The following is a 229,243-nucleotide window of genomic DNA, read 5'->3' as shown; positions in this document are numbered from 1 at the left end:
TACCTGGACGGTGCCTGTGTCGGCAGCGTGCTTGGGCGGCTGGATGCGCAGCTGAGCATTGTCGAGCTGAGTCGCCTGACGCCTGTGGTCAAGATCGAGGGGCTGGCCTTTCAGGCTGATGGTCGGCCATTGTTGGTCGCCGATGCAGATGATCCGACGATTGCCTCGCCGCTGTTTACCCTTGATGAACTCAGCGAGCTCGCACGCAGCAGCTGAGCGGCGGTGCCGGTATCAACATTCCAGAGCAACCTCCCCCAGATAGCGGCCATGAGGGCCGAAACTGCGTTCGGCTAGCAGGCGACTGCCGTCGGCATTGACGATCAGGGCGCTGCTGGCACGGGTGCCGTAAGTCGCGCTGGCGATAAACACGCTGGACAACAGACGTTCGCCGGTCAGGCCGATACCGGTTTGCGGCAGGTGTTCGTCGGCCGCCTGGGTCGGGTCACTCAGCAGGGTAAGCAAGGTCTGCGGCTGCGCCGTGTCGAGGCACTGGTGCAGTGCGGTTTTCGCCCGTTGCAGCTTGGGCCAGGGCGTATCCAGATCGGCATTCGACAGGCCATGCACGCCTTCCGCCAGCGCCGTGGCGCGCCCCGTCCGGGAGTTGAAGTGCCAGAGCTGGTGGTGATCGCCCAACAACAAATTGAAGCCGCTGTAGTGGCGGCGCTGCTCGCTCAGCTGCTGAAGAAAAGCTTCGGCGTTCAGGTTGCCGCCGAGAAAGGCCGTCGGTAGTTCGCCGCGCGAATGCAGGCCCTGGGCCTGGTTGGGGTCGCGGATATTGGTCAGGGCGGCAAAACGTCCGCCCGGGCCTATGCCCAGCCAGGTGCCGCCGGCCTGCAGGTCGCGTCCGGCAAACACACCCGGCATATCGGGCCATTCGGCCAGTGGCTGGCTCGGCCGTTCATAGAACTCATCACGGTTGGCTGCCAGCAGCAGCGGCTGGGCATGGCCCGGTCGCCAGGCCAGGACGATCAGGCACATGGATTAGCTCCTTAACTTGGCCAGCACGCCGGCATTGTCCAGTTCCGCGCCCAGATGCAGGCGCACCTTGCGCGCGCCGCCGCCCAGGCCGAGTTCAAGCAGGATGCGTTCCTCGACCTGCGACAGGCCGCCTTCCAGGTATTCCAGCGGTTGAATCAGCAGCTGCGGCGGTAGGCTCAGGCGCAGAAAGCGCTTGGGCAGCAGCTCCGTGAGTCCGCGCTGGAGCAACTGCTGCGCCGCGCTAAAGTCCGCCACCAACAGGCGCTGGTTGCTGAACGGCGGGTCGGCCTGCAGACGTAGCTCGCGGCCACTTGGCAGAAGGCTCAGGTGCATCTGGTTACAACTCAGCTTCAGGTACAGAATCGGGCTCACGGCGGTCTGTTCCGAGGTGGATTCTGGCACTTTACGCAAAGGCCGGGCGTACATCCATCGTCCGAAGTAGAGTCCGGGCCTGTGCATCCGTTACCATGCCGCATCGTTTGCGGGGGTGTTGATGGAACTGCTGCTGTATTTACTGCTGGGTGCGGCTGCCGGAGTGCTGGCCGGGCTGTTCGGGGTGGGTGGCGGCATTATTATCGTGCCGGTGCTGGTGTTCAGCTTCGCCGCTCAGGGCTTCGAGCCGGCGGTGTTGACCCATCTGGCCGTGGGCACATCCCTGGCGACCATTATCTTTACTTCGATCAATTCGGTACTGGAGCATCAGCGTAAAGGCGCGGTGCGCTGGCCGATCTTCGTCTGGATGACCCTGGGTATCCTGCTCGGCGCGGCCCTTGGGGCGGTCACGGCCTCGGCGATCCAGGGCGAGATGCTGCAGAAGATCATCGGCGTATTCGCCATCGTTATCGCCCTGCAAATGGCCCTGGAGCTGAAACCCAAGGCAAACCGCGTGGTCCCAGGCAATCCGGGGCTGACCCTGGCCGGTGCAGTGATTGGCTGGGCTTCGGCGATTTTCGGTATCGGTGGCGGTTCGCTGACCGTGCCCTTCCTGACCTGGCGCAGCGTGCCGATGCAGCAGGCGGTGGCTACGTCCTCGGCCTGCGGCCTGCCGATTGCCCTGGCCGGTGCCCTGGCCTTTATCTGGCTGGGCTGGGACTCGCCCGAGCTGCCGGAGTGGAGCCTGGGTTTTGTCTACCTGCCGGCCATGGTCGGCGTTGCCATTACCAGCATGTTTTTTGCCCGCTTTGGCGCGCGCCTGGCACACAAGCTGTCGCCGCGCCTGCTCAAGCGTCTGTTTGCCCTGCTGCTATTTAGCGTGGGCCTGAGTTTTCTGATCTAGAAACCTGTCACGATCTGCTGCGCGTCGGCCCTGCTGCGTTAAAAACAGGCTCGGAATGCTCATGTACAGCTCGTACACTGCGCTTCCTCGCCGTTTTGAACAGCCGTAGGCTGTTACTAACGTAGCGCCTTGCATGGCTCTAGCTCGCGAGATCGTGAACAGGTTCTAAGGAGTTTGTGATGTTGCCTTACCCGCAGATAGACCCGGTGGCGCTGGCCCTAGGCCCGCTGAAAATCCATTGGTATGGCCTGATGTACCTGGTCGGCATCGGCGGTGCCTGGTGGCTGGCTTCGCGCCGGGTCAACGCCTTCGAACCGAGCTGGAACAAGGAGAAGCTCTCCGATCTGGTGTTCTGGGTGGCCATGGGGGTGATCCTCGGTGGTCGCCTGGGTTATGTACTGTTCTACGACCTGGCTGCCTATATCGCCGAGCCGGTAAAGATGCTGCGTATCTGGGAAGGCGGCATGTCCTTCCACGGAGGTCTGATCGGCGTAATGCTGGCGACCTGGTGGTTTGGCCTGCGTAACAACAAGAGCTTCTTCCAGCTGATGGACTTTATCGCCCCGCTGGTGCCGATCGGCCTGGGTGCCGGGCGCATCGGCAACTTTATCAATGCCGAACTGTGGGGCAAGGCGACCGACGTGCCCTGGGCAATGATCTTCCCCACCGACCCCGAGCAGCTGGCGCGGCACCCTTCGCAGCTGTATCAGTTCGCCCTGGAAGGCGTGGCGCTGTTCACCATCCTCTGGTTCTACTCGCGGGGGCCCAGGCCGACCATGGCGGTGTCCGGCATGTTTGCCCTGTGCTACGGCATCTTCCGCTTTATCGTCGAATTCGTCCGCGTGCCGGACGCCCAGCTCGGTTACCTGGCCGGCGGCTGGTTGACCATGGGCCAGGTGCTCTGTGTGCCGATGGTGCTCGGCGGCTTGGGTCTGATCGCCTATGCCTATAAGCGCCAGGCTGCCCAGGAGGTTGCCCGATGAAACAGTACCTCGACCTAATGCGCCTGGTGCGCGACACCGGCACCTTCAAACAGGACCGCACCGGCACAGGCACCTACAGCATCTTCGCCCATCAGATGCGCTTCAACCTGGCCGACGGCTTCCCGCTGGTGACCACCAAGAAGTGCCACCTGAAATCGATCATTCACGAGCTGTTGTGGTTCCTCCAGGGCGACACCAATATCAAGTACCTGAAGGAAAATGGCGTACGCATCTGGGACGAATGGGCCGACGAAAACGGCGACCTCGGCCCGGTGTACGGCTATCAATGGCGCAGCTGGCCCGCACCCAATGGCGAGTCGATCGACCAGATCAGCAAGCTGATCGAGATGATCAAAAAGAACCCGGACTCGCGCCGCCTGATCGTCTCCGCCTGGAACCCGGCGCTGGTCGAGCAAATGGCCCTGCCGCCGTGTCACGCGCTGTTTCAGTTCTATGTGGCCGACGGCAAGCTGAGCTGCCAGTTGTATCAGCGCTCGGCCGACATTTTTTTGGGCGTGCCTTTCAATATCGCCAGCTACGCGCTGCTGACCCTGATGGTCGCCCAGGTCTGCGGCCTGCAACCGGGTGACTTTATCTGGACCGGCGGCGACTGCCACCTGTACGCCAACCATATCGAACAGACCGATCTGCAGCTCTCCCGCGAGCCGCTGCCGTTGCCGGTGATGAAACTCAACCCCGAGGTGAAGGACCTGCTGGCGTTCAAGTTCGAGGACTTCGAGCTGGTTGGTTACCAGGCGCATCCGCATATCCCTGCGCCTGTCGCGGTCTGAGGTTCTGGGCAGACTACAGACTATAGATGGGAAGATCTTGAGGAGGTATGAGGAAAGCTCTCGCTCGCTGCGACCGTCTCCGGCCAGGTGATCGAGTTGTTTTAAGAACGCATGAGGGATGGTGCGCTGTTTTTAAAAGGGAGCTCAAGATGCGGTCAGCAAAGAAGTCGCCAGCCCAGCCAGCAAGGTCTTTCTCCTGGATGCTGGAGCTGCTGAAGGAACACTACGGTTGGATTTCAGCGATCATCGCCGCCCTGGCCACGCTCGCAGGCATCGTCAATCTCGTGACCTACTCTCATTACATCGGTCGCTCAGATGTGTTCATGCCCTCTCTGGAGCTCGGGCCTGGGCTGATTTTGCTTTGGCTGGCCTACATCCTGTTTTTTGTTCTGCTAATCGGCAGCATGTTGGTCTCTTCACTCTTTCTCTCTTTCGGACTGGGTGAGCTTCGCCCGAAGCCTCAGTATGCGGCATCGATTGTCCGCATCATTACGGTCGTGACAGCTGTAACGATGTTGATCGTTGTGATTCCGGTCGGCATTCAGGCCTTTCGGGGTGAGACGGCGAGTGTCTTGTGGGCGCTACTCGTCTTTGCCACCCCAGCACTGTGTTCTTGGTTTTTCATCGCCGGGAACATTGATAAGGCTGAATCGCTAGGCCGCGTGGTTAAGCCCTGGCAATGGCTTTGGGCTTGCGTCGCGTTTACCTTGGTAGTGGGCTTTGCTGCACTCTCCGGTATCTATCCTGCCTGGTTCGTGACTGTGTTCTATCAAGAGCGTGGAATAGCTGGGGGAGCAGCAGAAGCCGGGGCTTTCTGTATCATCGCTATGCTCTTTTCGCTTGCCCCTTGCATTGGTTACTACCAACTGGAATCCAAGGGCAGAGCGGCCCAGATTAGAGGGGCTCTTGGGGGGCTCGTTGTGTTCCTGGCCGTACTGATGCTCATGATTCCGGCGTTGCTGACTTTCCCGTCGGTGTTTGCGGTCAAGTTTCTCGGTATCAGTGACCGGCAGGTCAATCGATACCTGATTACCAACGCTGAGTACCCAGCCGACAGCCTGGACGTTGAGCGTTGGTCGATATCACGTAGCATGGAGCGCAAGTACCTTATTGAAGGGTTCGCGCTATATCGCTATGGCGCTATTGTTCTCTTATGCCCCTCTCGCCTGGCAGATACCAAGGAGAAGGAGCTGGATCAGCACACAGGTCAGTGCATCCCGTTTGCGAAAAGTGATGTGAAGCAACTAGATCAGGTAGCGAAAACGCCTTGATCTACGGGTACTCCCGCAGTGGATAGGGCCCATGGCTCACTCCGGAAAATTACACCTTACTTGAGCGGACGTTTGCATTGGACGTGGCCACCGCGTGTGGTGGTATCGGTCGGCAGTTCTCGATTTGGTGCACAGCGGCGACCGGCAGAAACGGCCAGGATCAGACGCTCAAAGCATCTAAGAAAACCGGGGCGATTCACCCTGTATTTACCGCTACTACTCTCAGCTGATTGGGGCTAGCAGCCAGTATGGGTATCCAGATCGACCGGATCTCCATCTCTCCAATCCAGTTTTATGCACCGATTAGCCAAACGAAGACACTGTTAAGTACGTCTCGCAGGTGGCGGATGTTTATGTGCGTAATGTCCCGCAGGTTTTCTTGCGTTGCACCTACGGGTCGTTGGCGGCGCATTTCTTACATAGCACTTTTTATGTGTAAGGTTGTACGGGGATACCTTACATACATAAGTACATATGTAAGGTATACGGGGCGATTCTTACATATGGCTTTCTGTGTGTAAGCCATCCAGGGTGTTTAGTTCCATAGCAGCGATGCGTTTCGCGGGCATGGCCCGCTCCTACAGGTCTTTATTCAGGGTTTATTTCTATATAAAACAATGAGTTATTTTATATTTGATAAGGAGGCTTTAGCCGCGATGTTTTCACGCTAGAGCAACTCCGCCGCCAACTGCTGCACCTGTTCCTGGCGCTCGCCATCTTCCAGCAGTGCGCCGGGGTTGAGTGATGACCATTCGGGGTGGGCGCGGGCTTTGTGCAGGGCGTCCGGCAGTTTGCCCTCGCGCCAGCTGGCGTCCTGCGGGGCTGTCAGCTTGATGGTTTCGACCGCGGCATGGCCGCGGGCTTCCAGTGCTTGTAATAGCAGCTGCTGGCGCAGGGCGAGCAGGCGCAGCACGGCGTCGTCCACGGTCAGTTCGCGCTGGCCTTTGAGTTTGCCTTTCAGCCGTGCGCCGTAGCTGCGCAGGGTCTGTGCGCTGCCGCCGAGCACGGCTCCGATAAGCGCCGCCGCGCCGAGGGTGATGCCGCCGACCAGCAGATCGACGCCGACGCCGGTAGCCGCGCCAGCGGCCATACCGCCGCCGACTTTGACGCCAAGCTGCTTGAGGGTTTCCGGGTTGAACAGGTCATCGCCCCAGCGCCCGTCGAGCAAGGGTAGGTCGCCGGCCATGGCGTCGTCTTGGCGGAAGGCATACAGGCGCAGCAGGGCTTCCACGCAGCGTTGTTCGCGTTGGCGGATGACCTGGTGCAGCTCGCGGATCGCGCCCTGTTCCAGGGTGGCCTGGGCGGCGACGCTACGGCGGCAGGCGGCGCAGTCCAGCAGCAATTCGGCGATCAGCCGCGCGCCGCTGCTCTTGCGCAGCAGGCGCTGGGCCTGGTGGTCGTCGATCAGCCGTTGCAGCTGCGGGCGGGCCTTTTCCTGCAGCAGGGCCAGGCTCTCGTACAGGCGGCGCTCGCCATCCAGCGGCGGCGCGACGCTGTCGAAACACACCAGGGCATGCAGGCCCTGGCGGGCCAGGGCTTCGCGCCAGTCGTGCTCGCGGTGGTTGCTGCCGGCGACGAAGTTGAGCACCGGCAGCAGCGGTTTGCCGCACATGGCCAGCACGGCCAGTTCGTCGCGGTATTTGGCCAGCACCGGCTCGCGGGCGTCGATCACATAAAGGCCTGCGTCCGAGACCAGCAATTGGCGCAACACCTTGGCTTCCTGTTCGAAACGCTGGCGCGCCTCGCTGCCGTCGAGAAAGCGCGCCAGCCGCTGTGGACCGTCCAGACGTTCGCCGGGTCGGTCGAGGCGCTCCAGGTAGTCGAGCAGGGCGATGGCATCTTCCAGGCCGGGGGTGTCGTACAGCTCCAGCAGTGCAGTGCCGTCCACCGACAGCCGCGCGCCCTCGACATGGCGGGTGGTGCTGGGACGATGGGACACCTCGCCGAAGCCGACGTCGCGGGTCAGGGTGCGCAGCAGCGAGGTCTTGCCGGCATTGGTATGGCCGACCATAGCGAGTTTTAGCGGATTACTCATAAGGGGCGGTGCCTGCCTGAATAACCGGAGTGCGGCTGCGCGCGGCTGACCGGGGAGCGTGGATTCGTAGGTTGGTGCTGAGCTTGCGAAGCCCAACAAGGCGCGCAAAGCGCGCCCCCGGGCCGAAGGGTGAATATCCTGGTCCGATCAGCGCACGGGGCGTTGGGCTTCGCTTCGCTCAGCGCCAACCTACGGGAAATTGCGCCATGGCGACTAATCATGCCCGGTCTCCAGCCAGCTAAGTGGCGCGCTGTCGCTGTAGTTGAGCTGCAGTTGCTCCAGCGCGCGGTGCCAGTCGCCCAGGCGGGCGCTGTCCAGTGCTTCGCCCGGCGGCGGTGGCAGCAGCCAGATTCGGGTGGCGCTGGCCGTGCGTGCCAGTTCGCCGAGTAATCCCAGGCTACCGCGGTCCGGCGAGCGGCGTGGGTCGCAGGCAATCAGCAGGCGTGCCGGGGGAAAACGGCTGAGCTGATCGAGCAGTTGCTTGCGCTGTTCGCGGCTGTCGATCACCCCGGCATCGCCAATACCTTTGGGCAAGGCGGGCGGCCAGCTGCGCTGCGGGTCCAGTTCGATGGCCACCAGCAGCGCGCCCTGGCTGCCGTGCGCGTTGCTGCCGGCCTGGGGATGATGCAGCTGCGCGGGCGCGGCATCGCACACGCCCAGGCGTTCGCTGCTTGGTTGCAGACGCTCGCGCAGCAGGCTGTAGCCGGGCAGGTGGATATCCAGCGTGAGGGCGGCGCAGCCCCGTCGCCAGCGCCACAGGCAGAGCAGTAACAGCAGCAGACGCGGCAGTACGCCGTAGATCAGCACTGCGCCGACCAGCCACACGGCCCAGCGCTGGCGCACCAGCTCGCTGTTGTACAGGTCGCTGGTGCTGGCGTGGATCATCTCTACCGTTGGCGCGCTGAAGCCCAGGGCCCGGGGCAGCACGCTAAGGGCGTTGGTGATGGCGACAAAGGTATCGGCACCGAGCAGGGTGCTTTCCCAGACAAAGCCATAGCGGCGGGTCATCAGCAGGCCGAGCAGGGTCAGTAGCGCGGTGAGCAGGGTCAGCAGCCAGAAGCCATGCACCAGCACGCCCAGGCCCCAGCGGCCGAGACGTTGGCGTTGCAGCACCAGCAGCAGGGCGGGGGGCAGCTGTGCGGCCTGGGCGTCGCGGGCGAGTTTTTCGCTCAGCCACAACCACAGATGCCCGAGGGCACCCGCGCCGTTGCGGCTCAGCAGCAGGCCCAGGCCCCAGCCGAGCAACAACAGCAGGTGCAGGCCGAGCAGGCTGCCCAGGGCCCAGAACACGTTGACCGGTCGCTGGCCATCGCCCAGTGCCGCCACGGCCAGGGCGCTGCCGCCAATAATGGCCAGCAGCACTAGCAGCAGCCCGGCCAGGCGTGCGCCCTGCAGCCAGTGTTGCAGCGCCTTTACCTGGCCGTCGCGTTCGGCGAGCAGCCAGGCGCGGGTCTGGATGCGTTCGCCGAGCGTGCCGCCCTGGGCCTGGGCGCGGCGGTTGGCCTCGCTGTCTTCCAGCGGGCCGGCATGCTCCTCGCGCAGGCGAATGGTCTCGCTTAGCCAGAGGCGGTGCAGACGGTTGGGTGGGGATTTATCGAGTGGGCTCACACGGCGACTCATTGATCAGGACAGGGCCTGAGCATAACCGCTGCCGCCGTGTAGGGCTAAATCCGCTCTGCTTCAGGGTTTTGCGCGTAGACGCACGGCGATGTCCGGCTGGTCGATAAACAGGCCGTCGATCCCCGTGTCGAGAAAGCGCTGCAGTTCCGCTTCAAGGTTGCCGCGGGCCTGCGGGTCGTCGCCGTTGCGCAACTCGGTTGGCAGAAAGTTGTTTTCCGCACGGAAGGTATAAGGATGCACCTTGAGCCCGGCGGCGTGGGCGTCGCGCACCAGGTTTGTGGCGCTGGTCAGATTGCCGTTGGCGTCGCGGGGGATGACCTGGCCCTTTTCCGGGCCGATGCCGGCGGCATAGCGGGCAATGGCGGTAAGGCCGGCGGGCGTGGCCATCTGCGCGTAACTCAGGTCGCTGCCCAGCACTTGCTGGTCATAGGGCTGGCCGTCGATCCACAGCAGCTGCACCAGGCGCAGCGGCGTCATGCGGCGGAGGGTCTTGAGGTTCTCGACCTCGAATGACTGGATATACACCGGTGCCTTGGCGCTGTTGTAGCCGTTCTTCTTCAGCAGCCTGACCAGTGGTTGTTCCAGGCCCAGACCGAGTTGCTGGAAGTGGCTCGGGTGCTTGGTTTCCGGGTACAGGCCAACTACGCGTTGCTGGCTCAGTTGCAGGGTTTTCACCAGGTCGATGATTTCCTGCAGAGTCGGGATGGTGAAGCTGCCGTCCAGACGAGCGTTGCCTGGGCGAATCTGCGGGATGCGCTCGATGGCGCGCAAGGTCTTCAGTTCGGCGAGGGTAAAGTCTTCGCTGAACCAGCCGTTGAGGCTGACCCCGTCGACGCTCTGGGTGCGCTGGCGGTCGGCGAATTCGGGGCGCTGGGCGACGTCGGTGGTCAGGCCCAGTTCGTTGTCGTGGCGGGCGACCAGTTGACCGTCCTTGCTGATCACCAGGTCCGGCTCGATGTAATCGGCACCTTGCAGGATCGCCAGGGCATAGGCGGCCAGGGTGTGTTCGGGGACATAACCGCTGGCACCGCGGTGGGCGATGATCAGCGGTTTGGCATCGCCCCTGGGCTTGCCGTTGTGGGTTTGCGGCTGCTGCCTGGCCCAGTCGATAGCGGCCTGTACGCCGTCGGCCTGGGCCGGGGCGGCAATGGCCAGCAGTGGGGCCAGCAAGCTGGCGCAGAACAGAGTGCGGAGGTTGAGGAACATGGCGGCGTCTCCTTGCGCGGGGGGGAAGTGCAAGCCTGCCTGGGCAACGGTGACGGTTCGACTACGGCCTGGCAACAAGCGGATGAACGCGCGGCAGTTTGTGCGTGGGTTGGCAGTGCCAAAGGTGGGCTGCGACTGGCCGCGGCCCTCTGCTATGCTCGCCTTTATGAAAAATACTCTTCCTCTCTGCCTGATCGCTGCCCTCGCGGAAAACCGCGTGATCGGCCGCGATAATCAACTGCCCTGGCATCTGCCGGCGGACCTCAAGCACTTCAAGGCGCTGACCCTGGGCAAGCCAATCATCATGGGTCGCAAGACCTGGGATTCCCTCGGCCGTCCCCTGCCGGGCCGGCTCAACCTGGTGGTCAGCCGTCAGCCGGATCTGCAGTTGGAGGGCGCGGAAGTCTTTACCAGCCTCGACGCAGCGCTTGAACGTGCCGAGGCCTGGGCCCGCGAGGAAGACGCCGACGAGCTGATGCTGATCGGCGGTGCCCAGCTCTACGAACTGGGCCTGGCCCGGGCCGAGCGGCTGTACCTGACCCGCGTCGCTATCACCCCCCAGGGCGATGCCTGGTTCCCCGAGGTAAACGAGGCCGAGTGGCACCCGTCTTCCGCTATCGAACATGCGCCAGGGCTGGAAACCCCGGGCTATGTGTTTGAGGTGTGGGATCGCAAGTAGTCCGTTCGGACTGATCTTTTCAGCGCGGTATTGACGTACGCCAAGGCGGGCGTTTGTATGGCCTGCCATCCTGGCGGCCACCCAGCGGACCGCCGCTGCACGACGTTAAAAATCACTCCAGGTGATTTTTTGTTGGCCGCTACGCTGTTTACTTTCGTTCCTCGCTTACAGGTTGTCCCCCATGCATGACGCTGATGCCGATCACGCCGAGCCGGATCGTATTGCCGCGATCTTTATTCGCCATCCACTCTGGGAAGACGGCCTGGCGCTGCTGCTGGGTACGGCCATGGTGGCCCTGGGCATTACCCTCTACAGCCAGGCGGGTCTGTTGACCGGCGGTACCGTTGGTTTGGCCTTTCTGATGAAGTACTTGCTCGGCTGGCCGTTCGGCCTGATGTTCTTTCTGATCAACCTGCCGTTCTATGCCCTGGCCATCTGGCGCATGGGCTGGCCGTTCACCCTGCGCACCTTCTGCGCGGTGGGGATGGTTTCGCTGCTGGCGGAGCTGACCCCGCACTGGATTGGCTTCACCCACCTGAACGTGATCTATGCCGCGCTGTTCGGTGGTTTCGCCATGGGCCTGGGGCTGCTGATGCTGTTCCGTCACCGCGCCAGCCTGGGCGGGGTGAACATTCTCGCGCTGTATCTGCAGGAGCGCTTCGGCCTGCGCGCCGGCAAGGTGCAGATGGGCATCGATGTGCTGATCGTGCTGGGTGCGGTGATGGTGGTTCCGCTGGACAAGGTGGCGCTGTCGATCCTCGGCGCACTGGCGCTGAATATGGTGCTGGCGATCAACCACCGCGCCGGGCGTTATATGGGCGTGAGCTAAAGGTGCCGTGTTAGAGCGTGTAGGCGTTGCCCGGTGCGCGCGGCGCACCCTACGGAAAACGCAAAAGCCCGGCACTAGGCCGGGCTTCTGAGTGCGCCTATTGGCTTATGGCACCAGTTTTTCCAGCAGCGCCTTGTCACGTACCGCGCCCTTGTCGGCGCTGGTGGCGAGCAGGGCGTAAGCCTTGAGCGCGGTGGTGACCTTGCGTGGGCGGTTTTCTACCGGCTTCCAGCCCTTCTTGTCCTGCTCGTGGCGGCGATGGGAGATTTCCTCATCGCTTACCAGCAGGTTGATGGTGCGCTCGTGGATATTGATCAGGATCTTGTCGCCTTCGCGCACCAGGCCGATAGCGCCGCCTGCTGCGGCTTCCGGCGAGGCGTGGCCGATGGACAGGCCCGAGGTGCCGCCGGAGAAGCGGCCGTCGGTGAGCAGGGCGCAGGCTTTGCCCAGGCCCTTGGACTTCAGATAAGAAGTCGGATAGAGCATTTCCTGCATGCCCGGGCCGCCTTTCGGGCCTTCGTAGCGGATGATGACGATATCGCCGGCCTGCACTTCGTCATTGAGGATGCCGCGCACGGCGCTGTCCTGGCTTTCGAAGATTTTCGCGTTGCCTTCGAAGATATGGATCGACTCATCCACGCCCGCAGTTTTCACCACGCAGCCGTCGAGGGCGATATTGCCGTAGAGCACGGCCAGGCCGCCTTCTTGCGAGTAGGCATGCTCGACGCTGCGGATGCAGCCGTTTTCGCGGTCGTCATCCACTGTGTCCCAGCGGGTGCTCTGGCTGAACGCGGTCTGGGTCGGGATACCGGCCGGGCCGGCGCGGAAGAAGGTGTGTACGGCTTCATCGTCGGTCTGGGTGATGTCCCATTTGGCGATGGCCTCGGCCATGGACTTGCTGTGTACGGTCGGCAGGTCGGTGTGCAGCAGGCCGCCACGGGCCAGGGAGCCGAGGATGCTGAAGATGCCGCCGGCGCGGTGCACGTCTTCCATATGGTACTTCTGGATGTTCGGCGCGACTTTGCACAGCTGCGGCACTTTGCGCGACAGACGGTCGATATCGCGCAGGTCGAAATCGACTTCGCCTTCCTGCGCGGCGGCCAGCAGGTGCAGGATGGTGTTGGTTGAACCGCCCATGGCGATGTCCAGGGTCATGGCGTTCTCGAACGCCTTAAAGTTGGCGATGTTGCGCGGCAGCACCGACTCGTCGCCTTCACCGTAGTAGCGTTTGCACAGCTCGACGGCAGTGCGGCCGGCTTGCAGGAACAGCTGTTCGCGGTCGCTGTGGGTGGCCAGGGTCGAACCGTTACCCGGTAGGGCGAGCCCTAAGGCTTCCATCAGGCAGTTCATCGAGTTGGCGGTGAACATGCCGGAGCAGCTGCCGCAGGTCGGGCAGGCGCTGCGCTCATATTCGGCGACTTTTTCGTCACTGGCCGAATCGTCGGCGGCGATCACCATGGCGTCGACCAGGTCCAGGCCGTGGCTGGCCAGCTTGGTTTTGCCAGCTTCCATCGGCCCGCCGGAAACGAAGATCACCGGGATGTTCAGGCGTAGCGAAGCCAGCAGCATGCCGGGGGTGATCTTGTCGCAGTTACTGATGCAGACGATGGCGTCGGCGCAGTGGGCGTTGACCATATATTCGACGGAGTCGGCGATGATCTCGCGGCTCGGTAGCGAATAGAGCATGCCGTCGTGACCCATGGCGATGCCATCGTCGACTGCGATGGTGTTGAACTCCTTGGCCACGCCGCCGGCCTTTTCGATCTCGCGGGCGACCAGCTGGCCCATGTCCTTCAGGTGCACGTGGCCGGGCACGAACTGGGTGAAGGAGTTGGCGATGGCGATGATTGGCTTCTTGAAGTCCTCGTCTTTCATCCCGGTGGCACGCCACAGGGCGCGGGCACCGGCCATATTGCGGCCGTGGGTGGAGGTTTTCGAGCGGTAATCGGGCATGGCGCAGTTCCTGCGGTTAATCAGGTGATGTTCGTATGGTGAGCGTCGATTGGACCGGATGCAAACGGAGGTGGCCGTGCGTTCGGTAGAGACCACGGGACGTTGCGGGGTGGCCGCTCGTCTGGCTCTTGCTCAGTGACTCGCTGGGGGGTGGGTGGCGAGGAATGTGCCGATTCTACGCCCGCCGCGTCCATGGAGCCAAGGAGGGACGCTTGTCGGTGTGCGCCATTGGTTTAGCGGGTGTGTCGGGTTGTCGTCTTTGCGCGCGCCCAGGGCACTCTGTGGCAGGGCCGTGGTTCTGGCGGCGTGTCGCCCGTTGGAGTGATGCCATTCATCCGGTAGAGCCGTTCGACTGACTGCTGCATGACCGCTCGGTCACATAGGCTTCGTTGCGGTGCACAGTGTCCATTGGGCGCGCGCCCGCACTCGTCAGCGCATACCTATATGTAGTGCCGCCCCGCCCGATGGGGGGGGGCGGTAGGGCGAGGGCGACGCGTATAAAACAATATTAGAAGAGAAAGAGGAATCTCCAATGCTCGACTTGAAACTCGGCGGCCTGGTGGCTGCTTGCCTGCTTATGTCCGCTGCGGCCTTCGGTGCCGCTCTGCCGGATACACCGGGGGCACCCTTTCCGACCGTTACCAACTTTGAACGCAATGGTCCCTATGCCACCTCTAACCAGAGCGAGGGCCCGAGCTGTCGCATTTACCGGCCCAGCACGCTGGGGCAGAACGGTGTGCGTCACCCCGTAATCATCTGGGGCAATGGCACCGGTACCGGGCCGAGCACCTATGCTGCGCTGTTGTCGCATTGGGCCAGCCACGGTTTTGTGGTGGCGGCGGCGGAAACGTCTAACGCCGGCACGGGTAAGGACATGCTGGCCTGCCTGGATTACCTGGTGCAGGAAAACAGCAACGCTTATGGCACTTATGCTGGCAAGCTCAATACCGGGCGCGTGGCTACTTCAGGGCATTCCCAGGGCGGCGGCGGGTCGATCATGGCCGGGCAGGACGAGCGGGTGCGAACCACTGCGCCGATTCAGCCTTACACCATCGGTCTGGGTCACAATACCGCTTCGCAGAGTCGCCAGCAGGGGCCAATGTTCCTGATGTCCGGCGGCGGTGACACCATCGTATTTCCTTACCTGAACGCTCAGCCGGTCTATCTGCGCACCAATGTGCCGGTGTTTTGGGGCGAGCGGCGCTTTGTCAGCCACTTTGAACCCGTGGGTGATGGCGGTGCCTACCGCGGGCCAACCACGGCCTGGTTCCGCTTCCAGCTGATGGACGATCAGAGCGCGCGCGGCACCTTCTTCGGTACGCGCTGCAGCCTTTGCAGCAGCTTTCAGTGGTCGGTCAAGCGTCGCGGTATCGAGTAGGGCGCAGTGCCCCGCCCTTCGGGGCGGGGTTTTAGTTGGGCAGCTCGGCCCCGCGCAGGCGCTCGGAGCGGCGGCGTAGCAGTTCGAGGGTCACCAGCAGGGCGATGGACACCAGGATCAGTAGGGTGGCGATGGCCAGGATGCTCGGGTTGATCTGCTCGCGCAGGCCCGAGAACATCTGCCGGGGGATAGTGCGCTGCTGCGGGCCGGCCATAAACAGGATCACCACCACCTCGTCGAACGAGGTGATAAAGGCGAACAGCGCGCCGGAAATCACCCCAGGGCGGATCAGCGGCATGATGATGTCGAAGAACACCCGCAGCGGCGTGGCACCCAGATTCAGCGCGGCGCGCGCCAGGCTGTAGTCGAAACCGGTCAGGGTGGCGGTCACGGTGATGATCACAAACGGCGTACCCAACGCGGCGTGGGCAATGATCACCCCGAGGTAGTTGCCGGCCAGGCCCAGATCCGAATAGAAGAAGAACATCCCGGCGGCGGTGATGATCAGCGGCACGATCATCGGCGACAGCAGCAGCGCGGTGATCAGCCGGCGGTAGGGCATGTCGTCGCGAGCCAGGCCGACGGCGGCGCAGGTGCCCAGCACGGTGGCGATCAGGGTGGCGAAAATGCCGATCAGAAAGCTGTTCTTGATTGCCAGCAGCCATTTGTCGTCGCTGAAGATGGCGCTGTACCAGCGCAGCGAGTAGGCCTCGGGCTGGAAGGTGAGCATGCCCTCGGTAAAGCTGAAAAACGGCTCGACGTTGAACGACAGCGGGATGATCACCAGGATCGGCAGGATCAGAAACAGCAGCACCAGCCAGGAGCTGGTCTTCAGTAGCCAGGCTCCCAGATGGTGCCAGAAGCCGTAGTAGGCGGGAATCTTCATGGTCGGATCTGTTCCTTAGCCCAGTTTGATATTGCTGGCACCGACAAAGCGGTCGTATACCCAGTACAGCACGAGGATCAGGCCCAGCAGCAGGGAGCCCAGGGCGGCGGCCAGTTCCCAGTTGTTCGAGCGCTGCATATGGAAGGCGATGATATTGCTGATCATCTGCCCATCGGTGCCGCCAACCAGGGCCGGGGTGATGTAGTAGCCGACCGAGATGATAAACACCAAGAGCGCACCGGCACTCAGGCCCGGCAGGGTCATGGGGAAGTAGATCCGGGCAAATGCCGGAATCGGCCGCGCGCCCAATGACAGCGCCGCGCGCAGGTAACTGGGGTCGATGCCGCGCATCACGCTGTACAGCGGCAGGATCATAAAGGGCAGCAGGATATGGGTCATGGCCACCACGGTGGCGAACGAGGTGTAGAGCATCTCGATGGGTTGACCGATGACGCCAATGCCGAGCAGGAAGGAGTTGATCACCCCGTTGGTCTGCAGCAGGGCGATCCAGGCGGTGGTGCGCACCAGCAGCGAGGTCCAGAACGGCAGCAGCACCAGCACCAGCAGCAGGTTGGCGCGGTTTTCCGGCAGGCCGGCCAGGTAGTAGGCCAGTGGGTACCCGAGCAGGGCGCAGAAAATGGTGATGACCAGCGCCATGCTCAGGGTCTTGCTGTACAGCTGCAGGTAGATCTGTGTGTCTTCGCGCACCTGGATGCCGTTCTCGGGGTCCAGCTCCAGATCCAGGGCGGTCAGGTAATAGTCATAGGTGTAGACCTTGCCTGCGCGTTGAAGGGCATTCCAGACCTCGGGTTTGCTCCAGTTGCCATGAGCCTCGAGCAGGGTCTGCGCACCTTGCGCTTGCAGTTCTTCGGGTTTCAGTCGGCCCACTTTGCGAGCGGTGGATTTGACCACGCTGGACATGCCGGCAAGGGCGCGGTTGAACTCTTCGGCCAGCTTGCCCGACAGGCGGACTTTATCCAGCCCGTGCAATTCCTGGACGAAGGTGTCCAGTGTAGGGGTATCCGGGATGCTCTTGCCGTCCCAACGTTGCAGCTCGGTCAGGGTCAGCGGAATCAGTTCGGCTACTACAGGGTGGTGCACGCTGCGCCAGAGCATGCTGGCGATGGGCGCGACGAAGGTCAGCAGGATAAACACCAGCAACGGCACGACAAACAGAAACGCCGTGAGGCGTTTCTTACTGCGGGCGCTGGCGGCTTGGCCGGCTTCGGTGGTGGTCAGAGAGGACAAGGTGTTACTCCGCTAATCCTGGTGAGGTCGATACCCTCACCCCAACCCCTCTCCCGGAGGGAGAGGGGCTATTACGGGTTACTTCAACAGTGCGTAGTCAGAGCCTGGACTCGGTCAGGCGACGCGTTATCTGTGCGCTGCGTAACCCGCCGAGCGGAACCAGGGTCGCCTCAATGGTGGGTTACGGCGCAACAAGCTTTGCCTGTGTCGACAGTTTTGCGCCAAGCGCCTAACCCACCCTACGGACTGCCTTTACTTCAACAGCCACTCGTTGAATTTCTCGCCGAGGGACTCGCCATAGTCAGCCCAGAACTCGGAGCCGGCCTGGATGCCCTTGTCCAGATGGGCGGTAGGCAGGTGCGGCGCGGCGCTCTGGTCGGCCAGCGGCATGGACGACTTGCGGGTCGGACCATAGGCCACATCCGGCATGCCGGCCAGCGGCGTGGAACCGGTGGCGTAGTTGATGAACTTCATGGCCAGGTCTTTCTTCGGTGAGCCCTTGACGATGGCCCAGGCGTCGAGGTCGTAGACGTGGCCGTCCCAGACGATCACGAAGGGTTTATTTTCCTGGCGGATGGCGTCGTAGAAGCGGCCGTTAGCCGATTGCACCAGCACCGCGCCACCGTCGTTGAGCAGCTGCGGGGCCTGGGACCAGGAGTCGAACCAGACGATGTCCTTCTTCAGGCTGTCCAGCTTGGTGAAAGCGCGAGCCTGGCCTTCCGGCGTGGCCAGCACTTCGTAAACGTCCTTGGGCTCTACACCGTCAGCCAGCAGGGCCCACTCCATGTTCACTTGCGGGCGTTTGCGCAGGGCGCGCTTGCCGGGGATTTTCGCGGTGTCGAAGAAGTCCTCAATGCTCGCCGCCTTGGTGCCGCCGATGGTCTGCTCGTTATAGGCAAACACCACGGACCAGACGATATTGCCGACCGCGCATTCGCTGGACAGGGCTTCGGGGATAAAGTCCTGGGCGGCCGGGGAACCGTCGATACCCGCTGGCAGGACGCTGTGGTCGAGGGGTTCGAGCAGGCCTTCGGAGCAGGCGCGCTCAAGGTCGATTACTTCGAAGTCGACCACGTCCCACTGGATATTGCCGGACTCGACCTGGGCCTTGATCTCGGCCACGCCACCGGTGTAATCCTCGAACAGCACTTTTACGCCGCTCTCCTTCATATAGGGATCGATCACGTGCTTCTGTTGCGCCGCACCATAGGCACCGCCCCAGGATACGACGGTCAGGCTGTCCTCGGCGCTGGCGGCGAAACTCGCTGTGCCCAGGGCTGCTGCGAGGGCGAAGGTGGAAAAGCGGGTGGTCAGTGTTCTAGCCATTGCTGTGCTCCATTGCTTCTTATAGGTCAGGGGGTTGTGACGGGGCGATCCAGGGCCTGGCTGTCTTGTGGCAGCCAGGCCAGGGCGACTTCTTCCTTGGCACTGAGTTGCGGGGCGCTGCTGTCATTCATGTTTTTCACTACCAGCTCGGTGCCGTCGCGGGTTTCGAAGTGGTAGCGGATGTATTCGCCTACGTAATGCCGGGTGACGAAGCGCGCCATTACCTGATTGCCGGTGCTGCCGAGTCGCTCGGTAAAGCTGAGTTTTTCCGGGCGGATCGAAACGGTGGTGGGTTGGCCGATTTCGGTGCAGTTGGCTTTTAGCGAACTGACCACGGCCCCGTCGTCCAGGCGCACTTGCACGGTCTCGCCATCAACCGATTCGATCACGCCCTTGAGCTTGTTGCTCTCACCGATAAAGTCGGCGACGAACAGGTTGGCCGGGCGCTCATAGAGCACGTGGGGCGGCGCGCATTGCTGGACGATACCGTTGTTGAATACGGCGATGCGGTCGCTCATGGTCAGCGCTTCGGTCTGGTCGTGGGTCACGTAGATCACGGTGAAACCGAGCTGTTCGTGCAGGCGCTTGATCTCGAACTGCATCTGCTCGCGCAGCTTCTTGTCCAGGGCACCCAGGGGTTCGTCCATCAGGATGATGTCCGGGGCGAAGATCAGGGCACGGGCCAGGGCCACGCGCTGGCGCTGGCCACCGGAGAGTTGCCCGGGAAAGCGGTTGCCGAACTCCAGCAACTCGACCAGGGACAGGTATTCGTCGACCTTGGCCTTGATCTCGTCCTTGGGTCTTTTGCGGATTTTCAGCGGGTAGGCGAGGTTTTCGCGCAGGGTCATATGCGGAAACAGGGCGTACTGCTGGAACACCATGCCGATGTTGCGGGCGTAGGGGGCGATGCTGGTGACCGAGCGGCCGTTGATCAGGATTTCGCCGCTGGTCACGTCCTCGAAGCCGGCGAGCATCATCAGGCAGGTGGTCTTGCCGGAGCCGGAGGGACCGAGCAGGGTGATAAATTCGCCCTTGGCCACATCCAGGTTGAAGTCCTTGACCACCAGATTCTTGTGGTCGTAGGTCTTTTTTACATTGGTGAATTGCAGGAACGGTTTGTCCCCAGCTTGCTCAGCCATATTCCTCCCCAGCGTTCCATCAAAATAGGCGTCCCGCGCGTGGCGTTTACCTGACTGCTTCAGTCAACCGTCTCGTTCACTTGTAGTGACGAGCAGTTGTTATGGAAATAACCAGAAGCAATAACCACGCCAGCCAGCCATAACCGCCTGCAGCTGCGCAACGCGTGCCTCTAAGCCTAGTTCAGCCTGGGGTTTGCGCTAGCGGGGTGGGAGAAGTGGTAACAACACAAGGGCAAGGGGATACCCACCGAAACGCACTCGGTGGGTGCACGGGACCCCATCCTTACGGGGTGCGCGCCAAGTTGTGCCAGGCGCTGTTACAGGATTTGGCCAGGGAGCGACCATTAGCGACGTAATTTGTCACGGCAATGCGGGGGCGATGGAAGCCTCTAGCTATTGGGCAGCAGGCGTACGGTCAGACTCTTGATATAGCGGGTCTCATTGATGGCCGGGTGTACCGGGTGATCCGGGCCCTGGGCACCGCGTTCGAGCAGCTGGATATTGCGGTCCAGATGGCGGGCGCTGGTCAGCAGGATGTTCTGCAGGTCGTCTTCCGGCAGGTGCATGGAGCAGCTGGCGCTGATCAGGATGCCGTCCTTGTTGAGCAGGCGCATGGCTTGCTCGTTGAGGCGGCGGTAGGCACCTTCGCCGTTCTTCAGATCTTTTTTGCGTTTGATAAAGGCGGGTGGGTCGGCAACGATCACGTCGAAGCGCTCTTCCGAGGCTTTCAGCTGCTTGAGCGCTTCGAACACGTCGCCTTCAACGCAGGCGACCTGGTCGGTCAAGCCGTTCAGTGCGGCGTTGCGCTCCACGCCATCGAGGGCGAAGCTGGAGGCGTCGACACACATCACGTCGCTGGCACCAAAGGCCGCCGCCTGTACACCCCAGCCGCCGATATAGCTGAACAGGTCGAGCACGCGCTTGCCTTTGACGTAGGGAGCCAGGCGCGCGCGGTTCATGCGGTGGTCATAGAACCAGCCGGTCTTTTGCCCTTCGATTACCGGCGCCTCGAACTTCACGCCGTTCTCTTCCAGGGCGACCCACTCCGGTACCACGCCAAACGGGGTTTCCACATAACGCGCCAGGCCTTCGGCATCGCGGGCGGCGGAGTCGTTCTTGAGCAGGATGCCGCTGGGCTTGCACACCTGGATCAGGGCCGCGAGCACCTCGTCCTTGTGCCGCTCCATGGCCGCGGACGCCAGCTGCACCACCAGGATGTCGAAGAAACGATCCACCACCAGGCCCGGCAGCAGGTCGGAGTCGCCGTACACCAGGCGGTAGCAGGGCTTGTCGAACAGGCGATCGCGCAGGCTCATGGCCACATTGATACGGTGCACCAGCAGGGACTTGTCCAGCACATGCTTGACGTCACGCGACAGCAGGCGGGCGCAGATCAGATTGTTCGGGCTCAGCGCGACAACCCCCAGGGGTTTGCCGCCGGCGGCCTCGAGAATGGCCTGATCGCCCGCAGCAAAACCGCTGAGGGGCGTGGCGGCTACGTCAATCTCATTGCTGTAGACCCACAGATGGCCGGCGCGCAGGCGTCGGTCGGCGTTGGCTTTCAGGCGCAGGCTGGGCAGGGACATAAGGAGGGCTCCGAAAAAAGAGCGGAATTATAGCGGGTTCGTAGAGACTGTTGCCGTTTCATCGCGCGAATGAAACGGCAACAGACCCCATCCTGCGCGGCTTTTTCCGCCCGTAGGCAAAAGTGGGCTGTAGAACTCCGCTGGCTTCGCTAGACTGCGATGCACCTCTTATTCTGGTTGTCGCCCGCATGGCTCACGAGCTCTCCTCCGAACAGCTTAAGAAATTTCTCCAGGGCATCAGCGTGCCGCCGCAGCCGCAGATCATGGTCGACCTGCAGATGGAGCAATTTATGCCATCGCCGGACCTGCGCAGCATCGCCCGGCTGATCAGCCAGGACCCGGGATTGTCCGGTGCGCTGCTGAAAATCGTCAATTCGCCGCATTTCGGCCTGACTAATCGCATTGCCTCGATCCAGCAGGCGGTCAACCTGCTCGGTTGCGACACGGTGATCAATCTGATCAACGCCCAGTCGATCAAGGGCGAACTGACCGATGAAGCCATCCTCACCCTCAACCGCTTCTGGGACACCGCCCAAGATGTGGCCATGACCTGCCTGACCCTGGCCAAGCGCATCGGCTACCACTCGCCGGACGAGGCCTACACCCTGGGGCTGTTCCATAACTGCGGCATCCCGCTGATGATCAAGCGCTTTCCCAGCTATATGACGGTGCTGGAGGAGGCCTATGCCAGCGCCACCGGCGAGCGCCGGGTAGTGGACACCGAGAACCGTCTGCTCAACACCAACCATGCGGTGGTCGGCTACTTCACCGCCAAGTCATGGAACTTGCCGCTGCACCTGTGCGAGGCGATTGCCAGCCATCACAACGCCCTGGTGATATTTACCGAGGACGCTGCCCGCGATGCTCCGTTGAAGACCCTGCTGGCGATCCTCAAGATGGCCGAGCACATCTGCGAAAGCCACCGGGTGCTGGGCAACCAGACCGAAGACCATGAATGGGCCAGCATCGAGCAGCTGGTGCTGGAGTATGTTGGCCTGTCCGAGTACGACTTCGAGAACCTGCGTGAAAGCATTCGCGAGCTGGGGGCGGCCTAAGGGTGGTGTAGGTCCTGTCCGGCTCGTCGCTCCAGGGCATTCCTGCTAAGGTAAGACGGCCTCCCGTACCACTCAATTGAACCCCCTATGCCCGAACTCCCCGAAGTCGAAACCACCCGCCGCGGTATCGCCCCCTATCTTGAGGGCCAGCGCGTCAGCCGGGTGATTGTGCGCGAGAGGCGCTTGCGCTGGCCAATCCCGGAAGACCTGGATATCCAGTTGTCCGGGCAGCGTATCGAGTGCGTCGAGCGGCGCGCCAAGTACCTGCTGATCAAGGCCGAGACCGGCAGCCTGATCAGTCATCTGGGCATGTCCGGCAGCCTACGTCTGGTCGAGTGCGGGTTGCCGGCGGCCAAGCACGAGCATGTGGATATCGAGCTGGAGTCCGGGCTGGCGCTGCGCTACACCGACCCGCGGCGTTTCGGGGCCCTGCTCTGGAGCGCCGATCCCCTGGGGCACGTGCTGCTCAGCAAGCTCGGCCCGGAGCCCCTGACCGAGCTGTTCGACGGCGAGCGCCTGTTTCAGCACTCGCGTGGCCGCAGCATGGCGGTCAAGCCCTTTATCATGGACAACGCGGTGGTGGTCGGGGTCGGCAATATCTATGCGACCGAAGCCCTGTTCGCCGCTGGTATTGATCCGCGACGCGAAGCCGGCTCGATCTCGCGGGCGCGTTATTTAAAGCTGGCGGATGAGATCAAACGCATCCTCGCCCACGCCATCGAACGCGGCGGCACCACCCTGCGCGATTTCGTCGGCGGCGACGGTCAGCCCGGCTACTTTCAACAGGAGCTGTTCGTCTACGGCCGTGGCGGCGAGTTCTGCAAGCTCTGCGGCAGCACTCTGCGCGAGATCAAGCTGGGCCAGCGGGCAAGTGTCTATTGCCCGCGCTGTCAGCGCTAAGAACCGTTACGATCTGCTGCGCGTCGGCCCTGCTGCGTTAAAAACAGGCCGGGACGCGGCGTCTCGGCAAGCCGCGTGCGGCTAACGCGCGTCAGCGCGGCCCGTAGGGCGAGTGAAACGAGTAATGCTCATGTACAAAAGTACACTCGCATGCGAGCCCAGTCCGCTTGATTCGCTACGCTCACCCTGCGGGCCAGCCGTTGGCTGTTACTTCGCTGCGCTATGTTTCTCGCCGCTTTGACCAGCCGGAGGCTGTTACTACGTAGCGCCTTGCATGACTCTAGCTCGCGAGATCGTAAATACGATCTGAGGCGACAAATTCGGGTTTTACCGACCCTTTATCCCGAAAAACCTGAGTACGGCTTTTATGGCGATTGATGTCGGTCACGCTGACAATTGGCGGAGCGCTGTTATAGTTAATCGCACCGCCTCCTAATAGCTGAAGGATCGCTCCATGAAACTGTTTCGTTCAACCGCTGCTGCTCTGGCGCTGACCACTGGCTTGCTGGCTCTGCCGGTGCATGCTCAGCAGAATTCCAGTGGCGACCCTCTGTATACCGCTGACTCCCCGGCTGCCTTCTCGATGGTGGCCGATCTGCTGATTGCCCGGCCCCTGCTGATCGCGGCGACAGTAATCGGTGCCGGGGTGTTCGTGGTGGCGCTGCCGTTCGCTGCTACCGGTGGTGGTATTGGCGAGGCCGGCAGGGCACTGGTGGTCGAGCCCGGCAAGGCTGCCTTTGTACGCTGCCTGGGTTGCACGGGCGACGGTTACAACAAGCGTCAGTGATCGTGTCTGATGGGGCTTTAGATGCCCAGTAGTAGTCGCGAATTTCTGCAGCGCTGGCGGCCTCTGGCCTGGATCCTGGTGTTTGCTCTGCTGGCCCTGAGCTTCTGGTTCAGCGATGGCTGGTTGACGCTGTGTGCCGGTCTGGCGTTCTTTCTGTTTGGCATGCAGTGCCTGGAAGAAGGCCTGCGCCAACTGGCTGGCAGCCAGCTTGAGCGCCTGCTGGCGCTGAGCACCGCTACCCCCTTCAAAAGCCTGATGTTCGGTGTGACGGCGACCATGCTGGTGCAGTCCAGCTCGCTGGTGTCGCTGTTGACCATCGCCTTTCTCAGTACCGGGCTGATTCAGCTGGCCGCCGGCATCTCCATCCTCTTTGGTGCCAACCTCGGCACCACCAGCGGGATCTGGCTGTTGGCCCTGGCTGGGCAGAATATCAGTCTCGGCCCCCTGGCCTTGCCCTTGCTGGTGTTCGGGGTGCTGGGCAGTTTTACCGGGCCCCGCGGTCAGGCCATCGGTCGTGTGGTGATGGGGGTTGCCTTTCTGTTCCTCGGTATCGATCAGATGAAGACCGGCTTTTCCGAGGTAGCCGGCGATTTCGATCCCCTTCAATACCAGTTGCCGGGTATCGCTGGCGCCCTGCTGTTCGCTGGGGTCGGCTTGCTGGTGACCGTGGTGCTGCAGTCCAGCCATGCCACTTTGATGCTGACCCTGGCCGCCCTCTCGGGTGGTCAGCTGGCTCTGGAACAGGGCCTGGCGATTGCCATAGGTTCCAACCTGGGCAGCACGGTCACGGCGGTGATCGGCGCGCTGGGCGGTGCGCGTGCAGGGCAGCGCCTGGCCCTGGCTCATGTGCTGTTCAACCTGACCACCGGAGCCCTGGCGCTGGTGCTGCTGGTTCCGTTGGCGGTGCTGGTGCAGGCCCTGACCGCGCCCCTGGGCCTGGGCAACAATGCGCTGATCCAGCTGGCGCTGTTTCACAGCCTGTTCAATGCCATGGGGGTTGCGCTGTTCTGGCCCTGGCAGGGCTGGTTGGCCGGCCGGCTAATGCGTTGGCTGCCCGAGCCAGTCGAGCCCCATGTGCTGATCACCGAGATCGTCCAGCCCGAGGAGCAGATCAGCCACGCCCGCTATCTGGATGAAAATGCCCTGGCCAGTGCCGATAGCGCTGCCAGCGCGGTGGTGCAGGAGCTCCAGCATCTGGGGCGCCTGAGCCTGGAGGTGATCTGCCATGCACTCTATCTGCCGGTGGATCAGCTCGCTCGCGAGCGTCCGGACGACGACCTGCTAAATGCCCGGCCGGAACCCCATGCCCTGGATGCCGAGCAGCTGTACCAGCGGCATATCAAAGGGGTGTACGGCGACCTGCTGGGTTTTATGGGGCGTCTGGAGGTTTCGCTGGATGAGGCCCACCAGCACTTCTGGGTCAGCTGCCAGTTGGCCGCTCTGCAACTGGTAGATGCGGTCAAGGATGCCAAGCACCTGCAGAAGAACCTGGGGCGCTATCTGCGCGAGGACGAAGGCGCGGCGCGTCAGGCCTATGTCGACTTGCGCCGGCATCTACTCGGCGTGCTGCATGAGGTGCGCGAGCTGGGGTATATGGATTTGCCCGAGCAGGCCTGGAGCGAGCGTCTCGACCTGCTCGATCAGCAGTCTGCGGCGTTCGACAGCCGCTTTCGCCAGCGCCTGTTCGCCGAGGTGCGCGAGCGTCAGCTGAATGGTCAGCAGGCCAGTTCGCTGATGAATGACCTGGGCTATGCCAGCCGCATCACCCAGAGCCTGCGCAATGTGCTGATGCTCGGCCAGGGCGATGGCAACGAACTGTTCCGCCCGCTGCGGCAGATGCTGGCCGAGGATGGGCCGCTGATCCAGTTAAGCTGATCGAGCCGAAGGTTAACAGGCTGTTGAAAAACTACCTGCGTTGGCGATCCGGCGTTAAAAATTGCCTAAAAATGCTCATTTACAACAGTAAACTCCGCTTTTTCGGCTATTTTTGCCTTGTCTCGCCTGCCTCGTCGACGTTTTTCAACGGCCTGTTACGGCTGTACCGGAGCCATCACGGCGCTGCTGCCAATACCCCGCGGGTCACTGGCGGCCTGTACCTGCCCTGTGGCCTTCTCCCAGAACAGCACCTGCTGATTGCCGTATGTCCTCTCGGTCGACTTCAGCCGATGGCCGAGCGCCTGCAGGGCGGCGATTTCGGCCGTGCTAAAGGTGTCCGGCTCATGCTCGATCAGGTCGGGGCGGAACTGGTGGTGGTAGCGGCCGACGCTGGGCCAGCGTTCGATGGGTTGGTTATCCAGGTACTGCAGAACCGCCAGCAGCACCATGCTGGGAATCCGGCTGCCACCGGGGGTGCCGAAGCTGGCGAACTCAGCGGGGCTTTCGATAAAGGACGGGCTCATGCTCGACAGGGGCCGCTTGCCGGCTGCGATGGCGTTGGCATGGCTGCCGGCCAGGCCGTAGGCGTTGGCTCCCTGCACGTCGGCGGCGAAGTCGTCCATTTCGTCGTTGAGCAATATCCCGGTGCCGGGCACGGTAAAGGCGGCCCCGAACGGCAGGTTGATCGACAGGGTGGCGGCCACCGCGTTGCCCTCGGCGTCCAGTACCGAGAAGTGGGTGGTGTGGTCGCCTTCCTGAAAGCCCCCTGCCGCCGGCAGGCTGTCGCTGGCGGTGGCCTGATCGCTGCGGATACTCGCTCCCAGCTGCTTCAGGTAGGCCGGTGCCAGCAGGCGCTCCAGTGGGTTGGCGACAAAATCCGGGTCGCCCAGCAGGCCGCGGTCGCGGTAGGCGCGACGCAGGGTTTCAACCACCAGGTGGGTGCGTTGTACCGAGTCGCCCTGTTGCCAGGGCAGCTGCTGCAACATCAGCAGACTCTGCCCCAAGGCCAGGCCGCCGGCCGATGGCGGTGGCGCGCTGATCAGCTCACGGCCATCCTGCAGGCTGACGCGTAGCGGCGTGCGTTCGACGGTACGGTATTGCGCCAGATCCTCCAGCGTCCAGATGCCGCCGGCTGCCTGTACGCCCTTGACCAGGCGCGCGGCCAGCTCGCCCTGATAGAACCCGGCATGCCCTTCGCTGCCCAGGCGCTCCAGGGTGCGAGCCAGATCGGGCTGGCGCAGCAGGGCCAGCTCTGCGGGGATCTCGCCTTGGTCGAGAAAGATGCGTGCACTTTCCGCATCGTCGCGCAGGGCCGCCAGTCGCCAGCCGGCTCGTTCGCGGTAGACCCGGTCGACACTGACGCCGCTGCGGGCCAGGCGAATGGCCGGGGCCAGGGAGTCGCGCAGCGGCAGGCGGCCAAAGCGTTCGGCCAGCTCGACCAGTGCGGCGGGCAGGCCGGGAATCGCGGCCGCCAGCGGACCATTGAGCGACAGCTGTTTCTGCACTTCGCCGTCGACCTTGTAGAGATCGGCATGGGCCGCCAGCGGCGCGCGTTCACGGGCATCGAGAAATCGATAGGTGGGTGTTGCGGCTGCTTCGCGCAGCAGGAAGAAACCACCGCCACCCAGCCCCGAACCGTAGGGTTCGACCACCGCAAGGGCGGCGCTGATGGCCACCGCAGCATCGAAGGCATTGCCGCCCAGGGCCAGGGTTTCCTGGCCGGCTACGGTCGCGGCGGGGTGGGCTGTGGCAATGGCGGCACGGCCGGGTTGTTCGGCCGCGTGCAGCTCAAGCGCGCAGAGTAGAGCAAGCGCACCGGACAGGGTGCGCCAGGGGAGGAGGCCGCGGTTTAGGCGGCCGCTCTTCATGCTTTACCTGTGATGATCAAGTACTTCTGCATCAACTCATCCTTGCTCTCGACATTGTTCTCATCGAGGGGGATGCAGTCGACCGGGCAAACCTGCTGGCACTGGGGTTCGTCGTAGTGGCCGACGCATTCGGTGCACAGGTTGGGGTCGATCTCGTAGATTTCCTCGCCCTGGGAAATCGCCGCGTTAGGGCACTCGGGTTCGCAGACGTCGCAGTTGATGCAGTCGTCGGTGATGATCAGGGACATCAAACACTCCTGCTGCGCCTATCAGGCGCAGCCTTAACACTCGGGGACATGCTGCAAATTGTGCCCCATCGAGGCCGCGCATGCACGCGGCTTGCCCAGTGCGATCAGCGCTTAAAGCGTTCGGTCAGCGCTGCAGCTACGGCCGGGTGCACGAAGTTGGAGATATCGCCGCCCAGGGCTGCGATCTCGCGCACCAGGGTTGAGGAGATAAAGGAGTACTTTTCCGACGGCGTCAGAAACAGGCTTTCCACGTCGGGGGCCAGTTGGCGGTTCATATTGGCCAGCTGGAATTCGTATTCGAAGTCGGACACCGCCCGCAGGCCGCGCAGGAACACATTCGCCCCCTGTTCCTTGGCGAAGTGCGCGAGCAGGGTGGAGAAGCCCACCACTTCGACGTTGGGCAGATGCTGGGTGACTTCCCGGGCCAGCTCGACGCGCTGCTCCAGGCTGAACAGCGGGTTCTTCTTCGGGCTGGCCGCTACCGCAATGATCACGCTGTCGAACAGCCGTGCGGCGCGCTCGACCAGGTCGCCGTGCCCCTTGGTGATGGGGTCGAAGGTGCCTGGGTATAACACTCGATTCATCGTGACGTCCTGGCGGATCCGTTGGGGAGTCGGATGGTAGCGCAGCGCTTCCCCGCGGCCAAGTCGGCCGCGGCTTATCCGGCCGATTCACGGGCGTAGAGCGGCCCGTGAATACCCTGGTATCAGGCGTGCTTGAGGCGTTCGGCGAGTTTTGTCGCCAGTTTGGCGGTCAGGCCGTAGATCGACAGCTGCGGGTTGGCCCCGATGCTGGTGGGGAACAGCGAGCCGTCGTGGATCGACAGGTTGCTCAGCTGGTGATGGCGACCGAGGCTGTCGGTCACTGCCTGCTGCGGGTCTTCGCCCATGGCGCAACCGCCCATCACATGAGCGCAGCCCAGGCGGGTGCGATAGAGCTCCAGGGGCAATGAGTCGATCAGTTGCTTGGCCTCGCCCAGGGTCTTCACATAGCCGGCGTCGGCGTGCAGCGGTAGCACCGCCTTGGCCCCGGCGGCGAACTGGATTTCCGCCATGCTGTGGAAGGCGCGGCGTACGCCGTCCCAGGTGTAGTCGGTCATCTGGTAGTCGAGTACCGGGCTGCCATCGCCGCGCAGTTCCACCCGACCTTCGGCGCTGTCCGGGTGAAAACCGTCGCGCAGCAGGGCCAGCATTACGTTGGTATTGGGCAGTTGCTCCATGCGCATGGCGTTGTCGATACCGAAGCGGCCGAGCAGGGTGGAGGTCAGGGCCGGTTGCAGCGGCGGTACTTCCAGCTTGTAGGAGAGCCTGCCGGTGGTGCCGTCATCCCACTGGAAGTGGTCGGAATAGATGGATTGCGGCGCGCCGTAGAAGGGGTTGATCACCTGCTCGAACAGCGCGGCGGAGAAATTCACCAAATGCAGATAGGTGCGCTTGCCGGTGCGCCGATGCGGGTCAGGTGCGTCCGAGCGCAAGAGAATCCCCGGGGTATTGATGCCGCCGCCGGCCAGTACATAGTGCTTGGCCTTGACCCGGATCTTGCGGCCTGTGGGCGCGACGCAGCGCTCATCCATGCCCAGGCACTCGATCCCCGTGACCCGGTCGCCCTCGATCAGCAGCTTGTCGGCGCGGGCCAGATAGAGCAGTTCGCCGCCTTTATCCAGGGTTGCCGGAATGGTGGTGACCAGCATCGACTGCTTGGCGTTGGTCGGGCAGCCCATGCCGCAATAGCCAAGGTTCCAGCAGCCGCGCACATTGCGCGGAATGACTTTCCACTCATAGCCGAGCTTGTCGCAGCCGCTGCTGATCACCGCGTTGTTGGCATTTGGCGGCACGGCCCAGGGAGCGACGCCCAGGCGCTGTTCCATCTGTTCGAACCAGGGGGCCATCTCTTCCGGGCTATGGCCCTGTACGCCGTGTTCCTTGGCCCAGTGCTCCAGCGTTGGCGCGGGGGTGCGAAAGCTCGAAGTCCAGTTGATCAGGGTGGTGCCGCCCACGGCGCGGCCCTGCATGATGGTGATCGCGCCGTCCTTGCTCATGCGACCGATGCCTTCCTGGTAGAGGCTGGCGTAGGCCTTGTCCTCAAGCATCTTGAAGTCGTCGCTGGTCTTCAGTGGACCTTCCTCGATCAGCAACACCTTGAAGCCGGCGGCGCTAAGGATCTCCGCGGTGGTGCCGCCCCCCGCGCCGCTGCCGACGATGGCCACGTCGGCTTCCAGGGTCAGGTCGCTGTCCAGGCGCGAACCGTTGTAGGTTTTCCAGCCGTTGGCCAGGCCTTGCTTGAACATGTCGGGTACGGGCATCTCAGGCGCTTCTCTTGTGGTTCTTGTATTGGAGGCTTTCTGTAGGCGCGGGCGGGTCCGCTAAAGCCGGCAGTGCAGGAGCATCGCGGGCAAGCCCGCTCCTACAGGTTCCGTGCATGTGTCTTATACCGTTGGCGGCCCGGGGTAGCCGCAATGAGCCCAGGATTCGGTTCGGCTATACCAGCTCATCATCACCAGTTGCAGCAACGAGGCATGGCCCATCTTCAGCAGGCCGATGGGGCTGTTCTGCCAGCGTTCGAGGAAGTTGCGTACGTCGGCGGCCGATGCGTTCTGCCAGCTGCCCCAGACTCCGGTCAGCGGGCCGCGGGTGATGGGCAGGGCCAGCACGTCGAACAGCTGCACCGTGAGCTTGAGCATTTCCGGCGACAGATGGCTAAGGCTGTAGTCCAGGTTTTCGATAGTGGCGCTCACGGCCGCAGGCATCTGCGCAGGCTTTACCGCGCCTGCGAGCATCACTGGTACCAGGGCCTGGAGGAAGGGCAGGTCGGACTCGCGCAGCACGGCAAAGCCGGCTTTGGGTGTGCTGGCCGAGCAACCACTAAGGGTGGCGGTGAGCCCTGCGGTGGCGAGAAAGGCTGAGCCCATCAAGCCGACCTTGAGCAGGCTGCGCCGGCTCAGGTTGGGCGCTTCAAACGTGGTGTTGTGCATTTATTGTTATCACCGAATCAGGCCATTTGGGGTTAGCGAACGAATAGCTTGTAGACCAGCTTATGTAGGGCTTTGCCGTAGGGCGGGTAGATCAGTTTGGCGGCGTTGAAACGTTGCTTGATAAACACGCCTTTGGCTTTGCTGAAGGTCAGAAAGCCTTCATGGCCGTGGTAGTGGCCCATGCCGGACGGACCGATGCCGCCGAAGGGCATATCGTCCTGGGCCACGTGCAGCAGGGTGTCGTTGAGGCACACGCCGCCAGAGTGGGTCTCGTGCAGCACGCGCTGTTGCTCGCCCTTGTCATAGCCGAAGTAGTACAGCGCCAGTGGCCGGTCGCGCTCGTTGATAAAGGCGAAGGCGTCTTCCAGTTTGTTGTAGGGGATGATCGGCAGCAGCGGGCCGAAGATCTCGTCCTGCATCACCTTCATCTCATCCGTCACGTTCAGCAGCACGGCCTGCGGCATGCGCCGGCCCTGGGCTTCGGGGTACAGCGAGATGATGGTCGCGCCTTTGCTCTCGGCGTCCTGCAGGTAACCGTTGAGGCGCTGCTGCTGGCGCTCGTTGATGATCGCGGTGTAATCCGGGTTGTTCGCCAGCGTTGGGTAGAAGCTCTGCACCGCTTTGCGGTAAGCCTCGACAAAACCCTCGACGCGGTCTTTTGGCACCAGCACGTAATCCGGGGCGACGCAGGTCTGACCGGCGTTCATGGTCTTGCCGAAGGCGATACGTTCGGCGGCGTCACTCAGGGGTACGGAAGCCGAAACGATGGCCGGCGACTTGCCGCCCAGCTCCAGGGTGACCGGGGTGAGGTTCTCGGCCGCGGCGCGCATCACGTGCTTGCCGATGCTGGTGGCACCGGTAAACAGCAGGTGGTCGAAGGGCAGTTTGGAGAAGGCCATGCCCACTTCCGCCTCGCCCAGCACCACTGTTACCAGGTCCTCGGGGAAGACCTTGGCCAGCAGATCCTTGATCAACTGCGAGGTGGCCGGGGTCGACTCGCTCATCTTGATCATCACCCGGTTGCCGGCGGCCAGCGCACCGGCCAGTGGGCCGATGGCGAGAAACAGCGGGTAGTTCCACGGCACTATCACCCCGACCACGCCCAGTGGTTGGTAGATGACCTTGGCCGAGGCCGGCATAAATTGCATGCCGACGCTGCGCCGCGAAGGTTTCATCCACTTCTTGATGCGTTTGCTGGCGTAGTGGATGCCATGCAGGCTGGGCATCAGCTCGGCGAGCAGGGTTTCGTCGGCGCTGCGGTTGCTGAAATCCTGGGAAATGGCGCTGATCAGGGCGTCACGCTCGTTGCTGAGCAACTCGCTGAGAACTTTCAGCCACTGGATGCGCTGCTCGGCCGAGGGCATGGGGTTGACCTTGAACGCCTGGCGCTGACGGGCAAAGCTGCTCTCCAGCTGGCTGAGTTGCTGTTGGCTGTGTTGCAGGCTTTGTTCTAGATAGGCGACGTCGGCGACCATGGTGTTGCTCCTCGGTATTCCAGCAATGCAGTGCGTCAGGTGAGCTGAGGCCGCTGCAGAAAAGGTGTGCTGGATTTTTAGAGCAATTGCTCTAATCTGTCAAATAGCATGGCGCGGTAAGCCACTCGACGCAGCCCAACGAAAAGTTAGCGCATGTTGCCAAGGTTTTTTCCGGTAACACTTCTGCTGTTTCTGCCTGTACCTTTGCCGGGCTTTTGAGTCGAGAACGAGCCGTTATGTCAGCCCCACTGAAAACCCGCGAGCGCATCATTCAGGCCAGCCTGGAGCTGTTCAACGCCCAGGGCGAGCGCAATGTCACCACCAACCATATCGCCGCGCACCTGGGTATTTCGCCGGGTAACCTGTACTACCACTTCCGTAACAAGCAGGTGATCATCGCCGAGCTGTTTGCCCTCTACGAAGGCCAGGTGGATACCTTTCTACGTCGCCCCGATACGCGGGCGCTGACCGTGGCGGACAAGACCTTCTATCTGGAGGCGCTGCTGGCGGCGATGTGGCACTACCGGTTTCTGCACCGCGATCTGGAACACCTGCTCGACAGCGACGCTGAACTGGCTGAGCGCTACCGACTGTTCGCCCAGCGCTGCCTGGCCCAGGCCCAGGAGGTTTATCGAGGCTTTGTCGAGGCCGGCATCCTGCTGATGAGTACAGCGCAGATCGAGGCGCTGGCCCTCAACAGCTGGATCATCATGACGTCCTGGGTGCGTTTTCTCTGCACCACCCGCAGCAAGCCCGGCGACCTCAGTCAGGAAATGCTGCGCCGTGGCATCTATCAGGTGCTGGCTCTCGAAGGCGGCTATATCGCCCCGCAGGCGCGGGAGGCGGTGGAGGCGTTGTACGCCAAACTGCATGTGCCGCTTGAGCAGGTGATCTGAGTTGTTTGTGGGTTGGTTGGGGTGACGCGATGCGCTTTTGTAGGGTGGGTTAGCCGCGCATTGCCACGATCTATTCCGATAGAACGACCTTTGCGCGCGGCGTAACCCACCATCGCGGCGGCTGGGATTGCGCCTGGTGGGTTACGCCGCGCGCAAACCCCGCTTCGCTTGCCAGGGCTGGCTTCCTGCGCGGCTAACCCACCCTACAGGGGCTTCGCTGCCTGTTCGGCCAGCCACTGCGGAATACGCCGCTCCAGGTAATAACCCGGTTTACCCAGGCTACCTTCGACAAAACCGACATGACCGCCGTGGGCGTGCAATTCGAATTCGATACTGGGCGACAGTTCGCTGGCTTCGGGCAGACTGTGGGCGAAGACGAAGGGGTCGTCGGCGGCCTGGATAATCAGCGTCGGCGTCTCGATCTGGCCAAGGAAGTAGCGGCTGGAGGCGCGGCGGTAATAGTCCTGGGCATCGGCATAGCCGTGCAGCGGCGCGGTGATGCGGCCGTCGAAATCCCAGAAAGTACGCATATTGTCCAGCGGGCCGAGTTTCTCCAGGGTGGACAGGCGATCGCTCAGGCCTTGGCGGGCGAACAGGCGCCGCTTGTCCTTCACGTAGGCCACCATTTCGCGCATAAAGTGGCTCTGGTAGACCCTGGAAAAGCCCATGCCGATGCGGTCGGCGCACTGATCCAGGCGAAACGGCACCGACACCGCCGCAGCGCCCTGCAGCTGGCTATCGGCCCCGGTTTCGCCGAGGTACTTGAGCAGCACATTGCCGCCCAGGGAGTAACCCACGGCATAGATAGGTGCCATCGGCCGCTGGGCGCGCAGGTGGCGCACGGTTTCCGCCAGGTCCTCGCTGGCCCCGGAGTGGTAACCACGGGCCAGCAGGTTGGGCTCGCCGGAGCAGCCGCGCCAGTTCAGCGCCACGCTGGCCCAGCCCTGGGCCGCCAGTTGCTGCTGCAGACCCAGCACATAGAGCGAGCTGGATGAGCCGGTCAAACCATGCAGCACCAGCACCAGCGGCGCGTCGGCCTGGTGCGGGCCGTGCCAGTCGAGGTCGAGAAAATCGCCATCTTCCAGCCACAGCCGTTCGCGCGTGCGTTCCAGTTTCGCCGGCTGGCGGCACATGGGGTTCCACAGGGTTTGCAGATGCGGGCCGGGCAGCCACCAGGCGGGTTTGAAGGCGGTGCTCATCACTTAACTGTCCCGCTGATTCAGATGCGCCTGCCCGGTGGGGGTCAGGCGATATTTTTGCAGCCGACTATTGGGTTTGTTCGGCAGGGTGTAGCTAATCAATTGCGCATCAAGCAGGCGACGCACGCTACGGTTGAGTGCCCCGGTTACGGCTGGCAGACCGAGACGGCTGGCCAGTTCGGCCTTGCTCAGTGGCTCGCCGGTCAGAGCGGCCAGCACGCGTCGCTCCTGCGACTCTGCCCCTGACTCTGCCCCTGACTCTGCCCTCGACTCTGCCCTCGACTCTGGCTGTGAGCCAATCGCAGTCACCGTGAGCGCCGGCAGCGTTCCGTTGACCAAGGCTAATTGCGGCAGCATCACAGTCACCCGGAAGATCGACTCCTCGCTGAGAGTTGGGTCCTGGCCGCCGAAGGCGCGGGCATACTTGAACAGGTTGCGCACCCCGGAGCCCAGCTCTTCGGCCCACTGCATTTCACGGAATACCCGGGCGATGGCCGGGTTTTTTGGCGAGGGGGCGAAGTCGTCTGGGCGCAGCAAACCGATGCCGTGGGGGTTATTACTGTTCTCGGTGATCACCCGGTCGCGTTGAATAACCAGTTTTGCTGGGAACGGATTGAGGTATTCACGGTGGATCAGCAGATTGGCCACCACCTCGCGGAAGATCCGCTCGCGCAGGCTGACGCGCTGATCACCTTCCAGATAGAAGGGATCGGCAATGTGCTTGCCGACAAAGGCCATCAGCCGGTCGTAGCTCTCCAGTAGGTTGGTGCGAATATCGTCGCGGTCGTCATAACGATCCAGGTCATGCACCCGCAGAATGGCGTCGGTGCGGTGGTGCGGCACCACGCCCAGCACCACCTCGTCGCGGCCGAACAGCAGGGCCCCGGCCATGGAGATGCCTTCTTCACCGGTCTGATAGTCGCGCTGATACAGCCGCGCACTTTTCAGCAGCTCGAGATCATCCAGCTCGGCCCACGGATGCCCGCTGCGTTGCAGGCGCACGTTATGCCGCACGCGCTCGATCAGATCGCTGCGCAAGTCATCCAATCGAATAAAGGGGAAGATGCGGTTCTCGCTGTAGCTCACCTGCTTGCGCAGGTAGAGCTCGCCCAGTAGCTGGCTATGGCCGGTGATATCGAAGTCGCCATCCTCGTTGCGGCTGAATATCCGGTTAGTGCAGCTGTGCACCTGGGAGCTTTCCGGCACGCTGAGTACCAGCAAAGTCTGCCCCTCCAGCTCAACCTGCTCGGGGGCCAGCTGCATCGGCGGGTTGATCTTCTGCGTGTTGTGCAGGGTGTTGACCAGATCCTTGCGCAGCTGCGCCACGGCCTCGGGCGCAACGCCGGTAACGCTGCCATCGTCCGCTGCACCCAGTACCAAGGTGCCACCGCGCTGGTTGAGAAAGGCGCAGATGGTTTCGTAGACATCACGATTGAGCGCCTCGCGGGCGCGTTTGAACTCGACCGTCAGGCCTTCACCATCACGTAGCAGGCGGGCCAAATGCTCCGGAGTCATGGCCGAACTCTCCGGGTAGCCCGCGTGCAGCAAGCATCCAGGCTCATAACGATACCCAGGTCTTGCGTCCAGGAGCATCGACCTGGGCCGCGAGCGGTTCGGGATTCTGATTGGGCTGTGACGTCATGGGCGGCCTTGCCTTCCGTGCCAAGAGAGCAGGTAGGGATAGTAACCGGCAGGCGGGGTAAAGCGTAGGTGTGGCTGGGGCTGGGGCTGGGGCAGTCGGGTAAAACCAGTTAGCCCCGAAAGCTCGCCGCTGAAGCGCCTCCCACAATATTGATCCGCAGTCTGATCGGGCCTGCCCACGCTATCGTGATGCCAAACCGTGGGAGGGGCTTTAGCCGCGACAAGCAAGCCGCCTTTATGCGATTGCCCTTGGGGCGGAACCCCAAGGGCTGTGGAACTGGAGCCATTGTGGGTGGGTTATGCCGCTGCGCGACTAACCCACAAAAGCACTACGCCACCGCCGTGCACTGCCACAGCGCGTAATACACCTGGCCGGCTTTCTGTTCGCGGTGCAAGCGCCAGTTGCCGGGCATGCCGAGGCTGGAAGGTGGGTTTTCGCTTTCGGTGTAGACCCAGGCGTCGGCGGCCAGCCAGCCGTTCTGCTCCAGCAGGGTGCAGGCCGGCAGCAGTAGGTTCTGGCTAAACGGTGGGTCGAGAAACACCAGGTCGAAGGCGGTGGCCGGCTGGTTTTGCAGGTAGATCAGGGCGTCGACCTGCTGCAGCTGGCCGTTGTCGCAGTTCAGCGTTTGCAGGTGGCCGCGCAGGCTGGTGATGGCTGCCGGGTTGAGGTCCAGGGCCAGGGCGCTGCCGGCCCCGCGGGACAGCGCTTCAAGAAACAGCGCGCCGCTGCCGGCGAACAGGTCGAGCACCTTGGCCCCTTCGACATAGGGCGCGAGCCAGTTGAACAGGGTTTCGCGCACCCGGTTAGGCGTCGGTCGCAGGCCCGCGGCCATGGGGAAGTTGAACTGACGCGAGCGCCATTGCCCGCCGATGATGCGCAGCTGGCCATCGCCGGCATGGGCGGGCGCGCCGTTGTGCGGCTTGGGTCGCTTGCTCATCAGTGCTCCGGTACGGCAGACGGTTGTTCGAGGGGTTTGTCGCTGGGGGGCGGCAGTTCCTTCTGCTCGACCGTTGGCCCGGCAGTAACGATTACCAGGGCTTCGGGGTCGAGGTGTCTGGCCATGGCGGCCTTGACCTGTTCGACGCTCAGGGCCTGCACGTCGCGCATAAAGTCTTCCAGGTAGCTCAGCGGCAGGTCGTAGAAGCCGATGGAGCCGAGCTGGCCGACGATGTCTGCGTTGCTGGCGGTGGACAGCGGGAAGCTGCCAGCCAGTTCGCGCTTGGCGTTGTGCAGTTCGTCCTCGGTCGGGCCGCTGCTTATAAACTCGCCGAGCATGCCCTTGACCAGCTCCAAGGTGCCGTCGCTGAGTTCGGCGCGGGTCTGCAGGTTGATCATAAAGGGGCCGCGCGCTTGCATGGCGCTAAAGCCGGAATACACGCCATAGGTCAGGCCGCGCTTCTCGCGCACTTCGGTCATCAGGCGGGTGCCGAAGCCACCGCCGCCGAACACCTGGTTGCCCAGGTACAGTGCGGCGTAATCCGGGTCGCGGCGGTCGATGCCCAGCTGGGCAATCATCAGGTGGGTCTGGTTCGACGGGAACTCGATATGTTGCAGGCCTGCCTTGGGCGTTTCCGGCTGGACGATACGCGGCAGCGCCGGGCCTTTCGGCAGGGCGGCGGAGACCTCGTTGGCGATGGCTTCGGCTTCTGCTCGGGACAGGTCGCCGACCAGGGCCAGTACCGCGTTGCCCGCGCCATAGGCCTTGGCGTGGAAGGCCTGCAGTTGCTCACGGGTGATCGCCGAGATCGACTCGGCGTTGCCGTCGCTGGGGTGGGCGTAGGGGTGGCTGCCGTACAGGCGCTCGAACAGCGCCAGGCTGGCCAGTTTGCCGGGGTTCTGCTTCTGGTATTCGAAGCCGGCCAGCAGCTGGTTCTTGATTCGCGCCAGGGCGTCCTCCGGGAAGGTCGGCTGGCCGATCACCTGGTTGAACAGCTGCAGGGCCGGTTCGCGCTGTTCAGTCGCGCTGAGGCTGCGCAGGCTGGCGATGGCCATGTCGCGAAACGCGCCGTTGCCGAAGTTGGCCCCCAGGTTTTCGAAGCCGGCGGCGATGGCACCGACGTCCTTACCCGGTACGCCTTCGTTGAGCATGGCGTTGGTCAGCATGGCCAGGCCGGCGATGCCCTCGTCATGGCTGCTGCCGGCGGCAAAGGTCAGTTGCAGGTCGAACATCGGCAGCTCGCGGGCTTCGACAAACAGCACCTTGGTGCCTTCGGCGGTCTGCCAGGTCTGGATGTTCAGGTCACGGCGGCTCGGGGCCTTATCGCCCAGCGCCGCCAGGGATTCGATAACGGGCGGCTCCGCAGGCGGAGTCGGGCTGTCTGTCAGGGGTTCGGGGCGGTTGATTACCAAGGCCAGCAGGCCCAGCAGAATCAGTAGCGCCAGGCCGAGCAGGCCGTAGCGCAGGCCATTGCGCTCACTCATCGTCCTTCTCCTCGGGTAGCACATGGGCGACGCTCAAGCGGTCGCGGGTAAAGAAGGTTTGCGCCGCACTCTGGATATCGGCCGGGGTTACGGCCTCCAGCTCGGCCAGTTCCTGGTCGATCAGCTTCCACGACAGGCCGACGGTTTCCAGCTGGCCGATGGCGGTGGCCTGGCTGGTGATGGAGTCGCGCTCGTAGACCAAGCCGGCGATCACCTGGGCACGCACGCGGGCCAGCTCCTCGGCGCTCGGCGGGTTTTGCTGCAGGTCCTGCAGTTCGCCCCACAGGCCGGCTTCGGCCTGTTCCAGGGTCTTGCCGGTTTGCACGTTGGGGGTGGCCGAGAGCACGAACAGGCTGTCGCCGCGGGGGTAGCCGTTGTACCAGGCGGATGCACCGGAAACCAGCTCCTCGCCACGTTCCAGGCGGGTCGCCAGGCGCGCGCTGTAACCACCATCGAGCAGGGCGGCGATCAGGCGCAGGGCATGCACCTGGCGCGGCTGTTCGGCGGTGGCCAGGCCGGGCACGTTAAAGCCCATCATCAGGCTCGGCAGCTGGGTTTTCAGGTACAGGGTGATGCGTCGCTCGCCGGGGGCGGCCAGCTCGCGCGGGGCTTTCGCCGGGGGCACGGCGCGCTGGGGAATGTCACCGAAATAGCGCTCGGCGAGGGTCTTTACCTCGGCGGCGCTGACATCGCCGACCACCACCAGGGTGGCGTTGTTGGGCGCATACCAGGCTTCGTACCAGGCGCGCAGTTCCTCAACCGTCATGCGCTCCAGGTCGGCCATCCAGCCGATGGTCGGGGTGTGGTAGCCGCTGGCCGGGTAGGCCATGGCCTTGAAGCGTTCGTAGGCCAGGGAGCCGGGCTTGTCGTCGGTGCGCAGGCGGCGCTCCTCCTTGATCACCTCGATTTCCCGAGCGAACTCCTCGGCCGGCAGCTTGAGGCTGGCCAGGCGGTCGGCCTCCAATTCCAGGGCCACGGCCAGACGATCGCGGGCCAGCACCTGGTAGTAGGCGGTGTAATCGTCGCTGGTAAAGGCGTTTTCCTCGGCACCCAGCTCACGCAGGATGCGCGAGGCTTCGCCGGGGCCGAGCTTGCGGCTGCCCTTGAACATCATATGTTCGAGGGCATGGGACAGGCCGGTCTGGCCGGGCGTCTCGTAGCTGGAGCCGACCTTGTACCAGAGCTGGGAAACCACCACCGGGGCGCGATGGTCTTCACGGACGATGACCTTGAGGCCGTTGTCCAGGCTGAATTCGTGGGTGGGTTGCGGCTCTGCGGCCAGGGCCAGCAGCGGTGTACAGAGTGCGCCGAGAAGCAAGGCGGTGGCGCGTTGGGCAATCATATGCATTATTTATCGACCTGTCGGACGGGCCCGCTTGGTCTTAGCGTCGGCGGGCGCGGAGGTGCTAGGATACGCATCCGTTTTACTGGCGGCCACGCCTACTCAGGTATCCAGCTATTACCGTGCCCCTTTTCAGCTTTATTCTGCGGCGCGGTGAGTGTTTTGGACCCGGATGGCTGGCGTGTCGCACCTTTGAGATAGCCGTCCTCCATGCTTGGTTCCAACGACGACAAGAAGACCGCTGCGCCTGCCGCAGCCGATAAGCCCGCCGAGAAAAAAGACCTGTTCGGCTGGCTGCGTAAAAAGCCGCAGCCCGGCCCTGAAACCGCTGCGCCTGCTGCGGCAGACCCGTCGCCAGCACCCGCCGAGCCAATGGCTGCGCCGGTCGAGGCAGTCGTGCCGCCGCTGGCCGAGCCTGCGCCTGCCGAGGCCCCGAAGCCGGTCGAAGCCGTCGAGGTCGCGCCATCAAGCCCTGTAGCGGTCGCCGAGGCCGTGCCCGCTGCACCCGTGGTAGAGACCCCGCCTGTCGCTGTTGCCCCGCGGCCTTCGCGTTTTCGCATCAATGCCGGCAGCGAAGTGCTGCATGCCCACATCGATCTGCCGCCCCAGCCGGAGCCTCAGCCTGAACCCGTGCCCCCGGTTGTCGCCCCCGTGCTGCCGGTGGTCGAGAGCAAGAGCGCCGAGGAAACCCGCGCCGGCTTTCTCGAGCGCCTCAAGCAGGGCCTGGCGAAAACCAGCGCCAGCCTGGGCGAGGGCATGGCCAGCCTGTTTCTCGGCAAGAAGGCCATCGACGATGAGTTGCTGGAAGATATCGAAACCCGCCTGCTGACCGCCGACGTTGGCGTCGAGGCCACCACCGCCATCGTGCAGAACCTCACCAAGCGTGTGGCGCGCAAGGAGCTGGCCGACAGCGGTGCGCTGTACAAGGCCCTGCAGGAAGAACTGACCGCGCTGCTCAAACCGGTCGAGCAGCCGCTGAAAATTGATAGCAGCAAGCAGCCCTATGTAATCCTGGTGGTCGGCGTCAACGGCGCGGGCAAGACCACCACCATCGGCAAACTGGCGAAAAAACTCCAGCAGGACGGCAAGAAAGTCATGCTGGCGGCCGGCGATACCTTCCGCGCCGCGGCGGTGGAGCAGTTGCAGGTGTGGGGCGAGCGCAACCAGGTTTCGGTGATCGCCCAGCACACCGGTGCCGACTCCGCCTCGGTGATCTTCGATGCGGTGCAGGCGGCCAAGTCCCGCGGCATGGACGTGCTGATCGCCGATACCGCCGGGCGTCTGCACACCAAAGACAACCTGATGGAAGAGCTGAAAAAGGTCCGCCGGGTGATCGGCAAGCTGGATGAAACTGCGCCCCACGAGGTGCTGCTGGTGCTGGATGCCGGCACCGGGCAGAACGCGATCAACCAGGCCAAGCAGTTCAACCAGACCGTCAACCTGACTGGCCTGGCCCTGACCAAGCTCGACGGCACCGCCAAGGGTGGGGTGATCTTCGCCCTGGCCAAGCAGTTCGCCCTGCCGATTCGCTATATAGGGGTGGGCGAAGGGATTGATGATCTGCGCACCTTCGAGGCCGAGGCCTTTGTCCAGGCGCTGTTTGCGGAGAAATAGGGATGATTCGTTTCGAACAGGTCGGTAAACGCTACCCCAACGGGCATATCGGTCTGCACGAGCTGAGTTTCCGTGTGCGCCGGGGTGAATTTCTCTTTGTCACCGGTCACTCCGGGGCCGGCAAGAGCACCCTGCTGCGCCTGCTCCTGGCCATGGAGCGCCCGACCAGCGGCAAGCTGCTGCTGGCCGGCCAGGACCTGGGGCAGATCACCAATGCCCAGATCCCCTACCTGCGCCGACAGATCGGCGTGGTGTTCCAGAATCACCAGCTGCTGTTCGATCGCAGCGTGTTCGACAACGTGGCCCTGCCGCTGCAGATTCTCGGCCTGTCCAAGGGCGAGATCGGCAAGCGCGTCGGCAGTGCCCTGGAGCGGGTGTCGCTGTCAGACAAGGCCGAGCAGTTTCCCGGCGACCTCTCCACCGGTCAGCAGCAGCGCGTCGGCATTGCTCGCGCGGTGGTGCATCAGCCGGCCCTGCTGCTGGCGGACGAACCGACGGGTAACCTCGATCCGCGCCTGGCCGCGGAAATCATGGGGGTGTTCGAAGACATCAACCGTCTGGGTACCAGCGTGCTGATCGCCAGCCACGACCTGGCCCTGATCGCGCGCATGCGCCACCGCATGCTGACCCTGCAACGTGGTCGCCTGATCGGCGACGGGGAGGCCGTATGAGCGCAACCCGCATGCCGCCGCCGCAACCGGCGCAACGCGTCGGTGCAGCGCCGAAGAAGGCCGGCGCACCGACTCCGGATGACGGGCCGGATCTGCGCAGCCAGCTTAATGCCTGGCTGGAAAGCCATCGTGCCAGCCTGGTCGACAGCCTGCGCCGTCTGGGCAAGCAGCCCATCGGCAGCTTCTTCACCTGTCTGGTAATGGCCGTGGCCCTGAGCCTGCCCATGGGTCTGGCCCTGCTGCTGGACAATGTCGAGCGCCTCGGCGGCTCCTGGCAGCGCGCCGCGCAGATTTCCCTGTTTCTCCAGCTCGATGCCAGTGACGCCGAAGGCCAGGCGCTGCGCGAGCAGATCGCCGCCATGGCGGATGTCAGCGAAGCCGAGTGGATCAGTCGCGAGCAGGCTCTGAACGAATTCCAGCAGCAGTCGGGCCTGGGCGAGGCGCTCAAGGAGCTGCCGGACAATCCGCTGCCCGGCGTGGTGGTGGTGACCCCGCAGGAAGTCGACAAGGTCGCCCTCGAAGCCCTGCGCCTGCGCCTGGCCGAACTGCCCAAGGTGCAGCAGGCCCAGCTCGACCTGCTCTGGGTTGAACGCCTGAGTGCCATGCTCAAGCTTGGCGAGCGTTTCGTCTTCGGCCTGACGTTGTTGTTGGTGATGGCGCTGCTGTTGGTGATCGGCAATACCATTCGTCTGCATATCGAGAATCGTCGCACCGAGATCGAGGTGATCAAGCTGGTGGGCGGTACCGACAGCTATGTGCGCCGGCCTTTCCTCTATATGGGCACCCTCTACGGGTTTGGTGCCGGCTTGCTGGCCTGGCTGCTGCTGGCCTATGGCCTGGGCTGGCTGGACGATGCCGTGGTGCGCCTGGCCGGGCTCTATGGCAGCGATTTCGCCCTGGACGGGGTGCCGTTAGCCGATGGTCTATCCCTGCTGCTCGGGGCGGTACTCTTGGGCTATATTGGCGCCTGGCTGGCGGTTGCTCGTCACCTGAATGAATTAGCGCCAAGATAAGTTATTGTTTTTATTGATATTGACTATCTGTAACGGAACTTGTACCCCAGTACAAAGTCCCAAGGAGCAGTGCTAGACTGCTCCACGATTCGTAAGTCGGAGGATTCAAATGTCCACTTCTTTGCAACCTGTTCATGCTCTGGTTCCGGGTGCCAACCTGGAGGCATACGTGCATGCGGTCAACGGCATCCCGCTGCTGACCCCTGAGCAGGAGCGTGAACTGGCTGAAAGTCTCTACTACAAGCAGGACCTCGAAGCCGCCCGGCAAATGGTCTTGGCTCACCTGCGTTTTGTTGTGCATATCGCCCGCAGCTACTCCGGTTATGGCCTGGCCCAGGCCGACCTGATTCAGGAAGGCAACGTCGGCCTGATGAAGGCGGTCAAGCGTTTCAACCCGGAAATGGGTGTGCGCCTGGTGTCCTTCGCCGTGCACTGGATCCGCGCCGAGATCCACGAGTTCATCCTTAAGAACTGGCGCATCGTCAAAGTCGCCACCACCAAGGCGCAGCGCAAGCTGTTCTTCAACCTGCGCAGCCAGAAGAAGCGTCTGGCCTGGCTGAACAACGACGAAGTGCATGCTGTAGCCGAAACCCTGGGGGTTGAGCCGCGTGAAGTGCGCGAGATGGAAAGCCGTCTGACCGGCCACGACATGGCCTTCGACCCGGCCGCCGAGGCCGATGACGACAGTGCCTTCCAGTCGCCCGCGCATTACCTGGAAGACCATCGCTACGACCCGGCCCGTCAGCTGGAAGACTCGGACTGGAGCGACAGCTCCAATGCCAATCTGCACGAAGCCCTGGAAGGTCTGGACGAGCGTAGCCGCGACATTCTCTATCAGCGCTGGCTGGCTGAGGAAAAGGCCACCCTGCATGACCTGGCGGCCAAGTACAACGTATCGGCCGAGCGCATCCGTCAGCTGGAAAAGAACGCGATGAACAAGCTCAAGGGCTCGATCGCCGCGTAAATCGCGCTACTGTCAGAAGCCGCACCCAGGTGCGGCTTTTTTCTGCCTAAGGAAAAGCCAATGAAATTACCGCCTATACGTCCGCAGCACTGGCTGATCTTTGTCGTGGTTGCTGCCCTGTTCTTTGCCTGGGGGGCATGGCTGATGCGTCCGCAACCACCTGCGCAACCTCTGCCCTGGCTGGCCGAGTGGCAGGAACAGGTGCTCACGCCCCTGGCCGATGATCGCCTGAGCCTGGTGCACCTGGGTGATGCTCTGGATGGCGAGCTGTGGCTGCAGCCCAATCTGGACGGGGCGCGCCTGCTGTATCGCGGTGAATTGCAGGATGCTGATGGCAATTGGTCGCTGGAGGCGGAGGTCGGTCTGGACAAGGCTGAACGCGAGAGCCTGCTGGCGGCCGCCGGGTTAAAACCGACGGACAAGGAGCAGCCCCTGGGCAGCCAGCTGCTGGTGTCGTTGGCCAATCGCCCTATTACCGCCTTGACCCTGCTGCCGCCGGCCCCTCTGGATAGCGCGCGTCTGGCGGCCAGTCTCGGTCAGCCGCGCCGGACCTTGGTGCTGGCCGAGGGCCAGGCCTGGGTCTACCCCGAACTGGGCATGACCGCGCACCTGCAGGATGAGCAGCTGTACTTTCTCTATGCAGTGCCGCGGCGTTTGCTCAAGCAGCCTTAAGCGATCGGGGCCTGGTGCGGCGGGGCGGCTTTAGTCGTTCCCCAGCCACTGCGGGAGTTCCTTGGGCCACCAGCCCGGGCGTTGCGGTTGCATGCGGTTGAGGTAATGGCTGCCGCCCAGCTGCAACATCTGTTGGCGAATCCAGGCGGCGCGGCGGCTAACCTGGGCGCTGGGGCGGCTGGCGCTCCAGGCTCGCGGGTTGGGCAGCACGGCGGCCAGCAGGCTGGCCTGCTGGCGTGACAGGTAGGGCGCGCCGACCTTGAAGTGGTGTTGCGCCGCCGCTTCGGCCCCGAAGATGCCATCGCCCCATTCGACACTGTTGAGGTAGACCTCAAGAATCCGCTGCTTGGGCCAGAGCAGCTCGATCAGCCCGGTAAACCAGACCTCCAGGCCCTTGCGCAGCCAGCTGCGGCCCGACCAGAGAAACAGATTCTTCGCCACTTGCTGGCTGAGGGTGCTGGCCCCGCGTAGCGAGCCGCCCTGCTGGTTATGCTCCAGGGCCGCCTGGATCGCCGCGACATCAAAGCCCCAGTGTTCGGCGAACTTCTGATCTTCGGCGGCGATCACCGCCATCTTCAGGTGGTCCGGCAGTTTCCCCCAGGGTCGCCAGCTGCGTTGCAGGTCGATGGGTTTGCTGTCGACCCAGGACTCGATCTTGCGCTCGACCATCAGCGCGGTGCCTGGTGGCGGCACCCAGCGCAGCAGCAGCACCAGCAATGCCGAGCCGATAATCAGCCAGAGCAGGAGTTTGAGCAGGCGACGGACGATGGATCGAAACATGCGGGCTTGGCCGGAACGAATGAGCGGGCCATTATAGCCAGCTCATCCGCTGTTCCTGGAGTGATACATGGCGCGTCTTTGCCTGTTGCTGGCCGCATTTGCCGGATTTACCGGCGTGGCCCTGGGTGCTTTTGCCGCTCACGGACTTAAAGGCCAACTTACGGCAGACTACCTGGCGGTGTTCCAGACCGGCACCCACTACCAGCTGATCCACGCCCTGGCCCTGTTTGGCGTGGGCCTGCTGGCGCTGCAGCGGCCGGGTCGGCTGGTCAACTGCGCCGGTGCGCTGTTTGCCCTGGGCATTGTCCTGTTCTCCGGCAGCCTGTACCTGCTGACCCTTAGCGGTGTGAGCGCGCTGGGCATCGTGACCCCCTTCGGCGGTGTAGCGTTCCTCGCCGGCTGGCTGTGCCTGGGCCTGGCGGCCTGGAATATGGGGGCGGGCAAAAGCGCCTGACTCGTGAGTCAGAAAGCAGGACGAACGGCAGCCTTTAGCCTTGGTCCACGCCCTGCGATCAGGCTAGAATGCCGGCCCTTTCCCCAGTTGTGACCCTGCCGTCATGCATATTCAGTTAAACGGTGAAACATTCGAATTGCCCGACGGTGCCACTGTCGCTGGGCTGATCGACCGTCTGGATCTGGCCGGACGCCGCGTGGCGGTTGAGCTCAATTTGGACATCGTGCCGCGCAGCCAGCACGCCACCACCGCTTTGCGCGAAGGTGACCAAATTGAAGTGGTCCACGCCATTGGCGGTGGTTGATCCCCGCTCATCGGTTTATCGCGTTCTGACTGCTCGCCCACTTTACGAGGATTACCCATGAGCCACGTTCCCAGCGACAAGCCCTTTACCCTGGCCGGCCGTACCTACCAGTCGCGTCTGCTGGTCGGTACCGGCAAGTACAAGGACCTTGAGGAAACCCGTCTGGCCATCGAGGCTTCGGGTGCCGAGATCGTTACCGTGGCGGTGCGCCGTACCAATATCGGGCAAAATCCGGGCGAGCCGAACCTGCTGGATGTGATCTCGCCGGACAAGTACACCATCCTGCCGAACACCGCTGGTTGCTACGACGCCGTTGAAGCGGTGCGTACCTGCCGCCTGGCCCGCGAGCTGCTCGACGGCCACAAGCTGGTCAAGCTGGAAGTGCTGGCCGACCAGAAGACCCTGTTCCCCAATGTGATCGAAACCCTCAAGGCCGCCGAAGTGCTGGTCAAGGACGGCTTCGACGTGATGGTCTACACCAGCGATGATCCGATCATCGCCCGCGAGCTGGCGGCCATGGGCTGCATCGCGGTGATGCCGCTGGCGGGTTTGATCGGCACCGGCCTGGGTATTTGCAACCCGTACAACCTGCGCATCATCCTCGAAGAAGCTACCGTTCCCGTATTGGTCGATGCCGGTGTCGGCACCGCGTCCGATGCCACCATCGCCATGGAACTGGGCTGCGAGGCGGTGCTGATGAACAGCGCGATTGCCCATGCGCAGAATCCGATTCTGATGGGCGAGGCGATGAAACACGCAATCATCGCTGGGCGCATGGCCTACCTGGCCGGGCGCATGCCGAAAAAACTCTATGCCAGCGCTTCGTCGCCGCTGGATGGCCTGATCAAGTAAGAGCACGTTTACGATTTGCTGCGCTTCGGCCCTGCTGCGTTAAAAACAGGCTGGAGCGCCAGCCCGGTCGTAATGCTCATTTACAACTCGTAAACTCCGCTTCCTCGCCTGTTTTTGCCTTGCATGGCTCTAGCTCGCGAAATCGTAAAAGCACTCTAAAAGCACTTTAAGAGCACAGCATGACCGAATTGCAGCAACAGCCTGAGCCGGCTGAAGACACCTCCAAGCACCGCGCGATCAAGAGTTTCGTGATGCGTGCCGGGCGCATGACCGAAGGCCAGCAGCGCGGCCTCGATCAGGGCTGGCCGAAGTTCGGCTTGCAGCTGGACGACGGCTTGCGTGATTTCGACCAGGTGTTCGGTCGCAGCGCGCCGCGTACCTTCGAAATCGGTTTCGGCATGGGCCATTCCACTCTGGAAATGGCCGCCGCATCGCCCGAGCAGGACTTTATCGGGGTGGAAGTGCACCGCCCGGGTGTCGGCGCGTTGCTCAACGGCCTGATGACCCAGAACCTCAGCAATATGCGCGTCTACAGCTGCGATGCGCTGGAAGTGCTGCGCAACTGTGTGGCCGACGCCAGCCTCGACCGGGTGCTGCTATTCTTTCCGGACCCGTGGCACAAATCCCGTCATCACAAACGCCGCATCGTTCAGGCGTCCTTCGCCGAACTGGTCCGCCAGAAGCTCAAGGTCGGCGGTGTGCTGCACATGGCCACCGATTGGCAGCCTTACGCGGAGTACATGCTGGAAGTGATGAATGTGGCACCCGGTTACCAGAATCTGGCTGAAGAGGGACAGTATGTGCCGCGCCCGACGGAGCGTCCGACCACCAAGTTCGAGCGCCGCGGCGAGCGTCTCGGCCATGGCGTCTGGGACCTGAAATTCCAGCGTAACGACTGATCCCGGCAACGCCAGCGCATGGCTGGCGCACCCAACAAACACAGGGATGACTGCACAAGAGCGGCTCAGTCGCCTCCTGCCAGGATGGCTCCTCACCAAGACGGCCTATCAACCCGCCCGCTAACGGACGGGTCATAAGAACAGCAGCCCTGCTTCGGCCAGGTTGCGAGGAGATCGCTGTGTTGAAAGTATTTTCATGTCTATTGCTGACTGCCTTTGCCCTGCAGGTGCAGGCCCAGCCTGCCCGTCTCGGACAGGATCTGACTCCGCTGGGAGGTGAGCGCGCGGGCAATGCCGCCGGCACCATCCCCAGCTGGGAAGGTGGCCTGGCGCAACCGCCGGCCAACTACCGCGCGGGTATGCACCACCCCGACCCCTATGCCCAGGACGCTCCGCTGTACCAGGTCAACAGCCAGAACCTGGCGCAGTATCAGGCCCAGTTGCCGGCGGGGTTGAAAGTGTTGCTGGAGAAGAACCCGGATTACTTCCTGCGGGTTTTCCCGACTCGCCGTAGCGCGGCTGCGCCGCAACGCATCTATGACGCCTCCCGCTTCAATGCGCAGAGCGCCGAGCTGATTTCCGGCGGCAATGGCGTCGATGGTGTGGCGGCCGGTATCCCGTTCCCGCTGCCGAAAACCGGCCAGGAAGCCATCTGGAACCACATCATGCGTTACCGTGGCGAGCAGATCCGCTTCGTCACCAACCAGGCGGCAGTACTGGCCAACGGCTCGTATAACCTGCTCAAGCTGGAGCGCGACATCTACTTCCTCTACGGCCGCGAGGGCGTCACCCCGCAGGACCTGGACAACACCCTGTTCTATTACAAGTACAAGGTGGTCGCTCCCTCCAAGCTCTCGGGCTCGGCGCTGGTGGTGCAGGAAACCCTCGACCAGGTGCTGGCGATCCGCAAGGCCTGGCGCTTTAGCCGCGGCGAGCGGCGCGTGCGGCGTCTGCCGATGCTGGCCTACGATACCCTGCAGCCGGATACCAACGGCCTGGCCACCGCCGATCAGGTGGATGTCTATAACGGCGCGCCGGACCGCTACGACTGGCAGTTGATGGGCAAGCAGGAAATGCTGGTGCCCTACAACAGCTATGCGGTGCATCAGCAGGGCATCCCCTACGACAACATCCTGCAGCGCGATACCGTCAACCCGCAGTTGCTGCGTTACGAGCTGCACCGCGTGTGGGTGGTGGAGGCCGATTTGCGCAAGGGCTTCAGCCACCCCTACGCCAAGCGTCGTTTCTATATCGACGAAGACAGCTGGCAGGTGTTGGCGGTCGATCTGTACGACAAGGCTGGCGAGTTGATCGGGGTGCAGGAAAGCCATCCGATCAGCTATTACGACGTGCCTATGTTCGGCAGCACCCTGGAGACCATCTACGACTTCAAGGGCAAGCGCTACTTCGTCGACGGCCTGGATAACAACGAACCCATGTACAACTTCAAGGCCCAGCTCAGCCCCCGCGACTTCACCCCGCAGGCCCTGCGCCGCGAAGGTAACTGAGTTCGCCTTTTGGGCCTGCAGTTGACGCTGGTGCGCACGGCGCACCCTACCTATTAGCGAGTCTGTAACCCAGAAAAGGCCCGACCTTGAGTGATCAAGGTCGGGCCTTTTGCTGTGGCAATCAGGCTGTGAAGATCCAGCGCTGTAAGCGCAGCGGGGTACCCCGCTTCTACGGTGTCTGCATGACCCCGTAGGGTGCGTTGTGCGCACCAAGAATCAGCCGCTGACCCGGGTGCGCAAGGTGTACAAAGTCAGCTCCCTACGCACTCAAGGCCGCAACCTTAAGGCAGCGTGGTACTGGAACATAGCCTTTTATGGTCGTCACATTGATGCAGCGCAGAGGTCCCATGCTGAGCCTGGTCTAGGATCATAGGCCTTCGGATCCACTCAGGGAGCAAGGTGATGAGCATGATGAAGGCAGCGGTATTTATCGAGCCTGGGCGTATCGAACTGGTGGATAAGCCCATTCCAGAGGTGGGACCCAATGACGCGCTGGTGCGGCTCACCACCACCACGATCTGCGGCACCGATGTGCATATCCTCAAGGGTGAATACCCGGTGGCCAGGGGTCTGACCGTCGGCCATGAGCCGGTGGGCATTATCGAAAAGCTCGGCAGCAATGTGCAGGGCTATCAGGAAGGCCAGCGGGTCATCGCCGGAGCCATCTGCCCCAGTTTCAGCTCCTATGCCAGCCAGGACGGTTATCCGGCTCAGGATGGCGGCTGCAGGTGCCACGGCTACAAACCCATGGGCGGCTGGCGCTTTGGCAACAGCATCGACGGCACCCAGGCCGAGTATGTGCTGGTGCCCGACGCCCAGGGCAATCTGGCCCCGGTGCCGGATGGCCTGAGTGACGAACAGGTGCTGATGTGTCCGGACATCATGTCCACCGGCTTTGCCGGGGCCGAGGCTGCCAATATCAAGATCGGCGATGTGGTGGCGATCTTCGCCCAGGGCCCGATCGGCCTGTGCGCCACGGCGGGAGCCAAGCTGCGCGGGGCCAGCTGCATCATCGTGGTGGACGGGGTCGAGCAGCGCCTGCAGATCGCCCGGCAGATGGGCGCCGATATCACCCTCAACTTCAATCAGGTGGACGTGGTCGAGGAGATCCTGCGCCTGACCGGCGGCCGTGGCGTGGATGCCTCGATCGAAGCCCTGGGCCTACAGTCCACCTTCGAGAGTGCCCTGCGCGTGCTCAAGCCTGGCGGCACTCTGTCGAGCCTGGGCGTCTATTCCAGCGACCTGACCATCCCCTTGGGGGCCTTCCATGCCGGTCTGGGTGACAACAAGATCGTCACCTCGCTCTGCCCAGGTGGCAAGGAGCGCATGCGCCGGTTGATCAATGTGGTGGCCAGCGGGCGTATCGATCTCAGCCCCCTGGTCACTCACCACTATGCCCTGGACGACATAGTCGCGGCCTACGACCTGTTCGCTAACCAGCGTGACGGGGTGCTCAAGGTGGCGATCAAGCCGTTTGGCTGAGGCTAATTGCGATCGGCCAGGATGCCGATCACGAAGAACACCAGAATCAGCACCGGGGCCAGGGTGAAGTTGTTGAAGAAGCCCAGGCCCTTGGCCAGGTACGGCGTGGCGAAGACGATCAGCAGGCCGTAGCCCACGGCGCAGAGCAACACGAAGATCAGGGTGCGGAAAATGAAGTTCATGCTGCTGGTGTTGCGCTGCACCCAGGCGTTGATGCCGGGGCCGAACAACACCAGCAGGGTGGCCATGATCGCCAGGGAGATGTCGTAGAGGTGGCTGCGGCTCCAGCGCGACAGAGTGACGATCAGGTCGAGTAGCAGGTCCATCAGGTTTCCTTAGCCGTGTGGGCGCATGCGTCAGGGTAGAAAGTGTTGCAGCAGGTCGTTGAGAAACAGCTGGCCTTCGCGGGTGGCGCTCAGGCGTGCCGGGTCGCTGTGCAGCAGGCCACGTTGCTCGGCCTCGGCGCGCGCTGCAGTGAGTTGGCTGAGCGGTAAACCGGTGCGCTGAGTGAACAGTTCGCTGGCGACGCCGTCCGTGAGGCGCAGCACATTCATCAGAAATTCGAAGGGCAACTCATCTGCGCTCAACGGGCGCTCGCCGGCGCTAAAGCGCTTGCTGCGGTCCAGATAGTCCTTGGGCAGGCGGGTTTTCCAGCTGCGGCTGATGCTGCCGTCCGGGCGGCTCAGCTTGGCGTGAGCGCCGGCACCGATGCCGAGGAAATCGCCAAAGGTCCAGTAGTTGAGGTTATGCCGCGCCGCCTTGCCGGCCTGGGCGTAGGCCGAGACTTCGTACTGCGCGTAGCCTTCGGCGGCCAGCAGGGCCTGTCCGGCTTCCTGAATGTCCCAGAGAATATCGTCCTCGGGCATCACCGGTGGTTGGTTCCAGAACACCGTGTTCGGCTCCACGGTCAGCTGATACCAGGACAGATGCGTCGGCCCCTGGGCGATAGCGATACGCAAGTCGCTCAGGGCATCCTCGATGGACTGGTCCGGCAGGCCGTGCATCAGGTCGAGGTTGAAATTGTCGAAGCCGGCGGCGCGGGCCATATCGGCTGCGTGCACCGCTTCATCGCCGTCGTGGATCCGTCCCAGAGCGATCAGCTTTGGCCCCTGGAAGCTCTGCACGCCGATCGACAGACGATTGATACCGAGGCTGCGGTAGTCGCGGAACTTGGCTTGTTCGAAGGTGCCAGGGTTGGCTTCCAGGGTGATTTCGATATCTGAGGCAAACGGCACGCGCCGCTCCACACCTTCAAGCAGGCGGCCGAGGGCTTTGGCCGAAAACAGGCTGGGGGTGCCGCCGCCAAAGAAGATCGAACTCAGCGGACGGTTGTAGACCTGCGCCAGATCGGCATCCAGATCCGCCAGCAGGGCGTCGACGTATTCTTCTTCCGGCAGGTTCGGCCCGGCGGCGTGGGAGTTGAAGTCGCAGTAGGGGCACTTCTTCACGCACCAGGGGATGTGGATATACAGCGCCAGAGGCGGCAGCTGAAAGCCCCTCACCCCCGGCCCCTCTCCCGGGGGGAGAGGGGAGGATAAGCCCATCTCTTCTTGAGAGAGGGGGTTGGGCGAGGGCTGCGGTTTCATGCCAGGCCTAACCGCTGTTTCAGCAGCGCCATGGCGCGGGCGCGGTGGCTGATCTGGTTTTTCTCGGCAGACGGCAGTTCGGCGCTCGAGCATTCGCGCTCGGGCACCCAGAACAGCGGGTCGTAACCAAAGCCTTCCACGCCTTGCGCCGCGTGCAGGATGCGCCCATGCCAGAGGCCTTCGCAGATGATCGGCAGCGGGTCGTCGGCATGCCGCACCAGCGCCAGGCAGCAGACGAACTGTGCGCCGCGCTCGGCATCTGGCACATCCTTTAGCACGTCGAGCAGCTTGGCATTGTTTGCCGCATCACCCTGGCCATCGGCGTAGCGCGCCGAGTAGATACCCGGTGCGCCCCCGAGAAAGTCCACCGCCAGGCCGGAGTCGTCGGCCAGCGCTGGCAGGCCGGACAGCCGGGCGGCATTGCGCGCCTTGAGGATGGCGTTCTCGACAAAGGACAGACCGGTCTCTTCCGGCTCCACCTTGGAGAATTCGCCCACCGAGCGCACGCGTACGCTGCTGCCGAGCATGGCCTGCAGCTCTTTGAGTTTGCCGGCGTTATGGCTGGCGAGTACAAGCTCGTTGAAGTGGCTCATTCGTCTGGGAAGAATTCCTGGTTGAAGTCGAAGCTGCGCGCCACGCCATCGGCGGCGGTGACATTGATGGTAAAACGCAGCACTTCGCGCTGGGTGAAGGGGAACTGGGCCAGGTAATAGATGGCGGTGCCCTCGGTGACCTGCTTGAAGGCCAGCGGGTGGCTGCGCCCGACCAGGTCCTTGACCTCGCCACTGACGGTAGCGTTGCTGGGGATACCGGCCTTGAGCACGGAGATATTCACCACGCCCTGGGTCTTGCTGCGCACCAGGCCCACGGCTGCGGCGATATCCGGCTGCAGAAAGCCCGAATTGAAAGCGATGTAGTGCACGTCCAGGTCGCCGTAGCTCTGCTTGCGTTCGGCCAGGGCCGGCAGGCTCAGACACAGGGCGATAAGGAGGAGGGCAAGGCGGTTCATAGGGGGACTCCTGAAATAAGTGGTGCGGTGGCGACGGCCTGGCAGGCCGATGAAAAACTACCTACGTTGGCAATCCTGCGTTAAAAACGGCCTAAAAATGCTCATTTACAGCTCGTAAACTCCGCTTTTTCGGCCGTTTTTGCCTTGTCTTGCCTGCCTCGCCTACGTTTTTCAACGGCCTGCTAGGGGGCGAGCGGCGCATCCTGGGCGGTCGGTCCGCTGATCCGGTAAATGCCGATTTCACCTAACAGATTAGGCCAGATCCGGCTGGCCCAGCCGTGCCGGTGGTCGCGGTCGACCGCCAGGCGATCCATCACGCGGGCACCCTGGTCATGGCACAGGTTTTCGAAGTCTTCGAAGGTGCAGAAGTGGATATTCGGCGTGTTGTACCAGGTGTAGGGCAGGAAATCCGACACCGGCATACGGCCCTTGCTCGCCAGATACCAGCGGCAGCGCCAGTGGGCGAAGTTGGGGAAGGTGATGATGCAGGTCTTGCCGATGCGCAGCATCTCCGCCAGCACCTTGTCGGGGTAGTGCAGGGCCTGCAGCGACTGGGTCATGACCACCACGTCGAAGCTGTTGCTGGCGAAGTTGCCCAGGCCCTTGTCGAGGTTCTGCTCGATCACGTTGACGCCCTTGCTGACGCACTGGGCGATATTTTCCGCATCGATTTCCAGGCCGTAACCGCTGACCTGCTTGTGCTCAGTCAGCCAGGCCAGCAGCTCGCCATTGCCGCAACCCAGGTCGAGGACCCGGCTGCCGGCGGGAATCCATTCCTGAATGATGTCTAGGTCCGCTCGCATGGCTACACCTTGATCCGTTTCATATAGCTGTCGAAAGCCTGCAGATAGCGCGGGATGGGGATCAGGAAGGCGTCGTGGCCCTGGGGTGCGTCGATTTCCAGGTAGCAGACGTTCTTCCGTGCGGCGGTCAGGGCATCGACGATTTCCCGCGAGCGCGCCGGCGAGAAGCGCCAGTCGGTGGTAAAGGACATTACGCAGAAATCCGCGCTGACATGGGCCAGGGTCTTGGCCAGGTCGCCGTCATGGCTGGCCGCCGGGTCGAAATAATCCAGCGCCTTGGTCATCAGCAGGTAGGTGTTGGCGTCGAAACGCCCGGAGAACTCTTCACCCTGGTAGCGCAGGTAGCTTTCCACCTGGAACTCGACGCTGTGGAAGTCGTAGTTGAGCTTCTCGCTTTTCAGTCCGCGGCCGAATTTCTCGCCCATGGCGTCGTCGGACAGGTAGGTGATATGGCCGACCATGCGCGCCAGCATCAGGCCGCGTTTGGGGATCACGCCCTGTTCCTGAAAGTGCCCGCCATGGAAGTCCGGGTCGGTGAGGATGGCCTGGCGCGCCACTTCGTTGAAGGCGATATTTTGCGCCGACAGCTTGGGTGCCGAGGCGATGGCCAGGCAGTGGCGGATGCGCTCGGGGTAGCTGATCGCCCACTGCATGGCCTGCATGCCGCCCAGGCTACCGCCGATTACCGCGGCCCACTGGCTGATGCCGAGGCGGTCGGCCAGGCGCGCCTGGCTGTGCACCCAGTCTTCCACGGTCATCACCGGGAAGTCCGCGCCAAAGGGCTTGCCGGTGGCGGGGTTGAGGCTGCTGGGGCCGGTGGAACCGTTGCAGCCGCCGAGGTTGTTCAGGCTGACGACAAAGAACTTGTTGGTGTCGATCGGCTTGCCGGGGCCGATGCAGCTGTCCCACCAACCTGGTTTACGGTCTTCAGCGCTGTGATAACCGGCAGCGTGATGATGGCCGGACAGGGCGTGGCAGATCAGTACGGCGTTGCTCGCCGTGGCATTTAGCTGGCCATAGGTTTCATAGACCAGTTGGTAGTCGGCCAGGCTGCGCCCGCAGGCCAGCGCCAGGGGTTCGGCGAAATGCGCCAACTGGGGCGTCACCAGGCCAACAGAGTCTTGGGGGAAGGCAGTTGACATCGACCCTGCTCGTAATCAAAGAAGAGCCGCAGTCTAAAGAGCGCCGCCGCGGGCGGCAAGCGCACGGGCGGCGTTGGCGGGACCGGACTATTCGCCGACGCTGTGTGGGCGCGCTGCTCCTGGCAGGGTGACCACTTTGCCCTGGCGTTGTATCGGTGCCGGATGGCGCAAGATGCGCAGCATGTCGTTGGCCTGGGCCAACTGCTGCTCAAGCTCGGTAGCGTAGCGCCCCAGTTGCTGGCCGCGCTGGCGCGCCTGCTGGGTTTGTTGGGCCAGGGCCTTGAGCCGCAGCATATGGGTTTCCAGCTGTTGCTTGTGTTCCAGGCTGTGCTGCAGCAGCGGCATCAGGGCATCGTTGGCCCATTGCTCGGCTTCCCGGCGCACGCGCTGGTGCAAACCGATGACTTCCTGCACCAGGGTGGCGAAGAAGCGTTTGCTCAGGCTGCGTTGCTCGGTAAACAGGGTTTTCAGCTGCAGGCGGAACTGATCGGCCTTGGCCTTTTGCTGCGCGAGCTCGCGCTGGTAGCGGCCGATATTGAACTGCGGGGCGTCGACCCCGTGCAGTGGGTTCTCTTCGTTGTGCCGGCGGTAGATGGCCGCAACCATCTTGTTGGCCATCTCGGCTTCCTGGGCCAGGTTGTGCAGATCCTGCTTCACGCTGCGGAAGAAGTGCAGGATGGCTCGGTTGATGCCCAGGGTGGTCCAGCTGCCGGTAAGGTTGCGCCGCACCTTGTTCAGGTGTTCGTCCAGGCGCTCGCTGCGGGCGGCGCTGCGCAGCAGGTCGCCCTGGCGCTTGAGCAGGCGCTGGTTGGTTTTCAGGCCAAGCAGGCGGCGGTGATGCAGGCTGTGTTCCTGCTTGGTCTTGGCGGTCAGCTCGAACAACAGCTGGCCGTTGTCCTGCTGGTGATTGTCGAGCAGGGCCTGTTGCTCGTTGACTTTTTCCAGGCGCAGCTTGAGCACATGCTCGCTGTTCTGCAGCATGGCCAGCACCTGGTTGACCACGCGGCCCTCCAGCAGGCGCTCCTTTTGCGCGATGATGCGCTCGCAGAGCAGCTTCTCCAGGTTGGCCATCTGGCTGCGGGCCAGCAGCTCGGGGTCCTTGCGCACCTTGGCGAGCATTGCCTGTTTGGCCGACAGCGGCAGCACCTCGGAGGCATCGATGCCCAGCTGCCGGGCCGTGCTGGCCTGGATCTGGCGGATTGCGCTTTGCACGAAAGCTTCGCCGGCCAGGTCGTCCCAGAGTACGTCGATCTTGTTCAGCACAGCGAACAGGCAGGTCTGGGTATCGTCATCGAGTTGGCGGATATGTTGCTGCCACACCTCCATGTCACTGGCGGTGACGCCGGTGTCGGCGGACAGCAAAAAGATGATCGCCTGGGCGCTGGGCAGCATCGACAGGGTCAGCTCCGGCTCGCTGCCCAGGGCATTCAGCCCAGGGGTGTCGAGGATGCGCAGACCCTGGCGCAGCAGCGGGTGGTCGAGGTTGACCAGGGCATGGCGCCAGGCCGGTACCAGCACCTCGCCCGGTTTGTTGGTGCTTTCCAGCATGTCCGGGTGGAAGCCCAGGGCGATGGCCTGCTCGACTGGCATGGGTTTGGTCTTGGCCACCTGGGTAAAGGCCTGGACCATATTGTTCGGATCGCTAAGGTCCAGGGGGATATTCACCCAGTGCCGCGGGATGCGCTTGAACTGGGCGATGCTGGCCTCAGCGAGGCGGGTCTCGATCGGCAGCAGGCGGATATAGGAACGTTCCGAGCGCGGGTCGAAGAACAGCTCGGTGGGGCACATGGTGGTGCGCCCGGCCTGGGACGGCAGCATGCGCTGGCCGTAGGAGGAGAAGAACAGGCTGTTGATCAGCTCGGTCTTGCCGCGGGAAAACTCGCCGACAAAGGCCAGGGTGATGTGATCAGTACGCAGCAGCTTCAGCGCGCGTTCGAGCTGAGCTTCCACGGTTTCGGAGTTGAGCCGATTGGTTACCAGCCAGCTGCGATAGCGGGTGATCTCGCGCATCAGCTCGCGCTTCCAGGCGACGTAGGCATCGACCTGTTGAGTGAGACGTTCCATGCTCATCCGGGTTTCCTCCGCTTGATCCGTCCACAAGGGCTGACCCGGCGGGAAGTCCGCGGGGGCTGAAGCGTCTGCTGCAACCATGCCGCTGCCACTTGGCGAAGGGGCGATTTTTGCGGGCTGGGTTGCCTGGCATTATGCGGTTCATATGAATGACGTCAATCACCCGTCATGCAGCTCCAGACTTAGGGTTGGTCAGGGGCCTCGATGGTGACTCCGAGGGTGGCCGGAAAGTGGCGCGGCTGTTTGATCCGCACGCGCTTCTGCCGGCTCTGCTGGCCACTTTCCAGGCTGACCTGGCTCTTGCCGACGGCAAAGGCGGCCGCCAGAAACGCCAGTAGTTGGGCATTGGCCTTGCCGTCCACTGGCGGTGCCGTGAGGCGGATCTTGATCCGCTCGCCGTGCAGCCCGGCGAATTCGTCCTTGCTCGCTTTGGGCTGGAGGTGGCAGTCGAGGATCAGGTCCTCGCCATCCCAGTGGTAATAACTCATCAGATCGCCAGGCTGAGACCCTTGTACATGCCGGTCATGATCGCCAGGTTGCGGATCACCAGCATGTCGATCAGGTTGAGCAGCAGAAAGGCCACGATCGGCGACAGGTCCATACCGCCCATGCTCGGCAGGATGCGGCGGATCGGCGCGAGCAGCGGTTCGCAGATCTGATTGATCAGCTCGGCCGCCGGGTTGTGGGTGCCGGGGGCCACCCAGGAGAGGATCACGCTGATGATCAGGGCGAAGAAGAACACCTTGAGGAACAGCGCGGTCACGCCAATGATCGACCACACCAGCAGCTGCAGCGGGTTATTCAGCTCATAGCCGAGTAGCAGCAGGGTCAGCGCCATCAGCACCAGCTGCACCAGGATCGCCAGCACCAGGGAGGCCAGGTCGAGACCCGCGAGGCTGGGAATTACCCGGCGCAGGGGGCGCAGCAGGGGTTGGGTGGCGCGCACGATAAACTGGCACACGGGGTTGTAGAAGTTGGCCCGCACCAGTTGCAGGATAAAGCGCAGCAGCACGATCAGCAGGTAGAGGCTGCCGATGGTTTGCAGGATATAAACCGCGGCGGTGTTGAGTCCGATCATGTTGGTTCCTTATTGACCCAGTTGTTCGGCCAGTTCCGCCGAACGGTTGGCGGCGGCGTTGAGGGCTTTCTCGACCAGGGCTTCGAAGCCGCCGGCCTGGAAGGTGTTGATTGCCGCTTCGGTGGTGCCGGCGGGAGAGGTTACGCGGCGACGCAGCTCGGCGGCATCGACGTCACTGGCCACCGCCATGCGCGCAGCCCCAAGGGCGGTGTGCAGGGTCAGTTGGGCGGCGGTGTCGCGGGGCAGGCCGAGTTTCTCCCCGGCGGCGGTCATGGCTTCCATCAGCAGGAAGAAATACGCCGGGCCGCTGCCGGACACCGCGGTGACGGCGTCGATCAGGTCTTCCTTATCCAGCCACAGGGCCAGGCCGACGGCGCTGAGCAGTTGCTCGGCCTGCTGGCGCTGGGTGGCGGAAACATGGCTGTTGGCATACAGGCCGCTAACGCCCTGGCGCAGCAGGGCCGGGGTGTTGGGCATGCAGCGCACGATGGCGCGAGGGCCCAGCCAGTTTTCCAGGCTGGCGCAGCTGATGCCCGCGGCAATCGACACCAGCAGCTGGCCCTCACTCAGGTGGGGGGCCAGATCCTGGCACACCGCCTTCATCACCTGAGGTTTGACCGCCAGCACGATGATATCGGCCCCGGCCGCAGCCTGGGCGTTGTCGGCGAACAGTTCGATGCCGTGCTCCGCGGCGATCTTCGCGCGCTGCTCGGCTCCGCGGTCGCTGGCCTTGATGGCGCTGGCGTCGATGCCCTGGGCGCGCAGGCCGCCGATCAGGCTGGCGGCCATATTGCCGGCACCGATAAAGGCAATGCGGGGAGTGGTCATAGGGGCTTCCTTAATAAGTCTGCTGGCAAATTCGATCAGTTGTGGCCGTAGTCGCGAGCTCCGAACAGGGCGGTGCCAATGCGCACCCAGGTCGCGCCTTCGCCGATGGCCGCTTCCAGGTCATGGCTCATGCCCATGGACAGGGTGTCGAGGCCCAACCCCAGGCCGTCCTGCAACTCGCGCAGGCGGGCGAAAGCAGCATGCTGACAAGCCACATCGTCGGTCGGCTCGGGGATTGTCATCAATCCACGCAGGCGGATGTTGGGCAGTTGTGTAACCGCCTGTGCCAGGGCCGGCAGTTCATCCGGGTTGCAACCGGACTTGCTGGCCTCGCCACTGACATTCACCTGCAGGCAGATATTCAGCGCCGGCAGATGCGCCGGGCGCTGATCGGACAGGCGCTGGGCGATCTTCAGGCGATCCACCGAATGAACCCAGGCGAAATGCTCGGCAATGGCCTTGGTCTTGTTCGATTGAATGGGGCCGATAAAGTGCCAGATCAAGGTCAGGTCGCCGAGTTCGAGCTGTTTTTCCAGAGCCTCCTGCAGGTAGTTCTCGCCAAAATCCCGTACGCCGGCGGCAAAAGCCTGGCGAATCGCCGCAGCCGGTTTGGTTTTGCTTACCGCAAGCAGGCCGACAGTCGCACAATCTCGCTGCGAGGCTTGCGCCGCCTCACGGATACGCACTCCGACCTTTGCAATATTCTCTGCTATCGTGGACATTACTTGCGCCCGCCGCCTGGGTTTCGCGGCATTCTACCGCCATTAGGGAGTCCCATGGATATCACTGAGTTGCTTGCCTTCAGCGCCAAGCAAGGTGCATCGGACCTGCATCTCTCCGCTGGTCTGCCGCCGATGATTCGGGTTGACGGCGATGTGCGCCGGATCAATTTGCCTGCCCTGGACCATAAACAGGTGCATGCGCTGATCTACGACATCATGAACGACAAGCAGCGCAAGGATTTCGAGGAATTCCTCGAGACCGACTTCTCCTTCGAGGTGCCTGGCGTGGCGCGCTTCCGGGTCAACGCCTTCAATCAGAATCGCGGTTCGGGTGCGGTGTTCCGGACTATTCCGTCGAAAGTGCTGAGCATGGAAGACCTCGGTATGGGCGAGATCTTCCGCAAGATTTCCGATGTGCCGCGCGGCCTGGTGCTGGTCACCGGGCCAACTGGCTCGGGCAAGTCGACCACCCTGGCGGCGATGCTCGACTACATCAACAGCAACAAGTACCACCACATCCTTACCGTGGAAGACCCGATTGAATTCGTTCACGAGTCGAAGAAGTGCCTGATCAACCAGCGTGAAGTGCACCGCGATACCCTCGGTTTCTCCGAAGCCTTGCGCTCGGCCCTGCGGGAAGACCCGGACATCATCCTGGTCGGCGAGATGCGTGACCTGGAAACCATCCGCCTGGCCCTGACCGCCGCGGAAACCGGTCACCTGGTGTTCGGCACCCTGCACACCACCTCGGCGGCCAAGACCATCGACCGGGTGGTCGACGTGTTCCCCGCCGAAGAAAAATCCATGGTTCGCTCCATGCTCTCCGAGTCCCTGCAATCGGTTATCTCCCAGACCCTGCTGAAGAAGATCGGCGGCGGTCGGGTGGCGGCCCACGAGATCATGATCGGCACCCCGGCGATCCGTAACCTGATCCGCGAGGACAAGGTGGCGCAGATGTATTCGGCGATCCAGACCGGCGGCACGCTGGGCATGCAGACCCTCGACTCCTGCCTCAAGGGGCTGGTGGCCAAAGGCATCGTCAGCCGCGAAGCGGCTCGTGAGAAAGCCAAGACGCCGGAAAACTTCTAACCAGACGATACCCGCGCGGCCTTGGGCCGCACGGGTTCAGGCCAGCGGCGAGTCACACGCGCCACCTGCTGGCCTTGGCCAAAACGCGTGATGCAGATGGGCGAGACAACGCATGGAATTCGAAAAACTGCTGCGCCTGATGGTGGAAAAGGGCGGCTCCGACCTGTTTATCACCGCCGGCGTGCCGCCCTCGATGAAGGTCAACGGCAAGATCATGCCGATTACCAAAACGCCCATGTCGCCGGAGCAGACCCGCGAGACCGTGCACTCGGTGATGAACGAGCAGCAACGCCGCGATTTTGCCGAAAATCATGAATGCAACTTCGCCATCAGTGCCCGCGGCATCGGCCGTTTCCGCGTCAGCGCTTTCTACCAGCGCAACCTGGCCGGCATGGTGCTGCGCCGCATCGAAACCAATATCCCGACTCTGGATGAGCTGAAACTGCCGGAAGTGCTGAAGAAGCTGGCCCTGACCAAGCGCGGCCTGGTGCTATTTGTCGGTGCCACCGGTACCGGTAAATCGACCTCCCTGGCGGCGATGATCGGCTACCGCAACAAGAACAGCAGCGGCCACATCATCTCGATCGAAGACCCGATCGAATATATCCACCAGCACCAGAGCTGCATCGTTACCCAGCGCGAGGTGGGCATCGACACCGAGTCCTTCGAGGTGGCGCTGAAAAACACTCTGCGCCAGGCCCCGGACGTGATCCTGATCGGTGAGGTGCGCACCCGCGAAACCATGGACCATGCCGTGGCCTTCGCCGAAACCGGCCACCTGTGCCTGGCCACCCTGCACGCCAACAACGCCAACCAGGCGCTGGACCGGATCATCAACTTCTTCCCGGCTGACCGGCAGAACCAGGTGTGGATGGATCTGTCGCTTAACCTCAAGGCTATCGTCGCTCAGCAGCTGATCCCGACCCCGGATGGCAAGGGCCGCCGCGCGGTGATCGAGGTGCTGATCAACACCCCGCTAGCCGCCGACCTGATCCGCAAGGGTGAAGTGCACGAGCTCAAGGCGCTGATGAAGCGCTCCACCGAGCTGGGCATGCAGACCTTCGATCAGGCCCTGTACAACCTCTATAGCCAGGGCGAAATCACCTACGAAGACGCGCTGCTCTATGCGGACTCGGCCAACGACCTGCGTCTGATGATCAAACTCGGTTCGGAAGCCGACGGCGATCACCTGAGCAGCATGTCCCAGGGCCTGTCGCTGGAAGTCAGCGAAGAGGATCCGGGCAAGCGCTTTCGCTGACAGGCAGCGCCTTCGCGCTGCTGGATCGAATGCTTTTGCCGCCTTGGCGCGCCACGGCTTCGGCCTGGCCGTTGCGCTGTGCGCCGGCGCGGGCCTGGCTCATCAGCTGTGGAATCAATGGCCCTTCCGGCAGGTTTTTCCAGAAGCGCACGGGCATGCTGGTCTCCAATACGCTGCGATTCAGTCGCGCCGGATTGAAGGTGCTGCCGTAATAGGCCAGCCACAACGCTTCACCATCATCTTCGGGCGTTTGCGCCAGGCGTTGCCACTCAGGCGGGCAGGGCCGCTGGTAGTGCAGGCGCTGGCCATCCCAGTACACACCATCATCCGCTGTGGCAATCAACCAGGTACTGCGCCCCAGGCGTTCGGCAAAGTGCCCGCTGGCACTGGCCAGAATGTCATGGGCGGGCTCATGCCAGGCCACCAGTTGTGGCCCTTCGGCGTTTTCCGGGCGCGGATGAAAGCGTAGAAAGGCATGCAGATGATGAGCCTCGCGACGCACCGCCTTGAGCCGTTTATGCAGCTGGCTGCCATCGATATCTCCCGGCAGCATGGCGGCGCGATCACCCAGGGCAACCCGCCAGAGAATCCGATAGAGCAGGCTCCAGCGATCTTCGACGCGAAAACGTGCAGCGCTCTGCAGCAGTTCAAGCAGCTGTTTGGGGATGCGCGGTGCGGGTGCCAGGGGCTGGATGCTGATGGCGTCAGGCGCGCGGTCGAACAGGCCGCCTTGATCGCCGTCACCCAGCCAGTTGACCTGGTGCGGCGGCACGCCTTGCTGCAATAACGCCCTGGCGACCTCGCGCCAGCCGGCGAAGCTGCCATCGAAGTGCGCGTTATGCATCACCACAGCGCCATCTGTGCGGGCGTTTCACTGAGCTGCTGGCGCAGCAGCAGGGATTCGCGGGAGGCCTGCAGAGGCCGATAATCCTGGGTGACGATAAAGGGCTTGGCTTTTTCCAGGGCGCAGCGCAGGCGCGTCAGGTCGTCGAAGCGGATGCGTTTCTGTCGGCGCAGGGCCACCAGGCGCTTGGCGCTGAGCATGCCGATGCCGGGCACGCGAGCGATCACCGCCGGTTCGGCGCGGTTAAGGTCGACCGGGAAATGCTCGCGGTTGTTTAGCGCCCAGGCCAGTTTCGGGTCGATATCCAGGGCCAGGTTGCCGGGGCCGCTAAGCAGTTCGGAGGCTGAGAAACCGTAGCCGCGCATCAGGAAGTCGGCCTGATACAGGCGGTGTTCGCGCAGCAAGGGCGGCGCTTCGAAGGGCACGGTATTCGGGCTTTGCGGGATCGGACTAAAGGCTGAGTAATACACCCGGCGCAGGCGGTAGTCGCCATAGAGCGAGGCGGCGGTGTGCAGGATGGTGCTGTCATCGGTGGCGTCGGCACCGATGATCATCTGCGTGCTCTGGCCCGCCGGGGCGAAACGCGGTGCACGTATTTCTGCGCGCGCCTCGCTCTCGCCCTGATGGATCGAGTGCATGGCCTGCTTGATGGTGAGCACCTTTTTCTCCGGGGCCAGGCGGATCAGGCTGCTCTCGGTGGGCAGTTCGATATTCACGCTCAGACGGTCGGCGTAGCGCCCGGCTTCGGCAATCAGTAGCGGGTCGGCGTCGGGGATGGTCTTGAGGTGGATATAGCCGCGGAACTCGTGCTCCTCGCGCAGCAGTTTGGCCACGCGGATCAGCTGCTCCATGGTGTAGTCGGCCGAGCGGATGATCCCGGAGCTGAGAAACAGCCCGCTGATGCAGTTGCGCTTGTAGAAGTCGATGGTCAGGGCCACCACTTCTTCCGGGGTAAAACGCGCGCGCGGCACGTCGCTGGAGCGGCGGTTGACGCAGTACTGGCAGTCATACAGGCAGAAGTTGGTCAGCAGGATCTTCAGCAGGGCCACGCAGCGCCCGTCCGGAGTAAAGCTGTGGCAGATGCCCATGCCGTTGGTCGAACCTATTCCGCTCTTACCCTTGGAGCTGCGGTTTGGCGCACCGCTGCTGGCGCAGGAGGCGTCGTACTTGGCGGCGTCGGCGAGTACGGTGAGTTTTTCGATCAGTTGCATGGTGCTGCCTGCTTAACTGGTTATGCATACAGTATTTAGCAATCTCCTGCAGGCATCAAGCGCTGATCTGGCGATGTGTGTGGCGGATTTCCCCGGGCGGCGAACCTTGCGTAGAGTGTGGCGTCAGATGCAGCTCAGGCCATCAGGAGGCACGCACATGCAGCGACAGGACACGCACAGCAAACTTATCGGCTATCTGCTGTGGATTTTCGGCTTTCTCGGCGCGCACCGTTTCTATTACGGCAAACCGGTGACCGGGACTATCTGGTTCTTCACCTTCGGTCTGCTGTTTATCGGCTGGATCGTCGACCTGTTCCTGATCCCTGCCATGGACCGTGAGGCCGACCTGCGTTTTAGCGCCGGCGACACCGACTACAACGTGGCCTGGATTCTGCTGACCTTCCTCGGCTTCTTCGGCGTGCACCGCATGTACCAGGGCAAATGGATCAGCGGCATTCTCTACCTGCTGACCTTCGGCTTTCTCGGCCTGGGCGTGCTCTATGACTTCTGGACGATGAACACGCAGATCTCCATCCAGAATGCCCGCAGCGCTTGAGCAAGGACTATCCTGCTACTGGAATACGCATGTAAGCGGGATTGGCAGGGTATGGGTGGATAGGCTGCAGCCATCTCTTTGATCTAGATGCGCCTGGTTGTTTGAGGGCCCTATGCACCGAATCGGGATTGTTTGTCTAGCACTGTGCTGCGTGTTGCTTGGCCTCGGGCCTGCCAATGTCCAGGCCCGAGAGCTGGTCATCGGCGGCATCCCCGAGGTGCCGGTGCGCTATGTGGATCCCCAGGATGGCCTTATCAAGGGCCTGGATATCGATGTGCTGGAGCATATTCTGGGGCGTCTCGAGGTGCCTTATCGGGTGCGTCTGGAATCCTCCTCGGCGCGCCTGGAAAGCAACTGGCGGCGGGGCAAGCTGTACGACATGGTGTTCACCTACTCCTTCAAGGAGGAGCGTACGCCCTACCTGCTGTACGCCGCTGAAGCGCATATCTACAACAACTGGCATTTCTTTGTGCTCAAGGAGAACCAGCAGCGTTTTCGCTATGAGCAGCTGGAGGACCTGAAAGGTCTGCGGGTCGGCGCGACCGAGGGCTTTTCCTATACCCAGGAGTTCTGGGCGGCGGTCGCTGCGGGTATCTGGCACACCGATCTGGTGACCCAGAACGCTCTGCAGATGCAGAAGCTGCTGCACGGGCGTATCGATACCGTGCCCCTGCCGGCCATGGTGACGCTGTATGGCGCGCACCAGGAGGGCTATGCGCAGCGCATCGCCTACTTGCCCAAGCCGATGAAGAGCGAGGCCTACTACAACACCTTCGTCAAGGCATCGGATTACCCGGATTTGCCGCTATTGGCCCAGCGTTATGACGAAGAGTTACGGCGCATGAAGGCCGACGGCAGCCTGCGTGCCATCTACCGCAAGCATGGCCTGGAAGAACATTACCCTTTCTGAAATGGATACCCAGGGTCGCCAGGGATTAATACAACAAACCCGCCAGCGGCGGGTTTGTTGTTTGCTGCAGTGGCTTAGGCCTGATAGCTGATATGCCCGTCTACCAGGGTGTAACGCACCGCGCCCGGCAGGCAGTGGCCGAGGAAGGGGCAGTTGCTGCCCTTGGAGTACCAGCGCTCCCCCGCCAGGGTCGAAGCCTGTGGATCAAACAGCAGCAGGTCGGCGGGGGTGCCTACGCTCAGGTTGCCAGCGGGCAGGCATAGTGCTTGCGCTGGGCCGCTGCTTAGGCGGGCGAGCAGGGTGGGCAGGTCGAGCAGGCCGTCCTGTACCAGGCTCATGGCCAGCGGCAGCAGCAGTTGCACGCTGCTGATGCCCGGCTCGGTGGCACCGAAGGGTGCGAGCTTGGCGTCGCGCTCATGGGGCTGGTGGTGGCTGGAGATGGCCGTGATCACCCCGTTCTTTACCGCGGCGCGCAGGCCGTCGCGGTCGGCCGCGGTGCGCAGCGGCGGCTGCACATGATAAAGGCTGGAGAAGTCGATCAGCGCCTCGTCGGTGAGGATCAGCTGATACAGCGCCACGTCGGCGGTTACCGGCAGGCCGCGGGCCTGGGCGTCGGCGATCAGTTGGGCACCGCGGGCGCTGGTCAGTTGGCTGAAGTGGGCGCGCACGCCGGTCTGCTCGACCAGCAGCAGGTCGCGGGCCAGGGCCACGGTTTCCGCGCTTTCCGGAATGCCCGGCAGGCCGAGGAAGCTGGCGGTGGCACCTTCATGGGCCAGGCCGCCTTCGGCCAGATCATGGTCCTGGGAGTGGAAGATCACCGTCAGATCGAAGGTCGCTGCATATTCCAGGGCGCGGCGCAGGGTGCGGTTATTGCGGAAGCTGTCCAGGCCGTTGCCGAAGGCCACGCAGCCGGCATCGCGCAGGGCCACCAGTTCGGCCAGCTGCTCGCCTTCCAGGCCTTTGCTCAGTGCGCCGATCGGGAACACCTTGGTGTGTCCGGCTTCGCGGGCGCGGTCGAGAATCAGCTCGGCCACCGCTGGGGTGTCCAGTATTGGCTTGGTAAAGGGGGGGCAGCACAGGCTGGTGACGCCGCCGGCCGCAGCCGCCAGGGTTTCCGTGGCGATGCTGCCCTTGCGGCTGTAGCCCGGCTCGCGCAGGGCGACGTTGAGGTCGACCAGGCCGGGTGCGGCCACCAGGCCCTGGGCGTTGATGCTCTGTTCGGCGACGAAGCCGGCCGGAACCTGGCCGATGGCGACAATCTTGCCGCCTTCGATATAGATATCGGCAAGCCGATCGAAACCGCTGCTGGGGTCGATAACACGGGCACCGAGGATCGCGATACGCATCAGTTCTGCTCCTCGGCGTCGAGTTGGCGTTGGGCGTTCTGCCCGCTCATGGCCATGGACAGCACCGCCATGCGCACGGCGATGCCGTAGGTGACCTGGTTGAGAATCACCGACTGTGGGCCGTCGGCCACCGCCGATTCGATCTCCACGCCGCGGTTGATTGGCCCCGGGTGCATCACCAGGGCGTCCGGCTTGGCCAGCTTGAGGCGCTGCTCGGTGAGACCGAACAGGCGGTAGAACTCGCCTTCGCTAGGCAGCAGGCCGCCGCTCATGCGTTCACGTTGCAGGCGCAGCATGATCACCACGTCGACGTCCTTGAGGCCGGCGTTCATGTCGCTGTAGACCGTCACGCCGTACTGCTCGATACCCACCGGCAGCAGGGTCTTCGGCGCGATCACGCGGATATCCGGGCAGCCCAGGGTTTTCAGGGCGAGCATATTCGAGCGCGCCACCCGCGAATGCAGAATATCGCCGACGATCGCCACCGAGAGGTTCTCGAAGCTGCCTTTATGCCGACGAATCGTCAGCATATCGAGCATGCCCTGGGTCGGGTGGGCGTGGCGGCCGTCGCCGCCGTTGATGATCGCCAGGTTTGGGCACACATGTTCGGCGATAAAGTGCGCGGCACCGGAGTCGGCATGGCGGACCACGAAGATATCGGCGGCCATGGCTTCCAGGTTGCGCAGGGTGTCGAACAGGGTCTCGCCCTTGCTGGTGGAGCTGGTCGACACGTTAAGGGTGATCACGTCGGCCGACAGGCGCTGGGCCGCCAGCTCGAAGGTGGTGCGGGTGCGTGTGGAGTTCTCGAAGAACACGTTGCACACGGTCTTGCCGCGCAGCAGCGGCACCTTCTTCACCGCCCGCGCGCCGACTTCGAGGAAGGAGTCGGCGGTGTCGAGGATCTCGGTCAGCAACTCGCGGGGCAGGCCGTCGAGGGAGAGGAAGTGGCGCAACTGGCCTTGGTCGTTGAGTTGCAGTGGGCGCTTGGCATCCATCGGTGTCATCGCGATCATTCTCAGTTGGCCAGCGTCTGGAGTTCGAGGGTCAGGGGCGTGGGGCCGGACAATTTTACCCGCTGCTCGCCTACCAGCGACAGGGTTGCGCCGACTACGTCCGGGCGGATCGGCAGCTCGCGGGCGTTGAGGTCGAGCAGGCTGACCAGGGTCACGCTGGCTGGGCGGCCGTAATCGAACAGTTCATTGAGGGCGGCGCGGATGGTGCGCCCGCTCATCAGCACGTCGTCGATCAGCACCAGGTGCTGGCCTTCGATCTCGAATGGCAGCTCGGACGGTTGCACCTGCGGGTGCAGGCCGTTCTGGGTGAAGTCGTCGCGGTAGAAGGACACATCGAGAATGCCCAATGCGTCGTCACGGCCCAGGGCTTCGAGCAGGGCCTGGGCAACCCAGACGCCGCCGGTGCGGATGCCGATAAAGCGTGGTTCGCTGATCTGCCGCTGATTCAGGTGGTTGGTCAGGGCGGCGGCCATTTGCGGTAGCAGTTCGGCCGGGTTGGGTAAGCTCATGGCAACACTCCAGGTACAAACTAAGTGGGCGTTAGCCCAGGCAATTTTCTTCGAGCCAGCCTTGTAGGAGTAAGGCTGCGGCCAGGGCGTCGACCGGGCGCTCGCGGTAGCCGCTGTTCTGCCCCTGCTGCAGGCGCTGGCCCTTGGCTTCGTAGGTGGTCAGGCGTTCGTCATGGGTGTGTACGGGCAGGTTGAAGCGGCCGTTAAGGCGGCGGGCGAATTTCTCGGCGCGCTCGCTCATCTCGCTTTTTGTGCCGTCCATATTCAGCGGCAGGCCAACGACGATGGCGTCCGGTTGCCATTCCTTGATCAGCGCTTCGACCTTCTGCCAGTCCGGCACGCCGTTCTGCGCCTTGAGGATGCACAGCTCGCGAGCCTGACCGGTGATCACCTGGCCGACCGCAACGCCGATCTGTTTGCTGCCGTAGTCGAAGCCCAGCAGCAGGCGCGGCGGTTTTGCTTCGCCCATCAGGCGTGCCCGGCTTGTGAGGTGAGCAGGCTGAGGTTGATGCCCAGGCGTGCGGCGGCGGCATTCCGGCGCTGGTCGAAGGGCAGGTCGAAGAGGATGGCGTTGTCCGCCGGGCAGGTCAGCCAGGCATTGTCGGCCAGCTCGGCCTCCAGCTGTCCGGCTTCCCAGCCGGCATAGCCGAGGGTGATCAGGTATTTCGCAGGTCCCGTGCCGTCGGCGATGGCGAACAGCACATCCTGAGAGGTCGACAGACCCAGTTCGCCCAGCTCCAGGGTGGCCTGGAACTGCGGGCCGCTGGGGTGCAGAACGAAGCCTCGGTCGCTCTGTACCGGGCCGCCGGAAAAGATCGGCAGGTTCTGGCACAGGGCCGGCGGCTCTTCGTCCGGGCGCAGCTGCTCAAGCACGTCGGCCAGGTTGAGGCCGTTGGGCTTGTTGATGACCAGGCCCATGGCACCGTGTTCGTTGTGGTCGATCAGGTAGGTCACGGTCTGGGCGAAATGTGGATCGGCCATGTGCGGCATGGCGATCAGGAAGTGATGCTTGAGGTAACTCGGGCTGGCGTCTTTCATGGCGTTAGTTTCAGGCTTCGCGGCAGTCGCTTCAAGCGCCACGCGCACGGCGCTAGAAAAAACGCGAGTGCCTCAGTTGCTGGAAAGGCGGTCGCCACGCTCGAAGCGCCAAGTGCGAATGATTTCCAGGCGATCGACATCGGCCAGGTCGCCGGTAAATGGGGCGAAGGGCGCGGCCAGGCGCACGATGCGCTGGGCGGCCTGGTCGAGCAGGCGCTGGCCCGAGGACTCCAGTACCAGCACCTCGTACAGGGTGCCGTCGCGGTTGATCGACACCAGCAGGCGCAGGTTGCCGTAGATGCCCTGGCGGCGTGCTTCGTCCGGGTAGTTGAGATTACCGATGCGCTCGACCTTCTTGCGCCACTCATCCTTGTACCAGGCTCCCTTGTCGCGCATGGTCGAGGCGGCGTTGAGGCGGTGGATCTTCGGGCGTTTGGCGTATTGCTGGACTTCCATGGCCAGCTCGGCTTCCAGGCTGGCGATTTCCGAGGACAGCTGCGCACTGTCGAATACCGGAGCCGGGCGGGTCTGCGGCGTCGGTTTGACTTCCTCGCGCTTGACCGGGGTCTTCTGTTGTTGTGGGGCGCGGGTGGCGACCGCGGCTTTCGGCGCTTGCTGACGTACGGCCGGCTGCTGGGGGGCGGCGGGCGGGGTGACGCGCTTGACCTCGGTATCCTGGAACAGCGCCTGTTCGGTGGTCTTGGGCGCGGCCTTGTGCTCCAGGGTACCGCTGCCCTGTTGATTGTCCTGGGCGAGGAAGTCGGCCTCCTTGGGCTTTTCTTCGCTCTTGAAGGTCGACAGGGTGATTTCCAGAGTTTTGCTGATCTGGTTGGGTTCACTGAGGGTGAAGCCCAGACCGAGGATCAGCGCGGCATGCAGGGCCGCGGCGAGAAACAGGGTAAAGCCCAGCCGGTCCGCCGGACGTACGCCGGCGCTGGAGAGTTCAGGTGGGTGGGCTGCTGCGTTCATCGCGTTTCGGGTCTGCTGAGGTTGCGCGCAGTCTGACGGTTTGGGGCCGCCAGCTGCAAGCTTCGCGCTTCAAGCTGCCACCTGCGTCAAGCTTTCACTGCGCGACCGGCGGCCTGCAACTTGTCTTCGATGACATCCATCAGGCGCTCACCAATGCGGGTGTCGTAGGCCGCGTCGATCTCGCGGATGCAGGTCGGGCTGGTGACGTTGATCTCGGTCAGGTGCTCGCCGATTACGTCCAGGCCGACGAACAGCAGGCCTTTCTCGCGCAGGGTCGGGCCCACCGCCGCGGCGATTTCGCGGTCGCGCTCGCTTAGCGGGCGAGCTTCGCCGCGACCGCCGGCGGCCAGGTTGCCACGGGTTTCGCCGGCGGCCGGGATGCGTGCCAGGCAATAAGGCACCGGTTCGCCGTCGATCATCAGGATGCGCTTGTCGCCATCCTTGATGCCCGGCAGATAACCCTGGGCCATGATCTGCTGCTGGCCATGGTTGGTCAGGGCCTCGAGGATCACAGAAAGGTTGGGATCGCCTTCGCGGTGGCGAAAAATCATCGATCCGCCCATGCCATCGAGGGGTTTGAGAATGATGTCACGGTGCTCCTGGGCAAACTCGCGCAGAATGTCGGCACGGCGACTGACCAGGGTTGGCGGTGTGTACTGGGAAAACTGGGTAGCAAAGTACTTTTCATTGCAGTCGCGCAGGCTCTGTGGGCGGTTGACCACCAATACGCCAGCCTGTTCGGCTTGTTCGAGCAAGTAGGTCGAGTAGATAAACTCGTTATCGAAGGGCGGATCCTTGCGCATCAGGATCACATCGAGCTCGGCGAGGGGCAGATCCTGTTCCGTACCCAGTTCGAACCAGCGCTGCGGGTCGTTGAATACACTAAGCTGTGAGAGACGGGCGCGCGCTTCACCTTTTTTCTGGTAAAGGTCCTTCTGCTCCATATAGAAGAGCGACCAGCCGCGCGCTTGGGCAGCCAGCAGCATGGCCAGCGAACTGTCCTTCTTGAAGGCGATCTGGCTGATGGGGTCCATGACTATGCCGAGGCGGACGCTCATGGCAGTGTTCTCCGTAAAATGGCAGCGAATAACGTAATGTGGCGTCAGGGTGGCGCTGACAAGTCGGGTGGTCAAGGAAAAACCTTGGCCCCGAGCGGCTTATAGATTGCATCTGGAGAGTGTGCTAAAAAGACTCGACGATTGGGTTGTAGCCCGTCGGTGACAGGGCCTCAGGCGCACTGATATAACGCAAAATAACGACTCACCGAGGCGATGGTAGGGCAATCATGGAACAGCATTCCGAGGGTTTGAGGGTGATGGTGATCGACGATTCGAAAACGATTCGTCGTACCGCGGAAACCCTGCTGAAAAAGGTGGGCTGCGAGGTAATTACCGCAGTTGACGGCTTCGATGCTTTGGCAAAGATCGCCGATACCCATCCGAATATCATTTTTGTCGACATTATGATGCCGCGGCTCGATGGCTATCAGACCTGTGCCTTGATCAAGAACAACAGCGCTTTCAAATCCACCCCGGTGATCATGCTGTCCTCCAAGGACGGCCTGTTCGATAAGGCCAAAGGCCGCATCGTCGGCTCTGATCAGTACCTGACCAAACCCTTCAGCAAAGAAGAGTTGCTGGGTGCGATCAAGGCCCACGTGCCGGACTTTATCCCGGTGGAGCAAGCCTCCTGACGTCTGGCGGCATCGCCCCAGGCGCCTATTAAAGTATTGGGAAACACCATGGCACGAATTCTGATTGTTGATGACTCGCCGACTGAGATGTACAAACTGACCGCCATGCTGGAAAAGCACGGGCATCAGGTACTCAAGGCGGAAAACGGTGCGGACGGCGTGGCGCTTGCTCGCCAGGAAAAGCCGGACGCGGTGCTGATGGATATCGTCATGCCGGGCCTCAATGGCTTCCAGGCGACCCGCCAGCTGACCAAGGATGCCGAGACCAGCCATATTCCGGTGATTATCGTCACCACCAAGGATCAGGAAACCGACAAGGTCTGGGGCAAACGCCAGGGCGCGAAGGATTACCTGACCAAGCCGGTTGACGAAGACACCCTGGTGAAAACCCTGAATGCGGTATTGGCCGGCTAAACACCGTGTCAGTCCGCAATTAAAAAAGAATAAGGCCGCAACAGGCATGTCGGACGCGCAAACACCTTTCCAAACTCTTCTCGATATCGACCAGCTCTGTCGTGCGCTGGCGGCCGGGCTGCCTTCGCAGCAGGCGCTGGTGCAGACCTGGAGCGGTATCGGCTTTCGCATGGGCGAGCGGTTCTTCGTCGCACCCATGGGCGAAGTTGGTGAAGTGCTGCACGAGCCGCGTCATACCCTGTTGCCTGGCGTGAAGAGCTGGGTCAAGGGTGTGGCCAACGTGCGCGGCCGCCTGTTGCCGGTGATGGACCTCTGCGGCTTCTTCGGCCATGAGCTGTCACCGCTGCGCAAGAAGCGGCGGGTACTGGTGGTCGACCATCAGGATGTCTTCGCCGGCCTTACGGTCGACGAAGTGTTCGGCATGCAGCATTTTCCAGTGGATACCTTCTCCGAGCGGCTGCCACCGCTGGAGGCATCCATCTCTCCTTTTATTCATGGAGTCTTCCAACGTGAACAGCCCTGGTTGGTGTTCAGCCCACACGCGCTGGCCCAGAACCCGGGTTTTCTCGACGTGGCGTATTAACAGTTTATCGGTGGGGTCGGCATTGCCGGCCTTTTGGCGTTACATGGGAACCGTAGTGCGGTCGGTCCAGGCGGGGGCCAGTAAATGAAAAAACTAAACACAGGTAATTTGTTAGCGGGTGCGCGTAGCAGCACGTTGATTGCAGGGCTGTTTATTGTCCTGATTGTCTCGATCGTGTTGTTGTTTGCCAACTTCGCCTATATCAACACCCAGTCCAACTACGACACGGAATACATCGGTCACGCCGGTGAGCTGCGTGTTCTGTCCCAGCGTATTGCGAAAAACTCCACGGAAGCAGCGGCCGGTACGGCCGAGGCGTTCGCCTTGTTGCGCGATGCCCGTAACGACTTCCAGACCCGTTGGGGCTATCTGACCGACGGCAGTGAGGAGAGTGGCCTGCCACCGGCACCCGAATCCCTGCAGCCGCAGATGGCTACGGTGCAGAAGGATTGGGACACGCTGCGGCAGAACACCGACGCCATCCTCGCCAACGAACAGACCGTACTGTCGCTGCATCAGGTAGCCGCCACCCTGGCGGAAACCATTCCGCAGCTGCAGGTCGAGTACGAGGAAGTGGTCGACATTCTGCTGGAAAGCGGTGCACCGGCGGCCCAGGTATCGGTAGCCCAGCGCCAGTCGCTGTTGGCTGAACGTATCCTCGGTTCGGTCAACAAGGTACTGGCCGGTGACCAGGACTCGGTGCAAGCCGCCGACATGTTCGGTCGTGACGCCAGCCTGTTCGGCCGGGTACTCAACGCCATGCTCGAAGGCAACGCCGCCATGGAAATCAGCCAGGTGAGCGATGCCGAAGCCCTCGAGCGTCTGGCGGAGATTTCCGAGCTGTTCGAGTTCGTTTCCGGTTCGGTGGACGAGATTCTCGAAACCTCGCCTGAACTGTTCCAGGTGCGCGAGTCGGCCAACGTGATCTTTAGCGTCTCGCAGACGCTGCTGGACCAGGCCTCCGAACTGGCCGCAGGTTTCGATGATCTGGCCGCTGGTCGGGCGCTGAATACCTTGGTCGGTTATGTGCTGGGTGCGCTGGCCCTGGGTTCGATCATTCTGATTGGTCTGGTGATGGTGCGTGAAACCAACCGCCGCCTGGGTGAGACCGCGGAGAAGAACGAACGTAACCAGACTGCGATTCTGCGTCTGCTCGACGAAATCGCCGACCTCGCCGACGGTGACTTGACCGTGGCCGCGACGGTAACCGAAGACTTTACCGGTGCCATCGCCGACTCCATCAACTACTCCATCGACCAACTGCGCGATCTGGTAGCCACGATTAACCTGACCGCCGTTCAGGTAGCCGGTGCGGCCCAGGAAACCCAGGCCACGGCGATGCACCTGGCTGAAGCCTCCGAGCACCAGGCCCAGGAAATTGCCGGTGCTTCTGCGGCGATCAACGAAATGGCCGTGTCGATTGACCAGGTATCGGCGAACGCCTCGGAGTCCTCCGCGGTAGCGGAACGTTCCGTAGCCATCGCCAACAAAGGCAACGAAGTGGTGCACAACACCATCACCGGTATGGATAACATCCGTGAACAGATCCAGGACACCTCGAAGCGGATCAAACGCCTCGGTGAATCGTCCCAGGAGATCGGTGACATCGTTAGCCTGATTAACGACATTGCTGACCAGACCAACATCCTCGCACTGAACGCCGCGATCCAGGCCTCCATGGCCGGTGATGCGGGTCGAGGCTTCGCCGTGGTAGCGGACGAAGTACAACGCCTCGCAGAACGTTCTTCTGCTGCAACCAAGCAGATCGAAGCGCTGGTTAAGACGATTCAGACCGACACCAACGAAGCCGTTATCTCGATGGAGCAGACGACTTCCGAAGTGGTGCGCGGTGCGCGTCTGGCGCAGGACGCCGGGGTAGCACTGGAAGAGATCGAGAAGGTATCGAAAACCCTCGCGGCCCTGATCCAGAACATCTCCAACGCCGCCCGTCAGCAGGCTTCGTCGGCCGGTCATATTTCCAACACCATGAACGTGATCCAGGAGATCACCTCGCAGACCTCGTCCGGTACCACGGCTACCGCCAAGAGCATTGGTAACCTGGCCAAGATGGCCAGCGAGATGCGCAAGTCGGTGTCCGGCTTTACCCTGCCGGGCGGAGAACAGGCCTAAGCCGGCGCTGTGCCGCGGCCTGAAAGGGTCACGGCATCTCGTCCATGGCCGTCAGCGAGGGGCACGACATGCAGTCAGGCGTCTGGGCCTTGCAGCAGCTGGTAGACATGTCCGCCACGGAGTTTCGTGACTGGCAGCAGTTGCTCGAGGAGCGTACCGGAGTCGTGCTCAACGAGCGGCGGCGGGCGTTTCTGCAGACCAATCTGACCGCGCGGATGCGAGAGCTGGGTGTAAGCGATTACGCCAGCTACTACCGCCAGGTGACCGATGGTCCCCGGGGCGCGGTTGAATGGTCGACCCTGCTGGATCGCCTGACCGTGCAGGAAACCCGCTTCTTTCGTCACCGACCCTCGTTCGAGGTGCTTGAGCGCTATCTGGCCGAGCGTCTGCAGCAAGGTTTAGGCAAACCCTGGGACATGTGGAGCGTGGGGTGCTCCAGCGGCGAAGAGCCCTATTCGATGGCGATCAGTGCCGCCGAGGTGCTGCGCGACACCGATAAGCCCGAACACTATGCGGTAACCGGTACCGATATCAGTCTTAACGCTCTGAGCAAGGCGCGCGATGGCCAATATGGCGCGCGGCGTTTGGAACAAATGGATGCAGACCTGTGTCAGCGTTATTTCCTGGCCCAGGCGGATGGTCGTTTCAAAGTGGTGCCGAGTCTGGCAGCACGGGTATGTTGCGCCAGGCTCAATGTGCTGGAGTTGGCGAAAGCGCCGATGTCCGGCATGGACGTTATTTTTTGTCAGAACTTGTTGATCTATTTTCGTCGCTGGCGTCGCCGCGAGATCCTCAACCGCCTGGCCGAGCGCCTGGCACTGGGTGGTCTGCTGGTGGTGGGAGTGGGCGAAATAGCGGGTTGGCAGCATCCGGAGTTGATCCCGGTGGCCGACGAGCGAGTGCTGGCGTTTACCCGCAAGGGATAAGGCAGAGCCAAGTTTATGAGTGGAGTGGCTATGGGTGATCGGCACGATTATGTCGCCCTGGAATGGGTCAAGGGCGAGATCGCGGAAACCCTGAAACAGGCGCGACAGGCCCTGGAGGCGTTCGTCGAGAACCCCCAGGACGCCACGCGCATGCGTTTCTGCCAGACCTATGTGCATCAGGTGCTGGGCACCCTGCAGATGGTCGAGTTTTTCGGCGCGGCCCTGCTCGCCGAGGAAATGGAGCAGCTGACCCAGGCGCTGATTGACGGCCGGGTGACCAACCAGGGCGAAGCCCTGGAAGTGCTGATGCAGGCGATCCTGCAGCTGCCGGTCTACCTCGACCGCATCCAGACCGCACGCCGCGACCTGCCGATGGTGGTGTTGCCGCTGCTCAACGACCTGCGCGCCGCCCGTGGCGAGAAACTGCTCTCGGAAACCAGCCTGTTCGCCCCGGATATGTCCGGGCGCACTCCGGCGTTGTCCAATGAATCGATCGACCAGCTGCGTACCGCCGAGTTGCCGGTACTGCTGCGCAAACTGCGGCAGATGCTGCAGATGGCCCTGGTTGGGGTGATCCGCAACCAGGATCTGCCGACCAATCTGGGCTATATGGCGCGGGTTTTCGCCCGCCTGGAAAACCTCTGCAAGGACTCCCCGCTTGGCCCGCTGTGGCAGATCGCCTCCGGCTTGGTCGAAGGGCTGGCCAATGGCAGCGTGGCCAACGGCACCTCGGTGCGTACCCTGCTGCGCCAGGTCGATAAAGAACTCAAACGCTTGCTCGAGCAGGGGGCCGATGGCCTCAACCAGCCCGCCCCCGATGAGCTGAACAAGAACCTGTTGTTCTATGTGGCCAAGTCGTCGGCCCTGTCGCCGCGTGTGCGTGGCCTGAAGGATCAGTACCGTCTCGACGATGCCCTGCCCGACAGCGACGTGGTTGACGAAGAACGCGCCCGCCTGGCCGGCCCCGATCGCGATGCCATGCGTTCAGTGGTTGCCGCTCTGTGCGAGGAGCTGGTGCGGGTCAAAGACAGCCTCGATCTGTTTGTGCGCAGCGATCGTTCCAACGTCGCCGACCTCGACAGCCTGGCCGCGCCGCTCAAGCAGATCGCCGATACCCTGGCGGTGCTGGGTTTCGCTCAGCCGCGCAAGGTAATCGTCGACCAGCTGGACGTGGTCAACGGCCTGGCCAAGGGCCAGGGCGAGCCGAGCGATGCGGTATTGATGGATGTCGCCGGTGCCCTGCTATACGTCGAGGCCACCCTGGCCGGTATGGTCGGCCCCGCCCAGGACGGCGGCCGCGAAGAAAGCCATCTGCCGACCACCGACGTGGCGCAGATTCACCAACTGGTTATTAAAGAAGCGCGCAACGGCCTGGAACAGGCCAAAGACGCGATCATCGAATTTATCGCCTCGCAGTGGAACCACGAACACCTGGCCCGCGTGCCCGAGCTGCTGACCCAGGTTCGCGGCGGTCTGGCGATGATCCCGCTGCAGCGCGCAGCCGATCTGCTCAATGCCTGTAACCGCTATATCCAGGAGCAGTTGCTGGTGCGCAAGGCCGTGCCCAACTGGCAGAACCTGGATACCCTGGCCGATGCCATCACCAGCGTCGAGTACTACCTCGAGCGCCTGGCTGAAGACCATGCCACCCAGGGCGACCTGATTCTCGACGTGGCCGAAGAAAGCCTGGAAAGCCTTGGCTATCCGCTGAAGGAAAAGCCGTCGATTCTCGATCGGGTCGAACCGCCAGTGGAGGGTTTTGCCCCCTTGGCCGATCCACTGGACGAGATGGACGTATTGGTGGATGAGCCGGAGCCGGAGTCCGAGTCCGAGTCCGAGTCCGAGTTGATCTCGTTCGAGGAGCTGTCGCTCGAATCGCCGCAGGAACCGGAGCAAGGCTTTAGCCTGGAGCTTGAAGACGACTTCAACCCAGCCTTTGCCGAACTGGAGTCGAGCACCACTGCAGACGAGCCGGCGGCCTTAGAAGGTGAGCCGGAGCTGCTCGACTTCAGCGTCACCGCAGAACCCGAGGTGTTGCCACTGCTGGAGTTGCAAGATGAGCCCGGCCAGCCGGTCAGTGCCGACGAGCTGCAGCTGGAAGCCCTGGACTTCGACCTTGCGGACAACCCGGCCGAGTGGGATGAAGCCGAGCTGGCCAGCCTGGAACTGCCCGAAGTGGACCTGCCGAGTGCGCCACTCGAGGTCGAGGCACTGCCGGCCGAGCCGGCCCTGTCGATGGCCGATGTAATGGCCGCGCCGGTGCAGGCGATCAATCCGCCCGCCCACGATGTGCCGCCGAGTCTGCTGCCGCCACCGGCCGATGAAGAACCTGTCGACGACGAGTTGATGGAGGTCTTTATCGAGGAGGTCGGTGAGGTGCTGGAAACCATCGCCGAGTACTTCCCGCAGTGGTGCGCCGATAGCGAGAACAAGGAAGCCCTGGCGGAAATCCGTCGTGCGTTCCACACCCTCAAGGGCAGCGGCCGCATGGTTCGAGCGCTGGTGATCGGCGAGCTGGGCTGGTCGATCGAGAACCTGCTTAACCGCGTGCTCGATCGCAGCATCAAGCCCGGTGCCGAAGTGCAGCAGGTGATCGCCGACGTGGTGGCCCTGATGCCGGCCCTGGTCGATGAGTTCGCCAACAAGGCCCAGCGTCAACGCGACGATGTCGACCTGTTGGCCGCCACCGCTCATGCCCTGGCCAAGGGGCAAAGCCTCCCAAAAACTGACGCCCCGGTTGCGCAGGTAGCCGAGCCCGAGGGCGACGTCGTAGCTACCGAAATCGTAGATGCCGAGGTGCAAGGGCACGATAGTGAGCCCCTCGACGGCGAGCCCCTTGATGCGCAATTGCTGGAGATCTTCCGCAATGAAGCGGAGATGCACCTCGATACTCTGGTGAGCTTCCTCGCCGATTGCGCCCAGGAACTGCCGCAGCCGGTGACCGATGACCTGCAGCGCGCTCTGCATACCCTCAAGGGCAGCGCGTCCATGGCCGGAATCGTGCCGGTGGCGGAAATCGCCTCGCCGCTGGAAAAATTGGTCAAGGAATTCAAAAGCAACCTGCTGCCCATGGACCTGGCCGAAGCCGAGCTGCTCAGCAGCGCGGAAAAACTCTTCCGCCAGGGCCTGGAACAGCTGGAAAGCCGGCCCCTGGCGGTATTGCCGGGAGCGGCAGCGTTTCTCGAACGAGTGCAGAAGCTGCACGACGAACGTCTGGAGAACGCGGCTGCCAACCGGCAGGGCGAGCAGGGTGAAAAGCGCGACCCGCAGATGATCAGCATCTTCCTCGCCGAAGGCATGGATATCCTGCTGGATGCCGAGGATCTGCTGCGCAAATGGCGCGAGCACCCGTCCGAGCGCCAGGAACTCAGCGCTTTGCTGGATGAGCTGACGACCCTGGGTCGCGGCGCGGAAATGGCCGAGTTGCCGCAGATCGATGAACTCTGCGAAGCCCTGCTCGACCTCTATAGTGCGGTGGAAGAGGGCCGCCTGGCGGTCAGCGAACGCTTCTTCAATGTGGCCGAACAGGCCCATGAAGTACTGATCGGCATGATGGACCAGGTTGCCGCCGGCCTGCAGGTCAGTGCCCAGCCCGAAGCCGTGGCAGCCGTGCGCGGTCTGATCGACGAGGCGCTGGACCCACGCACCCTGGCGTTGCTGTCCAACGATGGCGCGGGTATCGAGATCGTCGAACTGGATGCGGCCACTGCCGCTCTGGAGCTGGCTCAGCCTGCTGATAGCGAGTTCGACGCCGAGCTTGAGTTTGAGCCGTTGGAGAACGAGCCGGCCTTGCCAGAGGCGGACGCTGCCGAGTCGGCGCTACCGTTGGCGAGCGAAAGCAATGCCTATGCAGACCTGGACGAGGAAATGGTGTCGATCTTCCTCGAAGAGGCGGTCGATATCCTCGAAAGTGCCGGCCAGGCCCTGGAGCGCTGGCTGGTCGAGCCGGACAACAAGGCCGCACTGTCCTCCCTGCAACGGGATCTGCATACCCTCAAGGGTGGCGCGCGGATGGCCGAGATCAGCCCGATTGGCGACCTCGCCCACGAACTTGAATCCCTTTACGAAGGCCTGATGGACCGCCGCTACAGCTTTTCCACTGAGCTGGGCAGCTTGTTGCAACAGAGCCACGATTGCCTGGCGCGCCTGCTCGAGCAGTTGCAGAGCCGGGCCCCGATGCAGCAACCACTTGAGCTGATCGAGAGCATTCGTGCCTTCCGCCAGAGCGGCGGGCAAAGCTTGCCGGTTATCCCTGCGGCAGCTGAAACTGATTTCGAAGCCGAAGCCGAAGCCGAAGCCGAAGCCGAAGCCGAGCCGGACGATACGCTGGCAGACACGAACGACGAGCTACCCCTGGTGGATTTTGACGCGCCGCTCGATGAGCCGGCGCTGCTGGACGATCTGCAGCCGGAACCCGAAGCGGAGTTGGCTGACACTCCTGCCGAAGCCGAAGCCGAAGCCGAAGCCGAAGCCGAAGCCGAAGCCGAAGCCGAAGCCGAACCTGAGTTGATCGATGCGCCTGCGCCTCTGGCCGTCGAGCCGGTGGCAATGGTCGATGAGCGCGACCCCGAACTGGTGGAAATCTTCCTCGAGGAAGGTTTCGACATTATCGACAGTGCCGGCGCGGCCTTGCTGCGCTGGATGGACGACACCGATAACAGCCTGGAGCTGGAGTCTCTGCAGCGCGACCTGCACACCCTCAAGGGTGGTGCGCGGATGGCCGAAATCCGCGAGATCGGCGACCTGGCCCATGAGCTTGAATTCCTCTATGAAGGCCTTGGCGATGGCCGGCTGCGCGCCAGCGCGGGGTTATTCAGCCTGCTGCAGAGCTGCCATGACTGCCTGGCGGAAATGCTCGAAGCGGTGCGCGACCAGCGTCCAGTGGCCGATGGCCAGGAGCTGATCGCGACGATCAAGCGCTTTCGGGCCAACCCCGACGAGCAGCTGAGCATACCCTCAGCGGTGCAGCTCAAGGCGGCCGAGGCCGCCCAGGATGACGACACCGAGTCGGAGATTCTCGATATTTTCCTGGAGGAAGGTGATGAGCTGCTGGAGGCCATGGAGGTCTCCATTGGTCGCTGGGAGGCCGACCGTGACAACGGAGCCGCCATCGACGACCTGCTGCGCATCCTGCACACCCTCAAGGGCGGTGCTCGGCTGGCTGGGCAGAAACGCCTGGGCGACCTGACCCACAACCTCGAACAGCATTTGACCGAAGCGCAGCAGCACGGCGCGCCCTGGCCGCAGAGCCTGTTCGTCGACCTGCAGTCCGGCTTCGAAGGCCTGCAGCTGGAACTCGATGGCCTGCGCCAGCGCCTGAGTGACAGTCTCTCCGGCGATACAACAAATCCCGAACCTGCAGCCAGCAGTGCCCCCGCGGCAGCGCAGCGGGCTCCGGCGCTGAGTTCGCCGATTGTCGCGGCCAGCAGCATGCCGGCTAAGGAACTGGTGGCCAAGGTGCTGCCGTTCGTCCGCCGCGCCGAAGAAGCTGCCCAGGAAGCTGCCTCGCGGCGCGCGCCGCAGGAGCTGGTCAAGGTGCCGGCTGAACTGCTTGAAGGCCTGGTCAACCTGGCCGGTGAGACGTCGATCTTCCGCGGCCGGGTCGAACAGCAGGTCAGTGACTTTGGTTTCACCCTGAGCGAGATGGAAGCCACCATCGACCGCGTGCGCGATCAGTTGCGCCGCCTCGACACGGAAACCCAGGCGCAGATCCTCAGCCGTATCGAGGCCGAGGCCGAGCGTGTCGGCTATGAAGATTTCGACCCGCTGGAAATGGACCGTCACTCGCAGTTGCAGCAGCTGTCGCGCGCACTGTTCGAGTCCGCGTCCGACTTGCTCGACCTGAAGGAAACCCTGGCCGCGCGTAACCGCGATGCGGAAACCCTGTTGCTGCAACAGGCGCGGGTCAACTCCGAACTGCAGGAAGGCCTGATGCGTACGCGCATGGTGCCTTTCGATCGTCTGGTGCCGCGTCTGCGTCGTATCGTCCGGCAGATTTCCGGCGAGCTGGGCAAGCAGGTGGAATTCGTCCTCGGCAACGCAGAAGGCGAGATGGACCGTACCGTACTGGAACGCATCGTCGCGCCGCTGGAGCATATGCTGCGCAACGCCGTCGACCACGGCATCGAAGCCGCCGATGTGCGCCGCGCTGCCGGCAAGCCGGAGCAGGGCACCATTCGCCTGAACCTCGGCCGTGAGGGCGGCGATATCGTCCTCACCCTGTCCGACGATGGCGGCGGTATCCGTTTCGAAGCGGTCAAGCGCAAGGCCATCGAGCGCGGCCTGATGGACGCCGACTCCGACCTCAGCGACTACGAGATCCTGCAGTTCATCCTTGAGGCCGGTTTCTCCACCGCCGAGAAGGTTACGCAGATCTCCGGCCGCGGCGTCGGCATGGACGTGGTCCACTCCGAGGTCAAGCAGCTCGGTGGTTCGATGAGCATCGAGTCGCTGCCTGGTAGCGGCACCACCTTCACCATTCGCCTGCCGTTTACCGTATCGGTCAACCGCGCACTGATGGTGCTGTCCGGCGAAGACCTCTACGCCATTCCGCTGAACACCATCGAAGGTATCGTGCGGGTCTCCCCGTACGAACTGGAAGCCTACTACGCCCCCGACGCGCCGCGTTTCGAGTACGCCGGTCAGGCCTACGAGCTACGTTACCTGGGTGACCTGCTGAACAACGGCCAGCAACCCAAGCTGGTCGGTCAAAGCCTGCCGCTGCCGGTGATCCTGGTGCGTTCCAAGGAACACGCCGTAGCCGTGCAGGTCGACTCCCTGGCCGGTTCGCGGGAAATCGTGGTGAAGAGCCTCGGCCCGCAGTTCGCCGGGGTGCCCGGAATTTCCGGTGCGACCATCCTCGGTGACGGTCGCGTGGTGGTGATTCTCGACCTGCTGGCGACCATCCGCGTGCTGCACGCGCATCTGCTCAACCAGCTGCAACCGCGCCTGCTCAAGCAGTCGGCCACCGCCGCCGAGATCGAGGCGGATCGTCCGACCTTGGTGATGGTGGTCGACGACTCGGTCACCGTGCGCAAGGTCACCAGCCGTCTGCTCGAACGCAACGGGATGAACGTGATGACCGCCAAGGATGGGGTGGATGCCATTTCCCAGCTGCAGGAGCGGCGTCCCGACATCATGCTGCTGGACATCGAAATGCCGCGTATGGACGGCTTCGAGGTGGCGACCCTGGTGCGTCACGACGAGGGCCTGAAGGATCTGCCGATCATCATGATCACCTCGCGTACCGGTGAAAAACACCGTGAGCGGGCCATGGGCATCGGCGTCAACGAGTACCTCGGCAAGCCTTATCAAGAGTCCTTGCTGCTTGAAACCATTCAGCAACTGGTGGGCCGCCACCCGGTAAACCGTACATGACTGAGAAAACTGCAGCACGTATTGCGGTCATCGCCGACACCTCCCTGCAGCGCCATGTGCTGCAGCAGGCATTGACCGGCAGCGGCTATCAGGTGGTGATGAACAGTGACCCGGCACGCCTGGATGAAGGCATGCTGGGGGCTTGTGAGACCGACCTGTGGCTGGTGGACCTGGCCCAGTCGGACGACTTGCCGCTGGTCGACAGCCTGATGGAGAACGCTTCGGCCCCGGTGTTGTTTGGCGAAGGCCATGCCCCCGAGCGCCACTCGGAGAATTACCCGCGCTGGGAGCGGCGTCTGTTCGGCAAGCTGAAAAAGCTGGTCGGCGACCCCTCCGCAGCGGTCGGCCCCAGCCTCGAAGCCCTGTTGGCCGAAGCCCAGCGGCCGTCGCGGTTGGATCTGCCGGCGGCCCTGGCCGATACCCCACTGGTGGCTGGCGAGCCGGCCCGTCAGGTGTGGTTGCTGGCGGCCTCCATGGGCGGACCAGCAGCGGTAAAGGCTTTTCTCGATGCCCTGCCGGGGGGGTTGCCGGTGGGCTTCGTCTATGCCCAGCATATCGACGCCAGCTTCGAAACGACCCTGCCGCAGGCGGTTGGTCGGCACAGCCAGTGGCACGTCAATCCAGCCCGGCACGGCGACGCAGTGCGTTGCGGCGAAGTGGTGGTGGTACCGATCAGCCATGAACTTGGTTTTAGCGATGATGGCCAGATGCAGATATCCGCGCGCGGTTGGCCGGAACCCTACAGTCCGTCCATCGACCAGATGATGCTCAACCTGGCCCAGCACTTTGGCGCGCTTAGCGGCGTGATTGCCTTTAGCGGGATGGGCAGCGATGGGAGTGCCGCTGCTGCTTATGTGCGCCGTCAGGGTGGCCTGATCTGGACTCAACGTGCGGACAGCTGCGCCTGCCCGAGCATGCCGGACAGCCTGCGTGAAGGTGGTTACAGCAGCCTCAGCGGTGATCCGCGCGAGCTGGCCGAAGCCCTGGTCAATCACCTGGCCGAGCAGTGCCGTTAACGGCCAGGCCCGCGAGCAGTCATGTGCGCAATCGCGGCCTGTCCGTTCCCTCATCCGGCGCTGCGCGCCACCTTAAATCCACAGGGATGTGGTGCATGCGGTACTCCCGCCGGGAGCGGGAGCCGCCTCCCGGAGGGAGAAGGCTATGAGGAAGGCGTCGCTACGCGACTTTGATAATTCGGGCGTTGCCCTGTACAGGATATTTTTATGAGCCAAGCCGTAGTCAGCGAAAATAGCGTCAGCAGCCTGACCGGGTTGCTGATGCCGTTGGCCGATCGAGTTCTGCTGCTGCCCAACGTGGCGGTGGCCGAGCTGATTCCCTACCGTGCGCCGCAGGTCAGCGAAGGCATGCCGGATTGGTTTCTCGGCCAGATCGCCTGGCGCGACCTGCGCTTGCCCCTGTTGTCCTTCGAGGCCGCCTCCGGCGGCGAGGCGCAGGTCGGCGCGGGAGCGCGGGTCGCGGTGATCAACGCCCTGGGCGGCCGCCCGGCGGTGAAGTTTATTGCCCTGCTGGTGCAGGGTATTCCACGCTCGATCAAATTCGGCCCTGAGCTGGCCCGAGCCAATGTGCCGCTGGCACCGCTGGAGCTGGATGCGGTCAGCCTGGGCGACGCGGTGCTGAAAGTGCCCGACCTGATTGGTCTCGAGCAGAAGCTGGCGGATGCCGGCCTGATCTAAGCGGCCATAGCCAACAAAGCCCGCATCGCTGCCAATTCGCCTCACTTAAGAAAAATGCCGCTTCCCCTTACCAGGCAAGCGGTATTTTTCTGGGTTCAGAGCCGTAGGATGGGTGATAACCCATCGGCCAATTGATGGGTTATCACCCATCCTACGTCCTGTGCAGTGCGTAATGATGCTGCCGATGCAGGCCTACAAATCCCCCCACAGCTGCTGCGCCACGCTGAGTGCCACCACTGGCGCGGTTTCGGTGCGTAGCACCCGTGGGCCCAGGCGGGCGGCGTGGAAGCCGCGGGCCATGGCCTGTTGCACTTCGTCCTCGCTCAGGCCGCCCTCGGGGCCGATCAGCATGGCCAGGGAGGCGGGCTGCGGGTGGCTGGCCCAGGGTTCGGCCACCGGGTGTAGCACCAGCTTGAGATCGGCCTCGACCTGTTCGAGCCATTGCTCCAGGGTGATCGGCGGGTTGATCCGCGGCAGCGACGAGCGGCCGCACTGCTCGCAGGCGCTGATCGCGATCTGCCGCCAGTGGGCCATGCGCTTGTCGGCGCGCTCGTCCTTGAGGCGCACCTCGCAACGTGCGCTGACAATCGGGCTGATCTGGCTGGCCCCCAGTTCCGTGGCTTTCTGGATCGCCCAGTCCATGCGCTCGCCGCGGGACAGGCCCTGGCCCAGGTGAATGCTCAGGGGCGACTCGGCCATGCCGAGCAGAGACTCGCGCAGTTCGACCCGTACGCTTTTCTTGCCCACTTCGATCAGTTCGCCCAGGTATTCCTGACCGCTGCCGTCGAACAGCTGCACCGCATCGCCGGCGGCATGCCGCAGCACGCGGCCAATATAGTGGGCCTGGGCCTCCGGCAGCTCATGCTGGCCGACGGACAGAGGGGCATCGATAAAGAAACGGGATAGGCGCATAGGAGGCAAACCTGGAGCAAAGGCGCAAATTCTAGCCGTAGGGTGCGCCGTGCGCACCGATATCTGTAGGGTGGATGGCGCTCTTTTCATCCACCAGGCCACCGCAGCGGTGGATGGGTGAAGCGTCAGCTACGCGCGCCGATCCACCCTACATCAGCCCGGGTCGCGAAAACCGGGGTATTGGGTATTGCCCTGGGCCACGCTGACTGAGGTGCGGGTGGCGATATCGATGCCTTCGCTGGCCACCTCGGCGAGGAAGTCGATCTGCTCGAGGCTGATCACATAGGGCGGCAACAGATACACCACGCTGCCCAGGGGCCGCAGCAGCGCGCCGCGTTCAAGGGCATGCTGGTAGACCTTGAGGCCGCGGCGTTCCTGCCAGGGGTAGGCGGTCTTGCTGGCTTTGTCCTGCACCATCTCGATGGCCAGGGCCATGCCGGTCTGGCGTACTTCGGCGACATGCGGATGGTCGGCCAGGTGCGCGGTGGCGCTGGCCATTCGCGCGGACAGGGCCTTGTTGGCCTCGATCACATCGTCCTGCTCGAAGATATCCAGGGTCGCCAGGGCCGCGGCACAGGCCAGCGGGTTGCCGGTGTAACTGTGTGAGTGGAGAAACGCGCGCAGGGTGTTGTAGTCGTCGTAGAACGCCTGGTACACGGTGTCGGTGGTCAGGCAGGCGGCCAACGGCAGATAGCCGCCGGTCAGGGCCTTGGACAGACAGAGAAAGTCCGGCGTGATGCCGGCCTGCTCACAAGCGAACATAGTGCCAGTGCGGCCGAAGCCAACGGCGATCTCGTCGTGGATCAGGTGCACGCCATAGCGGTCGCAGGCCTCGCGCAGCAGCTTGAGGTAGACCGGGTGATACATGCGCATGCCGCCAGCACCCTGGATCAGCGGCTCGACTATCACCGCAGCGACCTCATGGCCGTGCTCGGCCAGGCACTGTTCCATATGGGCGAACATGGCCCGCGAGTGGGCTTCCCAACTGATGCCATCGGGGCGGAAATAGCAGTCCGGGCTGGGCACCTTGAGGGTGTCGAGCAGCAGCGCCTTGTAGGTGTCGGTAAACAGGCCGACATCGCCCACCGACATGGCCGCGATGGTTTCGCCGTGGTAGCTGTTGGTCAGGGTGACGAAGCGTTTTTTCTCGGGTTTACCGACGTTGAGCCAGTAGTGAAAGCTCATCTTCAGTGCGACTTCGATACAGGAAGAGCCGTTGTCGGCGTAGAACACCCGGTCCAGGCCGGCCGGGGTCAGCTTGACCAGGCGTTCGGACAGCTCGATCACCGGCTGATGGCTAAAGCCGGCGAGGATCACGTGTTCCAGCTGGTCGACCTGGTCCTTGATGCGCTGATTGATCCGCGGGTTGGCGTGGCCGAACACATTGACCCACCAGGAGCTAACCGCGTCGAGGTAGCGCTTGCCGTCGAAGTCCTCGAGCCACACGCCCTCACCGCGCTTGATCGGCACCAAGGGCAATTGCTCGTGGTCCTTCATTTGCGTACAGGGGTGCCAGAGCACTTTCAGGTCACGCTGCATCCATTGGTCGTTCAGGCTCATTGCTCTATTTATCCCCGGCTCTCAATCATCTGCGCCAAGCCTATCAGAAGCACCGTGGAGGATGGACGGCACAACGGTGGGGGATTATCCGGGCAGGCCGCTGATCCGCTCTATCATGCCGCTCGTAGCCTGGCCGCTGAACTTCTGTACGTGTTGCCCGCCTAAAACGGTTGGCTAAAAAGGCGCGGACAACACATCGTATTTCCCGATATTTCAAAGCGAAAATTTCCGCTTTTAGTCGATAGGTTTGTTGCTAGTCTTGCTCCACTCGCGGTCCTAGTCCTTCTTTCGGAAAGCTTTCAATGCAATGGCGCAATAGCTCTTCTCACTACGGTCTGGTCAGCATCCTGCTGCACTGGCTGGTCGCCGTGGCCGTGTTCGGTCTATTCGGCCTGGGTTACTGGATGGTTGGGCTGGACTACTACAGCAGCTGGTACAAGACCGCGCCGGATCTGCACAAGAGCATTGGCCTGGTGCTGTTTGCCGTGATGCTCGGGCGGGTGCTGTGGCGCTGGCTTAGCCCGCCGCCCTCGGCGTTGCCCAATCACGGGCGTGTGACCCGTCTGGCCAGCAAGCTGGGCCACGGCTTCCTGTACCTGGGGCTGCTGGTGCTGATGCTGTCCGGTTACCTGATTTCCACCGCCGATGGCCGGCCCATTGAGGTGTTCGGCCTGTTCTCGGTACCCGCCACCCTGACCGCCATTCCGGATCAGGAGGATGTGGCCGGGTTGGTGCACGAATACCTGGCCTGGACCCTGGTGATCTTTGCCGGCATTCATGCCCTGGCGGCCCTGAAACACCACTTTATCGACCGTGACCGCACCCTGGTGCGCATGTTCGGCCGCTGACCCCAGCCTTCAGCCAGCGTGGAATGGTCCGCGCTGGCACTTGTACAACCTCACAAGGAGTATGCCCATGTTGAAGAAAACCCTCGCAGCCCTGGCCCTCGGTACCGCGCTGCTCGGCGCAGGTCAGGCCATGGCGGCCGATTACGCCATCGACAAGCAAGGCCAGCACGCCTTCGTCAATTTCAAGATCAGCCACCTGGGCTACAGCTGGCTGTACGGCACCTTCAAGGACTTCGACGGCAGCTTCAGCTTCGACGAGAAGAACCCGGAAGCGAGCAAGGTCAGCGTGACGCTGAACACCGCCAGCGTCGACACCAACCATGCCGAGCGCGACAAGCATATCCGCAGCGATGACTTTCTCAGCGTCGGCAAGCACCCCACCGCAACCTTCGAGTCGACCGCAGTCAAGAGCACCGGCGAAGGCGCAGCCGATATCACTGGCAACCTGACCCTTAATGGCGTGACCAAGCCGGTGGTGATTGCGGCCAAGTTTATCGGCCAGGGCACCGACCCATGGGGCGGCTACCGTGCCGGTTTCGAAGGCAGCACCACCCTGCAGCTGAAGGACTTTGGCATCACCAAGGACCTGGGCCCGGCTTCGGAAAGCATCGAGCTGATCATCTCGGTTGAAGGTGTACGCAAGTAGGATGGGTTGAGCGCAGCGATACCCATGCCGATGGCGTGACTCACAGCGCTCACTCTGCACCAACAAAAACGCCGCCCCATTGGGCGGCGTTTTCGTATGCGGCTCGCTAACTATGACTCTTCGCGGTTGCGCGTCAGCAGGGCCGGCTTCTCGCCCCGTGGACGGGCACTCGCCAGTTCGTCGAGTTGCTCCGGGGTGGGCAGGCGATCCAGGCGCGAGCCCTTGTGCACGATCACCGGTTGCTTGTCCCGCGGGTTCTTCACCGCCGCTTCCTGACGCGGCAGTTCATCGCGGTTCAGCGAGGTGGTGCGGGTGTCGCGCGGCGGCCGTGCACGGCCGGAGCCATTACGCCCCTGACCGCCTTGGCCGCCCTGAGCACCTGCACCCTGACGACGGCCTTGGCCGCCGGCAGCGCCGGCACCCGCACCATTGCTGCGTGGAGGCTTGGCTGGGCGTGCGCCCTGGCCGACGCCATTGCTGGCGCTTGGGCCGCTGGCCACTGCAGGCGCACCGGGCCGACGGCCACGGTTCTGCTGCTTGTTCTGGTGCGGGCTTACATAGTCGGCACGGTTGCCGAAATTATCGATTTCATCGTCGCGGAACTCATCCGGCGCGCGGTCCGGAGGGAGTGCGGGCACTGCCGGCGCGGCAGCGCGCCCCGAGGACGCGCTACGCGGCTGTTGGCTGCGGCCGCCCTGGGGCTTGGCGGTACGGCTGTTGTGTTCCTTGCCGCTGTCCTTGCCCTTGTCCTTGCGGCCGCCGCCGTGGCGTTCGCCGTCCGGCTTGGCCCCGCGCGGTTGACGCGGCTTCTGCGGCTCACGCACTTCCGGGCGCTCGGCCTCGACGGTGCTGGCATCGAAGCCGAGCAGATCGCCGTCGCCGATCTTCTGCTTGGTCATGCGCTCGATGCCCTTGAGCAGCTTCTCTTCGTCCGGTGCAACCAGGGAGATGGCTTCACCGCTACGGCCTGCACGGCCGGTACGGCCAATACGGTGCACGTAGTCTTCTTCGATATTCGGCAGTTCGAAGTTGACCACATGGGGCAGCTGGTCGATGTCCAGGCCGCGGGCGGCGATATCGGTGGCCACCAGGATGCGCATCTTGCCGGCCTTGAAGTCAGCCAGGGCCTTGGTGCGGGCGTTCTGGCTCTTGTTGCCGTGGATCGCTACGGCCGGCAGGCTGTGCTTGTCGAGGTACTCGGCCAGGCGGTTGGCACCGTGCTTGGTGCGGGTGAACACCAGCACCTGTTCCCAGGCCCCGGCGGTGATCAGGTGGGCGAGCAGGGCGCGCTTGTGGCTGGCCTGAACGCGGAATACCCGTTGCTCGATACGCTCGACCGTGGTGTTCGGCGGCGTGACTTCGATGCGCTCGGGGTTGTGCAGCAGCTTGCCGGCCAGGTCGGTGATGTCCTTGGAGAAGGTCGCCGAGAACAGCAGGTTCTGGCGCTTGCTCGGCAGGCGCGCGAGGACTTTCTTGACGTCATGCACGAAACCCATGTCGAGCATGCGGTCGGCTTCGTCCAGCACCAGGATTTCCACGTGGGACAGATCCACGGCGCGCTGCCCGACCAGGTCGAGCAGGCGGCCCGGGCAGGCCACCAGGACGTCGACGCCCTTGGCCATGGCCTGTACCTGGGGGTTCATGCCGACACCGCCGAAGATGCAGGTGCTGACGAATTTCAGGTCGCGGGCATACAGCTTGAAGCTCTCATGCACCTGGGCGGCCAGTTCGCGGGTTGGGGTCAATACCAGCACGCGGGGTTGTTTCGGGCCGTGACGCTGCTCGCGATCCGGATGGCCGTTGGGGAACAGCCGCTCAAGGATCGGCAGGGCGAAACCGCCTGTCTTACCTGTACCCGTCTGGGCAGCAACCATCAGGTCACGGCCTTGCAACACGGCGGGGATGGCCCGCTGTTGCACCGGAGTGGGTTGGGTGTAGCCGGCGGATTCGACCGCACGGACTAATGCCTCGGAGAGACCGAGGGAGGCAAAGGACATGTGTAATCCTGTCTAGTGAGGGCGTCGCCCTATGGGGTGTATTGCCTGGCTTGAATCGCGCTTGGGGGGCGCAATCCCGTCCGGTACTGCTGGCCTCTGGGGGCTAGCATCCGGGCGCAAGCCTGGCGGGAAGGCCCGAGTATAACAGAGCCGTCCGTCTGTGCGAGTTTCCGCCTGCTCGGCGGTCGCGGGCCGGCCTGACAGCTGTTGGCCGGCCCGCGCGGGCACGTCGCGGCTTAGCCGGCCACTCGGTAGCAGGGCACATAGGCACTGTTGCCGGGCAGTTTCATGCGGTGCTGGTCGACGAAGGCCTGCAGTAGTTGGCCCAGGGGCTGGAGAATCTCAGAGTCACCGGTGAGCTCGTAGGGGCCGTGCTTTTCAATACGGCGGATGCCCTGATCCTTGACGTTGCCCGCAACGATGCCGGAGAACGCCCGACGCAGCTGGGCAGCCAGTTCATGCACCGGCTGTTGGCGGGTCAGCTTGAGGCTGGCCATATTCTCGTGGGTGGGCTCGAAGGGGTGCTGGAAGCTTTCGTCAATCTTCAGCAGCCAGTTGAAGTGGAAGGCGTCGTTGTGCTCGCGGCGGAACTGGGTGACCGCCTTGATGCCCGCGGCCATCTCCCGCGCCACCTGGCTGGGGTCGTTGAGAATGATCTTGCAGCGCTGCTGGGCTTGCTCGCCCAGGGTGGCCCCGACAAAGTCGTGCAGCTGCTGGAGGTAGGGCCCGGCGCTTTTCGGGCCGGTCAGCAGCAGCGGGAAGGGGATGTGCTGGTTGTCCGGGTGCATCAGGATGCCGAGGAAGTACAGCAGCTCCTCGGCCGTGCCCGCGCCGCCGGGGAAGATGATGATGCCGTGACCGACGCGAACGAAGGCCTCCAGGCGCTTCTCGATATCCGGCAGGATCACCAGCTCATTGACGATCGGGTTGGGCGCTTCGGCGGCGATGATCCCCGGCTCGGTCAGGCCCAGGTAACGCCCGCCGGTATTGCGCTGCTTGGCATGGGAGATGGTCGCGCCTTTCATCGGCCCCTTCATCACCCCAGGCCCGCAGCCGGTGCAGATATCCAGGCCGCGCAGGCCCAGTTCATGACCGACCACCTTGGTGTATTTGTACTCTTCGGTGCTGATCGAATGGCCGCCCCAGCACACCACGATTTTCGGCTCGACGCCGGCGCGCAGGGTGCGGGCGTTGCGCAGCAGGTGGAAAACGTAGTCGGTGATGCCCTGGGTGCTGCTGAAATCCACCCGCTGGTTTTCCAGCTCGCTCTGGGTGTAGACGATATCGCGCAGGGCGCTGAACAGCATCTCGCGGGTGCTGGCGATCATCTCGCCATCGACGAAGGCGTCGGCCGGCGCGTTGAACAGCTCCAGGCGGATGCCGCGATCCTGCTGCAGGATGCGGATTTCGAAGTCCGGATAGGCTTCCAGAATGGTCTTGGCGTTATCGCTGTGCGAACCGGTATTGAGGATCGCCAGGGCGCACTGCCGAAACAGTGCATAAACGCTGCCGGAGCCGGTCTCGCGCAGCTGCTGCACTTCGCGCTGCGAGAGGGTTTCCAGGCTGCCCTTGGGGGTCACGGTGGCGTTGGTGGTTTTGCGTGTGGCCATTGCGGCGCTCCATGGTTGTGTTGCCAGCCATACATGGCTAAGCGCTTGAGCAAATTATCGGCGTGGCTCGTTCGCTTGATGCCTGTCGAATTCAGGCGGGCGTAGCAAAAATGCCAGGGGCTGAGAGGTTTATATCAAGCAAATGAGGCTAACAGTCGCCCGATGTAACCAGTTTGAGTGGAAACCGGTCAATCGCCACGATCTGGCCTTGGGGAAAGCTGTCAGCAAAAAAGCGCTCCCGGATTGCATCCGGGCTACCAGAGCGGGACGCTGACGCCTTGCTCTACTTGTTGTAGCCCGGATGCAATCCGGGGAGTCCAACGCAAACATCTGCTAATAAGCGTTGTTGCTTAGCGCGGCAGCTTGAGGTTGTTCCAGATCGCCAGGCTCGGTTCTACCAGGTTCATGCTGTAGAAGTGCAGCCCCGGCGCGCCGCCCTGCAGCAGGCGTTCGCACATCTCGCTGACCACCTGCTCGCCGTAGGCGCGGATGCTGTCGCTGTCGTCGCCATAGGCTTCCAGCTGCTTGCGCACCCAGCGTGGGATCTCGGCACCACAGGCATCGGAGAAACGTGCCAGCTTGCTGTAGTTGGTGATCGGCATAATGCCTGGCACCACGGGGATATCTACACCCAGCTTGCGCACGCGCTCGACGAAGTAGAAGTAGCTGTCGGCGTTGAAGAAGTACTGGGTGATGGCGCTGTCGGCACCGGCCTTGGCCTTGCGTACGAAATTGGCGATATCGTCCTCGAAGTTGCGTGCCTGCGGATGCATCTCCGGGTAGGCGGCGATTTCGATATGGAAGTGATCGCCGGTTTCTTCACGGATAAAGCTGACCAGCTCGTTGGCGTAGCGCAGCTCGCCGCTGGCCATGCCCATGCCGGACGGCAGGTCACCGCGCAGGGCGACTATGCGTGTGATGCCGGCGTTCTTGTACAGGTTGAGCAGCTCGCGCAACTCGGCCTTGGAATCGCCGACGCAGGACAGGTGCGGCGCGGTGCTCACACCGACATCGTTATTCAGCTGCAGCACGGTGTTCAGGGTGCGATCACGGGTGGAGCCGCCGGCACCGTAGGTGCAGGAGAAGAAATCCGGCTTGTAGGTCGCCAGTTGGCGCGCCACGTTCATCAGTTTTTCGTGCCCGGCTTCGGTCTTGGTGGGGAAGAATTCGAAGCTGTAACGGCGTTCTTGGCTCATAAAGAGTTTCCACGTTCGTAGGGTGGACATGCGCAGCTTGTCCACCATCATGCTCAAACAGGTGGGCAAGCCGCTCAGCGACATGTCCACCCTACGCCTTGTGCTGCTTAGTAGCGGTAAGCGTGCGGCTTGAACGGGCCTTCGACGGTCACGCCGATATAGTCGGCCTGGGTCTTGGTCAGTTGAGTGACGACGCCGCCGAAGCCTTTGACCATTTCCAGGGCCACTTCTTCGTCGAGCTTCTTCGGCAGCACTTCCACGGTCAGGCGCTCGGCTTTCTGGGCTGGCGACAGGTCGGCGTACTTCTGGCCGAACAGGAAGATCTGCGCCAGCACCTGGTTGGCGAACGAGCCGTCCATGATCCGGCTTGGGTGGCCAGTGGCGTTGCCCAGGTTGACCAGACGGCCTTCGGCCAGCAGGATCAGGTAGTCATCGTTGTGCGGATCGAAGCTGCCGGCACCAGTGCGGTGGATCTTGTGCACCTGCGGCTTCACTTCTTCCCACGCCCAGTTCTTGCGCATGAAAGCGGTGTCGATTTCGTTGTCGAAGTGACCGATGTTGCAGACCACTGCGCGCTTCTTCAGGGCCTTGAGCATGTTGGCGTCGCAGACGTTGACGTTACCGGTGGTGGTGACGATCAGGTCGATCTTGCCCAGCAGCTGTGCGTCGATGCTGGCGGCGCTGCCGTCATTGATGCCGTCCTTGAACGGCGAAACCACTTCGTAGCCGTCCATGCAGGCCTGCATGGCGCAGATCGGATCGACTTCGGTGACCTTGACGATCATGCCTTCCTGACGCAGCGATTGTGCCGAGCCCTTGCCCACGTCGCCGTAGCCGATAACCAGCGCTTGCTTGCCGGACAGCAGGTGGTCGGTGCCGCGCTTGATCGCGTCGCTCAGGCTGTGACGGCAGCCGTATTTGTTGTCGTTCTTGCTCTTGGTCACCGAGTCGTTGACGTTGATGGCCGGGATTTTCAGCTCGCCCTTGGCCAGCATGTCCAGCAGGCGGTGTACGCCGGTGGTGGTTTCTTCGGTGACGCCGTGGATGCGCTCCAGCATCTGCGGGTATTTCTTGTGCAGGATCTCGGTCAGGTCGCCGCCGTCGTCGAGGATCATGTTGGCATCCCACGGTTGGCCATCTTTAAGGATGGTCTGCTCGATGCACCACTCGTACTCTTCTTCGGTCTCGCCCTTCCAGGCGAATACCGGGATACCAGCGGCGGCGATGGCGGCAGCGGCCTGGTCCTGAGTCGAGAAGATGTTGCACGACGACCAGCGTACTTCGGCACCCAGTGCAGTCAGGGTTTCGATCAGCACGGCAGTCTGGATGGTCATGTGGATGCAGCCGATGATCTTCGCGCCCTTGAGCGGCTGCTCACCGGCGTATTTGCGGCGCAGGCCCATCAGGGCTGGCATTTCCGATTCGGCGATGATGGTTTCGCGACGGCCCCAGGCAGCCAGGGAAATGTCGGCGACTTTGAAATCGGTGAAACCGGCAGGCGTCAGTACAGCGCTCATAAATGAGTTCTCCATTCGTTTGTGTCGAATGGGCGCCGTTGATGCGTATGGTTAACGCCCCATCCGAGCCTGACAAAACTCCGGTCTTCAGAGTTTGCTGCAGCGCCCCTCGGACAGGTGGCGGGAGCGACCGGGCGGTGCCGGTCGAGTGAAACGGAGGTGATTATAGCCATGCTGGCGCTTAAGCCAAAGGCTTTCCGTCGCCCCGTGCGGGCGCTGGTGGTAGCCTTGCGGCATCGCCCCGTCACGGACCCGCCATGGCCAATCACAAAATCGAGATTCGCCGACGCAATGTCGAGAAAATCCTCCTGTCCGCCGAAAAGGTGTTCGCCGAGAAGGGCTATGGCGGCACGTCCATGGGCGATATCGCCGAAGAAGTCGAACTACCGCGCTCCAACCTGCACTACTACTTCAGCACCAAGGACGACCTCTACCGCGCAGTGCTGCTCGACCTGCTCGATGTGTGGAAGCAGGACGCCCTGTGCTTCGAGATGTATGACGATCCGCGGGTGGTGCTCAGCACCTATATCCGCGCCAAGATGAACCACTCGCGCAGCCGCCCGCACGGCTCCAAGGTCTGGGCCGACGAAATCATCCATGGTGCGCCGAAGCTCGGCGAGACGCTTGATGACAGCCTCTACAGCTGGGCCAAGATGAAGGAAGCGAAGATCCGCCAGTGGGTCGAGGACAAACGCATCCTGGCTGTCGAGCCGTCCGCCTTGCTCTATATGATCTGGGCCTCGACTCAGCACTACGCCGACTTCAGCCATCAGGTGGCGATTCTCAACGATCACCAGGCGCTGTCCGAACTGCAGTTCGAGCGGGCGGTGCAGACCGTGACCAGTGTGATATTGCGTGGGATCGGGTTGGAGCCCTGAACGCCTGATCGCGGGCAAGTCCGCTCCTACAGGTGCAGAGTTGTTGTAGGAGCGGTGGGGACGCCTAGTCCTTGCCCGCGATAGATTCCGTCGAATTGCGGGGCTAGGACGCCACGCGATAGGGATTGCGCGGGTCGTGGTTCCAGTCGAGGAAGGGCTTGCCGGTGTCCTGGGGTACCATTTCGATGCAGTTCTCCACCGGGCAGGTGATCTGGCACAGGTTGCAGCCCACGCACTCTTCGTCGATCACCTCGTACTTATGCGTGCCGTCGGCCTGGGTCAGGCTGGCGATGGCCTGGTGCGAGGTGTCTTCGCAGGCGATATGGCAGCGGCCGCAGCCGATGCAGGCGTCCTGGTCGATCTTGGCGATGACCTGATAGTTGATATCCAGGTACTTCCAGTCGGTGGTATTGCCCACCGCGCGCCCGGAAAACTCGTTTAGGCTGGCGTAGCCTTGACTGTCCATCCAGCGCGACAGGCCGTCCTTCATCTCTTCGACGATGCGAAAGCCATGCAGCATGGCCGCCGTGCACACCTGCACCGCGCCGCAGCCCAGCGCCACGAACTCCGCCGCATCGCGCCAGCTGCCGATACCACCGATGCCGCAGATCGGCAGGCCGCGAGTCTCGGGATCGCGGGCGATTTCGGCGACCATATTCAGCGCAATCGGTTTGACCGCCGAGCCGCAGTAGCCGCCGTGGGTGCTCTGCGTGCCGACTATGGGGTGGGCGACCATGCGTTCCAGGTCGACGCTGGTGATCGAGTTGATGGTGTTGATCAGCGACACCGCATCGGCCCCGCCGCGATGGGCGGCGCGGGCGGACAGGCGCACGTCGGTGATATTCGGCGTCAGTTTGACGATCACCGGCAGCGAGCTGTAGGTCTTGCACCAGCGGGTGACCATCTCCACGTATTCCGGCACCTGGCCGACCGCCGCGCCCATGCCGCGCTCGGGCATGCCGTGGGGGCAGCCGAAGTTCAGCTCGATGCCGTCGCAGCCGGTGGCTTCCACCAGCGGCAGGATGGCTTTCCAGGATTCTTCGACGCAGGGCACCATCAAGGACACGATCAGCGCGCGGTCCGGCCAGTCCTTTTTCACCTGGGTGATTTCGCGCAGGTTGATTTCCAGTGAGCGGTCGGTGATCAGCTCGATATTGTTGATGCCTTGCACCTGGCGGTTCGGGCCAAAGTGCGCCGAGTAACGCGACGATACGTTGACCGCGGCCGGGTCTTCGCCGAGGGTCTTCCACACCACGCCGCCCCAGCCGGCCTCGAAGGCGCGGACCACGTTGTAGGCCTTGTCGGTGGGCGGCGCGCTGGCCAGCCAGAATGGGTTGGGGGCCTTGATACCGGCAAATTCGATGGATAGATCGGCCATTTATGCGGCCTCCACATTAAGCATCAGATGAGAGTGGATGGCCTCGGCGGCCAGCTTGCCGTGCTGCACGGCTTGTACGGTGAGGTCCTGGCCCTGTGCGGTGCAGTCGCCGCCGGCATACACACCAGGCACGCTGGTTTGCAGTTGGGCGTCGACCCAGATGCGTTCGCCCTCGCGCTTCAGCTCGCGGGCCAGCGGGTCGTTCAGGGCCTGGCCATCGAAGGCCTGACCGATGGCAGTGAAGATGGCGTCGGCGGCCAGCTCGAAGGTCTGTCCGGTGCTTTGCAAGCGACCGTTTTCCATGCGGGTGCGGGCGAAACGCATACCGCGTACCTGACCCTGCTCGTTGAGCAGCACGGCATCCGGTTGCGCCCAGGTCAGCAGGCGTACCTGATTGGCTTTGGCGATGTCCTGCTCGTGTTCGGTGGCACCCATTTCCTCGAAGCCGCGGCGATAGACCAGATTGACGTCGCGGGCACCGAGCTTGCTCATCTGCACCGCCATGTCGATGGCGGTATTGCCGGCACCAAGGACGATGCAGCGCTCGGCCACGGGCAACTGGGTCAGGTCATCACACTGGCGCAGTTCGCGGATGTAATCGGTGGCAGCGAGCAGGCCCGGCGCATCTTCGCCCGGCAGGCCGAGGCGCTTGCTAGCGGCCAGGCCGATGCCGAGGAACACCGCGTCGAACTGCTGGTGCAACTCGCTCAGGCTGAGGTCGTCGCCGAGTCTGTGGCCGTGGCGGATCTCGATGCCGCCGATCTGCAGGAGAAAATCCACTTCGCGTTGGGCGAAATCATCCACCAGTTTGTATTTGGCGATGCCGTATTCATTCAGGCCGCCAGCTTTCTCGCGGGCTTCGAAGATCACCACCTCGTGGCCGTGCATGGCCAAACGATGGGCGCAGGACAGGCCGGCTGGGCCCGCGCCGACCACGGCGATGCGCTTGCCGCTGGCCGGCGCGCGCTGGAACGGGTGCTCAGTGAACTGCGCGTTGTCGATGGCGTAGCGCTGTAACAGGCCAATCAGCACTGGCGCGCATTCCTGCGCGTTGTTACGCACGCAGGCTTGCTGGCAAAGAATTTCGGTGGGGCAGACGCGGGCGCAGCTGCCGCCGAGGATATTCGCTGAGAGAATTTTCTCCGCTGCGCCCTGAACGTTTTCATGGCTGATATTGCGGATAAACGAGGGGATGTCGATCTCGCTGGGGCAGGCGTTGACGCACGGAGCGTCGTAGCAATACAGACAGCGGGCGCTTTCCAGTGCGGCCTGGCGAGCGGTGAGCGGCGGGGCCAGATCGCTGAAACGATCGGCCAGTTCAGCGGCGCCGGCATCCGGTCGCGGCAAATGGCTGAGGGTGTCTATCACGGTTATTGCCTCACGGTTTTGTGGCTTTTATTGGGCAGTTAACAGCGTATAAGCGGCCGTCCGGCCTCTGCGGGCCGGTGTGGCGAAGTAATGAGTGGCACCTGTTTGGCGGCTTAGCGCTCGACGGCAGTCGGGCGATTCTGTTCGGCGCGTTTACTGAGCAGGTCGAACACCGCCGGGTAGGCCGGTCGCTCGATATAGCGACCGGCACCGCGTTCGGCACGCAGGTCGCCATCGGCCCAGACCAGCTTGCCCTGGCTGATGGTGTGGCTGGGCACACCGCGCACGGTCTTGCCTTCGAAGATATTGAAATCGACCTGCTGGTGATGCGTCTTGGCCGAGATGGTCCGCGTGCCCTGCGGGTCCCAGAGCACCAGGTCAGCATCGGCACCGACGCGCAGCGCACCTTTGCGCGGGAACAGGTTGAAGATTTTCGCGGTGTTGGTGCTGGTCAGCGCGACGAAGTCGGTGATCGACAGCTTGCCGCTGCCCACCCCTTCGTCCCACAGCACTGCCATACGGTCCTCAATCCCTGCCGTGCCGTTGGGGATCTTGCTGAAATCATCGCGTCCGGCGGCTTTTTGCTCGGCGCAGAAGCAACAGTGGTCGGTTGCGGTGGTGTGCAGGTTGCCCGATTGCAGGCCGCGCCACAGCGCCTCCTGATGCCCGCGCGGACGGAACGGCGGGCTCATCACGTAGCCGGCGGCGGTTTGCCAATCGGGATGGCGGTACACGCTGTCGTCCAGCAGCAGATGGCCGGCCAGCACCTCGCCGTACACCGGCTGGCCCTTGGCCCGGGCGTAGGTGATTTCATCCAGGGCTTCTTTGGTCGAGACATGCACCAGATACAGCGGTGTACCGAGGGTTTCGGCAATCCGAATGGCGCGGCTGGCGGCTTCGCCTTCAACCTGCGAGGGCCGCGACAGCGGGTGCGCTTCCGGCCCGGTGAGACCCTGGGCCAGGAGCTTTTGTTGCAGGTGATAGACCAACTCGCCGTTCTCGGCGTGCACGGTGGGCACCGCGCCCAGCTCAAGGCAGCGCTCGAAGCTCGCCACTAGGGTGTCGTCGGCGGCCATGATGGCGTTCTTGTAAGCCATAAAGTGCTTGAAGCTGTTGATCCCGTACTTGGCCACCAGCTCGCCCATTTCGCGGCTCACCTCGTCGCTCCACCAGGTGATGGCGACATGGAAGCCGTAGTCGGACGCGGACTTTTCCGCCCAGCCGCGCCAGGTATGGAAGGCTTCGAGCAAGGATTGCTGCGGATTGGGAATCACGAAGTCGATGATCGATGTAGTACCGCCAGCCAGACCGGCAGCGGTGCCGCTGAAGAAATCTTCGCTGGCCACCGTGCCCATAAAGGGCAATTGCATATGGGTGTGCGGGTCGATGCCGCCGGGCATCAGGTACTGGCCGCTGCCGTCGAGCACCTGACAGCCCGCGGGGGCGTCGAGGTTGTCGCCAATGGCCTGGATCAGGCCGTCGGCACAAAGCAGATCGGCGCGGTAGCTTTCCTCATGGGTGACCAGGGTGGCACCACGGATCAACAGCGACATAGCGAGTTCCTCTCAGGCTGACCGGTGCGTGCCGGTTCTTGGTGTTATGGCCTGCCAGGCGAGCGGTCTGTATTCCTGTCATGCCTGACAGGAATTGAATCTAGTCGCTGCTTGTGGATTGATCAAGATTATTTTTTGGCCTCTCTTTGTGATTGTAAGTTATTGAAAATAAACATAAAAAACTAAAAATCTGCAAAATGGTGCAGCTGCTCACCATTTTGACGCACTTGACAAGAACCAAATATGGTCAAGATTTCCTATGCAAAATCAGGCGTTTGAACCAGGTGGCGAGCAGGCGGTGGCGGCAGAAAAAATAGTTGCCTGCACCACTTTGAATCCTGACTGGGCAGACAGACTTGCGCGCTGGGTCGAGAACGGCCCGGCAGAGCAGGTGATGCAAACCCGCTTGGTTTATTGAAAGCCTTATAAAATAAGTGATTAGCCGTTTTTACCTTGAGTGATAGATGAGTTGAACAGGTCCCGGCACGCTTATTGATAGCCGTCGCTACCAAGCTGGCCGGCCCTGAGATGGAAATGTACTCCGGCCATCGCGAACGGCCGTTTGGCAGTGCAACCACTGCCCGGCGGCGGTTAAGCCCGATGAGCGAATAATCAGAACAATGACTGGAGAGGCCCATGCAACAGAGCAGATCACAAGTGACCGAACGCGATGGCTTGTACGAACTGGCCGCTGGCCCCGACGTACTCGACAGCCCGCGCTATAACCACGACATCGCCCCGACCAAGGTGCACGAGCGCACCTGGAACAAGTGGCATATCACCGCGCTGTGGGTCGGTATGTCGATCTGCGTGCCGACCTACACCCTGGGCGGCGTACTCACCGCCTACTTCGGCCTGTCTGTCGGCGAGGCGCTGCTGGCGATTCTGCTGGCCAATATCATCGTGCTGATTCCGCTGACGCTGAACGCCTTTCCTGGCACCAAGTACGGCATTCCCTTTCCGGTGTTGCTGCGCTCCTCATTCGGGGTGATCGGCTCCAACGTGCCCTGTCTGATTCGCGCCGTGGTCGCTTGCGGCTGGTTTGGTATTCAGACCATGTTCGGCGGCCTGGCCATTCACCTGCTGCTAGGCTCGATCTTCGAGGGCTGGAAGAGCCTGGGCGGCACCGGTGAGGTGATCGGCTTTATGATTTTCTGGGTGCTCAACCTGTGGGTGGTGCTGCGCGGTGCCGAGTCGATCAAGTGGCTGGAAACCCTTTCCGCACCGCTGCTGGTGCTGGTCGGTGCCGGCCTGCTGATGTGGGCGCTGCCTAATGTGTCGATGAGCGAACTGCTGGCGCAGCCGGCCAATCGTCCCGAGGGTGCCAGCGTGACCGGTTACTTCCTCGCCGGCCTGACTGCCATGGTCGGTTTCTGGGCCACCCTGTCGCTGAACATTCCCGACTTCAGCCGCTATGCGAAAAGTCAGAGGGACCAGATCATCGGCCAGGTCATCGGTCTGCCGCTGACCATGTTCCTGTTCGCCGCTCTCGGCGTGGTGATGACCGCCGCTTCGGCCTCCCTGGTGGGACAGACGGTGTCTGATCCGGTCAGCCTGATCGGCCATATCCAGAGCCCCGGCTGGGTCGCCCTGGCCATGGCGCTGATCATCGTTGCCACGCTGTCGACCAACACCGCGGCGAATATCGTCTCGCCCACCAACGACTTCCAGAACATCGCGCCCAAGCTGATCAACCGCACCAAGGCGGTGATCCTCACCGGCCTGATCGGTCTCGGCCTGATGGGTCACGAACTGCTGAAGAAGCTCGGCCTGCTGGTCTCCGACCTGAGCCTGGAAAGCGTCTATTCCAACTGGCTGCTGGGTTACTCCAGCCTGCTGGGGCCGATCGCCGGGATCATGGTGGTGGACTATTTCCTGATCAAGAAACAGCGCCTCGACCTGGCCGGCCTGTACCGAGACGACGTCTACCCAGCGTGGAACTGGATCGGTTTTGTCGCCTTTGCCGTACCCGTGGCATTGACCCTGATGTCACTGGGCAGCAGCGCCTTTAGCTGGTTCTACGACTACGGCTGGTTTACCGGCTCCTTCTTGGGCGGGCTGATCTACTTCGGGCTGTGCAGCCTACGTAGCGCGCAGCCTGTGGCGGCCAAGGCGCCGGTTTAAGGCAACAGCATCGCGGGCAATCGGAACGCCGCCCGGCCGCCTCTACAGATGCACATTGCCTTTGTAGGAGCGGGCTTGCCCGCGAAACGATTGAGCAGGCGCACCCAGCGCTAACGGAAAATCAGAAAGGCACAAGGAGATCACTATGAACACTGCCGTTGACGTCCTGCAATCCAGCCAGCCGCATATCAACAGCGAGCGCCTGTGGCAATCGCTGATGGAGCTGGCGCAGCTCGGGGCCACCGTCAAAGGCGGGGTCTGCCGCCTGGCCCTGACCGACCTCGACCGCCAGGCCCGCGACCTGTTTGTGCGCTGGTGCGAGGAGGCCGGCTGCACCGTGACCGTCGATGGCGTCGGCAATATCTTCGCCCGTCGCCCCGGCCGTAACGCCGCGCTGCCACCGGTGATGACCGGCAGCCATATCGATACCCAGCCCACCGGCGGCAAGTTCGACGGCTGCTTCGGCGTGCTGGCCGGCGTCGAGGTGCTGCGTACCCTCAATGACCTGGGTGTGCAGACCGAAGCGCCGCTGGAAGTGGTGGTGTGGACCAACGAGGAAGGCTCGCGGTTTGCCCCCTGCATGATGGGCTCCGGGGTATTTGCCGAGAAATTCACTCTGGAGGAAACCCTGGCCAAGCGTGACGCCGAGGGTGTCAGCGTCGGTGAGGCTCTGAACGCCATCGGCTACGCCGGCACTCGCACGGTGACCGGTCATGCGGTGGGGGCCTATTTCGAGGCGCATATCGAACAAGGGCCGATCCTCGAAGACCAGGGCAAGACCATTGGCGTGGTGCTCGGCGCACTCGGGCAGAAGTGGTTCGATCTGAATCTCAAGGGCGTCGAGGCCCATGCCGGGCCAACGCCGATGCACCTGCGCAAGGATGCGCTGGTCGGCGCGTCGGCCGTGGTCGCCGCAGTCAATCGGGTGGCGCTGGAGCACCAGCCGCATGCCTGCGGCACGGTCGGTTGTCTGCAGGCTTATCCCGGCTCGCGCAATGTGATTCCGGGCGAGGTGCGTATGACCCTGGACTTCCGTCACCTGGAGCCGGCGCGGCTGGATTCGATGATTGCCGAGGTGCGTGGGGTGATCGAGGCGACCTGCGCCAAGCACGGCCTGAGTTTCGAACTGACGCCGACGGCGGATTTCCCGCCCCTGTATTTCGATCAGGGCTGCGTCGAGGCCGTGCGTAGCGCGGCGGCTGGGCTCGGGTTGTCGCATATGGATATTGTCAGCGGCGCGGGACATGACGCGATCTTTCTTGCCGAGCTGGGCCCGGCCGGAATGATCTTCGTGCCGTGCGAAGGCGGCATCAGCCACAACGAGATCGAGAATGCTGCGCCGACGGATCTCGCCGCCGGTTGTGCAGTGCTGCTGCGCGCCATGCTTGCGGCCAGCGCGGCGCTGGCCAAGGGAAAACTGGCGGCATGATTGGCTGAATCGCCGCCGCATTGCCGGCGACAGTCATGGACTCAAGCTAAGGTTGCAGGCCAAGCTTCGGCTTCTGTGTCCAAACCTAGGGAGTTGCCATGACTGTTGCCTACTGGTGTGTGTTGATCGCGCTGTTTCTGCCTTACCTGTCCACTGCCACCGCCAAGGCTGTCAGCGGCGGCTTCAGCCCGCGGCACAACCACGATCCGCGGGCGTTACTGGATAACCTCAGTGGCTTTGGCCGGCGCGCCAACAATGCCCAGCTCAACAGCTTCGAAGTTACTCCAGCGTTTTCCGCTGCGGTGATCATCGCCCACCTGGCCGGCGGGGCCGAGCAGTCGCTGATCGATCAACTGGCGATGGCCTTTGTCGTCAGCCGTATCCTCTATTTCCTCTGCTACCTGGCCGACTGGGCGACGGTGCGTTCGCTGGTGTGGTTCGTCAATATGGGTCTGATTATCAGCCTGTTCGTCGTCTCGGCTTAACCTGGCTGGCGAGCGCGGGCGCGGGTTTTGTTCTCTGCGGCAAAACAACACGCTTGGCCGCAGGGTAGCGGGTGACGATACTGTCGCCCGTTATCCACCCGGTTGTTGGCTCTGAAGGTGTTATGAAGTTTAAAACCCTGTCCCTCGTTGTGCTGGCGCTGGCCCTAAGTGGCTGCGGCGGTGTCGACCCCAATTCGCCGCAAGGCCAGCGCCAGACCATCTTCAAGCAGATGCTCAAGGTCAGCGAAGACCTCGGCGGCATGCTGCGCGGGCGGATTGCATTCAAGGCGCAAGCCTTTGTCGATGGCGCTGCCGAGCTTGATCAATTGACCCGCACGCCCTGGCAGCACTTCCCCCAAGTGCGCGAAGAGGACGATGAAAGCCGCGCCAAGGATGACGTCTGGCAGCGTCAGGCGCGGTTTCAGGAACTGGCCCAGGCGATGGAAGCCAGCACCGCAGCGCTGGTTGTCGCCACCGCCGCACAACCGCTAACGCCCGAAGCGCTGACCGCGCCGATGCAACGGGTCGAGGACAGCTGCAAGGCCTGTCATGAAGAGTTTCGCGCGTTCTGACGATCGCTCAGAACCCCGCTATCTGCGCCTCGCGCAGTTGTGCGCGCAAGGCTTGCACTTCCGGGTGTTGAAAGAAGGCCCGCAATTGCGCCGCCCGCTGTGGACCGATGCCGGCTTGGCGTTGCCAGTCGGCTAGGCTGCGTTGCGCCAGGCTGTCCCAGTCGGCGTCCAGCGCCAGATTGCCATGGCCCGGTAGGCCGAGGGCGCGCAGCCAGTCCTGCATGGGCCGTTCGCGGGCCAGGCGAAAACTCTGCTGCAGCGCGGCTGAGCTGCGCGGGCCGAGACCTGGCACGCTACTGAGCTGCTCGCTTGAGAGGTGCAGCCAGTCGAGCAGGCTGTCGAGTTGTTGCGCATGCAATAGTTTTTCCCAGGTGCCGGGGCCTACGCCCGGCAACGCCAGGCCCTGTTTACTGCTAAGCCAAGCCAGGCGCGCGCGGAACTGGCTGGCGCAGGCCGGGGTGGCGCGCCAGCAGCTCAACGGGTGGTAGGCCGCCGCGTCAGGCACTTGCATTGCGGCGCGTTGCTGGGTGCGCCAGAGCACGTTGTCCAGCGCGGGGATGGTCAGGCCGGAGAGGCGGATCACCACCTGATCGCCCGGGCGAATATCCAGGGTTTGCCAGCGTTGCAGCGAGCCGGCGCTGACATATTCGATGCGTCGGTCATCCAGCTTTACCGGCTGCACGCGCAGCACCGGGGTGATACGCCCGCTGCGGCCGATGCGAAAATCCACCGCTTGCACCACGGCCAAGGCCTGGCTCGCCGGGTATTTCCAGGCCACGGCCCAGTGTGGCGGCTCGGCTTGCCAGCGCGCCGCTGCCGGGCGCTGACCCTGACGCAGGACCACGCCATCGGTGGCGAAGGGCAGGGCGCTGTTGTACCAGCGCTCGCGCCAATTAGCGGCTTGTTCGAGGCTGCGGATCGGCTGGCTGAAGCGCTGGCTGTCGGCAAATCCCAACTCCGCCAGCTGCTGCAAACGCTGGGGCATCAGTGCCGGGCCATCGGGCCAATCCCAGACAAACAGGCCAATACCGGCGGCTTCCTCGGTGGTCAGCGTTTGCTTGTTCATCAGCCCGGCGACCTTGCTGCGCGCGCCAAGGCTGCCGGACTTGCGCTGGGTATGCGCCGGCAGGTGCCAGTACAACTCGCCCTGCAACACCAGGCTAAGCGGCTTGGGCAGTTGTGCGGGAAGCGCCGGCAGGTGGCGGGCGTGGGCGCTCCAGTCCTGACCGCTGCGGCCATCGCCCCGGCTGATCAGCTGCTGCAGGTGGCCGTCGCGATAGATCAGGCTGACGGCAACGCCATCGACCTTGGGCTGAATCCACACGTCCTCGCGGTTGGCGACCCAGGTTGTCACTGCGGCGCTATCGGCCAGTTTGCGCAGGCCGGTATGGACGGTGGGGTGATGATGGCGGCCGCTGCTGGTGCGCAGTGGATCGGTAGGGGCGACTGTTACTTCGGGAAAGCAGGCACGCCAGCGCTGCAGGTTGGCGCTGGCCTGGTCATAGAGTTCGTCCGCCACCGGTGATTCGCCGTGGCGATGGTAGGCGTCGTCCCAGGCGGCCAGTTGCTGGCTCAGTGCGGCAATTTCCAGCTCGGCGCGTTGCCCCTGCCAGTCCGGGCAGGGGGTGGCCCAGGCGTCGAGGGTCAGGGCGGTAATAAATAGCAGCGCAGTGGCGGCTTTCATGCGGAGCGTCCTTGCTCGGAAGCGGTTTACTCAGCGTAGCAGCTATGCTTAATGAGTCAGTTTTGGCGCTTGTGTGAGTGGTGGCCGTTATGCCAATGGGTTTGCCTCGGTTGGGCCGTGTTTGCCTGTGTTTGCTTGTCGCAGGCCTTGCGCCGCTGGGTGCGCTGCATGCGACCGATGATATTGCGCCGCAGTGGCGTTTTGTCCACAACGCACCGGAGACCGAGGGTGACCAGCGTTATGCCTATCACTGGCGTGTACTGCGTGCGGCGCTGGAGGTTACCCGGAGCAAATACGGCGATTATCGGCTTGAGCCCGGCCGACCGATGAGCGAGAAGTTGCAGGTGATCGACATGCAGCGCCCGCAGGTCGGCCTCAATACCCTGGTGCTGGATGCCACGCAAACGCTGGAAGAAGCCCTGCTGCCGGTAAAGATACCGGTCGACAAGGGCTTGCTCGGTTATAGGGTGTTCCTGATCCAGGCCGCCGATCAGCCGCGCTTTGCCGGCGTACAGTCGCTTGAGCAGTTGCGCCAGCTGCGTTTTGGTCAGCAGCGTGAGTGGTCTGATGTGGCGGTGTATCAGGTGGCCGGATTACCGGTGGTTACCGGCAGCAGCTATGAAGGCTTGTTCCATATGCTGATGCTGCGGCGCTTCGATGCCTTCGGCCGTGGCGTGAGCGAAGTGAGCGGCGAGCTGGCGCATTGGCGCAAGAAGTACCCGCAGATGGCCATCGAGAGCGAATTGCTGCTGTATTACCCGTTGCCAGTGTACTTCTGGTTTGCCCGCACCGACGAGGGCCGGATACGCGCCCGGCGTGTCGAGGAAGGCATGCATACGCTGATGGCCGACGGCACCCTGGATCGCCTGTTCGCCGAAGAGTACGCCGCCACCATCGAGCAGCTGGGCCTGGATCGCCGGCGCATGCTGATGATTGCCAATCCTCATCTCTCCTCCAACCATCCCTTCGACAAGGCGGCTTACTGGTTTACGCCGACGCCCTAGGGCGATAAAGCGATAATCGAGAGCAATAAAAAACCCGCCGTAGCGGGTTTTTTCTGCAGCCGAGTAGGGCTTACAGGCCAGCGGCGGCGCGCAGGTCGGCGACCTTGTCGGTCTTTTCCCAGGTGAAGGTGGTGAAGGTGTCGTCGCCGACAGTCTTCTGCTCCGGGGTGCGGCCGAAGTGGCCGTAAGCCGCGGTTTCCTGGTACATCGGGTGCAGCAGGTCGAGCATCTTGGTGATGGCGTACGGGCGCAGGTCGAACACCTCGCGCACCAGCTTGATGATCTTGTCTTCGGCGATCTTGTGGGTGCCGAAGGTGTTGATCGAGATCGAGGTCGGCTGGGCCACGCCGATGGCGTAGGACACCTGGATTTCGCAACGCTCGGCCAGGCCGGCGGCAACGATATTTTTGGCTACGTAACGACCGGCGTAGGCGGCCGAACGGTCAACCTTGGATGGATCCTTGCCGGAGAACGCGCCGCCGCCGTGACGGGCCATGCCGCCGTAGCTGTCGACGATGATCTTGCGACCAGTCAGGCCGCAGTCGCCCACCGGGCCGCCGATCACGAAGTTGCCGGTCGGGTTGATATGGAACTGGGTGTCCTTGTGCAGCAGTTCGGCTGGCAGTGCGTGCTTGATGATCAGCTCCATCACGCCTTCACGCAGGTCGGCAAGCGATACGTCCGGGCTGTGCTGGGTGGACAGCACCACGGCGTCGATGCCCACCACCTTGCCGTTTTCGTACTGGCAGGTGACCTGGGATTTCGCATCCGGGCGCAGCCACGGCAACAGGCCGGACTTGCGCGCTTCGGCCTGGCGCTCGACCAAAGCGTGGGAAAAGCGGATCGGTGCGGGCATCAGCACGTCGGTTTCGTTGCTGGCGTAGCCAAACATCAGGCCCTGGTCGCCAGCGCCCTGATCTTCCGGCTTGGCGCGGTCGACACCCTGGTTGATGTCCGGGGACTGCTTGCCAATGATGTTGATGATGCCGCAGGTATTGCCGTCGAAGCCGACATCGGAGCTGGTGTAGCCGATATCGCAGATGACCTTGCGCACCAGGTCTTCCAGGTCGACCCAGGCGCTGGTGGTGACTTCGCCGGCGACGATCGCCACACCGGTCTTGACCAGGGTTTCGCAGGCCACGCGGGCGTGCTTGTCCTGGGCGATGATGGCGTCCAGCACCGCATCGGAGATCTGGTCGGCAATCTTGTCCGGATGGCCTTCGGAGACGGACTCGGAGGTAAAGAGGGAGTATTCGCTCATCGATCGGTTTTCCTATTGTGTACCGCTGACGGTGGCCCTCAGGCCGCTGTTTTCATGGAGGTTGGCAAAGTGCCGGACCTGAATCTGGAAGCCGTTGCGCAGGCCGACATACAGGCTCTCGCTCGGCGTGAGGCCGGAGGCCGTGGCCCAGCGGGCCAGGTCGTCCTGTTCGAAGCCCAGCCACAGATCGCCGCAGGCCTGTTTGGCCCAGCTCTGGTTGTGGCTGCATAAATCGGTGATCAGCAGGCTGCCGCCTGGTTTGACCCGCCGGGCCAGCTGCTTCAGCGCCTCGGCCGGTGCGGCGAAATGGTGCAGCACCATATTCAGCACCAGGCAGTCGGCGGCTGGATAGTCATCATGTAGGGCGTCGGCCAGGTGTAACTCAACATTGCCCAGACCGTCCTGCTCGCAGCGCTGGCGGGTCAGTTCGAGCATCGCCGGGCTGTTATCCAGGGCTGTGACGTGGCTGAAGCGCTTGGCCAGTTCGGGCAGAAAACCGCCGTCGCCGGGGCCGATTTCCAGGGCCGTGGCGCTCGCTGCAAAGTTCAGCGAGTCGAGCAGGCTGAGGAGGCTGTCGCGGTACTGCGGCAGGCCGGCGATCAGGTCCTGCTGGGCCTGGAAGCTGGCCGCGCTGCGGGCGAAGAAGTCCTGGCTGGCGGCGGCGCGCTGGCTGTGCACCTCGGCAATCCGCCCGCGCACTTCGGCGGGCAGAGGCAGGCGGTCGACTTCTTCGAGCAGGGCCGCGTGCAGGCTGCCGCCGAGTTGTTCGTTATGGGCCAGGGCGCGGCGGTAGAAAATCGCATTGCCTTCGCGCCGCGTGGCCACCAGGCCGGCCTGGGCCAGCACCTTGAGGTGATGGCTGATGCCGGATTGGCCGATGGCAAAAATCTGCGCCAGCTCCAGCACGCCGAAGGAGTCGTTGCTCAGGGCGCGCAGCACATTCAGGCGCAGCGAATCGCCGCCGGCCTTGCACAGGGCGGCGAGGGCATCGACGGGCTCGAAGGTCGGAAGGGTGGCGCGCATATTCATAGGCTGGGCAGTCTAGTCGGTCATTTTTCATCCAGCAATACCAATATCAAAAAGTTTTGATATTGGTATTGCTGGGCCAAAGGCCAGAAAACCTTGGCTCTGCGACTATCTGTCATTGCCCCGGTGGGCCCCGCTGGGCGAAAATGGCCGCCTTTTTCGACCCCCAGTTGCCAAAGCAGCCCGTAGGAGATTCAGTGATGCCCAGCCGTCGTGAGCGAGCCAATGCCATTCGTGCCCTGAGCATGGATGCCGTGCAGAAAGCCAACAGCGGCCACCCCGGAGCCCCGATGGGCATGGCGGATATCGCCGAAGTCCTGTGGCGCGACTACCTCAAGCACAACCCGAGCAACCCGAGCTTCGCCGACCGCGACCGCTTCGTGCTGTCCAACGGCCACGGCTCGATGCTGATCTACTCGCTGCTGCACCTCACCGGCTATGACCTGGGCATCGAAGACCTGAAAAACTTCCGCCAACTGCACAGCCGCACCCCGGGCCACCCGGAATATGGCTACACCCCGGGCGTTGAGACCACCACTGGCCCGCTCGGCCAGGGCATCGCCAACGCCGTGGGTTTCGCCCTGGCGGAGAAGGTGCTGGGCGCGCAGTTCAACCGCGACGGCCACACCATCGTCGACCACTTCACCTACGCCTTCCTTGGCGACGGTTGCATGATGGAAGGCATCAGCCATGAAGTCTGCTCCCTGGCCGGCACCCTGGGTCTGGGCAAGCTGGTGGCGTTTTATGACGACAACGGCATCTCCATCGACGGCGAAGTCCACGGCTGGTTCACCGATGACACGCCGAAGCGCTTCGAGGCCTACGGCTGGCAGGTGATCCGCAATGTCGACGGCCACGACGCCGAAGAACTCAAGATCGCCATCGACACTGCGCGCAAGAGCAGCGACCAGCCGACTCTGATCTGCTGCAAGACCACCATCGGCTTCGGTTCGCCGAACAAGCAGGGCAAGGAAGACTGCCACGGCGCGCCGCTGGGCAATGACGAAATCGCCCTGACCCGCGCCACCCTGGGCTGGAACCATGGCCCGTTCGAAATCCCCGCCGATATCTACGCCGAGTGGGACGCCAAGGCCGCTGGTGCCGCCGCCGAAGCCGAGTGGGATCAGCGCTTCGCTGCCTACGCCGCCGCTTACCCCACGCTTGCCAGCGAGTTCAAGCGCCGCGTCGCCGGTGAGCTGCCAGCCGATTTCGCTGCCAAAGCCGCCGCCTATATCCAGGAAGTCGCCGAGAAGGGCGAAACCATCGCCAGCCGCAAAGCCAGCCAGAACGCGCTGAACGCTTTCGGCCCGCTGCTGCCGGAATTCCTCGGTGGTTCGGCGGACCTCGCCGGCTCCAACCTGACCCTGTGGAAAGGCTGCAAGGGCGTATCGGCCGAAGATGCTTCCGGCAATTATATGTTCTACGGCGTGCGCGAGTTCGGCATGAGCGCGATCATGAACGGCGTGGCCCTGCATGGCGGCTTTGTGCCGTACGGCGCGACCTTCCTGATCTTTATGGAATACGCGCGCAATGCGGTGCGCATGTCCGCCCTGATGAAAAAGCGCGTGCTCTATGTGTTCACCCACGACTCCATCGGTCTCGGTGAAGACGGCCCGACTCACCAGCCGATCGAGCAGTTGGCCAGCCTGCGTGGCACGCCGAACCTCGACACCTGGCGCCCATGCGACGCCGTGGAGTCGGCGGTGGCCTGGAAATACGCCATCGAGCGCAACGACGGCCCGAGCGCCCTGGTGTTCAGCCGGCAGAACCTGCCGCACCAGTCGCGTGATGCCCAGCAGCTGGCCGATGTGGCTCGCGGCGGTTACGTACTCAAGGACTGTGCTGGCGAGCCGGAACTGATCCTGATCGCCACCGGTTCGGAAATCGGCCTGGCCGTAGCGGCTTACGACAAGTTGACCGCTGAGGGCCGCCAGGTGCGTGTGGTCTCGATGCCGTCCACCAGCGTGTTCGACCAGCAGGACGCCGGCTACAAGCAGGCCGTGCTGCCGGTGCAAGTGGGCTCGCGGATCGCCATCGAGGCCTCGCATGCCGACTACTGGTACAAGTACGTCGGTCTGGAAGGCCGCATCATCGGTATGACCACCTTCGGTGAGTCCGCCCCGGCTCCGGCGCTGTTCGAGGAATTCGGCTTCACCGTCGAAAACATCCTGGAAACCGCCGCCGAATTGTTGGACGCCTGAAAACCTTGCTAGGAGCGAGCTTGCTCGCGATGCTCAAACATTGATCGCGAGCAAGCTCGCTCCTACAGGTTGACTGCACTCGTGCCAAACATGCCAAAAACCAAGCGCCCTTATCGAATCGCCCTCAATGGTTACGGCCGTATCGGCCGCTGCGTGCTGCGTGCGCTGCATGAGCGCGGTGCCGGGGCGAGCCTGGAAATCGTCGCGCTGAATGATCTGGCCGACCAGGCCAGCATCGAATACCTGACTCGCTTCGACTCCACCCACGGGCGTTTTCCCGGCGAGGTAAAGGTCGACGGCGATTGCCTGCATATCAATGGCGACTGCGTGCAGGTGCTGCGCCAGGCGACGCCGGAAGGCGTTGACTGGGCTGCGCTGGATATCGACCTGCTGCTCGAATGCTCCGGCCAATACACCAGCCGCGCCGATGCCCAGCGCTTTATCGATGCCGGCGCGCCACGGCTGCTGTTGTCACAACCGATGGCCAGCGAGGCGGATATCGACGCCACGGTGGTCTACGGGGTCAATCAGGATTGCCTGAGCGGCCGCGAGCTGCTGGTGTCGAACGCCTCCTGCACCACCAACTGCGGTGTACCGCTGCTCAAATTGCTCAATGAGACGGTGGGCATCGACTACGTGTCGATCACCACCATCCACTCGGCGATGAACGATCAGCCGGTGATCGACGCCTATCACCACGAAGACCTGCGCCGTACGCGCTCGGCCTTCCAGTCGGTGATTCCGGTGTCCACTGGTCTGGCCCGCGGTATCGAACGCCTGTTGCCGGAACTAAGCGGGCGCATTCAGGCCAAAGCTATTCGCGTGCCGACGGTAAACGTCTCGTGCCTGGATATCACCCTGCAGACCGCCCGCGATACGTCGGCGGCCGAAATCAACGCGGTGTTGCGTCAGGCGGCCGAGAGCGGCCCGCTAAAAGGCCTGCTGGCCTACACCGAACTGCCCCACGCCAGCTGCGATTTCAACCATGACCCGCATTCGGCGATTGTCGACGGTAGTCAGACCCGGGTCTCTGGCCCGCGCCTAGTCAACCTGCTGGCCTGGTTCGATAACGAGTGGGGCTTTGCCAATCGCATGCTTGATGTTGCCGAACACTTTCTTTCCCTGACTACTCCTGCTGCCGTGAAGGACTGATTTAATGACCGTTCTGAAGATGACCGACCTCGACCTCGCCGGTAAGCGCGTGCTGATCCGCGAAGACCTCAACGTGCCGGTAAAAGACGGCGTGGTGAAGAGCGACGCGCGCATCCTCGCCTCCCTGCCGACCATCAAGCTGGCGCTGGAGAAGGGCGCAGCCGTGATGGTCTGCTCGCACCTGGGTCGCCCGACCGAAGGTGAATTCAGCGCAGAGAACAGCCTCAAACCAGTCGCCGATTACCTGAGCAAGGCCCTAGGCCGCGACGTGCCGCTGGTGGCGGATTACCTGAACGGTGTCGAGCTCAAGGCTGGCGAGATCGTGCTGTTCGAGAACGTGCGCTTCAACAAGGGCGAGAAAAAGAACGCTGATGAACTGGCTCAGCAATACGCCGCCCTGTGCGACGTGTTCGTTATGGACGCTTTCGGCACTGCTCACCGCGCCGAGGGTTCGACCCATGGCGTAGCCAAGTTCGCCAAGGTTGCCTGCGCCGGCCCGCTGCTGGCTGCTGAGCTGGACGCCCTGGGCAAGGCCCTGGGTAACCCGGCCAAGCCAATGGCGGCGATTGTTGCGGGCTCCAAGGTGTCGACCAAGCTCGATGTGCTTAATAGCCTGAGCCAGATCTGCGACCAACTGATCGTCGGCGGCGGCATTGCCAACACCTTCCTCGCTGCCGCCGGTTTCCCGGTGGGCAAATCGCTGTATGAAGCCGATCTGGTCGACACCGCCAAGGCCATCGCGGCCAAGGTCAGCGTGCCGCTGCCGGTCGACGTGGTAGTCGCCAAGGCCTTCGCTGAAGATGCCGAAGCCACGGTCAAACTGGTGGCCGATGTGGCTGAAGACGACATGATTCTGGATATCGGCCCGCAAACCGCTGCGCAGTTCGCCGAGTTGCTGAAGTCCTCGAAGACCATTCTGTGGAACGGCCCGGTTGGCGTGTTCGAATTCGACCAGTTCGGCAACGGCACCAAGGTGCTGGCCCAGGCCATCGCCGAAAGCCCGGCGTTTTCCATTGCTGGTGGTGGCGACACCCTGGCGGCCATCGACAAATACGGCGTTGGCGCGCAGATCAGCTATATCTCCACCGGTGGCGGCGCATTCCTCGAGTTCGTCGAGGGCAAGGTGCTGCCGGCCGTGGAAGTGCTGGAACAACGCGCCAAGGCCTGAGTCGCACCGAATACTTGAATAGCGCCTGCCCCTACGGCAGGCTTGCACGATTAACGAGCCCCACCGGGAGAAAGAACACCATGGCACTTATCAGCATGCGCCAGATGCTCGACCACGCCGCCGAATTCGGCTACGGCGTGCCGGCCTTCAACGTCAATAACCTCGAGCAGATGCGCGCGATCATGGAAGCGGCCGACAAGACCGATTCCCCGGTGATCGTCCAGGCTTCCGCCGGTGCCCGTAAATACGCTGGCGCGCCGTTCCTGCGCCACCTGATCCTGGCGGCCATCGAAGAATTCCCGCATATCCCGGTGTGCATGCACCAGGACCACGGCACCAGCCCGGATGTCTGCCAGCGCTCGATCCAGCTGGGCTTCAGCTCGGTGATGATGGACGGCTCGCTGAAAGAAGACGGCAAGACCCCGGCCGACTACGACTACAATGTCGCCGTTACTCAGCAAACCGTGGCTTTCGCCCACGCCTGCGGCGTGTCGGTGGAAGGTGAGCTGGGTTGCCTGGGCAGCCTGGAAACCGGCATGGCCGGTGAAGAAGACGGCGTTGGCGCCGAAGGCGTGCTCGATCACAGCCAAATGCTGACCGACCCGGAAGAGGCCGCCGACTTCGTCAAGCGCACCCAGGTCGATGCTCTGGCCATCGCCATCGGTACCAGTCACGGCGCTTACAAGTTCACCAAGCCGCCCACCGGTGACATTCTCGCCATCGACCGCATCAAGGAAATCCACAAGCGCATCCCCAATACCCACCTGGTGATGCATGGTTCCAGCTCGGTTCCGCAAGAGTGGCTGGCGATCATCAACCAGTACGGCGGCGACATCAAAGAAACCTACGGCGTGCCGGTTGAGGAAATCGTCGAAGGCATCAAGTACGGCGTGCGCAAGGTCAATATCGACACCGACCTGCGCCTGGCCTCCACCGGTGCCATGCGCCGCCTGATGGCCACCAACCCGAGCGAGTTCGACCCGCGTAAATTCTTCGGTGCCACCGTCACCGCCATGCGCGACATCTGCATCGCCCGTTACGAAGCCTTCGGCACCGCCGGCAACGCCTCGAAGATCAAGCCGATCTCCCTGGAAGGCATGTTCCAGCGTTATGCCAAGGGTGAGCTGGCCGCCAAGGTCAACTAACTCTGGCACCCGTCCTGCGCGCCGAACAGGCCCGCAGCGCGTGACAAGCTGTGCGCTAAAGAAAACGCCGCGACTCCACCAGGGGGCGCGGCGTTTTTTATGCTGCTGGGTGCGCCTTACGGCGCGGTGCTGAGCAATGGTCGGTGTTCGATGCTCAGTTTGTCGAAGCGCGCCGCGCCGGCTTCGGTTTCATAGCCGCTGTTGTCCTGGGGGTAGATCCCCGCCTTGAAATACAGCGGTTTGCTCGCCCAGGCTGAGTTGACCCGGGTGCTCCACTTGACCCCGTTGAGGTTGATTGCCAGCGTTCCCTTCGGCGTCAGGTGCAGGACGTAGGTGAAGCGCTGGTTCAGCGCGATGCCGCTGGCCAGGGTTACGACCTGGATCGGTGCCTCGGGTGTGAGGCGAACCTTGGCGACGATATTGCCGTTGGCGGAGGAGGTCTTGTACTGATACTCCAGCTTGAGCAGTGGCATGGAGCTTTTGTAAGCGTGGATCTGGCCAATTACCAGTTTGCCGGTGGAGGGCACCTGGCTGACGTTTAGCGCCGCGCGCAGGAAGTGATCCGCGCTGGGGTAGGTCCAGTTGCGCAGGCTGCCGTCGGGGTAAGTTTCGCGCAGCTCACTACGTGGGAACTTAGCGGTTTCGGTGGTGGTGCCGTTGACCGGGGACCAGAAGAAGATCGCGCCGTTCTTGGACTGGAAATAGTGATCCTGGTAACCGCCGACCAGCAATGGGGTTTCGATGGTGGTGGCGGGTACGCCGACTGGGATGCTCAGATTCCACGTGTCGAGGTCGATCATGCTTGATGCTCCTGAAAGGCAGAGGCTTCAGTCAGTCGAGGGCACAACTCATCCAGGAGTTAGTAAGGGCTACTTGGCGTTCCAGCGGGTGACGCAGGCGAACTAGAAGGGGGCAGGTGTTGCCCTTGTCGGGAGGCAGGACTGCCGCCGCGACACCTGTATAGCGGCAGAAGTTCCAAATGGGCTACCACCGTTCGTCGTATGTTTGACGCCAATATTTTGTCTTTTTGGCGCGCGGGCCGGATCGTCGCCCCAAACCGTCTGACCTGCCGCCGGTTATGGCGCGCGAATTGGCGCAGCCGCTGCGATAGACGCCGCCGGGGCGACAGGTAAAACCCTGTAAAACACCCAGGCCACGACGGTCGGCGGGCTGCGCCATACTCCCTGTTCTGTCTTCCCGGGAAATCTCCACCCATGTCCAGCAAGCCACGCCTGTTGCTCGCTTTCGTTCTCGCCGTGTTGCTGGCCACTCTGCTTGCTTCGATCTTTCAGACTCAGAGCAACCTCGCCGCCCTGCAGGCGCTCGGCGCGCCCATGCCGATGGGCGTGCGCCTGGGTACCACCTGCCTGGACCTGCTCGGCTTCGGTCCGACCTTCGCCCTGCTGGCCGCCTTCGGCTTCGCCTTCGCCCTGCCGCTGGCGGCGTGGAGCGCGCGCCGCCTGCCGTCCCTGCGCTGGGCGATCTTCGTTCTGGCCGGTGCCGCGGCGATCTGGACGGCCCTGGCGCTGGCCAATGCGCTGGCACCTATGCCGACGCTGATCGCCGCCGACCGCAACCTGTTCGGCACCCTGGGGCTGATGGCCTGCGGTAGCGCAGGCGCGCTGCTGTTCGGTCTGCTCGGTCGGCGGGTGCGTTATCGAGCGCAACCGACGCCTTCCGCCTCCCTATGACAAGGTCCTGCCCATGTTGAGAACCACCCTGGTGCTGCTTGGCACCCTGGCCGCCAGCACGCTGGCGCTGGCTCAGGATTACCGTATCGAAACCGTCACCGCCGGCCTCGAGCACCCCTGGTCCCTGGCCTTTTTGCCGGACGGGCGGATGCTGGTGACCGAGCGCGTCGGGCGCCTGCGGATTATCGCCAAGGACGGCAGCCTCGACCCCGAGCCGGTCGCTGGCGTGCCCGAGGCGTTCGTGGCTGCCCAGGCGGGCCTGATGGAGGTGCTGCCCGACCCTGACTTCGGCCGTAATCAATGGATATATCTGAGCTACGCCTATGGCACCGAGCAGGCCAACAACACCCGCCTGGCCCGCGGCCGCCTGGTGGAGGGGCGCTTACAGGACGTCGAGGTGCTGTTTAGCGCCCTGCCGGCCAAGGCCGGGGCGGCTCACTATGGTGGGCGCATGGCCTTTCTCCCGGACCAGACCCTGGTGCTGACCCTGGGCGATGGCTTCGATTGGCGCGAGCAGGCGCAGAACCCGGCCAACCATCTGGGCAAGATCGTGCGGCTACACCGCGATGGCAGCGTACCGGCCGATAACCCCCTGGTCGGGCAGGCCGGGGCGGCAGCGGAGATCTACAGCCTGGGCCATCGCAATGTTCAGGGCATCTACTACGATGCCCGCCTGCAGCGCCTCTACAGCCACGAGCACGGCCCCCGCGGCGGCGACGAGCTGAACCTGATCGAGCCCGGCCACAACTATGGCTGGCCGCTGATCACCTATGGGGTGGATTACACCGGCGCGCAGATCTCGCCCTATAGCGAACTACCCGGCCTGCAGCAGCCGCTGCTGCATTGGACGCCTTCGGTGGCCCCCTCCGGCCTGACCCTGTACCGCGGTGCGCTGCTTGCGCAGTGGCAGGATGATCTGTTCGTGGCCACCCTGGCCGAGCGCAGCGTGCGGCGCATCCGCATGTTGGATGGCAAGCTGGCGGGCGAGGAGGTTCTGTTCGAAGAGCTGGGTGAGCGGATTCGCGATGTTCGCAGCGGCCCGGACGGTGCGCTTTACCTGCTTACCGACAATGCCCAGGGGCGGGTGCTGCGGGTAGTGCCGGCCGATTAGATTGGCCATACTCTGCGCCCCCAGGATTTGCCCCTACACGCTATGACTCCGCTGAAATACCTGCAAGGCTACCCCGTCGAACTTCAGGACAAGATCCGCCAGCTGATCGCCGAGCAACGCCTGGGCGATTACCTGGCGCGTTCCTACGGCGGCACGCATGGCATCCAGAGCGACAAGGCGCTGTACGCCTATATCCAGGGCCTCAAGCAGGGGCACCTGCGCAATGCCCCGGCCATCGACAAGGTGCTGTATGACAATCGCCTCGACCTGACCCACCGCGCCCTCGGCCTGCATACGGCGATCTCCCGGGTGCAGGGCGGCAAGCTCAAGGCGAAGAAGGAGATTCGCGTCGCCGCCCTGTTCAAGGACGCCGCGCCGGAGTTTCTGCAAATGATCGTGGTGCACGAACTGGCGCACTTGAAGGAGGCCGAACACAACAAGGCTTTCTACAAACTCTGCGAATACATGCTGCCGGGCTACCACCAGCTGGAGTTCGACCTGCGCGTCTACCTGACCTGGCGCGAGCTGCCCTAGGGCTGCGGTGTCGATAATTCGGCACTTCGTAGGGTGCGCCGTGCGCACCGCCCAGGCTGAGGGTTCTGGGTGCACAACGCGCAGACTGCGGGCTCCTAGGGTAAGGCTCACCGGCCGCCGGTGAGCGGGGCGCTTAGTCGCGCAGCAGCAGGTTGAGCTGGTCGACCACCTCGGCCCAGTCGGCGTCCTCGAGGATTTCCTCGCGCAGGAAATCTGCCTGGGCCTTATCCCAGAAGGATGCGTCGGCCAGTTGGCAGCCTTGCGGCAACGGCGAATGCTGTTTGATAAAGCGCTCGATGGAGGTCGAGTCCTCTCTCAGGCCGAGTTGCTTGAACAGTGCGGAAAGGCTGTGGGTGGGCGCTTGCATGCTGGTCTCCCTAAATAAGACGGGGATGATTCCCTGGGCCTTGTGATAACACCTTTAGTCGACCGACAGAAGCTCGAACAGTTGCACGCCGCTGGCGATATGCAGGCTCACCTGGTCGCCGCAGCCCTTGCCGAGCAGGGCGCGGCCCAGAGGTGCCTGGGGGCCGATAACCTGCACGCTGTGGCCGTCCTGCTGCAGTTTTATTGCCGCACCGTCCGGGCCGAGGAACAGGCACTGGCGCTTGTCGTGTTCGTCGGCCAGCCAGACCAGGGCACCGAGCTGGACGCCCCGGCCTTCGTCGAAGGGGCGCAGGACCAGCTGTTTCCAGGTGCTCAGGGTGTGGCGGATGGCCTGTGCGCGGCGGGCCTGGCCGGTGGCCAGGTAGGAAGCCTCCAGGCCCAGGGTGTCGTACTTGTTCTCGGCGATGTTTTCTTCATCGGTGGCCGTTTCGTAGGCGGTCTGGGCCGCCTGCTGCGCCTGGGTCAGGGCAGTTTCGAGGTGGGCGATAACCTGATGCAGCAGCTGCGTTTTGTTTAGGGTCGGCATGTTCTTGGCTGAGGCTCGGCAGAAGGGGCGAGAGTAGCGGAAAACCGCCCCCTCGGGTGGTTACGCGATACCCGGGTAGGATGGCGTTGAGCGTAGCGATACCCATCGAAGTCAATGTCTGCTCTCAGGCCTGCGCGCCCTTGCGCAGGTGGGCGGCCAGGGTGCGCAGCGGCCCGAGCTGACGGCAGATCAGCGCCAGCTGGGTCTGCACCAGGCGCTGCTGGTCGTCCAGGCTGTCGTCGGGCTGCTCCAGGCGACTGGCCAGCTGTTCTTCCGCATCGCTGTGAATCGCCACCGGGCGTCCTTCGTTCAGGCACTGGGCGATTTCATTGAGGCTGTCCGCCAGGTAATCGGCCCCCAGGCGCAGCGGATTGTCGCTGCCTTCCAGGCGGGTTTCGCCGCGGTGCGCGCCGAGCCCCGAGAGATAACTCAGGAGGGTGTGCGACAGCACCAGAAAACGGAAGCCGATATCCGCCTCCTTACGAAAGTGTCCGGGCTCCATCAGCATATTGCCCAGGGTGGTCGACAGGGTGGCATCGGCGTTGTGCGCGTTGCGCCGCGCCAGGCGATAGGCCAGATCATCGCGTTTGCCGTTGGCGTACTGGGCGATGATCTGCTGCAGGTAGCGGCTGTTGCAGCTCAGGGTATTGGCCAGCAAACGGTTGAGCCGGCGGCCCTGCCAGTCCGGAAGGATCAGAAACACCGCCAGGCCGGCGATCAGGCTGCCGAGCAGGGTGTCCACCAGGCGCGGGATAAACAGGCCGTAGCCGTCGCCCACCTGGTTGAAGCAGAACAGTACCAGCAGGGTGATGGCCGCCGTGGCCAGGGTGTAACGGCTGCTGCGTAGGGCGAAGAACACCACCCCGGCCACCACCGCGAACAAGGCCTGCACCAGCGGGTTGGGGAACAGGTCGAACAGCGCCCAGCCGAGCAGCAGGCCGAGCACGGTGCCGCTGATCCGCTGCACCAGCTTGAGCCGGGTCGCGCCGTAGTTCGGCTGGCAGACGAACAGGGTGGTCAGCAGAATCCAGTAGCCCTGGGTCGGGTGGATCCAGTGCAGCAGGCCGTAGCCGACCGTCAGGGCACAGGACAGGCGCAGGGCATGGCGGAACAGCAGCGAGGTCGGGGTCAGCTGCAGGCGCAGACGCTCCCAGACGTCCTTGAGCGATTGCGGCTCGCGGTCGAGCAGGCTGCTGTCCTGTTCCTCGGCCAGGGCATCGGGGCTGCTGGCGTTGCTCAGCAGTTCATCGAGGCTGCGCAGGTTGCCGGCCAGGGCCGTGAGGGAGCGCAGCAGGTGCCGCCAGGCCGGGTTGCTCTGTACCCGCAGGTGTTCCAGGGAGTCGTGCAGGTCGTCGAGGGCCTGGCTGCACAGGGTGCGGTATTCGAATGGTTGGCGCAGTTCGATGGCCTGGGCCAGGCGCTGGCAGGCCTGACCGTGCAGGCGCAGCAGACGCTGACAGCGGAACAGCACATCACTGTGGAAGAAGGCTTCGGCCAGTTCGTTGTAGGGGTAGTGCGAGGAGCTGGCGCGCTCGTGCAGGTCCTGGGCGAGGAAATACAGCTTGAGGTAGCGGCTGACCTTGGGCCCGGGACGGCCATTGCCGACCCGGTGCAGGATCACCTCCTTGCAGGCATTGAGCGCGGCCACCACCCGGCCGTTCTGCCTGGCCAGGGCCAGACGGCGTTCTTCTACATCCAGCTGGCGTAGCGGCTCGAACAGCGCGGCCTTGAGCTTGAGGTACAGGCCCAGCTCGCGAAACAGGCGGGCCAGGCTGTGCTGCACCGGCTGGTTGGCGAACAGCGCATTCCAGATCACCGACAGCAGGCCGTACCAGGCCGCGCCCGCCACCAGCAGCAAGGGTTCCAGCCAGAGCCCGGCGCTGCCGCCGCGCTGCTCCACGCCGATCATGCTGTACACCGCCAGGATCAGGGTCGCCGAACCCAGGGTGGCATAACGTTCGCCCAGGGCCCCGAGCATGGTCAGGGCAAAGCTAGCCAGGGCCAGGGCACTGACGAATAACCAGGGGTGAGGAAACAGCAATTCCACCGCATAGGCCGCCGCGCTGAAACACCCCAGGGTCACCAGCAGCGCCATCAGGCGGCCCTGCCAACTGTCGTCGGTCTCGGCCAGGGCGCTGGCGATAACCCCGAGGAACAGCGGGATCAGGGCATGCATCCAGCCCTGCGCCCAGCACAGCAACAGCGCGCCGCTGAGGGCGATAAACACCCGCAGGCTGTAGCTGAACTTGTCCAGGGCCCAGAGGCGGCGCAAGGAGTGGCTGAGGGGGCGGGACGGCATGGGTTGGAGTCTTGTTCAGCGGGAATAGCGAGCAGCCTAACGGACTCCGTGCGACGACGGCAGCCCCCGCTGAAGCTGTCAGGTAAATTTGGTCGCCAGGGGCCATGCAGCTGCGCGCTATGCCAACCCTGAGTGAGATTGCCGGCACAAGCGTTCGACCAGCGCCTTGCCGCTGCCGCCCGAACTGCTGTGAAGTGGCGGCTTTCAGTTGAATTCCCTGAAAGCCGTGGTCAATTCAGGTCGGTTGGTGCCGAGGGTTTTCTAGACTTGCAGATAGGTTCGTTGGCTGGAGGTGGTTATGCGTATTGGTGTACCCAAGGAAATCAAGAATCACGAATATCGCGTCGGCCTGACCCCGCAATCGGTGGCCGAACTGGCTGCCCTGGGGCATCAGGTCTGGGTCGAAACCCAGGCCGGGGCGGCCATCGGCTTCAGCGATAACGACTACCAGCAGGCCGGCGCGCAGATCACCCGGGATGCCGCCGAGGTATTTGCCGAAGCCGAGCTGATCGTCAAGGTCAAGGAGCCTCTGGCGGTCGAGCGCGCCCGGCTACGGCCCGAGCATTGCCTGTTTACCTACCTGCACCTGGCCCCGGATCGGGCGCAGACCGAGGAGCTGATGGCCAGCGGGGCTCTCTGCATCGCCTACGAGACGGTCACCGATGGCCACGGTCGCCTGCCGCTGCTGGCCCCGATGTCCGAGGTGGCCGGGCGCATGTCGATCCAGGCCGGTGCCGGTTGCCTGGAAAAGGCCCGTGGCGGCCGGGGCGTGCTGCTTGGCGGCGTACCTGGGGTCGCGCCGGGCAAGGTGGTAATACTCGGCGGCGGGGTGGTCGGTAGTAATGCCCTTGCCATGGCGGTCGGCCTGGGGGCCGACGTCAGGGTGCTGGACAAGAATATGGAGGCCTTGCGCCGTCTGGACGCCCAGTACGGCAACCGCATCACCACCCTCTATTCGACCCGCGCCGCACTGCGTGAGCAGGTGCTGGCCGCCGACCTGGTGATCGGCGGCGTGCTGATACCCGGGGCCGCCGCACCCAAGCTGATCAGCGCCGAGATGATTCGGCAGATGCAACCCGGAGCGGTGCTAGTGGACGTGGCCATCGACCAGGGCGGCTGCGCCGAGACCTCGAAAGCCACCACCCATGCCGACCCCACCTATGTGGTCGACGAGGTGGTGCATTACTGCGTGGCCAATATGCCCGGCGCGGTGGCGCGCACTTCGACCCTGGCGCTGAACAACGCCACCCTGCCGTTTGTGATCGCCCTGGCCGAGAAAGGCCCCCGCCGCGCCCTGGAGGAGGACCCGCACCTGCTGGCCGGGCTGAATGTGGCCCGCGGCGCGATCACCTGCGCCAGCGTGGCCGAAGCCCATGGCCTGGTCTATCAGCCGGCGAGCGCGGTGTTGGCCAGCCTCTAGTTTTGCGCTGCCTCGTAGGGGGCGCGGGGCCACCTAGGCTGCGCGCACCAGCCAGGTTAGGCTGTAAACACCAACAGTCGAGCGGGAGGCCGCATGCTCAAATCGTCTATCAGTCGTCGCCAGTTGCTGGTCGGGCTTGGCGGCGGCGCTCTGCTGCTGAACCCGCCACTGCTCCTGGCCCAGCGCCTGCTGACCCCGGCGCAGACCCTGGGGCCCTTCTACCCGGACGAATTGCCGCTGGACCGCGATAACGACCTGTTGCAGGTCGAGGGCCATGCCGAACTGGCCGAGGGTATTCGCGTGCAGCTGCACGGGCGGATTCTCGATGCCCGCGGTGCGCCGCTTGAGGGGGCGTTGGTGGAGATCTGGCAGGTCGATGCCCACGGTATCTACCTGCACAGCCGTGGCGGCGACAGGGCGCGGCGCGACAGTCATTTCCAGGGTTATGGGCGCTTTACCACCGCCGCCGATGGCCGCTACCGCTTTCGCACCATTCGCCCGGTGGCCTATCCGGGGCGCACCCCGCATATCCACTTCGCCGTCACCCTGCCGGGGCAGCCGCGTTTTGCCACCCAGTGCTATATCCGCGGCGAGCCGCGCAACCAGCGCGACGGTCTGCTCAACGCGATTCGCGAGCCGGCCCTGCGCGAGCTGCTGGTGGTGCCCTTTGTCCCGGTTGCGGGGGCGCGCGAGCCTGAGCAGGTGGCGCGTTTCGATATCGTCCTGGGGTTGACGCCAGCTTCCTGACATCGCCCATGGTACTTGTGGGTCAAGCCGACTACCCTGAAGGAACATCCCCTGCCATGAGGCATTTCCCGTGACTGCAGTCAGGTTTCGCGGGTGGCTCTGTCTGCTGCTGGTTTGCTGCCTGCCCACGCAGCTGCTGGCCCAGCCCCAGCCCCAACCCTTGCACCTGTACACGGAAGAGTACCCGCCGATCAACTTCAGCCTGAATGGCCAGCCCACTGGCCTGGCCACCGAGATGGTGCGCGCGATTATGCGCCGCACCGGGCAGAATGCGCCGATCAGCCTGGTGCCCTGGGCCCGCGGTTACCAGCTGGCGCTGACGCGGCCCAATACCGGGTTGTTCGTGACCATGCGCACCCCGGAGCGCGAGCGGCTGTTCAAATGGGTCGGCCCGCTCACGCGCAATGTCACCAGCTTTTATGCCCTGCGCAGCTCCGGCCTGAGCATCGACCGCCTGGAGCAGGCCCGCGAGGCCGACGAGATCGCCGTGCCGCGCGACTGGTACAGCCATCAGCGCTTGCTGGCCGAGGGCTTCAGCAACCTGACCCCGGTCACTGGGCCGAGCCAGGTGGTGAGCATGCTCAAGCGGGGCCGGGTCAAGCTGATGGTGCTGGACAACCTCAGCCTCAGCGCTTTGCTGGTCCAGGGCGATATCCGTGCCGAGGAGGTGCAGTTGCTATTTACCCTGATGTACAGCGACAGCTATATCGCTTTTTCCGCGCAGACCGATGCGGCTCTGATCAGGCTCTGGCAGCGCGAGCTGGACGGGATGAAGGCCGACGGCAGTTTTGCTGCCATCTACCGCAAGTGGCTGCCCCACGAGCCGCTGCCGGATAGGGTCGAGCCCTAGGGCTTGCCTTGGCCTGCGCGGCCGTATAGCGCAGTGGCTTTAGTGTGGTTGCCACAGCAGCAGGTAACCGGCCTCGTGGGAGGTATCCAGGCCGACATTGAGGTCCTTGGCCTCGCGCAGCACCTCGAAGGTCACCACCAGGGGGCGGGCCACATAGCCGCTGTGTGGCTGGCCGGAGAAGGCCCGGTTCAGTTCGTCGAGTACCTGCCAGCCCTGAACACCGAGCGGCTCGGCAATGCTGGCGATCTGCTGGGACAGCCCGGAGTTGATTCGCCCCAGGGCCTTGGCCGAGCCATCACCGGCTGCGACATGACGAATATCCTTGCGCCCGACGCGCGCCAGGGGCACATGGATATGGTCGAAGTAGACGTCGTTGATCGCCAGGCTATGGGTCCAGGCCGAGCCGAAGCGCTGCTGCAGTTGTTTGACTCGCTCGGGGATTTGCGCCGAGGCACCGGAGATCGGCAGGTCTTCGATACTCAGCAGGCGGCAGTTCGGGCACTCGCGGATGCGCTTGGCCATGCGCTCGGTCTTGGCCCGGGCGATGGCGAACTGGTTATCGGTGAAGATCACCACCCCGATCGCGCCTTCGGCGATCACCAGTTCGGCGGCCAGGTCGGCGACCACCAGCGGGTCGCTGGTGACATTGCTGAACAGCCATTCGTCGGGCCCCGGCTTGTCCCCAGCGTGCCAGCCGACCAAGGGGATATTGCGTTGCTGGAACAGCGCCGGTAGATCTTCGCCCAAGGCCCCCACGCCGAAGCCCCCCAGTACCACCCCATCGGGTTCCATCGCCAGCGCTTGCTCGGCGATACGCCGCCATTGCGCGGCATCACCACGGCCGTCCAAAGCGTGCACCTGCCAGCTGACCAGCTTGGCCGCGCGCTCGACGCTGCGGTACACCCCGACCACGCCGCCGTTACGAAAGTCGGCCGCAAGGAACACTATGCGCTTGCCCGGCGTGACCGCCGGCCCATCACGGGGGCCTGGCCAGTCGGCGTGGCTGGCGGCGCTGAGCAGGCCGAACAGGCCGAACAGGCAGGCAATCAGCAGGCGCAGCAATACAACAGCCTTGATCATGGTTCGCCCTCCGCTCGAATGCGTACACCCGCGCATGCCTCCAATCAGCGCTGGCGCTCTGCCATATAGCATAGCTGGCGCAGAGCGGCTGACCGGTGGAACTGCCAGGCGGTGGCGAAAAGATCCGGTCGGGGAAACGTCTATATTCGCTCGGCGCTGGGGTATGGGGGCTGCGCGGCTACGCAGGGCCTATGCGGCCCCGCGCGCAGGTCTGTACTGCTAGACGTATTGCGCCGCCGCATAGCCCGAGGCCCAGGCCCACTGAAAGTTGAAGCCGCCCAGATGGCCGGTGACGTCCAGCACCTCGCCGACAAAATACAGCCCCGGGGACTTCAGCGATTCCATGGTCTTCGACGACACCTCGCGGGTGTCCACGCCGCCCAGGGTCACCTCGGCGGTGCGATAGCCCTCGGTGCCGGCCGGCACCAGTTGCCAGTCGGACAGCTGTTCGGCAATCGCCTTGAGTTCGCCGGGCGTGTACTGCTTGATCGGCTTGTTGGCGAACCAGTTGTCCACCAGCAGGGTGGCCATCTTCTTGGTAAACAGCTCGGCGAGCAGGGTTTTCAGCTCGCTGTTGGGCCGCTCGCGCTGCTGTTCGGCCAGCCACTCGGGTAGGTCGATATGCGGCAGCAGGTCGATATGCACGACGTCGCCGGGCTGCCAGAACGAGGAGATCTGCAGGATCGCCGGGCCGGACAGGCCGCGGTGGGTGAACAGGATATTCTCGCGGAAACTCTGGCCGTTGCAGCTGACCAGGCAGTCCTCCACCGAGGTGCCGGACAGCTCGTTGCACAGCGCCTTGAGCTGCGGGTCGGTGATGCTGAACGGCACCAGGCCGGCGCGGGTTGACAGCAACTGGTGGCCGAACTGTTTGGCCACCTGGTAGCCGAAGCCGGTTGCGCCCAGGGTCGGGATCGACAGGCCGCCGGTGGCGATCACCAGGGACTCGCAGCGCACCGCGCCGGCGCTGGTCTGCAGCTGGTAGCCGCTGTCCAGCTTGCTGATCTCGCTGACCGAGGTGTCCAGGCGCAGCTCGACGCCAGCCTGCGCGCATTCGCTGAGCAGCATCTCGAGGATGTCGCTGGCCTTGTTATCGCAGAACAGCTGGCCGAGCTTTTTCTCGTGATAAGGCACGCCGTGCTTGCCCACCAGGCCGATAAAGTCCCACTGGGTGTAGCGCGCCAGGGCGGATTTGCAGAAGTGCGGATTTTCCGAGAGAAAATTGCTCGGCTCGCAGTACATATTGGTGAAGTTGCAGCGCCCGCCGCCCGACATCAGGATCTTCTTGCCGGCCTTGTTGGCGTGATCCAGCAGCAGCACCCGGCGGCCACGCGCGGCAGCCGTCAATGCGCACATAAGCCCGGCGGCACCGGCTCCGATAATCACGACCTGGGGTGTAAGCACAGCAATTTCCTCAACCTGCGACGTGCGCCACGGCGGGCGCAAAACAGCGCGCATCTTACCTGAAAGGGGCCGGGTGGCGGCGCGGCAGGCCGCCAGGCAACTTTGCTGCGGGGCCCGCGGCCACTGTCTTGTCGGCCAATAAGCGCGCACAATGCGCGGGTCACCGATACTTATTCGAACAAAAGGGACCTACCTGATGACACTTGCACTGACCCCTCTGATTTCCCTGATTGCCGGCATCCTGATCCTGGTTATGCCGCGGCTGTTGAACTACATCGTGGCCATCTACCTGATCATGATTGGTCTGGTGGGTATTTTTGGTGGCAACCTCAACCTGACCCTCTAGGGCCTGTTGAACAACCACCTGCGTTACCGATACGGCGTTAAAAACAGAATCGGACGATAAAACCGCTTTATTGAAGGGGTTTGGCCTGGGCGTCTTGCCTGGGTTTTCCACGACTCTGTACCCGTGAGGCAGCGCGCAACAAAGCCCAACAGGCAGTGGCATGCCTGGTTGGGCTTTGTCGTTTTTAGCGGCCTGGAAAGCGGTTACTGCCAGCAGTTGCGCCCGCGTCCGGCTTTTTTGGCCTGGTACAGGCGCATATCGGCCTGGTGCAGGGCGCTCTCCAGATCGTCCGGCGCGCCCTGGAAGATCCCTGCGCTAAAGGACAGCGGTGGTGCGCCTGTGGCGTATTTCAGGCGGGCACACTGGCTGCGCAGCTGATCCAGAGTGTCGCTCAGGGCGGCCGCGTCCTGCTGGCTGAGCATGGCGAACTCCTCGCCGCCCAGACGGCCGAGCAGGGCGTCGGGGAAGGCCACGGAAAAGGCCCGGGAGAAGGTGATCAGCGCCGCATCGCCACTGGCATGGCCGTGTTCGTCGTTGATCCGCTTGAAGTGATCCAGATCGATCATCGCCACGCTGAGGTCGCGCCCGCCGCTCTTGGCCTGGGCGAACAGCTGCTGGCCGTGTTCGTAGAAGGCGCGGCGGTTGTTCAGCCCGGTGAGGGCATCGAACTGCGCGGCCTGACGCAGGGCCAGCAGCAGGTCGCGGCGCTCCAGGGTCGACATCACCCGGCAGTTGAGTTCTTCCGGGCAGAATGGCTTGCGCAGGAAGTCGTCGGCACCGTGCTTGATAAACATGGCGCTAAGCGAGCCTTTCGCGTCAGCCGAAAGGCCGAGAATGATCAGCTCGTGGCGCTTCATCTTCTGCCGCAGCAGCTTGACCAGCTCGAAGCCGCTCATGCCCGGCATGCTGTGGTCCACCAGCAGCAGGTCGATATCCGGCTGCTCCTTGAGAATTCGCAGGGCCTCGTCACCGTCGCGGGCGTCGATAATCTGATAGCGGTGCGGGGTCAGCACATTGCGGATGTAGTGGCGGGTGGCTTCGCTGTCCTCGGCAATCAGGATCTTCACCCGGCTGTTGCTTTCCAGGCGGTGCAGCAGGCGGAAGGCGTACTCGTAGGAGTGCTGGCTTTCCTTGAGCACATAGTCGACCACGCCCTTGAGCAGCATCTGGTCGCGGCGCTGCTCGTTGTAGCTGCCGCTGAGCACGATGCAGGGCAGGTGGTAGCCCATCACCAGGTCGACGATCTGGCCATCCGGTGCGTCCGGCAGGTTGAGGTCGACAATGGCGGCGAAGAACAGCTCGGCGGAGGTTTCCAGCATCACCCGGGCTTCGTCCAGGCTGGCGCAGAAGATCGGTTGCAGGCCGCTTTCCTTACGGAACAGATGTTCGAGAATTTTCAGCACCAGGGGGCTGTCTTCGACCACCAGAATGTTGCGCACGGGCTGCTCCTCCACACGGGCCGCGCTGGGGCGGCCGCTCTGTTTGAACTATAGGGTGCGTACGCGCAGCGTGCGGCCCTTGATCTTGCCTTCGGTCAGGCACTTGAGCGCCTGCATGGCCACGACGCGCTCAACAGCCACATAAGCCTGGAAGTCGAAGATGGCGATCTTGCCGACCTGGGTGCCGGGGATGCCAGCCTCGCCAGTCAGTGCGCCGAGAATATCGCCCGGGCGCAGTTTTTCTTTGCGCCCAGCGCCGATGCACAGGGTAATCATGGGCGGCTGTAACGGCGCGCCGCCCTGATGTTTCAGGCTGCTCAGCGGGTGCCAGTTGAGCGGAGCCCTTTGCAGGGTTTCGATGGCCTGGGCGCGATGGCCTTCGGCTGGGGCAACCAGGCTCATGGCCAGGCCCTTTTCGCCGGCACGACCGGTACGGCCGACGCGGTGAATGTGAATTTCCGAGTCACGCGCCAGTTCCACGTTGATCACCATGTCCAGCGCATCGATATCCAGGCCACGGGCGGCCACATCGGTGGCTACCAGCACCGACAAGCTGCGATTGGCAAACATTGCCAGCACCTGATCACGGTCGCGTTGCTCCAGGTCACCGTTCAGTGCGGCGGCCGAGATGCCTTTGGCGGTGAGGTGATCGACCACTTCCTGGCACTGCTGCTTGGTAAAGCAGAAGGCCACGCAGGATTGCGGGCGGTAGCAGTTGAGCAGCTTGACCACCGCGTCCATGCGCTCTTCCGGGGCGATCTCGTAGAAGCGCTGCTCGATCTGGGTATCGTCGTGCAGGGCGTCGGCTTTGACCTGCTGCGGGTTGCGCATAAACGCCGCGGACAGTTGCTTGATCCCGCTCGGGTAGGTGGCGGAGAACAGCAGGGTCTGCCGGCGTGTCGGGGTCTGGCCGATGATCTCGGCGATGCTGTCGTAGAAACCCATGTCGAGCATGCGGTCGGCTTCGTCGAGCACCAGGGTGTTGAGGCCGTCGAGCTTCAGGGTGCCCTTGCTCAGATGCTGCTGGATGCGCCCGGGGGTGCCGACGATGATCTGCGCGCCATGTTCCAGGGAGCCGATCTGCGGGCCGAACGGCACGCCGCCGCACAGGGTGAGAATCTTGATGTTGTCCGCGGAGCGGGCCAGGCGGCGCAGCTCTTTGGCCACCTGGTCGGCCAGCTCGCGGGTCGGGCACAGCACCAGTGCCTGACAGCCGAAGAAGCGCGGATTAAGTGGGTTGAGCAGGCCGATACCGAAGGCCGCGGTTTTGCCGCTGCCGGTCTTGGCCTGGGCGATCAGGTCCATGCCCTTGAGCATCACCGGCAGGCTCTGGGCCTGGATCGGGGTCATCTCCGTGTAGCCGAGGGACTCGAGATTGGCCAGCATGGCGGCGGAAAGGGGCAGAGAAGAGAACGCGGTGTTGGTCACGGTACAGGCCTGATAAGCAAAATGGCGCGCAGTGTAGCAGGCGCGCGCCCCGGGCAGGCGTTGCTGCGACCGGGGGCTGGCCTATTGCCGTAGGCGCACTCTATTTAGCCGACCTAGCCTGCGCGTTGCGCCGTGCCGCGTACCGGCGCACTGCCGGCCACGTAGTAGGGCGCGGTGCTGCGCGGCAGGGGCGTGCGACCGCGGATTTTGTCGGCGATTTTCTCGGCCATCATGATGGTTGGCGCATTCAGGTTACCGGTGGTGATCAGCGGCATGATCGACGCATCGACCACCCGCAGCCCTTCCATGCCGTGGACCCGGCCCTGGCCATCGACCACTGCCATGTCGTCCTCGCCCATCTTGCATGAGCAGGAGGGGTGGAAGGCGGTTTCCGCGTGCTCGCGGATAAAGGCGTCCAGTTCTGCGTCGCTCTGCACTTCTTTGCCGGGGCTGAGTTCGCGGCCACGGAACGGATCGAGGGCCGACTGCGCCATGATCTCGCGGGTGATGCGGATGCCGTCGCGGAACTCCTGCCAGTCCTGCTCGCTGCTCATATAGTTGAACAGGATGCTCGGGTGCTGGCGCGGATCCTTCGACTTGACCTGGATGCGACCGCGGCTGGGCGAGCGCATGGAGCCCATATGGGCCTGGAAACCGTGCTCCTTGACCGCGTTGCTGCCGTTGTAATTGATCGCCACCGGCAGGAAGTGGTACTGGATATTCGGCCATTCGAACTCGGCGCGGGAGCGGATAAAGCCGCCGGCCTCGAACTGGTTGCTGGCCCCCAGGCCCTTGCCGCGCAGCAGCCAGTTGGCCCCGATGGCCGGCTGGTTCCACCATTGCAACGCCGGGTAGAGCGACACCGGCTGCTTGCAGGCGTACTGCAGGTACAGCTCCAGGTGGTCTTGCAGGTTCTGGCCGACGCCGGGCAGTTCGTGCACCAGCGGGATATCCAGCTCGCGCAGCAGGGCGGCCGGGCCGACTCCGGAGCGCTGGAGGATCTGCGGCGAGGCGATGGCACCGCTGCACAGCAGCACTTCGCGGCGGGCGTTGACGATCACCGGGGTATCGCCGTCGCCCTGCAGGTAGGCCACGCCGATGGCGCGCTTGCCACTGAACAGGATGCGGTCGGTAAGGGCGTGGGTGACGATGCTCAGATTTGGCCGTTCACGGGCCTGGTCCAGGTAGCCGCGGGCGGTGCTGGCGCGTCGACCCTTGGGCGTGACAGTACGGTCCATGGGGCCGAAGCCTTCCTGCTGGTAACCGTTGAGGTCGTCGGTGCGCGGGAAGCCAGCCTGCACGCCGGCCTCGACCATGGCGTGGAACAGCGGGTTATTGCCGTTCTTCGGCGTGGTGACCGACACCGGGCCGTCGCCACCGTGGTAGGCGTTGGCCCCGATATCGCGGGTTTCTGCTTTCCTGAAATACGGCAGGCAGTCCAGATAGCTCCAATCTTCCAGGCCCTTTTCCTTGGCCCAGCCGTCGTAGTCCATGGCGTTACCGCGGATATAGCACATGCCGTTGATCAGCGACGAGCCACCCAGGCCCTTGCCACGCCCGCATTCCATGCGGCGGTTATTCATATAGGGCTCGGGGTCGGTTTCGTAGGCCCAGTTGTAGCGCCGGCCCTGCAGCGGGTAGGCCAGGGCGGCGGGCATCTGGGTGCGAAAGTCGAGACGGTAGTCCGGGCCGCCGGCTTCCAGCAGCAGCACGCTGACGCCCTCGTCCTCGGTCAGGCGGGTGGCCAGCACGTTACCGGCCGAGCCGGCACCGATGATGATGTAATCGAATTCTTGGGACATAAATTTTCCTGTAGCCCGGATGCAATCCGGGAAAAACGCGCTGACTGCTCCCGGATTGCATCCGGGCTACGGGGCGGCCCTATGTAGGGTGGATGACGCTGTTTTCATCCACCATTGCAGTTGGTGGATGGGTGAAGCGTCATCCACCCTACGAGTAAGTCTTTAGAACACCGAGGCGTAGCCGCCCAGTTCGACCTGTACCGATTTGATCCGAGTGTAATGCGCCAGGGTGGTCAGGCCGTTCTCGCGGCCGACGCCGGATTGCTTGTAACCGCCCACCGGCATTTCCGCCGGCGACTCGCCCCAGGTGTTGATCCAGCAGATGCCGGCTTCCAGCTGGTGGATGACCCGGTGCGCGCGGGCCAGGTCGCGGGTTACCACGCCGGCCGCCAGACCGTAGTCGGTGTCGTTGGCGCGGCGGATCACTTCTTCTTCGCTGTCGTAGACCAGGATGCTCATCACCGGGCCGAAGATCTCTTCGCGGACGATGGTCATCTGATCCGTGCAATCGGTGAATACGGTCGGGGCGACATAGGCCCCCTTGGCGTACTCGCCTTCGGTCACGCGTTGGCCGCCGATCAGCAGGCGTGCGCCTTGCGCGCGGCCCTTGTCGATATAGCCGAGCACGCTGTCCATTTGCGCCGCGCTTACCAGTGGGCCGAAATTGGTGGCCTCATCTTCGGGGTTGCCCAGGCGGATGCGCTTGACCCGCTCCAGCACCTTGGCCTCGAAGCGCGCCTGCAGCATGCGCGGAATAAATACCCGGGTGCCGTTGGTGCAGACCTGGCCCGAGCTGTAAAAGTTGGCCATGACCGCGATATCGGCGGCGCGGTCGAGGTCGGCGTCTTCGAAGATGATCAGCGGCGACTTGCCGCCCAGTTCCATGGTCACTTCCTTGAGGCTAGAGCTGGAGGCGCTGGCCATGACCTTCTTGCCGGTGGCGGTGCCGCCGGTAAAGGAGATTTTCTCGATGCCGGGGTGTTCGGTCAGCCACTGACCGACTTCGCGGCCGCTGCCGGTGAGCACGTTGAACACGCCATCGGGCAGGCCGGCCTCGGTGTAGATCTCGGCCAGCTTCAAGGTGGTCAGCGAGGTGACTTCGCTGGGCTTGAAGATCATTGCGTTGCCGGCGGCCAGGGCCGGGGCGGACTTCCACAGGGCGATCTGGATCGGGTAGTTCCACGCGCCGATACCGGCGACCACGCCCAGGGGCTCGCGACGGGTGTAGACGAAGCTGGTGTCGCGCAGCGGGATCTGCTCGCCCTCGATGGCCGGGATCAGGCCGGCGTAGTACTCCAGCACGTCGGCACCGGTGACGATATCGACGTAGCGGGTTTCGCTCAGAGGCTTGCCGGTGTCGAGGGTTTCCAGCGCGGCCAGCTCATCGTTGCGCTCACGCAGGATGTCCACGGCCTTGCGCAGGATGCGCGAGCGCTGCATGGCGGTCATCGCCGCCCAGACCTTCTGCCCAGCGGCGGCGCTGGCCACGGCCAGCTCGACATCGGCCTGGCTGGCGCGCTGCAGATTGGCCAGGACTTCACCGTTGGCCGGATTGATCGACTCGAAGGTGCTGCCGCTGCTGGCTTCCACATAGCGGCCGCCAATATAGAGCTTCTGTTCGCCGAATCGGGCCATGGGTGCGTCCTCTCTTATATCTGTTGGCTGGGGGCATGACGGGTGCGGACCGCCAGAGGCAAGGTGGTTTGAGCCTACTTTATTTTTATTGAACGTTCAAACAACAAAGAATAAGCTCGCCGCAACGACCCCCGCTGCGGCACATCGCCGCAGACGGGTGAGCCGTCTGCAAGGTGCGCCGTAGAGGCGTGCAGACAGTCGGCCGGTTCTCTCGGCGCAATCGCTGGCGTACAGCGGTGCGTACGTTTCCATTGCCTTGGAGCTCATCTCCACCATGCCTACTGCCTCTCTGACAACAACAAGCCCCGCCAAGGTGCGCTTGAATCCGCTCGTGTTCTTCGGCTCCACGGCACTGATTCTAGGCCTTACCCTGGCTCTGATCCTGTTTCCGGACGCCGCCGGTGTCTGGCTGGGCAAAGTCCAGATCTGGCTGTCGCGCAGCTTCGGCTGGTATTACATGCTGGCCATCGGTGCCTACCTGTTTTTCGTGCTCTATGTGGCGTTCTCACGCTACGGCAACCTGCGCCTGGGTGAAGACCATGAACGTCCGGAATTCAGCTACGGGGCCTGGGCCGGCATGCTGTTCTCCTCGGGGATCGGCATTTCGCTGCTGTATTTCGCCGCCTCCGAGCCGATCGATCATCTGTTCAATCCGCCGGAAGGCGAAGCGGGCACCGCCTCGGCTGCGCGCCAGGCACTGCAGCTGACTTTTCTCCATTGGGGCGTGCACGGCTGGGCGATCTACGCTCTGGTCGGGCTGGCCGTGGGCTACTTCGCTTACCGCCACAAGCAGCCGCTGGCCCTGCGTTCGGCGCTCTACCCGCTGTTCGGCGAGCGCCTGACCCGTGGTTGGGTGGGCAATGTGGTGGACTGCTTCGGCATCTTCGTCACCCTGCTGGGCCTGGTGACCAATCTGGGCATCGGCTCGTTGCAGGTGGCGTCCGGGCTGGAATATCTGTTCGATCTGCCCAACAGCCAGGGCGCGTTGCTGGCGGTAATTCTGGTGATGAGCGCGGTGGCGACCCTGGCGGCCGTGTCCGGGGTGGAGAAGGGCATCCGCCGCCTGTCCAACTTGAATATCGTGCTGTTCAGCGGCCTGCTGCTGTTTGTGCTGCTGGCCGGCGACACCCTGCACCTGCTCAACAGCCTGGTGCAGAACCTCGGCGACTACCTCAACGGCCTGGTGCTGAAGACCTTCGACCTCTACGTGTACACCGGCCAGTCCGGCAAGAGCGAAGAGTGGATGGGCCTATGGACCCTGTTCTACTGGGCCTGGTGGATTTCCTGGGCCCCCTTTGTGGGCATGTTTATCGCGCGTATCTCCCGTGGCCGCACGGTGCGTGAGCTGATTTACGGCGTGCTGCTGATTCCCCTGGGCTTCACCCTGGCCTGGCTGTCGATCTTCGGCAACAGCGCCCTGGATCTGGTGATGAACCACAACGCGGCGGATCTGGGCAAGGCCGCGCTGGAGCAGCCGGCCATGTCGATCTACCTGTTGCTGGAGCATTACCCCTGGTCCAAGGTGGTGATTGGTGTATCGATCTGCGTCGGCTTTGTGCTGTTCCTCACCCCGGCGGATTCCGGTTCGGTGATGCTGGCCAACCTGTCGCGTCAGGGCAGTGAACTGGACGAAGACGCGCCAGCCTGGCTGCGGATCTTCTGGAGTGTGGTGATTACCCTGGTGACCATCGGCCTGCTGTTCGCCGGCAACTTCACCGCCATGCAGACCGTGGTGGTGCTGGCCGGGTTGCCATTCTCGGTGGTGTTGCTGCTGTATATGGTCGCCCTGCTCAAGGCGATGAAGGCCGATCTGGCCGCCAGCGAGCAGCCGGTTGTGCCACCGCTGCCACAGGGCGCAGGCATCCAGTAGGGTGCGCCGTGCGCACCGGGCGTTCGGCTGTGTAACGGGCTGACCAAGGCGTTCGGTGGTGGACAAGCTTCGCGTTGTTCACCCTACGAGGTTAGCCCGCCTTGGCCAACTGCAGGTCCAGGTATTCGTAGGCGATCTGCATGGCCTGTTCGGTATCGAAGCCTTCGCCAGACAGCGCCCCGCGCAGCCACAGGCCATCGATCAGAGCGGCCAGGCCACGGGCGGCGGTGCGCGCTTGTTCCTGCGGCAATACCCGGTGGAACTGCCCGCACAGATTGGAATACAGGCGATGGTCGTTGACCCGCTGCAGGCGGCGCAGCGCCGGCTGGTGCATGCTGGTGGCCCAGAAGGCCAGCCAGGTTTTCATTGCCGGGCCGTTGACCTGGCTGTCGTCGAAGTTGCCTTCAATCATCGCCCGCAGGTGCTCGCGCGGCTGGTCCGGCGGCAGGCTGGCGCGGCGTTCGCGCACGGCATCGCTAAGCGCCTGCATCAGATGGCGCATGGTGGCGTCGAGCAGGCCGTTTTTGTCCTTGAAATAGTGGCTGATGATGCCGTTGGACACCCCGGCCAGCCGCGCGATATAGGCGATGCTGGCATCGCCCATGCCGACCTGGTCGACCGCTTCGAGGGTGGCCGCGATCAGTTGTGAGCGGCGGATCGGTTGCATTCCGACCTTGGGCATCTGCTTCTCCGTCGATAAGGGGTAGCCCCTGGATGGGCGCAGTCTAGGCCGATTTTTATTGATCGATCAAACAAACATCGGGCGTTTACCACCAGCCGTTATCGCCCAGCACCTTCTTCTTGTAGAAATCGATATTGGCTCGCACCGCGAAGACCGCGCTGACGCCATAACCAAGGGCGTTGGCGATCTTGCTGTAGCCGAAGTAGTCGAGGCCCATGCCCAGCCCTATCACCACCACGGCGCAGGCCAGAAGCAGGCTCAGGCCCTTTTTCCACATGCCCTTGATGGCGTAGTAGATCGGCCCGAAAAAGAACCCGTAGACGTTAAAGCTGAAGGCTTTGCGCCGCTCTTTTGGCTCCAGTTGCTTGAGCTTGTCGAGCTTGACCCCGCCGGCGTGGTGGATGGCCTTGAAGCGTGCCTTCCAGGTGTCGGAGACGTCCAGGGCGTCGATCGCCTCGTCGCTGACGCCCTCTTCCAGGGTGCCGATGGCGGCGTTGGGGGTGGCGTAGGGGTTGTGTGGGGGCATGCAGGTAACTTCCATGTAGTTGAGGTGGGGCGGGTCCGTGGGCCGACGCTACCCATTATCTCCGCGGCTGTCCATGCAGCCCCTCGGGATCTTCATCGAGTCTGCATATCCGCTCCATAAAGCCACCACCAGCGCCGCCCAGACTCTGCCTACCTAAACCGTATCGGAGAGTTGCCCCATGAATCGCATTCTGGGTTTCAAGCTGGGTGCCATCGCCCTGCTGATTATGTTGTTGCTGGTCCCGCTGTCGATGATCGGTGGGCTGGTAAGCGAGCGGCAGTATCAGCGCGCCGAGGTGCTGCAGGACATCGCGCGCAGCTCCAGTTACCGCCAGCAGCTCACCGGACCGATCCTGGTAATGCCCTACACCAAGGTCTGGCACCAGTGGAAAACCCACGCCAAGACCGGCGAGCGTTATATGGAAGAGCAGCGCAGCCGTGGCCGCCTGTACTTCCTGCCGGAACGCTTTGTGCTCAATGGCCAGGTCGCCACCGAGGAACGTGCGCGCGGCATTTACAAGGCGCTGCTGTACCGCAGTGACAACCAGATCAGTGGTGCCTTCAAGCTGCCGGCGCGCCTGGGGTTGGGGGACGATCTGGGTCTGTATCAATTCGACCGGCCATTTCTCTCGGTCGGCATCAGCGATATCCGCGGTATCAGCAATGACCTGCAGCTGCGCTTCAACGGGCAAGACCTGAGCTTTGCCCCAGGCAGCGCCGAAGAGCGTTTCGGTGCCGGTGTACATGCGCCGCTGCCGGCGCTGGATACCCAGGGCGGGCAAACTCTGGAGTTCGCCTTCGACCTCAAACTGCAGGGCACCGAGCAGCTGAGCATCACCCCGGTGGGCCGCGACAGCCGGGTCGAACTGAGCTCCAGCTGGCCGCATCCGAGCTTTGTCGGCGAATACCTGCCGAGTAGCCGTGAGGTAACGGCCAAGGGCTTCACGGCGCATTGGCAGACCAGTTTCTTCGCCACCAACCTGGAAGAGGCGCTGGCCGATTGCGTACGTGAAGACAGCTGCAATGCGCTGACTGCGCGCAACTTCGGCGTGAGCTTTGTCGACCCGGTGGACCAGTATCTGAAGACCGAGCGGGCGATCAAATATGCGCTGCTGTTTATTGGCCTGACCTTCGCCGTGTTCTTCCTCTTTGAAGTGCTCAAACGCATGGCCGTACACCCGGTGCAATACGCCCTGGTGGGCATGTCGCTGGCGCTGTTTTACCTGCTGCTGCTGTCGCTGTCCGAGCACCTGAGTTTTGCCCTGGCCTATGGCATTGCGGCGACCGCCTGCGTGCTGCTGATTGGCTTCTACGTCAGCTATGTGCTGCATAGCGCTCTGCGTGGCGCGGGTTTTGGTGCCGTGCTGGCGCTGCTCTACGCCATGTTGTTCGGCCTGCTCGGGGCCGAGGACTACGCCCTGCTGATGGGCTCGGTGTTGGTATTCGGCGTGCTCGCCGGGGTGATGGTGCTGACGCGCAAACTCGACTGGTACGGCGTCGGCCGCCTGCCACTTGCCAGCCCAGCCAGCAAGCTTTGACAGACAGCAGCGCAGGCCCGGCCTGCGCTGCTAGGGGAGATAAAGATGGTGCGTTTGATTATGCAGTTTTCTGCTTGTTTCGCCCTGGGGCTGGCGGTGGCCTTTATGGTGCTGCTGGGCCTGATGTTCTGTGCTCAGTTCGACCTGATCAAGGGCCTGCAACTGACCGGCCAGCCCCTGGCGCAACTGAGCCTGGCGCTGCTGCCAGATGCTTTCTGGGAGAGCCTGACCGGGCTGGCCGATGCGGCGCAAAACCGCCATGTGCTGTCCTTTCTCAGCCTGTGCGTGGCGCTTGGTCAGGTGGGTTTGTTGCTCGCCGCCGGTTTCTTCCGCCTGTGGTACGGGCGATGAGCGGGCATGTGGGTTTGCGCGAGGATGCGCAGGTGGGGCACAAGCTGGCGTTGATGATTGCGGCGTTGTTTCCGCCGCGCGGAGCGATGAGACGCCCGGCGGGTTGCACCCGCCCTACGCGGTCGAGACCGTAGGGTGTCGCGGGGCCGTCTAGGCCGCGCGCACCGCTGGCAACCGGGGGCTGTTTCCCTTGGGGGGGCGGCCGAAGCCCCGGTTGAACACCATGCGCTCCATCGGCGAGCGCAGGTGTGGTGCGCACGGCGTTCAGCTACGAACCTGCGTCGCCCGAGCCATCGCTTAGCGCCGCTTTTGTTGCGGCTGCACAAACACCGCCACGGTCAGCCCGGGCACCTGGAACTGCCCATCCGCCACCTTGGCCTCGCGGTTGCGCGCATCGCTGGAGTTGCGCAGCACGGGGTGCAGGCTGAAGCCGGACAGGGCATCAGGTAGGTTGATCGGATCGGGGCTGGCGTTAAGGATGACCATCAGCGCTTGATGCTCGGGGTCGAGATCGCGGCCGGCCTGCTGGCTGTCGTCCAGGCTAAAGGCGATCACGCCGGGCAACTGGTGCGGCCCGGTGTTGTGAAAGCGCAGGAGCTTATTGATCTCCTTGGCGCTGGCGAGCTGGAACAGCGGGCTGCTGCTGCGAATTCTCAACAGTTCGAGGAACTGGCGTTTGGCCGCGAGGATATCGGCGCTGCTCGGTTTGGCGTTGGGATCGGCGATGATCTGGCGGATCAGCGGCCAGTTGTCGCCGTCCTTGTCCTGGCGCGGCAAGCCTCTATTCCAGCTGTTGTCCTGGTAGCCGAAGTCCAGCGCATTGAACCAGTCGCCGGAGTCGTAGCTGTCGCGCTCCATGGATTTGGAGCGGAGGATATCCGAACCCATATGGATAAAGGGCACGCCCTGGCTCAGCAGCGGCACGGCCAGGCCGAGCAGCTGCAGGCGCACCCGTTCGGCGCTGCTCAGGGAGGCGGCCAGCTTGTACTGGTTGATGTCCCAGAGGGTCTGGTTGTCGTGCTTGGAGACGTAGTTGAGGGTCTCCTGCGGGTCGCGGGTGTAGCCGGCTGGCTGGCCGTTGTAGTCGATCTCGGCTCCGCGCTTGAGGCTGCCGTCGGCGCTTTCGAAGGCATAGTCGCGCAGCCCGCCGGCGATGCCGACGCGAATCAGATCGGCCAATTTCAGCAGCTCGGCTTTCTCATTGGCGCTGCCGCTGTTCAGCTCGTTGGGCCGCACGTACAGGCCATTGGCGAAACCCTGGTTGCGCCGCAGGCTGTCGCCGCCATCGAAAGGCCCGCCGCCGCGCACGGCATCGCGCTGGCGATCATTGAAGGTGCCGATGCCGCTGCCGGCCATATTCAACTGGGTGGCGTTGACACCGCGGGCGTCGTTGGCCACCTCGCCGAAATTCCAGCCTTCGCCGTAGAAGTAAGTGTTGCGGTCGATCTTGCGCACCGCCTTGTACGCTTTAAGCAGATTGCCGCGCATATGGTGGCCCATCAGGTCGAAGCGAAAGCCACCGATCTTGTAGTCGCGCGCCCAGACCTGCAGCGAGTCGACCATCAGTTTTTCCATCATGGCGTGCTCGGCGGCGGTGTTGTCGCAGCAGGTGGAGCGCTCCACCGCGCCGCTGACCGGGTCGCGCCTGTGGTAGTAGCCGGGCACCAGCTTGTCGAGCACCGATTGTTCGCCCAGGCCCGAGGCGTGGGTGTGGTTGTAGACCACATCCATCACCGTATTCAGGCCGAGATGAGCCAGGGCCTGAACCATATGGCGGAACTCGCGGATCCGCCGCACGCCCTCGGCGTCGCTGGCGTAGCTGCCTTCCGGCACCGTGAAGTGGAAGGGGTCGTAGCCCCAGTTGAAGGCATCCAGGGCGCGCAGGTCGGCGTACAGCGCCTGGGCCTCGGAGCCGGCCGGGTCGAAGCCCTGCAGCACCTCGCGGATGGTCCCCGAATTGCAGTAACCCGCCCAGTTGCGCCGGGCGGTGGCGGACAGCGCGCAGAGCTTGGCGAAGGGCTCGTCCAGTTCGACGCGCTGGGCTGGGTCCTCGTCGACCGTGGCGATATCGAACACCGGCAGCAGTTGCACGTCGGTCAGCCCGGCCTGGCGCAACTCGAGCAGGTGCTGCACGCCGCGGCTTTGCACCTGGCTGAAGGCCAGGTAGGTGCCGCGCTGGGCCGCGGGCAGCGCGGTGTCGGCGGCGCTGAAGTCGCGCACATGGGTTTCGTAGATCACCCGTGCCTCGGGCTTGGCCGCGCGTGGCGGCTGCAGCGCATCCCAGCCGGCGGGCTTGAGGTCGGCGGCATCCAGGTCGACCACCTGGGCGTACTGGCTATTGCGCGACAGGCTGAGGGCATAGGGATCGCTGGTCAGACTGGTCTCGATGCGGCCACTGACCGGGTGATAGACGCTGACCTCGTACTGGTAGTACTGGCGGTCCAGGGTTTTCGGGCCGTTGTAGGTCCATACGCCGTGGCGCTCGCGCATCTCCCTGGGGAAGCCGGGCAGCAGCCGTTTATCCCGGCCGAAGGCATGCAGGCGTACCCGCTGGGCGGTCGGGGCCCACAGACGAAAGCGCACATCGTGGCCGGAGACTTCGGCACCGAGCGGGCCGGAGTAGGCATAGAGGGTGTCCAGCACGCCGGGTGTCTGCACCTGGGTGGCGCTGATCAGGCGCTCGTCCTGGTCATAGGCGAGCAACAGCAACTGGCTTTTCAGGGCTCTGCGCAGGGTCTTGGCCCCGGCTTCCAGGCGGTAGGCGGGCTGCTCGGCCAGGTGTGGAAACCTGGCCTGGAGCGCCGCACTGAGGCTGCCGGGGCGCAGGGCGATGGCCTTGCCCCCGCTGACGCTGCGCTGCTCGGCGTCGATGCGGATATCCGCTTGCGGCGCGTAGCGCAGCTCCAGCCGCGCCGCAGCGCTGCCGCCGTGCAGCACCAGGGTATGCACATCCAGCCAGTGCGCGCGGGCTCCGTCGATAGCCAGGGGCGCGCCGCCTATGGGCGTGGCGGATAACTGCGCGCTGCCGCTCAGGCTAAACACCCGCCGGCCCAGCTCGTCGAAGCGCCAGAGCAGATCGTCGCCCAGGTCCTTGTCGTCACCCTTGTGCATGATCAGGTTCAGGCAGTTGGCATCGGTAGCCAGCGGGATGCGATACCAGGCCCCGTATTCGGGGTCGATGCCGGCCGCTGTCAGGGGCTGATCCCAGCTGGTGCCGTCGCGAACGCCGGCGCACTGTGGGTTGTTCCACAGGTGCAGGCCCCAGCCGGCGTAGGCGTTGTCGCTGCGCTGGTAATAGAGCAGGGCCTCGTCGGGGCCGGGTTCGAGCGGTTCGGCAGCGGCCGTGCTGGCCAGCCCTCCGAGCAACAAGGTGAGCAGATAGCGCGGCAATCCGATTCTGTGCATGGCGTCGTCCTGAGTTTTTTGTTGTCAGGCGATGCTGCGCGCGGCAAGTGCCGCAGCACATCCTCTGCGCGGTGATTTGCAGGGGCGTAGAGCGGGGTAGGAGAGGGGGGTAATGGCGTTTTGCCCTGGCTAATACCGCCTTGCGCGAGTCGTCGAGGCCGCTCGCTGCATCTCGCGCCGGCACCCGGCGGATTCTTGGACTAAAGTCATCCCGCTTTGTCGGCCAGTTGCTGGCGTGTTTCAAGTGCTTGTTAGATCGACAAAAAGGGGGGCGCTTGAAGCGGTGCCAGGTGGCTAATACCAATGTCTAGCTGTCGGGCTTAGTGGCCTGCTGCTAGCTTGAAGGTGCATGAGAATAACAATAACCGGAGGAGTTTATGACTTCTGATCAAGCTAACGCTGCAGCGTACTGGAAGGCGAATGTTCGTCTGATTACTTGGAGCCTGGTTGTCTGGGCCCTGGTGTCTTACGGCTTCGCCATACTTCTTCGACCCATGCTGGCAGGTATTTCTGTCGGCGGTACCGACCTTGGCTTCTGGTTCGCCCAGCAAGGTTCGATTATCACCTTTGTCGTGATCATTTTCTTTTACGCCTGGAAAATGAACAAACTCGATAAACAATTCGGTGTCGAGGAATAATCCATGAGCCAGTTTGTAATCAATATGCTGTTTGTGGGCGCTTCCTTCGCGCTCTACTTCGGCATCGCTGTCTGGGCACGTGCCGGCTCGACCAAAGAGTTCTACGTCGCCGGCGGTGGTGTTCACCCCGTCACCAACGGCATGGCAACTGCAGCCGACTGGATGTCCGCGGCTTCCTTTATTTCCATGGCGGGTCTGATCGCCGCCGGTGGTTATGCCAACTCAACCTTCCTGATGGGCTGGACCGGTGGCTATGTGCTGCTGGCCATGCTGCTGGCACCTTACTTGCGCAAATTCGGCAAGTTCACCGTGCCGGACTTTATCGGTGATCGCTTCTACAGCAACGGCGCACGCCTGGCTGCAGTGGTCTGCCTGATCATCATCTGCGTTACTTATGTGATCGGTCAGATGGCCGGTGCTGGTGTGGCGTTCTCGCGCTTCCTTGAAGTGAGCAACTCGACCGGTATCTGGATCGCTGCTGGCGTGGTGTTCTGCTACGCGGTGTTCGGCGGGATGAAGGGCATTACCTACACCCAGGTGGCCCAGTACGTGGTGTTGATCATCGCCTACACCATTCCCGCGGTATTCATCTCCCTGCAACTGACCGGCAACCCTATTCCGATGTTCGGTATGTTCAGTGAGCATACTGAGTCAGGTATGCCGCTGCTGCAGAAGCTCAATGAAGTCGTGGCGGGCCTGGGCTTTACCGACTACACCGCCGATGTCACCAACAAGCTGAACATGGTGCTCTTCACCATGTCGCTGATGATTGGTACGGCTGGTTTGCCGCACGTAATCATTCGCTTCTTCACCGTGCCGAAAGTCGCCGACGCTCGTTGGTCGGCCGGCTGGACCCTGGTGTTTATCGCCCTGCTGTACCTCACCGCTCCGGCTGTGGCGTCCATGGCGCGCCTGAACCTGCTGACCACTGTTTATCCGCAGGGTGTTGAAGCTCCAGCACTGGCGTATGAAGAGCGTCCTGAGTGGGTTAAGACCTGGGAAACCACCGGTTTGATCAAGTGGGAAGACAAGAACGCTGACGGTCGCATCCAGCTGTACAACGATGTTGCCCCTGCCTTCACCCCGACCGCTGAAACTCGCGGCTGGAAGGGCAACGAGTTGACCGTTAACAACGACATTCTGGTATTGGCTAACCCGGAAATCGCCAACTTGCCGGGCTGGGTTATTGGCCTGATTGCAGCGGGTGCAATTGCCGCGGCGTTGTCCACGGCTGCCGGTCTGTTGCTGGCCATTTCTTCGGCGGTGAGTCATGACCTGATCAAGAACATGATCAATCCGAAAATCAGCGAGAAGGGGGAGATGCTCGCTGCGCGGGTCTCCATGGGTGTCGCGATCCTGCTGGCCACCTGGCTGGGGCTCAATCCGCCCGGCTTTGCGGCGCAGGTGGTGGCGTTGGCCTTCGGTATCGCCGCGGCTACGCTGTTCCCGGCGCTGATGATGGGGATCTTCTCCAAGCGGGTAAACGACAAGGGCGCTATTGCCGGCATGCTGGTGGGTCTGGTGTTCACCGTCGTGTACATCTTCCTGTACCTGGGTTGGTTCTTTATCCCTGGCACTGCGACCTTCCCCAACACCCCGGATAACTGGATGTTCGGCATCTCGCCGCTGTCCATCGGTACTGTGGGTGCTCTGATCAACTTCGCAGTTGCCTATGGCGTGTCGCTGGTCAGCGTTGCACCGCCGCAGGAAATTCAGGACCTGGTAGAAAGCGTGCGTACTCCCAAAGGTGCTGGTGGCGCGTTGAGCCACTGAGCATAATCACCCCCGATCATGTTTGATCAGGGTCTTACCAGCGGGCCTCCTTAGGAGGCCCGTTTTATTTCCAGCTATCTATGGCGGCCACCCTTCGGGCGCGTCGCAGCGCAACGTTAAAAATTGCGCCAGGCAGTTTTTTATTATCGGGAGTCAGTCAATGCTGTGGACAATACTTGCCATCGTGGTTTCGGGGTTGGGGGCAGCTGGTATTGCCATGCTGCTGCGCAAACTGACGCGCAACCGCTTGCCGAAGTGGATCATTCCGGCGTTTGGCGGTTTGGGCATGCTGAGCTACCAGATTTACTACGAGTACTCCTGGTTCGACCACCAGCTGCAGCGTCAGCCGGCGGAGTCGGTGCTGGTGGCCAGTGAAACCGGCGAAGTGTTCTGGCGGCCTTGGACGTTCTACTGGCCGATGACCACGGCCTTTACCGTGCTCGACAGCAAAAGCCTGCAGCGTCAGGAGGCGGACGGCAGTGCGGTTGTTGCCTTTAACCTGTACCGCTTTGAAAAGCAGCATATCGACCGTGTCACCCATCAACCCCATCTGCTTAATTGCACCACGGCGGAACTGCTGCCCCTGGATGCAGAGAAAAAGCCGCTGCTGGAACAGTTGAAGCGGATTGCCAAGGACGATGAGCTCTACCGGCAGGTCTGCCAGTAGCGAATGGATTGAGATGGAGCCCTGATCCGCAGTGCGGGTTCAGGGCTTTTGCCATAACAGCCTGCCTCCATTTGGAGTCGCAGGCGCTGGCATAGATCCAGATCAATGCGGCTACCCGCCCGGCTCTCTAGAATCCCATCCCCCCTGGATTTACGAGCCCGCGGTTTATGGCCATCTCCACCTATAGCCCCCCCGAACTGCTGTCCCCTGCAGGCACCCTGAAAAACATGCGCTACGCCTTCGCCTATGGTGCGGATGCAGTGTATGCCGGGCAGCCGCGCTACAGCCTGCGGGTGCGCAACAACGAGTTCGACCACGCCAACCTGGAAGCGGGTATCCGCGAGGCCCACGCCCAGGGCAAGCAGTTCTATGTGGTGGTTAACATTGCGCCGCATAACGCCAAGCTAAAGACCTTTCTGCGTGACCTGCTGCCGGTGGTTTTGATGGGCCCGGATGCGCTGATCATGTCCGACCCCGGCTTGATCATGCTGGTGCGTGAGCACTTTCCGCAGATGCCGATTCACCTGTCGGTGCAGGCCAATGCGGTGAACTGGGCCAGTGTGAAGTTCTGGCAGCAGCAGGGCTTGAGCCGGGTGATCCTCTCCCGCGAGCTGTCGTTGGAGGAGATTGCCGAGATCCGCAGCGAAGTGCCGGGCATGGAGCTGGAGGTGTTTGTCCACGGCGCGCTGTGCATGGCCTATTCCGGGCGCTGCCTGCTGTCGGGCTATATCAACAAGCGCGACCCCAACCAGGGCAGCTGCACCAACGCCTGCCGCTGGCAGTACCAGGCTGAGGCGGCCCGCGAGAACGAGCTGGGCGAGATCGTGCAGATTGTCGAGCCGACCCTGGGCGTGGGCGCGCCCACCGAACAGGTCTTTCTGCTGGAGGATGCCAGCCGTCCCGGCGAGCAGATGGCCGCCTACGAGGACGAGCACGGCACCTACATCATGAACTCCAAGGACCTGCGCGCGGTGCAGCATGTCGAGCGTCTGGTGCAGATGGGTGTGCACTCGCTGAAGATCGAGGGTCGCACCAAATCCCATTACTACGTGGCGCGCACCGCCCAGGTGTACCGCAAGGCCATTGACGATGCCGTCGCCGGCAGGCCCTTCGACAAGAGCCTGATGAACACCCTGGAGTCCCTGGCCCACCGTGGCTACACCGAGGGGTTTCTACGCCGCCATGTTCACGACGAATATCAGAATTATGAGCGCGGCAGTTCGCTGTCCGAACAGCAGCAGTTTGTCGGCGAGTTGACTGGTGAGCGCCGTGGCGAACTGGCCGAGGTGCGGGTAAAGAACCGCTTTGCCGTTGGCGATGGCCTGGAGCTGATGACGCCCCAGGGCAATCTGCGCTTTACCCTCGCACAGCTGGAAAACCGCCAGGGCCAGGCCGTAACGGTAGCCCCCGGCGACGGCTACGTGCTGTACCTGCCGGTGTCGGTGGACGTGCAGCTGGAATATGGGCTGCTGATGCGGGATTTGTAGGGGGCACGCTGCGGCGCTGCTTTTGCGCTGTTGTAGGAGCCAGCTTGCTGGCGATCTTTCAGGTCAAAAGCATCGCCAGCAAGCTGGCTCCTACATTGTTTGCTGCGCGACAGCGCGGGGTCTGGACGACGGGGCTCTCCTGCGCAGGGCTGTTAAATCGAGTGTGCCCGCTGGCGGCGGCTATTGAGTTGTTGCAGCAGCGCCGGCAGGTTGTCGAGGCCCTGCTGGCGGGCCTTGCTGAACAGGATTAGGGCCAGTTCGGCGGTGGTCAGAGCGTCGGCGCTGGCGTGGTGGCGTTGTTGCACCTGCAGGCCGAAATGCTGGGTCCAGTCGTCCAGGCCGGCGTGGCTCAGCTTGGCCTGGGGGCAGACCAGCGGGGCGATCTCGGCGACATCGAAGAAAGCATGATGCAGACGGTAACCCAGGCTCTGCTTGAGGGCGCGGGCCAGCATGCGCTCATCGAACTCGGCCGGCTCGCTGAGCAGGCGCAGGCGTTCCATAGGCCAGATGGGCTGTGTCCATCTGATTGAACGGCGGAAACTTCTGCAGGAATTCCATGGTGCCATGGATGTTCTGCAATACGGCCGTTTTACCTGCCGGGGCGAATTCGTCAGCTGTGCTCATGTGCAGCCTCGACGGTTCACTGGAGGGGTATGGGCGGCCTAGGCCGTGCGGATTCCCATTGGACGTAAGTCTAGGCGTTCTCCTCGGCAACGTATTTGGCTGACTTTGGTGGCGCAATCCCCGTCGCCAATCATGGCGAAGTGCTTTCCCCGTCACCTGCTAGAGTTATTTGCAGCACAACTGGAGACGCGCATGTACTCCGCTATCTTGCTCGCTTTGCTGTTGAGCGTTGCAGCGTACACCTATGCCGAAGACCCGCTGCAGTCCGCCTTGAGCGAGCTGCAACCCAGCTCTTTATCGGCCAGTGAACAGCGTGCCGAGCTGGCCTGGTTCGTCGAAGCGAGCAAACCCTTTCAGGGTGTGCAGGTGCGGGTGATTGCCGAGCGCATCCATACCCATTGGTACGAAGCCAACGTCTTGGCACCGCTGTTCAGCCAGCTCACCGGTATCCGTGTGATCCACGAGATCAGCGACGAAGACGATGTGGTGAACAAGCTGCGTACCCAGCAGGAAACCGGCCTGGCGCTGTACGACGCCTATGTCAACGACAGCGATTTGATCGGCCAGCACTTCCGCGAGAATCAGGTGCTGGTGCTCAGCGACTTTATGGTCGGCGAAGGTGCCAGCGTGACCCTGCCGACGCTTAATCTTGCGGACTTTATCGGCCTGCCCTTCGTCACCGCGCCGGACGGTAAGCTCTATCAACTGCCCGATCAGCAATTCGCCAACCTCTATTGGTACCGTCAGGATTGGTTCGCCCGCCCGGAACTGCGCAAAGCGTTCCGCGAGCGTTACGGCTACGAGCTGGACGTGCCGCAGAACTGGTCGGCGTATGAGGATATAGCCGCGTTCTTCAGCGAGCAGGTCAAGGAAATCGACGGTCAGCGGGTTTACGGTCATATGGATTACGGCGGCTTCGACCCGTCCTTGGGCTGGCGCTTGTCGGACGCCTGGCTGGGCATGGCCGGCGTCGGCGACACCGGTCTGCCCAACGGTCTGCCGGTTGACGACTGGGGCATCCGTGTCGAGGATTGCCGCCCGGTCGGTGCCAGCATGGCCCGCGGCGGTGCTCTCGACAGTCCGGCGGCGGTCTATGCGCTGCAACACTACATCGATTGGCTGCAACGCTACGCCCCCGCCGATGCCAGGCAAATGAGTTTCAACCAGCACACCAATGTCGCGGCTCAAGGCCATATCGCCCAGCAGATCTTCTGGTACACCGCCTTTATCGCCGATTACGCCCGGGCGGGCTCGGCGGTGGTGGATGGTGACGGTAAGCCGAAGTGGCGGGTCGCGCCTTCGCCGCGCGGTGCCTATTGGCGCGAGGGGATGAAATCCGGCTACCAGGATGTCGGTGCCTGGACCCTGTTCAAGGCCACGCCGTTGCGCCAACGCCAGGCCGCCTGGCTGTATGCGCAGTTCGTGGTGTCGAAGAGCGTGTCGCTGCGCAAGACGCTGGTCGGCCTGACGCCGATCCGCCACTCCGATATCGAGTCGCCGGCCCTGCTCGCCGCCGCGCCTCGGCTCGGCGGGCTGATCGAGTTCTACCGCAGCCCCGCCGCCCAGCGCTGGACGCCGACCGGTGCCAATGTGCCGGACTACAGCGGCATGGCCAACCAATGGTGGCGCCAGTTGCACCCTGCGGTGGCCGGCCAGCTCAGCGCGGCTCAGGCCCTGCAGAACCTGGCGGCCGCCTTCGACCGGCATTTGCAACAGGTCGGCCAACGCCAGCAGCATATCTGCGCACCGAGGCTGAATCCGCCGCGCGCGCCCATCGAGTGGTTGCAACAGGCTGGCGCGCCCTGGCCGGCCTTGACCGACGAAAGGCCCGCTGGGCGGACTCTGCCCTATGAGGAGGCCCTGCGTGCTTGGGACTAGCGGCTGCTTCGCACTACTGCGGGCGCGCAGCGTCCTGGCCTGGCTCTGGGGCGGGCTATTGCTGGCGCTGCTGTGCAGCTTGCCGTTGCGTGCCGAAGTACAGCTGTACGCCTGGGAACGTCCGCCCTTGGTCCAGCAAACCACCTCGGGTAAGGCCGAGGGCCTGGTGCCCGAGCTGGCCGAAGAGCTGTTCCGCCGCGCGCAAACCCCTTATCTGCTGCGTTTTATGCCGTTGCAGCGGGCGTTGCGCCAGGTGCAGGAGCAACCGGACAGCTGCGTGCTGCTAGTCGAACGCCAGCAGGAGCGCGAGCCGGGCTACGTCTGGATAGGTCCGGTACTGATTTCGCGCCTCGGCCTCTATGCCCGCGCCGACGACGAGTTGCAGCTGTTAAGCCTGGAGCAGGCGCGCGACCTGGGCATCCTCAGCCACCAGGGCTCGGGGGCGGGCAAGTACCTGCAAGGCATCGGCCTCGATGTGCACTATTCGAATAACGAAGCGCTCAATCTGCGCATGCTGCAGCGTCAGCGTTCGCGCTTATGGGCCACCAGCTCGGCGGTGGTGCGCGCCCAGCGGGATGGCCCCGCGCCGCGTGAGGTATTGCCTTTTTTGACCTTGATGGAAGACATCGCCTGCCATCCGCAGCTCGACCCGGCGCTGTTGCGGCGCCTGCAAGCCGAACTGCGACAGATGTATGGCGACGGTTGGGTACAGGCATTGTACGGGCGCTATGGCATGCAGTTGGACTGACGCCGTGGCAGGTAACGGCGCGGCGAACTGGCCGAGGTGCGGGTAAAGAACCGCTTTGCCGTCGGCGATGGCCTGGAGTTGATGACGCCCCAGGGCAATCTGCGCTTTACCCTCGAACAGCTGGAAAACCGCCAGGGCCAGGCCGTAACGGTAGCCCCCGGCGACGGCCATGTGCTGTACCTGCCGGTGCCGGTGCCGGTGCCGGTGCCGGTGGACGTGCAGCTGGAATATGGTCTGCTGATGCGGGATCTGTAGGCCGTGCGCGCCTGAGAGGGTGAGAGTGTTTTTTGCCTGTGGTGCGTGCCTGAGGAAGGCTGGTGCGCACGGCGCACCCTACGATCCCATGCCTTCTCGCACTCAGTGGCAATAGCCAAAGCAACAGGCTATTGGTACATAGCCATATAAATCCTTGCCCCAGTTGGAACGGGCCCTACCGACCCCGTAGGGTGCGCCGCGCGCACCAATGTTGGTTGTCTGCGTTGGTGCGCACGGCCTGGGCGGCCCCGCGCCAGCTTAGCTATTGCCTCCTCTGCTAGACGGACTCAGGTCTGAATCCCTCTATTCACTCAAACCATCATCGGGACAGTACCTTTTATATCGAGTGCGCCCGCTGGCGGCGGCGGCTATTGAGTTGTTGCAGCAGCGCCGGCAGGTTGTCGAGGCCTTGCTGGCGGGCCTTGCTGAACAGGATCAGGGCCAGTTCGGCGGTGGCCAGGGCGTCGGCGCTGGCGTGGTGGCGCTGTTGTACCTGCAGGCCGAAATGCTGGGTCCAGTCGTCCAGGCCGGCGTGGCTCAGCTTGGCCTGGGGGCAGACCAGCGGGGCGATCTCGGCGACGTCGAAGAAGGCGTGGCGCAGGCGGTAGCCCAGGCTCTGCTTGAGGGCGCGGGCCAGCATGCGCTGGTCGAACTCGGCGTGGAAGGCCAGCAGCGGGCTATCGCCGACAAACTCCATAAAGCTCAGCAGGGCTTCGGCTGGCTCGACGCCATTGGCGATCTCGCTGGGGGCGATGCCATGGATCAGGGTGCTGGCGCTGGCCCGGTGGCCGTCACGCTGCAGGGTGCACTCGAACTGCCGGCTAAGGTCGATGCCGCCGTTTTCGATCACCACCGCGCCGATCGACAACACCTGGTCGCGGCGCATGTTCAGGCCGCTGGTCTCCAGATCGAGGACGACGAAACGCTGCTGGCGCAGGCTGCGCTCATCGAACTCGGCCGGCTCGCTGAGCAGGCGCAGGCGTTCCAGTTGGCTGTGGGTCAGGGCCGGGCCACGCCCGGTAAACCAGGTGAATTTGCTCATAGCTGATACCTCAGCGCCAAGCTGCTTTGCAGGCGCTGCGCCTGGCGGAAGGATTCACGCAGGATACGCCGGTCCAGATGATTGAGGTGATCCGGATCGACACGGTTGGAGTAGGGCTGGTCATTGCGCGCCTGCAGTTGATGCTGCTGCATGCGCGCCTGCTGGATGTAGTGGTAGGCCTCTTCGTAGGCCGCGCCGTCCTGGGCCTCGATCACGCCCTGGCTGCTTAGCGCGCGCAGGCGCTCCAGGGTGTTGCAGGCCTCCACGCCATGGGCCAGGGCCAGCAGGCGGGCACCGTCGACAAAGGGTGTGAGGCCCTGCACCTTGAGGTCCAGGGTGTCTTTCTCGGCCCCTTTGCGGGCCACCACGAAGTCGCGAAACATGCCGACCGGTGGCCGCTGGCGCAGGGCGTTCTCGGCCATCATGCGCTGGAACAGGATATTGCCGGCCACCTGCTTGAGCAGGCCCTGGCGCAATTGCTCGCAGCCCTGGGGCTCGCCCCAGACCGCGCGCAGGTCGAAGTAGATGCTCGAAGCCAGCAGGTTTTCCGGGGTGGCTTCCAGCACAAAGCTGCTGAAGCGCTTGGCCCACTCCTGGCGCGACAGGCATAGCTCGGGGTTGCCGGCCATGATATTGCCCTTGCACAGGCTGAAGTCGCACTGCGCCAGACGCAGGTTGATCTCGTGGGCCAGGGGCAGCAGGCGCGCACGAATGGCTGCGGCCTCGCTGGCGTCGGCGGCTTCGAAGAGGATGCCGTTGTCCTGATCGGTGTGCAGGGTCTGTTCGCTGCGTCCTTCGCTGCCGAACACCAGCCAGGTGAAGGGCACGCCAGGATCGCCGAGGTCTTCCAGGGTCAGTTCGATCACCCGGCACACGGTATGGTCGTTGAGCAGGGTGATCAGCTGGGTAATCTGGGTCGAGCTGGCCCCGTGGGCGAGCATGCTATCGACCAGTTGGCGCACATCGCTGCGCAGCGCCGCCAGGGTCTCGACCCGCCCAGCGTGGCGAATGGTGCGGGCCAGATGCACCAGATCGACGCGCTGCAGGCTGAACAGGTCGCGCTCGGAAATCACCCCGCACAGCTGGTCATGCTCAACCAGGCAGACGTGGGCGATATGCCGCTCGGTCATGGCCATCGCCGCATCGAAGGCGCTGGCATCCGGCGGTAGGTGGAAGGGGGACTGGGTCATCAGGCGGTCGATGGGCTGGGTCAGGTCGACGCCGTCTGCTACCACGCGACGCAGGTCGCGCAGGGTAAATATGCCGAGCGGTTTCAGCTTGGGGTCAACGATCACGATGCTGCCGACCTGCTGCTCGTGCATCAGCTTGACCGCATCGCGCAGCGGCATGTCCGGGCCACAGCTGATCGGGTTGCGCATCGCCAGCACGCCCAGGCGGGTGTCCAGAGAGTACTGCGCGCCGAGGGTTTCCACCGCGCGCATCTGCACCTGCTGGTTGACCTGGTCGAGCAGGCTGCTGACCCCGCGCAGGGCGAAGTCGCGCAGCGGGTTGGATAGGGAGAACAGCTTGATAAATGCGGCTTTGCCCAGCAGCAGGCAGAAGGTGTCTTCGGCGGCCAGGTGCTCGGTGCGGGTGGCGCGTTCGCCGATCAGCGCGGCCAGGGGGAAGCATTCGCCGCTGGTGATCTCGAAGGTGGTCTCGGTGCCACGGCGCGCCGAATGCGGACGCTCACCATGTACGCGGCCTTGTTTGACGATAAAGAAGTGCTCAACCGGGCCGTCGGTCGGCTTGATAATGGTTTCACCTTCGCCGTAGAAGCGCAGCTGGCAGTTCTCCACCAGATAGGCCAGATGGGCTGTGTCCATCTGATTGAACGGCGGAAACTTCTGCAGGAACTCCATGGTGCCATGGATGTTCTGCAATACGGCCGTTTTACCTGCCTGGGCGAATGCGTCCGCTGTGCTCATGTGCGGCCTCGGGAGTTTGCTGTATGGGAATAATCGGCCGCTTCTGTCACCTGGGCCATTGGACATAAGTCTAGACGCGGGCGCAGCACGATTTTGTAGGGTGTGCTGCGCGCACCAGCAATTTGCTGCCGGAGTTGGAACACACAGCGCACCCTACGCCTTGCGGCCATTTGCTATGGGGTTATCGCCATAAAAAAACCGCCCCGAAGGGCGGTTTCTTATATGGCTACAGCTGCGAATTACAGGCCGTTGGCGGCTTTGAATTCGCGGCGGCGGCGGTGCAGGACTGGCTCGGTGTAGCCGTTCGGCTGCTTGGTACCTTCGACTACCAGTTCCAGGGCGGCCTGGAAGGCGATGTTGCTGTCGAAGTTCGGTGCCAGCGGACGGTACAGCGGGTCGCTGGCGTTCTGACGGTCAACCACCGGGGCCATGCGCTTGAGGCTGGCCACGATCTGCTCCTCGGTGGCGATGCCATGACGCAGCCAGTTGGCCAGCAGCTGGCTGGAGATACGCAGGGTAGCGCGGTCTTCCATTAGGCCGACGTCGTTGATATCCGGCACCTTGGAGCAGCCGACGCCCTGGTCGATCCAGCGCACTACATAACCGAGAATGCCCTGGGAGTTGTTGTCCAGTTCGTTCTGGATTTCCTCAGGCGTCCAGTTGGTGTTCTGCGCCAACGGAATGCTGAGGATATCGTCGATGGAGGCGCGCTCACGCTTGGCCAGTTCGGCCTGGCGGGCGAACACGTCGACCTTGTGGTAGTGCAGTGCGTGCAGCGCGGCGGCGGTCGGCGACGGAACCCAGGCGGTGTTGGCACCGGCCAGTGGGTGAGCGATCTTCTGCTCAAGCATGCCGGCCATCAGGTCGGGCATGGCCCACATGCCTTTACCGATCTGCGCGCGACCTTGCAGGCCGGTGGCGAGGCCGATATCGACGTTCCAGTTCTCGTAGGCGCTGATCCACTTTTCGGACTTCATGGCGGCTTTACGCACCACGGCGCCAGCTTCCATGGAGGTGTGGATCTCGTCACCGGTACGGTCGAGGAAGCCGGTGTTGATGAATACCACGCGCTCGCTGGCGGCCTTGATGCAGGCTTTCAGGTTGACGGTGGTGCGGCGCTCTTCGTCCATGATGCCGACTTTCAGGGTGTTGCGAGTCAGGCCGAGGACATCTTCAACGCGCCCGAAGATTTCGGTGGTGAAGGCCACTTCTTCCGGGCCGTGCATCTTCGGCTTAACGATATAGACCGAACCGGTGCGGGTGTTCTTGCGGCTGGTGTTGCCATTCAGGTTGTGGATGGCAATCAGGCTGGTGAACAGCGCATCCTGGATGCCTTCCGGAATCTCGTTGCCCTGGGCATCGAGGATTGCCGGGTTGGTCATCAGGTGGCCGACGTTACGCACGAACAGCAGGCTACGACCGTGCAGGGTCAGCTCACTGCCGTCGGTCTTGGTGTAGACGCGGTCCGGGTTCATGGTACGGGTGAAGGTCTGGCCGCCCTTGACCACTTCTTCCGCCAGGTCGCCCTTCATCAGGCCGAGCCAGTTCTTGTAGATCACCACTTTGTCGTCGGCATCGACGGCCGCTACGGAGTCTTCGCAGTCCATGATGGTGGTCAGCGCAGCTTCCATCAGCACGTCTTTGACGCCGGCAGCGTCGGTCTGGCCGACCGGGGTGCTGGCGTCGATCTGAATTTCGAAATGCAGGCCGTTGTGCTTAAGCAGTACGGCGATAGGCGCGTGTACATCGCCCTGGAAACCGACCAGTTGTGCGTCGTCACGCAGGCCGCTGTTGCTGCCGCCTTTAAGGCTGACAACCAGCTTGCCGGCTTCGATGCGGTAACCGGTGGAGTCGACGTGGGAGCCAGCAGCCAGCGGCGCGGCTTCGTCGAGGAAGGCGCGGGCGAAGGCAATCACCTTGTCGCCGCGGACCTTGTTATAGCCACGGCCTTTCTCGGCACCGCCTTCTTCGCTGATTACGTCGGTGCCGTACAGGGCATCGTACAGCGAGCCCCAGCGGGCGTTGGAGGCGTTGAGGGCGAAACGCGCGTTCATCACCGGCACTACCAGCTGCGGGCCGGCCAGACGGGCGATTTCTTCGTCAACGTTCTGCGTGGTGGCCTGGAAGTCAGCCGGTTCCGGCAGCAGGTAACCGATTTCTTCAAGGAAGGCCTTGTAGGCGACCGGGTCATGGGCCTGGCCTTGACGCGCCTGATGCCAGGCGTCGATCTGCGCCTGGAGCTGGTCGCGCTTGGCGAGCAGGGCACGGTTTTTCGGGGCCAGGTCATTGATAACCGCCTCGGCACCCGCCCAGAACGTCTCGGCAGCGATGCCGGTACCGGGGATGGCTTCGTTGTTCACGAAGTCGAACAGCACTTTGGCAACCTGCAGGCTGCCTACTTGAACGCGTTCAGTCATCACTTGCCTCACTCTGCTCAGCTCTACTCAATAGCCGCGTCGGACATGGGAAATACGTCTTGTAGTCCGAGGCGCGGCATACTACATCAAGATCCGGGGAAAATCAGTGGGTGCGCGTCGCTCTGCGACCAAGAAGTGCTTTGCGGTCACTACATGCAGTGATTTGTCGCGTTAAATTTCGATTATTGTTTCATATAAGTTAAAAAGCAGTACACAGTTTATTGGCGAGTGCGTTCGGATCCAGCGTCAGTGCGCTCTGGCTATACTGCTGCAGCCCTTCTCTGGAGTGCTGAGCCATGCCCATACATTCGGCCACTGTGGCCGATCTCGACGAACTGGCCATGCTGTTTGCCGGTTATCTGACCTTCTATCAGGTGGACAAGCCGTTGACGGCGGTACGGGACTTTCTCGCCGACCGTTTGCGTCGCGGCGACTCGACCCTTCTGTTGGCCCGCGATGGCCAGGGCGTGGCTTGCGGCTTCGTCCAGCTCTACCCGTTTTATTCTTCCCTGGCGCTAGGGCAGGCCTGGTTGTTGAGCGATCTTTATGTGCGTGAAGCGGCGCGCCGCCAAGGCATCGGCGAGGCGCTGATGAATGCCGCCCGCGCCCATGCCGAGGCCAGTGGTGCCTGCGGTTTGCAGTTGGAGACGGCAAAGAGCAATCTGCCAGGACAGGCCCTCTACGAACGCCTCGGTTATGTCCGCGATAAGGCGTTTTACACTTACTGGCTGAGTCTGCCCTGAGCAGCCAGCGAACAAGGAGTTGCATATGGATCATCTGGTATTGACGGTTATTGCCCAGGACCAGCCTGGCCTGGTCGAACGCATCGCCCAGTGCATCAGCGAGCACGGCGGTAACTGGTTGGAAAGCCGCATGTCGCGCATGGCCGGGCAGTTCGCCGGGATCTTGCGGGTCGATGTGCCGCTGGATGCGCACTCCGGGTTGGTCACGGCGCTGGAGGAATTGCAGGCCCATGGCATCCGTGTGCAGATCGCCGCAGGCGGTACCGAGCCGGCAACCGTCTGGCAGGCCATTCGCCTGGAACTGGTGGGCAATGATCGTCCGGGCATCGTGCGCGATATCACCCGCCTGCTCAGCAGCCATGGGGTCAACCTGGAAAGCCTGAACACCGAAGTGGTTCCCGCGCCCATGAGCGGCGAGCTGCTGTTCCAGGCCCAGGCTGTGCTGGGCGTGCCGCAGAGCCTGAGCCTAGAACAGTTGCAGACGCACCTGGAAACCCTGGCGGATGATCTGATGGTGGAGCTAAAGCTGCAGGCTGAGGACTAGCCGCGGGGTTTATCCACGATCCATGTGGATAACTCTGTGCGTAGCTTGAGGAGCCCCGGAGCACTGCTTAGTGCCCCGGGGCTTTTTGCTAATTGCTTAGAAATTAAACACTTAGCTATTGGTTGTGCACAAAGGCCGGGGATGCTTCTGTGGATAAGCCGGGGGCAACTGCCTGCAGCCCAGGCGCAGCGCCCGCTACATGGGATTGGTTGTTTTTTAGGCGATGTCCAATGCAGCGTCGCCCTTGACTATCACCCCTATGGGCGAGGTGACCGGCTCCGTAGGGTGCGCCGTGTGTACCAGCTCTGGTCCTGGCTACAACTTCAGCGGCAGATTCTCGCTGCGCACGGCACCCCCTGCCCATGTGGCCCCTGATACCGCCATACAGCATTCAGCCGTTTTTATACCGCCTGGCGTTTGCGCAGGCTTAGCCAGGCATCCAGGCTGTAGAGCGCCAGGCCGGCCCAGATGCAGATAAAGGCCAGTAGGGTGCTGGGGGCGAAGTGCTCGTCGAACAGGAAGATCGCCTGTAGCAGCACCAGGGTCGGCGCGAGGTATTGCAGAAAGCCCAGGGTGGTATAGGGCAGGTGGCGGGCGGCGGCGTTGAAACACACCAGCGGCACCAGGGTGATAGGCCCAGCGGCGATCAACCAGAGCGCTTGCGGGGTGCTCCAGAAATCGGCCTGGGTGCTCATCGCCGCCGGGTTCAGCAGTAACCAGCCAAGCGCCAGCGGCAGTAACAACCAGGTTTCCACCACCAGGCCGGGTAGCGCGGCAACCGGTGCCTGTTTGCGGATCAACCCGTAGAAACCGAAGGTCAGTGCCAGCACCAGCGACACCCAGGGCAGGCTGCCCAGCTGCCACACCTGCTGCGCCACGCCGAGGGCGGCCAGGCCCACCGCCAGCCATTGCAGGCGGCGCAGGCGTTCGCCGAGAATCAGCATGCCCAGCAGCACGTTGACCAGCGGGTTGATGTAGTAGCCCAGGCTGGCTTCGAGCATGCGCTCGTTATTCACCGCCCACACATACACCAGCCAGTTGCTGGCTATCAGCACGCCGCTCAGGGCCAGCACGGCGAAGCGTCTGGGGTTGTCGAGCAATTCGCGCAGCCAGCCGGGATGCTTCCATACCAGCAGTAACAGCGCGCCGAACAGCGCCGACCAGAGCGCGCGATGGACGATGATCTCCAGCGCCGGCACGCCCTGAATGGCTTTGAAATAGAGCGGGAACAGGCCCCAGATGATGTAGGCGGTCAGGCCGAGGATATACCCGCGGCGCGGGTTGGCGGTGGCCATGCTGGGTCCTTGCTGAGGTTGCGAGCTAAAGACCTGCGATTCTAGTCGGGGCGACGCGGGCTTGTCTGGGCGGGCAGGTTTTTCTTCAATGCCATAAGCCACTTGGCTGTAACAAAGACGTTACGGCTAAACAGGCAACTGTAGTGCTCAGCCCTGTAGCCCGGATGCAATCCGGGACACCCTTCCCGGATTGCATCCGGGCTACGCAGGGTGCGTCAAAACAGGCGTAGCGGCTCTTCATCCAGAGCCGACAACTGCTCGCGCAGGATCAGGATCTGTTCGCCCCAGTAACGCTCGCTGCCGAACCAGGGAAAGCTGATGGGGAACGCCGGGTCGTCCCAGCGCCGTGCCAGCCAGGCGCTGTAGTGCATCAGGCGCAGGCTACGCAGGCCTTCGATCAGCGGCAGTTCGCGTGGGTTGAAGTCGTGGAACTCCTGGTAGCCGTCCATCAGCTCGGACAGTTGGCCGAGGCGCTCGTGGCGCTCGCCGGCCAGCATCATCCACAAATCCTGCACAGCGGGGCCCATACGGCAGTCATCGAGGTCGACCATATGGAAGGTGTCGTCGCGGCATAGCAGGTTGCCGGGGTGGCAGTCGCCATGTAGGCGGATGGCTTTTACCGGGTTGGCGGTGAACAACGCATCCACGCGTTTGAGCAGGTCGCGGGCCACCGACTCGTAGGCCGGCAACAGGCTGCGCGGAATAAAGTTGCCATCGAGCAGGGTGGCCAGGGATTCGTGGCCGAAGTTACTGACCTGCAAGGCTTCGCGATGGGCGAAAGGGCGCAGCGAGCCGACGGCATGCAGGCGGCCGAGCAGTTGGCCGAGGCGATACAGTTGGTCGAGGTTGCCCGGCTCCGGCGCGCGGCCGCCACGGCGGGGGAACAGGGCGAAGCGAAAGCCGGCGTGTTCAAACAGGGTTTCGCCATCGCGCACCAGGGGCGCGACCACTGGCACTTCGCACTCGGCCAGTTCGAAGGTGAAGCTATGCTCCTCGCGAATCGCCGCGTCAGACCAGCGATCCGGGCGATAGAACTTGGCGATCAGCGGCGTCTCATCCTCGATGCCCACCTGATAGACGCGGTTCTCGTAACTGTTGAGGGCCAGCACGCGGGCGTCGCTGAGGTAGCCGATGCTCTCCACGGCATCCAGCACCAGGTCGGGTGTGAGTGCGGCAAATGGATGGGACATGGGCGACTCCGGAACAATTGGCCGCAGAGTGTAGCGCTTATCCGGCGTCGGGCGTGTGGCCCATGGGCGCGATAAAGCACAGTAGCCGGATAAGCGCAGCGCAATCCGGATAGCACTCCCGGATTGCGCCAAGGCTTATTCGGACTACAGCGGCTGGCTAATCCCCCGGTTTTGGCGTGCGCGCCAGGCAGTACACATCGACCCGCGTCGCTCCGGCTTTGTTTAATAGACGCGCCAGGCTCTCGGCCGTTGCGCCAGTGGTGAGCACATCATCGACCAGGGCTATATGTAGGCCGCTGACTGCGCTGTCCGGTGCCAAAGCAAAAGCCTTGCGCAGGTTGCGTTTGCGCGTGGCGGCATCCAGTTGCTGCTGCGCTGGGGTATCGAGCACCCGCAGCAGCCAGGCGTCCTGCCTGGGCAGTTGCAGGGCGATGCTCAGCCATTGGCCGAGCATCGCCGCCTGGTTAAAGCCGCGCTGGCGTTGCCTGCGGCCGGCCAGGGGCACGGGCAGCAATAGATCGGGGCGCGGCAGGCCCTCATCGAAGGCGTGCAGTAAATGCTGTGACAAAAGCTCGCCGAGCAGACGTCCCAATGGCCACCTGGCCTGGTGCTTGAACCGGGTTATTAGGCTGTCGATGGGGAAGGCGTAGCGCCAGGGCACTTCGACCTTGCTAAAGCTGGGCGGCTTCTTCAGGCAGGCACCGCATACCAGGCCGTGGCTGGGCAACGGCAAGGCGCAGACCTGGCAATGCCCGCCGAGCCAGGGCAGCTCGGCCTCACAACTGGTGCAGATGGCCAGCGCGCCGTCTGCGCGTTCGTCGCAGAGTAGGCACTGTTGTTTGTTTTTTAACCAGTTGTAAACCTGGTTGAGCTTGCTGGGTTGACAGCGCATAAACCTTCCATAACTATGCCGAACATCCGTGTGCGTCTGCTGAATCTAGCAGGGCGCAGCCAACAATAAGGAATTACCGATGAGCGCCACCACCGCCGCCAACCTGCGTCACGACTGGACCCTCAGTGAGGTCAAGGCGCTCTTCGAGCAACCGTTCAACGACCTGTTGTTCCAGGCGCAAACCGTGCACCGCGCGCATTTCGATGCCAACCGCGTGCAGGTCTCGACTCTGCTGTCGATCAAGACCGGTGCCTGCCCGGAAGACTGCAAGTACTGCCCGCAGTCCGGCCACTACAACACCGGCCTGGACAAGCAAAAGCTGATGGAAGTGCAGAAGGTGCTGGAGGCAGCCGCCGAGGCCAAGGCCATCGGCTCCACCCGCTTCTGCATGGGCGCGGCGTGGAAACACCCGTCGGCCAAGGACATGCCCTACGTGCTGAAGATGGTTGAGGGCGTCAAAGCCCTGGGCCTGGAAACCTGCATGACCCTGGGCAAGCTGGACAAGGAGCAGACCGCCGCCCTGGCCGCTGCCGGCCTGGACTATTACAACCACAACCTGGACACCTCGCCGGAGTTCTACGGCAATATCATCACCACCCGTACCTACGCCGAGCGCCTGGAAACCCTGGCCTATGTGCGTGATTCGGGGATGAAGATCTGCTCCGGCGGTATCCTTGGCATGGGCGAGTCGCTGGACGACCGCGCAGGGCTGCTGATTCAGCTGGCCAACTTGCCGGAGCATCCGGAGTCGGTGCCGATCAATATGCTGGTGAAAGTGCAGGGCACGCCGCTGGCCGATGAGCAGGATGTCGATCCGTTCGACTTTATCCGCATGCTCGCCGTGGCGCGGATCATGATGCCGCAGTCCCACGTGCGCCTGTCCGCCGGCCGCGAGGCGATGAACGAGCAGATGCAGGCCCTGGCGTTTTTTGCCGGTGCCAACTCGATCTTCTACGGTGAAAAACTGCTGACCACCGCCAACCCGCAAGCCAGCAAGGATATGCAGCTGTTCGCCCGCCTCGGCATCAAGCCGGAAGAGCGCCAGGAGCATGCCGACGAAGTGCACCAGGCCGCCATCGAGCAGGCCCTGGTCGAGCAGCGCGACTCCAAGCTGTTCTATAACGCTGCGGTCTGACCCGTCGCAGGGTGGATGGGTAAATCATCCGCCCTGCGATGTTTGATGTTTTCGGGTAGGAGCGGGCCATGCCCGCGAAATGCGAACAGCCTCCGCGGGCATGGAACTAGGCATCCCCCCTCACTCCTACATCGCTGCTTTTTTCGAGGCTTGCATGCCCTTCGATCTGTCCTCTCGCCTCGCCGAGCGCCGCGCCGCCAACCTCTATCGCCAGCGCCCTTTGCTTGAATCACCGCAGGGTCCTCTGGTTACAGTCGATGGCCGCCAGCTGCTGGCTTTCTGCTCCAACGACTACCTGGGCCTGGCCAATCACCCGCAGGTGATCGAGGCCTGGCGCGCCGGTGCGCAGCAATGGGGCGTGGGCGGCGGCGCATCGCATCTGGTGATCGGCCACAGCACCCCGCATCACCAGTTGGAGGAAGCCCTCGCCGAATTTACCGGGCGACCGCGCGCGCTGCTGTTTTCCACCGGCTATATGGCCAACCTCGGCGCGGTCACCGCGCTGGTCGGTCGTGATGACACGGTGCTGGAAGACCGCCTTAATCACGCCTCCCTGCTGGATGCAGGTTTGCTTAGCGGCGCGCGTTTTTCCCGTTATCTGCATAACGATTCGGCCAGTCTGACCTCACGCCTGAGCAAGGCCAGCGGCAATACCCTGGTGGTCACCGACGGCGTATTTAGCATGGACGGCAACCTGGCCGACCTGCCGGCGCTGTGCGCGGAAGCGCGCCGGACCAATGCCTGGGTAATGGTCGATGATGCCCATGGTTTCGGCCCGCTGGGCGCAACCGGTGGCGGCATCGTCGAGCACTTCGGTCTGGGCATCGACGATGTGCAAGTGCTGGTCGGCACTTTGGGCAAAGCCTTTGGCACTGCAGGCGCGTTTGTCGCCGGCAGTGAGGCGTTGATCGAAACCCTGGTGCAATTCGCCCGCCCCTATATCTACACCACCAGCCAGCCGCCGGCTCTGGCCTGCGCCACCCTGAAAAGCCTGGAACTGCTGCGCAGCGAACACTGGCGGCGTGAGCACCTGAACGTTCTGATCAAGCGCTTCCGCGAAGGTGCCCAGGCCATCGGTCTGGAGCTGATGGACAGCGCCACGCCGATCCAGCCGATTCTGATTGGCGACAGCGGCCGCGCCATGCAGCTGTCGCAGATGCTGCGTGAACGCGGCCTGCTGGTCACCGCAATTCGCCCGCCCACCGTGCCAGCCGGTAGTGCTCGCCTGCGGGTAACCCTGTCGGCTGCCCATAGCCTGGAACAGCTGGAACTGCTGCTGGAAGCTCTGGCCGAGTGCTGGCCGCTGCTGACGGTCGAGGATGCCGCCCATGCGTGATCGACTGATTCTGCTGCCCGGTTGGGGCCTCGGTACTGCGCCATTGCAACCACTGGCTGATGCCTTGCGCGGCCTCGATCCACGTCTGCATGTGCAGATCGAGCCGCTGCCTTTATTGGATTCCAGCGACCCGGCCGACTGGCTGGATGAACTCGACGCCAACCTGGACCAGGACGCCTGGCTCGGCGGTTGGTCCCTCGGTGGCATGCTCGCCGCTGAACTGGCGGCACGCCGTGGTGAGCGTTGCAGCGGCCTGCTGACCCTGGCCAGCAACCTGCGCTTTGTTGCCGAGCCAGACTGGTCTGCGGCTATGCCGGCCGAGACCTTTAATGCCTTTCGCCAGGGCTGCGCCGCCGATGCGTCCGCCACTTTGAAGCGTTTTGCCCTGCTCTGCGCCCAGGGTGCAGCGGATGCCCGCGGCCTGTCGCGGCAGTTGCTCGGCGCGGCACCGCTGCCGCAGTCCGCCACTCTGCTGGCCGGATTGGATCTGCTCGCTGCCCTGGACACCCGGGTCGCGCTGCAGGCTTTTGTCGGCCCGCAGCTGCATTTGTTTGCAGGTGCCGATGCTCTGGTTCCTGCGGGGGCCGCGCCGGCGCTGCTCGAACTGTTGCCCGATGTGGAAATTGGCTTAATTGATAACGCCAGCCACGCCTTCGCCCTGGAACGCCCCCATGAAGTGGCGGCGGCGATCCAGGCCTTTCTGCACGAGGCTGGCGATGACTGATGTTGTGGGGTGCGCCGTGCGCACCGTGGCAGAGGCCACCCTGAGCGCAGGGCGGGCTCGCCGATGAGCGAAGCCTTCCAGCTCGGCGGCCTGCCGGACAAACGCCAGGTCGCCGCATCGTTCTCCCGCGCGGCGGAAAGCTACGACAGCGTGGCCGCCTTGCAGCGTAATGTCGGCCAGCAGCTGCTGGCCCATTTGCCCGCTGCCATTACTCCTGAGCGTTGGTTGGATCTGGGCTGCGGCACCGGCTATTTCAGCCGCGCTTTGGGCGAACGTTTTCCGGCCAGTCAGGGCGTGGCCCTGGATATCGCCGAAGGCATGTTGCGCCACGCCCGGCCACTGGGCGGGGCGCAGCAATTTATTGCCGGCGATGCCGAGCGCCTGCCGCTGCGCGATGCATCCTGCGAGCTGCTGTTTTCCAGTCTGGCCTTGCAGTGGTGTGCAGACTTTTCCGCCGTGCTTAGCGAAGCCGAACGCGTGCTCAAGCCTGGCGGTGTGCTGGCCTTTAGCAGCCTGTGTGTCGGCACCCTGCAGGAGCTGCGCGACAGCTGGCAGGCGGTGGATGGCTTTGTTCACGTCAATCGCTTCCGCCGCTTCGAGGATTATCAGCGCCTGTGCGACGGCAGCGGCCTGACGCGCCTGAGCCTGCAGACCACCCCGGAAACCCTGTACTACCCGGATCTGCGCAGCCTGACCCATGAACTGAAAGCCCTCGGCGCACACAACCTCAACCCTGGTCGGCCAGGCGGTTTGACCGGGCGAGCGCGCATGCTGGCGCTGCTCAATGCCTATGAACAGTTCCGCCAGCCGCAGGGCCTGCCGGCGACCTATCAGGTGGTTTACGGCGTACTGCGTAAGAATTGATATAAGCGCGGCTTGTCCTGAGTTACCCCAAAGCGTCGCCAATACCCCCGTCAGAGATCGTTATGAGCCAAGCATTTTTCGTTACCGGCACTGATACAGAAATCGGCAAAACCACCATCGCCGCCGGCCTGTTGCATGCAGCGCGGCTGGCCGGCCTGTCCACGGCTGCGGCCAAGCCGGTGGCTTCTGGCTGCGTGCGGACGGCGGACGGTCTGCGCAATGATGACGCTTTGGCGTTGCTGGGCGAATGCACCCTGGCGTTGCGTTATGAAGAGGTCAATCCGCTGGCATTCGAGCCGGCGATTGCCCCGCACCTGGCCGCCCGCGAAGCGGGTGTGTTGCTGGATATTGCGGCGCTGCAAGGGCCGGTGCAGGCGATTCTGGACAAGCAGGCGGACCTCACCCTGGTCGAAGGCGCGGGCGGTTGGCGTGTGCCCCTGGCCGGGCAGGCGGCGCTGTCGGACCTGGCGATAGCCCTGCAGTTGCCGGTGATTCTGGTGGTCGGCGTTCGTCTGGGTTGCATCAATCAGGCGCTGCTCACCGCCGAAGCCATTATCCGTGATGGGCTGCCCCTGGCCGGCTGGGTGGCCAATCTGGTCGATCCAAACACCTCGCGGCTGCACGATAACCTGGCGACCCTGGCTGAACGCCTGCCGGCACCCTGCCTCGGCTATGTGCCGCGCCTGGAGCAGGCCACGCCGGCCGCGGTTTCCGGCTATCTGGACCTGAGCATTCTGGACCTCGCGCTATAAGCGGGCTCACTGCCATAGCCTTTTGCTTGTACGTTTTTCCAGCTGCATCTGCTTCAATGAAGAACGTCAGTGTGTTGCGACAGCAGGAGTCTGGGCATGGAAATTTCGGGTAACGCCTTCAATTCGGGCATTAGTACCATTCAGTCTGGCCAGCGTCGGGTCGATCAGGCTGCGGCCGATATTGCCAGCAATGCCGTCACGCCGCCGCTGCAGCCAAGCTCCACACCGCCGGCCAATCAGGTTAATCCCGCGCCCAGCTCGGCAGAACAGTCGCGTCCTGACCTGGCGGAAAGCCTGGTGGCGCTGCGTCAGGGCCAGAACGAGGCAGCCGTCGGAGCCAAGCTGGTGAAAACGGCCGATGAAGTGCTCGGCACCCTGATCGATACCAGCGCCTGAGCCACTTGCTTCGACCCGCCCAGGACAATCCTATTGGCGGTGCTTGGGGCGAGGAGTGATACATGCAGATTGGCGGCGCATCGTCCTATTTCGCGCCAGCAGCCCTACTGCCGGCCCGCCCCCCTGCGTCCGCCGGTCCTCCCGATACTTCCACTGACAGCAGCCGCGCCGCTCCCACGCAGGTAAGCGCTGCTCAGTCGCTGATCGATGAGCAATCGGCTTCTGCCCGTGAAGAAGCCGATAAGCCTAGTGACTCCTCGGCCAATTCCGACAAAGCCAAAAGCCGCGAAGGCGAACCCAGCCCGCAGCAGCAGCGCCTCGAACAACTGGAAATCGCCGAACTGGTCAGCCGTGATCAGGAAGTGCGTGCCCATGAGCAGGCCCATTCGGCCGTGGGCGGACGCTACGCCGGTGCGCCGACCTACACCTTTAGCCGTGGTCCGGATGGCAAGCGTTATGCGGTGGGTGGTGAGGTCAGCATCGATGTGGGCGCGGTGCCGAACAATCCCGAAGCCACCTTGCGCAAGATGGAAATCGTTCTGCGCGCAGCCCTGGCTCCTGCGGAGCCTTCCGCCCAGGACCTACGCGTAGCCTCCCAGGCCCAGGCGCAGATGACTCAGGCCCGTGTCGACTTGGTCGAACAGCGCCGCACCGAAGCGCAGCAGGCCCGGGAGTCCAGTGCCGAGGGCGCAGAGCAGGACGAGGAGGCGACAGGTCGGGAAGAATCCGCCGCATCGTCCCGGCAGGAACGACCCGCGCCACCTAGTCTTGATCTGTATCGGAAACTGGGCGGCCTGGGCGAAACGACTCCGGCGATAGATCTGCTTGCATAATCGAAGGGCGGGGTGCTTGACATTAAATAGGCATAAACGTATGTTTCAAACGCTTGTTTGATTCGCTCGGTTGCCAAGGGGCATGCGAGCGCCGGGATTGCTCCCGAAAACGACCGAATATCCGGTCACCTACACTCTAAGAATCCACCGCAGAGGTTAACCGCTATGCCTGATTACAAGGCCCCCTTGCGCGATATCCGTTTCGTACGCGACGAACTGCTCGGCTACGAAGCGCATTATCAGAGCCTGCCTGGCTGCCAGGACGCTACTCCGGACATGGTCAGCGCCATCCTTGAGGAAGGTGCCAAGTTCTGTGAGCAGGTGCTGTCGCCGCTGAACCGTGTAGGTGACACCGAAGGTTGCACCTGGTCCCCGGAAGGCGTGAAAACCCCTACCGGCTTCAAAGAGGCCTATCAGCAGTTCGTTGAAGGCGGCTGGCCGAGCCTGGCCCACGACGTTGACCACGGCGGCCAAGGCCTGCCTGAGTCCCTGGGTCTGGCAATCAGCGAAATGGTGGGTACCTCGAACTGGTCGTGGGGCATGTACCCAGGCCTGTCGCACGGTGCGATGAACACCATCTCCGAGCACGGCACCGACGATCAGAAGCACACCTACCTGACCAAGCTGGTATCCGGCGAGTGGACCGGCACCATGTGCCTGACCGAACCGCATTGCGGTACCGACCTGGGCATGCTGCGTACCAAGGCCGAGCCGCAGGCTGATGGCTCGTACAAGGTTTCCGGCACCAAGATCTTTATCTCCGCTGGTGAACACGACATGGCCGGTAACATCGTCCACATCGTGCTGGCCCGCCTGCCCGACGCGCCGCAAGGCACCAAAGGCATCTCGCTGTTTATCGTGCCGAAGTTCTCGGTCAACGCTGACGGCAGCATCGGTGCGCGTAACGCCGTTTCCTGTGGCTCGCTTGAGCACAAGATGGGTATCCACGGTAACGCCACTTGCGTGATGAACTTTGACGGTGCCACCGGTTACCTGATCGGTCCAGCCAACAAAGGCCTGAACTGCATGTTCACCTTTATGAACACGGCTCGTCTGGGTACTGCTCTGCAAGGTCTGGCTCACGCCGAAATCGGTTTCCAGGGCGGCCTGAAGTACGCTCGTGAGCGTCTGCAGATGCGTGCTCTGACTGGCCCGAAAGCGCCGGAAAAAGCCGCTGACCCGATCATCGTCCACCCGGACGTACGTCGTATGCTGCTGACCATGAAAGCCTTCGCTGAAGGTAACCGTGCGATGGTGTACTTCACTGCCAAGCAGGTCGACATCGTCAAGTACAGCCAGGACGAAGCCGAGAAGAAGCAAGCCGACGCACTGCTGGCTTTCCTCACTCCGATCGCCAAAGCCTTTATGACCGAAGTCGGCTTTGAAGCCGCCAACCACGGCGTACAGATCTATGGCGGCCACGGCTTTATCGCCGAGTGGGGCATGGAGCAGAACGTTCGCGACAGCCGTATTTCCATGCTGTACGAAGGCACCACCGGTATCCAGGCACTCGACCTGCTGGGCCGTAAAGTGCTGCAGACTCAAGGCGAAGCGCTGAAAGGCTTCACCAAGATCGTGCACAAGTTCTGCCAGGCCAACGAAGGCAACGACGCTGTCAAAGCGCTGGTTGCACCGCTGGCCAAGCTGAACAAGGAGTGGGGCGACATCACCATGAAAGTGGGCATGGCCGCCATGAAAGATCGTGAAGAAGTCGGTGCCGCTTCGGTGGATTACCTGATGTACTCCGGTTACGTCTGCCTGGCTTACTTCTGGGCTGACATGGCTCGCCTGGCTGCCGAGAAGATCGCTGCTGGCGCTGAAGACGCGGCTTTCTACAAAGCCAAGCTGCAGACTGCCAACTTCTACTTCGCTCGCATCCTGCCGCGCACCCGTGGCCATGTGGAAGCCATGCTCTCCGGCGCTGGCAATCTGATGGACATGAACGAAGAAGATTTCGCCCTGGGTTACTAAGTTTCCCGGCGTTATCGCTGCACAAAAAACCGCTGCCCTTAAAAGCAGCGGTTTTTTCATTGAGGCTTGCATGCCGCGCTCACCGATGGATTCGCTGCCCCAGATGCCGTCAGCAGACGAGCAAAGCCCGTAGCCCGAATAAGCCTAAGCGCAATCCGGGAGCGGTGGTGCATGCGCATCCTTTCCCGGATTGCATCCGGGCTACAAGGTACCGCAGCATGTACATGTAACGGACACCGCCCAAAAAATCGCAGATTTGCGAGCCATGTGCATGTGCAAGAAGCAAATGGCGGGCAGAATGCTCGTTTGCATTCAACGTCGCTGTGCTCCCGGAGCCCGTCTTGTCGCGCCATGCCCCTGCACGCTTCAGCCATTTCCTGCCTTCGTTGCTGCTTCTAATCAGCGGCTTGCTGTTGGCGCGGCTGGCGGTGCTGAACGAGTTCTTCACCTCGCTGTTCAATGTGCTGCCCACCCTGCTGCTATTGCTCGGTGGGGCGTTCTGCCTGGTCTATGGCCGTCAGCGCGAGGTGTTTCTGCTGCTGACGCTGTACCTCGGCTACTTTCTGCTCGATACCCAGGTCGATCATTTCCGCGCCACGGGGCAGGTGCGCAGTGACGCGGCGCTGACCTTCCACCTCGGCAGCCTGCTGCTGCCGCTGCTCTACAGCCTGTATGCCGCCTGGCAGGAACGCACCCATCTGCTGCAGGACCTGATCGCCCGGGCCGCAGTTTTGCTTGCGGTCAGTGCGGTGGCGGTGGGCCTGGCGCAGCGCTTTCCCGAAGCCTTGCTGCACTGGTTGTCGTTGGTGCGTTGGCCGGCGCTGCAGGTCGAGTGGCTGGCACTGATCCAGCTGGCCTATCCGGTATTTGTCCTTGGCGTGATTCTGCTGGTGGTGCAGTACCTGCGCGCGCCGCGGCCGCTGCATGCGGCGCAGCTGCTGGGGCTGTGCGGCCTGCTGTGGATGCTGCCGAACACTTTTATCCTGCCCAATGCGCTGAATGTGATGAGCAGTCAGATCATGCTGATCCTGGTTGCCGCCGTTGCGCATGAGGCCTATCAGATGGCCTTCCGTGACGAACTCACCGGCCTGCCGGGTCGCCGCGCCTTGAATGAACGCCTGCAGCGTCTGGGTCGCAGTTATGTGATCGCCATGGCCGATGTCGATCACTTCAAGAAATTCAACGACACCCACGGCCACGATGTCGGTGATCAGGTGCTGCGCCTGGTCGCCGCTCAGCTGCGCAAGATCGGCGGCGGGGGCAAAGCCTACCGCTATGGCGGCGAGGAATTCACCCTGGTGTTCCCCGGCAAGACCCTCGACGAGTGCCTGCCGCACCTTGAGGTGATACGCCAGGCCATCGAGACCTATCGCATCCAGCTGCGTGATAAACAGCAGCGCCCGCAGGACGATAAACAGGGCAGGGCGCGGCGGGCCGGCAGTTCGGCCAATCAAGTGTCGGTGACCGTCAGCATGGGCGTGGCCGAGCGCGGGCTGGAGCAGCGCAGCCCGGAAGAGGTGCTCAAGGCCGCCGACCAAGCGCTGTATAACGCCAAGAGTGCCGGGCGTAACTGCGTGCGCAGTTATGGGCAGCGGCGCGGGGCGGTCAAGCTGGAAGCCTCGCGCAACTGAGGCTGCCGGCTAATGGCAGTGTATTCAGCATCTGCACTGTGATTGTTGGAGCGCCGCATCAGCCGTAGCTTAAAGAGCTAATCCACGCTCTAGCTGACGGAGAAGCCAGCATGCCCGAGTACAAAGCCCCCCTGCGCGATATGCACTTTCTGATCGACGAGGTCTTCGACTTTCATGCCGGCTACGCCGCGATGGGTGCCAGCGACGCCACCCCGGATATGGTCAGCGCGATCCTTGCCGAGGGTGCGAAATTCTGTGAGCAGGTGCTGGCACCGCTGAATCGCTCCGGCGATGAAGAGGAATGTCAGATCAACGACGGCGTGGTGACCACACCCAAGGGCTTCAAGGAAGCCTTTGCCCAGTACGTCGAAGGCGGCTGGAATGGCCTGGCGGCGGACCCGGCCTACGGCGGCCAAGGCCTGCCGCATTCCCTCGGTCTGTTGATCGGCGAAATGGTCGGTGCCAGCAACACCTCCTGGGGCATGTACCCCGGCCTGACCCACGGCGCGATGTCGGCGATCCACGCCCACGGCACGCAAGCGCAGAAGCAGACCTACCTGAGCAAACTCACAGAAGGCAGCTGGACCGGCACCATGTGCCTGACCGAAGCCCACTGCGGCACCGACCTGGGACTGATCAAGACCCGCGCCGTGCCCCAGGCAGACGGCAGCTATGCGGTCAGCGGCAGCAAGATCTTTATCTCCGCCGGCGAGCACGATATGAGCGAGAACATCGTGCATTTGGTGCTGGCCAAGCTGCCCGACGCGCCGGCTGGTACCAAGGGCATCTCGCTGTTTATCGTGCCCAAATTCCTGCCCAACGCTGACGGTCAGGCCGGCGCGCGCAACGGCGTCAGCTGCGGCTCGATCGAACACAAGATGGGTATCAAGGCTTCGGCCACCTGCGTGATGAACTTCGACAGCGCCACTGGCTACCTGATCGGCGAGGCCAACAAGGGCCTTAACTGCATGTTCACCATGATGAACCACGCGCGCCTGGGCACTGGCATGCAGGGCCTGTGTTTGGGCGAGACCAGTTTCCAGGGCGCGATCAAATACGCCAGCGAACGCCTGCAGATGCGTGCGCTGACCGGGCCGAAAGCGCCGGATAAAGCCGCCGACCCGATCATCGTGCATCCCGATGTGCGGCGCATGCTGCTGACCATGAAAGCCTTCAACGAAGGCAACCGCGCCCTGGCCTATTTCACCGCGCAGCTGATCGATCAGGCGCACCGTGGTGATAGCGCCGAGCAGCGTGAAGAAGCAGAGAACCTGTTGGCCTTCCTCACGCCGATCTGCAAGGCGTTTATGACCGAGACCGGCCTGGAGGTAACCAACCACGGCATGCAGGTATTCGGCGGCCATGGCTTTATCCGCGAGTGGGGCATGGAGCAGCTGGTGCGCGACTGCCGCATTGCGCCTATCTATGAAGGTACCAACGGCATCCAGGCCCTCGACCTGCTCGGGCGCAAGGTGCTCGGCAGCCAGGGCAAGCTGCTGCGCGGCTTTACCAAGATCGTCCACAAGTTCTGCGAGGCCCAGGCCGAGCACCCGCAGCTCAAGGGTTATGTCGCTCAACTGGCGACGCTCAACCAGCAGTGGGGCGTGCTGACCCAGAAGATCGGCATGGCGGCGATGAAGAATCCGGACGAAGTCGGCGCGGCGTCGGTGGATTACCTGATGTACTCCGGCTACGTCACCCTGGCGTACTTCTGGCTGCGCATGGCCCTGGTGGCCGAGCAAAAATTGGCGGCGGGCGCGGGTGATGCAGCGTTCTACCAGGCCAAGCTGGCGACCTGCGAGTTCTACTTCAAGCGCCTGTTGCCGCGTACCGCCACCCACCTGGCCGGTGCCGAGGCGGGCAGCGAATGCCTGATGCGTTTGCCGGCGGAACATTTCGCCCTCTGACCGACGGTTGTAACCCAGGCAAAGCCCGCCACTCGGCGGGTTTTGCCGTTATTAAGGTGCTCGTTAGCCTAACAAACGAATGGCGACCAGTTGGTCACTACGCGACGCTATGTGTCTAAAAAGTTGTTCGGTTAGACTCCGTGCACATCTTTACACCTACTGCTTTACATCTGCTGCTCGTCCGAGGATTTGCCCATGGCTGACTACAAAGCTCCCCTGCGCGATATGCGCTTCGTGCTCAATGAAGTGTTTGAAGTTTCCAAGCTGTGGGCCCAGTTGCCGGCCCTGGCTGAAGTGGTCGATGAAGACACTGCCGCGGCCATTCTCGAAGAAGCCGGCAAGGTCACCGGCGGCGTGATCGCCCCGCTCAATCGCAGCGGCGACGAAGAAGGCTGCTCCTGGGCCAACGGCTCGGTGAAAACCCCAGCCGGCTTCCCGGATGCCTACAAAACCTACGCCGAAGGCGGTTGGGTTGGCGTTGGTGGTGACCCGGTATTTGGCGGTATGGGCATGCCCAAGGCGATTTCGGCCCAGGTCGAGGAAATGGTCAACTCGGCCAACCTGTCGTTCGGGCTGTACCCGATGCTGACCGCCGGTGCCTGCCTGTCGATCAACGCCCACGCCAGCGAAGAGCTGAAAGAGAAATACCTGCCGAACATGTATTCCGGCGTCTGGGCGGGCTCCATGTGCCTGACCGAGCCGCATGCCGGCACCGACTTAGGGATTATCCGCACCAAGGCCGAGCCGCAGGCTGATGGCAGCTTCAAGGTGTCCGGCACCAAGATCTTTATCACCGGCGGTGAGCACGACCTGACCGAGAACATCATTCACCTGGTACTGGCCAAGCTGCCGGACGCCCCAGCGGGCCCGAAAGGCATCTCGCTGTTCCTGGTGCCGAAGTTTATGGTCAATGCCGACGGTTCCCTGGGCGAGCACAACAGCCTGTCCTGCGGCTCCATCGAACACAAGATGGGCATCAAGGCCTCGGCCACCTGCGTGATGAACTTCGACGGTGCCACCGGCTGGATCGTCGATGCGCCGAACAAGGGCCTCGCCGCCATGTTCACCATGATGAACTACGAGCGTCTGGGCGTGGGTATCCAGGGCCTGTCCCTGGGCGAGCGCAGCTACCAGAACGCCGTGGAATACGCCCGCGACCGTATCCAGAGCCGCGCGCCGACCGGCCCGGTGGCTAAAGACAAAGCCGCTGACCCGATCATCGTGCACCCGGACGTGCGTCGCATGCTGCTGACCATGAAAGCGCTGAACGAGGGCGGCCGTGCCTTCTCCAGCTACGTGGCCATGCAACTCGACACCGCCAAGTACAGCGAAGACGCCGCTACCCGCAAGCGCGCGGAAGAGCTGGTTGCTCTGTTGACTCCGGTGGCCAAGGCCTTCCTTACCGATATGGCGCTGGAAACCACCACCCACGGCCAGCAGATCTTCGGCGGCCACGGTTATATCCGTGAGTGGGGCCAGGAGCAGCTGATCCGCGACTGCCGCATCACCCAGATCTACGAAGGCACCAACGGCATCCAGGCGCTTGATCTGGTCGGCCGTAAAGTGGTCGGCAGCGGCGGGGCGTTCTACAAGCACTTCGCCGAAGAGATCAAAGCCTTCACCGATTCCGCCGACAGCAGCCTGGCCGAATTTATCGAGCCGCTGAAAGGCGCCATCGCCAACCTGGAGCTGATGACCAGCGACCTGCTGGAACGCGCCAAGGCCAACCCGAACGAAGTCGGCGCCGCCTCGGTCGAGTACCTGCAGGTATTCGGCTACACCGCCTACGCCTATATGTGGGCCCTGATGGCACGCACCGCGTTGGCTAAGCAGGATCAGGACGAGTTCTACGTCAGCAAACTGGGCACCGCGCGTTTCTTCTTCGCCCGCCTGCTGCCGCGTATCCACTCGCTGACTGCTTCGGTTAAAGCCGGTAGCGAGAGTCTGTATCTGTTGGACGCCGCGCAGTTCTAAGAACCACGCAGTATCGAAAAAGCCCCGGCCTAAACAGCCGGGGCTTTTTTGTGCCCCCTCGGTGCTGAAGGCGCGCAAGCCTGCTGTTGTAGGGGGCGCTGCGCGCACCAAGGTCCCCTAGGCTGCCGCGGTGCGCACGGCGCACCCTACAAAGCCATGCCTTCACTCGCCAGCGCTGATGCTGGCAGATTTTTATGTATATACATTAGCGCCGTGCACTCGCATGGCCCTGTGCGCACCGAGCGCTGTCGTTGGTTTGCGGCTGGCGCAGCATGCAGCGTCTATCTCGCTGGTTTCTGTGGCGATGCCTTAGCGCCTGCATATGACGGTTGTTACGCAGGGGTCATTCTTTGCTGACGAACGGGGTTGACGACGGGTGGGTCGAATCCTATTGTATATACAAGTCCGCTCAGCGAGAGTCCCATGCCCCTGTCCGGCCCGCGCCTGCTCTGGCGCGAGCTGTGCATCTTCGGTGGTCTGGCGACGCTGGCTGAGGACGAGTTGCTGAACAATGGCGTGACTACTCTGGAAATCAAATCCGGATAAGCGATCGTTGGCCACTTCCCTGACAACAATAAATACAGAGGAATGCACAGATGACACCCTTCACCCAGCACCGCCACGGCGGCAGCCCGGCACCCCGCTCGTTGCGCGCGGAGAGCCGTCATGTCTGAACAACTTACGGCGCTCGCCAGCGTGTCCAAGGGTCGCGCCCTGGCCCGGTTGCTCGGCTATAGCCTGATCGGCCTGCTGCTGTTTTTCGTACCGTTCGAAATCGGCGGGCGCTCGACCATCCTTCTCGACCATGCTGCCAGCGCCCTGCAAACCCATGCGCGGCCGCTGGTGATCAGCATTGCCATGCTGTTTATGCTCTACGGCGCGCTGCAGCCCTGGTTCAGCGGCAGCTGGCGCGGCGACCTGACGCGTACCGTATTCAGCGTGCTCAAGGTGTTCGGTCTGCTGATCGGCGTGGCCTATCTGTTCGGTGTCGGGCCTGAAGCGCTTTATCAGCCGGGCATGCTGCCGTTTCTGTTCGACAAGCTGGTGCTCAGCCTGGCGCTGATCGTGCCGCTGGGGGCGCTGGCCCTGGTGTTTCTGATCGGCTTCGGTCTGCTCGAGTTGGTCGGCGTGCTGATGCAGCCGGTGATGCGGCCGATCTGGCGTACGCCGGGCAAGTCGGCCATCGATGCGGTGGCCTCGTTTGTGGGCAGCTACTCGGTGGGGCTGCTGATCACTGATCGCATGTACCAGCAGGGCCACTACAGCGTGCGGGAGGCAGCGATTATCGCCACCGGCTTCTCCACGGTGTCGGCACCTTTTATGGTGATCATCGCCAAGACCCTTGGCCTGATGGAAATCTGGAACCTGTATTTCTGGAGCGCGATGCTGGTGACCTTCAGCGTCACCGCGGTCAGCGCGCGTATCTACCCGCTGTCGCGCCTGCCCACCGAAAGCCGCCCCGAGCCGCAGTTGCAGGCGGGCGAGAGCCGTATCGGTAGCGCCTGGCGTGCCGGCCTGAGTCAGGCGGCCAGCGCGCCCTCGCTGCTCAGTGCGCTGCGCGAGACCTTTGTCGACGGCCTGCGCATGACCGCCGCGATTCTGCCGAGCATCCTCGCCGTCGGCCTGCTCGGTTTGCTCGCCGCCAAGTACACCCCGCTGTTCGATGCCCTGGGCGTGCTGTTCTACCCAGTGACCTGGCTGTTTGGCCTGAATGAGCCGATGCAGGTGGCCCGGGCCATTTCTTCCGGCCTGGCGGAGATGTTCCTGCCGGCGATGTTGCTGAAAGACGCCGACCTGCTGGTCAAGTTCGTCACCGCCATCGTCTCGGTGAGCAGCGTGCTGTTTCTCTCTGCCTCGATTCCCTGCGTGTTGGCCACGCGAATTCCTCTGCGTTTGCGCGACCTGTTGCTGGTCTGGCTGCAGCGCACGTTCTTAAGCCTGTTGTTCAGCATTCCGCTGGGCTACCTGGCGCTTTACATGGGCTGGCTGTAAGCCGCCCGCACCTAACGATCTGTTGATAAGGAGCTTGCTATGAGCCTTTTCCGTGACACCGAAATCCGCGCCGCCCGTGGCACCACGCTGACCGCCAAGAGCTGGCTGACCGAAGCGCCGCTGCGCATGCTGATGAACAACCTCGACCCGGAAGTGGCCGAGAACCCCAAGGAACTGGTGGTGTATGGCGGCATCGGCCGCGCCGCGCGCAACTGGGAGTGCTACGACAAGATCGTCGAAGTGCTGACCCGCCTGGAAGACAACCAGACCCTGCTGATTCAATCCGGCAAGCCGGTCGGCGTGTTTGAAACGCACAAGGATGCGCCACGCGTGCTGTTGGCTAACTCCAACCTGGTGCCGCACTGGGCCACCTGGGAGCACTTCAACGAACTGGATGCCAAGGGCCTGGCCATGTACGGGCAGATGACTGCCGGCAGCTGGATCTATATCGGCAGCCAGGGCATCGTCCAGGGCACCTATGAAACCTTCGTTGAGGCCGGTCGTCAGCATTACGACGGCAACCTCAAGGGCCGTTGGGTACTTACCGCAGGCCTCGGCGGCATGGGCGGCGCGCAACCATTGGCAGCGACTCTGGCCGGCGCTTGCTCGCTGAATATCGAGTGCCAGCAATCGCGTATCGATTTCCGCCTGAAGACCCGTTATGTCGACGAGCAGGCCAGTGATCTCGACGACGCCCTGGCGCGTATCGACAAGTACTGCAGCGAAGGCAAGGCGGTGTCCATCGCCCTCTGTGGCAACGCCGCCGAGATCCTCCCGGAGCTGGTACGCCGTGGCGTGCGTCCGGACATGGTCACCGACCAGACCAGCGCCCATGACCCGCGCCACGGCTACCTGCCGGCCGGCTGGAGCTGGGACGAATACGTGGCCCGCGGCAAGACCGAGGAGGCCGTGGTGGTCAAGGCCGCCAAGCAGTCCATGGCCGTGCATGTGCGCGCCATGCTGGCCTTCCAGCAGATGGGCGTGCCGACCTTCGACTACGGCAACAATATCCGCCAGATGGCGCTGCAGGAGGGCGTCGACAACGCCTTCGATTTCCCTGGCTTCGTCCCGGCTTATATCCGTCCGCTGTTCTGCCAGGGCATCGGCCCGTTCCGCTGGGTGGCGCTGTCCGGCGACCCGGAAGATATCTACAAGACCGACGCCAAGGTCAAGGAACTGATCCCTGACGACGCCCATTTGCACAACTGGCTGGACATGGCCCGCGAGCGCATCAGCTTCCAGGGCCTGCCGGCACGTATCTGCTGGGTCGGCCTGAAAGACCGCGCGCGCCTGGCTCAGGCCTTCAACGACATGGTCGCCAGCGGCGAGTTGAAAGCGCCGATCGTCATCGGCCGCGACCATCTGGACTCCGGCTCGGTGGCCAGCCCCAACCGTGAAACCGAGTCCATGCAGGACGGTTCCGACGCCGTGTCCGACTGGCCGCTGCTCAACGCCCTGTTGAATACCGCAGGCGGCGCGACCTGGGTGTCGCTGCACCACGGTGGCGGCGTTGGCATGGGCTACTCGCAGCATTCCGGGGTGGTCATAGTGGCCGACGGTACGCCGGAAGCCCGCGCCCGTCTCGGCCGCGTGCTGCGCAACGACCCGGGCACCGGGGTGATGCGTCACGCCGATGCCGGTTATCAGATTGCCGCCGATTGCGCCCGCGAGCAGGGCCTGGACCTGCCCATGCTGGGTGGTCGTTAACCATGAGCTGAAAGAGCGGGTTCGGCGCGGCGAGCAGAGGCTCGCGCCGGACCTGCGCTTCTACCGAGTGCAGTTTGCAGAGGGCAGGCAATAATGAATACAAGTAGCCGTAAGCGCCTGAATGCCGGGGTCTTTATCCCCGCATTTACCATCATTCTTCTCGCCGTAATCGTCGGGCTGGTCGACAACGCGGCGCTGGTCAGCGTGGCCAAGAAAATCTTCTATTTCTCCTTGTCCGACTTCGCCTGGCTGTATCAGCTGCTGGCGTTCTCGGCGCTGGCGGTTACCGCTTATATCTTCTGTTCCAAGGCCGGTGATATTCGCCTGGGCGGGGCACATGCCAAGCCGGCGTTCTCCATGGCCTCGACTTTCGCCATGGCGCTGACGGGCGGGATCGCCACGGGTGTGGTCACCTATTCGGTGAATGAGCCGATCATTTACCTGGGCAATGTCTACGGCGAAATCGGCAACCAGTCCTTCGCCGCCGGCAGTGCCGAGGCGGCAGTGTTCGCCCTGGCGCGCAGCTTCCATAACTGGAGCTTTATCCCCTACGCCATGTATTCGGTGGTGGGCCTGATGATCGGTTATATGCACTACAACCGGAAACAGGCGTTCTCCATTGCCTCGGCCCTGGCTCCGGTGATCGGCCGTCATGGCGAGCGGCCGTGGGTCAAGTCGCTGATCAATGTGGTAGCGGTGTTGGCCATCGCCCTCGGTCTGGCTTCCTCGCTCGGTGCCGGGCTGGCGCTGATCGGTTCGGGTATCGAATCGCAGTACGGCATCCGCTCGACGCCGATGACCTGGTTGGTACTGACGCTGATCATTTCCGTGGTGTTTATCGCCTCCGCCCTGTCGGGGCTCAAGCGCGGCATCCAGTTTCTCTCCTCGGTCAACGCCTACATCTTCTACGCCTTTGTGATCGTGTTGCTGATCATCGGCCCGATCAGCTACATCTTCAGCCTGTCGACCACCGCGCTGGGTTACTGGCTGAACAACTTCTTTCTCTGGTCGTTCGATACCAAGGAGTCCGGCGGCGAGGCCCTGGTGACCTGGTGGACGATGTACGACTGGTCGATCTGGATCGCCTACGCGCCGCTGATGGGGTTGTTCCTCGCACGTATTTCCTACGGCCGTACCCTGCGCGAGTTTCTGATCATCAACTGGGTGCTGCCGTCGCTGTTCGGCATCGTCTGGTTCGCCATCTGGGGTGGCTCGGCGATCAAATGGCAGATGGACGGCACCCTCGATCTGGTGCGTATCGTCACCGAAAACGGCGCGGTCTCCGGGCTCTGGGGCTTTTTGCAGAACCTGCCGTTGGCCGTGATTCTGGTGCCGCTGGCCATCTTTACTCTGATCATTTCCTTTGCCACCGCAGCGGATTCCATGACCTCGACCATCGCCTCGATCTGCACCCACGATATGCGTGCGGATGAAGAGTCGCCGAAGCGGCAGAAGGTTATCTGGGGCGTTTCCATCGCCGCCATTGCCTACATCATGGTGGCCTTCGGTGGTGGTGCCCAGGGCGTCGAGGGGATCAAGTACCTGGCGGCGGCGGGTGGCTTCACTGTGCTGTTTGTGTTCATTCTGATCGTGGCGTCGGCGGCCCGGGTGTTTGTCTTCAACAAGGGCGAGCCGGCTGACGAGCAAGAGCAACTGACGGGAGTGGTCCATGAGTAAGTCGGTTGAGGCAGTGTTGATTGGCGATGGCCCCATCGCCTGGCAGGACGTAGTCGCTGTAGCCCGCGATCGCCGCCTGCTGCAGTTATCAGCGCAAGCCTGGTCGCGGGTGCAGGAAGCCCGTGCGGCGATCCTCGCCATCGCCGGCTCGAGCAAGGCGCATTACGGCATCAACACCGGCTTGGGCGCGCTGTGCCATGTGGTGCTGGCACCGGGCGAGCTGCAGAAGCTCTCTCGCCACACCCTGATGAGCCATGCCTGCGGCATCGGTGCGCCGCTGCGCGCCGAGCAGGTGCGGGCAATCATCTGCTGCGCGGTAGTCAATTACAGCCACGGCTATTCGGGCGTCAGCCCGCAGGTTGTGGAAGGCCTGTTGAACCTGCTCAACCACGACATCGTGCCATTGGTGCCGGCCCAGGGTTCGGTCGGCTATCTCTCGCATATGGCGCATATCGGCCTGGCCTTGCTGGGGCAGGGTGAGGTCGAGTTTCGCGGTCAGCGGGTTACTGCTCAGGCGGCGCTTGAGGCCGTTGGCATGGCAACCGTCGAGCTGGGTGCGAAGGATGGCTTGAGCCTGGTCAACGGCACGCCGGCAATGACCGGGCTGGCCTGCCTGACCCTGGCGGACGCTACGGCGCTGGCCGACTGGGCCGATATCATCGCGGCCATGAGTTTCGAAGCCCTCGGCGGGCAGCTGGACGCCATCAGCGTCGCGGCGATCCAGCGCAAAGCCCACCTGGGCATGCAGCAAAGCGCGAGCAACCTGCGCCATCTGTTGCAGGGCAGCCGGGTGATCGAGCGTTGCCAGGGCGAGCATCTGCAGGACGCCCTGAGCGTGCGCTCGATCCCCCAAGTGCAGGGTGCCTGCCGTGATCAACTGCAGCACGCGGCCCGACAGATTGTCGGCGAGCTCAATTCGGCCACCGACAACCCGCTGGTGGTCAAGGAGAACGGTGCCTATCGGGTGATTTCCCAGGCCAACCCCCACGGCGAGTCGGTGGCGATGGCCTGCGATCTGCTGGCGATTGCCGTCTGCGAGTGGAGCAGTATTTCCGAGCGGCGCAGCTTCCGTCTGGTCACCCCGCAGGCGAACCAGTTGCCGCCGTTTCTGACCCACGGCAGCGGCGTCAAGTCGGGGATGATGATCGTCCAGTACAGCGCGGCGTCATTGGTGGCGGACAACAAGCGCCTGGCGCTGCCGGCGGTTACCGACAACTTCCTCACCTCCGGGCTACAAGAGGACCATTTGAGCCTGGGCGAAAGCGCGGCCCTGAAACTGGATAAGGCCCTGGATAATGCCTTGCATGTGCTGGCCATCGAGTACCTGCTCGCCAGCCAGGCCTTCGACTTTATCGAGGACAGACCCTTTGGCCAGGGCACCGGGCGTGCCTGGCAGTTACTACGCGAGCATGTGGCCTTCTACGAGGAGGAGCACCCGCTGCATCTGGATGTACGTGCCACCTATGAGGTGCTGCGCAATCAAACAAACCTGGAAGCGCTGCGTGAGCTGCTTCCCCAGTTCGAATCCTGAGGCTATTCAGTTATGTCGACTATCGAAATTACCCCCGGCCAGTTGACCCTGGCCCAACTGCGCGCCGCCTACCAGGCACCCCTGCGCGTGAGCCTGGCAGCGTCGGCCTATCCGGCCATCGAAGCCAGTGTTGCCTGCGTCAACGGCATCATTGCCGAAGGCCGGACCGCTTACGGCATCAACACCGGTTTTGGCCTGCTGGCCTCGACCCGCATCGCCAACGAAGACCTGGAGAAACTCCAGCGCTCGCTGGTGCTGTCGCATGCCGCCGGCGTCGGTGCGCCGCTGGATGACGCCATGGTGCGGCTGATCATGCTGCTCAAGGTCAACAGCCTGGCGCGCGGTTTCTCCGGCATTCGCCGGCAGGTGATCGAGGCGCTGATCGCCCTGATCAACGCCGAGGTCTATCCGCATATTCCGCTCAAGGGTTCGGTCGGTGCCTCTGGTGACCTCGCGCCGCTGGCGCATATGTCGCTGGTGCTGCTCGGTGAAAGCCAGGCGCGTTATCGCGGTGAGTGGCTGCCGGCAACCGAGGCATTGGCCATCGCCGGTTTGCAGCCGATGACCCTGGCGGCCAAGGAGGGCCTGGCGCTGCTTAACGGCACTCAGGTATCCACCGCCTATGCATTGCGCGGGTTGTTCGAGGCTGAAGATCTGTTTGCGGCGGCAACCGTTTGCGGCGGTCTGACCGTGGAAGCGGCTTTGGGCTCGCGTGCGCCCTTTGATGCGCGCATCCATGCCGCCCGTGGTCAACGTGGGCAGATCGATGCGGCGGCGGTTTATCGTCATCTGCTTGGTGAGAGCAGCGAAGTTGGCCGCTCCCATGAAGCCTGCGACAAGGTGCAGGACCCGTACTCGCTGCGCTGCCAGCCCCAGGTCATGGGTGCCTGCCTGACGCAACTGCGTCAGGCCGCCGAGGTGCTGGCGGTGGAAGCCAACGCGGTGTCGGATAACCCGCTGGTGTTCGCCGCTGAGGGCGAGGTGATTTCCGGCGGTAACTTCCACGCCGAACCAGTGGCCATGGCCGCCGACAATATCGCCCTGGCCATCGCCGAAATTGGCGCGCTGAGCGAACGGCGCACCTCGCTGATGATGGACAAACATATGTCGCAGCTACCGCCGTTTCTGGTGGCCAATGGCGGGGTCAACTCCGGCTTTATGATCGCCCAGGTTACCGCTGCCGCCCTGGCCAGTGAGAACAAGGCGCTGGCCCACCCGCACAGCGTCGACAGCCTGCCGACCTCGGCCAACCAGGAAGACCATGTGTCCATGGCCCCGGCTGCTGGCAAGCGTCTGTGGGAAATGGCCGCCAATACCCGTGGCGTGCTGGCCATCGAATGGTTGGGTGCCTGTCAGGGCCTGGATTTCCGCGAGGGGCTGAAAAGCTCGCCGCTGCTCGAACAGGCGCGCCAGACGCTGCGCGCGAAGGTGCCGTACTACGTGGAAGACCGCTTCTTCGCCCCGGATATCGAGGCCGCGAGCGAGTTGCTGGCGAGCCGCTGCCTGAATGAATTGATCACGGCGAACCTGTTGCCGAGCCTGTAATCGCTCAAGAGCGCGCGGGCTTCGGCAGCTTCTGGCTGCGCGCTCATCATCCAATTCATCAAGGAGGCATCGCGATGACAACCCTCTGGCAAAACTGCCACGCCGCGACCATGGCCCAGGGCGTTTACTCGATCATCGAAGACGCCGCCATCGTCACCCAGGGCGAGCTTATTCAATGGATCGGTCCACGGGCTGAGCTGCCGGCCGCTGGCTACCTGGCAGTCAACGACCTCAAGGGGGCCTGGGTCACTCCGGGGCTGATCGACTGCCATACCCATACGGTGTTTGGCGGCAACCGCAGCGGCGAATTCGAACAGCGCCTGCAAGGCGTCAGCTACGCCGAGATTGCGGCGGCCGGCGGCGGCATTGCCAGCACCGTGCGCGCGACCCGGGCCGCCAGCGAAGATGAACTGTTCGCCAGCGCCGCCAAACGCCTTAAAAGCCTGATGCGTGAAGGCGTGACCACGGTGGAAATCAAGTCCGGCTATGGTCTGGATCTGGCCAGCGAGCGCAAGATGTTGCGGGTTATCCGCCGCCTCGCTGCCGAACTGCCGGTCAGCGTGCGCAGCACCTGCCTGGCGGCTCACGCCTTGCCGCCGGAATACGCTGAGCGCGCCGATGACTACATCGAGCACATCTGCAGCGAGATGCTTCCGGCCCTGGCTGCCGAAGGGCTGGTGGATGCGGTGGATGCCTTCTGCGAGTACCTGGCGTTTTCCCCGGCGCAGGTCGAGCGAGTGTTCGTGACCGCGCAACAGCTTGGCCTGCCGGTGAAGCTGCACGCCGAGCAGTTGTCGTCGCTGCACGGCTCAAGCCTGGCGGCCCGTTATCAGGCGCTGTCGGCGGATCATCTGGAATTTATGAGCGAAGACGACGCCAAGGCCATGGCCGCGTCCGGCACGGTGGCGGTGCTGTTGCCAGGAGCGTTTTATTTCCTGCGGGAAACCCAGCTGCCGCCCATGGACGCCCTGCGCAAACACGGTGTGAAGATTGCCGTGGCCAGTGACCTCAACCCCGGCACCTCGCCCGCGCTGTCGTTGCGCTTGATGTTGAACATGGCCTGCACCTGCTTGCGCATGACCCCTGAAGAGGCCCTGGCCGGGGCGACGATTTATGCGGCCCAGGCCCTGGGCATGGCCGACAGCCACGGTTCGCTGGAAGCCGGCAAGGTGGCGGACTTTGTCGCCTGGCAGATCGAGCGGCCGGCCGATCTGGCGTACTGGCTGGGCGGCGATCTGGAAAAGCGCGTCGTGCGTCACGGCGTCGAAATCGATTGAGGAGAAGGTTGTGGAGAAGGTCCTGAATTTCAAGCAAGGGCGCGTGCCGCTGTTGATCAGCATGCCCCACGCCGGCCTGCGCCTGACCCCGACGGTGAAGGCCGGCCTGATCCCGGCGGCGCAAAGCCTGCCGGACACCGATTGGCATATCCCTCGGCTCTACGCGTTCGCCGCCGAGCTGGGGGCCAGCACCCTGGCCGCTGAGTATTCACGTTTCGTCGTCGACCTGAATCGCCCTGCTGACGACAAGCCGATGTACGTCGGTGCCACCACCGGTTTGTACCCGGCGACGCTGTTCGATGGCGTGCCGTTGTTTCGCGAAGGGCTGGAGCCTTCCGCCGAGGAACGCGCGACCTATCTGCAGCAGATCTGGACGCCGTATCACCAGACCCTGCAACAGGAGCTGGCGCGGCTCAAGGCCGAGTTCGGCTATGCCTTGCTGTTCGATGCGCACTCGATCCGTTCGCTGATCCCGCACCTGTTCGACGGCAAACTGCCGGACTTCAACCTCGGCACCTTCAACGGTGCCAGCTGCGATCCGACGCTGGCCCACCAGCTCGAAGCCATCTGCGCCCGTCACGGCGAGTTCAGCCATGTGCTCAACGGGCGTTTCAAGGGCGGACACATCACGCGGCACTACGGCAACCCTGCCGAGGACATCCACGCGGTGCAACTGGAGCTGTGCCAGAGCACCTATATGGAAGAGTTCGAGCCGTTCCACTACCGAGCGGATCTGGCGACGCCGACCCAGGTGGTGCTCAGGGAATTGCTGGAGGGCTTGCTGGCCTGGGGGCAGCAGACCTACGGGAAATAAACCGCGTCAGTTGCCCACATAAAAGCAAACGCCCCGACTGGTTCGGGGCGTTTGTTTAGGTTGCTCATGCTGCGTTTTCGGCTGCGATCCGTTGCGGTTAACCGAGCAGGTCGCGCAGGACCTGCGTAAAGGCCCGGGCGCTTTCCTCTTCGCCGGCATGACGCCCGTCACGCACCACCCAGCGCCCGCCAACCATCACATCGCGCACCTGACGATCCCCGCCGGCAAACAGCCAGCGATTGAGGATTCCGTCGCCGTTGGCCGTGGCCAGGTAGGGGTCCTTGCCATCGAGCACCAGCCAATCGGCGCGCTTGCCGACTTCCAGGGCGCCGACCGCTTGCCCCAGAGCCTGGGCACCACCTTGCAGTGCAGCATCAAACAGCGTGCGGCCGACCATCGGCTGGTCTGCTCGATACAAGCGGTTGCGTCGTTGGTCGCGCAGGCGCTGGCCATATTCCAGCCAGCGCAACTCTTCCACCACGCTCAACGACACATGGCTGTCGGAACCGATGCCCAGTCGCCCGCCCTGGGCGAGGAAATCCACGGCCGGAAAAATACCGTCGCCCAGGTTAGCTTCGGTGGTCAGGCACAGGCCGGCAACCGCTTTGCTTTGGGCCATAAGGCTGACTTCATGCGGGTTGGCGTGTGTGGCGTGGACCAGGCACCAGCGCTGATCCACTTCGGTGTTTTCGTACAGCCATTGCAGTGGCCGGGCACCACTCCAGTTCAGGCAGTCGTCGACTTCCTTCTGCTGCTCGGCGATATGGATATGCACCGGGCACTGGCGGTCACTAGCGCTCAGGACCTCCTGGATTTGCCCGGGCGTTACCGCACGCAGGGAGTGGAAACACAAACCCAGCGCCTGGGCCGGTTGTGCGGCCAGGATTGGCTGCAAGCGTGACTGAAGCTTCAGGTAGTTTTCGCTGCTGTTGATAAAGCGCCGTTGCCCATCATTGGCTGCCTGGCCGCCAAAGCCGGAGTGGCTGTAGAGCACCGGCAGCAGCGTCAGACCGATGCCGGCGGCGCTGGCGGCATGGCTGATACGCAGGGCCAGCTCCGCCGGGTCGGCGTACGGCGTGCCGTCGGTGTCGTGATGCACATAATGGAATTCGGCGACCGAGGTGTAACCGGCCTTGAGCATTTCGATGTACAGCTGGCGGGCGATGATGCCGAGCTGATCGGGGCTGATCTTGCCTACGAGGCGGTACATCAAGTCACGCCATGTCCAGAAACTGTCGTTGGGATTGCCCGCCACTTCTGCCAGCCCAGCCATGGCCCGCTGGAAGGCGTGGGAGTGCAGGTTAGGCATGCCCGGCAGCAGCGGACCGTCCAGCCGTTCGGCAGCGTCTGCATGGGAGTTGGCCTGGACATGAGTCAGGATGCCGTCGGCGTTGGCTTCAAGACGTACATCATTGGCCCATCCACTAGGCAGGAGTGCGCGTTCGGCAAAGAAGGCGGACATGATTCGACCTCGTTGTGCGTTATTTGTATATACATATACAGATGTTTGCCTGCTCGGTAAACTCCGGCAGGTTAGTAGCCGTCCATTCGTTGAGTTAGGGGACTGTCGTGCCGACTTCGTCTGCCCGCGTCAAACAGATGATTACCCAGCAGATCGACAATGGAAACTGGCCACCGCATTACCGCTTGCCTGATCCACCCCGGTTCCCGTCATCGTCTGGAAGGTCGGTTGCATAAATGATGAGTCAGATACAGGTTTTACGCGCGGCGGATTACCCGCGTATGCCATGGAAAAACGGTGGCGGCAGCACCGAGGAAATTACCCGCGACGCAGGTATCGGTCTGGACGGTTTCGGTTGGCGGTTGTCGATCGCCGATATCGCTGAGTCGGGCGGCTTCTCCACGTTCGCCGGTTATGAGCGAGTCATCAGCGTCTTGCAGGGCGACGGCATGACCCTGACGGTCGATGGCCAGACCACGCGCGCGCTGCACCCTCTGGATCCTTTTGCATTCAGTGGCGAGAGCCAGGTGTCTTGCACGCTACTGGGTGGGCCGATCCGCGACTTCAACCTGATTTATGCGCCGCAGCGATACCGCGCACGGTTGCAGTGGATGGCGGGCGAGCAACGATTTTTCAGCGAGGCGGGAACGCTGCTGGTGTTCAGCGTGGACCCTGAGCTGGCCATCAAGGTCGGCGAGGCCGCCGCCGAACTGGGCCTCTATGACTGCTGGCAACTGAGCGGTAACACCGATTTATTGGAGATATCCACCTGCGGCGAATGCTGCGTAATCGAGCTGACGGCCTACTGATTTCAGCTTTATTTGGCTTTGTGGTGAGGGGGCTAACCCCCCCCCCCCCACGCGCCACAAAAAGTCGGTCTCGCCATTTTCCCCGTGCACCAACTTGTTGCCTGATGCCCCTACGTGGCGCAATACCACGCTGCTGTGACCCTCATCCTCCGTCAGAAAAAACCCCTGCAGAAGTTTTCTCTGCCTCGCTGACCCTTGAACTACTGGATTTGCCGCCATTTCTCATAGCGCCGTGGCTGCGTTTTCAAGAAGTTGGCCGTCAGATTGCATATCGCTGTATATACAAATAAGGGCGTGTGCGTCTGGATCGCTGTCCACGTGCAACCTCCGTAGAAATCGCAGCCCACTGCCTGGGCTGGTCTGGCCCTCTTGACTGCCGTAAGCCAACTCAATGATTAGGAGCGTCACACAATGAAATCGAACAAGACCCTGCTGACCACATTGCTTTCCATGGGCCTGCTGGCCAGCGCCGGTGCCACGCAAGCGGCCGGTTGGTGCGACGCGGGCAAACCGGTGAAGTTCGCCGGCCTGAACTGGGAAAGCGCCATGCTGCTGACTGACGTTATGCAAGTGGTGCTGGAAAAAGGCTACGGCTGCAAGACCGACAGCCTGCCGGGCAACTCCATCACCATGGAAAACGCCCTGAGCAGCAACGACATCCAGGTGTTTGCCGAAGAATGGGTCGGCCGTAGTGAAGTCTGGAACAAGGCCGAGAAGGCCGGCAAAGTGGTCGGCGTCGGTGCCCCGGTCGTGGGGGCCATAGAAGGCTGGTACGTGCCGCGCTACGTGATTGAAGGCGACGCCACGCGCAAGCTCGAAGCCAAGGCAGCGGGCCTGAAGAGTATCGCCGACCTGGGCCAGTACGCCGCCGTATTCAAGGACCAGGAAGAACCGGCCAAGGGCCGCTTCTACAACTGCCCAGCCGGCTGGACCTGCGAGCTGGAAAACAGCGAAATGCTGAAAAGCTATGGCCTGGAAGAGACCTACACCAACTTCCGCCCAGGCACCGGCCCAGCGCTGGATGCGGCGGTGCTGTCGAGCTACAAGCGTGGCGAGCCGATCCTGTTCTACTACTGGTCGCCCACACCGCTGATGGGCCAGGTGGACCTGGTGAAGCTGGAAGAAAAACCAGGTGTGGATAAAAGCGTGAGCATCAAGGTCGGCCTGTCCAAGACCTTCCACGATGAAGCCCCGGAGCTGGTGGCGGTGCTGGAAAAGGTCAACCTGCCCATCGATATCCTCAACCAGAACCTTGGGCGCATGGCCAAGGAGCGGATCGACTCGCCGAAATTGGCGAGGATCTTTCTGCAGGAACACCCTGAGGTTTGGCGCGCCTGGGTAAGCGAAGACGCTGCCAAGAAAATCGACGCGGCTCTGTAGGTCGAGTACTTCCCGGCCAGGGTTGGCTGGGGCGTCCAGCGCATCCACTTGATCGAGAGTCTCTTATGTTTCCCGAAAGCCTTACCTTTTCCATCGCCGACTGGGTCAACAGTTGGGTCGACTCGCTGGTGACCAATTATGGCGATGTGTTCCGGCAGATCGCCGACACCTTGCTGTGGGCCATCGTCAACCTCGAAGGCCTGCTGCGCATGGCACCCTGGTGGCTGATGCTGGCCATCATCGGTGGCATTGCCTGGCACGCCACCCGCAAGGTTGTGACCACGGCGGTGATTGTTGGCCTGCTGTTTCTGGTGGGCGCGGTGGGCCTGTGGGACAAACTGATGCAGACCCTCGCCCTGATGCTGGTGGCGACGCTGATCTCGGTGTTGATCGGCATTCCGCTGGGCATCCTCTCTGCGCGCAGCAATCGGCTGCGTTCGGTGCTGCTGCCGTTGCTGGACATCATGCAGACCATGCCGAGTTTCGTGTACCTGATCCCGGTGTTGATGCTGTTCGGCCTGGGCAAGGTGCCGGCGATTTTCGCCACGGTGATCTACGCTGCGCCGCCGTTGATTCGCTTGACCGATCTGGGCATTCGCCAGGTCGACCGCGAGGTGATGGAGGCCATCAACGCCTTCGGTGCCAACCGCTGGCAACAGCTGTTTGGCGTGCAACTGCCCCTGGCCCTGCCGAGCATCATGGCGGGAATCAACCAGACCACCATGATGGCCCTGTCGATGGTGGTTATCGCTTCGATGATCGGTGCCCGCGGCCTGGGTGAAGACGTGCTGATCGGCATCCAGACCCTCAATGTCGGACGCGGCCTGGAAGCGGGGCTGGCGATCGTGATTCTCGCTGTGGTCATCGACCGCATTACCCAGGCCTATGGTCGTCCTCGGCATGAGGTGAGCAAATGAACAACGCAGCCATCAGCAAAATCGAAGTCAAAAACGTCTTCAAGATTTTTGGCAATCGCCCCAAGGATGCTCTGGCGCTGATTCGCCAGAACAAGAGCAAAGACCAAGTGCTGGCCGAAACCGGTTGCGTGGTCGGCGTGAACGATCTGTCGCTGAGCATCGCCAGCGGCGAGATCTTCGTGATCATGGGCCTGTCCGGCTCGGGCAAGTCCACCCTGGTGCGGCACTTCAACCGGCTGATCGATCCCACCAGCGGCGCGATCCTGGTGGACGGTGAAGACATCCTGCAACTGGACAAGGACGGCCTGCGCGAATTTCGTCGGCACAAGATCAGCATGGTGTTCCAGAGCTTCGGCCTGCTGCCGCACAAGAGTGTGCTGGACAACGTCGCCTACGGCTTGAAGGTGCGCGGCGAGAGCAAACAGCGCTGCGCCGAGCAGGCGCTGCACTGGATCAACACCGTGGGCCTCAAGGGCTACGAGCACAAGTACCCGCACCAGCTTTCCGGCGGCATGCGCCAGCGCGTAGGTTTGGCCCGTGCCTTGGCGGCGGACACCGACATCATCCTGATGGACGAAGCCTTCAGCGCCCTCGACCCGCTGATCCGCGCGGAAATGCAGGACCAGTTGCTGGAGCTGCAAAAGACCCTGCACAAGACCATCGTGTTTATCACCCACGACCTCGACGAGGCCGTGCGCATCGGCAACCGCATCGCGATCCTCAAGGACGGCCAACTGATCCAGGTCGGCACGCCGCGGGAGATTCTGCATTCGCCGGCGGATGAGTATGTCGATCGGTTTGTGCAGCGCAGGGCGGTGGTGGTGTAAGGCTGGGCGCAGTTGTGGCGGGTTCGCCTGACTGAGGTCAGGGGGAGGGCACGTCGTTTTCCTTCAAGGGTCTGTGGATCGCCCTCGAATGGCTGCATGGCAAGAGCGATCCTTATCTGGGCGGCAAGCCGGCCTGTTTCGTTGTTCGCGGCAATTGCCGGCTGTTGTCCCTACGCGCGAGCGCTCGCGGCAGTTATCATCCGTGTATCGGGTGCAAACCAAGGAGCCGCAGTGAGCAGTACAACCCCGCGCTACAAGGCGATCGAAGAGTTTCTGCTGGAGCGCATCCACAGCGGTGCGTACCCGGTTAATCATCAGATTCCGCCGGAAGAGCAGCTGGCGCGGGATTTCGCCGTCAGCCGGATGACCGCCAACAAGGCCATTCGCGACCTGGTGCAGAAGGGCTACCTGATACGCCAGGCGGGGCTGGGCACCTTTGTTACCGACCGCAAGGCCGAGTCCTCGCTGCATGAAGTGCTGAATATCGCCACGGAAGTGCGTGGCCGTGGCCATGCCTACAGCAATGACGTGATCCGCTGCGAGGCCCAGGCGGCGGATGACGAGGTGGCGCTACGGTTGGGCCTGCGTCTGGGTGCCGAGGTGTTCCACAGCATCCTGGTGCACCGCGAGGATGGCGTGCCGATCCAGCTGGAAGACCGCTTCGTCAATCCACGCTGGGTGCCGCATTACCTGGACAGTGATTTTTCCCTGCAGACACCCAACGAGGTGCTGGTCAGCAGTTGCCCGATTTCCGATGTCGAGCATGTGGTGGAGGCGGTGCAGGTGGATGCACAGGTGGCTGCTTGGCTGGAGATTGAGCAGGCTGCGCCTTGTCTAAGCGTGATCCGTCGCACCTGGTCGGATGAGCACCTGGTCAGCTACGCCCGGCTGATCCATCCGGGCGATCGCTACAAGCTGCGATCGACCCTTAATCGCCGCCGCTGATTTTTCGGCTCAGTTGCCGGTCAGCTGCTCGGCCAGGCCGGGGTCGTCGATATAGCGGTTGCGCGTACCTTGCAGCGACTCGATCCGGTCGTTGCGGGCGCGCTCTTCGTCATCCGGCGGGTCCATCTGGTGCCACTTCTTGTACATCTGCAGCTGGCCAACCATGGGCAGGTTGTATTCGATGTGCATATAGAAGATCGCCCGGGCGATATTGCCCTTGGCGTCGTCGCGCGGCTCCACCAGCCGGAAGCTGGTTTTCATATCGCAGCCGATGTCCTCGAACTTGCGTGGCACCTTGTCGTCCAGTTCGCCGAACTGTGCATTGCGCCGTGCCTGCTCGACGCGGCTGAGGGCCGGGTAGAGGTTGTGCAGGTCGGCGGCCATATAGACGTAGCGCGGGTTCATGATCCCGCATTGGCGGTTGGTGATGCAGCGCAGGGCGCTTTTCAGTTGTTTAGTGCTGTAGATCGGGCTGGTCTTGAGCTCGCCGCTTTCGCCAGCGAAGGTTTGGCCGCAGTACAGCGAGGTGCCGCCTTGGCTGTAGAGCTGGTTCCAGAAGATGCGGGTGGCAGCCTTGGTCCCGGCAATCTGGTTTTGGCCGCTGGCCAGGACGGGTAGGCTGAAGAGGGTTGCCAGGCAACCGAGGGCAATAATAACTGCACGCATACTGTGGCCCCATTGGTCGTTTTCTAGAACGGTCTGTTGTTTTTGTCAGACAATTTCAGTCTAGCAAGACCTGCGTCACAAAACATAGCCAACCCTTGGTTGGGGTGACACCTATGTAAGCCATGGCTTACACGCGCTGCCGTCTATCGCCACTGTTGGTACGTTGGTACAAAGGGCTAATCTGCTGCCCATGGACGTCGCGCAGGAAGCGCAGATTAGGCAACAGGGACACGCTGGAAGCTGCCAGGATGGCCGGCAGATCATGGATGTCAGGACTCAAGTCTGCAAAGCCCCGCACTGCGGGGTTTTCTTTTTTCTGCGCCCGGCAGATGGCTCAGCTGCCGGCTGACACGCTGAATACCGCGCTGGCGCGGGCGATGCGTACACCGGCCACGGCAAAGTAGCAATTGGCGAAGGCCAGGCGCTTGCCGACCTTCTGCACCTCGGTTGTAACCTCTATCCAGTCACCCAGATGTGCCGCGCCGGCGTAATCGATGCTCAGGCTGGCGGTGACCATTGGCGTGGGCGGGTCTTCGGCGAACGCCGTGTTATAGCCCAGGGCAATGTCGGCCAGGCTGCTGAGGACGCCGCCATGCACCAGGCCGCGGGCGTTGCAGTGCTTGGCCTCGGCGCGCAGGCCGATGATCAGGCCAGCCGCGCATGTCTTGTTGTAGATGGGCCCCAGCAGGTCGAGAAAAGGGCTGCTGCGAAACAACGGGACAAAGTCGGCGGCGGGCATGGTCATCGAGTGGTGCTCCATGGGCGGTACGGCGTCCCAGCCGTTTCCGGCCAGGCCGCAGGGGGTGTTCAGGCCGCGTGTGGCTGGCTGGGCAACTGGGCGAACCAGTCCAGGGTTTCATCCCACAACTGCTGCGCGGCCGGGCGGAAGTAACCCATATGACCGATGGCACCCAGGCCGCTGGCGTGGGAGTCGATGGTCCGTGCCTGGTAGGGCGCGCCGCGGTAAGCGGCCATAAAGGCATCGCGCGAGGCCGGCGGTGCCCACAGGTCGTCGAGGGCGTTGGCGGCGACGATCGGGGTGCCGACCTGGGCGAAGCGTTCGGCCAGGCCAGGCATCTGTGGGTCTTCGAAGAAGTAGCGCGGGTAGCGGCACCAGCGTTTCCACTGCCGGTAGACGCCCAGCGGCAGGTCCTCGCCCATGCCCAGGCGGCTCCAGCCCAGGTAGCCCTGGGTACGGGTCATCAGTGGGCCGATCAGTCGCCACATGGCCAGCACCTTGATCTGCTCGGCCCTGGGCATCCAGCCATGCCAGCCGGCACCGGTGCCGAAGGTGTAGAAACCCTGCACTCGCGCGTGGTTGGGCAGCAGGCCGAAGGCATGCCCGCCGAAGGAGTGACCGACCATATACAGCGAGCGCTGGGGGTGGCTGTGCTGATCGACGGCGGCGGCCAGGTCGAGGTGCGCCCAGTCCAGGTAGTCCATGTCGAAGCCGCGCAGGCTGGCCGGTTTCGATTGGCCGACACCGCGGTAATCCAGGGTCAGGGTGCTGTAGCCACGCTGCGCGGCGTACTCGGCGAAGCGTCGGTAGAAACCCTGGGGCACGCCAGTGGCCCCGGCGATCAGCAGCTGGGCTATGGGTTCGGGGGCGTGATAGAGGGTGGCGGTCAGCGGGTAGCCGTCCAGTGCCGGCAGTTCCAGGGTCTCGCTGAGAATGGTGGGGGTGCTCATGCGCTGGCTCCTTGCGGGTGCTGGCTGCGGGTTAGATTGAACAGGGCTTCGGCGGCGCGCTTGAGGGGCTCGCTGCTGCCGGCGACGCGGGCCTGGAGCAGGCCGCCTTCGTAGAGGGCGACGAACAGCGCGGCGAGGTTGTCGGCCTGCTCGCTGGGGTAACCGTATTGATGCAACTGCTGGCTCAAGGCCAGGCGCACCGTGGCAAAGCTGCGCTGCAGGGCGGCGCGAATCTCCACATCCTCGGGGCCGCTTTCCAGGGCGATGGTGGCCAGCGGGCAGCCACGTTCGAACTGGCTGTTTTCCAGCTGCTGCAGCGCCCCTTGCAACCAGTGATGCAACGCCTTGAGTGGGTCGGCCTGCTGGCTAAAGAGCTGGGCAAACAGGCCGTCGATGCGCTGGCTGATATGTTCGATGGCCGCCACCGCCAGCTCGCTCTTGCCGCCGGGGAAGTGGTGGTAGAGGCTGCCTTTGGGCGCGCCGGCCTGCGCCAGCAGTTCATTCAGGCCAACGCCGTGCAGGCCCTTGCGTTGCAGGGCATCGGCCATGGCGGTGATCAGTTTGTCGCGGGTCGAGATCTTTTTCATGGATGAATATATAGACCGGTCGGTCTATTCTGCCAAGGGTTTTTTCGTCCCATCAGCGTGCTGGATAAGCCGTTATCGCTCAGCATGCGTCTGCGTCCGGGCTATCCGCCGAGTTGACCGGCTGTCGCCGCGTTGCGGGCCAGGCCGGCTCGACCGCTGTTTGCGCCACTGGGCATTCCCTGCGCGGGTTTTCCGCTACCATCGGTTTATCTCCTACATGCCGATAAGGATTTCCCCATGTCCGTCTCCGCCCTGATTGTCCTGGCCGTTGTGGTTGCCCTGATCTTTTATGTGATCGGCGTCTACAACCAGCTGGTGGCGCTGCGCAACCGCTTCCAGAACGGCTTCGCGCAGATCGAGGTGCAGCTCAAGCGCCGCCATGACTTGATCCCCAATCTGGTGGAAACCGCCAAGGGCTATATGGCCCACGAGCGCGAGACCCTGGAAGCGGTGATTGCCGCGCGCAACAACGCGGTCAGCGGTCTCAAGGCCGCCGCGGCGCAGCCCGGTAATGCCCAGAGCATGGCGCAGCTGGGCGGCGCGGAAGGCTTGCTGAACAGTGCCCTGGGTCGCCTCAATGTGACCCTGGAGGCCTACCCGGAGCTCAAGGCCTCGGCCAATATGCAACAGCTCAGCGAAGAGCTGAGCAGCACCGAGAACAAGGTGGCCTTCGCCCGCCAGGCCTTCAACGATGCGGTGATGGCCTACAACACTTACAAACAGGCATTCCCCCCGGTGCTGCTGGCGGCCACCTTCGGTCACGGCCAGGACGCCAGCCTGCTGGAGTTCGCCGATAGCGCGGCGATTCAGGACGCACCCAAGGTGGCGTTCTAGCACTGCTGCCCCGCGTCTCAGTCAACGGATCGCGCGATGAATTTCTTCGAACAACAGGACCGTGCCCGGCGCATCAGCGGCCGTCTGCTGATTCTGATGGTGCTGGCGGTGGTCAGCCTGATTGCCCTGACCAGCCTGGTGCTGGGGGCGATCTGGCAGCTGTTCGGGCAGAACCACAGTGCCAGCCTGCTCGATGGCCCGGGTAGCCTGCTGCCCAGTGGCCCGCTGGTGGCCATGGTGGCCGTGGCGGTGATCGCCGTGGTGCTGCTTGGCAGCCTGTACAAAAGCCTGCAATTGAACCGTGGCGGTGAGGCCATCGCCGAGCGCCTGGGCGGGCGGCTGATCAACCTGGCCCCGCAGAACTTCGAGGAGCGGCGGCTGCTCAATGTGGTCGAGGAAATGGCCATCGCCTCGGGCACCCCGGTGCCGCCGGTGTATGTGCTCGACGATGCCGGGATCAATGCTTTCGCCGCCGGCCTGACGCCCCAGGATGCGGTGATCGGGATTACCCGCGGGGCCATCAGCCTGCTGTCGCGCGAGGAGCTGCAGGGGGTAATCGCCCACGAATTCAGCCATGTTTTCCACGGCGACATGCGCCTCAATACGCGTCTGGTGGCCGTGCTGCACGGCATCCTCCTGCTCGGCCTGATCGGCGGTTTTCTGCTGCGCAGCAGCGGCCGCTCGCGGAGCCGGTCGAGCCGCGACAATTCCGTGGCTGTGGTCCTTGCCGTCGGCGCGAGTCTGTGGCTGCTGGGCTATGCAGGGACCTTTTTCGGCAACCTGATCAAGGCTGCGGTCAGCCGCCAGCGCGAGTTTCTCGCCGATGCCTCGGCGGTGCAGTTCACCCGTAATCCGGACGGTATTGCCGGAGCGCTGAAGAAGATCGGTGGCAATCTCCATGGCTCGCAGTTGCAGGCCGGGCACGCCGCCGAGTTCAGCCATATGTATTTCGCCGCCGGCATCAGCCAGGCGCTGGAGGGAATGCTGGCCACCCACCCGCCCCTGGACGAGCGGATTCGCCGCGTCAGCCCGGGCTGGGATGGCCGCTATCCGCAGGTGGATGCGCCCAGCCTGGCGGGCTCCACGGCAACCCCTGCCGAGGCAACGGCTGCTGAAGGCTGGGATGAGGCCTTGCAGGGGCTAAGCCCGGCTGGCGCGGCGTTCGCCCCGGCTGCGGCGGCGCAGGCGATCAGCGCCATCGGCGATCCGCAAGGCTCCCACCTGGGGCAGGCCCGGGACGTGCTACAGCGTCTCGACCCCTTGTTGACCCAGGCCGCGCACAGCTGCAGCTCGGCCCAGGCCCTGATCTACGGCTTGCTGCTCGACCACGACAGCGCCGCCTGCGCCCGCCAGCTGCAGCTGTTGCAGCCGCGCATTGCCGCGGAAGTGGGGGCGGCGCTGCAGACCCTGCGTGAGCCGTTGCAGCGTTTGCAGCCGGGACTGCGTCTGCCTTTGCTCGACTTGGCCATGCCGGCACTCAAGCAACTGGGCAAGGAGGCATTCGCCGCGTTCAAGGGCAATCTGGCGCTGCTGATCCGGGCCGATGGCAAGGTTGCGCTGCTGGAGTGGAGCCTGCTGCGGATTATCGAACGCAATGTCGAGGCCGGGCGCACCCAGGTCGGCCGCTATCACCTGGCCGAGTTGGCCGATGAGACCGCGGTGCTACTGTCGTGCCTGGCCCGCGCCGGCGAGGTCGATGCAACAGCGGCGGCTGCAGCTTTCACCCACGCCTACGCAGGGCTACCGTTCGCGCCGGTGCCGTTGCTGCCGACCGCGCGCAGTGACCTCAAGGCGCTGGAAGCCGCCCTCGGTCGCCTGGGCCAGCTATGGCCGCTGCAGAAGCCACAACTGCTCAAGGCTATGGCCCGGGGTATCGAGCACGACGGGAGGATCACTGCCGAGGAGGCCGAGTTGATGCGCGCGGTGGCCGATATTCTCGACTGCCCGATGCCGCCGCTGCTAACAGGCCGTTGAAAAACGTAGGCGAGGCAGACAAGACAATACCGATGGCGGCCCCACAAAAACGGCCGAGGAAGCGGACTGGGCTCGCACGCGAGTTTACTGGCTGTAAATGAGCATTCCGAGGCCGTTTTTAACGCAGTATTGCCAACGCAGGTAGTTTTTCAACGGCCTAGTAAGCCAGGGCTGACCGTCCGGCGGCGGATGGCTTGACCCGCCCGGGCAATCGGCGGACTGTTAAGCGCGTCAGCTCACGCTGGCGCGCCCCCCGTAGGGTGCGCCGTGCGCACCAGGCCTCGGTTACCTGAGCCTGCTAAAGGTGCTTCGTGCATGCGGCTCACCATAAAAACCACGATCGCGGCCTTGCGCCCCTTTGCTTACTGCCTCCTGACCTCAATCGCCACGTCGGCGCGTAACCGGCAAGGAGCATCCTGTGACCATCATCTTCCAACCCTTCACCGAAGGGCTGTTCGATCCACGCCTGCAGCTGGAGGCGGAAATCCGCGAGTACCGTGCGCGCCCTGGCAGAACCTGCCTAGGCACGCCGGATATCCACACCGAGATCGTCCAGACCATCGCCGCCATCGAACGCCTGGCCGGGCAGCTGCGTCAGCCGCCGGGGCAGTAGTACAGCGTTAAGTCCGACAGGCTCCTAGATATGCCGCGCCACCCAGGCGGCATAGGCGTCGATAAATTTCTGCAGAAACGGCCTGATGCCGTCGCCGAGCCTGCCGTCTTCCTCGAAGAAGCTGCCGGCACCGCCGAGGTAGGCTTCCGGCTGCTGCATCATATGGACGTCGAGAAACACCATGGACTGGCGCAGATGGTGGTTGGCCGCGAACCCGCCGATGGCCCCTGGTGAGGCGCTCAGCACGGCCCCGGGTTTACCGCTGAAGGCGCTCTTGCCGTAGGGCCGCGAGCCGACGTCGATGGCGTTCTTCAGCACGCCGGGCACCGAGCGGTTGTACTCCGGGGTGACAAACAGCAGGGCATCGGCCGCCTGCAGCTGGCTGCGGAAGTCGTTATAGGCGGTGGGCGGGTTGTCCTGGTCGATGTCCTCGTTGTACAGCGCCAGCTCGCCGATCTCGACGATCTTCAGCTGCAGCGAGGGCGGGGCGAGTTCGGCCAGGGCCAGTGCCAGTTTGCGGTTGATCGAGGCCTGGCGCAGGCTGCCGACCAGCACGGCGACGTTGTAGGTTTTGTTCATGACAACTCCTTGCGGGTTGAGCGAAGTGACTGAGCACTATAGACCGCCACAACCGCTGCGCCGTTCTGCTTCAGATGGCGAAGGCTGCCAGCAGATCCTCATTCAAGGCTTGCAGGGCATCGCTCGGGCGCTGGCCGCGGTGCCGGGCCAGGTGGAACTGCGCCTCGAAGCCCAGCGCCTCGGCCTGCAGCGCACGTAAACGCCCGCGGGCCAGCCAGGGCAGGGCAATATGCTTGGGCAGGTAGCCGATATGCCGGCCGGAGAGGATAAAGGTCAGGACGCCGTCGACCTGCTCGGCCTGCGCCGAGCTGATGGCGCTCTGCAAGGGTTCGCGGGTCTGGGTCGGGCGGTAGGGATGGTGCACCCGGTCGGCCCGTTGCAGCTCTTCCAGGCTCGGCTCACGCCCCTCGAACAGCGGGTGACCCTGGGCGCAATACAGCACCTGGCGTTCGCGGAACAGCGGACGACAATCCAGCGCTGCCTGGTTACCGGAGAAATAACCGATGGCCAGGTGCAGCTGATCCTGCAGCAGGCGGCGCTCCAGCTCGGCGGGCATGGCGGTGAGCAGCTCGATCTGCACCGCCTGGTTGCGTCCGCGAAAACGCCGGATGGCCTCGGCCACCTGCTCCAGCACCTCAGCTGCCAGGCCTTCGGAGAGGCCGATACGCAGCTCGCCGAGCAGCTTGTCGGCCATGCCCTGGGCTTCGCCCTTGAAGGTGTCGATGGCGCTGAACAGCTTGCGGGTGGCGCTTAGCACCTGCTCGCCCTTGGGCGTCAGGCGAAAGCCGGCCTTGCCGCGCTCGCACAGGCGAAAGCCCAGGCGGGTTTCCAGCTTGGCCATCTGTGTGCTGATGGTCGACTGGCCGACGCCCAGCTCACCCTGGGCGGCGCTAAAGCCGCCGCATTCGACCACGGTGACAAACAGGCGCAGCAACTGCAGATCGAGGTCGCGCAACTGGCTGAGCATGGCGGCTCCAAACATTGTTGATTGTCGATGCAAGAGTAGATCACTTGGTTTTTCTCCAATGCAATCCGGAATGCCCCTCGCACCTGTTTGCGACCTTGCCGTGGCAGCATTGCCGCCTGGGCACAACGCAGTTGGGATGGCTGCGCAAGAACGATCAAGCGCATCGCACGTCTGCTGCCGATACTGCAGCCATGTCTTGTGAGGAGCGGAAATGGACCCCGTCAGCAAAGCCCTGTGGCTGATCGAAACTGAACTCGATGAGGCGCTCGATCTGGAGCGGCTCGCCAGTGTTTGTGGCTTGTCACGTTTCAGCCTGTCACGGGTGTTCGCCGGTGCCACCGGCTGGTCGGTGATGCGCTACGTCAAGGCGCGCCGTTTGAGCCGCGCCGCGCATCGGCTGGCCCAGGGCGCTGCGGATATTCTCGAGGTCGCACTGGAGGCCGGTTATGGCTCCCATGAGGCATTTACGCGAGCGTTCCGCGAACACTTCGGGATAACCCCCGAGGCGTTGCGCGCGAACGGTACTTTGAATGGAATCGAATTGCGGGAGGCCCTGCGCATGCAAGCCACTAGTACCTTTGCACTATCAGAGCCGCGTTTTGTCGACAGCGAAGAACTGTTGATCGCCGGGCTCGGCGAGCGTTTCACGGTCGAAACTTCCCAGGGCATTGCCGCGCTGTGGCAGCGCTTCGTGCCGCATATCGGTCGAGTGCGGGGACAACAAGGCTGGGAAACCTTCGGCGTATGTTGCAACCCGCAGGACGACGGCAGTTTTGAATATATCGCCGGGGTACTGGTCAACCGTACGGACGACTTGCCTGCGGGTTTCACCTATCAACGGTTAGCTGCCCATCGCTATGCGGTATTTCTGCACAGCGGGCATATCTCCAGCATTCACGAAACCTTTAACGCCATCTTCCAGCGTTGGCTGCCCAACGCCGGCCTGCAAGGGGCCGATGCGCCGGAGTTCGAGCGCTACAGCGGCGACTTCGACCCAATGGCCGGTACGGGCAAGGTGGAGATCTGGGTGCCGCTGCGCGGTTAGCGGGTCATCTTCTTCACAAACACCACGACAAACAACGCCATGGTAAAGCTGCCGGTAAAAGCCTCAAATGCGGCAATCGGGCGGGCCAGGCCGTGTGGGGTGATATCGCCATAGCCGAGGGTGGTGAAGGTCACCACGCTGAAGTAGAGGCAATCGGCGAGGTCGTCCAGGTTGGCCAGCCAGCCGCGCTCCAGCGCCAGCCCCAGGGGTTGCCCGGCATGCTGTACGCCGACCAGAAAGTACAGCAGGCCGCAGACAACGATCAGCGCGATGGAAAACAGCACGACGTTGAGCGGTTTTTCACCGTAGCCGCTGAACAGGTCGACCACCCAGGACAGCAGGCGGCTGCCGGAGTAGCGCGGCAGTTGCAGGCGGCGCGTGACCATCTCGCGGTGGAAGAACAGGCCGGCCTGGTCAAACAGCCCGGCTTTCTCCAGGTGCAGGCGCAGGGTGCGGTAGGTTTCCTCGGCTTCTTCGAAGCAACGGCGGGCGGCGGCGCTGTCACCGAGGCGCTGGTGGGCGTGGCCTTGGCGTTCCTGGCGTAGGCGTCGATCCCAGATCACGTTGTCCAGGCGTGCGCCATCTAGCTGAATGCCCAGTAGGTTGCAGTCGCGCAGGTCGCAGCAATGCAGGTTGGCCCCACGCAGGTCGGCTTTCATCAGCGAACTGCCGCGCAGATCGAGGGCGAACAGGTGGGCTTTCTGCAGATCGGCGCGGTACAGGTCGCTATCGCGCAGGTCATAGCCGCTGCGTTGGTTGTGGTTGACCAGGTCGATGCCGGCAAGCTTCGCGCGCTTGAGTTGGAAGCCGCGCATGGACGCACCGCTTTGGGCGCGCTTATGCAGGGCCGCGCAGAGCCCGTCCGCGTGACTTTTGTCCTGGTCGGCATCGAGCCAGAAGCTTTCGTCGACATGCAGCTCGCTCATAGGGACGCTCTCCAGAGTGTCTTAGCAAGACTAGCCGCGGTGAGCGGGCTTACCCGATTACACATCGATAGATAGCAATGTCAGCCTCTGCCACTTCATATTTATTCGAAGCAAGTGGCGGCGCAGGATGCCCAGGCCTAATAAAAAGCCGATGAGGTAGTCCGCCATGCGCCCGCTCGTTTCGCTGTCTTTGCTGTTCTGCGTGTTTGCCGCTCAGGCGCAAGACAAGGTTCTGAATCTATACAGCTGGTCCGCCTATATCCCCGAGCAGGCGCTCGAACGCTTCAAGGCGGAAACGGGCATTCGGGTCAAATACGACATCTTCGACAGCGCCGAGGCCCTGGACAGCAAGCTGCTTACCGGCGGCAGCGGTTATGACGTCGTCTTCCCGGCCTCCAGTGGCCTGGCGCGGGCGATCCAGGCCAAGGCCGTGCAGCCGATCGATCGCAGCCTGCTGAGCAACCTGGGCAATCTCGATCCCGAGTTGCTGGCGAAACTGGCCAGCAGCGATCCCGGCAACCAGTACGGGCTGCCCTATACCTGGGGCACCATTGGTTTGGGCTACAACAGCCAGGCCGTCGAACAGCGCCTGCCGGGCGTGGCAAGTAACAGCCTGGACCTGCTGTTCAAGCCCGAGTACGCCAGCAAGCTCAAGGGTTGCGGCATCGCCGTGATCGACTCGCCCCAGGAGGTGATCGCCATCGCCCTCCATTACCTGGGCAAGGACCCCTACAGCAGCGACCGTGACGACCTGGCGGCGGCGCAGCAGTTGCTCGCCGGGCTGCAACCCAACCTGCGTTACGTCGGCAGTGGCCGGCATATCGATGACCTGGCCAAGGGCGAAATCTGCCTGGCCCTGACTTATAACGGCGACGCCCTGCTGGCCGCCGATAATGCCCGCGAGGCCGGCCAGCCGTTTGACGTGCACTACCGCATCCCCGTGGAAGGCACACTGATCTGGTTTGACACCCTGGCCATTCCCGTCGACGCGCCGCACCCCAAGGCGGCCCACGCCTTTATCGACCATATGCTGCGGCCCGAGGCCATCGCCGAGCTGACCAACAGCGTGTTCTTCGCCAACGCCAATCGTGCGGCTGGCGAACTGGTCGACGCGGCCATCACCCGCGACCCGGATATCTACCCGCCCGCCGAGGTACGTGCCCGGCTGTTTAGCGAACAGCTACTGCCACTGCGCCAACAGCGCGAGCGCACCCGCATCTGGGCCACTTTCCGCAGCCAGTATTGAGAACACGACCATGGAAACATTTAACGGCAACGACCTGGCCATCACCCGCGACAGCCTCTACGGCACCCTCTCCGAGTCGACCTATGCGGGTGTCACCAGCTTTATGCGCAGGCGCTATTCGCGCGACCTCAATGGTGTTGATCTGGTGGTCAGCGGCGTGCCTTTCGACACCGCCACCACCAACCGCCCCGGCACCCGTTTCGGCCCGCGGGCGATCCGCGCAGCGTCCATCACCAGCGCCTGGGAGCGGCATTACCCTTGGGAGTTCGACCCCTTCGACCACCTGGCAGTGATCGACTACGGCGACTGCAATTTCGATCACGCCCTGCCGCACAAAACGCCCGCCGCCATCGAGGCCCATGCCGAGCATATCGTCCAGGCCGGTTGCGCCATGCTCACCCTGGGTGGCGACCATTTCATCAGCTACCCGCTGCTCAAGGCCCATGCGCGCAAGTACGGCGCGCTGTCGCTGGTGCACTTCGATGCCCACAGCGACACCTGGCCGGACAGCGACACCAGCGAGCAGGGCGTCAGCCACGGCACCATGTTCTACCACGCCGCCCGCGAGGGGCTGGTCGATCCATCGCGCTCGGTGCAGATCGGCCTGCGCACCACCAATGACGATGTAATGGGCTTCCAGGTGCTGGATGCGCGCCAGGTGCACCGCAGCACGCCGGAGCAGATCGCCGCGCAGGTACGCGCGCGGGTCGGCGATAACCCGGTGTACCTGACCTTCGATATCGACTGCCTCGACCCCGCCTTCGCCCCCGGCACCGGAACCCCGGTATGCGGCGGGCTGAGCAGCCATCAGGCCCTGGAAATTCTGCGTGGCCTGCGCGGTATCAACCTGGTCGGCATGGACGTGGTAGAGGTTTCACCGCCCTACGACCACGCCGAACTCACCGCCCTGGCCGGTGCCACGGTGGCGATGGAACTGGTGTGCCTATATGCCGCGCGGCATAAGTTGGGGATGCGCTGAAAGGGAAATACGTAGGGTGGAAATCGCTGTTTATTTCCACCATTGGCATTCGGCTCGGCCGCCCATGGTGGACCGGTGAAGCGGGGTCCAGCCTAGGATCCATCCGGCGTAGCCCGGATGAAATCCGGGGGCGGTATTTCTCCAACCCCGGATTGCACCCAGGCTACGAATCTCGGGAGCGATAGAGCGTAGGGTGGAAATCGCCGTTTATTTCCACCATTGGCGTTCGGATCGAGCACCCATGGTGGACCGGTGAAGCGGGGTCCACCCTACGGCCAGCCCGGAACCGTAGGTTGAGGTTGAGGAGCAACGCGACGAAGCCCAACGAGTCCCGCCTGCTCCTGTTGGGCTTCGCTGCGCTCAGCGCCAACCTACGTCTAGTCGGCGGTCAGCCGCTCGCACAGGCCGATGCACGCTGGCAGAAACAGCCGCGCATCCATCCGCTGTGGCGCACGCACGATGGGGGTGAAGTCCATGCGGTCGAGGATGTCGCGCTGGATATCCACCCCGGGGGCCACCTCGATCAGCTCCAGGCCATCCAGGGTCAGCTGGAACACGCAGCGTTCGGTGACATAGAGCACCGGCTGGCCGCGCTCGGCGGCCAGGCGACCGGCAAAGGTGCGCTGCTCCACCTCGGCGACAAACTTGCGCAGCGCGCCGTCCTTGATGATGCGTAGCTGGCCATCCTCGATGCGGATATCCTGCGGCCCGGCGCTAAAGGTGCCGACAAACACCACCTGCTTGGCGTTCTGGCTGATATTGATAAAGCCGCCGGCCCCGGCCAGGCGCGAGCCGAACCTGGACACGTTGAGGTTGCCCGCCGCATCGGCCTGGGCCAGGCCAAGAAAGGCGATATCCAGGCCGCCGCCGTCGTAGAAGTCGAACTGATAGGGCTGGTCGAGCAGCGCGCTGTGGTTGCTGGCCGCGCCAAAATCCAGGCCCGAGGCGGGGATGCCGCCGATCACCCCGGGTTCGGCGGTCAGGGTCAGGCGTTCGATCACCCCTTCCTCGGCGGCCACCGCCGCCACGCCTTCGGGCATGCCGATGCCCAGGTTGACCACCGCACCGGCCTTGAGCTCCAGCGCCGCGCGGCGGGCGATTAGTTTGCGTACATCCAGGGGCATGGCTTTCAGGCTATCCACCGGCACCCGGGTTTCGCCGGCGAAGGCCGGGTTGTAGGCGGTGGCGAAGGTCTGCTGATGGTTGTGTGGCTCGGCCACCACCACGCAATCGACCAGAATGCCGGGGATCTTCACCTCGCGTGGATTGAGCGAGCCGCGCTCGACGATACGCTCGACCTGGGCGATCACCAACCCGCCGGAATTGTGCGCGGCCATGGCGATGGCCAGGCTCTCGATGGTCAGCGCCTCACGCTCGAAACTGAGGTTGCCGTCGGGGTCGGCGCTGGTGGCGCGGACGATGCCGACATGGATGGGGAAGGCCGGGTAGAACAGATAGTCCTCCCCGTCGATGGGCATCAGCCGTACCAGCTCGGTGCTGGTGCGCTCGTTGAGCTTGCCGCCGCCGTGGCGCGGGTCGACGAAGGTGCCCAGACCGACCCGCGACAGCTGCCCCGGCTTGCCCGCGGCGATATCGCGAAACAGCTGGGAGATCACCCCCTGCGGCAGGTTGTAGGCCTCGATACGGTTATCCACCGCTAGCTTCTGCAGCCCCGGCACCAGGCCCCAGTGGCCACCGATTACCCGGCGCACCAGACCTTCATGAGCCAGGTGGTTAAGGCCACGGCCCTTGCCGTCACCTTGGCCCGCGGCATACACCAGGGTCAGGTTGCGCGGCGTTTGCTCGGCGAGAAAGCGCTGCTCCAGGGCAATGGCGATTTCCTCGGCGAAGCCGATGCCGACAAAGCCACCGGTTGCCAGATTGGCGTTATCCGGGATGCGCGCCACAGCAGCGGCGGCGGTCATGATCTTGCTCATAGCGGGTACTCGTTGGAAAGCGGAGGTCTGTAGGAGCGGACTTGTCCGCGAAAAATCTCGGCGCAAACCGCTCCCATCAGGATCGGCATTAAAAACTGCCAAACATTGTGCCGAGCGTAATCACCACCACCAGCGCCACCATCGGGAAGGCCACGGTGTTGACGAAGATAAATTTGTACGACTCGCGGTGCGTCAGCTTGCAGATCGCCAGCAGCGAGATCACCGCGCCGTTATGCGGCAGGGTGTCCATGCAACCTGAGGCCATGGCGGCAACGCGGTGCAGCAGCTCGGGGCTGATGCCGGCGGCGTTGGCCAGGGTCAGGTACTGCTCGCCGAGGGTCTTTAGCGCAATCGACATACCACCGGACGCCGAACCGGTGATGCCGGCGAGGATATTCACCGCCACGGCTTCGGAGATCAGCGGGTTATCGGAGACGCCGAGCACCAGGTCGCGAATGATCACAAAGCCGGCCAGGGAGGCGATCACCGTGCCGTAACCCACCTCGGCGGCGGTGTTGAGGATTGGCAGCATGGAGCCGAACGCGCCGTCGTTGACGCTCTTTTTCAGGTCCAGCCAGCGCTTCCAGTGCATGGCGATCAACAGCAGGATGGCCGCGCTCAGGGCGACGATGATCGACCAGATACCGATCAGCGACTTGGCATCCTGCAGGCCGCCGAATTCCGGCTTGGCCAGGTAGCTGGCGTCGATGTTCGGCAGCACCTGCTTGGCCATCAGGAAGTTAAGGGCGATCACCAGCAGGATCGGCAGCAGCGCCAACCAGAAACCGGGGGTGTTGCGGTTGTCCTCGGCCACCGGGTCGTCGCTGTGGTTGCCGTAGCCTTCGCCAGCGGCTTTCAGCTTGCGTGCCTGGGCGGTGAGCCACCAGGTGCCGAGGGCGAACATGATCAAACCGGCGATCAGGCCCAGGCCTGGCGCGGCAAAGGCGTCGGTGCCGAAGAACGGGTTGGGAATGGCGTTCTGGATTGCCGGGGTGCCGGGCAGGGCGGTCATGGTGAAGGTGAACGAGCCGAGGGCGATGGCACCGGGAATCAGGCGCTTGGGAATGCTCGCCTCACGGAACAGCGCCGCGCCAATCGGGTACACCGCAAAGGCCACCACAAACAGCGACACGCCGCCGTAGGTGAGGATGCCGCACGCTAGCACGATGGCCAGAATCGCCCGCTCGCTGCCGACCTTGGCGACTATGCCGTGGGCGATAGCGCGGGCCGATCCCGAGTCATCCATTAGCTTGCCGAACAGTGCGCCGAGCAAAAATAGCGGGAAGAACTGGATCACGTAGCCGCCCATGGCCTTCATAAAGACCTGGGTGTAAGTGGGCAGCAGCATGGCGATATCGCCGGAGAACAGCAGCGCCAGCAGGGCCAACAGTGGGGCGAGGATCAGCACGTTGATGCCGCGGTAAGCGAGGTACATCAACAATGCGAGGGAAATCAGAATACCGAGGGTACCCATGGGACGGTTCCTTTTGTTGTTGTTTTAGCCATCGCTCTATGGCGACGCCGATAAACGTGCAGCTTGAATCAGGCAACCGATGCAAGCGCTAGACAAAGCTAGAGCGAAAGCTGTGCCAGGCGGGGCTACGACTTTGGTCGGAGTGGTTGAAAGGCTTGTGGTTGAGGGGTTGCGTGGGGTTTTAGGCGATTTGGTGGGGTTGTCGGGGAAGGAGGGTGTGTCTTAATTTTTGGAATTAGTCCGAAAAGTTGGACTGGCGAATGTGCTTAAAGTCCAGAAAACTGGATTTTCGCTTTTGTAGGAGCGGGGGGGGCGCCTAGTCCTTGCCCGCGATCTCTTGCGGGCTCAAAAGCATCGCGGGCAAGCCCGCTCCTACAGGTCGCTACGTTCGTACATTCCGTAGCCCGGATGAAATCCGGGAAATGCTCGGTTGTGTGGTACTCCCCGGATTACATCCGGGCTACAAATCTGGATTTTCGCCTTTGTAGGAGCGGGCCATGCCCGCGAATCGGGGTAACAAAGCATCGCGGGCATGGCCCGCTCCTACAGGGGATTGCGTCCGCTTTGGGAGGCCGCGCGACTGGCCTAGTCGTGCTTACCCAACCCATGCAGCGCCAGCTTGGCGTATAGGCCGGCGCGGGAAATCCCTAAGCGTTCGGCGGCTTGTTGGCGGTTGCCGGCTGTGGCTTGCAGGGCATCGATCAGCGCCTGGCGTTCGGCTTGCGCCAACTGTTCGGCCAGGGTTTGCGTGCTGGTGGCTGGCAGCGCTACGGGGCTATCCACCGGCGGGCTTACCGGGTCGACCAGCAACGCCCGCAATGCCTGCGCATCCAGTCGTCCGTCGCCGGCCAGTTGGGCGCGTTCCAGCAGGTTGCGCAGTTCGCGCACGTTGCCGCGCCAGGGCTGCGCGCTCAGCAGGGCGAGGGCGTCGTCGGTCACTTCCAACGGTGCCTGGGCGGAGCGGTTGGCGATATCGTCGAGCAGGTGTTCCAGCAGCGCCGGGATATCTTCGCGGCGCTCGCGCAGCGGCGGTACGCGCAGGGCCAGAACGTTAAGGCGGTAGTAGAGGTCATCACGGAACTGCCCGGCCGCGACCTTGGCTTCCAGGTCGATATGGGTGGCGGCGATTACCCGCACATTCAGCGGTTTGACCTGGTTGGAGCCCAACGGCTCGACCTCCTGCTCCTGCAATACCCGCAGCAGCTTGGCCTGTAGCGGCAGGGGCAGGTCGCCGATTTCATCGAGAAACAGGGTGCCGCCGTTGGCCACCTCGAACTTGCCGATACGCGCCTTGCGATCCGCGCCGGTAAAAGCCCCAGGCGCGGTACCGAACAGCTCGGCCTCGACCAGGGTTTCCGGGATGGCGGCAACGTTGACCGCAACAAACGGCCCGTTGGCCCGTGGCGACAGGTTGTGGATGCCCTGGGCCAGCAGCTCCTTGCCGGTGCCGGTTTCGCCGCGCAGCAACACCGTGGCGTCCAGTTGCGCAGCGCGGCGGGCCTGGCGTTTGACCTCACTGGCCGCGCTGCTGGCACCGATAAAACCGGCAATGGTGTAACGCGCGCGGCGGGCCTTGGCCAGTTCGTGCTGGGTGGCCACCAGCTGGCTTTGCAGCACGTTGAACTTGGCCATCAGCGGCTTGAGGTGGCGGGCGCGGTCGAACAATACAAAGCCCAGCGCGCCGACCAGGGTGCCGTCCTCGTCGCGCAGGGGAATGCGGGTAACCACAAAATGCTCGCTGCCGAAGGCCATCAGGTCGAGCATGCTCGGCTGGCCGCTTTCCACCACCTCGCGCAGCTTGCTCGCCGGCAGCACCTCTTCGATCTCCTTGCCGAGCACGCTGCGCGGGTCGTCGATACCGACCTTCTCGGCGTACTTGTCGTTGATCCAGACAATCCGCGCCTGCCGGTTGACCGCGATGGTGCCCTCGCACTGGGCGTTGAGGTGGTCGAACAGCAGGGGCATGGCCACGGCGCGAAAGCGTTCGGGGGAGACGCCGATGATCAGGCCGTGCTGATCGAGGTCGTCGCGGGAAATGGCCATGGCCCAGGGGTCCGTCGCAGCAAGGGCCCCGATTATGCTCAGGTGCGCGGGCCAGCGGCAAGCCACGGTCTGCGCCGCTGCAGGTGCCGCTAGTCCGGCGAAATCGACCGTTCGTGCGGTGGCTATACGCCATCAGTCCGTAAGCCTGTGTCCACCCGGCAAAACTGGTTAGAGTCGGGACAGTGCCGTGTCTAAGCGGCCATTTGCCAGCGGAATCGCCATGTTTTTCAAGCCCCCTGCCCGAAGTCAGCCGCGTGACAGCCGTGGCCCCGCAGCGTTGCAGGATATCGGCCAGCACTCGCTGATGCGCATGGTATTCGCCACCACCGGTATCACCCTTGGGCTGTTCTGCGTGCTGCAGTTTCTCGGCGGCAACTACCTGTTTGCCGGCCTCGAACTGGCGCTGGCCCTGCTGCTGTTCTGGGGCGCGTGGCGGATCGTCAGCGTGGGCAATCTGTTGCCCTGGATCTACCTCTACCTGCTGCCGACCTTCAGTTTTCTGCTGTACATCATGATCATGCCGCAGGCCTCGCAGACGGCGTTTGTCTGGGTCTACATCATCCCCGTGCTGGCCTACCTGCTGCTCGGGCGCGTTCGCGGCGGCCTGCTGACCCTGCCCTTTGTGCTGCTGGCCACGCTGCTGTACCTCTCCAAGTACCAGGTGGTGCTCGATAGCAGCGGCTTGATCGACCTGGGCAATGCGCTGTTCTGCGGCTTGCTGATCATGGTCTTTATGCACCTCTACGAAACCCGCCGCGCCGCCGCGCACCAGCAGCTGCAACGCATGGCGCGCACCGATGCGCTGACCGGCGTGGCCAACCGTGGCAGTTTCCAGCAAGCCCTGGAGCAGTGCATCCGCGAAGCCGAACGCAGCCAGAGCCGGCTGGTGCTGGTGATCATGGATGTCGACCACTTCAAGGCGGTGAATGACCGCTGGGGCCACGATGCCGGCGACCAGGCCCTGCGCCAGATCTGCAACAGCCTGGGCCAGCGCCTGCGGGTGACCGACAGCCTCGGCCGCCTGGGCGGCGAAGAATTCGGCATGCTGCTGCGCAATACCAACCGCTGCGGGGCCGAGCCCCTGGTCGAAGCCCTGCGCCAGCAGATCAATGCCAGCCCGCTTCAATACGCCGGGCAGAGCATCCCCCTGTCCGCCACCTTCGGCCTCGCAGAATGGCCCGTGGACGGCCGCAGCGCCGACGAACTCTACCGCTGCGCCGACCGCCGCCTGTACCGCGGCAAGCAACAGGGCCGCGACCGCCTGGTGAGTCGCGACCAGGAGATGGGCGAGGGTTGTCTCGAATAATTTGGCGGTTTTCGCGGTTGAGGGCCATATCAGTTTGCTGGTGCCCGTGCGCCTGGATAAGTACCGCAGCCGCGAGCTGCATCCGAGCTTCGAGATGAATCGGCCAGGTTCATCGCCGCGTAGGGTGGAAAACCGCGAAGCGTTTTCCACCGTGGATATCCGCGACTTGCTCTTACCCTTTACCCGCCGCCATGGCCTGTTGCACGAGTGGCAACAGTGCATCGGTTGCGGCTACCAGTTCGGCCAGCAGGGTTTTGTCCACATCCATATAGCCTTCGTACTCAGCCAGGTTGCGGCGTTCGTGGCAGAGCGCAAACAGGCGCACCTGGGTTTTGCTCAGCCCAAGGGTGTGTACCAGGCACTGAAACACCAAATAGCGGCGGTCTGAGCGATAACCCCGCAGACGCATCGCCGTCAGCGCCAGGGCGTGAGCTGCGTTGTAGGCCAGATCGAAGCGGCTGGCGAAGGACAGGGCGGGGATATGAGCATCCTTCAGGCGATCTACAGCTGACCTCAGTAGCCCCTCACATTCCTTGTGATCCGGCGGTTCAGCCTTGAGGCCGCCGCTGCGCACCAGGTTTTCCAGATTGTCGTTACCGTCCATGGTTTTCCTCTTCCGGGTTGTGGCCAATCAAGTCGATTTTGTCCTGCTGCTCTACCCGTACCACAAAGCTGTTGCCGGCCGCTTTCTTGGCTTGCCAGTCTGTCAGAGTGTAGAGCGTCGGGTTAATGGTGCGGCCAAGCTGCTCCTCCACGGGGAGCAGGCGTTCCATTAAGTCGCTGTAGCTGAGGTTTTCGCCAATCAGCATAAGATCGATGTCACTGCCTGCATGCTCGCTGCCTTTGGCAATAGAGCCGTAGACGAACGCCCACGCCAACTGCTCAGCCAGAGGCGCTAGCGCCTTGCGCAGCTGTTCCGCAATGCCGAAGGTCTTGCGCACAATGCCTAGCAGCTCTGCATAGATTGGGCACTGCGGGTTGGCCTGGTAGTGCGTCTGATTGCCCTGGCGGCTCATGGTCAGGATGCCCGCGTTGTGTAGCCGCTCCAGCTCGCGCATCAGGCTGCCCTTGCCGACCTGCGCCCAGCGGGAGATCTCATTGGCATAAAAGCTCTGATCGGGCTTGCCATACAGCAAGCCCAGCACCTTCTGCTGGGTTGCGGAGAATAGAGCGTCGCTGAGTGGGATGGCTGACATGGCTGGCTCGATGAGTCCCCAAAAGGGAACGATAAGTCCCTTTTTGGGACTTATCAAGTCTGTGCGAAATAGAACAGGCTCGAAAAGCCACGATTAATTCTCCATAAACCGTGGTCTGTCCCCTATTGTTTCATGTCCCCTATTGTTTCAGGGTTGTCAGTGGGGTGTAGAATCAGCCAGCCTTGGTTCTGGGCTGGCGGTGTCCTTTTTTCGAGTTGAAAAAATTGACGAGTGGGGTTATGTCAGCTCGGCGTGGGAGAAATAAAGGATCTGTTACTGACTCAAGCGCAGCTACAGCCTTCAACGTGTCTGGCCTTGCGTTATCTAATAACCTATCGATATGAGTCTTGTTGTTTTGATAGTTCTGGGTCGATTCGTACATGCTATCAAGAAAGGATAAAAGCTCGGAGGTTTTACCGTTAATGGCATAAGCTCTTGCGTGTAGCTGTGCCTTGACAAGGGTGGAACTATAGTAAGTTTTGTTTTTTAGACTTTCTGTCTCAACTCGAACCTTACTAGCCCATTGCATTCCGTTCTCAAAGTCTTCTTCTGTACTTCCTGAAATCAATTCACATTTCGCTCTTTGAATCCAGTAGTGTGTGTCGTCCTTAAAGTTAGAGTGCACCAGTTTGTAAGTTTCTCTAACAAACTCATGAAAACTCGTTCCTCCCCCTGATATTTCGTTTAGCTTATCAAAGCTGATAAGATTTTCTGCGGTGCCCTTATAGCCGTCATTTGATAGTGAGGATATTATTTCTGCAATGATTTTCGCTATTTGAGGTCTTTTGAAATATGCTTGAACCTCGCGTAACAACCATGAAGTTGAGTTGCACACTATCACATCAGATCCTGAAGAGCCTTTGCTTGAGATTATTTCCAGCAAGCGGTCGTTCTCGGTGATAAATGAGGCTATATCAAAATTTTTGCATACTGTTTTTACCTGATGACAATCAGCCTTCCCCAAAGCCACGATAAGAACTAATACCTTGAACTCGTTATCGTTGTATGTTTTTTTGAAAAGTTTTGAGGTGGTAAGCTGTGATTCGTACTCTCGAAAGTATTTGTAAGAGAAATTTAGCAGCGTATCGTTGTTGGTATATTTTGGTAGGCCCAAGCTTGAAAGGGCCTCGTTAAAGCTCTCGGCTTCTTTGCGTACTAGCTTGTTCTTTATATCTACTTCATGGTATTTGGTTTTCTTGTTTTCCAGTTTCATCCTTATGAGGTCTGCATCGCCATATCCTGTACAAATGATTAAGCGATTTGAAGGGTCTATCTTTGCAGAAGTGATTGAATCTAGTGCCTGTGCATTTAGATAGTTTGAGTCGAATGCAAAAATATGATTTTTCCTGTTATTTAAAAGGTCTATGACCTCGGGGCTAAAGTTGTCGGTAGATGCGAGATAAGAGATTCCGTAATCTAGTGTGTTTAGTAGTACTTGAAAGATTAACGTTGTTTTGCCACTAAATCGACGCCCTACGATAAGCAAAATTTCATTTGAGCGAATATTTCTTGCGATATCGTCAACTACGGTGCGCGTGGGGAATGTTGATGGAGAGATTGCCGAGCGACTATTTAATTGGCTTTTTGAGAGAGGTCCGCCGTTAGAAATTACTTCAATGGCTTGCTTGAATAACAACGGCGAATCATCAATGCTCAACTCCCGGTAAGGTGCGGTGATTTGAACATCTTTTAGGGTGCTAACCAGCCAGGGGGCCATTTCTTCATAGTTATCAAAATAGATAACCTGCTCAATTCCGTAATCCTTAAGTGCAAGCTTTTCTTCAAAATTTAGCTTTCCGCGCTTAAGCAAGATTGACTTTGAGAATGGTGTCTCTTGAGCCAGGCTAAGAAGGTCAATTTCGGTGTCTAGTGAACATCCGATAAACAGGAATGTTGCGCTTTCCGCCTGCTGCTGTATGAAGGAAAGCATGCTTTTGTTTTCGTTGATGCTTCTAGTATATTGAGACCATGTAAATATAGTGTTTTGATTAGTGTAAGCGCAGAGGTCGTCCACATCTCCGTGTACTTTGAATAGGCATTTGTTAGATGCGATGTATTCTTTTGCTACCTCTCTGTTTGGTAGCAATTTTTTGTAGGAGTTGGTCGTGGATTCTATAGCGTCATCGATGTTGAAAGTAAATATGTGCGGCCAATCTAACTTAAGGAGTTTTGACTTTTCCCCGTCAGAAACAGAGACGCTGGAGAATACATTGCTTAGATAGGTTCTTGCTTGTGAGGGCTTTATGTAATCCGAGTTAAATAAAAGGTTGAATGCCTTTTTTAAATCAGTGATTTTAAGAATTTCTTTAGCTTCAGACTGATCTAGGCAGTTTGAACTGGCTATTTCTGTAATCTTTTGAGTAAGCTGCTTTGCATCAGGAACCCTGGAAGATTTAGATCTTAGCCCTTTGGTGAAGCCGCTACCAAAGAAAGGTAATAATCTCGAGCTTTCATAAAGTCTTCTAAGGTCGGCTGCAGCAGAAGGCTCCGTATAATGTCTTTGTTCCATATTTCGCTCACCTTAGTATTGAATTTTATATAACAATTTTAGATTTTCGAGGTAGGCCATTTTTCTTTCTAGTATCTCAAATACTCTGCATTGTCCGGCACTTCGGGAACCCCGAGCATCCCCAAAACTGCTGTCCCGCTTTCTCCCCTGATTTCACAGTACGGATCAGCAGCGCGCTGCCGCATTTCGGGCATTGCCGCTCGGCTGTCGGATCGCTCCGGCGCTTAAGGTTTTGCACATGCTCGCGGTGGGTGGCGAGGGTCGGCGCACGGCGGCCGGTTTGCAGGGCGTGCAGCATGGCGTCGACTTCAGCCTCGCTGAATAGCGGCTGCTGGAATGACTGGATATAGCGGATAAAGCCGATGCCTTGGGTGACATTGGCCGGCACTTCGGTTTTAAAGGTGCTGCCGCCAACGAAGGTGATCACCGAGTGCAGGTGCTCGGGGTTAACGCCAAGGGTGGCTTCCAGCGCTTTGAGTTGTTTGTAGTTCTGGCGTAGCGGGTTCTGGAATTTGAAGGTGCGTTTGTAGAGCTTCTGCGTCCACTGCGCCTGCTTTTCGCTGCCAAAGATCCAGCCGCTCATGTTCTTCGTTTCCAGCACAAAGATGCCGTAGGGCGAGAGGAATACGTGGTCGATCTGGGTGGTGCCGTCGGGTGTGTTGAGGGTGACGTTGTGCAGGCGGCGGTAGGTTTGCTGGTCCAGCTGCCAATGGGCGAATAAGCGCACCAGCAGCTCGCCAATATGACCCTTGGCCCAAGGCGACTTGAGCAGGCCGAGCAGCAGCATGGCGGGAAGCAGCCAGGTCAGGGTGTCGATGACAGGGCGGAGGATGATGCTGTAGTCCATGCATTCTTCCTTGAGCAAAGCCGCTTGAGTGACACCCGTGAGCCGAGCGAGCAGGCGTGTCTGAATTCCCAATGCCGGACACTGATTCGGATAATGGCCAATTGCTTTCAGTAGCTCAAGGGCTCATCGACTATTTGCTAACAGCCATCAGCGACTGATGTGCTGGTTTTGCCAGCGGAGCGGCGCTCAGATTCAGAAGGGTTTGTTTATGGCTATGTCCCAATCATGTGTAGTGAGGCGATAAACCGTTGGGTCGGGCGGCGCTCCGCTGAGCGTAGCGAAGCCCAACAGGCAATGGCATGTCGTGTTGCGTCTCTGCGGAACGTGCCCAACCTGCTGGTGCCTTGAGAACTAAGAAGCGGGGGAAACAGCCAGTTGTACAGGCCTGGATGGCGCAGCCCCTCACCCTAGCCGGGCGCCCCTAACCCTCTCCCGGAGGGCGAGGGGACTAATCGGCGTACGCCGGACAGTCGTGCAACAGTTAACGGGTATATAGCCTTGTTTATGGCGGTTGCTTGTCTGTGAGCCGATTAGCGGGCTTGGCGGCTCGTTGCGTGAGCTGATAGTCCTGGCGATTCGGCGCGCTGTCTTTTCCCCGCGAGGTTGCTGGTGCCGCGTGGCCTTGATGATGGCCGCTGTTCTCTTTAGGCAGCCATGCATTCAGTCGGCGGGCTGGTGCCGCACTAGGTGCTGGTCATGCCACAGCACCAGCCACGCCAGCATTCCGAGCACTGCACCTACTGCGCAGGTAGCGCCCCAGCCGCCATGACTCCAGGCCAGTGCGCCCAATGCCGAACCGCTGGCGGCACCGGTGAAATAAGCGGTCATGTACACAGCGTTGACCCGTGCTCGGGCCTGCGGAGCCAGTTGGTAGATGACACTCTGATTGCTGATGTGTACCGCCGGCAGGGCTATATCCATTAGCAGCAATGCCAGCAGGAACCCGTACAGAGTGCTGCCACCCAGATAAAGCCCAAGCCAGCCGAGCAGCAGCAGACCCAGGGCAGCGGAACTGACGATCTGTCCCCGACCTCTATCGGTCAGGCGGCCTGCCAGATTGGCGGTTATCACACCGGCAATACCGAGCAGGCCGACCAGGCCTATCTGGCTGTCGCTAAAGCCATAACCCGGCCCCGACAGCAGCAGTGCCATGGTCGAAAACAGCACGCTGACCGAGCCAAATACCAGGCCGCCAAGCGCCGCCCGGCTGCGCAGGCGGGGATGGGCGACGAGCAACTGCGCCAGCGAGCGCAGGGTGTCCGCATAGCTGGCCGGGTGAGCGTTACGCGCGCGCGGCAATACCATCCAGAGCGCTCCGGACAGCAGCAACATAAGCACGGCGGTAAGGCGATATACGGTGCTCCAGCCATCCACCTCCGAGAGCAGACCTGCCGCTGTGCGCGCCAGCAGAATGCCGGCCAGCAGCCCACTCATGACCAGCCCGACTGCTCGGCCACTGCGCGCCGGATCGGAAAGGTTTGCGGCCATGGGCACCAGAATCTGGGCGGCGACCGAAAAGAAGCCGGTGATCAGGGTGCCGACCAGCAGCATGCTGAAGTTCTGCGCGTAGCCACTGATGAGCAGGCCCAGGGCGGCGGTTAGCATAAGGCCGACGGCAAGCCCTCGCTGTTCCAGCTTGTCGCCCAGCGGCACTAAGAACAGCAGGCCGACGGCGTAGGCCACTTGCGAGAGGGTTACGGTCAGCGCGGCCATCCCCTCGCTGACGCCGAGGGCCGAGGCAATGGAACTCAGCAGTGGCTGGTTGAAGTAGTTTGCTCCGGCACACAGCCCGGTGGCTGCGGCCATCATTAACAGTATCCCGGTGGATAGGTAGTGATCGGCGGCGCTCGCCCTGATGGTTTCGCTGCGGGGCTGCGTCATGTCAGCGTCGCCCCTCGCGCGGCAAGACTTGCGACGGCGTCGATCTCGATAAGCATGCCGTCCAGCGCCAGACGGGGCACAGGTATCAGGGTACAGGCGGGTGTCGGCCGGCCTGCCCAGGCTTCATTGATGGTTTGGCTGATCAGCGCCAGGCGCTGCTCGCTGTGGTCCACAACCAGAATGGTCAGCCGTGCGATGTCTTGCAACCCGGCTTCAGCCGCCGCCAGCGCGGTAACAAGATTAGCCAGTGATTGCCGCAGCTGAACCTCAAATTCAGCCGCCAGAACACCGTTGGCATCTTCGCCTCCCTGTCCTGAAATAAACACCAAACAACCCTGCCCGGGTGTCATTACTACATGTGAATAGCCGTTAGCGGCGGGGTCATAGAGCCCGGCAGGGTTTAGCATGGTCAGTTGATTAACGATGGCTTGGTGCCGCTGCATGAGTCACTCCTTGATCGTTGTGAGAAAGCCGCGAGAACTTTAATATCTCAACTTAACTTGAGGTCAAGCGCTTTCTCGGAGGTCAATATGCAGCGTGTCAGGGGGCCGGATTCCGCCACACTCAAAGACCCTAGCCTGGGTGTTGGCGAGGTTGCGCTGCGCAGTGGTCTGACGGTATCCACCTTGCATTTCTATGAATCCAGAGGGTTGATCAAGGCATTTCGCAGTGCGGGCAATCAGCGCCGCTATCCGCGCTCCATACTGCGGCGGCTTGCGGTAATCAAGGTGGCACAGAAGGTGGGGGTGCCCTTGGCCGACATTGCCGAGGCGCTGCAGGCGCTGCCTGCTGAGCGCACTCCAGGGGTGCGGGATTGGCGACGCCTTTCACGAAGCTGGAAGCAGTCACTCGACGAGCGTATTCATGCACTGACCCAGCTGCGCGATCAGCTCGACGGGTGCATAGGCTGCGGCTGCTTGTCGCTCCAAGCCTGTCCGCTACGCAACCCGGGCGACGACCTGGCCGATGAAGGGCCCGGGCCGCACTTTCGTGACTAACCCCGTCAGGCCCTTGGCCAAGGCGGCTTGAGCAGGCCGAGCAGCATGGCGGGAAGCAGCTAGGCCAGGGTGTCGATGACAGGGCGGAGGATGAGCTTGTTTATTCGGCTCATTGCGTGAGCCGATAGCGCTGGCTATTCGGCTCGCTATCTAATCCAGCCAGATTGCTGATCTCGGGTGGGCTTGATCAGCGTGGCCTGCGTTATGGGTTTCAGTGCTTTTTTGCCAGGAGTTCAGAGCGGCCAATCACTTCGCGGCTGCGCTCTGGCTTGCGCGGCCCGGAGAAGCCAGCGTCTGCAATGGCGCTATCCAGGCCACGAAAGTGCGGGGCGGTTTTGGGGCTGCGTAATGTTTCCATGCCCTCGTTCCAGGCATGCACCATCTGTTTGGCCACATCGCGCCAGGCGGGCTGGTTTTTCGCGGCTTCGATAACTTCTTTACCGACCTCTACGGCGGATTCGCAAAGTTGCTCGACCATGGCGGCGTACTGGCGCGGTGGGATGCTCAGCACCGCTTTGAAAAAGGTTTCCAGCGAGCGGCCTGGCGTCCAGGTTTGTCTGCCGCTTATGGACAGGCCGGGTGGGTTATCGGCAAAGCGCGGGTAGGCCTGGGTGGTCACCAGGTCATAGATCGGGGTAAAGGCGACGTCCGCTCGGGAGGTGTAAAACAGCGCGATGTTTTTTGCATGGCAATCTGCATTGCGTATCACGTAGTTGGTCAGCAGCTGCCAGCCCAGGTGCTCACGTTGGGCGTGGAGGCGTTCAGCGGGGATATAGGCCCGCGTGGCATTCCACACCCGCTCGGTGGTGGGGGCGTATTTTTCGTGCGGGGGTAAGCCCAGCAGCCCACAGGCATCCTCTACTCCGCAGCGTGGGACGCCTTGTGCGTCGACATCGAAGCGATCCACCACCAAAACCTTGCCATCCTCAGACATGCGGCATGTTGCGACCGGTACGACATTCAATCGCGCCAACACGCGCATGCTGTAGAACTCGTTGAAACCCAGAAAGGGCGTGCTGTCATCGGAGCCTTTGATGATATGAAAGCCGGTGCGCAGGGTCGGCTTACCCAGGGGCTCTCGATTGTGGGCAGAATCTGTGGCAATAAACTTTGGCACGACGCCCGATACCGCCACCTGAGCGTATTGCCGCACCAGTTTGGCGAAGCGTTCGGTGCTGTTTTCCGCCTTGAGCAGATGGCTTATCTCCAGTGGGGCCATCTCGATGCCGGGCTGGACGCCCTCCGGCGTGACCGAGACTCTGCCGATGCCGTTGCCTCCCACCAAGGCCAGCAAGGATAAATCGGTGCCATCGAGGAGTGGGCCGAACTCCTCGCGAACAACGCCCAGCAAATAGCCCTCGGGCAGGTTCTGCCGGAAAAACGGGAACAGATCCCGGGGCCAGCGCCATGCTTCTTCGCGAACCGGCATCGCCAGGCTGACAAAGTCTGCCAAGGCGGTGCCGGGAAGATATTTCAGCACGTACTCATCGCGCTCCCGGTAGAGCTTGGCCACAAGCCTTGAGCTGACGTGGACGTCGAGAATCATGCTCAGCCTCTCCCGGAACGTTGCTCGTTTAGGATGTCCTCAACCGTGCGTTCGTGACCGACCTTGACCAGTTTCAGGTCATAGCCTGCCGCCTCCAGCAGGCGAACAAGCGCTGAAACGCTCATATCACCCTTGGCCACTGTTTCCATGCGCGCCACCGTGGAGCGTGATACGCCAGCGCGGCTGGCCAATGCTTCCTGGCTTAGCTTCGCGTCACCGCGCGCCTGCTTCAGCATTTCGGAGACATCATAGAGAGAGGTCATTTGTAGCCCTCGGGCATCAAAAATAGCGGGTGCGGAGAAAACTGTAGCCTTCAGGCTACAGTTGCACAAGCAACAGATAAGGTTTTTTGTGGCTTGCGGGCTACAAGTTTCGCTGAATAGATATGTTTTGTGGCTCTTGAGCTATAGGTTGTGCCGGTAGGGGTAGAGGTATAAAGGCGCGTTTGGGACGGGGCGATTGAACTATCAATGGGGCCCAGGCGCTTTGGGCCGCGGCCAGGCGAGCAGTTGCCGGCGTACCGTCTGCCCGCGAACCTGAACTATACGCCAGCGCCACGTTCACCTTTATACACAGCCAACGCGAACCTGGCGGGTCAGCGCAGCTGCGCCGAGCACAGGGCCAGGGTCGCCAGTGATGAGGAACAACCGTGAGCGCAACCACGCACCCTGCCTACCGATGCAGGCCGAACCCGCTGCACGCGACACTGCTTGCCGGGACCGTCCCGTTGTTTCTCGGTACCCTGCTGAGTGATATCGCCTACTTTCGCAGCTATCAGATTCAGTGGAGCAATTTCGCGTCCTGGTTAATTGCCGGTGGCTTGGTCTTTTGCGGTTTGGCGCTTCTGTTCGCCCTCGTCAATCTGCTGCGTGCCCACCCTCGGTCCGGGCGGCCACTGGTTTACGTCCTGCTCCTGCTGGCGACCTGGGTATTGGGTTTTATCAATGCACTCGAACATGCCAAGGACGCGTGGGCAACGATGCCTGCAGGCCTGGTGCTGTCGGCGGTCGTCACCTTGCTGGCCTGCGCGGCGACGTGGATCGGCCTCACTAATCTGCGTACAGGAGATACCCAATGAACCGCTTCAGCCCACTCTTTACGCTGACGACGGCGTTGTTCCTCAGCGCATGCAGTGGCGAACCGCAGGATATCGCCCAGCTCTACGGTCCCACTCCCACGCTCCCTGAACCTGAGCGGAGGATGCTGCCAAACATGGAAATTGCCGAGCCGCAGCCATGGGGCGATCAGGTGCCGACGGTGCCTGAAAACTTCACCATCACGGCAATCGCCACTGACCTGAGGATCCCGCGGCAAACCCTCGTCCTGCCCAACGGGGACATCCTGGTGGCGGAAGGCCGGGGAGGCAATGCCGCGAAGCTCACGCCGAAGGATGTGATCGCCGGCTATATCAAAGCGCAGGGCAACACCACAGTTGAGGGTGGCGACCGCCTGACATTGCTGCGAGACGCTGATGGCGATGGCAGTTACGAGGTGCAGACCGTGTTCGCCGATAACCTCAACGCGCCTTACGGGTTGGCCTTTTTCGAGGGTGAGCTGTTCGTGGCCAATCAGGATGCGCTGGTCCGTTTCGATTATCAGGAGGGCCAGACCAAGGCCAGCGGCCCGCCGACCAAGGTCGCCGACCTTCCTTCCGAGATCAACCATCACTGGACCAAGGCACTGACCATCAGCCCCGATGGCCGTTTTCTGTATGTCGGTATTGGTTCGAACAGCAATATCACCGAGCGCGGCATGGACGCCGAGGTCGACCGGGCCCTGGTCTGGCAGATCAACGCTGAGACAGGTGCCTACAAACCCTATGCCACCGGCCTGCGCAACCCCACGGCGTTGGCGATTGAGCCGCAGACCGGGCAGTTATGGGTCGTGGTCAACGAACGGGACGAGTTAGGTAAAGACCTGGTGCCTGATTACCTGACCTCGGTACGCGAAGGCGGTTTTTACGGCTGGCCCTACAGCTATTGGGGCAAAAACCTTGACCCGCGCGTGCGCCCGCAGGACCCGGAAAAAGTCGCGGCCGCGATCACCCCGGACTACGCCCTGGGTGCCCACGTCGCCGCCCTCGGCCTGGATTTCTCCATACCCGCCATGGGCGAGAAATTCAGCGAAGGCGTGTTTATCGGCGAGCACGGGAGCTGGAACCGTAAGGACCCGGTTGGCTACAAGGTGATCTTCGTACCCTTCAGCAACGGACGCCCTTCAGGGCCGCCGGTCGACTTTGCCACGGGCTTTCGCACTGACGAAGGCAAAACCCGCGGCCGACCTGTCGGCGTAACCGTAGACCCACGCGGTGCCCTGATCGTCGCCGATGACTTATCAAATACCGTATGGCGAATAACCCGCACTCAGTGAGCGGCCGTGCTACAGGTTGGGCCGGCAGGGGTAAATACATAAAGGCGCAGTTGGGCGGGGGTTAGCTTTTGAGCCGTCGCCGTTTGGCGTATTCGGCTGCTTTTCCGCTATCAATGAAGTCGAATACGAATTCCTTTGCATGCAAAACGCTTTCGTAGCGGTTTTGCCCTTGTACATGATCAACAACGAGCCTGCAGCCCGTCGGCTCGATAACCACGGCCAACCTAAAACCTCGGTGTTTTATCGTGTGGCAGTCGTGTTTGCGCTTCCATTTGGAAGAGGCAAGGAACCGTCTGAACCGACCTAGGCGTCGTCTGGTCTCGGTAGCCTCCCGCGTGCCGGTTAGCGCATCACAGCAGTTAGTGCCAACACCCATCTGTTCCCAGTGCCTATGCAGTACGTAGTGGACATAGCGGATCGCGGTACCGCACAGCTCGCAATTCCCTGCGAGGTCGCCCAGATCATCCTCGCCAATGTATTCCCACCCAGAGTCAGGCCGTATCTCCCCATGCTCGCGTGCATGGCAGCCTCGGCAGAGCGTTTCACAATCACTGGGGTCATACTGCCAAGGCTTTCGCCCGCTGATGTAGTGCTTGTGGTGAACTTGCAGGACGACGCCATCCGGCCGCCCACGACCACATTCAACGCAGACGCCACCATCCAGTTCTATCACCTGCTCTCTGAATGCTGCCCACTGCTTGTCGGCATATAGATTCGCCATCCCGAGCTCTCCAGCCACTGTCCTTGTCAGCCCCTGAGGGCTCAGCGCCGCAACTCCAGTGTATCGTTTGCTGCGTCGCCTTTCAGACCAGCCTAGCTGCCTGGAGCGCTGGTTGCGTAGCAGATTTGGTAGCGGGTGCTACGACCGCCACCCGGTAGGCGGGTGATGCAGCCTTTTCCATAAGGTCGCCGAGATGACGGGGCGCGGTGGCTTTGGAAACCTTGGCTACGGTCTGATATTGGACGGCGCTGTGTCTAATCAGGCCCGGCGGAGTGTTGGTGCCCAGAGGCGTTGGCCGCTATTGCTTCACTTCGAATTTATAAAGCCTTTCCACATTTTGCCCCGTGCATTGGGTGCCGAAGGTGTTCCCGTACACCCGTACGTCATAGGTGCCAGCCTTGGTCGGGGTGCCTTGAATGACGCCATGCTTGTCTCTTGCTTCATGGCTAAACGCTAAGCCTTCAGGCAGGGGGAGAGCTGGAGCTACCAGCAGCTGGCTGACCGGGGAGCTTGCACAGATTACATCAACTCGAGCGCGGTACGGCGCGCCCACTTTGGCCATTGGAAGTTCCAATGGCATCAATGTCGGCTCTGATTTGGCGGCACAGCCGACAAGGGCGCTGGCAAACATTAGCGCTTCACAGCCGGACAACATCATCACCAGCGCGCCGATGGCGAATGATCTAAATCTCACGTGCATATACTTGTGCGTTATGGCATTCGGGTGAACACCTGGCCACCAAAGATGTTGCGGAGTAACTGCTCTAGCCGATAGCCACGGGTTACCAGGTGCCCAGCCATTCCCCAGGAGAAAAGGTTGGAGCGGGTGATTTGCTGATTGGGCTTATTGTTCAGAGAAGAATGATGTATCCACGCAGGGCGTTTGCCGTTTGCGGCAGCCCTTGCTTGAAGATGCACTCAATAAACTCTTCGGGTGTGTACGGGGAGCGGGTCAGAGCCCGACGCATCTCTGTCGCGGCGGCCAGCACTGCAGCCTGGTCGAGGTCCCAGAGATCCATGATGAACTCGTCTGGGTGCTGAGCTTCAACATCGAATGCGGCGAGCGCCGCCGGGGGGAAGTCCTTCAGGTTGAAGGTTACGATCACCTCGGCGTTGCTGCGGATCGCGGCGGCGAGTACATGGGTATCGTCAGAATCGGGTAAAACCAGTCCAGCACACAGCCTTTCATGGCCGGTGACTATTGAGTCAGGCACGGCCGCCTCCATGAGGCGAGAAACGCGATCGAGCTGTTCGCGTGTCAGATCCTGGCGGTTCTTCAGCAGGTTTCGCTTCCACTCTTCATCGATCTGCGCCGTCCACTTCGCTCTGTAGAGCCCCTTCCCGGCCAGCCGTATCAGCAGGTCGCGAAGGGGAGCAGGGTAAAGTACACAGGCGTCATAGACTGCAGTGAAAGGCGAATGCCGCATCAGTAACCCATCCCGAGCTCTTCGGAGAGGTTGACCAGTTCGTCCATGGCTTTGTGGCTCGCTGCATCGCGCTGCTGTTTGTATTCCATCAGGGCGGAGAAAAGCACCCGGCGATGGCGACCCGTTTTGTGATGTGGCAACGCGCCTTCTTCCAGCAGCTTCACCAGGTGAGGTCGAGATACGTTCAGCAGATCTGCTGCTTCTTGGGTGGTCAGCTCCGCGTGGACGGGAACCACTCGAACCGAGTTGCCCAGGGCCAATTCACCAAGGATGTCCACCAGTAGGCGGAGCGCGCTGGTGGGCAGCTCTACTTGATGGGCCCGGTTCTTGGCATCGTAGATGTCGATCCGCTGAGTATCTGTTGTGGTCGACAGGAAAGCCGCGAGATCGCGTTGCCCCTGTACCGCGGCAGCAACCTCGCGAGCCTCGGGGAAGCCAGCGAGTTCGGACACGTTCATGGTTTCACTCCGTTCGTGCATTGCTTGGATTTACAATTCTATATTAATCGAAACAAACGAAAGCGCAATAAACGAAACAGACGAAACGTTGAGCGGGGCTGGCTTGTGACCCGGTACGGGCTCCTAGGGTGGCTCCCCGGTGCGGTCTCGGGAAACTAGGTTAGCGCCTGTGAATGCTCGCTCATACCAGCGGCCAGTGCGACCGCTGGATTTGCTGGGGGGTTATATCAGGTAACGGAAATACAGCACGAGGCCCGAAAACATCAGGAGCGGGTGGCGAATCCAGCCCCAGAACCAGCCCAGCATTGCGATGGTATGCAGCAGGGCATTTAAAAGCGTGGGATCAATCGGCATAAGAGGGCACTCAATAGGCGAGGCGATGTTGCCTCACTCTAAATAGTGTCGAGACAGTGCCCCTTTTCAGCTGTCTTTCCCTCAGGGCCAAAAATATATTTTGACCGCCCCTGCCTGGCTCGTACCAAGTTTTCCGCAAAACTAGCTTGCTGCGCCCCCTGCAACGCTATGCCAGAAAGCGTGCAGGTGGATGCCCAGGAATTGCGCCCTTACAGAAGTGGGGACTAAAACGGGGACTAAAACGGCCAGATACGAAAAAGCCCACCAGTGTGGTGGGCTTAAGTCGTTGATTTGTTTGGTGGGCCCACACGGACTCGAACCGTGGACCAAAGGATTATGAGTCCTCTGCTCTAACCAACTGAGCTATGGGCCCCAGAAGCCGGCGGATTATACCGGGGCCTTCTCGGCAGCGCCAACCGAACGGCGCGGTTCGAGGAAGTTTTGCGCGAAGGCATCGGCGGGGATGGCGCGGCTGATCACGAAGCCTTGAATCTGTTCGCAACCTTCGGCGGCGAGGAACAGTTCCTGGGCTTTGGTTTCCACCCCTTCGGCGATCACGGTGAGTTGCATGCTGCGGCCCAGGGCGATGATGGCGCGGGCGATGGCGACGTCGTTGGGGTCGTTGGGCAGGCCGCGGACGAAGGACTGGTCGATTTTCAGGGTGTCGACCGGCAGGCGCTTGAGGTAGCTGAGCGAGGAGTAGCCGGTGCCGAAGTCGTCGATGGCTAGCTGCACGCCGAGGTTCTTCAGCTGGTGGAGCAGTTTCAGGGCCTCTTCGGCCTGGTTCATGATGAAGCTTTCGGTGATTTCCAGTTGCAGCAGGGCGGGTGTCAGGGCGTTTTCCGCAAGCAGGCTGGAGATGCGTGCGAGCAGGTTGGGCTGGCGCAGCTGGATGCCGGTGAGGTTGACCGAGACTGGGCCGAAGGGGGCGTGCTGGCGCTGCCAGTGTTGCATCTGCTGGCAGGCCTGCTGCAGGACCCAGTCGCCGAGGCTGATGATCAGGCCGGTTTCTTCGGCCAGGGGAATAAAGCGGTCCGGCGGTATTTCGCCGAACAGCGGGTGGTGCCAGCGCAGCAGGGCTTCGGCACCGACCAGGCGGTTGTTGAGCAGGCTGAGTTTGGGTTGGTAGTAGAGCTGCAGTTCGTCGCGCTCCAGGGCGCGGCGCAGTTCGCGTTCCAGGGCCATGCGTTCGGTGGCCTGGAAGGTCAGGTCGCGGGTATAGATTTCCACCCGGTTGCGCCCGCGAGCCTTGGAGCGGTACATCGCGGCATCGGCATTTTTTACCAGGGTGGCGACGTCGTCGCCGTCGTCCGGGTAGCGGCTGATGCCGATGCTGGCGCTGATAAACAGCTCCTGTTCGTCCACTTCGAAGGGCTGGTTGAAGCATTCGAGAAGCTTGTGCGCGACCCGCTCGGCGTCGCTCAGGTGTTGCAGCCCAGGCAGCAGGATGATGAATTCGTCGCCGCCCAGGCGGGCCACGGTGTCGATATCACGCAGGTGGGCTTTCAGGCGTTCGGCGATGCTCTTGAGCAGTTGGTCGCCGACCGGGTGGCCGAGGCTGTCGTTGATGTGTTTGAAGCGGTCGAGGTCGATAAACAGGATGGCCCCAAGGTGCTTTTCGCTTTGCGCGTCTTCGAGGGCGCTGCGCAGCCGGGCCTCGAACAACATGCGGTTGGGCAGGCCGGTCAAGGGGTCGTGGTGGGCCTGGTGGTCGAGGCGGGCCTGGGCGTGCTTGAGTGAGCTGATATCGGCGAACACGCCGACAAAGTGGCTGATGTTGTTGTGCGCGTCGCGCACCGCGCTGATGGTCAGCCATTCGGGGTAGAGCTCGCCATTCTTGCGCTTGTTCCAGATCTCGCCCTGCCAGTGCCCAGAGGCGCTGAGGTTGTGCCACATGGCGGCATAAAACGCGCTGTCGTGGTTGCCCGAGGCGAGCAGGCGGGGCGAGCGGCCGAGGGCTTCGGCTTCGCTGTAGCCGGTGATCTGGGTGAAGGCGCGGTTGACCGCGGTGATGCGCTGATTGAGGTTGGTGATCATTACGCCTTCGGCCGTGCTTTCGAAGACGGTGGCGGCCTGTTGCAGGCGTTCCTGCATCATCACCCGCTCGGTAATGTCGCGGGCGATACTCAGCATGCAGGTTTCGCCTTCGACCGGTATCGGCTGTACCGACATTTCGCAGGTGCGCAGTGTGCCGTCCTTGGTGCGAATGGGGGCGCAGAACTCGCGAATAAAACCCTTTTCGCGGACCTCGGCGACCATCCGTTCGCGGTCTTCGGGGTTGGCCCAGATGCCGAGCTTGACGGTCGATTGCTCGGCGGCGCTGTAACCGGTGATGCGGGTAAAGCCTTCGTTAACGTCCAGCATCATGCCGTCGCTCAGGCGGGTAATCAGCAGGCCGTCGGGGGAGGCATGGAAGGCCTTGGCGAACTTGGTTTCGGAGAGCTGCAGGCGCTGCTGGGTGTCTTTCAGCTCGCTGATGTCGCGTACCACTACCACCAGGTTGGTGGTGTTTTCGATGGCGATCTTCTGGGCCGAGATCAGACCGATAAACTGGCTGCCGTCACGGCGACGAAACGGCGTTTCGATGTTGTGTACCCTGCCTTCGCGAAGTTTCTGCAGGATGCGCGGGCCGATGCCGGGCTCTGTCCACAGGCCCAGCTCCGTGCTGGTATGGCCGATGGCCTCGGTCGCGCTGAAGCCGAACTGTTGCTCGAAGGTGTGGTTGACCGTGACCAGCAGGCCACTGTCGATATTGATCAGGGCAATGATGTCGGGGCAGTTGTGGAAGACCGAGGCGAACTTCTGTTCGGAGAGGGCCAGGGCCTGCTCGGTCTGTTTCGCTTCGGTGATGTCGATCATCAGCCCGCGCAGAATGGGCTCCTGACCCGGCAGCTGTACGGTGGGCAGGGTGACGATATCGCGTATCCAGACTACGCGCCCGTCGGCGGCGAACATGCGGTAGTCCATGCTGTGGTCGCGCCCGGCCAGCGTCTGTTCGAGGCAGTAGGCCAGGGTCTGCGCGGCATCATCCGGGTGCAGTACGCGTTGCAGAAAGTCTGGCTGCAACCAGTCCTGCAGCGGGTAGCCGAGCAGCTTGGCGGCCTGGGGGGCGACATAGGTGAAGCAGAAATCGCGCTGGCGCATCTCCCAGGTCACCGCACTGAGGCCTTCGACCAGGCCGCGGTAGTGCTGCTCGCTGCTACGCAGTTCGGCTTCGAGGATGATGCGGTTGTGCATCTCGCTGCGCAGGCGACGGTTGATGCGCAGGATGCTGGCGATGATCAGCAGGGCGACGAGCAGGCCGGGCAGGCCAAACAGCAGCAGGCTGCGCCAGATGGGGCGGCGGTCGACCAGGTCGCCGACCCAGTGCTCCTGAATGGCGCTCATCTGCTCCGGGGTGAGTTCGGCGAAGACTTTGTCGAGTATGCCGGCGAGTATCGCCTGCTCCTTGGGCACTGCCATGGCCAACTGGTAGCGGTAGGGCGTTTCGCCATTGATATACAGGCCTTCGAGCTTGAGCTGGCGCAGGTTCCAGGCGCTTGAAGCGAGGTCGCCGACCATGGCGTCGGCCTCGCCGGTGGCCAGGGCCTGGAGGGCGGCGGCGACGCTGGGGCGCGGCCAGAGCTGGAGATGCGGGTGCAGATGGCGCAGCAGTTCATGGGGCGCGTAGTCCTGCACAACGGCTATCTTGAGGCCGTCGAGGTCCTTCAGATTGCGCGGTTGCGGACCTTTTTCATGGGTCAGAATGACGATGGGGAAGTCGAGGTAGGGGCGGGTAAAGGTCAGGTATTCCTGGCGCTCGGGGGTCGACATCACCCCAGGCAGAATATCCAGTTGCCCGGCCTTGGCCTGATTGATCACCTCGCTCCAGCTGCTGGGTGGGGTG

Annotated in this window: 199 protein-coding genes, 1 tRNA gene, 4 pseudogenes and 1 riboswitch (2 of these 205 running past the window's edge); of the genes and pseudogenes, 102 read left to right on the top strand and 102 right to left on the bottom strand. The window is 62.7% G+C overall.

Translation table 11 applies throughout. The features are described from left to right. Positions 1-216 carry the 3' portion of a DUF6929 family protein gene (locus VMP31_RS02600; RefSeq protein ID WP_325503764.1) on the top strand. It extends 654 nt beyond the left edge of the window, so only the last 216 of its 870 coding nucleotides appear in the window; its start codon lies off the left edge, out of view; the stop codon is at positions 214-216. Between the two features lie 15 nt (positions 217-231). On the opposite strand, the gene VMP31_RS02595 is transcribed toward VMP31_RS02600, so the two are convergent. Further along, positions 232-978: an NRDE family protein gene (locus tag VMP31_RS02595; RefSeq protein WP_325503762.1), complete on the bottom strand. Its 747-nt coding sequence runs from the start codon at positions 976-978 to the stop codon at positions 232-234. Positions 979-981: 3 nt separating this feature from the next. Next, the gene (locus VMP31_RS02590; RefSeq protein ID WP_325503760.1) at positions 982-1,350 is read right to left on the bottom strand and encodes a hypothetical protein; all 369 of its coding nucleotides are present in this window, start codon (positions 1,348-1,350) and stop codon (positions 982-984) included. 121 nt (positions 1,351-1,471) lie between these two features. Here VMP31_RS02590 and VMP31_RS02585 point away from each other — a divergent pair, with 121 nt between their 5' ends. From VMP31_RS02585 to VMP31_RS02570, 4 genes are all read left to right on the top strand, one after another. Then, a complete protein-coding gene (locus tag VMP31_RS02585) occupies positions 1,472-2,254 on the top strand; it encodes a sulfite exporter TauE/SafE family protein (protein ID WP_325503758.1) in 783 nt (260 codons plus the stop codon). Between the two features lie 179 nt (positions 2,255-2,433). Continuing rightward, entirely contained in the window at positions 2,434-3,237 is an 804-nt protein-coding gene (lgt, locus tag VMP31_RS02580; RefSeq protein WP_325503756.1) for a prolipoprotein diacylglyceryl transferase, read from the top strand. Next, a complete protein-coding gene (locus VMP31_RS02575; RefSeq protein ID WP_325503754.1) occupies positions 3,234-4,028 on the top strand; it encodes a thymidylate synthase in 795 nt (264 codons plus the stop codon). The genes lgt and VMP31_RS02575 overlap by 4 nt, the downstream gene beginning before the upstream one ends. A gap of 149 nt (positions 4,029-4,177) precedes the next feature. Further along, positions 4,178-5,299 (top strand): hypothetical protein, encoded by a 1,122-nt coding sequence (locus VMP31_RS02570; protein WP_325503752.1) that lies wholly within the window; start codon positions 4,178-4,180, stop codon positions 5,297-5,299. 667 nt (positions 5,300-5,966) lie between these two features. Here the strand turns inward: VMP31_RS02570 and VMP31_RS02565 are convergent. From VMP31_RS02565 to VMP31_RS02555, 3 genes are all read right to left on the bottom strand, one after another. Beyond that, positions 5,967-7,334 carry a GTPase/DUF3482 domain-containing protein gene (locus tag VMP31_RS02565; RefSeq protein WP_325503750.1) on the bottom strand — a complete coding sequence of 456 codons (1,368 nt, stop codon included), beginning with the start codon at positions 7,332-7,334 and terminating at the stop codon, positions 5,967-5,969. A 213-nt stretch (positions 7,335-7,547) separates the two neighbouring features. Further along, positions 7,548-8,954: a DUF2868 domain-containing protein gene (locus VMP31_RS02560; RefSeq protein ID WP_325503748.1), complete on the bottom strand. Its 1,407-nt coding sequence runs from the start codon at positions 8,952-8,954 to the stop codon at positions 7,548-7,550. Between the two features lie 60 nt (positions 8,955-9,014). Continuing rightward, positions 9,015-10,160, bottom strand: coding sequence for a glycerophosphodiester phosphodiesterase (locus VMP31_RS02555; RefSeq protein ID WP_325503747.1), 1,146 nt, complete (start codon positions 10,158-10,160; stop codon positions 9,015-9,017). 154 nt (positions 10,161-10,314) lie between these two features. On the opposite strand from VMP31_RS02555, the gene VMP31_RS02550 reads away from it, so the two are divergent. Together VMP31_RS02550 and VMP31_RS02545 are read left to right on the top strand one after the other, a co-directional pair. Beyond that, positions 10,315-10,839 (top strand): dihydrofolate reductase, encoded by a 525-nt coding sequence (locus VMP31_RS02550; RefSeq protein ID WP_325503745.1) that lies wholly within the window; start codon positions 10,315-10,317, stop codon positions 10,837-10,839. 181 nt (positions 10,840-11,020) lie between these two features. Next, positions 11,021-11,668, top strand: a complete 648-nt coding sequence (locus tag VMP31_RS02545; protein WP_325503743.1) for a YitT family protein — start codon at positions 11,021-11,023, stop codon at positions 11,666-11,668. 105 nt (positions 11,669-11,773) lie between these two features. Here VMP31_RS02545 and ilvD read toward each other — a convergent pair whose 3' ends face one another. Continuing rightward, entirely contained in the window at positions 11,774-13,621 is a 1,848-nt protein-coding gene (gene ilvD, locus VMP31_RS02540; RefSeq protein WP_325503741.1) for a dihydroxy-acid dehydratase, read from the bottom strand. Positions 13,622-14,153: 532 nt separating this feature from the next. Here ilvD and VMP31_RS02535 point away from each other — a divergent pair. Then, on the top strand, positions 14,154-14,999 hold the full coding sequence (locus tag VMP31_RS02535) for an alpha/beta hydrolase (protein ID WP_325503739.1): 846 nt from the start codon (positions 14,154-14,156) through the stop codon (positions 14,997-14,999). 31 nt (positions 15,000-15,030) lie between these two features. Here the strand turns inward: VMP31_RS02535 and VMP31_RS02530 are convergent, their stop codons facing one another. The 5 genes from VMP31_RS02530 to VMP31_RS02510 form a co-directional block, all read right to left on the bottom strand. Further along, a complete protein-coding gene (locus VMP31_RS02530) occupies positions 15,031-15,885 on the bottom strand; it encodes an ABC transporter permease (protein ID WP_325503738.1) in 855 nt (284 codons plus the stop codon). Positions 15,886-15,900: 15 nt separating this feature from the next. Next, on the bottom strand, positions 15,901-17,133 hold the full coding sequence (locus tag VMP31_RS02525; RefSeq protein ID WP_325503736.1) for an ABC transporter permease: 1,233 nt from the start codon (positions 17,131-17,133) through the stop codon (positions 15,901-15,903). Between the two features lie 252 nt (positions 17,134-17,385). Beyond that, positions 17,386-18,459: an ABC transporter substrate-binding protein gene (locus tag VMP31_RS02520; protein ID WP_325503734.1), complete on the bottom strand. Its 1,074-nt coding sequence runs from the start codon at positions 18,457-18,459 to the stop codon at positions 17,386-17,388. Positions 18,460-18,485: 26 nt separating this feature from the next. Then, the gene (locus tag VMP31_RS02515) at positions 18,486-19,598 is read right to left on the bottom strand and encodes an ABC transporter ATP-binding protein (protein WP_325503732.1); all 1,113 of its coding nucleotides are present in this window, start codon (positions 19,596-19,598) and stop codon (positions 18,486-18,488) included. Positions 19,599-19,987: 389 nt separating this feature from the next. Continuing rightward, positions 19,988-21,184: a class I SAM-dependent rRNA methyltransferase gene (locus tag VMP31_RS02510; protein WP_325503730.1), complete on the bottom strand. Its 1,197-nt coding sequence runs from the start codon at positions 21,182-21,184 to the stop codon at positions 19,988-19,990. Positions 21,185-21,426: 242 nt separating this feature from the next. On the opposite strand from VMP31_RS02510, the gene VMP31_RS02505 reads away from it, so the two are divergent. The 4 genes from VMP31_RS02505 to VMP31_RS02490 all read left to right on the top strand — a co-directional run bounded on the left by VMP31_RS02505 (position 21,427) and on the right by VMP31_RS02490 (position 25,801). Beyond that, a complete protein-coding gene (locus VMP31_RS02505) occupies positions 21,427-22,239 on the top strand; it encodes an HDOD domain-containing protein (RefSeq protein ID WP_325503999.1) in 813 nt (270 codons plus the stop codon). Between the two features lie 87 nt (positions 22,240-22,326). Then, positions 22,327-23,139: a bifunctional DNA-formamidopyrimidine glycosylase/DNA-(apurinic or apyrimidinic site) lyase gene (gene mutM, locus VMP31_RS02500; protein WP_325503728.1), complete on the top strand. Its 813-nt coding sequence runs from the start codon at positions 22,327-22,329 to the stop codon at positions 23,137-23,139. Between the two features lie 454 nt (positions 23,140-23,593). Further along, positions 23,594-23,926: a multidrug transporter gene (locus tag VMP31_RS02495; protein WP_325503726.1), complete on the top strand. Its 333-nt coding sequence runs from the start codon at positions 23,594-23,596 to the stop codon at positions 23,924-23,926. Positions 23,927-23,947: 21 nt separating this feature from the next. Beyond that, entirely contained in the window at positions 23,948-25,801 is a 1,854-nt protein-coding gene (locus tag VMP31_RS02490) for a Na/Pi symporter (RefSeq protein WP_325503724.1), read from the top strand. A gap of 155 nt (positions 25,802-25,956) precedes the next feature. On the opposite strand, the gene ggt is transcribed toward VMP31_RS02490, so the two are convergent. The 6 genes from ggt to VMP31_RS02460 form a co-directional block, all read right to left on the bottom strand. Next, the gene (gene ggt, locus VMP31_RS02485) at positions 25,957-27,669 is read right to left on the bottom strand and encodes a gamma-glutamyltransferase (RefSeq protein WP_325503722.1); all 1,713 of its coding nucleotides are present in this window, start codon (positions 27,667-27,669) and stop codon (positions 25,957-25,959) included. Next, a complete protein-coding gene (locus VMP31_RS02480) occupies positions 27,666-27,917 on the bottom strand; it encodes a YfhL family 4Fe-4S dicluster ferredoxin (protein ID WP_090250215.1) in 252 nt (83 codons plus the stop codon). Before VMP31_RS02480 ends, ggt begins: the two co-directional genes overlap by 4 nt. A gap of 104 nt (positions 27,918-28,021) precedes the next feature. Beyond that, a complete protein-coding gene (gene coaD / locus VMP31_RS02475) occupies positions 28,022-28,501 on the bottom strand; it encodes a pantetheine-phosphate adenylyltransferase (RefSeq protein WP_160013623.1) in 480 nt (159 codons plus the stop codon). A gap of 122 nt (positions 28,502-28,623) precedes the next feature. Continuing rightward, a complete protein-coding gene (locus tag VMP31_RS02470; protein ID WP_325503719.1) occupies positions 28,624-30,219 on the bottom strand; it encodes a GMC family oxidoreductase in 1,596 nt (531 codons plus the stop codon). 123 nt (positions 30,220-30,342) lie between these two features. Next, positions 30,343-30,888 (bottom strand): twin-arginine translocation pathway signal protein, encoded by a 546-nt coding sequence (locus VMP31_RS02465; protein WP_325503717.1) that lies wholly within the window; start codon positions 30,886-30,888, stop codon positions 30,343-30,345. 32 nt (positions 30,889-30,920) lie between these two features. After that, the gene (locus tag VMP31_RS02460) at positions 30,921-32,363 is read right to left on the bottom strand and encodes a coniferyl aldehyde dehydrogenase (protein ID WP_325503715.1); all 1,443 of its coding nucleotides are present in this window, start codon (positions 32,361-32,363) and stop codon (positions 30,921-30,923) included. 236 nt (positions 32,364-32,599) lie between these two features. Between VMP31_RS02460 and VMP31_RS02455 the strand changes: the two genes are divergently transcribed. Next, positions 32,600-33,259, top strand: coding sequence for a TetR/AcrR family transcriptional regulator (locus tag VMP31_RS02455; protein WP_325503713.1), 660 nt, complete (start codon positions 32,600-32,602; stop codon positions 33,257-33,259). Positions 33,260-33,462: 203 nt separating this feature from the next. Here VMP31_RS02455 and VMP31_RS02450 read toward each other — a convergent pair whose 3' ends face one another. The 5 genes from VMP31_RS02450 to VMP31_RS02430 all read right to left on the bottom strand — a co-directional run bounded on the left by VMP31_RS02450 (position 33,463) and on the right by VMP31_RS02430 (position 39,869). Next, positions 33,463-34,458, bottom strand: a complete 996-nt coding sequence (locus VMP31_RS02450) for a hydrolase (protein ID WP_325503711.1) — start codon at positions 34,456-34,458, stop codon at positions 33,463-33,465. Between the two features lie 3 nt (positions 34,459-34,461). Continuing rightward, positions 34,462-35,973 carry an RNA-binding domain-containing protein gene (locus tag VMP31_RS02445; protein WP_325503709.1) on the bottom strand — a complete coding sequence of 504 codons (1,512 nt, stop codon included), beginning with the start codon at positions 35,971-35,973 and terminating at the stop codon, positions 34,462-34,464. Between the two features lie 455 nt (positions 35,974-36,428). Further along, positions 36,429-37,037 (bottom strand): 16S rRNA (guanine(966)-N(2))-methyltransferase RsmD, encoded by a 609-nt coding sequence (gene rsmD, locus VMP31_RS02440; RefSeq protein ID WP_325503707.1) that lies wholly within the window; start codon positions 37,035-37,037, stop codon positions 36,429-36,431. Beyond that, positions 37,037-38,521: a pitrilysin family protein gene (locus VMP31_RS02435; RefSeq protein WP_325503705.1), complete on the bottom strand. Its 1,485-nt coding sequence runs from the start codon at positions 38,519-38,521 to the stop codon at positions 37,037-37,039. The genes rsmD and VMP31_RS02435 overlap by 1 nt, the downstream gene beginning before the upstream one ends. Beyond that, positions 38,514-39,869, bottom strand: coding sequence for a pitrilysin family protein (locus VMP31_RS02430; protein ID WP_325503703.1), 1,356 nt, complete (start codon positions 39,867-39,869; stop codon positions 38,514-38,516). Before VMP31_RS02430 ends, VMP31_RS02435 begins: the two co-directional genes overlap by 8 nt. 204 nt (positions 39,870-40,073) lie before the next feature. Here VMP31_RS02430 and ftsY point away from each other — a divergent pair, with 204 nt between their 5' ends. The 5 genes from ftsY to VMP31_RS02405 all read left to right on the top strand — a co-directional run bounded on the left by ftsY (position 40,074) and on the right by VMP31_RS02405 (position 44,797). Beyond that, positions 40,074-41,477: a signal recognition particle-docking protein FtsY gene (ftsY, locus tag VMP31_RS02425; RefSeq protein WP_325503701.1), complete on the top strand. Its 1,404-nt coding sequence runs from the start codon at positions 40,074-40,076 to the stop codon at positions 41,475-41,477. A gap of 2 nt (positions 41,478-41,479) precedes the next feature. Beyond that, positions 41,480-42,148 (top strand): cell division ATP-binding protein FtsE, encoded by a 669-nt coding sequence (gene ftsE / locus VMP31_RS02420; RefSeq protein WP_325503699.1) that lies wholly within the window; start codon positions 41,480-41,482, stop codon positions 42,146-42,148. After that, positions 42,145-43,161: a permease-like cell division protein FtsX gene (gene ftsX / locus VMP31_RS02415; protein WP_325503697.1), complete on the top strand. Its 1,017-nt coding sequence runs from the start codon at positions 42,145-42,147 to the stop codon at positions 43,159-43,161. The genes ftsE and ftsX overlap by 4 nt, the downstream gene beginning before the upstream one ends. 109 nt (positions 43,162-43,270) lie before the next feature. Then, positions 43,271-44,125, top strand: coding sequence for an RNA polymerase sigma factor RpoH (gene rpoH, locus VMP31_RS02410; RefSeq protein WP_325503696.1), 855 nt, complete (start codon positions 43,271-43,273; stop codon positions 44,123-44,125). A 60-nt stretch (positions 44,126-44,185) separates the two neighbouring features. Next, positions 44,186-44,797 (top strand): hypothetical protein, encoded by a 612-nt coding sequence (locus tag VMP31_RS02405; RefSeq protein ID WP_325503694.1) that lies wholly within the window; start codon positions 44,186-44,188, stop codon positions 44,795-44,797. Between the two features lie 30 nt (positions 44,798-44,827). Here the strand turns inward: VMP31_RS02405 and mtgA are convergent, their stop codons facing one another. Then, entirely contained in the window at positions 44,828-45,577 is a 750-nt protein-coding gene (mtgA, locus tag VMP31_RS02400) for a monofunctional biosynthetic peptidoglycan transglycosylase (RefSeq protein WP_325503692.1), read from the bottom strand. A gap of 67 nt (positions 45,578-45,644) precedes the next feature. Here mtgA and VMP31_RS02395 point away from each other — a divergent pair, with 67 nt between their 5' ends. The 6 genes from VMP31_RS02395 (at position 45,645) to VMP31_RS02370 (ending at position 51,076) form a co-directional block, all read left to right on the top strand. Continuing rightward, on the top strand, positions 45,645-46,031 hold the full coding sequence (locus tag VMP31_RS02395; protein ID WP_325503690.1) for a DUF423 domain-containing protein: 387 nt from the start codon (positions 45,645-45,647) through the stop codon (positions 46,029-46,031). Positions 46,032-46,134: 103 nt separating this feature from the next. Continuing rightward, on the top strand, positions 46,135-46,335 hold the full coding sequence (gene thiS, locus VMP31_RS02390) for a sulfur carrier protein ThiS (protein WP_325503688.1): 201 nt from the start codon (positions 46,135-46,137) through the stop codon (positions 46,333-46,335). A 57-nt stretch (positions 46,336-46,392) separates the two neighbouring features. Continuing rightward, positions 46,393-47,187 (top strand): thiazole synthase, encoded by a 795-nt coding sequence (locus tag VMP31_RS02385; RefSeq protein ID WP_305589071.1) that lies wholly within the window; start codon positions 46,393-46,395, stop codon positions 47,185-47,187. Between the two features lie 179 nt (positions 47,188-47,366). Beyond that, positions 47,367-48,086, top strand: coding sequence for a tRNA (guanosine(46)-N7)-methyltransferase TrmB (trmB, locus tag VMP31_RS02380; RefSeq protein WP_325503684.1), 720 nt, complete (start codon positions 47,367-47,369; stop codon positions 48,084-48,086). 182 nt (positions 48,087-48,268) lie between these two features. After that, positions 48,269-49,594: a DUF1329 domain-containing protein gene (locus tag VMP31_RS02375; protein WP_414705423.1), complete on the top strand. Its 1,326-nt coding sequence runs from the start codon at positions 48,269-48,271 to the stop codon at positions 49,592-49,594. A 399-nt stretch (positions 49,595-49,993) separates the two neighbouring features. Further along, complete coding sequence (locus tag VMP31_RS02370; protein WP_325503680.1) at positions 49,994-51,076, top strand: NAD(P)-dependent alcohol dehydrogenase; 1,083 nt, start codon at positions 49,994-49,996, stop codon at positions 51,074-51,076. Between the two features lie 2 nt (positions 51,077-51,078). Here the strand turns inward: VMP31_RS02370 and VMP31_RS02365 are convergent, their stop codons facing one another. The 11 genes from VMP31_RS02365 to VMP31_RS02315 form a co-directional block, all read right to left on the bottom strand. Beyond that, the gene (locus VMP31_RS02365; RefSeq protein ID WP_325503678.1) at positions 51,079-51,402 is read right to left on the bottom strand and encodes a DUF3392 domain-containing protein; all 324 of its coding nucleotides are present in this window, start codon (positions 51,400-51,402) and stop codon (positions 51,079-51,081) included. 30 nt (positions 51,403-51,432) lie between these two features. Continuing rightward, on the bottom strand, positions 51,433-52,620 hold the full coding sequence (gene hemW / locus VMP31_RS02360; RefSeq protein ID WP_414705422.1) for a radical SAM family heme chaperone HemW: 1,188 nt from the start codon (positions 52,618-52,620) through the stop codon (positions 51,433-51,435). A gap of 38 nt (positions 52,621-52,658) precedes the next feature. Further along, positions 52,659-53,255 (bottom strand): RdgB/HAM1 family non-canonical purine NTP pyrophosphatase, encoded by a 597-nt coding sequence (gene rdgB / locus VMP31_RS02355; RefSeq protein WP_325503674.1) that lies wholly within the window; start codon positions 53,253-53,255, stop codon positions 52,659-52,661. Beyond that, positions 53,252-53,671, bottom strand: coding sequence for a DUF4426 domain-containing protein (locus VMP31_RS02350; RefSeq protein ID WP_325503672.1), 420 nt, complete (start codon positions 53,669-53,671; stop codon positions 53,252-53,254). The genes rdgB and VMP31_RS02350 overlap by 4 nt, the downstream gene beginning before the upstream one ends. Before the next feature lie 182 nt (positions 53,672-53,853). Continuing rightward, positions 53,854-54,474, bottom strand: coding sequence for a methionine biosynthesis protein MetW (metW, locus tag VMP31_RS02345; RefSeq protein ID WP_325503670.1), 621 nt, complete (start codon positions 54,472-54,474; stop codon positions 53,854-53,856). Between the two features lie 2 nt (positions 54,475-54,476). Continuing rightward, complete coding sequence (gene metX, locus VMP31_RS02340) at positions 54,477-55,616, bottom strand: homoserine O-succinyltransferase MetX (RefSeq protein ID WP_325503668.1); 1,140 nt, start codon at positions 55,614-55,616, stop codon at positions 54,477-54,479. Positions 55,617-55,703: 87 nt separating this feature from the next. Beyond that, a complete protein-coding gene (locus VMP31_RS02335) occupies positions 55,704-57,686 on the bottom strand; it encodes a dynamin-like GTPase family protein (protein WP_325503666.1) in 1,983 nt (660 codons plus the stop codon). Positions 57,687-57,868: 182 nt separating this feature from the next. Then, positions 57,869-58,174, bottom strand: a complete 306-nt coding sequence (locus VMP31_RS02330) for a DUF167 family protein (protein ID WP_325503664.1) — start codon at positions 58,172-58,174, stop codon at positions 57,869-57,871. Further along, on the bottom strand, positions 58,174-58,764 hold the full coding sequence (locus VMP31_RS02325; RefSeq protein WP_325503662.1) for a YggT family protein: 591 nt from the start codon (positions 58,762-58,764) through the stop codon (positions 58,174-58,176). Before VMP31_RS02325 ends, VMP31_RS02330 begins: the two co-directional genes overlap by 1 nt. A gap of 9 nt (positions 58,765-58,773) precedes the next feature. Further along, a complete protein-coding gene (gene proC / locus VMP31_RS02320; protein WP_325503661.1) occupies positions 58,774-59,592 on the bottom strand; it encodes a pyrroline-5-carboxylate reductase in 819 nt (272 codons plus the stop codon). Between the two features lie 35 nt (positions 59,593-59,627). Then, the gene (locus tag VMP31_RS02315; RefSeq protein WP_325503659.1) at positions 59,628-60,314 is read right to left on the bottom strand and encodes a YggS family pyridoxal phosphate-dependent enzyme; all 687 of its coding nucleotides are present in this window, start codon (positions 60,312-60,314) and stop codon (positions 59,628-59,630) included. A gap of 54 nt (positions 60,315-60,368) precedes the next feature. On the opposite strand from VMP31_RS02315, the gene VMP31_RS02310 reads away from it, so the two are divergent. Further along, entirely contained in the window at positions 60,369-61,403 is a 1,035-nt protein-coding gene (locus VMP31_RS02310; protein ID WP_325503657.1) for a type IV pilus twitching motility protein PilT, read from the top strand. Between the two features lie 112 nt (positions 61,404-61,515). Further along, positions 61,516-62,661, top strand: a complete 1,146-nt coding sequence (locus VMP31_RS02305) for a PilT/PilU family type 4a pilus ATPase (RefSeq protein WP_325503655.1) — start codon at positions 61,516-61,518, stop codon at positions 62,659-62,661. Here VMP31_RS02305 and VMP31_RS02300 read toward each other — a convergent pair. Both VMP31_RS02300 and VMP31_RS02295 read right to left on the bottom strand, forming a co-directional pair. After that, entirely contained in the window at positions 62,627-63,505 is an 879-nt protein-coding gene (locus tag VMP31_RS02300; RefSeq protein ID WP_325503653.1) for a TIGR03915 family putative DNA repair protein, read from the bottom strand. The two genes, VMP31_RS02305 and VMP31_RS02300, sit on opposite strands and share 35 nt — an antisense overlap. Beyond that, complete coding sequence (locus VMP31_RS02295) at positions 63,505-64,716, bottom strand: putative DNA modification/repair radical SAM protein (RefSeq protein ID WP_325503651.1); 1,212 nt, start codon at positions 64,714-64,716, stop codon at positions 63,505-63,507. The genes VMP31_RS02300 and VMP31_RS02295 overlap by 1 nt, the downstream gene beginning before the upstream one ends. Positions 64,717-64,843: 127 nt before the next feature. On the opposite strand from VMP31_RS02295, the pseudogene VMP31_RS02290 reads away from it, so the two are divergent. After that, positions 64,844-65,307, top strand: a pseudogene (locus VMP31_RS02290) (NINE protein). Between the two features lie 77 nt (positions 65,308-65,384). Next, positions 65,385-66,182, top strand: a complete 798-nt coding sequence (locus VMP31_RS02285) for an ABC transporter substrate-binding protein (protein ID WP_325503647.1) — start codon at positions 65,385-65,387, stop codon at positions 66,180-66,182. A gap of 74 nt (positions 66,183-66,256) precedes the next feature. On the opposite strand, the gene VMP31_RS02280 is transcribed toward VMP31_RS02285, so the two are convergent. The 7 genes from VMP31_RS02280 to gshB form a co-directional block, all read right to left on the bottom strand. Next, the gene (locus tag VMP31_RS02280) at positions 66,257-67,528 is read right to left on the bottom strand and encodes a dihydroorotase (RefSeq protein ID WP_325503645.1); all 1,272 of its coding nucleotides are present in this window, start codon (positions 67,526-67,528) and stop codon (positions 66,257-66,259) included. Beyond that, positions 67,528-68,532, bottom strand: a complete 1,005-nt coding sequence (locus VMP31_RS02275) for an aspartate carbamoyltransferase catalytic subunit (protein ID WP_325503997.1) — start codon at positions 68,530-68,532, stop codon at positions 67,528-67,530. Before VMP31_RS02275 ends, VMP31_RS02280 begins: the two co-directional genes overlap by 1 nt. An 11-nt stretch (positions 68,533-68,543) precedes the next feature. Next, complete coding sequence (gene pyrR / locus VMP31_RS02270; protein WP_325503643.1) at positions 68,544-69,050, bottom strand: bifunctional pyr operon transcriptional regulator/uracil phosphoribosyltransferase PyrR; 507 nt, start codon at positions 69,048-69,050, stop codon at positions 68,544-68,546. Between the two features lie 31 nt (positions 69,051-69,081). After that, a complete protein-coding gene (gene ruvX, locus VMP31_RS02265) occupies positions 69,082-69,519 on the bottom strand; it encodes a Holliday junction resolvase RuvX (protein WP_325503641.1) in 438 nt (145 codons plus the stop codon). Then, positions 69,519-70,088: a YqgE/AlgH family protein gene (locus VMP31_RS02260; RefSeq protein WP_325503639.1), complete on the bottom strand. Its 570-nt coding sequence runs from the start codon at positions 70,086-70,088 to the stop codon at positions 69,519-69,521. The genes ruvX and VMP31_RS02260 overlap by 1 nt, the downstream gene beginning before the upstream one ends. Before the next feature lie 72 nt (positions 70,089-70,160). Next, the gene (locus VMP31_RS02255) at positions 70,161-71,057 is read right to left on the bottom strand and encodes an energy transducer TonB (protein WP_325503637.1); all 897 of its coding nucleotides are present in this window, start codon (positions 71,055-71,057) and stop codon (positions 70,161-70,163) included. A gap of 86 nt (positions 71,058-71,143) precedes the next feature. Then, the gene (gshB, locus tag VMP31_RS02250) at positions 71,144-72,115 is read right to left on the bottom strand and encodes a glutathione synthase (RefSeq protein WP_325503635.1); all 972 of its coding nucleotides are present in this window, start codon (positions 72,113-72,115) and stop codon (positions 71,144-71,146) included. 227 nt (positions 72,116-72,342) lie between these two features. Between gshB and pilG the strand changes: the two genes are divergently transcribed. From pilG to VMP31_RS02210, 8 genes are all read left to right on the top strand, one after another. Continuing rightward, a complete protein-coding gene (pilG, locus tag VMP31_RS02245) occupies positions 72,343-72,750 on the top strand; it encodes a twitching motility response regulator PilG (RefSeq protein WP_090446514.1) in 408 nt (135 codons plus the stop codon). Positions 72,751-72,798: 48 nt separating this feature from the next. Next, positions 72,799-73,164 carry a twitching motility response regulator PilH gene (gene pilH / locus VMP31_RS02240; RefSeq protein ID WP_296131446.1) on the top strand — a complete coding sequence of 122 codons (366 nt, stop codon included), beginning with the start codon at positions 72,799-72,801 and terminating at the stop codon, positions 73,162-73,164. Positions 73,165-73,210: 46 nt separating this feature from the next. Beyond that, positions 73,211-73,747: a chemotaxis protein CheW gene (locus tag VMP31_RS02235; protein ID WP_325503629.1), complete on the top strand. Its 537-nt coding sequence runs from the start codon at positions 73,211-73,213 to the stop codon at positions 73,745-73,747. Positions 73,748-73,831: 84 nt separating this feature from the next. Next, the gene (locus tag VMP31_RS02230; protein ID WP_325503627.1) at positions 73,832-75,877 is read left to right on the top strand and encodes a methyl-accepting chemotaxis protein; all 2,046 of its coding nucleotides are present in this window, start codon (positions 73,832-73,834) and stop codon (positions 75,875-75,877) included. 68 nt (positions 75,878-75,945) lie between these two features. Continuing rightward, complete coding sequence (locus VMP31_RS02225) at positions 75,946-76,803, top strand: CheR family methyltransferase (protein ID WP_325503625.1); 858 nt, start codon at positions 75,946-75,948, stop codon at positions 76,801-76,803. Between the two features lie 30 nt (positions 76,804-76,833). Beyond that, on the top strand, positions 76,834-84,180 hold the full coding sequence (locus tag VMP31_RS02220) for an Hpt domain-containing protein (protein WP_325503623.1): 7,347 nt from the start codon (positions 76,834-76,836) through the stop codon (positions 84,178-84,180). Then, positions 84,177-85,196: a chemotaxis protein CheB gene (locus VMP31_RS02215; RefSeq protein ID WP_325503621.1), complete on the top strand. Its 1,020-nt coding sequence runs from the start codon at positions 84,177-84,179 to the stop codon at positions 85,194-85,196. Before VMP31_RS02220 ends, VMP31_RS02215 begins: the two co-directional genes overlap by 4 nt. A 207-nt stretch (positions 85,197-85,403) precedes the next feature. Beyond that, positions 85,404-85,874 carry a chemotaxis protein CheW gene (locus VMP31_RS02210; protein WP_325503619.1) on the top strand — a complete coding sequence of 157 codons (471 nt, stop codon included), beginning with the start codon at positions 85,404-85,406 and terminating at the stop codon, positions 85,872-85,874. A 192-nt stretch (positions 85,875-86,066) separates the two neighbouring features. Here the strand turns inward: VMP31_RS02210 and VMP31_RS02205 are convergent, their stop codons facing one another. Together VMP31_RS02205 and VMP31_RS02200 are read right to left on the bottom strand one after the other, a co-directional pair. Then, positions 86,067-86,786: a 16S rRNA (uracil(1498)-N(3))-methyltransferase gene (locus VMP31_RS02205; protein WP_325503617.1), complete on the bottom strand. Its 720-nt coding sequence runs from the start codon at positions 86,784-86,786 to the stop codon at positions 86,067-86,069. Between the two features lie 153 nt (positions 86,787-86,939). Then, complete coding sequence (locus VMP31_RS02200) at positions 86,940-88,346, bottom strand: adenosylmethionine--8-amino-7-oxononanoate transaminase (RefSeq protein WP_325503615.1); 1,407 nt, start codon at positions 88,344-88,346, stop codon at positions 86,940-86,942. Positions 88,347-88,648: 302 nt separating this feature from the next. Here VMP31_RS02200 and VMP31_RS02195 point away from each other — a divergent pair, with 302 nt between their 5' ends. Both VMP31_RS02195 and VMP31_RS02190 read left to right on the top strand, forming a co-directional pair. Then, a complete protein-coding gene (locus VMP31_RS02195) occupies positions 88,649-89,194 on the top strand; it encodes a cytochrome b (RefSeq protein ID WP_325503613.1) in 546 nt (181 codons plus the stop codon). A 67-nt stretch (positions 89,195-89,261) separates the two neighbouring features. After that, a complete protein-coding gene (locus VMP31_RS02190; RefSeq protein ID WP_325503611.1) occupies positions 89,262-89,840 on the top strand; it encodes a YceI family protein in 579 nt (192 codons plus the stop codon). A gap of 110 nt (positions 89,841-89,950) precedes the next feature. Here the strand turns inward: VMP31_RS02190 and VMP31_RS02185 are convergent, their stop codons facing one another. The 4 genes from VMP31_RS02185 to ahcY form a co-directional block, all read right to left on the bottom strand. After that, positions 89,951-91,837, bottom strand: a complete 1,887-nt coding sequence (locus VMP31_RS02185; protein WP_325503609.1) for a DEAD/DEAH box helicase — start codon at positions 91,835-91,837, stop codon at positions 89,951-89,953. 236 nt (positions 91,838-92,073) lie between these two features. Further along, entirely contained in the window at positions 92,074-93,447 is a 1,374-nt protein-coding gene (gene ppnN, locus VMP31_RS02180; RefSeq protein WP_325503607.1) for a nucleotide 5'-monophosphate nucleosidase PpnN, read from the bottom strand. A 350-nt stretch (positions 93,448-93,797) separates the two neighbouring features. Further along, the gene (gene metF, locus VMP31_RS02175) at positions 93,798-94,643 is read right to left on the bottom strand and encodes a methylenetetrahydrofolate reductase [NAD(P)H] (protein ID WP_325503605.1); all 846 of its coding nucleotides are present in this window, start codon (positions 94,641-94,643) and stop codon (positions 93,798-93,800) included. A 107-nt stretch (positions 94,644-94,750) separates the two neighbouring features. Then, on the bottom strand, positions 94,751-96,160 hold the full coding sequence (ahcY, locus tag VMP31_RS02170) for an adenosylhomocysteinase (protein WP_325503603.1): 1,410 nt from the start codon (positions 96,158-96,160) through the stop codon (positions 94,751-94,753). A 23-nt stretch (positions 96,161-96,183) separates the two neighbouring features. Next, a riboswitch (S-adenosyl-L-homocysteine riboswitch) is annotated at positions 96,184-96,277 on the bottom strand. Between the two features lie 140 nt (positions 96,278-96,417). On the opposite strand from ahcY, the gene VMP31_RS02165 reads away from it, so the two are divergent. Next, the gene (locus tag VMP31_RS02165) at positions 96,418-97,038 is read left to right on the top strand and encodes a TetR/AcrR family transcriptional regulator (protein WP_325503601.1); all 621 of its coding nucleotides are present in this window, start codon (positions 96,418-96,420) and stop codon (positions 97,036-97,038) included. 103 nt (positions 97,039-97,141) lie between these two features. On the opposite strand, the gene preA is transcribed toward VMP31_RS02165, so the two are convergent. From preA to hydA, 3 genes are all read right to left on the bottom strand, one after another. Beyond that, positions 97,142-98,416 (bottom strand): NAD-dependent dihydropyrimidine dehydrogenase subunit PreA, encoded by a 1,275-nt coding sequence (gene preA / locus VMP31_RS02160; RefSeq protein ID WP_325503599.1) that lies wholly within the window; start codon positions 98,414-98,416, stop codon positions 97,142-97,144. Continuing rightward, complete coding sequence (locus VMP31_RS02155) at positions 98,417-99,784, bottom strand: NAD(P)-dependent oxidoreductase (RefSeq protein WP_325503597.1); 1,368 nt, start codon at positions 99,782-99,784, stop codon at positions 98,417-98,419. Positions 99,785-99,897: 113 nt separating this feature from the next. Beyond that, positions 99,898-101,337, bottom strand: a complete 1,440-nt coding sequence (gene hydA, locus VMP31_RS02150) for a dihydropyrimidinase (RefSeq protein ID WP_325503595.1) — start codon at positions 101,335-101,337, stop codon at positions 99,898-99,900. A gap of 259 nt (positions 101,338-101,596) precedes the next feature. Between hydA and VMP31_RS02145 the strand changes: the two genes are divergently transcribed. The 5 genes from VMP31_RS02145 to VMP31_RS02125 all read left to right on the top strand — a co-directional run bounded on the left by VMP31_RS02145 (position 101,597) and on the right by VMP31_RS02125 (position 105,947). Further along, positions 101,597-101,755 carry a hypothetical protein gene (locus tag VMP31_RS02145; protein WP_325503593.1) on the top strand — a complete coding sequence of 53 codons (159 nt, stop codon included), beginning with the start codon at positions 101,597-101,599 and terminating at the stop codon, positions 101,753-101,755. 218 nt (positions 101,756-101,973) lie between these two features. After that, positions 101,974-103,461 carry an NCS1 family nucleobase:cation symporter-1 gene (locus VMP31_RS02140; RefSeq protein WP_325503591.1) on the top strand — a complete coding sequence of 496 codons (1,488 nt, stop codon included), beginning with the start codon at positions 101,974-101,976 and terminating at the stop codon, positions 103,459-103,461. A 145-nt stretch (positions 103,462-103,606) separates the two neighbouring features. Next, the gene (locus VMP31_RS02135) at positions 103,607-104,890 is read left to right on the top strand and encodes a Zn-dependent hydrolase (RefSeq protein WP_325503589.1); all 1,284 of its coding nucleotides are present in this window, start codon (positions 103,607-103,609) and stop codon (positions 104,888-104,890) included. 98 nt (positions 104,891-104,988) lie between these two features. After that, entirely contained in the window at positions 104,989-105,375 is a 387-nt protein-coding gene (locus VMP31_RS02130; protein WP_325503587.1) for an MAPEG family protein, read from the top strand. A 122-nt stretch (positions 105,376-105,497) separates the two neighbouring features. Next, positions 105,498-105,947: a cytochrome c gene (locus tag VMP31_RS02125; RefSeq protein WP_325503585.1), complete on the top strand. Its 450-nt coding sequence runs from the start codon at positions 105,498-105,500 to the stop codon at positions 105,945-105,947. A 7-nt stretch (positions 105,948-105,954) separates the two neighbouring features. Here VMP31_RS02125 and ligB read toward each other — a convergent pair whose 3' ends face one another. After that, positions 105,955-107,631 (bottom strand): NAD-dependent DNA ligase LigB, encoded by a 1,677-nt coding sequence (gene ligB, locus VMP31_RS02120; RefSeq protein WP_325503583.1) that lies wholly within the window; start codon positions 107,629-107,631, stop codon positions 105,955-105,957. A gap of 89 nt (positions 107,632-107,720) precedes the next feature. On the opposite strand from ligB, the gene VMP31_RS02115 reads away from it, so the two are divergent. Further along, positions 107,721-108,635 (top strand): hypothetical protein, encoded by a 915-nt coding sequence (locus VMP31_RS02115; RefSeq protein ID WP_325503581.1) that lies wholly within the window; start codon positions 107,721-107,723, stop codon positions 108,633-108,635. A gap of 70 nt (positions 108,636-108,705) precedes the next feature. On the opposite strand, the gene metK is transcribed toward VMP31_RS02115, so the two are convergent. Together metK and VMP31_RS02105 are read right to left on the bottom strand one after the other, a co-directional pair. Beyond that, positions 108,706-109,896, bottom strand: coding sequence for a methionine adenosyltransferase (gene metK, locus VMP31_RS02110; RefSeq protein WP_325503580.1), 1,191 nt, complete (start codon positions 109,894-109,896; stop codon positions 108,706-108,708). Between the two features lie 12 nt (positions 109,897-109,908). Continuing rightward, positions 109,909-110,925: an ArsR/SmtB family transcription factor gene (locus VMP31_RS02105; RefSeq protein ID WP_414705418.1), complete on the bottom strand. Its 1,017-nt coding sequence runs from the start codon at positions 110,923-110,925 to the stop codon at positions 109,909-109,911. Between the two features lie 197 nt (positions 110,926-111,122). Here VMP31_RS02105 and tkt point away from each other — a divergent pair, with 197 nt between their 5' ends. The 4 genes from tkt (at position 111,123) to fba (ending at position 116,588) form a co-directional block, all read left to right on the top strand. After that, on the top strand, positions 111,123-113,123 hold the full coding sequence (gene tkt / locus VMP31_RS02100) for a transketolase (RefSeq protein ID WP_325503576.1): 2,001 nt from the start codon (positions 111,123-111,125) through the stop codon (positions 113,121-113,123). Positions 113,124-113,213: 90 nt separating this feature from the next. Then, entirely contained in the window at positions 113,214-114,275 is a 1,062-nt protein-coding gene (gene epd / locus VMP31_RS02095; RefSeq protein ID WP_325503574.1) for an erythrose-4-phosphate dehydrogenase, read from the top strand. A 4-nt stretch (positions 114,276-114,279) separates the two neighbouring features. Further along, a complete protein-coding gene (locus VMP31_RS02090) occupies positions 114,280-115,443 on the top strand; it encodes a phosphoglycerate kinase (protein ID WP_325503572.1) in 1,164 nt (387 codons plus the stop codon). Between the two features lie 80 nt (positions 115,444-115,523). Continuing rightward, positions 115,524-116,588 (top strand): class II fructose-bisphosphate aldolase, encoded by a 1,065-nt coding sequence (gene fba / locus VMP31_RS02085; protein ID WP_296222065.1) that lies wholly within the window; start codon positions 115,524-115,526, stop codon positions 116,586-116,588. Positions 116,589-116,704: 116 nt separating this feature from the next. Here fba and VMP31_RS02080 read toward each other — a convergent pair whose 3' ends face one another. Then, positions 116,705-117,388: a polysaccharide lyase family 7 protein gene (locus VMP31_RS02080; protein WP_325503568.1), complete on the bottom strand. Its 684-nt coding sequence runs from the start codon at positions 117,386-117,388 to the stop codon at positions 116,705-116,707. Positions 117,389-117,802: 414 nt separating this feature from the next. On the opposite strand from VMP31_RS02080, the gene VMP31_RS02075 reads away from it, so the two are divergent. From VMP31_RS02075 to VMP31_RS02065, 3 genes are read left to right on the top strand one after another with little or no spacing between them, the layout of a single operon-like run. After that, positions 117,803-118,279, top strand: coding sequence for a hypothetical protein (locus tag VMP31_RS02075; RefSeq protein ID WP_325503566.1), 477 nt, complete (start codon positions 117,803-117,805; stop codon positions 118,277-118,279). 13 nt (positions 118,280-118,292) lie between these two features. After that, positions 118,293-119,390 (top strand): PQQ-dependent sugar dehydrogenase, encoded by a 1,098-nt coding sequence (locus tag VMP31_RS02070; RefSeq protein ID WP_325503564.1) that lies wholly within the window; start codon positions 118,293-118,295, stop codon positions 119,388-119,390. Between the two features lie 42 nt (positions 119,391-119,432). Further along, complete coding sequence (locus tag VMP31_RS02065) at positions 119,433-119,924, top strand: M48 family metallopeptidase (protein WP_325503562.1); 492 nt, start codon at positions 119,433-119,435, stop codon at positions 119,922-119,924. Positions 119,925-120,057: 133 nt separating this feature from the next. Here VMP31_RS02065 and VMP31_RS02060 read toward each other — a convergent pair whose 3' ends face one another. The 3 genes from VMP31_RS02060 to yccS form a co-directional block, all read right to left on the bottom strand. Continuing rightward, positions 120,058-120,291: a DUF2789 domain-containing protein gene (locus VMP31_RS02060; protein WP_325503560.1), complete on the bottom strand. Its 234-nt coding sequence runs from the start codon at positions 120,289-120,291 to the stop codon at positions 120,058-120,060. 54 nt (positions 120,292-120,345) lie between these two features. Next, the gene (locus VMP31_RS02055; RefSeq protein ID WP_325503558.1) at positions 120,346-120,837 is read right to left on the bottom strand and encodes a GreA/GreB family elongation factor; all 492 of its coding nucleotides are present in this window, start codon (positions 120,835-120,837) and stop codon (positions 120,346-120,348) included. A gap of 124 nt (positions 120,838-120,961) precedes the next feature. Then, positions 120,962-123,136: a YccS family putative transporter gene (gene yccS / locus VMP31_RS02050; protein WP_325503556.1), complete on the bottom strand. Its 2,175-nt coding sequence runs from the start codon at positions 123,134-123,136 to the stop codon at positions 120,962-120,964. Between the two features lie 298 nt (positions 123,137-123,434). On the opposite strand from yccS, the gene ald reads away from it, so the two are divergent. The 3 genes from ald to VMP31_RS02035 all read left to right on the top strand — a co-directional run bounded on the left by ald (position 123,435) and on the right by VMP31_RS02035 (position 126,153). Continuing rightward, positions 123,435-124,556, top strand: coding sequence for an alanine dehydrogenase (gene ald, locus VMP31_RS02045; RefSeq protein ID WP_325503554.1), 1,122 nt, complete (start codon positions 123,435-123,437; stop codon positions 124,554-124,556). A 93-nt stretch (positions 124,557-124,649) separates the two neighbouring features. Then, positions 124,650-125,303 carry a protocatechuate 3,4-dioxygenase gene (locus tag VMP31_RS02040; RefSeq protein WP_325503552.1) on the top strand — a complete coding sequence of 218 codons (654 nt, stop codon included), beginning with the start codon at positions 124,650-124,652 and terminating at the stop codon, positions 125,301-125,303. 70 nt (positions 125,304-125,373) lie between these two features. After that, positions 125,374-126,153, top strand: coding sequence for a substrate-binding periplasmic protein (locus VMP31_RS02035; protein ID WP_325503549.1), 780 nt, complete (start codon positions 125,374-125,376; stop codon positions 126,151-126,153). 39 nt (positions 126,154-126,192) lie between these two features. On the opposite strand, the gene VMP31_RS02030 is transcribed toward VMP31_RS02035, so the two are convergent. Next, positions 126,193-127,233, bottom strand: a complete 1,041-nt coding sequence (locus tag VMP31_RS02030) for a hypothetical protein (protein WP_325503547.1) — start codon at positions 127,231-127,233, stop codon at positions 126,193-126,195. A 219-nt stretch (positions 127,234-127,452) separates the two neighbouring features. Then, entirely contained in the window at positions 127,453-128,637 is a 1,185-nt protein-coding gene (locus VMP31_RS02025; RefSeq protein ID WP_325503546.1) for an NAD(P)/FAD-dependent oxidoreductase, read from the bottom strand. A 196-nt stretch (positions 128,638-128,833) separates the two neighbouring features. Here VMP31_RS02025 and VMP31_RS02020 point away from each other — a divergent pair, with 196 nt between their 5' ends. Then, on the top strand, positions 128,834-128,983 hold the full coding sequence (locus VMP31_RS02020) for a DUF3096 domain-containing protein (protein WP_325503544.1): 150 nt from the start codon (positions 128,834-128,836) through the stop codon (positions 128,981-128,983). Positions 128,984-129,186: 203 nt separating this feature from the next. Here the strand turns inward: VMP31_RS02020 and VMP31_RS02015 are convergent, their stop codons facing one another. The 4 genes from VMP31_RS02015 to betB all read right to left on the bottom strand — a co-directional run bounded on the left by VMP31_RS02015 (position 129,187) and on the right by betB (position 135,287). Further along, on the bottom strand, positions 129,187-130,422 hold the full coding sequence (locus VMP31_RS02015; protein WP_325503542.1) for a diguanylate cyclase domain-containing protein: 1,236 nt from the start codon (positions 130,420-130,422) through the stop codon (positions 129,187-129,189). Positions 130,423-130,470: 48 nt separating this feature from the next. After that, positions 130,471-131,850, bottom strand: a complete 1,380-nt coding sequence (dbpA, locus tag VMP31_RS02010; protein WP_325503540.1) for an ATP-dependent RNA helicase DbpA — start codon at positions 131,848-131,850, stop codon at positions 130,471-130,473. 113 nt (positions 131,851-131,963) lie between these two features. Continuing rightward, complete coding sequence (betA, locus tag VMP31_RS02005; protein ID WP_325503538.1) at positions 131,964-133,652, bottom strand: choline dehydrogenase; 1,689 nt, start codon at positions 133,650-133,652, stop codon at positions 131,964-131,966. A gap of 162 nt (positions 133,653-133,814) precedes the next feature. Further along, positions 133,815-135,287: a betaine-aldehyde dehydrogenase gene (gene betB / locus VMP31_RS02000; protein WP_325503536.1), complete on the bottom strand. Its 1,473-nt coding sequence runs from the start codon at positions 135,285-135,287 to the stop codon at positions 133,815-133,817. A 331-nt stretch (positions 135,288-135,618) separates the two neighbouring features. On the opposite strand from betB, the gene VMP31_RS01995 reads away from it, so the two are divergent. After that, positions 135,619-137,157 (top strand): BCCT family transporter, encoded by a 1,539-nt coding sequence (locus tag VMP31_RS01995; protein WP_325503995.1) that lies wholly within the window; start codon positions 135,619-135,621, stop codon positions 137,155-137,157. Positions 137,158-137,248: 91 nt separating this feature from the next. Here VMP31_RS01995 and betI read toward each other — a convergent pair whose 3' ends face one another. Next, positions 137,249-137,839 carry a transcriptional regulator BetI gene (gene betI, locus VMP31_RS01990; RefSeq protein ID WP_325503534.1) on the bottom strand — a complete coding sequence of 197 codons (591 nt, stop codon included), beginning with the start codon at positions 137,837-137,839 and terminating at the stop codon, positions 137,249-137,251. A gap of 85 nt (positions 137,840-137,924) precedes the next feature. After that, positions 137,925-138,365 carry a DUF2628 domain-containing protein gene (locus VMP31_RS01985; protein ID WP_325503532.1) on the bottom strand — a complete coding sequence of 147 codons (441 nt, stop codon included), beginning with the start codon at positions 138,363-138,365 and terminating at the stop codon, positions 137,925-137,927. Between the two features lie 178 nt (positions 138,366-138,543). Here VMP31_RS01985 and creD point away from each other — a divergent pair, with 178 nt between their 5' ends. Both creD and VMP31_RS01975 read left to right on the top strand, forming a co-directional pair. Beyond that, positions 138,544-139,902 (top strand): cell envelope integrity protein CreD, encoded by a 1,359-nt coding sequence (gene creD / locus VMP31_RS01980; RefSeq protein ID WP_325503530.1) that lies wholly within the window; start codon positions 138,544-138,546, stop codon positions 139,900-139,902. A 45-nt stretch (positions 139,903-139,947) separates the two neighbouring features. Then, positions 139,948-140,253, top strand: coding sequence for a hypothetical protein (locus VMP31_RS01975; RefSeq protein WP_414705417.1), 306 nt, complete (start codon positions 139,948-139,950; stop codon positions 140,251-140,253). A gap of 297 nt (positions 140,254-140,550) precedes the next feature. Here VMP31_RS01975 and pulA read toward each other — a convergent pair whose 3' ends face one another. After that, positions 140,551-143,658 carry a pullulanase-type alpha-1,6-glucosidase gene (gene pulA, locus VMP31_RS01970; protein ID WP_325503528.1) on the bottom strand — a complete coding sequence of 1,036 codons (3,108 nt, stop codon included), beginning with the start codon at positions 143,656-143,658 and terminating at the stop codon, positions 140,551-140,553. 377 nt (positions 143,659-144,035) lie between these two features. On the opposite strand from pulA, the gene VMP31_RS01965 reads away from it, so the two are divergent. The 4 genes from VMP31_RS01965 (at position 144,036) to yegQ (ending at position 148,223) form a co-directional block, all read left to right on the top strand. Next, positions 144,036-144,296 carry a DUF4212 domain-containing protein gene (locus tag VMP31_RS01965; RefSeq protein ID WP_325503526.1) on the top strand — a complete coding sequence of 87 codons (261 nt, stop codon included), beginning with the start codon at positions 144,036-144,038 and terminating at the stop codon, positions 144,294-144,296. Positions 144,297-144,299: 3 nt separating this feature from the next. Beyond that, entirely contained in the window at positions 144,300-146,069 is a 1,770-nt protein-coding gene (locus tag VMP31_RS01960) for a sodium:solute symporter family protein (RefSeq protein ID WP_325503524.1), read from the top strand. Between the two features lie 160 nt (positions 146,070-146,229). Beyond that, positions 146,230-146,736, top strand: a complete 507-nt coding sequence (locus VMP31_RS01955) for a hypothetical protein (protein ID WP_325503522.1) — start codon at positions 146,230-146,232, stop codon at positions 146,734-146,736. Between the two features lie 167 nt (positions 146,737-146,903). After that, positions 146,904-148,223, top strand: a complete 1,320-nt coding sequence (gene yegQ / locus VMP31_RS01950) for a tRNA 5-hydroxyuridine modification protein YegQ (protein WP_325503520.1) — start codon at positions 146,904-146,906, stop codon at positions 148,221-148,223. A 152-nt stretch (positions 148,224-148,375) separates the two neighbouring features. Here the strand turns inward: yegQ and VMP31_RS01945 are convergent. After that, positions 148,376-148,708, bottom strand: a pseudogene (locus VMP31_RS01945) (PolC-type DNA polymerase III); the annotation flags it as partial. Positions 148,709-149,039: 331 nt separating this feature from the next. On the opposite strand from VMP31_RS01945, the gene VMP31_RS01940 reads away from it, so the two are divergent. The 3 genes and pseudogenes from VMP31_RS01940 to VMP31_RS01930 form a co-directional block, all read left to right on the top strand. Continuing rightward, a complete protein-coding gene (locus VMP31_RS01940) occupies positions 149,040-150,725 on the top strand; it encodes an ABC transporter substrate-binding protein (RefSeq protein ID WP_325503518.1) in 1,686 nt (561 codons plus the stop codon). Continuing rightward, positions 150,712-151,473 (top strand): transporter substrate-binding domain-containing protein, encoded by a 762-nt coding sequence (locus tag VMP31_RS01935; RefSeq protein WP_325503516.1) that lies wholly within the window; start codon positions 150,712-150,714, stop codon positions 151,471-151,473. The genes VMP31_RS01940 and VMP31_RS01935 overlap by 14 nt, the downstream gene beginning before the upstream one ends. A 15-nt stretch (positions 151,474-151,488) precedes the next feature. Then, a pseudogene (locus VMP31_RS01930) lies at positions 151,489-151,728 on the top strand (U32 family peptidase C-terminal domain-containing protein); the annotation flags it as partial. A gap of 337 nt (positions 151,729-152,065) precedes the next feature. Here VMP31_RS01930 and VMP31_RS01925 read toward each other — a convergent pair. From VMP31_RS01925 to VMP31_RS01915, 3 genes are all read right to left on the bottom strand, one after another. After that, positions 152,066-152,770 carry a 3'-5' exonuclease gene (locus tag VMP31_RS01925; RefSeq protein ID WP_325503514.1) on the bottom strand — a complete coding sequence of 235 codons (705 nt, stop codon included), beginning with the start codon at positions 152,768-152,770 and terminating at the stop codon, positions 152,066-152,068. Further along, on the bottom strand, positions 152,767-154,698 hold the full coding sequence (locus VMP31_RS01920; protein WP_325503512.1) for a putative nucleotidyltransferase substrate binding domain-containing protein: 1,932 nt from the start codon (positions 154,696-154,698) through the stop codon (positions 152,767-152,769). The genes VMP31_RS01925 and VMP31_RS01920 overlap by 4 nt, the downstream gene beginning before the upstream one ends. A gap of 239 nt (positions 154,699-154,937) precedes the next feature. Continuing rightward, positions 154,938-157,115: a malate synthase G gene (locus VMP31_RS01915; protein WP_325503510.1), complete on the bottom strand. Its 2,178-nt coding sequence runs from the start codon at positions 157,113-157,115 to the stop codon at positions 154,938-154,940. 296 nt (positions 157,116-157,411) lie between these two features. On the opposite strand from VMP31_RS01915, the gene VMP31_RS01910 reads away from it, so the two are divergent. Next, positions 157,412-157,858, top strand: a complete 447-nt coding sequence (locus VMP31_RS01910) for a GNAT family N-acetyltransferase (protein WP_325503508.1) — start codon at positions 157,412-157,414, stop codon at positions 157,856-157,858. Positions 157,859-157,883: 25 nt separating this feature from the next. After that, positions 157,884-158,402 carry a glycine cleavage system protein R gene (locus tag VMP31_RS01905; protein WP_325503506.1) on the top strand — a complete coding sequence of 173 codons (519 nt, stop codon included), beginning with the start codon at positions 157,884-157,886 and terminating at the stop codon, positions 158,400-158,402. Between the two features lie 401 nt (positions 158,403-158,803). Here the strand turns inward: VMP31_RS01905 and rarD are convergent, their stop codons facing one another. From rarD to VMP31_RS01890, 3 genes are all read right to left on the bottom strand, one after another. Beyond that, positions 158,804-159,697: an EamA family transporter RarD gene (gene rarD, locus VMP31_RS01900; protein WP_325503504.1), complete on the bottom strand. Its 894-nt coding sequence runs from the start codon at positions 159,695-159,697 to the stop codon at positions 158,804-158,806. A 215-nt stretch (positions 159,698-159,912) separates the two neighbouring features. After that, on the bottom strand, positions 159,913-160,887 hold the full coding sequence (locus VMP31_RS01895) for a serine/threonine protein kinase (protein ID WP_325503502.1): 975 nt from the start codon (positions 160,885-160,887) through the stop codon (positions 159,913-159,915). Between the two features lie 157 nt (positions 160,888-161,044). After that, positions 161,045-161,779, bottom strand: coding sequence for a ComF family protein (locus VMP31_RS01890; protein ID WP_325503500.1), 735 nt, complete (start codon positions 161,777-161,779; stop codon positions 161,045-161,047). Between the two features lie 79 nt (positions 161,780-161,858). On the opposite strand from VMP31_RS01890, the gene bioB reads away from it, so the two are divergent. From bioB to hutG, 19 genes are all read left to right on the top strand, one after another. Further along, positions 161,859-162,914, top strand: a complete 1,056-nt coding sequence (bioB, locus tag VMP31_RS01885; protein ID WP_325503498.1) for a biotin synthase BioB — start codon at positions 161,859-161,861, stop codon at positions 162,912-162,914. A 154-nt stretch (positions 162,915-163,068) separates the two neighbouring features. Then, on the top strand, positions 163,069-164,250 hold the full coding sequence (gene bioF / locus VMP31_RS01880; RefSeq protein ID WP_325503496.1) for an 8-amino-7-oxononanoate synthase: 1,182 nt from the start codon (positions 163,069-163,071) through the stop codon (positions 164,248-164,250). Next, a complete protein-coding gene (locus VMP31_RS01875; protein WP_325503494.1) occupies positions 164,243-164,974 on the top strand; it encodes an alpha/beta fold hydrolase in 732 nt (243 codons plus the stop codon). Before bioF ends, VMP31_RS01875 begins: the two co-directional genes overlap by 8 nt. A 63-nt stretch (positions 164,975-165,037) precedes the next feature. Then, positions 165,038-165,838: a malonyl-ACP O-methyltransferase BioC gene (gene bioC, locus VMP31_RS01870; protein ID WP_325503492.1), complete on the top strand. Its 801-nt coding sequence runs from the start codon at positions 165,038-165,040 to the stop codon at positions 165,836-165,838. 62 nt (positions 165,839-165,900) lie between these two features. Beyond that, positions 165,901-166,590 carry a dethiobiotin synthase gene (gene bioD, locus VMP31_RS01865; RefSeq protein ID WP_325503490.1) on the top strand — a complete coding sequence of 230 codons (690 nt, stop codon included), beginning with the start codon at positions 165,901-165,903 and terminating at the stop codon, positions 166,588-166,590. A gap of 96 nt (positions 166,591-166,686) precedes the next feature. Continuing rightward, a complete protein-coding gene (locus VMP31_RS01860; RefSeq protein ID WP_325503488.1) occupies positions 166,687-166,986 on the top strand; it encodes a hypothetical protein in 300 nt (99 codons plus the stop codon). Positions 166,987-167,048: 62 nt separating this feature from the next. After that, entirely contained in the window at positions 167,049-167,819 is a 771-nt protein-coding gene (locus tag VMP31_RS01855; RefSeq protein ID WP_325503486.1) for a putative metalloprotease CJM1_0395 family protein, read from the top strand. 165 nt (positions 167,820-167,984) lie between these two features. Then, positions 167,985-169,790, top strand: a complete 1,806-nt coding sequence (locus tag VMP31_RS01850) for a phenylacyl-CoA dehydrogenase (RefSeq protein WP_325503484.1) — start codon at positions 167,985-167,987, stop codon at positions 169,788-169,790. A gap of 341 nt (positions 169,791-170,131) precedes the next feature. Next, positions 170,132-171,421, top strand: coding sequence for a GGDEF domain-containing protein (locus VMP31_RS01845; RefSeq protein WP_325503482.1), 1,290 nt, complete (start codon positions 170,132-170,134; stop codon positions 171,419-171,421). Between the two features lie 110 nt (positions 171,422-171,531). Further along, complete coding sequence (locus tag VMP31_RS01840; RefSeq protein WP_325503480.1) at positions 171,532-173,328, top strand: acyl-CoA dehydrogenase C-terminal domain-containing protein; 1,797 nt, start codon at positions 171,532-171,534, stop codon at positions 173,326-173,328. A gap of 195 nt (positions 173,329-173,523) precedes the next feature. Further along, a complete protein-coding gene (locus VMP31_RS01835) occupies positions 173,524-175,302 on the top strand; it encodes an acyl-CoA dehydrogenase C-terminal domain-containing protein (protein ID WP_325503478.1) in 1,779 nt (592 codons plus the stop codon). A gap of 423 nt (positions 175,303-175,725) precedes the next feature. Then, a complete protein-coding gene (locus VMP31_RS01830) occupies positions 175,726-175,848 on the top strand; it encodes a hypothetical protein (RefSeq protein WP_325503476.1) in 123 nt (40 codons plus the stop codon). A 120-nt stretch (positions 175,849-175,968) separates the two neighbouring features. Further along, positions 175,969-177,294, top strand: a complete 1,326-nt coding sequence (locus tag VMP31_RS01825; RefSeq protein ID WP_325503474.1) for a YjiH family protein — start codon at positions 175,969-175,971, stop codon at positions 177,292-177,294. 39 nt (positions 177,295-177,333) lie between these two features. After that, a complete protein-coding gene (hutU, locus tag VMP31_RS01820) occupies positions 177,334-179,001 on the top strand; it encodes a urocanate hydratase (RefSeq protein WP_325503472.1) in 1,668 nt (555 codons plus the stop codon). A 93-nt stretch (positions 179,002-179,094) separates the two neighbouring features. Further along, positions 179,095-180,678: a BCCT family transporter gene (locus tag VMP31_RS01815; protein ID WP_325503470.1), complete on the top strand. Its 1,584-nt coding sequence runs from the start codon at positions 179,095-179,097 to the stop codon at positions 180,676-180,678. Next, on the top strand, positions 180,671-182,209 hold the full coding sequence (locus VMP31_RS01810) for a histidine ammonia-lyase (protein WP_325503468.1): 1,539 nt from the start codon (positions 180,671-180,673) through the stop codon (positions 182,207-182,209). The genes VMP31_RS01815 and VMP31_RS01810 overlap by 8 nt, the downstream gene beginning before the upstream one ends. Before the next feature lie 12 nt (positions 182,210-182,221). Further along, positions 182,222-183,754, top strand: coding sequence for a histidine ammonia-lyase (gene hutH, locus VMP31_RS01805; RefSeq protein WP_325503466.1), 1,533 nt, complete (start codon positions 182,222-182,224; stop codon positions 183,752-183,754). A 74-nt stretch (positions 183,755-183,828) separates the two neighbouring features. Then, positions 183,829-185,031, top strand: a complete 1,203-nt coding sequence (hutI, locus tag VMP31_RS01800) for an imidazolonepropionase (RefSeq protein ID WP_325503464.1) — start codon at positions 183,829-183,831, stop codon at positions 185,029-185,031. A gap of 10 nt (positions 185,032-185,041) precedes the next feature. Further along, the gene (gene hutG / locus VMP31_RS01795; RefSeq protein ID WP_325503462.1) at positions 185,042-185,845 is read left to right on the top strand and encodes an N-formylglutamate deformylase; all 804 of its coding nucleotides are present in this window, start codon (positions 185,042-185,044) and stop codon (positions 185,843-185,845) included. A gap of 97 nt (positions 185,846-185,942) precedes the next feature. Here the strand turns inward: hutG and VMP31_RS01790 are convergent, their stop codons facing one another. After that, positions 185,943-187,307, bottom strand: coding sequence for a formimidoylglutamate deiminase (locus VMP31_RS01790; RefSeq protein WP_325503460.1), 1,365 nt, complete (start codon positions 187,305-187,307; stop codon positions 185,943-185,945). A 239-nt stretch (positions 187,308-187,546) separates the two neighbouring features. Between VMP31_RS01790 and VMP31_RS01785 the strand changes: the two genes are divergently transcribed. The 5 genes from VMP31_RS01785 (at position 187,547) to hutC (ending at position 192,185) form a co-directional block, all read left to right on the top strand. Continuing rightward, positions 187,547-188,116 carry a HutD family protein gene (locus VMP31_RS01785; protein ID WP_325503991.1) on the top strand — a complete coding sequence of 190 codons (570 nt, stop codon included), beginning with the start codon at positions 187,547-187,549 and terminating at the stop codon, positions 188,114-188,116. Between the two features lie 411 nt (positions 188,117-188,527). Next, positions 188,528-189,496, top strand: coding sequence for an ABC transporter substrate-binding protein (locus tag VMP31_RS01780; RefSeq protein ID WP_325503458.1), 969 nt, complete (start codon positions 188,528-188,530; stop codon positions 189,494-189,496). Between the two features lie 65 nt (positions 189,497-189,561). After that, positions 189,562-190,413 (top strand): proline/glycine betaine ABC transporter permease, encoded by an 852-nt coding sequence (locus VMP31_RS01775; RefSeq protein ID WP_325503456.1) that lies wholly within the window; start codon positions 189,562-189,564, stop codon positions 190,411-190,413. Then, positions 190,410-191,240, top strand: a complete 831-nt coding sequence (locus VMP31_RS01770; protein ID WP_325503454.1) for a glycine betaine/L-proline ABC transporter ATP-binding protein — start codon at positions 190,410-190,412, stop codon at positions 191,238-191,240. Before VMP31_RS01775 ends, VMP31_RS01770 begins: the two co-directional genes overlap by 4 nt. A gap of 231 nt (positions 191,241-191,471) precedes the next feature. Then, the gene (hutC, locus tag VMP31_RS01765; RefSeq protein WP_325503452.1) at positions 191,472-192,185 is read left to right on the top strand and encodes a histidine utilization repressor; all 714 of its coding nucleotides are present in this window, start codon (positions 191,472-191,474) and stop codon (positions 192,183-192,185) included. Between the two features lie 9 nt (positions 192,186-192,194). On the opposite strand, the gene VMP31_RS01760 is transcribed toward hutC, so the two are convergent. The 4 genes from VMP31_RS01760 to VMP31_RS01745 form a co-directional block, all read right to left on the bottom strand. Next, entirely contained in the window at positions 192,195-192,851 is a 657-nt protein-coding gene (locus tag VMP31_RS01760; protein WP_325503450.1) for an endonuclease I family protein, read from the bottom strand. A gap of 334 nt (positions 192,852-193,185) precedes the next feature. Continuing rightward, complete coding sequence (locus VMP31_RS01755; protein ID WP_325503448.1) at positions 193,186-193,596, bottom strand: PaaI family thioesterase; 411 nt, start codon at positions 193,594-193,596, stop codon at positions 193,186-193,188. A gap of 62 nt (positions 193,597-193,658) precedes the next feature. After that, the gene (locus VMP31_RS01750; RefSeq protein ID WP_325503446.1) at positions 193,659-194,540 is read right to left on the bottom strand and encodes an alpha/beta fold hydrolase; all 882 of its coding nucleotides are present in this window, start codon (positions 194,538-194,540) and stop codon (positions 193,659-193,661) included. Continuing rightward, on the bottom strand, positions 194,537-195,127 hold the full coding sequence (locus tag VMP31_RS01745) for a TetR/AcrR family transcriptional regulator (protein ID WP_325503444.1): 591 nt from the start codon (positions 195,125-195,127) through the stop codon (positions 194,537-194,539). Before VMP31_RS01745 ends, VMP31_RS01750 begins: the two co-directional genes overlap by 4 nt. 237 nt (positions 195,128-195,364) lie before the next feature. On the opposite strand from VMP31_RS01745, the gene VMP31_RS01740 reads away from it, so the two are divergent. From VMP31_RS01740 to VMP31_RS01730, 3 genes are all read left to right on the top strand, one after another. Further along, entirely contained in the window at positions 195,365-195,961 is a 597-nt protein-coding gene (locus VMP31_RS01740) for a LemA family protein (RefSeq protein ID WP_325503442.1), read from the top strand. A 36-nt stretch (positions 195,962-195,997) separates the two neighbouring features. Further along, positions 195,998-197,935, top strand: a complete 1,938-nt coding sequence (locus VMP31_RS01735; protein ID WP_325503440.1) for a M48 family metallopeptidase — start codon at positions 195,998-196,000, stop codon at positions 197,933-197,935. Positions 197,936-198,353: 418 nt separating this feature from the next. Beyond that, positions 198,354-198,548, top strand: a complete 195-nt coding sequence (locus VMP31_RS01730; protein WP_325503438.1) for a hypothetical protein — start codon at positions 198,354-198,356, stop codon at positions 198,546-198,548. A gap of 24 nt (positions 198,549-198,572) precedes the next feature. Here VMP31_RS01730 and VMP31_RS01725 read toward each other — a convergent pair whose 3' ends face one another. Together VMP31_RS01725 and VMP31_RS01720 are read right to left on the bottom strand one after the other, a co-directional pair. Continuing rightward, positions 198,573-199,127 (bottom strand): NADPH-dependent FMN reductase, encoded by a 555-nt coding sequence (locus tag VMP31_RS01725; protein WP_325503436.1) that lies wholly within the window; start codon positions 199,125-199,127, stop codon positions 198,573-198,575. A 70-nt stretch (positions 199,128-199,197) separates the two neighbouring features. Continuing rightward, on the bottom strand, positions 199,198-200,094 hold the full coding sequence (locus VMP31_RS01720) for a LysR family transcriptional regulator (protein ID WP_325503434.1): 897 nt from the start codon (positions 200,092-200,094) through the stop codon (positions 199,198-199,200). 211 nt (positions 200,095-200,305) lie between these two features. Between VMP31_RS01720 and VMP31_RS01715 the strand changes: the two genes are divergently transcribed. Then, on the top strand, positions 200,306-201,139 hold the full coding sequence (locus VMP31_RS01715; RefSeq protein WP_325503432.1) for an AraC family transcriptional regulator: 834 nt from the start codon (positions 200,306-200,308) through the stop codon (positions 201,137-201,139). On the opposite strand, the gene VMP31_RS01710 is transcribed toward VMP31_RS01715, so the two are convergent. Next, positions 201,136-202,065, bottom strand: coding sequence for an ion channel (locus VMP31_RS01710; protein ID WP_325503430.1), 930 nt, complete (start codon positions 202,063-202,065; stop codon positions 201,136-201,138). The genes VMP31_RS01715 and VMP31_RS01710 overlap by 4 nt on opposite strands. Before the next feature lie 166 nt (positions 202,066-202,231). On the opposite strand from VMP31_RS01710, the gene VMP31_RS01705 reads away from it, so the two are divergent. Both VMP31_RS01705 and speB read left to right on the top strand, forming a co-directional pair. Continuing rightward, positions 202,232-203,311 carry a polyamine ABC transporter substrate-binding protein gene (locus tag VMP31_RS01705; RefSeq protein WP_325503428.1) on the top strand — a complete coding sequence of 360 codons (1,080 nt, stop codon included), beginning with the start codon at positions 202,232-202,234 and terminating at the stop codon, positions 203,309-203,311. A 10-nt stretch (positions 203,312-203,321) separates the two neighbouring features. Continuing rightward, positions 203,322-204,290, top strand: a complete 969-nt coding sequence (gene speB, locus VMP31_RS01700; RefSeq protein ID WP_325503426.1) for an agmatinase — start codon at positions 203,322-203,324, stop codon at positions 204,288-204,290. 377 nt (positions 204,291-204,667) lie between these two features. On the opposite strand, the gene VMP31_RS01695 is transcribed toward speB, so the two are convergent. From VMP31_RS01695 to VMP31_RS01685, 3 genes are all read right to left on the bottom strand, one after another. Further along, complete coding sequence (locus tag VMP31_RS01695) at positions 204,668-206,227, bottom strand: acyl CoA:acetate/3-ketoacid CoA transferase (RefSeq protein WP_325503424.1); 1,560 nt, start codon at positions 206,225-206,227, stop codon at positions 204,668-204,670. Between the two features lie 88 nt (positions 206,228-206,315). Next, positions 206,316-207,701: a GntP family permease gene (locus VMP31_RS01690; protein WP_325503422.1), complete on the bottom strand. Its 1,386-nt coding sequence runs from the start codon at positions 207,699-207,701 to the stop codon at positions 206,316-206,318. A 585-nt stretch (positions 207,702-208,286) separates the two neighbouring features. Beyond that, complete coding sequence (locus tag VMP31_RS01685; RefSeq protein ID WP_325503420.1) at positions 208,287-209,744, bottom strand: sigma-54 interaction domain-containing protein; 1,458 nt, start codon at positions 209,742-209,744, stop codon at positions 208,287-208,289. A gap of 220 nt (positions 209,745-209,964) precedes the next feature. On the opposite strand from VMP31_RS01685, the gene VMP31_RS01680 reads away from it, so the two are divergent. Beyond that, positions 209,965-211,050, top strand: a complete 1,086-nt coding sequence (locus tag VMP31_RS01680; RefSeq protein WP_325503418.1) for a GGDEF domain-containing protein — start codon at positions 209,965-209,967, stop codon at positions 211,048-211,050. A 172-nt stretch (positions 211,051-211,222) separates the two neighbouring features. Here the strand turns inward: VMP31_RS01680 and VMP31_RS01675 are convergent, their stop codons facing one another. The 6 genes from VMP31_RS01675 to VMP31_RS01650 form a co-directional block, all read right to left on the bottom strand. Next, complete coding sequence (locus tag VMP31_RS01675) at positions 211,223-211,654, bottom strand: hypothetical protein (RefSeq protein ID WP_325503416.1); 432 nt, start codon at positions 211,652-211,654, stop codon at positions 211,223-211,225. Further along, positions 211,644-212,246, bottom strand: coding sequence for a nucleotidyltransferase domain-containing protein (locus tag VMP31_RS01670; protein ID WP_325503414.1), 603 nt, complete (start codon positions 212,244-212,246; stop codon positions 211,644-211,646). The genes VMP31_RS01675 and VMP31_RS01670 overlap by 11 nt, the downstream gene beginning before the upstream one ends. A gap of 172 nt (positions 212,247-212,418) precedes the next feature. Continuing rightward, positions 212,419-214,755 carry an AVAST type 5 anti-phage protein Avs5 gene (gene avs5, locus VMP31_RS01665; RefSeq protein ID WP_325503412.1) on the bottom strand — a complete coding sequence of 779 codons (2,337 nt, stop codon included), beginning with the start codon at positions 214,753-214,755 and terminating at the stop codon, positions 212,419-212,421. Between the two features lie 76 nt (positions 214,756-214,831). Then, the gene (locus VMP31_RS01660) at positions 214,832-215,602 is read right to left on the bottom strand and encodes a nuclease-related domain-containing protein (protein ID WP_325503410.1); all 771 of its coding nucleotides are present in this window, start codon (positions 215,600-215,602) and stop codon (positions 214,832-214,834) included. Between the two features lie 660 nt (positions 215,603-216,262). After that, positions 216,263-217,483 (bottom strand): MFS transporter, encoded by a 1,221-nt coding sequence (locus VMP31_RS01655; RefSeq protein WP_325503408.1) that lies wholly within the window; start codon positions 217,481-217,483, stop codon positions 216,263-216,265. Then, positions 217,480-217,926, bottom strand: a complete 447-nt coding sequence (locus VMP31_RS01650) for a RidA family protein (protein ID WP_325503406.1) — start codon at positions 217,924-217,926, stop codon at positions 217,480-217,482. The genes VMP31_RS01655 and VMP31_RS01650 overlap by 4 nt, the downstream gene beginning before the upstream one ends. Before the next feature lie 87 nt (positions 217,927-218,013). Between VMP31_RS01650 and soxR the strand changes: the two genes are divergently transcribed. Further along, positions 218,014-218,481, top strand: a complete 468-nt coding sequence (gene soxR, locus VMP31_RS01645) for a redox-sensitive transcriptional activator SoxR (RefSeq protein ID WP_325503404.1) — start codon at positions 218,014-218,016, stop codon at positions 218,479-218,481. Between the two features lie 211 nt (positions 218,482-218,692). Here the strand turns inward: soxR and VMP31_RS01640 are convergent, their stop codons facing one another. Both VMP31_RS01640 and VMP31_RS01635 read right to left on the bottom strand, forming a co-directional pair. After that, positions 218,693-220,027: a type II toxin-antitoxin system HipA family toxin gene (locus VMP31_RS01640; protein WP_325503402.1), complete on the bottom strand. Its 1,335-nt coding sequence runs from the start codon at positions 220,025-220,027 to the stop codon at positions 218,693-218,695. A gap of 2 nt (positions 220,028-220,029) precedes the next feature. Beyond that, positions 220,030-220,290: a helix-turn-helix transcriptional regulator gene (locus VMP31_RS01635; RefSeq protein WP_325503400.1), complete on the bottom strand. Its 261-nt coding sequence runs from the start codon at positions 220,288-220,290 to the stop codon at positions 220,030-220,032. A gap of 386 nt (positions 220,291-220,676) precedes the next feature. On the opposite strand from VMP31_RS01635, the gene VMP31_RS01630 reads away from it, so the two are divergent. Together VMP31_RS01630 and VMP31_RS01625 are read left to right on the top strand one after the other, a co-directional pair. Further along, positions 220,677-221,105 carry a DUF2231 domain-containing protein gene (locus tag VMP31_RS01630; RefSeq protein ID WP_325503398.1) on the top strand — a complete coding sequence of 143 codons (429 nt, stop codon included), beginning with the start codon at positions 220,677-220,679 and terminating at the stop codon, positions 221,103-221,105. Next, the gene (locus VMP31_RS01625) at positions 221,102-222,397 is read left to right on the top strand and encodes a sorbosone dehydrogenase family protein (protein WP_325503396.1); all 1,296 of its coding nucleotides are present in this window, start codon (positions 221,102-221,104) and stop codon (positions 222,395-222,397) included. The genes VMP31_RS01630 and VMP31_RS01625 overlap by 4 nt, the downstream gene beginning before the upstream one ends. Before the next feature lie 61 nt (positions 222,398-222,458). On the opposite strand, the gene VMP31_RS01620 is transcribed toward VMP31_RS01625, so the two are convergent. The 8 genes and pseudogenes from VMP31_RS01620 to VMP31_RS01585 all read right to left on the bottom strand — a co-directional run. Further along, positions 222,459-223,118, bottom strand: coding sequence for an HNH endonuclease (locus tag VMP31_RS01620; RefSeq protein ID WP_325503394.1), 660 nt, complete (start codon positions 223,116-223,118; stop codon positions 222,459-222,461). 92 nt (positions 223,119-223,210) lie between these two features. Next, positions 223,211-223,368 (bottom strand): annotated as a pseudogene (locus VMP31_RS01615) (DUF4172 domain-containing protein); the annotation flags it as partial. 48 nt (positions 223,369-223,416) lie between these two features. After that, positions 223,417-223,818 carry a putative Ig domain-containing protein gene (locus VMP31_RS01610; protein WP_325503392.1) on the bottom strand — a complete coding sequence of 134 codons (402 nt, stop codon included), beginning with the start codon at positions 223,816-223,818 and terminating at the stop codon, positions 223,417-223,419. Between the two features lie 151 nt (positions 223,819-223,969). Continuing rightward, a complete protein-coding gene (locus VMP31_RS01605) occupies positions 223,970-224,545 on the bottom strand; it encodes a PIN domain-containing protein (protein ID WP_325503390.1) in 576 nt (191 codons plus the stop codon). Next, positions 224,545-225,003, bottom strand: coding sequence for a helix-turn-helix domain-containing protein (locus VMP31_RS01600; RefSeq protein WP_325503388.1), 459 nt, complete (start codon positions 225,001-225,003; stop codon positions 224,545-224,547). The genes VMP31_RS01605 and VMP31_RS01600 overlap by 1 nt, the downstream gene beginning before the upstream one ends. A 222-nt stretch (positions 225,004-225,225) precedes the next feature. Further along, positions 225,226-225,357 carry a hypothetical protein gene (locus VMP31_RS01595; RefSeq protein WP_325503386.1) on the bottom strand — a complete coding sequence of 44 codons (132 nt, stop codon included), beginning with the start codon at positions 225,355-225,357 and terminating at the stop codon, positions 225,226-225,228. A 296-nt stretch (positions 225,358-225,653) separates the two neighbouring features. After that, a tRNA-Ile gene (locus VMP31_RS01590) sits at positions 225,654-225,730 on the bottom strand. A 14-nt stretch (positions 225,731-225,744) separates the two neighbouring features. Then, positions 225,745-229,243 carry the 3' portion of an EAL domain-containing protein gene (locus VMP31_RS01585; protein WP_325503384.1) on the bottom strand. It continues 236 nt past the right edge of the window, so the window shows 3,499 of its 3,735 coding nt (coding positions 237-3,735); its start codon lies beyond the right edge, outside the window; the stop codon is at positions 225,745-225,747.

This window comes from Pseudomonas sp. (assembly GCF_035512415.1).
Taxonomy (GTDB): domain Bacteria; phylum Pseudomonadota; class Gammaproteobacteria; order Pseudomonadales; family Pseudomonadaceae; genus Aquipseudomonas.
Note: the sequence above shows the minus strand (reverse complement) of the source record. Positions and strands in the feature narration are given on the sequence as shown.

Coding starts and splice junctions, on each gene's coding strand:
- VMP31_RS02595 (WP_325503762.1), bottom strand. CDS start 978: ATGTGCCTGATCGTCCTGGCCTGGCGACCGGGCCATGCCCAGCCGCTG.
- VMP31_RS02585 (WP_325503758.1), top strand. CDS start 1,472: ATGGAACTGCTGCTGTATTTACTGCTGGGTGCGGCTGCCGGAGTGCTG.
- lgt (WP_325503756.1), top strand. CDS start 2,434: ATGTTGCCTTACCCGCAGATAGACCCGGTGGCGCTGGCCCTAGGCCCG.
- VMP31_RS02575 (WP_325503754.1), top strand. CDS start 3,234: ATGAAACAGTACCTCGACCTAATGCGCCTGGTGCGCGACACCGGCACC.
- VMP31_RS02570 (WP_325503752.1), top strand. CDS start 4,178: ATGCGGTCAGCAAAGAAGTCGCCAGCCCAGCCAGCAAGGTCTTTCTCC.
- VMP31_RS02565 (WP_325503750.1), bottom strand. CDS start 7,334: ATGAGTAATCCGCTAAAACTCGCTATGGTCGGCCATACCAATGCCGGC.
- VMP31_RS02560 (WP_325503748.1), bottom strand. CDS start 8,954: ATGAGTCGCCGTGTGAGCCCACTCGATAAATCCCCACCCAACCGTCTG.
- VMP31_RS02555 (WP_325503747.1), bottom strand. CDS start 10,160: ATGTTCCTCAACCTCCGCACTCTGTTCTGCGCCAGCTTGCTGGCCCCA.
- VMP31_RS02550 (WP_325503745.1), top strand. CDS start 10,315: ATGCTCGCCTTTATGAAAAATACTCTTCCTCTCTGCCTGATCGCTGCC.
- VMP31_RS02545 (WP_325503743.1), top strand. CDS start 11,021: ATGCATGACGCTGATGCCGATCACGCCGAGCCGGATCGTATTGCCGCG.
- ilvD (WP_325503741.1), bottom strand. CDS start 13,621: ATGCCCGATTACCGCTCGAAAACCTCCACCCACGGCCGCAATATGGCC.
- VMP31_RS02535 (WP_325503739.1), top strand. CDS start 14,154: ATGCTCGACTTGAAACTCGGCGGCCTGGTGGCTGCTTGCCTGCTTATG.
- VMP31_RS02530 (WP_325503738.1), bottom strand. CDS start 15,885: ATGAAGATTCCCGCCTACTACGGCTTCTGGCACCATCTGGGAGCCTGG.
- VMP31_RS02520 (WP_325503734.1), bottom strand. CDS start 18,459: ATGGCTAGAACACTGACCACCCGCTTTTCCACCTTCGCCCTCGCAGCA.
- VMP31_RS02515 (WP_325503732.1), bottom strand. CDS start 19,598: ATGGCTGAGCAAGCTGGGGACAAACCGTTCCTGCAATTCACCAATGTA.
- VMP31_RS02510 (WP_325503730.1), bottom strand. CDS start 21,184: ATGTCCCTGCCCAGCCTGCGCCTGAAAGCCAACGCCGACCGACGCCTG.
- mutM (WP_325503728.1), top strand. CDS start 22,327: ATGCCCGAACTCCCCGAAGTCGAAACCACCCGCCGCGGTATCGCCCCC.
- VMP31_RS02495 (WP_325503726.1), top strand. CDS start 23,594: ATGAAACTGTTTCGTTCAACCGCTGCTGCTCTGGCGCTGACCACTGGC.
- VMP31_RS02490 (WP_325503724.1), top strand. CDS start 23,948: ATGCCCAGTAGTAGTCGCGAATTTCTGCAGCGCTGGCGGCCTCTGGCC.
- ggt (WP_325503722.1), bottom strand. CDS start 27,669: ATGAAGAGCGGCCGCCTAAACCGCGGCCTCCTCCCCTGGCGCACCCTG.
- VMP31_RS02480 (WP_090250215.1), bottom strand. CDS start 27,917: ATGTCCCTGATCATCACCGACGACTGCATCAACTGCGACGTCTGCGAA.
- coaD (WP_160013623.1), bottom strand. CDS start 28,501: ATGAATCGAGTGTTATACCCAGGCACCTTCGACCCCATCACCAAGGGG.
- VMP31_RS02470 (WP_325503719.1), bottom strand. CDS start 30,219: ATGCCCGTACCCGACATGTTCAAGCAAGGCCTGGCCAACGGCTGGAAA.
- VMP31_RS02465 (WP_325503717.1), bottom strand. CDS start 30,888: ATGCACAACACCACGTTTGAAGCGCCCAACCTGAGCCGGCGCAGCCTG.
- VMP31_RS02460 (WP_325503715.1), bottom strand. CDS start 32,363: ATGGTCGCCGACGTCGCCTATCTAGAACAAAGCCTGCAACACAGCCAA.
- VMP31_RS02455 (WP_325503713.1), top strand. CDS start 32,600: ATGTCAGCCCCACTGAAAACCCGCGAGCGCATCATTCAGGCCAGCCTG.
- VMP31_RS02450 (WP_325503711.1), bottom strand. CDS start 34,458: ATGAGCACCGCCTTCAAACCCGCCTGGTGGCTGCCCGGCCCGCATCTG.
- VMP31_RS02445 (WP_325503709.1), bottom strand. CDS start 35,973: ATGACTCCGGAGCATTTGGCCCGCCTGCTACGTGATGGTGAAGGCCTG.
- rsmD (WP_325503707.1), bottom strand. CDS start 37,037: ATGAGCAAGCGACCCAAGCCGCACAACGGCGCGCCCGCCCATGCCGGC.
- VMP31_RS02435 (WP_325503705.1), bottom strand. CDS start 38,521: ATGAGTGAGCGCAATGGCCTGCGCTACGGCCTGCTCGGCCTGGCGCTA.
- VMP31_RS02430 (WP_325503703.1), bottom strand. CDS start 39,869: ATGCATATGATTGCCCAACGCGCCACCGCCTTGCTTCTCGGCGCACTC.
- ftsY (WP_325503701.1), top strand. CDS start 40,074: ATGCTTGGTTCCAACGACGACAAGAAGACCGCTGCGCCTGCCGCAGCC.
- ftsE (WP_325503699.1), top strand. CDS start 41,480: ATGATTCGTTTCGAACAGGTCGGTAAACGCTACCCCAACGGGCATATC.
- ftsX (WP_325503697.1), top strand. CDS start 42,145: ATGAGCGCAACCCGCATGCCGCCGCCGCAACCGGCGCAACGCGTCGGT.
- rpoH (WP_325503696.1), top strand. CDS start 43,271: ATGTCCACTTCTTTGCAACCTGTTCATGCTCTGGTTCCGGGTGCCAAC.
- VMP31_RS02405 (WP_325503694.1), top strand. CDS start 44,186: ATGAAATTACCGCCTATACGTCCGCAGCACTGGCTGATCTTTGTCGTG.
- mtgA (WP_325503692.1), bottom strand. CDS start 45,577: ATGTTTCGATCCATCGTCCGTCGCCTGCTCAAACTCCTGCTCTGGCTG.
- VMP31_RS02395 (WP_325503690.1), top strand. CDS start 45,645: ATGGCGCGTCTTTGCCTGTTGCTGGCCGCATTTGCCGGATTTACCGGC.
- thiS (WP_325503688.1), top strand. CDS start 46,135: ATGCATATTCAGTTAAACGGTGAAACATTCGAATTGCCCGACGGTGCC.
- VMP31_RS02385 (WP_305589071.1), top strand. CDS start 46,393: ATGAGCCACGTTCCCAGCGACAAGCCCTTTACCCTGGCCGGCCGTACC.
- trmB (WP_325503684.1), top strand. CDS start 47,367: ATGACCGAATTGCAGCAACAGCCTGAGCCGGCTGAAGACACCTCCAAG.
- VMP31_RS02365 (WP_325503678.1), bottom strand. CDS start 51,402: ATGGACCTGCTACTCGACCTGATCGTCACTCTGTCGCGCTGGAGCCGC.
- hemW (WP_414705422.1), bottom strand. CDS start 52,620: ATGGGCTTATCCTCCCCTCTCCCCCCGGGAGAGGGGCCGGGGGTGAGG.
- rdgB (WP_325503674.1), bottom strand. CDS start 53,255: ATGAGCCACTTCAACGAGCTTGTACTCGCCAGCCATAACGCCGGCAAA.
- VMP31_RS02350 (WP_325503672.1), bottom strand. CDS start 53,671: ATGAACCGCCTTGCCCTCCTCCTTATCGCCCTGTGTCTGAGCCTGCCG.
- metW (WP_325503670.1), bottom strand. CDS start 54,474: ATGCGAGCGGACCTAGACATCATTCAGGAATGGATTCCCGCCGGCAGC.
- metX (WP_325503668.1), bottom strand. CDS start 55,616: ATGTCAACTGCCTTCCCCCAAGACTCTGTTGGCCTGGTGACGCCCCAG.
- VMP31_RS02335 (WP_325503666.1), bottom strand. CDS start 57,686: ATGAGCATGGAACGTCTCACTCAACAGGTCGATGCCTACGTCGCCTGG.
- VMP31_RS02330 (WP_325503664.1), bottom strand. CDS start 58,174: ATGAGTTATTACCACTGGGATGGCGAGGACCTGATCCTCGACTGCCAC.
- VMP31_RS02325 (WP_325503662.1), bottom strand. CDS start 58,764: ATGATCGGACTCAACACCGCCGCGGTTTATATCCTGCAAACCATCGGC.
- proC (WP_325503661.1), bottom strand. CDS start 59,592: ATGACCACTCCCCGCATTGCCTTTATCGGTGCCGGCAATATGGCCGCC.
- VMP31_RS02315 (WP_325503659.1), bottom strand. CDS start 60,314: ATGTCCACGATAGCAGAGAATATTGCAAAGGTCGGAGTGCGTATCCGT.
- VMP31_RS02310 (WP_325503657.1), top strand. CDS start 60,369: ATGGATATCACTGAGTTGCTTGCCTTCAGCGCCAAGCAAGGTGCATCG.
- VMP31_RS02305 (WP_325503655.1), top strand. CDS start 61,516: ATGGAATTCGAAAAACTGCTGCGCCTGATGGTGGAAAAGGGCGGCTCC.
- VMP31_RS02300 (WP_325503653.1), bottom strand. CDS start 63,505: ATGCATAACGCGCACTTCGATGGCAGCTTCGCCGGCTGGCGCGAGGTC.
- VMP31_RS02295 (WP_325503651.1), bottom strand. CDS start 64,716: ATGCAACTGATCGAAAAACTCACCGTACTCGCCGACGCCGCCAAGTAC.
- VMP31_RS02285 (WP_325503647.1), top strand. CDS start 65,385: ATGCACCGAATCGGGATTGTTTGTCTAGCACTGTGCTGCGTGTTGCTT.
- VMP31_RS02280 (WP_325503645.1), bottom strand. CDS start 67,528: ATGCGTATCGCGATCCTCGGTGCCCGTGTTATCGACCCCAGCAGCGGT.
- VMP31_RS02275 (WP_325503997.1), bottom strand. CDS start 68,532: ATGACACCGATGGATGCCAAGCGCCCACTGCAACTCAACGACCAAGGC.
- pyrR (WP_325503643.1), bottom strand. CDS start 69,050: ATGAGCTTACCCAACCCGGCCGAACTGCTACCGCAAATGGCCGCCGCC.
- ruvX (WP_325503641.1), bottom strand. CDS start 69,519: ATGGGCGAAGCAAAACCGCCGCGCCTGCTGCTGGGCTTCGACTACGGC.
- VMP31_RS02260 (WP_325503639.1), bottom strand. CDS start 70,088: ATGAAAGACGCCAGCCCGAGTTACCTCAAGCATCACTTCCTGATCGCC.
- VMP31_RS02255 (WP_325503637.1), bottom strand. CDS start 71,057: ATGAACGCAGCAGCCCACCCACCTGAACTCTCCAGCGCCGGCGTACGT.
- gshB (WP_325503635.1), bottom strand. CDS start 72,115: ATGAGCGTCCGCCTCGGCATAGTCATGGACCCCATCAGCCAGATCGCC.
- pilG (WP_090446514.1), top strand. CDS start 72,343: ATGGAACAGCATTCCGAGGGTTTGAGGGTGATGGTGATCGACGATTCG.
- pilH (WP_296131446.1), top strand. CDS start 72,799: ATGGCACGAATTCTGATTGTTGATGACTCGCCGACTGAGATGTACAAA.
- VMP31_RS02235 (WP_325503629.1), top strand. CDS start 73,211: ATGTCGGACGCGCAAACACCTTTCCAAACTCTTCTCGATATCGACCAG.
- VMP31_RS02230 (WP_325503627.1), top strand. CDS start 73,832: ATGAAAAAACTAAACACAGGTAATTTGTTAGCGGGTGCGCGTAGCAGC.
- VMP31_RS02225 (WP_325503625.1), top strand. CDS start 75,946: ATGCAGTCAGGCGTCTGGGCCTTGCAGCAGCTGGTAGACATGTCCGCC.
- VMP31_RS02220 (WP_325503623.1), top strand. CDS start 76,834: ATGGGTGATCGGCACGATTATGTCGCCCTGGAATGGGTCAAGGGCGAG.
- VMP31_RS02215 (WP_325503621.1), top strand. CDS start 84,177: ATGACTGAGAAAACTGCAGCACGTATTGCGGTCATCGCCGACACCTCC.
- VMP31_RS02210 (WP_325503619.1), top strand. CDS start 85,404: ATGAGCCAAGCCGTAGTCAGCGAAAATAGCGTCAGCAGCCTGACCGGG.
- VMP31_RS02205 (WP_325503617.1), bottom strand. CDS start 86,786: ATGCGCCTATCCCGTTTCTTTATCGATGCCCCTCTGTCCGTCGGCCAG.
- VMP31_RS02200 (WP_325503615.1), bottom strand. CDS start 88,346: ATGAGCCTGAACGACCAATGGATGCAGCGTGACCTGAAAGTGCTCTGG.
- VMP31_RS02195 (WP_325503613.1), top strand. CDS start 88,649: ATGCAATGGCGCAATAGCTCTTCTCACTACGGTCTGGTCAGCATCCTG.
- VMP31_RS02190 (WP_325503611.1), top strand. CDS start 89,262: ATGTTGAAGAAAACCCTCGCAGCCCTGGCCCTCGGTACCGCGCTGCTC.
- VMP31_RS02185 (WP_325503609.1), bottom strand. CDS start 91,837: ATGTCCTTTGCCTCCCTCGGTCTCTCCGAGGCATTAGTCCGTGCGGTC.
- ppnN (WP_325503607.1), bottom strand. CDS start 93,447: ATGGCCACACGCAAAACCACCAACGCCACCGTGACCCCCAAGGGCAGC.
- metF (WP_325503605.1), bottom strand. CDS start 94,643: ATGAGCCAAGAACGCCGTTACAGCTTCGAATTCTTCCCCACCAAGACC.
- ahcY (WP_325503603.1), bottom strand. CDS start 96,160: ATGAGCGCTGTACTGACGCCTGCCGGTTTCACCGATTTCAAAGTCGCC.
- VMP31_RS02165 (WP_325503601.1), top strand. CDS start 96,418: ATGGCCAATCACAAAATCGAGATTCGCCGACGCAATGTCGAGAAAATC.
- preA (WP_325503599.1), bottom strand. CDS start 98,416: ATGGCCGATCTATCCATCGAATTTGCCGGTATCAAGGCCCCCAACCCA.
- hydA (WP_325503595.1), bottom strand. CDS start 101,337: ATGTCGCTGTTGATCCGTGGTGCCACCCTGGTCACCCATGAGGAAAGC.
- VMP31_RS02145 (WP_325503593.1), top strand. CDS start 101,597: ATGCAAAATCAGGCGTTTGAACCAGGTGGCGAGCAGGCGGTGGCGGCA.
- VMP31_RS02140 (WP_325503591.1), top strand. CDS start 101,974: ATGCAACAGAGCAGATCACAAGTGACCGAACGCGATGGCTTGTACGAA.
- VMP31_RS02135 (WP_325503589.1), top strand. CDS start 103,607: ATGAACACTGCCGTTGACGTCCTGCAATCCAGCCAGCCGCATATCAAC.
- VMP31_RS02130 (WP_325503587.1), top strand. CDS start 104,989: ATGACTGTTGCCTACTGGTGTGTGTTGATCGCGCTGTTTCTGCCTTAC.
- VMP31_RS02125 (WP_325503585.1), top strand. CDS start 105,498: ATGAAGTTTAAAACCCTGTCCCTCGTTGTGCTGGCGCTGGCCCTAAGT.
- ligB (WP_325503583.1), bottom strand. CDS start 107,631: ATGAAAGCCGCCACTGCGCTGCTATTTATTACCGCCCTGACCCTCGAC.
- VMP31_RS02115 (WP_325503581.1), top strand. CDS start 107,721: ATGCCAATGGGTTTGCCTCGGTTGGGCCGTGTTTGCCTGTGTTTGCTT.
- metK (WP_325503580.1), bottom strand. CDS start 109,896: ATGAGCGAATACTCCCTCTTTACCTCCGAGTCCGTCTCCGAAGGCCAT.
- VMP31_RS02105 (WP_414705418.1), bottom strand. CDS start 110,925: ATGAATATGCGCGCCACCCTTCCGACCTTCGAGCCCGTCGATGCCCTC.
- tkt (WP_325503576.1), top strand. CDS start 111,123: ATGCCCAGCCGTCGTGAGCGAGCCAATGCCATTCGTGCCCTGAGCATG.
- epd (WP_325503574.1), top strand. CDS start 113,214: ATGCCAAAAACCAAGCGCCCTTATCGAATCGCCCTCAATGGTTACGGC.
- VMP31_RS02090 (WP_325503572.1), top strand. CDS start 114,280: ATGACCGTTCTGAAGATGACCGACCTCGACCTCGCCGGTAAGCGCGTG.
- fba (WP_296222065.1), top strand. CDS start 115,524: ATGGCACTTATCAGCATGCGCCAGATGCTCGACCACGCCGCCGAATTC.
- VMP31_RS02080 (WP_325503568.1), bottom strand. CDS start 117,388: ATGATCGACCTCGACACGTGGAATCTGAGCATCCCAGTCGGCGTACCC.
- VMP31_RS02075 (WP_325503566.1), top strand. CDS start 117,803: ATGTCCAGCAAGCCACGCCTGTTGCTCGCTTTCGTTCTCGCCGTGTTG.
- VMP31_RS02070 (WP_325503564.1), top strand. CDS start 118,293: ATGTTGAGAACCACCCTGGTGCTGCTTGGCACCCTGGCCGCCAGCACG.
- VMP31_RS02065 (WP_325503562.1), top strand. CDS start 119,433: ATGACTCCGCTGAAATACCTGCAAGGCTACCCCGTCGAACTTCAGGAC.
- VMP31_RS02060 (WP_325503560.1), bottom strand. CDS start 120,291: ATGCAAGCGCCCACCCACAGCCTTTCCGCACTGTTCAAGCAACTCGGC.
- VMP31_RS02055 (WP_325503558.1), bottom strand. CDS start 120,837: ATGCCGACCCTAAACAAAACGCAGCTGCTGCATCAGGTTATCGCCCAC.
- yccS (WP_325503556.1), bottom strand. CDS start 123,136: ATGCCGTCCCGCCCCCTCAGCCACTCCTTGCGCCGCCTCTGGGCCCTG.
- ald (WP_325503554.1), top strand. CDS start 123,435: ATGCGTATTGGTGTACCCAAGGAAATCAAGAATCACGAATATCGCGTC.
- VMP31_RS02040 (WP_325503552.1), top strand. CDS start 124,650: ATGCTCAAATCGTCTATCAGTCGTCGCCAGTTGCTGGTCGGGCTTGGC.
- VMP31_RS02030 (WP_325503547.1), bottom strand. CDS start 127,233: ATGATCAAGGCTGTTGTATTGCTGCGCCTGCTGATTGCCTGCCTGTTC.
- VMP31_RS02020 (WP_325503544.1), top strand. CDS start 128,834: ATGACACTTGCACTGACCCCTCTGATTTCCCTGATTGCCGGCATCCTG.
- betA (WP_325503538.1), bottom strand. CDS start 133,652: ATGTCCCAAGAATTCGATTACATCATCATCGGTGCCGGCTCGGCCGGT.
- betB (WP_325503536.1), bottom strand. CDS start 135,287: ATGGCCCGATTCGGCGAACAGAAGCTCTATATTGGCGGCCGCTATGTG.
- betI (WP_325503534.1), bottom strand. CDS start 137,839: ATGCCCAAGGTCGGAATGCAACCGATCCGCCGCTCACAACTGATCGCG.
- VMP31_RS01985 (WP_325503532.1), bottom strand. CDS start 138,365: ATGCCCCCACACAACCCCTACGCCACCCCCAACGCCGCCATCGGCACC.
- creD (WP_325503530.1), top strand. CDS start 138,544: ATGAATCGCATTCTGGGTTTCAAGCTGGGTGCCATCGCCCTGCTGATT.
- VMP31_RS01975 (WP_414705417.1), top strand. CDS start 139,948: ATGGTGCGTTTGATTATGCAGTTTTCTGCTTGTTTCGCCCTGGGGCTG.
- pulA (WP_325503528.1), bottom strand. CDS start 143,658: ATGCACAGAATCGGATTGCCGCGCTATCTGCTCACCTTGTTGCTCGGA.
- VMP31_RS01965 (WP_325503526.1), top strand. CDS start 144,036: ATGACTTCTGATCAAGCTAACGCTGCAGCGTACTGGAAGGCGAATGTT.
- VMP31_RS01960 (WP_325503524.1), top strand. CDS start 144,300: ATGAGCCAGTTTGTAATCAATATGCTGTTTGTGGGCGCTTCCTTCGCG.
- VMP31_RS01955 (WP_325503522.1), top strand. CDS start 146,230: ATGCTGTGGACAATACTTGCCATCGTGGTTTCGGGGTTGGGGGCAGCT.
- yegQ (WP_325503520.1), top strand. CDS start 146,904: ATGGCCATCTCCACCTATAGCCCCCCCGAACTGCTGTCCCCTGCAGGC.
- VMP31_RS01940 (WP_325503518.1), top strand. CDS start 149,040: ATGTACTCCGCTATCTTGCTCGCTTTGCTGTTGAGCGTTGCAGCGTAC.
- VMP31_RS01925 (WP_325503514.1), bottom strand. CDS start 152,770: ATGAGCAAATTCACCTGGTTTACCGGGCGTGGCCCGGCCCTGACCCAC.
- VMP31_RS01920 (WP_325503512.1), bottom strand. CDS start 154,698: ATGAGCACAGCGGACGCATTCGCCCAGGCAGGTAAAACGGCCGTATTG.
- VMP31_RS01915 (WP_325503510.1), bottom strand. CDS start 157,115: ATGACTGAACGCGTTCAAGTAGGCAGCCTGCAGGTTGCCAAAGTGCTG.
- VMP31_RS01910 (WP_325503508.1), top strand. CDS start 157,412: ATGCCCATACATTCGGCCACTGTGGCCGATCTCGACGAACTGGCCATG.
- VMP31_RS01905 (WP_325503506.1), top strand. CDS start 157,884: ATGGATCATCTGGTATTGACGGTTATTGCCCAGGACCAGCCTGGCCTG.
- rarD (WP_325503504.1), bottom strand. CDS start 159,697: ATGGCCACCGCCAACCCGCGCCGCGGGTATATCCTCGGCCTGACCGCC.
- VMP31_RS01895 (WP_325503502.1), bottom strand. CDS start 160,887: ATGTCCCATCCATTTGCCGCACTCACACCCGACCTGGTGCTGGATGCC.
- VMP31_RS01890 (WP_325503500.1), bottom strand. CDS start 161,779: ATGCGCTGTCAACCCAGCAAGCTCAACCAGGTTTACAACTGGTTAAAA.
- bioB (WP_325503498.1), top strand. CDS start 161,859: ATGAGCGCCACCACCGCCGCCAACCTGCGTCACGACTGGACCCTCAGT.
- bioF (WP_325503496.1), top strand. CDS start 163,069: ATGCCCTTCGATCTGTCCTCTCGCCTCGCCGAGCGCCGCGCCGCCAAC.
- VMP31_RS01875 (WP_325503494.1), top strand. CDS start 164,243: ATGCGTGATCGACTGATTCTGCTGCCCGGTTGGGGCCTCGGTACTGCG.
- bioC (WP_325503492.1), top strand. CDS start 165,038: ATGAGCGAAGCCTTCCAGCTCGGCGGCCTGCCGGACAAACGCCAGGTC.
- bioD (WP_325503490.1), top strand. CDS start 165,901: ATGAGCCAAGCATTTTTCGTTACCGGCACTGATACAGAAATCGGCAAA.
- VMP31_RS01860 (WP_325503488.1), top strand. CDS start 166,687: ATGGAAATTTCGGGTAACGCCTTCAATTCGGGCATTAGTACCATTCAG.
- VMP31_RS01855 (WP_325503486.1), top strand. CDS start 167,049: ATGCAGATTGGCGGCGCATCGTCCTATTTCGCGCCAGCAGCCCTACTG.
- VMP31_RS01850 (WP_325503484.1), top strand. CDS start 167,985: ATGCCTGATTACAAGGCCCCCTTGCGCGATATCCGTTTCGTACGCGAC.
- VMP31_RS01840 (WP_325503480.1), top strand. CDS start 171,532: ATGCCCGAGTACAAAGCCCCCCTGCGCGATATGCACTTTCTGATCGAC.
- VMP31_RS01835 (WP_325503478.1), top strand. CDS start 173,524: ATGGCTGACTACAAAGCTCCCCTGCGCGATATGCGCTTCGTGCTCAAT.
- VMP31_RS01830 (WP_325503476.1), top strand. CDS start 175,726: ATGCCCCTGTCCGGCCCGCGCCTGCTCTGGCGCGAGCTGTGCATCTTC.
- VMP31_RS01825 (WP_325503474.1), top strand. CDS start 175,969: ATGTCTGAACAACTTACGGCGCTCGCCAGCGTGTCCAAGGGTCGCGCC.
- hutU (WP_325503472.1), top strand. CDS start 177,334: ATGAGCCTTTTCCGTGACACCGAAATCCGCGCCGCCCGTGGCACCACG.
- VMP31_RS01815 (WP_325503470.1), top strand. CDS start 179,095: ATGAATACAAGTAGCCGTAAGCGCCTGAATGCCGGGGTCTTTATCCCC.
- VMP31_RS01810 (WP_325503468.1), top strand. CDS start 180,671: ATGAGTAAGTCGGTTGAGGCAGTGTTGATTGGCGATGGCCCCATCGCC.
- hutH (WP_325503466.1), top strand. CDS start 182,222: ATGTCGACTATCGAAATTACCCCCGGCCAGTTGACCCTGGCCCAACTG.
- hutI (WP_325503464.1), top strand. CDS start 183,829: ATGACAACCCTCTGGCAAAACTGCCACGCCGCGACCATGGCCCAGGGC.
- VMP31_RS01790 (WP_325503460.1), bottom strand. CDS start 187,307: ATGTCCGCCTTCTTTGCCGAACGCGCACTCCTGCCTAGTGGATGGGCC.
- VMP31_RS01785 (WP_325503991.1), top strand. CDS start 187,547: ATGAGTCAGATACAGGTTTTACGCGCGGCGGATTACCCGCGTATGCCA.
- VMP31_RS01780 (WP_325503458.1), top strand. CDS start 188,528: ATGAAATCGAACAAGACCCTGCTGACCACATTGCTTTCCATGGGCCTG.
- VMP31_RS01775 (WP_325503456.1), top strand. CDS start 189,562: ATGTTTCCCGAAAGCCTTACCTTTTCCATCGCCGACTGGGTCAACAGT.
- VMP31_RS01770 (WP_325503454.1), top strand. CDS start 190,410: ATGAACAACGCAGCCATCAGCAAAATCGAAGTCAAAAACGTCTTCAAG.
- VMP31_RS01760 (WP_325503450.1), bottom strand. CDS start 192,851: ATGCGTGCAGTTATTATTGCCCTCGGTTGCCTGGCAACCCTCTTCAGC.
- VMP31_RS01755 (WP_325503448.1), bottom strand. CDS start 193,596: ATGACCATGCCCGCCGCCGACTTTGTCCCGTTGTTTCGCAGCAGCCCT.
- VMP31_RS01750 (WP_325503446.1), bottom strand. CDS start 194,540: ATGAGCACCCCCACCATTCTCAGCGAGACCCTGGAACTGCCGGCACTG.
- VMP31_RS01745 (WP_325503444.1), bottom strand. CDS start 195,127: ATGAAAAAGATCTCGACCCGCGACAAACTGATCACCGCCATGGCCGAT.
- VMP31_RS01740 (WP_325503442.1), top strand. CDS start 195,365: ATGTCCGTCTCCGCCCTGATTGTCCTGGCCGTTGTGGTTGCCCTGATC.
- VMP31_RS01735 (WP_325503440.1), top strand. CDS start 195,998: ATGAATTTCTTCGAACAACAGGACCGTGCCCGGCGCATCAGCGGCCGT.
- VMP31_RS01725 (WP_325503436.1), bottom strand. CDS start 199,127: ATGAACAAAACCTACAACGTCGCCGTGCTGGTCGGCAGCCTGCGCCAG.
- VMP31_RS01720 (WP_325503434.1), bottom strand. CDS start 200,094: ATGCTCAGCCAGTTGCGCGACCTCGATCTGCAGTTGCTGCGCCTGTTT.
- VMP31_RS01715 (WP_325503432.1), top strand. CDS start 200,306: ATGGACCCCGTCAGCAAAGCCCTGTGGCTGATCGAAACTGAACTCGAT.
- VMP31_RS01710 (WP_325503430.1), bottom strand. CDS start 202,065: ATGAGCGAGCTGCATGTCGACGAAAGCTTCTGGCTCGATGCCGACCAG.
- VMP31_RS01705 (WP_325503428.1), top strand. CDS start 202,232: ATGCGCCCGCTCGTTTCGCTGTCTTTGCTGTTCTGCGTGTTTGCCGCT.
- speB (WP_325503426.1), top strand. CDS start 203,322: ATGGAAACATTTAACGGCAACGACCTGGCCATCACCCGCGACAGCCTC.
- VMP31_RS01695 (WP_325503424.1), bottom strand. CDS start 206,227: ATGAGCAAGATCATGACCGCCGCCGCTGCTGTGGCGCGCATCCCGGAT.
- VMP31_RS01690 (WP_325503422.1), bottom strand. CDS start 207,701: ATGGGTACCCTCGGTATTCTGATTTCCCTCGCATTGTTGATGTACCTC.
- VMP31_RS01685 (WP_325503420.1), bottom strand. CDS start 209,744: ATGGCCATTTCCCGCGACGACCTCGATCAGCACGGCCTGATCATCGGC.
- VMP31_RS01680 (WP_325503418.1), top strand. CDS start 209,965: ATGTTTTTCAAGCCCCCTGCCCGAAGTCAGCCGCGTGACAGCCGTGGC.
- VMP31_RS01675 (WP_325503416.1), bottom strand. CDS start 211,654: ATGGACGGTAACGACAATCTGGAAAACCTGGTGCGCAGCGGCGGCCTC.
- VMP31_RS01670 (WP_325503414.1), bottom strand. CDS start 212,246: ATGTCAGCCATCCCACTCAGCGACGCTCTATTCTCCGCAACCCAGCAG.
- avs5 (WP_325503412.1), bottom strand. CDS start 214,755: ATGGAACAAAGACATTATACGGAGCCTTCTGCTGCAGCCGACCTTAGA.
- VMP31_RS01660 (WP_325503410.1), bottom strand. CDS start 215,602: ATGGACTACAGCATCATCCTCCGCCCTGTCATCGACACCCTGACCTGG.
- VMP31_RS01655 (WP_325503408.1), bottom strand. CDS start 217,483: ATGACGCAGCCCCGCAGCGAAACCATCAGGGCGAGCGCCGCCGATCAC.
- VMP31_RS01650 (WP_325503406.1), bottom strand. CDS start 217,926: ATGCAGCGGCACCAAGCCATCGTTAATCAACTGACCATGCTAAACCCT.
- soxR (WP_325503404.1), top strand. CDS start 218,014: ATGCAGCGTGTCAGGGGGCCGGATTCCGCCACACTCAAAGACCCTAGC.
- VMP31_RS01640 (WP_325503402.1), bottom strand. CDS start 220,027: ATGATTCTCGACGTCCACGTCAGCTCAAGGCTTGTGGCCAAGCTCTAC.
- VMP31_RS01635 (WP_325503400.1), bottom strand. CDS start 220,290: ATGACCTCTCTCTATGATGTCTCCGAAATGCTGAAGCAGGCGCGCGGT.
- VMP31_RS01625 (WP_325503396.1), top strand. CDS start 221,102: ATGAACCGCTTCAGCCCACTCTTTACGCTGACGACGGCGTTGTTCCTC.
- VMP31_RS01620 (WP_325503394.1), bottom strand. CDS start 223,118: ATGGCGAATCTATATGCCGACAAGCAGTGGGCAGCATTCAGAGAGCAG.
- VMP31_RS01610 (WP_325503392.1), bottom strand. CDS start 223,818: ATGCACGTGAGATTTAGATCATTCGCCATCGGCGCGCTGGTGATGATG.
- VMP31_RS01605 (WP_325503390.1), bottom strand. CDS start 224,545: ATGCGGCATTCGCCTTTCACTGCAGTCTATGACGCCTGTGTACTTTAC.
- VMP31_RS01600 (WP_325503388.1), bottom strand. CDS start 225,003: ATGAACGTGTCCGAACTCGCTGGCTTCCCCGAGGCTCGCGAGGTTGCT.
- VMP31_RS01595 (WP_325503386.1), bottom strand. CDS start 225,357: ATGCCGATTGATCCCACGCTTTTAAATGCCCTGCTGCATACCATCGCA.